This is a genomic window from Rhodococcus sp. AZ1, from assembly GCF_054979605.1.
The window spans coordinates 1-230686 of record NZ_JBUEQF010000002.1 but is presented as its reverse complement, the minus strand read 5'-3'; the positions used below and the strand labels follow the sequence as shown (position 1 = coordinate 230686).

The 230686-nt window shown below is 68.2% G+C and carries 190 protein-coding genes, 1 tRNA gene and 1 pseudogene (1 of these 192 cut by a window edge); 85 read left to right on the top strand and 107 right to left on the bottom strand.

The features are described 5' to 3' along the window. Positions 1–795, top strand: the 3' portion of a protein-coding gene (locus tag ACY48E_RS03470) for a S1 family peptidase (protein ID WP_462870705.1). Its footprint begins 510 nt before the window's first position; only the last 795 of its 1305 coding nucleotides appear in the window; the start codon falls outside the window, past its left edge; its stop codon occupies positions 793–795. A 654-nt stretch (positions 796–1449) separates the two neighbouring features. Here the strand turns inward: ACY48E_RS03470 and ACY48E_RS03465 are convergent. Beyond that, entirely contained in the window at positions 1450–2127 is a 678-nt protein-coding gene (locus ACY48E_RS03465) for an ammonium transporter (protein WP_462870704.1), read from the bottom strand. Positions 2128–2460: 333 nt separating this feature from the next. On the opposite strand from ACY48E_RS03465, the gene ACY48E_RS03460 reads away from it, so the two are divergent. The 3 genes from ACY48E_RS03460 (at position 2461) to ACY48E_RS03450 (ending at position 7843) form a co-directional block, all read left to right on the top strand. After that, positions 2461–5349 (top strand): (Fe-S)-binding protein, encoded by a 2889-nt coding sequence (locus ACY48E_RS03460; RefSeq protein WP_462870703.1) that lies wholly within the window; start codon positions 2461–2463, stop codon positions 5347–5349. A 104-nt stretch (positions 5350–5453) separates the two neighbouring features. Beyond that, positions 5454–6221: an ABC transporter ATP-binding protein gene (locus ACY48E_RS03455; RefSeq protein WP_462870702.1), complete on the top strand. Its 768-nt coding sequence runs from the start codon at positions 5454–5456 to the stop codon at positions 6219–6221. Beyond that, the gene (locus ACY48E_RS03450; RefSeq protein WP_462870701.1) at positions 6206–7843 is read left to right on the top strand and encodes a hypothetical protein; all 1638 of its coding nucleotides are present in this window, start codon (positions 6206–6208) and stop codon (positions 7841–7843) included. The genes ACY48E_RS03455 and ACY48E_RS03450 overlap by 16 nt, the downstream gene beginning before the upstream one ends. On the opposite strand, the gene ACY48E_RS03445 is transcribed toward ACY48E_RS03450, so the two are convergent. From ACY48E_RS03445 to ACY48E_RS03430, 4 genes are read right to left on the bottom strand one after another with little or no spacing between them, the layout of a single operon-like run. Further along, positions 7819–9867 (bottom strand): S9 family peptidase, encoded by a 2049-nt coding sequence (locus tag ACY48E_RS03445; RefSeq protein WP_462870700.1) that lies wholly within the window; start codon positions 9865–9867, stop codon positions 7819–7821. The genes ACY48E_RS03450 and ACY48E_RS03445 overlap by 25 nt on opposite strands. A gap of 9 nt (positions 9868–9876) precedes the next feature. Continuing rightward, complete coding sequence (locus ACY48E_RS03440; RefSeq protein ID WP_462870699.1) at positions 9877–10704, bottom strand: alpha/beta fold hydrolase; 828 nt, start codon at positions 10702–10704, stop codon at positions 9877–9879. A gap of 11 nt (positions 10705–10715) precedes the next feature. Next, positions 10716–11336 carry a chorismate mutase gene (locus tag ACY48E_RS03435; RefSeq protein ID WP_462870698.1) on the bottom strand — a complete coding sequence of 207 codons (621 nt, stop codon included), beginning with the start codon at positions 11334–11336 and terminating at the stop codon, positions 10716–10718. A gap of 14 nt (positions 11337–11350) precedes the next feature. Continuing rightward, positions 11351–12037, bottom strand: a complete 687-nt coding sequence (locus tag ACY48E_RS03430; RefSeq protein ID WP_462870697.1) for an SOS response-associated peptidase — start codon at positions 12035–12037, stop codon at positions 11351–11353. 110 nt (positions 12038–12147) lie between these two features. Between ACY48E_RS03430 and ACY48E_RS03425 the strand changes: the two genes are divergently transcribed. From ACY48E_RS03425 to ACY48E_RS03400, 6 genes are all read left to right on the top strand, one after another. Beyond that, positions 12148–13401 carry a pyridoxal phosphate-dependent aminotransferase gene (locus tag ACY48E_RS03425; protein WP_462870696.1) on the top strand — a complete coding sequence of 418 codons (1254 nt, stop codon included), beginning with the start codon at positions 12148–12150 and terminating at the stop codon, positions 13399–13401. Then, a complete protein-coding gene (gene add, locus ACY48E_RS03420) occupies positions 13398–14456 on the top strand; it encodes an adenosine deaminase (protein ID WP_462870695.1) in 1059 nt (352 codons plus the stop codon). The genes ACY48E_RS03425 and add overlap by 4 nt, the downstream gene beginning before the upstream one ends. A 148-nt stretch (positions 14457–14604) precedes the next feature. Next, positions 14605–15939: a YibE/F family protein gene (locus tag ACY48E_RS03415; protein WP_462870694.1), complete on the top strand. Its 1335-nt coding sequence runs from the start codon at positions 14605–14607 to the stop codon at positions 15937–15939. 195 nt (positions 15940–16134) lie between these two features. After that, the gene (locus ACY48E_RS03410; protein WP_462870693.1) at positions 16135–16389 is read left to right on the top strand and encodes an acyl carrier protein; all 255 of its coding nucleotides are present in this window, start codon (positions 16135–16137) and stop codon (positions 16387–16389) included. A gap of 4 nt (positions 16390–16393) precedes the next feature. After that, complete coding sequence (locus ACY48E_RS03405) at positions 16394–17590, top strand: acyl-CoA dehydrogenase family protein (RefSeq protein WP_462870692.1); 1197 nt, start codon at positions 16394–16396, stop codon at positions 17588–17590. Continuing rightward, positions 17590–18528, top strand: coding sequence for an amino acid--[acyl-carrier-protein] ligase (locus ACY48E_RS03400; RefSeq protein WP_462870691.1), 939 nt, complete (start codon positions 17590–17592; stop codon positions 18526–18528). The genes ACY48E_RS03405 and ACY48E_RS03400 overlap by 1 nt, the downstream gene beginning before the upstream one ends. Positions 18529–18533: 5 nt before the next feature. Here ACY48E_RS03400 and ACY48E_RS03395 read toward each other — a convergent pair whose 3' ends face one another. The 3 genes from ACY48E_RS03395 to ACY48E_RS03385 are packed head-to-tail and all read right to left on the bottom strand — an operon-like array spanning position 18534 to position 24049. Continuing rightward, complete coding sequence (locus ACY48E_RS03395) at positions 18534–20858, bottom strand: glycosyl hydrolase 2 galactose-binding domain-containing protein (RefSeq protein WP_462870690.1); 2325 nt, start codon at positions 20856–20858, stop codon at positions 18534–18536. 8 nt (positions 20859–20866) lie between these two features. Continuing rightward, on the bottom strand, positions 20867–21922 hold the full coding sequence (locus tag ACY48E_RS03390) for a DUF1839 family protein (RefSeq protein ID WP_462870689.1): 1056 nt from the start codon (positions 21920–21922) through the stop codon (positions 20867–20869). Positions 21923–21952: 30 nt separating this feature from the next. Beyond that, positions 21953–24049 carry an Hsp70 family protein gene (locus ACY48E_RS03385; protein ID WP_462870688.1) on the bottom strand — a complete coding sequence of 699 codons (2097 nt, stop codon included), beginning with the start codon at positions 24047–24049 and terminating at the stop codon, positions 21953–21955. A 246-nt stretch (positions 24050–24295) separates the two neighbouring features. On the opposite strand from ACY48E_RS03385, the gene ACY48E_RS03380 reads away from it, so the two are divergent. Continuing rightward, positions 24296–26200 carry a serine aminopeptidase domain-containing protein gene (locus ACY48E_RS03380; protein ID WP_462870687.1) on the top strand — a complete coding sequence of 635 codons (1905 nt, stop codon included), beginning with the start codon at positions 24296–24298 and terminating at the stop codon, positions 26198–26200. Next, entirely contained in the window at positions 26200–27477 is a 1278-nt protein-coding gene (locus ACY48E_RS03375; protein WP_462870686.1) for a lipase family protein, read from the top strand. Before ACY48E_RS03380 ends, ACY48E_RS03375 begins: the two co-directional genes overlap by 1 nt. A 22-nt stretch (positions 27478–27499) precedes the next feature. Here the strand turns inward: ACY48E_RS03375 and ACY48E_RS03370 are convergent, their stop codons facing one another. The 8 genes from ACY48E_RS03370 to ACY48E_RS03335 all read right to left on the bottom strand — a co-directional run bounded on the left by ACY48E_RS03370 (position 27500) and on the right by ACY48E_RS03335 (position 39647). After that, on the bottom strand, positions 27500–29053 hold the full coding sequence (locus tag ACY48E_RS03370; protein ID WP_462870685.1) for a glycoside hydrolase family 71 protein: 1554 nt from the start codon (positions 29051–29053) through the stop codon (positions 27500–27502). A 133-nt stretch (positions 29054–29186) separates the two neighbouring features. Beyond that, complete coding sequence (locus ACY48E_RS03365) at positions 29187–30725, bottom strand: glycoside hydrolase family 71 protein (RefSeq protein ID WP_462870684.1); 1539 nt, start codon at positions 30723–30725, stop codon at positions 29187–29189. A gap of 23 nt (positions 30726–30748) precedes the next feature. Next, positions 30749–33079 (bottom strand): tyrosine-protein kinase domain-containing protein, encoded by a 2331-nt coding sequence (locus ACY48E_RS03360; RefSeq protein WP_462870683.1) that lies wholly within the window; start codon positions 33077–33079, stop codon positions 30749–30751. After that, entirely contained in the window at positions 33076–34485 is a 1410-nt protein-coding gene (locus ACY48E_RS03355; protein ID WP_462870682.1) for a tyrosine-protein kinase domain-containing protein, read from the bottom strand. The genes ACY48E_RS03360 and ACY48E_RS03355 overlap by 4 nt, the downstream gene beginning before the upstream one ends. Then, positions 34485–35300 carry an SGNH/GDSL hydrolase family protein gene (locus tag ACY48E_RS03350; protein WP_462870681.1) on the bottom strand — a complete coding sequence of 272 codons (816 nt, stop codon included), beginning with the start codon at positions 35298–35300 and terminating at the stop codon, positions 34485–34487. The genes ACY48E_RS03355 and ACY48E_RS03350 overlap by 1 nt, the downstream gene beginning before the upstream one ends. Then, positions 35297–36730, bottom strand: coding sequence for an oligosaccharide repeat unit polymerase (locus ACY48E_RS03345; protein WP_462870680.1), 1434 nt, complete (start codon positions 36728–36730; stop codon positions 35297–35299). The genes ACY48E_RS03350 and ACY48E_RS03345 overlap by 4 nt, the downstream gene beginning before the upstream one ends. Next, the gene (locus ACY48E_RS03340; RefSeq protein ID WP_462870679.1) at positions 36727–38127 is read right to left on the bottom strand and encodes an MATE family efflux transporter; all 1401 of its coding nucleotides are present in this window, start codon (positions 38125–38127) and stop codon (positions 36727–36729) included. Before ACY48E_RS03340 ends, ACY48E_RS03345 begins: the two co-directional genes overlap by 4 nt. A gap of 191 nt (positions 38128–38318) precedes the next feature. Continuing rightward, positions 38319–39647 carry a hypothetical protein gene (locus ACY48E_RS03335; protein ID WP_462870678.1) on the bottom strand — a complete coding sequence of 443 codons (1329 nt, stop codon included), beginning with the start codon at positions 39645–39647 and terminating at the stop codon, positions 38319–38321. Between the two features lie 334 nt (positions 39648–39981). On the opposite strand from ACY48E_RS03335, the gene ACY48E_RS03330 reads away from it, so the two are divergent. Genes ACY48E_RS03330 through ACY48E_RS03305 form a run of 6 tightly spaced genes read left to right on the top strand, consistent with a single transcriptional unit; the run spans position 39982 to position 45439 of the window. After that, on the top strand, positions 39982–41241 hold the full coding sequence (locus ACY48E_RS03330; protein ID WP_462870677.1) for a glycosyltransferase: 1260 nt from the start codon (positions 39982–39984) through the stop codon (positions 41239–41241). After that, on the top strand, positions 41238–42272 hold the full coding sequence (gene gmd, locus ACY48E_RS03325) for a GDP-mannose 4,6-dehydratase (RefSeq protein ID WP_462870676.1): 1035 nt from the start codon (positions 41238–41240) through the stop codon (positions 42270–42272). The genes ACY48E_RS03330 and gmd overlap by 4 nt, the downstream gene beginning before the upstream one ends. Next, complete coding sequence (locus ACY48E_RS03320) at positions 42269–43249, top strand: GDP-L-fucose synthase family protein (protein ID WP_462870675.1); 981 nt, start codon at positions 42269–42271, stop codon at positions 43247–43249. Before gmd ends, ACY48E_RS03320 begins: the two co-directional genes overlap by 4 nt. Then, a complete protein-coding gene (locus ACY48E_RS03315) occupies positions 43246–43782 on the top strand; it encodes an LbetaH domain-containing protein (protein WP_462870674.1) in 537 nt (178 codons plus the stop codon). Before ACY48E_RS03320 ends, ACY48E_RS03315 begins: the two co-directional genes overlap by 4 nt. Before the next feature lie 14 nt (positions 43783–43796). Next, positions 43797–44882 (top strand): glycosyltransferase, encoded by a 1086-nt coding sequence (locus ACY48E_RS03310; RefSeq protein WP_462870673.1) that lies wholly within the window; start codon positions 43797–43799, stop codon positions 44880–44882. Further along, entirely contained in the window at positions 44879–45439 is a 561-nt protein-coding gene (locus tag ACY48E_RS03305; RefSeq protein ID WP_462870672.1) for a YdcF family protein, read from the top strand. Before ACY48E_RS03310 ends, ACY48E_RS03305 begins: the two co-directional genes overlap by 4 nt. Positions 45440–45505: 66 nt before the next feature. On the opposite strand, the gene ACY48E_RS03300 is transcribed toward ACY48E_RS03305, so the two are convergent. Both ACY48E_RS03300 and ACY48E_RS03295 read right to left on the bottom strand, forming a co-directional pair. Next, a complete protein-coding gene (locus tag ACY48E_RS03300) occupies positions 45506–47020 on the bottom strand; it encodes a sugar transferase (RefSeq protein ID WP_462870671.1) in 1515 nt (504 codons plus the stop codon). A gap of 160 nt (positions 47021–47180) precedes the next feature. After that, complete coding sequence (locus ACY48E_RS03295; protein ID WP_462870670.1) at positions 47181–49322, bottom strand: Hsp70 family protein; 2142 nt, start codon at positions 49320–49322, stop codon at positions 47181–47183. 220 nt (positions 49323–49542) lie between these two features. On the opposite strand from ACY48E_RS03295, the gene ACY48E_RS03290 reads away from it, so the two are divergent. The 4 genes from ACY48E_RS03290 to ACY48E_RS03275 all read left to right on the top strand — a co-directional run bounded on the left by ACY48E_RS03290 (position 49543) and on the right by ACY48E_RS03275 (position 51277). Then, complete coding sequence (locus ACY48E_RS03290) at positions 49543–50049, top strand: arsenate reductase/protein-tyrosine-phosphatase family protein (RefSeq protein ID WP_462870669.1); 507 nt, start codon at positions 49543–49545, stop codon at positions 50047–50049. A 102-nt stretch (positions 50050–50151) separates the two neighbouring features. Further along, the gene (locus ACY48E_RS03285) at positions 50152–50514 is read left to right on the top strand and encodes a hypothetical protein (RefSeq protein ID WP_462870668.1); all 363 of its coding nucleotides are present in this window, start codon (positions 50152–50154) and stop codon (positions 50512–50514) included. Next, positions 50511–50909 carry a hypothetical protein gene (locus ACY48E_RS03280; RefSeq protein WP_462870667.1) on the top strand — a complete coding sequence of 133 codons (399 nt, stop codon included), beginning with the start codon at positions 50511–50513 and terminating at the stop codon, positions 50907–50909. The genes ACY48E_RS03285 and ACY48E_RS03280 overlap by 4 nt, the downstream gene beginning before the upstream one ends. Then, on the top strand, positions 50906–51277 hold the full coding sequence (locus ACY48E_RS03275; protein ID WP_462870666.1) for a hypothetical protein: 372 nt from the start codon (positions 50906–50908) through the stop codon (positions 51275–51277). The genes ACY48E_RS03280 and ACY48E_RS03275 overlap by 4 nt, the downstream gene beginning before the upstream one ends. On the opposite strand, the gene ACY48E_RS03270 is transcribed toward ACY48E_RS03275, so the two are convergent. Beyond that, on the bottom strand, positions 51259–52284 hold the full coding sequence (locus ACY48E_RS03270; protein WP_462870665.1) for a phosphotransferase family protein: 1026 nt from the start codon (positions 52282–52284) through the stop codon (positions 51259–51261). The two genes, ACY48E_RS03275 and ACY48E_RS03270, sit on opposite strands and share 19 nt — an antisense overlap. Continuing rightward, a complete protein-coding gene (locus tag ACY48E_RS03265) occupies positions 52281–53501 on the bottom strand; it encodes an acyl-CoA dehydrogenase family protein (RefSeq protein ID WP_462870664.1) in 1221 nt (406 codons plus the stop codon). Before ACY48E_RS03265 ends, ACY48E_RS03270 begins: the two co-directional genes overlap by 4 nt. A gap of 119 nt (positions 53502–53620) precedes the next feature. On the opposite strand from ACY48E_RS03265, the gene ACY48E_RS03260 reads away from it, so the two are divergent. Together ACY48E_RS03260 and ACY48E_RS03255 are read left to right on the top strand one after the other, a co-directional pair. Beyond that, positions 53621–54187, top strand: coding sequence for a YdcF family protein (locus ACY48E_RS03260; RefSeq protein ID WP_462870663.1), 567 nt, complete (start codon positions 53621–53623; stop codon positions 54185–54187). 49 nt (positions 54188–54236) lie between these two features. Then, positions 54237–54674: a DUF6194 family protein gene (locus tag ACY48E_RS03255; RefSeq protein ID WP_462870662.1), complete on the top strand. Its 438-nt coding sequence runs from the start codon at positions 54237–54239 to the stop codon at positions 54672–54674. Here the strand turns inward: ACY48E_RS03255 and ACY48E_RS03250 are convergent. Continuing rightward, positions 54632–64609 carry a non-ribosomal peptide synthetase gene (locus ACY48E_RS03250; protein WP_462870661.1) on the bottom strand — a complete coding sequence of 3326 codons (9978 nt, stop codon included), beginning with the start codon at positions 64607–64609 and terminating at the stop codon, positions 54632–54634. The two genes, ACY48E_RS03255 and ACY48E_RS03250, sit on opposite strands and share 43 nt — an antisense overlap. A 159-nt stretch (positions 64610–64768) precedes the next feature. Here ACY48E_RS03250 and ACY48E_RS03245 point away from each other — a divergent pair, with 159 nt between their 5' ends. Continuing rightward, positions 64769–66544 (top strand): DUF4012 domain-containing protein, encoded by a 1776-nt coding sequence (locus tag ACY48E_RS03245; RefSeq protein WP_462870660.1) that lies wholly within the window; start codon positions 64769–64771, stop codon positions 66542–66544. A gap of 4 nt (positions 66545–66548) precedes the next feature. Here the strand turns inward: ACY48E_RS03245 and ACY48E_RS03240 are convergent, their stop codons facing one another. Both ACY48E_RS03240 and rfbA read right to left on the bottom strand, forming a co-directional pair. Continuing rightward, positions 66549–68024 (bottom strand): tyrosine-protein kinase domain-containing protein, encoded by a 1476-nt coding sequence (locus tag ACY48E_RS03240; RefSeq protein ID WP_462870659.1) that lies wholly within the window; start codon positions 68022–68024, stop codon positions 66549–66551. A 119-nt stretch (positions 68025–68143) separates the two neighbouring features. Next, on the bottom strand, positions 68144–69028 hold the full coding sequence (rfbA, locus tag ACY48E_RS03235) for a glucose-1-phosphate thymidylyltransferase RfbA (protein WP_462870658.1): 885 nt from the start codon (positions 69026–69028) through the stop codon (positions 68144–68146). 165 nt (positions 69029–69193) lie between these two features. Between rfbA and ACY48E_RS03230 the strand changes: the two genes are divergently transcribed. From ACY48E_RS03230 to ACY48E_RS03220, 3 genes are all read left to right on the top strand, one after another. Then, positions 69194–70294, top strand: a complete 1101-nt coding sequence (locus ACY48E_RS03230; protein WP_462870657.1) for a GGDEF domain-containing protein — start codon at positions 69194–69196, stop codon at positions 70292–70294. Between the two features lie 169 nt (positions 70295–70463). Then, positions 70464–71429, top strand: a complete 966-nt coding sequence (locus ACY48E_RS03225; RefSeq protein ID WP_462870656.1) for a hypothetical protein — start codon at positions 70464–70466, stop codon at positions 71427–71429. Positions 71430–71532: 103 nt separating this feature from the next. Beyond that, entirely contained in the window at positions 71533–72093 is a 561-nt protein-coding gene (locus ACY48E_RS03220) for a DUF732 domain-containing protein (RefSeq protein WP_462870655.1), read from the top strand. Between the two features lie 165 nt (positions 72094–72258). On the opposite strand, the gene ACY48E_RS03215 is transcribed toward ACY48E_RS03220, so the two are convergent. Then, positions 72259–74346 (bottom strand): acyltransferase family protein, encoded by a 2088-nt coding sequence (locus tag ACY48E_RS03215; protein WP_462870654.1) that lies wholly within the window; start codon positions 74344–74346, stop codon positions 72259–72261. Between the two features lie 290 nt (positions 74347–74636). Here ACY48E_RS03215 and ACY48E_RS03210 point away from each other — a divergent pair, with 290 nt between their 5' ends. Then, on the top strand, positions 74637–76121 hold the full coding sequence (locus tag ACY48E_RS03210) for a pentapeptide repeat-containing protein (RefSeq protein ID WP_462870653.1): 1485 nt from the start codon (positions 74637–74639) through the stop codon (positions 76119–76121). 100 nt (positions 76122–76221) lie between these two features. On the opposite strand, the gene ACY48E_RS03205 is transcribed toward ACY48E_RS03210, so the two are convergent. After that, positions 76222–77178 (bottom strand): GDP-L-fucose synthase family protein, encoded by a 957-nt coding sequence (locus ACY48E_RS03205; protein ID WP_462870652.1) that lies wholly within the window; start codon positions 77176–77178, stop codon positions 76222–76224. 252 nt (positions 77179–77430) lie between these two features. Here ACY48E_RS03205 and ACY48E_RS03200 point away from each other — a divergent pair, with 252 nt between their 5' ends. Genes ACY48E_RS03200 through ACY48E_RS03190 form a run of 3 tightly spaced genes read left to right on the top strand, consistent with a single transcriptional unit; the run spans position 77431 to position 79926 of the window. Next, on the top strand, positions 77431–78216 hold the full coding sequence (locus ACY48E_RS03200) for a WecB/TagA/CpsF family glycosyltransferase (RefSeq protein ID WP_462870651.1): 786 nt from the start codon (positions 77431–77433) through the stop codon (positions 78214–78216). After that, entirely contained in the window at positions 78209–78781 is a 573-nt protein-coding gene (locus ACY48E_RS03195) for an acyltransferase (protein ID WP_462870650.1), read from the top strand. Before ACY48E_RS03200 ends, ACY48E_RS03195 begins: the two co-directional genes overlap by 8 nt. Then, complete coding sequence (locus tag ACY48E_RS03190; protein WP_462870649.1) at positions 78778–79926, top strand: glycosyltransferase family 4 protein; 1149 nt, start codon at positions 78778–78780, stop codon at positions 79924–79926. Before ACY48E_RS03195 ends, ACY48E_RS03190 begins: the two co-directional genes overlap by 4 nt. 69 nt (positions 79927–79995) lie before the next feature. Here ACY48E_RS03190 and ACY48E_RS03185 read toward each other — a convergent pair whose 3' ends face one another. The 17 genes from ACY48E_RS03185 to ACY48E_RS03105 all read right to left on the bottom strand — a co-directional run bounded on the left by ACY48E_RS03185 (position 79996) and on the right by ACY48E_RS03105 (position 100332). Continuing rightward, positions 79996–80601, bottom strand: a complete 606-nt coding sequence (locus ACY48E_RS03185; protein ID WP_462870890.1) for a glycosyltransferase — start codon at positions 80599–80601, stop codon at positions 79996–79998. A gap of 556 nt (positions 80602–81157) precedes the next feature. Next, positions 81158–82462, bottom strand: coding sequence for an O-antigen ligase family protein (locus ACY48E_RS03180; RefSeq protein WP_462870648.1), 1305 nt, complete (start codon positions 82460–82462; stop codon positions 81158–81160). Further along, the gene (locus tag ACY48E_RS03175; protein ID WP_462870647.1) at positions 82459–83802 is read right to left on the bottom strand and encodes an MATE family efflux transporter; all 1344 of its coding nucleotides are present in this window, start codon (positions 83800–83802) and stop codon (positions 82459–82461) included. Before ACY48E_RS03175 ends, ACY48E_RS03180 begins: the two co-directional genes overlap by 4 nt. Next, positions 83772–85091, bottom strand: a complete 1320-nt coding sequence (locus tag ACY48E_RS03170) for a UDP-glucose dehydrogenase family protein (protein ID WP_462870646.1) — start codon at positions 85089–85091, stop codon at positions 83772–83774. The genes ACY48E_RS03175 and ACY48E_RS03170 overlap by 31 nt, the downstream gene beginning before the upstream one ends. Before the next feature lie 305 nt (positions 85092–85396). Beyond that, positions 85397–86881: a lipopolysaccharide biosynthesis protein gene (locus ACY48E_RS03165; RefSeq protein ID WP_462870645.1), complete on the bottom strand. Its 1485-nt coding sequence runs from the start codon at positions 86879–86881 to the stop codon at positions 85397–85399. Positions 86882–86889: 8 nt separating this feature from the next. Further along, positions 86890–88152, bottom strand: coding sequence for a hypothetical protein (locus tag ACY48E_RS03160; RefSeq protein ID WP_462870644.1), 1263 nt, complete (start codon positions 88150–88152; stop codon positions 86890–86892). Continuing rightward, a complete protein-coding gene (locus ACY48E_RS03155; RefSeq protein WP_462870643.1) occupies positions 88149–89234 on the bottom strand; it encodes a glycosyltransferase in 1086 nt (361 codons plus the stop codon). Before ACY48E_RS03155 ends, ACY48E_RS03160 begins: the two co-directional genes overlap by 4 nt. Continuing rightward, a complete protein-coding gene (locus tag ACY48E_RS03150) occupies positions 89218–90144 on the bottom strand; it encodes a glycosyltransferase (protein ID WP_462870642.1) in 927 nt (308 codons plus the stop codon). Before ACY48E_RS03150 ends, ACY48E_RS03155 begins: the two co-directional genes overlap by 17 nt. Beyond that, positions 90141–91265 carry a glycosyltransferase gene (locus tag ACY48E_RS03145; protein WP_462870641.1) on the bottom strand — a complete coding sequence of 375 codons (1125 nt, stop codon included), beginning with the start codon at positions 91263–91265 and terminating at the stop codon, positions 90141–90143. The genes ACY48E_RS03150 and ACY48E_RS03145 overlap by 4 nt, the downstream gene beginning before the upstream one ends. 177 nt (positions 91266–91442) lie before the next feature. Then, on the bottom strand, positions 91443–92585 hold the full coding sequence (locus tag ACY48E_RS03140) for a glycosyltransferase family 4 protein (RefSeq protein WP_462870640.1): 1143 nt from the start codon (positions 92583–92585) through the stop codon (positions 91443–91445). Beyond that, on the bottom strand, positions 92582–93283 hold the full coding sequence (locus tag ACY48E_RS03135) for an acyltransferase (RefSeq protein WP_462870639.1): 702 nt from the start codon (positions 93281–93283) through the stop codon (positions 92582–92584). The genes ACY48E_RS03140 and ACY48E_RS03135 overlap by 4 nt, the downstream gene beginning before the upstream one ends. A 29-nt stretch (positions 93284–93312) precedes the next feature. Next, entirely contained in the window at positions 93313–94227 is a 915-nt protein-coding gene (locus ACY48E_RS03130; protein ID WP_462870638.1) for a sialate O-acetylesterase, read from the bottom strand. Then, on the bottom strand, positions 94224–95219 hold the full coding sequence (locus ACY48E_RS03125) for a GDP-mannose 4,6-dehydratase (protein WP_462870637.1): 996 nt from the start codon (positions 95217–95219) through the stop codon (positions 94224–94226). Before ACY48E_RS03125 ends, ACY48E_RS03130 begins: the two co-directional genes overlap by 4 nt. Position 95220: 1 nt before the next feature. Next, positions 95221–96729 (bottom strand): sugar transferase, encoded by a 1509-nt coding sequence (locus ACY48E_RS03120; RefSeq protein WP_462870636.1) that lies wholly within the window; start codon positions 96727–96729, stop codon positions 95221–95223. Between the two features lie 258 nt (positions 96730–96987). Next, the gene (locus ACY48E_RS03115; protein WP_462870635.1) at positions 96988–97641 is read right to left on the bottom strand and encodes a phosphate signaling complex PhoU family protein; all 654 of its coding nucleotides are present in this window, start codon (positions 97639–97641) and stop codon (positions 96988–96990) included. Between the two features lie 46 nt (positions 97642–97687). Beyond that, positions 97688–98998, bottom strand: a complete 1311-nt coding sequence (locus ACY48E_RS03110) for a sensor domain-containing phosphodiesterase (protein ID WP_462870634.1) — start codon at positions 98996–98998, stop codon at positions 97688–97690. A gap of 170 nt (positions 98999–99168) precedes the next feature. Beyond that, positions 99169–100332: a glycosyltransferase gene (locus ACY48E_RS03105; RefSeq protein ID WP_462870633.1), complete on the bottom strand. Its 1164-nt coding sequence runs from the start codon at positions 100330–100332 to the stop codon at positions 99169–99171. A gap of 513 nt (positions 100333–100845) precedes the next feature. Between ACY48E_RS03105 and ACY48E_RS03100 the strand changes: the two genes are divergently transcribed. Beyond that, entirely contained in the window at positions 100846–101463 is a 618-nt protein-coding gene (locus ACY48E_RS03100; RefSeq protein WP_462870632.1) for an acyltransferase, read from the top strand. A gap of 36 nt (positions 101464–101499) precedes the next feature. Here ACY48E_RS03100 and ACY48E_RS03095 read toward each other — a convergent pair whose 3' ends face one another. Genes ACY48E_RS03095 through ACY48E_RS03080 form a run of 4 tightly spaced genes read right to left on the bottom strand, consistent with a single transcriptional unit; the run spans position 101500 to position 106993 of the window. Continuing rightward, the gene (locus ACY48E_RS03095) at positions 101500–102717 is read right to left on the bottom strand and encodes a lipase family protein (RefSeq protein ID WP_462870631.1); all 1218 of its coding nucleotides are present in this window, start codon (positions 102715–102717) and stop codon (positions 101500–101502) included. A 10-nt stretch (positions 102718–102727) separates the two neighbouring features. Further along, on the bottom strand, positions 102728–104017 hold the full coding sequence (locus tag ACY48E_RS03090) for a lipase family protein (RefSeq protein ID WP_462870630.1): 1290 nt from the start codon (positions 104015–104017) through the stop codon (positions 102728–102730). Between the two features lie 40 nt (positions 104018–104057). After that, complete coding sequence (locus tag ACY48E_RS03085) at positions 104058–105299, bottom strand: lipase family protein (protein ID WP_462870629.1); 1242 nt, start codon at positions 105297–105299, stop codon at positions 104058–104060. A gap of 5 nt (positions 105300–105304) precedes the next feature. Next, positions 105305–106993, bottom strand: coding sequence for a tyrosine-protein kinase domain-containing protein (locus ACY48E_RS03080; RefSeq protein WP_462870628.1), 1689 nt, complete (start codon positions 106991–106993; stop codon positions 105305–105307). Between ACY48E_RS03080 and ACY48E_RS03075 the strand changes: the two genes are divergently transcribed. From ACY48E_RS03075 to ACY48E_RS03035, 9 genes are all read left to right on the top strand, one after another. After that, a complete protein-coding gene (locus ACY48E_RS03075; protein ID WP_462870627.1) occupies positions 106977–107963 on the top strand; it encodes a GDP-mannose 4,6-dehydratase in 987 nt (328 codons plus the stop codon). The genes ACY48E_RS03080 and ACY48E_RS03075 overlap by 17 nt on opposite strands. A gap of 1 nt (position 107964) precedes the next feature. Then, positions 107965–108516: an acyltransferase gene (locus tag ACY48E_RS03070; RefSeq protein ID WP_462870626.1), complete on the top strand. Its 552-nt coding sequence runs from the start codon at positions 107965–107967 to the stop codon at positions 108514–108516. Positions 108517–108536: 20 nt separating this feature from the next. Continuing rightward, positions 108537–109631 (top strand): glycosyltransferase family protein, encoded by a 1095-nt coding sequence (locus tag ACY48E_RS03065; protein ID WP_462870625.1) that lies wholly within the window; start codon positions 108537–108539, stop codon positions 109629–109631. A 12-nt stretch (positions 109632–109643) separates the two neighbouring features. Then, positions 109644–110876: a lipopolysaccharide biosynthesis protein gene (locus tag ACY48E_RS03060; RefSeq protein WP_462870624.1), complete on the top strand. Its 1233-nt coding sequence runs from the start codon at positions 109644–109646 to the stop codon at positions 110874–110876. Next, positions 110873–111985 (top strand): glycosyltransferase, encoded by a 1113-nt coding sequence (locus tag ACY48E_RS03055; RefSeq protein ID WP_462870623.1) that lies wholly within the window; start codon positions 110873–110875, stop codon positions 111983–111985. The genes ACY48E_RS03060 and ACY48E_RS03055 overlap by 4 nt, the downstream gene beginning before the upstream one ends. Beyond that, positions 111982–113463, top strand: a complete 1482-nt coding sequence (locus tag ACY48E_RS03050) for an O-antigen ligase family protein (RefSeq protein ID WP_462870622.1) — start codon at positions 111982–111984, stop codon at positions 113461–113463. The genes ACY48E_RS03055 and ACY48E_RS03050 overlap by 4 nt, the downstream gene beginning before the upstream one ends. Continuing rightward, a complete protein-coding gene (locus tag ACY48E_RS03045) occupies positions 113456–114682 on the top strand; it encodes an acyltransferase family protein (RefSeq protein ID WP_462870621.1) in 1227 nt (408 codons plus the stop codon). The genes ACY48E_RS03050 and ACY48E_RS03045 overlap by 8 nt, the downstream gene beginning before the upstream one ends. Positions 114683–114857: 175 nt before the next feature. Continuing rightward, positions 114858–116267, top strand: coding sequence for a cellulase family glycosylhydrolase (locus ACY48E_RS03040; protein ID WP_462870620.1), 1410 nt, complete (start codon positions 114858–114860; stop codon positions 116265–116267). Between the two features lie 91 nt (positions 116268–116358). After that, on the top strand, positions 116359–117879 hold the full coding sequence (locus tag ACY48E_RS03035; protein WP_462870619.1) for an LGFP repeat-containing protein: 1521 nt from the start codon (positions 116359–116361) through the stop codon (positions 117877–117879). 15 nt (positions 117880–117894) lie between these two features. On the opposite strand, the gene ACY48E_RS03030 is transcribed toward ACY48E_RS03035, so the two are convergent. From ACY48E_RS03030 to dcd, 5 genes are all read right to left on the bottom strand, one after another. Continuing rightward, positions 117895–118956 (bottom strand): hypothetical protein, encoded by a 1062-nt coding sequence (locus ACY48E_RS03030; RefSeq protein WP_462870618.1) that lies wholly within the window; start codon positions 118954–118956, stop codon positions 117895–117897. 118 nt (positions 118957–119074) lie between these two features. Beyond that, positions 119075–120001, bottom strand: a complete 927-nt coding sequence (locus ACY48E_RS03025; protein ID WP_462870617.1) for an Hsp70 family protein — start codon at positions 119999–120001, stop codon at positions 119075–119077. A 116-nt stretch (positions 120002–120117) separates the two neighbouring features. Further along, positions 120118–121023, bottom strand: coding sequence for a hypothetical protein (locus ACY48E_RS03020; protein WP_462870616.1), 906 nt, complete (start codon positions 121021–121023; stop codon positions 120118–120120). A 20-nt stretch (positions 121024–121043) separates the two neighbouring features. Next, on the bottom strand, positions 121044–123017 hold the full coding sequence (locus ACY48E_RS03015) for an Hsp70 family protein (RefSeq protein ID WP_462870615.1): 1974 nt from the start codon (positions 123015–123017) through the stop codon (positions 121044–121046). 108 nt (positions 123018–123125) lie between these two features. Further along, on the bottom strand, positions 123126–123692 hold the full coding sequence (gene dcd / locus ACY48E_RS03010; protein WP_462870614.1) for a dCTP deaminase: 567 nt from the start codon (positions 123690–123692) through the stop codon (positions 123126–123128). A gap of 43 nt (positions 123693–123735) precedes the next feature. Here dcd and ACY48E_RS03005 point away from each other — a divergent pair. After that, positions 123736–123809: transfer RNA gene (locus tag ACY48E_RS03005), tRNA-Gly, on the top strand. Positions 123810–123814: 5 nt separating this feature from the next. Here ACY48E_RS03005 and ACY48E_RS03000 read toward each other — a convergent pair. From ACY48E_RS03000 to ACY48E_RS02985, 4 genes are all read right to left on the bottom strand, one after another. Then, positions 123815–125623 carry a putative bifunctional diguanylate cyclase/phosphodiesterase gene (locus ACY48E_RS03000; RefSeq protein ID WP_462870613.1) on the bottom strand — a complete coding sequence of 603 codons (1809 nt, stop codon included), beginning with the start codon at positions 125621–125623 and terminating at the stop codon, positions 123815–123817. 102 nt (positions 125624–125725) lie between these two features. Continuing rightward, a complete protein-coding gene (locus tag ACY48E_RS02995; protein WP_462870612.1) occupies positions 125726–127816 on the bottom strand; it encodes an Rv1355c family protein in 2091 nt (696 codons plus the stop codon). After that, the gene (locus ACY48E_RS02990) at positions 127813–128562 is read right to left on the bottom strand and encodes a hypothetical protein (RefSeq protein ID WP_462870611.1); all 750 of its coding nucleotides are present in this window, start codon (positions 128560–128562) and stop codon (positions 127813–127815) included. Before ACY48E_RS02990 ends, ACY48E_RS02995 begins: the two co-directional genes overlap by 4 nt. Before the next feature lie 176 nt (positions 128563–128738). Beyond that, complete coding sequence (locus ACY48E_RS02985; protein ID WP_462870610.1) at positions 128739–129623, bottom strand: SDR family oxidoreductase; 885 nt, start codon at positions 129621–129623, stop codon at positions 128739–128741. Positions 129624–129729: 106 nt separating this feature from the next. Here ACY48E_RS02985 and ACY48E_RS02980 point away from each other — a divergent pair, with 106 nt between their 5' ends. Together ACY48E_RS02980 and ACY48E_RS02975 are read left to right on the top strand one after the other, a co-directional pair. Continuing rightward, positions 129730–130137 (top strand): winged helix-turn-helix transcriptional regulator, encoded by a 408-nt coding sequence (locus ACY48E_RS02980; protein ID WP_462870609.1) that lies wholly within the window; start codon positions 129730–129732, stop codon positions 130135–130137. A gap of 119 nt (positions 130138–130256) precedes the next feature. Further along, a complete protein-coding gene (locus ACY48E_RS02975; protein WP_462870608.1) occupies positions 130257–130451 on the top strand; it encodes a hypothetical protein in 195 nt (64 codons plus the stop codon). Positions 130452–130467: 16 nt separating this feature from the next. Here ACY48E_RS02975 and yczR read toward each other — a convergent pair whose 3' ends face one another. The 4 genes from yczR to ACY48E_RS02955 all read right to left on the bottom strand — a co-directional run bounded on the left by yczR (position 130468) and on the right by ACY48E_RS02955 (position 136593). Beyond that, complete coding sequence (gene yczR, locus ACY48E_RS02970; RefSeq protein WP_462870607.1) at positions 130468–131949, bottom strand: MocR-like transcription factor YczR; 1482 nt, start codon at positions 131947–131949, stop codon at positions 130468–130470. A gap of 74 nt (positions 131950–132023) precedes the next feature. Beyond that, positions 132024–133313, bottom strand: coding sequence for an adenylosuccinate synthase (locus ACY48E_RS02965; protein ID WP_462870606.1), 1290 nt, complete (start codon positions 133311–133313; stop codon positions 132024–132026). A gap of 121 nt (positions 133314–133434) precedes the next feature. After that, on the bottom strand, positions 133435–135699 hold the full coding sequence (locus tag ACY48E_RS02960) for a hypothetical protein (RefSeq protein WP_462870605.1): 2265 nt from the start codon (positions 135697–135699) through the stop codon (positions 133435–133437). Positions 135700–135849: 150 nt separating this feature from the next. Further along, the gene (locus ACY48E_RS02955; protein WP_462870604.1) at positions 135850–136593 is read right to left on the bottom strand and encodes a FadR/GntR family transcriptional regulator; all 744 of its coding nucleotides are present in this window, start codon (positions 136591–136593) and stop codon (positions 135850–135852) included. 222 nt (positions 136594–136815) lie between these two features. Here ACY48E_RS02955 and ACY48E_RS02950 point away from each other — a divergent pair, with 222 nt between their 5' ends. The 6 genes from ACY48E_RS02950 to ACY48E_RS02925 all read left to right on the top strand — a co-directional run bounded on the left by ACY48E_RS02950 (position 136816) and on the right by ACY48E_RS02925 (position 143164). Then, complete coding sequence (locus tag ACY48E_RS02950) at positions 136816–138180, top strand: ABC transporter substrate-binding protein (RefSeq protein ID WP_462870603.1); 1365 nt, start codon at positions 136816–136818, stop codon at positions 138178–138180. Further along, the gene (locus ACY48E_RS02945; protein WP_462870602.1) at positions 138177–139124 is read left to right on the top strand and encodes a carbohydrate ABC transporter permease; all 948 of its coding nucleotides are present in this window, start codon (positions 138177–138179) and stop codon (positions 139122–139124) included. Before ACY48E_RS02950 ends, ACY48E_RS02945 begins: the two co-directional genes overlap by 4 nt. Next, positions 139121–139960, top strand: a complete 840-nt coding sequence (locus ACY48E_RS02940; protein WP_462870601.1) for a carbohydrate ABC transporter permease — start codon at positions 139121–139123, stop codon at positions 139958–139960. The genes ACY48E_RS02945 and ACY48E_RS02940 overlap by 4 nt, the downstream gene beginning before the upstream one ends. A 2-nt stretch (positions 139961–139962) precedes the next feature. Further along, entirely contained in the window at positions 139963–141498 is a 1536-nt protein-coding gene (locus ACY48E_RS02935; protein ID WP_462870600.1) for an alpha-L-fucosidase, read from the top strand. A 22-nt stretch (positions 141499–141520) separates the two neighbouring features. Then, the gene (locus ACY48E_RS02930; RefSeq protein ID WP_462870599.1) at positions 141521–142339 is read left to right on the top strand and encodes an amidohydrolase family protein; all 819 of its coding nucleotides are present in this window, start codon (positions 141521–141523) and stop codon (positions 142337–142339) included. A 162-nt stretch (positions 142340–142501) separates the two neighbouring features. Further along, complete coding sequence (locus tag ACY48E_RS02925) at positions 142502–143164, top strand: hypothetical protein (protein WP_462870598.1); 663 nt, start codon at positions 142502–142504, stop codon at positions 143162–143164. Positions 143165–143182: 18 nt separating this feature from the next. Here the strand turns inward: ACY48E_RS02925 and ACY48E_RS02920 are convergent, their stop codons facing one another. The 4 genes from ACY48E_RS02920 to ACY48E_RS02905 all read right to left on the bottom strand — a co-directional run bounded on the left by ACY48E_RS02920 (position 143183) and on the right by ACY48E_RS02905 (position 146115). Further along, positions 143183–144094, bottom strand: coding sequence for a cation diffusion facilitator family transporter (locus ACY48E_RS02920; protein ID WP_462870597.1), 912 nt, complete (start codon positions 144092–144094; stop codon positions 143183–143185). Between the two features lie 149 nt (positions 144095–144243). Then, a complete protein-coding gene (locus ACY48E_RS02915) occupies positions 144244–144417 on the bottom strand; it encodes a LuxR C-terminal-related transcriptional regulator (RefSeq protein ID WP_462870596.1) in 174 nt (57 codons plus the stop codon). 7 nt (positions 144418–144424) lie between these two features. Continuing rightward, the gene (locus tag ACY48E_RS02910) at positions 144425–144862 is read right to left on the bottom strand and encodes a response regulator (protein ID WP_462870595.1); all 438 of its coding nucleotides are present in this window, start codon (positions 144860–144862) and stop codon (positions 144425–144427) included. A 32-nt stretch (positions 144863–144894) separates the two neighbouring features. Further along, positions 144895–146115: a sensor histidine kinase gene (locus ACY48E_RS02905; RefSeq protein WP_462870594.1), complete on the bottom strand. Its 1221-nt coding sequence runs from the start codon at positions 146113–146115 to the stop codon at positions 144895–144897. Positions 146116–146277: 162 nt separating this feature from the next. Here ACY48E_RS02905 and ACY48E_RS02900 point away from each other — a divergent pair, with 162 nt between their 5' ends. Further along, entirely contained in the window at positions 146278–146487 is a 210-nt protein-coding gene (locus ACY48E_RS02900) for a hypothetical protein (RefSeq protein WP_462870593.1), read from the top strand. A 129-nt stretch (positions 146488–146616) separates the two neighbouring features. On the opposite strand, the gene ACY48E_RS02895 is transcribed toward ACY48E_RS02900, so the two are convergent. The 3 genes from ACY48E_RS02895 to fbaA are packed head-to-tail and all read right to left on the bottom strand — an operon-like array spanning position 146617 to position 149248. Next, positions 146617–147744 carry an FUSC family protein gene (locus ACY48E_RS02895; RefSeq protein ID WP_462870592.1) on the bottom strand — a complete coding sequence of 376 codons (1128 nt, stop codon included), beginning with the start codon at positions 147742–147744 and terminating at the stop codon, positions 146617–146619. Next, the gene (locus ACY48E_RS02890) at positions 147731–148147 is read right to left on the bottom strand and encodes a DUF3151 domain-containing protein (RefSeq protein ID WP_462870591.1); all 417 of its coding nucleotides are present in this window, start codon (positions 148145–148147) and stop codon (positions 147731–147733) included. The genes ACY48E_RS02895 and ACY48E_RS02890 overlap by 14 nt, the downstream gene beginning before the upstream one ends. A gap of 60 nt (positions 148148–148207) precedes the next feature. Next, a complete protein-coding gene (fbaA, locus tag ACY48E_RS02885; protein ID WP_462870590.1) occupies positions 148208–149248 on the bottom strand; it encodes a class II fructose-bisphosphate aldolase in 1041 nt (346 codons plus the stop codon). A 156-nt stretch (positions 149249–149404) separates the two neighbouring features. On the opposite strand from fbaA, the gene ACY48E_RS02880 reads away from it, so the two are divergent. After that, complete coding sequence (locus tag ACY48E_RS02880; RefSeq protein ID WP_462870589.1) at positions 149405–150079, top strand: VTT domain-containing protein; 675 nt, start codon at positions 149405–149407, stop codon at positions 150077–150079. Continuing rightward, positions 150079–150750 (top strand): DedA family protein, encoded by a 672-nt coding sequence (locus ACY48E_RS02875; RefSeq protein WP_462870588.1) that lies wholly within the window; start codon positions 150079–150081, stop codon positions 150748–150750. Before ACY48E_RS02880 ends, ACY48E_RS02875 begins: the two co-directional genes overlap by 1 nt. A 24-nt stretch (positions 150751–150774) precedes the next feature. On the opposite strand, the gene ACY48E_RS02870 is transcribed toward ACY48E_RS02875, so the two are convergent. From ACY48E_RS02870 to ACY48E_RS02860, 3 genes are read right to left on the bottom strand one after another with little or no spacing between them, the layout of a single operon-like run. Then, positions 150775–151875 carry a glycoside hydrolase family 76 protein gene (locus tag ACY48E_RS02870; protein WP_462870587.1) on the bottom strand — a complete coding sequence of 367 codons (1101 nt, stop codon included), beginning with the start codon at positions 151873–151875 and terminating at the stop codon, positions 150775–150777. Between the two features lie 24 nt (positions 151876–151899). Continuing rightward, positions 151900–152649 carry a TrmH family RNA methyltransferase gene (locus ACY48E_RS02865; protein WP_462870586.1) on the bottom strand — a complete coding sequence of 250 codons (750 nt, stop codon included), beginning with the start codon at positions 152647–152649 and terminating at the stop codon, positions 151900–151902. Beyond that, positions 152610–153407 carry an SDR family oxidoreductase gene (locus tag ACY48E_RS02860; RefSeq protein ID WP_462870585.1) on the bottom strand — a complete coding sequence of 266 codons (798 nt, stop codon included), beginning with the start codon at positions 153405–153407 and terminating at the stop codon, positions 152610–152612. Before ACY48E_RS02860 ends, ACY48E_RS02865 begins: the two co-directional genes overlap by 40 nt. A 97-nt stretch (positions 153408–153504) precedes the next feature. On the opposite strand from ACY48E_RS02860, the gene ACY48E_RS02855 reads away from it, so the two are divergent. Then, a complete protein-coding gene (locus tag ACY48E_RS02855; RefSeq protein ID WP_462870584.1) occupies positions 153505–153882 on the top strand; it encodes a hypothetical protein in 378 nt (125 codons plus the stop codon). Beyond that, positions 153879–154400 carry a methylated-DNA--[protein]-cysteine S-methyltransferase gene (locus ACY48E_RS02850; RefSeq protein WP_462870583.1) on the top strand — a complete coding sequence of 174 codons (522 nt, stop codon included), beginning with the start codon at positions 153879–153881 and terminating at the stop codon, positions 154398–154400. Before ACY48E_RS02855 ends, ACY48E_RS02850 begins: the two co-directional genes overlap by 4 nt. Positions 154401–154420: 20 nt before the next feature. On the opposite strand, the gene pyrE is transcribed toward ACY48E_RS02850, so the two are convergent. The 4 genes from pyrE to ACY48E_RS02830 all read right to left on the bottom strand — a co-directional run bounded on the left by pyrE (position 154421) and on the right by ACY48E_RS02830 (position 157119). Further along, positions 154421–155008, bottom strand: coding sequence for an orotate phosphoribosyltransferase (pyrE, locus tag ACY48E_RS02845; protein WP_462870582.1), 588 nt, complete (start codon positions 155006–155008; stop codon positions 154421–154423). Between the two features lie 39 nt (positions 155009–155047). After that, entirely contained in the window at positions 155048–155575 is a 528-nt protein-coding gene (locus ACY48E_RS02840) for a LemA family protein (protein WP_462870581.1), read from the bottom strand. A 75-nt stretch (positions 155576–155650) separates the two neighbouring features. Next, positions 155651–156451, bottom strand: a complete 801-nt coding sequence (locus ACY48E_RS02835; RefSeq protein WP_462870580.1) for an SDR family NAD(P)-dependent oxidoreductase — start codon at positions 156449–156451, stop codon at positions 155651–155653. An 11-nt stretch (positions 156452–156462) separates the two neighbouring features. Further along, complete coding sequence (locus tag ACY48E_RS02830) at positions 156463–157119, bottom strand: type III secretion system chaperone family protein (protein WP_462870579.1); 657 nt, start codon at positions 157117–157119, stop codon at positions 156463–156465. Positions 157120–157519: 400 nt separating this feature from the next. Here ACY48E_RS02830 and ACY48E_RS02825 point away from each other — a divergent pair, with 400 nt between their 5' ends. Next, positions 157520–162997 (top strand): ATP-binding protein, encoded by a 5478-nt coding sequence (locus ACY48E_RS02825; protein WP_462870578.1) that lies wholly within the window; start codon positions 157520–157522, stop codon positions 162995–162997. A 136-nt stretch (positions 162998–163133) separates the two neighbouring features. On the opposite strand, the gene ACY48E_RS02820 is transcribed toward ACY48E_RS02825, so the two are convergent. Both ACY48E_RS02820 and clpB read right to left on the bottom strand, forming a co-directional pair. Continuing rightward, on the bottom strand, positions 163134–163898 hold the full coding sequence (locus ACY48E_RS02820; RefSeq protein WP_462870577.1) for a DUF5666 domain-containing protein: 765 nt from the start codon (positions 163896–163898) through the stop codon (positions 163134–163136). Positions 163899–164004: 106 nt separating this feature from the next. Beyond that, positions 164005–166554 carry an ATP-dependent chaperone ClpB gene (gene clpB / locus ACY48E_RS02815; RefSeq protein WP_462870576.1) on the bottom strand — a complete coding sequence of 850 codons (2550 nt, stop codon included), beginning with the start codon at positions 166552–166554 and terminating at the stop codon, positions 164005–164007. 255 nt (positions 166555–166809) lie between these two features. Here clpB and ACY48E_RS02810 point away from each other — a divergent pair, with 255 nt between their 5' ends. After that, the gene (locus tag ACY48E_RS02810; protein ID WP_462870575.1) at positions 166810–167976 is read left to right on the top strand and encodes a globin domain-containing protein; all 1167 of its coding nucleotides are present in this window, start codon (positions 166810–166812) and stop codon (positions 167974–167976) included. Here the strand turns inward: ACY48E_RS02810 and ACY48E_RS02805 are convergent. The 4 genes from ACY48E_RS02805 to ACY48E_RS02790 are packed head-to-tail and all read right to left on the bottom strand — an operon-like array spanning position 167952 to position 169427. Continuing rightward, a complete protein-coding gene (locus tag ACY48E_RS02805; RefSeq protein ID WP_462870574.1) occupies positions 167952–168227 on the bottom strand; it encodes a DUF2277 domain-containing protein in 276 nt (91 codons plus the stop codon). The genes ACY48E_RS02810 and ACY48E_RS02805 overlap by 25 nt on opposite strands. A gap of 5 nt (positions 168228–168232) precedes the next feature. Beyond that, on the bottom strand, positions 168233–168598 hold the full coding sequence (locus tag ACY48E_RS02800) for a hypothetical protein (RefSeq protein ID WP_462870573.1): 366 nt from the start codon (positions 168596–168598) through the stop codon (positions 168233–168235). A 9-nt stretch (positions 168599–168607) separates the two neighbouring features. Continuing rightward, complete coding sequence (locus tag ACY48E_RS02795; protein WP_462870572.1) at positions 168608–169093, bottom strand: gluconokinase; 486 nt, start codon at positions 169091–169093, stop codon at positions 168608–168610. 40 nt (positions 169094–169133) lie between these two features. Further along, on the bottom strand, positions 169134–169427 hold the full coding sequence (locus tag ACY48E_RS02790) for a WhiB family transcriptional regulator (RefSeq protein WP_462870571.1): 294 nt from the start codon (positions 169425–169427) through the stop codon (positions 169134–169136). Positions 169428–169579: 152 nt separating this feature from the next. Between ACY48E_RS02790 and ACY48E_RS02785 the strand changes: the two genes are divergently transcribed. The 4 genes from ACY48E_RS02785 (at position 169580) to otsB (ending at position 174253) form a co-directional block, all read left to right on the top strand. Continuing rightward, the gene (locus tag ACY48E_RS02785; RefSeq protein ID WP_462870570.1) at positions 169580–170329 is read left to right on the top strand and encodes a FadR/GntR family transcriptional regulator; all 750 of its coding nucleotides are present in this window, start codon (positions 169580–169582) and stop codon (positions 170327–170329) included. Positions 170330–170402: 73 nt separating this feature from the next. Continuing rightward, positions 170403–170885, top strand: coding sequence for a VOC family protein (locus ACY48E_RS02780; RefSeq protein ID WP_462870569.1), 483 nt, complete (start codon positions 170403–170405; stop codon positions 170883–170885). 2 nt (positions 170886–170887) lie between these two features. Then, positions 170888–171640 (top strand): pirin family protein, encoded by a 753-nt coding sequence (locus ACY48E_RS02775; RefSeq protein WP_462870568.1) that lies wholly within the window; start codon positions 170888–170890, stop codon positions 171638–171640. 63 nt (positions 171641–171703) lie between these two features. Further along, entirely contained in the window at positions 171704–174253 is a 2550-nt protein-coding gene (gene otsB / locus ACY48E_RS02770; protein WP_462870567.1) for a trehalose-phosphatase, read from the top strand. A 5-nt stretch (positions 174254–174258) separates the two neighbouring features. Here the strand turns inward: otsB and ACY48E_RS02765 are convergent, their stop codons facing one another. Further along, positions 174259–175356 (bottom strand): LacI family DNA-binding transcriptional regulator, encoded by a 1098-nt coding sequence (locus tag ACY48E_RS02765; RefSeq protein WP_462870566.1) that lies wholly within the window; start codon positions 175354–175356, stop codon positions 174259–174261. A 138-nt stretch (positions 175357–175494) separates the two neighbouring features. On the opposite strand from ACY48E_RS02765, the gene ACY48E_RS02760 reads away from it, so the two are divergent. The 6 genes from ACY48E_RS02760 (at position 175495) to ACY48E_RS02735 (ending at position 181769) form a co-directional block, all read left to right on the top strand. Next, the gene (locus ACY48E_RS02760) at positions 175495–176415 is read left to right on the top strand and encodes a metal ABC transporter solute-binding protein, Zn/Mn family (protein ID WP_462870565.1); all 921 of its coding nucleotides are present in this window, start codon (positions 175495–175497) and stop codon (positions 176413–176415) included. After that, positions 176367–177236, top strand: coding sequence for a metal ABC transporter ATP-binding protein (locus ACY48E_RS02755; protein WP_462870889.1), 870 nt, complete (start codon positions 176367–176369; stop codon positions 177234–177236). Before ACY48E_RS02760 ends, ACY48E_RS02755 begins: the two co-directional genes overlap by 49 nt. A gap of 2 nt (positions 177237–177238) precedes the next feature. Beyond that, on the top strand, positions 177239–178099 hold the full coding sequence (locus ACY48E_RS02750; RefSeq protein WP_462870564.1) for a metal ABC transporter permease: 861 nt from the start codon (positions 177239–177241) through the stop codon (positions 178097–178099). Between the two features lie 10 nt (positions 178100–178109). Beyond that, complete coding sequence (locus ACY48E_RS02745) at positions 178110–178868, top strand: LamB/YcsF family protein (RefSeq protein WP_462870563.1); 759 nt, start codon at positions 178110–178112, stop codon at positions 178866–178868. Next, complete coding sequence (locus ACY48E_RS02740; protein ID WP_462870562.1) at positions 178865–179455, top strand: 5-oxoprolinase subunit B family protein; 591 nt, start codon at positions 178865–178867, stop codon at positions 179453–179455. The genes ACY48E_RS02745 and ACY48E_RS02740 overlap by 4 nt, the downstream gene beginning before the upstream one ends. 367 nt (positions 179456–179822) lie before the next feature. Continuing rightward, positions 179823–181769, top strand: a complete 1947-nt coding sequence (locus tag ACY48E_RS02735) for an autotransporter outer membrane beta-barrel domain-containing protein (protein ID WP_462870561.1) — start codon at positions 179823–179825, stop codon at positions 181767–181769. A gap of 4 nt (positions 181770–181773) precedes the next feature. Here ACY48E_RS02735 and ACY48E_RS02730 read toward each other — a convergent pair whose 3' ends face one another. The 8 genes from ACY48E_RS02730 to carD form a co-directional block, all read right to left on the bottom strand. Continuing rightward, positions 181774–183045, bottom strand: coding sequence for a 13E12 repeat family protein (locus tag ACY48E_RS02730; RefSeq protein WP_462870560.1), 1272 nt, complete (start codon positions 183043–183045; stop codon positions 181774–181776). Between the two features lie 72 nt (positions 183046–183117). Then, positions 183118–183747 carry an SOUL family heme-binding protein gene (locus tag ACY48E_RS02725; RefSeq protein ID WP_462870559.1) on the bottom strand — a complete coding sequence of 210 codons (630 nt, stop codon included), beginning with the start codon at positions 183745–183747 and terminating at the stop codon, positions 183118–183120. 32 nt (positions 183748–183779) lie between these two features. Then, a complete protein-coding gene (gene rlmB, locus ACY48E_RS02720) occupies positions 183780–184745 on the bottom strand; it encodes a 23S rRNA (guanosine(2251)-2'-O)-methyltransferase RlmB (RefSeq protein ID WP_462870558.1) in 966 nt (321 codons plus the stop codon). Next, entirely contained in the window at positions 184746–186149 is a 1404-nt protein-coding gene (gene cysS / locus ACY48E_RS02715) for a cysteine--tRNA ligase (RefSeq protein ID WP_462870557.1), read from the bottom strand. It lies immediately after the preceding gene. An 11-nt stretch (positions 186150–186160) separates the two neighbouring features. Next, complete coding sequence (locus ACY48E_RS02710; RefSeq protein ID WP_462870556.1) at positions 186161–186736, bottom strand: dihydrofolate reductase family protein; 576 nt, start codon at positions 186734–186736, stop codon at positions 186161–186163. A gap of 16 nt (positions 186737–186752) precedes the next feature. Next, positions 186753–187220 (bottom strand): 2-C-methyl-D-erythritol 2,4-cyclodiphosphate synthase, encoded by a 468-nt coding sequence (gene ispF / locus ACY48E_RS02705; RefSeq protein ID WP_462870555.1) that lies wholly within the window; start codon positions 187218–187220, stop codon positions 186753–186755. Next, positions 187217–187888 carry a 2-C-methyl-D-erythritol 4-phosphate cytidylyltransferase gene (ispD, locus tag ACY48E_RS02700; RefSeq protein WP_462870554.1) on the bottom strand — a complete coding sequence of 224 codons (672 nt, stop codon included), beginning with the start codon at positions 187886–187888 and terminating at the stop codon, positions 187217–187219. Before ispD ends, ispF begins: the two co-directional genes overlap by 4 nt. A 19-nt stretch (positions 187889–187907) precedes the next feature. Then, positions 187908–188396: an RNA polymerase-binding transcription factor CarD gene (gene carD, locus ACY48E_RS02695; protein WP_462870553.1), complete on the bottom strand. Its 489-nt coding sequence runs from the start codon at positions 188394–188396 to the stop codon at positions 187908–187910. Positions 188397–188760: 364 nt separating this feature from the next. Here carD and ACY48E_RS02690 point away from each other — a divergent pair, with 364 nt between their 5' ends. The 3 genes from ACY48E_RS02690 to disA all read left to right on the top strand — a co-directional run bounded on the left by ACY48E_RS02690 (position 188761) and on the right by disA (position 192032). Continuing rightward, positions 188761–189345 (top strand): copper chaperone PCu(A)C, encoded by a 585-nt coding sequence (locus ACY48E_RS02690; RefSeq protein ID WP_462870552.1) that lies wholly within the window; start codon positions 188761–188763, stop codon positions 189343–189345. A gap of 113 nt (positions 189346–189458) precedes the next feature. Further along, entirely contained in the window at positions 189459–190892 is a 1434-nt protein-coding gene (gene radA, locus ACY48E_RS02685) for a DNA repair protein RadA (protein ID WP_462870551.1), read from the top strand. A gap of 54 nt (positions 190893–190946) precedes the next feature. Further along, positions 190947–192032 (top strand): DNA integrity scanning diadenylate cyclase DisA, encoded by a 1086-nt coding sequence (gene disA / locus ACY48E_RS02680; protein ID WP_462870550.1) that lies wholly within the window; start codon positions 190947–190949, stop codon positions 192030–192032. Positions 192033–192046: 14 nt separating this feature from the next. Here disA and ACY48E_RS02675 read toward each other — a convergent pair whose 3' ends face one another. Together ACY48E_RS02675 and ACY48E_RS02670 are read right to left on the bottom strand one after the other, a co-directional pair. Then, positions 192047–192796, bottom strand: coding sequence for a hypothetical protein (locus ACY48E_RS02675; protein WP_462870549.1), 750 nt, complete (start codon positions 192794–192796; stop codon positions 192047–192049). A gap of 67 nt (positions 192797–192863) precedes the next feature. Then, positions 192864–193577: a carbonic anhydrase gene (locus ACY48E_RS02670; RefSeq protein ID WP_462870548.1), complete on the bottom strand. Its 714-nt coding sequence runs from the start codon at positions 193575–193577 to the stop codon at positions 192864–192866. A 141-nt stretch (positions 193578–193718) separates the two neighbouring features. On the opposite strand from ACY48E_RS02670, the gene ACY48E_RS02665 reads away from it, so the two are divergent. Both ACY48E_RS02665 and ACY48E_RS02660 read left to right on the top strand, forming a co-directional pair. Further along, entirely contained in the window at positions 193719–195527 is a 1809-nt protein-coding gene (locus ACY48E_RS02665) for an APC family permease (RefSeq protein WP_462870546.1), read from the top strand. A 25-nt stretch (positions 195528–195552) separates the two neighbouring features. Beyond that, on the top strand, positions 195553–196431 hold the full coding sequence (locus tag ACY48E_RS02660) for an HhH-GPD family protein (RefSeq protein WP_462870544.1): 879 nt from the start codon (positions 195553–195555) through the stop codon (positions 196429–196431). Here the strand turns inward: ACY48E_RS02660 and ACY48E_RS02655 are convergent. Beyond that, a complete protein-coding gene (locus ACY48E_RS02655; RefSeq protein WP_462870542.1) occupies positions 196363–197184 on the bottom strand; it encodes an alpha/beta fold hydrolase in 822 nt (273 codons plus the stop codon). The genes ACY48E_RS02660 and ACY48E_RS02655 overlap by 69 nt on opposite strands. A gap of 33 nt (positions 197185–197217) precedes the next feature. Here ACY48E_RS02655 and ACY48E_RS02650 point away from each other — a divergent pair, with 33 nt between their 5' ends. The 3 genes from ACY48E_RS02650 to ACY48E_RS02640 all read left to right on the top strand — a co-directional run bounded on the left by ACY48E_RS02650 (position 197218) and on the right by ACY48E_RS02640 (position 199768). Continuing rightward, the gene (locus ACY48E_RS02650; RefSeq protein ID WP_462870540.1) at positions 197218–197526 is read left to right on the top strand and encodes an antibiotic biosynthesis monooxygenase family protein; all 309 of its coding nucleotides are present in this window, start codon (positions 197218–197220) and stop codon (positions 197524–197526) included. 88 nt (positions 197527–197614) lie between these two features. Further along, complete coding sequence (locus ACY48E_RS02645; protein ID WP_462870539.1) at positions 197615–199012, top strand: serine hydrolase; 1398 nt, start codon at positions 197615–197617, stop codon at positions 199010–199012. A gap of 459 nt (positions 199013–199471) precedes the next feature. Then, positions 199472–199768, top strand: coding sequence for a hypothetical protein (locus ACY48E_RS02640; protein WP_462870537.1), 297 nt, complete (start codon positions 199472–199474; stop codon positions 199766–199768). Positions 199769–199837: 69 nt separating this feature from the next. On the opposite strand, the gene ACY48E_RS02635 is transcribed toward ACY48E_RS02640, so the two are convergent. Then, complete coding sequence (locus ACY48E_RS02635) at positions 199838–200488, bottom strand: DsbA family oxidoreductase (protein ID WP_462870536.1); 651 nt, start codon at positions 200486–200488, stop codon at positions 199838–199840. After that, complete coding sequence (locus tag ACY48E_RS02630; protein WP_462870534.1) at positions 200485–200919, bottom strand: OsmC family peroxiredoxin; 435 nt, start codon at positions 200917–200919, stop codon at positions 200485–200487. Before ACY48E_RS02630 ends, ACY48E_RS02635 begins: the two co-directional genes overlap by 4 nt. 162 nt (positions 200920–201081) lie before the next feature. On the opposite strand from ACY48E_RS02630, the gene ACY48E_RS02625 reads away from it, so the two are divergent. Continuing rightward, positions 201082–202062 carry an NAD(P)-dependent alcohol dehydrogenase gene (locus tag ACY48E_RS02625; RefSeq protein ID WP_462870533.1) on the top strand — a complete coding sequence of 327 codons (981 nt, stop codon included), beginning with the start codon at positions 201082–201084 and terminating at the stop codon, positions 202060–202062. Here the strand turns inward: ACY48E_RS02625 and ACY48E_RS02620 are convergent. Then, the gene (locus tag ACY48E_RS02620) at positions 202049–202999 is read right to left on the bottom strand and encodes a helix-turn-helix transcriptional regulator (protein ID WP_462870532.1); all 951 of its coding nucleotides are present in this window, start codon (positions 202997–202999) and stop codon (positions 202049–202051) included. The two genes, ACY48E_RS02625 and ACY48E_RS02620, sit on opposite strands and share 14 nt — an antisense overlap. Before the next feature lie 95 nt (positions 203000–203094). Between ACY48E_RS02620 and ACY48E_RS02615 the strand changes: the two genes are divergently transcribed. Both ACY48E_RS02615 and ACY48E_RS02610 read left to right on the top strand, forming a co-directional pair. Continuing rightward, entirely contained in the window at positions 203095–203673 is a 579-nt protein-coding gene (locus tag ACY48E_RS02615) for a TIGR03086 family metal-binding protein (RefSeq protein WP_462870531.1), read from the top strand. 162 nt (positions 203674–203835) lie between these two features. Continuing rightward, positions 203836–206073: an NADP-dependent isocitrate dehydrogenase gene (locus ACY48E_RS02610; RefSeq protein ID WP_462870529.1), complete on the top strand. Its 2238-nt coding sequence runs from the start codon at positions 203836–203838 to the stop codon at positions 206071–206073. 64 nt (positions 206074–206137) lie between these two features. On the opposite strand, the gene ACY48E_RS02605 is transcribed toward ACY48E_RS02610, so the two are convergent. The 5 genes from ACY48E_RS02605 to ACY48E_RS02585 all read right to left on the bottom strand — a co-directional run bounded on the left by ACY48E_RS02605 (position 206138) and on the right by ACY48E_RS02585 (position 212148). Further along, entirely contained in the window at positions 206138–208675 is a 2538-nt protein-coding gene (locus ACY48E_RS02605; protein WP_462870526.1) for an ATP-dependent Clp protease ATP-binding subunit, read from the bottom strand. A 459-nt stretch (positions 208676–209134) separates the two neighbouring features. Then, positions 209135–209494, bottom strand: a complete 360-nt coding sequence (locus tag ACY48E_RS02600; protein ID WP_462870525.1) for a histone-like nucleoid-structuring protein Lsr2 — start codon at positions 209492–209494, stop codon at positions 209135–209137. A 115-nt stretch (positions 209495–209609) separates the two neighbouring features. Continuing rightward, complete coding sequence (gene lysS / locus ACY48E_RS02595; RefSeq protein ID WP_462870524.1) at positions 209610–211133, bottom strand: lysine--tRNA ligase; 1524 nt, start codon at positions 211131–211133, stop codon at positions 209610–209612. A gap of 56 nt (positions 211134–211189) precedes the next feature. After that, complete coding sequence (locus tag ACY48E_RS02590; RefSeq protein ID WP_462870523.1) at positions 211190–211612, bottom strand: rhodanese-like domain-containing protein; 423 nt, start codon at positions 211610–211612, stop codon at positions 211190–211192. Beyond that, a complete protein-coding gene (locus tag ACY48E_RS02585) occupies positions 211612–212148 on the bottom strand; it encodes a cysteine dioxygenase (RefSeq protein WP_462870522.1) in 537 nt (178 codons plus the stop codon). Before ACY48E_RS02585 ends, ACY48E_RS02590 begins: the two co-directional genes overlap by 1 nt. A gap of 246 nt (positions 212149–212394) precedes the next feature. Here ACY48E_RS02585 and ACY48E_RS02580 point away from each other — a divergent pair, with 246 nt between their 5' ends. Continuing rightward, positions 212395–215919: an ATP-binding cassette domain-containing protein gene (locus ACY48E_RS02580; protein ID WP_462870521.1), complete on the top strand. Its 3525-nt coding sequence runs from the start codon at positions 212395–212397 to the stop codon at positions 215917–215919. A gap of 3 nt (positions 215920–215922) precedes the next feature. Here the strand turns inward: ACY48E_RS02580 and ACY48E_RS02575 are convergent, their stop codons facing one another. After that, positions 215923–216480 (bottom strand): GXWXG domain-containing protein, encoded by a 558-nt coding sequence (locus tag ACY48E_RS02575; protein WP_462870520.1) that lies wholly within the window; start codon positions 216478–216480, stop codon positions 215923–215925. A gap of 125 nt (positions 216481–216605) precedes the next feature. Between ACY48E_RS02575 and ACY48E_RS02570 the strand changes: the two genes are divergently transcribed. The 3 genes from ACY48E_RS02570 to ACY48E_RS02560 all read left to right on the top strand — a co-directional run bounded on the left by ACY48E_RS02570 (position 216606) and on the right by ACY48E_RS02560 (position 218052). Continuing rightward, on the top strand, positions 216606–217217 hold the full coding sequence (locus ACY48E_RS02570) for a TetR/AcrR family transcriptional regulator (protein WP_462870519.1): 612 nt from the start codon (positions 216606–216608) through the stop codon (positions 217215–217217). Positions 217218–217324: 107 nt separating this feature from the next. After that, the gene (locus ACY48E_RS02565; protein ID WP_462870518.1) at positions 217325–217573 is read left to right on the top strand and encodes a ribbon-helix-helix domain-containing protein; all 249 of its coding nucleotides are present in this window, start codon (positions 217325–217327) and stop codon (positions 217571–217573) included. Further along, positions 217570–218052, top strand: a complete 483-nt coding sequence (locus ACY48E_RS02560; protein WP_462870517.1) for a PIN domain-containing protein — start codon at positions 217570–217572, stop codon at positions 218050–218052. Before ACY48E_RS02565 ends, ACY48E_RS02560 begins: the two co-directional genes overlap by 4 nt. Before the next feature lie 47 nt (positions 218053–218099). Here the strand turns inward: ACY48E_RS02560 and ACY48E_RS02555 are convergent, their stop codons facing one another. After that, positions 218100–219029 carry a lysostaphin resistance A-like protein gene (locus ACY48E_RS02555; protein WP_462870516.1) on the bottom strand — a complete coding sequence of 310 codons (930 nt, stop codon included), beginning with the start codon at positions 219027–219029 and terminating at the stop codon, positions 218100–218102. A 103-nt stretch (positions 219030–219132) separates the two neighbouring features. On the opposite strand from ACY48E_RS02555, the gene ACY48E_RS02550 reads away from it, so the two are divergent. Continuing rightward, on the top strand, positions 219133–219762 hold the full coding sequence (locus ACY48E_RS02550; protein WP_462870515.1) for a TetR/AcrR family transcriptional regulator: 630 nt from the start codon (positions 219133–219135) through the stop codon (positions 219760–219762). 136 nt (positions 219763–219898) lie between these two features. Here the strand turns inward: ACY48E_RS02550 and ACY48E_RS02545 are convergent, their stop codons facing one another. The 6 genes from ACY48E_RS02545 to ACY48E_RS02520 form a co-directional block, all read right to left on the bottom strand. Beyond that, the gene (locus ACY48E_RS02545; RefSeq protein WP_462870514.1) at positions 219899–220069 is read right to left on the bottom strand and encodes a hypothetical protein; all 171 of its coding nucleotides are present in this window, start codon (positions 220067–220069) and stop codon (positions 219899–219901) included. A gap of 19 nt (positions 220070–220088) precedes the next feature. After that, positions 220089–220640 carry a hypothetical protein gene (locus ACY48E_RS02540; RefSeq protein WP_462870512.1) on the bottom strand — a complete coding sequence of 184 codons (552 nt, stop codon included), beginning with the start codon at positions 220638–220640 and terminating at the stop codon, positions 220089–220091. Positions 220641–220764: 124 nt separating this feature from the next. Beyond that, positions 220765–220962, bottom strand: a complete 198-nt coding sequence (locus ACY48E_RS02535) for a hypothetical protein (RefSeq protein ID WP_462870511.1) — start codon at positions 220960–220962, stop codon at positions 220765–220767. Continuing rightward, on the bottom strand, positions 220959–223208 hold the full coding sequence (locus ACY48E_RS02530) for a 3'-5' exonuclease (protein ID WP_462870510.1): 2250 nt from the start codon (positions 223206–223208) through the stop codon (positions 220959–220961). The genes ACY48E_RS02535 and ACY48E_RS02530 overlap by 4 nt, the downstream gene beginning before the upstream one ends. After that, complete coding sequence (locus ACY48E_RS02525; RefSeq protein ID WP_462870509.1) at positions 223208–229537, bottom strand: DEAD/DEAH box helicase; 6330 nt, start codon at positions 229535–229537, stop codon at positions 223208–223210. Before ACY48E_RS02525 ends, ACY48E_RS02530 begins: the two co-directional genes overlap by 1 nt. A gap of 58 nt (positions 229538–229595) precedes the next feature. After that, complete coding sequence (locus ACY48E_RS02520; protein WP_462870507.1) at positions 229596–230150, bottom strand: tyrosine-type recombinase/integrase; 555 nt, start codon at positions 230148–230150, stop codon at positions 229596–229598. A gap of 332 nt (positions 230151–230482) precedes the next feature. Between ACY48E_RS02520 and ACY48E_RS02515 the strand changes: the two are divergent. Then, positions 230483–230686, top strand: a pseudogene (locus tag ACY48E_RS02515) (type II restriction endonuclease subunit M); the annotation flags it as partial.

Below are 230686 nucleotides of genomic sequence, written 5' to 3'. Positions count from 1 at the left end.
AGTGCGCTCGGGCGACTGCTGAACCTGCCCGCGCTCATCGCGAACCTGCAGGTGATCCTGTCCCCGCTGCCGCCTGCACCGGCGACGGCGGTGGCGATCGGGGGCGACGCGTACGTCACGTCCGCGGGTCCGATCTCCGATCCCGCCTCGACCGTGGAGGTCTGCTCGTTCGGCTTCAACGCCGTCGACAGCCGCGGTCGAGCGGTCACCGTCTCCGCCGGTCACTGCGTCCCCGACGGCAACAGCAGAGCCGCGGTGCACCTCGCCGACCCCGCCGACCTGCGTCGGGGTCCGCAGGTGGGTTCGTTCACGCGGTCGAGCGTCGGCTCGGACCGCAACCTCGACTACTCGGTGATCACCCTCAACGATGCCGGGATCGCCGCGGGCCTCGACCGCCCGGCCGTGCGCGGAATCGGGGGCGGCGCGCTGCCCATCACGGGCACCGCGGTCCCGGTGGTGGGCGCACCGGTGTGCAAGAGCGGGGACGCATCGTCGTTCACCTGCGGGGTCGTCTCTGCCGACCGGGTACGCACACAGCTCTACCTCGCGGACGGCAGCAGCCCCACGGTGGACGGCTTCTCCACCACCGCATGCACCCTCGCGGGCGACAGCGGCGGCGCCATCGTCACCGGAACGCTCGCGCTGGGGATCACGAGCGGGTCCAACGTCAACACGGCGCGCAGTTGCATCGACGCCGCACTGTCGGTGGCCGGCCTGGGCGGCACGGCCAGCCTCGGGATGCCCATCAGGCCCATCGCCGACGCCGCCGGGGTCACCGTTCGAACGGCGCGGTGACGACCCTGGCGCCGGTCCGAACCCGCACCGGCACACCTACCCGCAGGACCGTGCTGAGGTAGTCTCTGGCCCGGGGTCCGAGTCTCGGGCCCCGCGATGCTCATCGGGGGCCGAGGGAGCGTCGTGACCGGCTGTGAAAGGTGCGCTCCGTGGATCTCCTCCCCATCCTGTTCAACATCGTCAACTACATCATCACCATCGTGAACAACGCCGGGGCGCTGCCCAAGCTGAGCTGACGAGACGGGCCGTGCGAGCCCCGACGCCATCGATGGCGTCGGGGCTCGTTCTCGTTTCGGGATACGCCATCTCCGCCGGGCCGCCCCCGATCAGATACTGGATCCGTTTCTGAACAGACGAAAGGGACGGTTCGGCTGCGCAGAACCGCGTCGATCTGTAACATACGCCGGGACCGGATCCGGTCAGATGGAACCGACCGATGTTCGGTTCTCCGCACCCGAAAGGAACCACACGTGAGTCTCATTGCCACCCTCACTGCTCTCTCCGGTCTTCTGACCGCTCTGATCGCCGGGCTGAAGTTCTTCGGCAGCTCCTAGGGAGTAGGCGGCGGCCACCACCGCCGCAACCGATACGACGTGAAGAGCCCCGGACCATCTGGTCCGGGGCTCTTCACGTGCGTGCTCGCAGTGCGGCGACTCAGGGAGCGGGCGGGGCCGGAGGCGCCGGGGTGGCGAACTTGGTGGTGCCGGGGGCAGCGGTGATCGTGTTGTAGTAGTCGATGCCGGCGACGATCAGGGTCGGGCCGCCGACGATGATCGTTCCGGCAACGCTGCCGATTCCCGCGCCGGACACCGCACCCGCGATGCAGCCGGGTCCTGCGATGATGCAGCCCGCGATTGCTCCCACGATGGTGCCGGTGAGGCCACCGATCGAGCTGGCCAGGGCGAGCTGCGAGGTGAAGAACTGGTTGGCGGCCTGATCCTCGGCGGGCGAGGCGACCTTGTTCTCTCCGAGCAGGCCGGGGATGGGTAGCGCGCTCAGGTCGGGAGCGGCGAGGTTCGGCACCAGCGTCACGGTGCGTCCCTCGTCGGTGACGGTGGTGGTGTACGGGAACTGAATGCCGTTGAGGTTCAACGTCAGCGGCAGCGTCACCAGAACAGCGCCGTCCGCGCCGAGCAGGTTGACGGTCTTGCCGTCGTCGGCAACCTTGAACACACCGGCGTCAACGGTGGTGGTCACGCCGCCGTTCTCCGCGCGCGTGGTCCAGTTGACGTTGGGCGCGGCCGGCGCGGGATCGGCGAACGCCTGAGCGCCGGAGGCGCCCAGTGCCGCGGCGGCAATCATCGATGTTGCAACGAATCGACGCAGTCTCATCGGGTAGTTCTCGTTTCTCTCGTGGTGACGTGCCCTGCAGGGGATTCCCGTTGCTCACACCGTGCCCCCCGACACGAATCTGGCACGGCTTCGGCGCAGGTCGCGTTAGCCATGGTCGAAGAGACCATAACAGCTGTGCGCTTATCGTTCGATGCGCCGGACGACAAAGATTTCGAGGATCCCGCCGGTGGGATGCTGTGCGCGCGCCGATACCGTGGTGCAATTGTCGCGGTGGTCGCAGTCCGGTCGGGAGATCACCTGCGAGAATGTATGGTTACCCAGCAGTAGGCCTACGCTGGTTACCGGCTAGTAACTCCACGAAAGGCAGCAGTCATGAACGCCGTGACGATCACGCTCGGCACCGTCGGTGCTCTGTTCAGTCTGGTGTGTTGGGCATATTTCTTCCGCGGGGTCGTCACGATCATCCGCAGCATCCTGATCGGCCAACCCGACTCGTCGCGCTTCCGGCCCGTCATCCCGCGCCTGCGGCAGATGATCGTGGAGTTCGCAGCGCACACCCGGATGAACAAGTTCCGCAGTGTCGGGTGGGCCCACTGGTTGGTCATGGTGGGCTTCCTGCTCGGTTCGGTCCTGTGGTTCGAGGCCTACGGTCAGACGTTCGACCCGGAGTTCCACTGGCCGATCATCGGCGATACCGCCGTCTACCACCTGCTCGACGAACTGCTGGGTATCGGCACGGTCGTGGGCATCCTCACCCTCATCGTGATCCGTCAGCGCAACCACCCGCGCGATCCGGCCCGACTGTCCCGCTTCGGCGGATCGAACGCCAGGGCCGCCTACTTCGTGGAGATCGTCGTCCTGGCCGAGGGCCTGGGCATGGTGTTCGTCAAGGCCGGCAAGATCGCCACCTACGGCGATGCGAACCCCTACACCGACTTCTTCACCATGCGCCTGGCCGAACTGCTGCCGGCCAACCCGACGATGGTGTCGGTGTTCGCCTTCATCAAGTTGACCTCGGGCATGGTGTGGCTGCTGGTGGTCGGCCGCAACATCACCTGGGGCGTCGCCTGGCACCGCTTCAGCGCGTTCTTCAACATCTACTTCAAGCGTGAGGACGACGGCGGCGTCGCACTCGGTGCCGCCAAGCCCATGATGTCCGGTGGCAAGGTCCTCGACATGGAGACCGCCGACCCCGACGTCGACTCGTTCGGCGCCGGTCGCATCGAGGACTTCACCTGGAAGGGCTGGCTGGACTTCTCCACCTGCACCGAGTGCGGACGCTGCCAGTCGCAGTGCCCTGCCTGGAACACCGGCAAGCCGCTCTCGCCGAAGCTGCTGATCACCTCGCTGCGTGATCACGCCAACGCCAAGGCTCCCTACCTGCTCGCCGGCGGCCGCAAGGATGCCGGCGGAGACGAGATCGGCCTGGTCACCGCGGACGGCAAGCCCGACGAGGCCAGGCTGGCCAAGATCTCCGACGCCGCGCGGGCCGAGGCCGCGCGCCCCCTCGTCGGCGAGAGTGCGGTCGGGGAACTCGGCGGCATCATCGACCCCGAGGTGCTGTGGAGCTGCACCAACTGCGGAGCCTGCGTCGAGCAGTGCCCGGTGGACATCGAACACGTCGACCACATCCTCGACATGCGCCGCTACCAGGTGCTCATCGAGTCCGAGTTCCCCACCGAGCTCGCCGGCCTGTTCAAGAAGCTCGAGAACAAGGGCAATCCGTGGGGTCAGAATGCCTCCGACCGTCTCAACTGGATCAACGAGATGGAGTTCGAGGTTCCTGTCTTCGGCCAGCAGGCCGAGAGCTTCGAGGACTACGAGTACCTGTTCTGGGTCGGCTGCGCCGGTGCCTACGAGGACCGCGCGAAGAAGACCACCAAGGCCGTGGCGGAGCTCCTTGCCACCGCCGGGGTGAAGTTCCTGGTCCTCGGTGCGGAGGAGACCTGCACGGGCGACTCCGCTCGTCGCGCGGGCAACGAGTTCCTCTTCCAGCAGTTGGCCCAGCAGAACATCGCGACCATCGACGCAGTGTTCGAGGGGGTCGAGCCCAGCCGCCGCAAGATCGTGGTCACCTGCGCGCACTGCTTCAACGCCCTGGGTAACGAGTACCCGCAGATCGGCGGCAAGTACGAGGTGGTGCATCACACCCAGCTGCTCAACCGCCTGGTGCGCGCGAAGAAGCTGGTTCCGGTTGCCACCACCACCAGCCAGGACATCACGTACCACGACCCGTGCTTCCTCGGCCGTCACAACAAGGTCTACAACGCTCCCCGCGAGCTGATGGCCGCGTCCGGTTCCACCCTCGAGGAGATGCCGCGTCACGGCGAGCGGTCCATGTGCTGTGGCGCCGGTGGCGCTCGGATGTGGATGGAGGAGAAGATCGGCAAGCGCATCAACATCGACCGCGTCGACGAGGCACTTGCCACCCTGGGCACCGGCGGTACGGCACCGAAGAAGATCGCCACCGGCTGCCCGTTCTGCCGCGTGATGCTCCACGACGGAGTCACTGCACGTCAGGAGGGAGCCGAGGGTGACGCTGTCGAGGTGGTCGATGTGTCGCAGCTGATCCTCGGAGCCATCACCCGCCTCGAGCCGTCCGCTCTCGCCGAGAACATCAAGGTGGTTCAGACGCCGAAGAAGGTTGCGGCCACCGTCGCTGCGGCGCCTGCCCCGGCGGCGCCGACCGAGACGACGGCACCGACAGCGGACGCGGCATCGGCGCCTGCCACCGCACCGAAGGCCGATACGCCCGCCGCGGCGGGAGGGCTGAAGATGAAGGGCCTCGGCCGTGCCCCCGGCGCGAAGGCACCCGGTGCGAAAGCACCCGGCGCCGCAGCCCCGGTCGCGAAGGCTCCGGCAGCCGATGCGGCCGCACCCGCTCCCGCACCCGCGACACCCGCCGCTCCGGCGACGCCTCCGAAGGCCGGGGGTCTGGGCCTCAAGGGCGGGGCCAAGGCGCCCGGGGCCAAGAAGCCGGCCCCCGCAGGTACCGGCAACGGTGCCACGACCAACGGTGCCACCAACGGCACAGCGGCCAACGGTGCCACCAACGGCACAGCGGCCAACGGTGCCACCAACGGCACAGCGGCCAACGGTGCCACCAACGGCACAGCGGCCAACGGTGCCACCAACGGCACAGCGGACACCGGCGCAGCCACGGACGGTGCAGCCGCCGACAAGCCGAAGGCTGCGCCCGCTCCCAAGGCCGGCGGGTTGGGCTTCAAGTCCGGGGCGAAGGCACCGGGCCGCAAGAGCTGAAAGCCCCACCGAACCCACCCGCGTGCCCTCGGTACGCGGGTGGGTTCGTGATTCGAGGCTAAACTCGGGCGGCGGGGGTACCGATCGGTTCGAAAGGAGCGCCCATGGCAGCACCTGCTCGATACGCCGCCATGCAGACCTGGCTGTTGAACAAGCAGTTCGATGGTGCGTCGGCGGTCACCGACCTCTCGCTCTACATCCCGGCCGGCACCCTCTACGGCGTCGTCGGCCCCAATGGCGCCGGGAAGACCACGCTGCTGTCGATGGCAACCGGATTGGTGCGGCCCACCTCGGGCCGGGCCTGGATCAACGGACACGACGTGTGGGCCGACCCCATCGCCGCACGTGCGCGCGTGGGACTGCTGCCCGACGGGATCTCGCTCCCGGAGGCACTACCCGGCCGAGCTGCGCTGCTCTACGTGGCGATCCTGCAGGGCCTCAAACCGCGACTCGCTCATCAGCGATGCGAGGAACTGCTGCACGTCCTCGACATCGCCGAGGCCGGTGATCGCGCGGTCTCCACATATTCGGCAGGAATGAAGAAGAAGATCGGCCTGGCCGCGGCACTGATCCACTCCCCGTCCCTGCTGGTTCTCGACGAGCCGCTCGAAGCGGTGGATCCGGTATCGGCATTGACCATCCGCGGACTGTTGGAAAGTTACGTCGCCCGCGGCGGGACGGCCGTCGTCTCGAGCCACTCCATGCCGTTGATCGAGCAAATGTGCTCGCACGTCGCCATTCTGGCGGGCGGGCGACTGGTGACCGACGGACCCATCGACGCGGTCCGCGCGGGCAACTCCCTCGAGGGTGCGTTGATGGAGGCGGTCGGCGGTCGGCGCGAGTCGGCGGAGCTGACGTGGCTGGGCAGCTGACCGACCCCCGACACCCGACCCGCATGCGGGGTCCGGCCCCGCTCCCGTGCGGCGGAGCCACGCCGGCCGTCGCGCGACGCACTCTCTACGAGCTCGACAGCGCCATCCGCCGGGGCACCGCGAAGAACCGCATGGCACTGCGCGTGCTGTTCCTGATGGCGGTCGTGTTGATCCTGCTGTCGCTGCTGGCGAACACGATGCTCATCGAGGCCGGCCGCAGCCGCACCACGATCGGCGCGGTGGTGTCGCTGCTGGTGCTGGCCGGGCTGGTGATCTACCCGATCGTGACGGCGACGGGCGGACAGGGACTGCAGGCGCGGCACGTACGGCACCTGCCCGTCCGCGCCGCCGACCTGCGTGCGGCGCTGACCACGTCGGCACTGCTCTCCCCCGGAGCTGCCCTGACCTTCGTCGGACTCTCGATTGCAACGGTGGCCACCGCCACCAGCGGGACGTCGCCGGTGGGTGTCGCGGTGACCTGGGCGGCAACTGTGCTGTTGACCGTGGTGGGCGTGGCCGCAGCGCGGGTGACGATGATCACGTTCGAGAACGCGCTGAACTCCCCGACCGCTCGGATCGTCGCCACGGTGGTGGGTGTGATGGTCGGCGCCGCCGGTTACGCGCTGTTCACGGTGCTCGGCAACGTGGCCGCCGGAATCGGCGCCGACGAGACCGTGCGCACCCTCGCCCGCGCGGCGCCGTCGGGGTGGCCGATCCTGGCCGGTGAGGCGGTCACGGACGGGCGCTGGTGGCTGTCGGTGCTGCTGCTGGCAGGCCTGGTCCTGACGGCGGTGGCGCTCTACCGCGCCTGGGCAGTACTGCTGCAGCGCGCACTCGACGGACGCTCCGGCACCCGCGCACAGCGTCCGTCGGTTGCGGTAGACCACTCGCGTGATCGCATCCGCGGTCCACTGGTCACCGCGATCCTGAGCGAGGCGCAACTGCTCGTGAAGGACACTCGGCGCCTGGGTCTGCTGATGATGCCCGCAGTGTTCACCGTCCTCGGGGTGGTGCTGCTGCTGACCTCCGCCGACGTCTACGGCATGGCGTACGGCGCACCGATGGTCGTGATCATTGCCGGGTCCGCATTCTTCAACGCGTACGGCCTGGACGGGCGCAGTTTCTGGCGTCTGGTGGTGGTGCCGGGGGCCGCGCGGCTGGCCCTGAACGCTCGGATGGTGCTCGTCGGGATCGTCACCGGGACGGTAGGGGTTGTGGCCACCATCGTCGGACGAGTGTTCTCCGACGCCGACGCGTCGACCCTCGCCCTCGCCGTCGCCGTGCTGGTTGCCGGGGTGTGCGGGACGTCGGCGGCGTCGGGCGTGCAGTCCGCACTGAGCCCCTACGCGGTCCCCGAGTCCTCCGGTACCAGCGCGTTGACTGCCCGCGGATCGATGTCGAGCCGCGCCGTGGGGGTGTCCCTGGCGGTGATGCTGTCCATTGCGCTGATGTGTGTGCCCGGGGCGGTGCTCGCGGCGCTGCTGCCCGGTGCGGCAGCGTGGGCGGGTGTGGCCGTGGCCGTCGCTGTGGGCACGGCGGCGGTGCTGCTGGGTCGACGCCGCGCCGAGAGCCTCGTGCTGGCCCGAGGCCCGGAGATCTACGCCGTGGTTGTCGGTCCCTGACCGTTGCCACGACCCGGCAGCAGGTGTTGCCGGTAGAAGTCGAGTTCGGCCTCACGCGAGTGCACGATGGTCTCGAGCTTGCGAAAACCGTGTGACTCGCCCTCGTACGCGATGTATCGATGGGGAATACCCTTGGCCACCAGGGCATCGCGAAAACGTTCGGCCTGTGACGGCGGCACGATCGGATCCTCTAGGCCCTGCAGCAGCAACACCGGGCAGTTCACACCGTCGACGTTGTTCAGCGGTGCGCGCGAGCGGTACAGGTCGACCGCCTCGGGCAGTGGGCCGATGAGCCCGTCGATGTACCGGGACTCGAAATCGTGCGTCTCCGTGACGAACTTCTCCAACTCGGCGACACCGAAACGTGATGTACCGCAGGCGAACACATGCGACGAGGTGAGCGCCGCGAGCACCGTCCACCCGCCGGCGGAGCCGCCCTCGATGGCCAGCCGGTGCCGATCCGCCAGACCCGAGTCGGCGAGTGCGACCACCGCGGCGACGGTGTCCTCGACATCGACGATGCCCCACTGGCCGCGCAGCCGAGTGCGGTACTCGCGGCCGTAGCCCGAGGAACCGCCGTAGTTGACGTCGATCACGCCGTAGCCACGCGAGGTGAAGAAGGCGTACACCGGGTCCAGCCGCGGGGCCACGTGCGCGGTGGGTCCGCCGTGGACGAACGCGATGTACGGCGGCAGTTCCCCTGCGGGAGCGGTGAACTCGGGATTGGTGGGCGCGTACACCACCGCATGGACCTCGCGCTCCGGGCCGTCGAAGCGCATCGGGGTGCCGACCGGCAGGTGGTCGGGATACTCGAGGGGGTCGACGGACAAGCGGATGTCGGTGAGGTGGATCGACCCCGCCGGTGGTCCCGCGAGCACGTCCGCGAGGTCGATCAGCCGGATTCCGCCGGGTGTCCGAGCGCCGCCGGTCCGAAGCAGAACTCGACTGCCGTCGACGTCGAGAATCGACACGCTCGTGTTGTCACCGAGGTCGATGTCGGTGTACGCACCGGTTGCCGGGTCGAGCAGGGCCAGAGTGTCCACCCCGACGGTGCGCACGGTCAGCAGAGCCCCACCGGGCAGCGGTGCGTAGAACCGCGCACCCAGGTTCCACAGGGGCGCGCCGACGTCTGCCGCGATCGCCCCCACGTCGACGGGTTCGCCGGCGCCGCCGGTGAAGCGAACCGGGTTCCACCACCCGCTGCGGTCGGTGACGGCGTAGAGGTCGGAGCCGATCCACTCCGGTTGCAGCACCGACTCCTCCGGACCACCTGCGAGCACGTCCCAGGTACCCACTCGGCCGTCGTCGATGTCCCCGACACGCAACTCGGTTCCGTCCCAGGGCATCTGCGGATGATCCCAGGCAATCCAGGCCAGGCGCGAGCCGTCCGGCGACACCCGCGGGTAGGCGAGGAAGTGCGAGCCGGCGACCACCTCGCGGACCCCGGACCCGTCGAGTGCCACGGTCACGATGGCGCGGGTGACCGACTCGGCGATGGTCTGCGCCGGGGTCCGGTCGTCGGGTGCGTGCACCTCCTGCACGCACCACACGCGGTCACCGCGCACGGTCAGGTCGCCGTAGCGAACGCGGGAACCGGTCTCGGGGGTCAGCGGCAATGGCTCACCGGATCCGGCGCGCAGTAGGTACAGCCGCTGTTCGCCGTACTCGGCGAACACCAGGTCGCGGTCGTCGGTGACGGCCCACGCCCCACCGCCGTACTCGTGCACCCTGGTGCGGGCATCCCACGGCGCGGGCAGCACGTCGACGGGATCGCTCGCCGTTCCCGGTTCCGCACCGCTGCGTCGAATACTGGTGCGGCCGTTCTCCGTCGGGCGCGACTCCGCCCACACCACGCCCCCGCCACCCGCTACGTCCCCGCCCGCTGCTTCCCCACCCGATGCTTCCCCGCCCGATGCTTCCCCGCCCGAGCGCACGAAGCATGCGCCGCCCACCGGATGGCCGCCGGCGGCGAGATCGGTGGCCGAGATGGGCGAATCCCAGAGTCCGTACGGTGCGCTGATCACCCCTCGAGGCTACCGGCCGGGGCGGGCTCGAATCAGGAAGTCGAGCAGAATCGCGTTGACGCGATCGGGCGCCTCGATGGTCATCCAGTGCCCGGCACCGTCGATCCGCTCGTAGCGCCACGGACCGCTGACGTACTGCGCCGAGAGCACCATCTGCGGTTCCAGGAGGGCGAGGTCGCGGCTGCTCCATACACCCATCGTCGGCACGGTCACCGCGGGCAGGGTGACCGGCGCAATCATCTGCGCTGCAGTGCGATTGGCGCGATAGAGATTCAGTCCGGCAGTGAGATGACCTGGTTGGGCCAGGCGTGCGACGGTCCGCTCGATATCGGGGTGCCGAGTGAATTCGCGGAAGTTCGCGAAGTCGTCGGCCGACAACCACTGCTCCGCGACCCCGGGTTCCTGGAAGAAGAGCATGTACCAGCTCCTTCGCAGCTGCTCGATCCCACCGCCGGCCAGCGCCGACGGGTGCCCCACGCTCAGACACGTGGCGGACGAGAACAGCTGCGGCGCACGGGCAACGAGCGGCCAGGTCAGCGCGGCACCCCAGTCGTGCCCGACCACGTGTGGTCGGTCGAGTTCCAGCGCCTCGACCAGACCGACGATGTCGCGAATCAGTTCACCCGCGCGGTACGCCGCCACGTCCGTCGGACGATCGGATCCACCGCATCCCCGCAGATCGGGCCGGATCACCCGAAAACCGGCCGCGACGAGGGCGTCGACCTGACCGTCCCACACCGTGTGGTCGTCGGGCCACCCATGGATCAGCAGAACCGGATCACCGTCGCCGTGGATGTGGACGTCGAGGGCGATGCCATTGGTTGCGATCCTGGTCATGGGGCGGGCCGTCAGCTGCCGGGTATCGGGCAGATCGACTTCTCCGCCTGTGCGAGTGCGACCAGGCGCAGCGGGTCGTAGCCACGTGCGGCCACGACGGTGAGGGTCGAGCTGCCCAGCGCAGCAAGGCATCCCGGCGCGGATCGCAGCGCCGAGGTGGCTGCGAGCCCGGTGACGATCTCGGTGGTGTGGCGGTCGATGGCGGCGCGTGCGGTGTCGATGTCCGGGCTACCGGGCGGGGTGAGGGCGGGAACGGCTCGCCACAGATCGATCAGACCACGCTGGACGGTCTTGCTGGCGGTGATCGAATCGGTGATGACCCGGCCGGCCACACCGACGGGCAGACCCACGCTCGCCCCTGTCGTCTCGGCGTTGGTGATCACCACGGCTTCCCGCTTCGGGTCCTCGATCGGCGCGCCGGAGATCAACTTCGACTGGGCGACCGCGGGGGCTGCGTCGAGCCGATCGGCTATCGCACCGACCAGGGCATCGAAACTCGTTGCCGCAGTGACGGTGACAGGTTCGCTGGTGACCGGCGCGGCGGCGGCCGGGGCGGGATCGGCGGACGCGGGCGCCGAGGCTCCGACGACGACAACGGCGGACACGATGGCGGTGACCAAGGCCTTCTTCATGACCTCATGCTCACCTATCGCACGGGAGCGATCAACTCGGCACCGTTGTTGCGGACACTGTTGACCCGGGTGCTCACCTCGCGCGGCGACAGAGTGGGCGGGGGGACCGAGGCCACCATCTCGGCGACGGTATCGAGCGAGGTCAGAGCAGGATCGAGCCAGCGGTCGCGCATGTCCGGCGGGATCAGCACCGGCGAGCGGTCGTGGATATGGCCGAGCTGGTCGGTGGCCGGTGCAGTGAGCACCGTCACCGAGCACACCCACCGCGCCGGGTCGTCGTCGCCGCGCTCGGGGTCACGCCAGAACTCGTAGAGACCGGCCATCGCGAGCACGTCGTCGGCGTGCAGGAAGTAGGGAACCTTCGCGCCGTCGCGCTTCTCCCATTCGTAGTACCCGTCGGCGGGGACGATGCATCGGCGCGCGGCAGCGGCGCTGCGAAAGGCCGGTTTGGTGGTGACGGTCTCCGAGCGGGCGTTGATCATGCGCGCACCAATTTTGCGGTCGGTGGCCCACGAGGGGATCAGCCCCCACCGGGCGGTGCGCAGCGCTCGGTCCCCGTCGGGACGGTCGACGACGATGCGCACCGGGTCGGTGGGGGCGACGTTGTAGTTGGCGGGCACCTCGTGATCGAGTGCGACGACGACGTCGAACACCGAGCTCAGGTCGGCGTCGGACCGGCTGTTGGCGTAGCGACCGCACATGCGATCAGGGTAGACCGCACCGCTACCAGGGACCGGCGGCGCCAACCGGGTGGACATTTCTATTGGGTGGACATTTCTATTGGGTGGACACCGAGTGCGACCATGGTGCGGTGAGTAATCAGACATCCGCACCCGTGGGCCCCGGTCAGCGCGTGTTCGAGCAGTCCAGCAAGTTGCAGAACGTGCTCTACGAGATCCGCGGTCCGGTACACGCCCATGCGGCGCGCCTCGAGGCCGAGGGGCACCGCATCCTCAAGCTGAACATCGGCAACCCGGCACCGTTCGGTTTCGAGGCTCCCGACGTGATCGTGCGCGACATGATCGCCGCGCTGCCGATGGCGCAGGGCTACTCCGAGTCCAAGGGCATCCTCTCCGCGCGTCGGGCGATCGTCACGCGCTACGAGTTGGTTCCGGACTTCCCGTACTTCGACGTCGACGACGTCTACCTCGGCAACGGTGTCTCCGAGCTGATCACCATGACCATGCAGGCACTGCTCGACGACGGCGACGAGGTGCTGATCCCCGCGCCGGACTTCCCGCTGTGGACGGCGATGACGACGCTCTCGGGCGGGCGGGCCGTGCACTACCTGTGCGACGAGGACAACGGCTGGAACCCCGACATCGAGGATCTGGAGTCGAAGATCACGCCGCGGACCAAGGCGCTGGTGGTGATCAACCCGAACAACCCCACGGGCGCGGTGTACTCGCGGGACGTGCTGACCCGGCTGGTGGAGTTGGCGCGCAAGCACCAACTGCTGCTGATGGCCGACGAGATCTACGACCGCATCCTCTACGACGACGCCGAGCACGTCTCGCTGGCGACACTCGCGCCGGACCTGCTGTGCCTGACGTTCAACGGGTTGTCCAAGGCCTACCGGGTGGCCGGGTACCGGGCGGGGTGGTTGGTGATCACCGGGCCGAAGGAGCACGCCGCGGGCTTCATCGAGGGCGTCGATCTCATGGCGTCGACCCGACTGTGCCCGAATGTTCCTGCCCAGCACGCCATTCAGGTGGCCCTCGGTGGTCACCAGAGCATCGAGGACCTGGTGCTGCCGGGCGGGCGGCTGCTCGAACAGCGCGATGTGGCGGTCGCGGGTCTGAACTCGATCCCCGGCGTGAGTTGCGTGGCACCGCGCGGTGCGCTGTACACCTTCCCGAAGCTGGACCCGAACGTCCACGAGATCCACGACGACGAGAAGCTGGTGCAGGACCTGCTGTTGAGCGAGAAGATCCTCGTGGTCCAGGGCACCGGGTTCAACTGGCCACGAACCGATCATCTGCGCATCGTGACCCTGCCGTGGGCGCGCGACCTCCAGGGCGCCATCGAGCGGATGGGCAACTTCCTCGCGTCGTACCGCCAGTGACCGCGCACCCCGGTGCACCCACCGACCCCACCGACCCCACCGAGGCGTTCATCGCGGCCCTGCCGAAGGTGGAGTTGCACGTGCACCTCGAGGGGTCGATGTGGCCGTCGACGCTGCGGGCGCTGGTGGACAAGCACGGGCTCGACGGATTCCCCGCCACCGATGCCGATCTGGCGCGCTGGTTCGAGTTCCGCGATTTCCCGCACTTCATCGAGGTGTACCTGCAGTCCATCGAGGCGCTGCGGGACGAGGACGACTTCGCTCGCCTGGCCTACGACTCGATCAGCGCTCTCGCCGGGCACAACACGCGGTACGCCGAGATGCACGTCTCGCTGTTCGGGCACCTGATGCGTGGTGTGCCGGCACCGGTGGTGTTCGACGGCATCGAGGCGGGCCGGCTGCGAGCGGAGGCCGAAACCGGCCTCGCGGTGCGGTGGATCCCGGACTTCCCCGGCGACTACGGCGTCGAGGCCGCGGAGCAGACACTCGACGCCGTGCTCGCACACGCACCGGAGTCGGTGGTGGCCTTCGGGATCGGCGGCATCGAGGTCCCGCGTGAGCCGTTCGGTCCGGTGTTCCGGCGCGCACGCGAGGCCGGGTTGCACAGCGTGCCGCACGCCGGTGAGACCGAGGGCCCGGACCGAGTGTGGTCGGCGCTGCGGGATCTGGGGGCCGAACGCATCGGCCACGGCATCGCCGTGATGCGCGATCCGGGACTCGTGGCGCACCTGGTTGAGCGGGCGATCCCGATCGATGTCTCGCCCACCTCGAACCTGCGAACCCGCATGGTGTCCACGCTCGCCGACCACCCGCTGCCCGCGATGATCGAGGCCGGCCTGACGGTGACGCTCAACAGCGACGACCCGTCGATGTTCGGCACCGATCTCAGCGCCGAGTACCGGGCGGCGGCAGCGATGGGTCTCACGCACACCGACCTGGGGGCGCTGGCGCTGGCCGCGGTCGACGCGTCGTTCCTCGAGCCGGAGGCAGCGGCGCTGCTCGCGGCGGAGATCGAGAGTGTCGTGCGGCCCCGATCACACCGTTCGGAAGAGTAAGTAGTACTCTGAGTTACATCGCCGTCACAGGCGATCGAGAGCACCGATCGAGCCCCCACACCCCCCGGTGGCTCGGTCGGTAGGTGGCGGGGGACACCCCCCCTGCTTCCCCGCCACCGCTCCTCTCGCCCACCGCTAGTCTGGGTCGGTGAGTCACGCCCACCGGCCCAGCGGTTCCGCCCACTCGCACGCTCACTCTCACGACCACGGGCCGATACCGGTCGGACCTGTGGCGTCGCGAGTGGTGGTGGGACTGCTGACGGTCATCGGGATCGCGGCCCTGGCCGCGGTGGTGATCCTGTGGCCCGCGAAGCCAGATATCGCTGTTCCCCTTCCCTTCCAGTCCGCGACCGGTGGCGCCGTGGCCACCGAGAGCGGCACGGTGACGATGCAGGACGTCGGCCCGTGCGGTTCCTCGTCGAACGGACGGGTCTTCACCGGTGCCCCGACACCCGCCCCGAGCGCCTCGTACCAGTGCTCGCGCAGCATCGTGCGCATCGACACCGGCGCCAACGCCGGCACCTCGACGCTGCTCGAGATCACTCCCGGCCCCGGTCAACCGACACTGCAGGTGGGCGACGCGATTCGCCTGGTCCGCGGCACCGACTCGTCCGGCGTGGCCATCTACGGGTTCGACGACTACACCCGCGGAACCGGTCTGGTGTGGGTGGTGGTGGTCTTCGCGGTGATCGTCGTCGCCGTCGCACGGTGGCGCGGACTGCGCGCGCTGATGGGGATCGGCGTCGCATTGATCGTCCTGGTGGTGTTCGTCCTACCCGCCATCCTCGCCGGGACGTCGGCTCTGCTGGTCGCCCTGGTCGGCGGAACGGTGATCCTCTACGTGGTGCTCTACCTCGCTCACGGGGTGAACCTGCGCACCAGCGCGGCCCTGCTGGGCACCCTCGCCGCCATGGGTCTGTCGGCGGTCCTGTCCCAACTCGCCATTTCCGTGACAAAGGTGACCGGGCTGTCGGAAGAGCAGAACACCAATGTTCAGGCCTTCCTCGGACAGGTCTCCATCCCCGGTCTGCTGCTCGCCGGATTCATCATCGGCTCGCTCGGCGTGCTCAACGACGTCACCATCACGCAGGCGTCGGCGGCGTTCGAACTTGCCGCGCTGGACGCCCACGCCTCGCGCAGATCTGTGTTCGGTGCGGCCATGCGGGTGGGCCGCGATCACATCGCCAGCACCGTCTACACGCTCGTGCTGGCCTATGCGGGCGGCGCGCTGCCCCTGTTGCTGCTGTTCAGCGTGTCGAACCGGTCGTTCGAGACGGTCCTGACCGGTGACGCGGTGGCCATCGAGATCGTGCGCTCGTGCGTGGGCGGCATCGCTCTCGCCCTCGCGGTGCCGCTGACCACCGCGGTGGCGGTGGCGTTGGCGCGGCCGCCGCGCACCCGGCGAGGTTCGGCGGGGGTCCCCGACCCCGACACCGCCCCGATCCCGCGACCGACACGTGGTGGCGGACGCCATTCGGCCTGAGCCGCCGCGCGTTGTGACATATAACGCCTCGAACGCCAAAAGAACGCGATGTTCGAAGTAGAGTTCCTAAACAAACTCCTGTACTGTTTTGTCGAGGTTCGGGGAACCATGAGTACGTAACCGTCGTCGTGAGTCCATGCCGACGGGTTGTCAGGCGGGCACGAGCCGCGCCGACCAGACGTGGAGGAACACCATATGAACACCCTGACCGCCGAGGACGTCACTCGCATCCGCGACGTGATCGCGAAGTTCGGCAAGCTGCCCGTCGACATCTCCAGCATCGGCGATCAGGACGACCTCTACGACAGCGGTCTGACCTCGCACGCCAGCGTGAACATCATGATCGCTCTTGAGGACGAGTTCGACATCGAGTTCCCCGATCGTCTGCTGCAGAAGGCCACCTTCGCCTCCGTCGCGGCCATCGCCGACGCCGTCGCAGAGCTGGCGTGATCGCATGACCACACTCGAGAACCCCGACGTCACCGACGCCGCAGTCGCAGCGATCGCGCGGTCGGCCAGTGCCGCGTCCCTCGAGGACGTGCTGGCCGTGGTGCGCAGCAGCGCCGAGCTCGTCGATCGCGACGCCACCTTCCCCGCCGAGTCCATCGAGGCTCTGCGCAGCGCCGGTCTGCTCGCCGCGTCCGTGCCCACCGAGTTCGGTGGCGCCGGGATGTCGCTGACCGAGCTCACCAGGATCTCGCGCGCCCTCGGCGGCGAATGCGCCTCCACCGCCATGATCTTCGCGATGCACCACATTCAGGTGCTCTCGCTCGTGCGCCACGGCCGCTCGTTGCCCGCGGTGCGCGAGCTGCTGTCACAGCTCGTGGCCACCCAGCCGCTCGTCGCGTCGGCGACCACCGAGATCAACATCGGTGGCGACGTCCGCTCGTCGGCATGTGCCGTCGAGCGCGACGGAGACCGGTTCACCCTGGTCAAGAACGCACCGGTGATCTCGTACGGCGAGTACGCCGACGTCATCCTCGCCACCGCGCGCCGCAACAGCGACAGCGCACCGAGCGATCAGGTGCTGGTGATCTGCCGTCGTGAAGACCTCACCCTGCAGAAGACGGGCACGTGGGACACCATGGGGTTCCGCGGCACCTGCAGCCCCGGCTTCATGTTGCGCGCGAGCGGCTCCGTCGACTGCATCCTTCCCGACAGCTACAGCGACATCTCCTCGCGCACCATGCTTCCCACCGCGCACGTCCTGTGGGGCGGCGCGTGGCTCGGTATCGCCGACGCCGCGGTTCGCAAGGCCCGCAAGTCCGTCCGTAAGCTCGCGCTCAAGAACCCGGGCACCACCCCGCCGTCGGCGTCGCGTCTGGCCGAGCTCCTGGTCACCCACCAGCAGCTTCACGACACGGTCTTCACCGCCGCCACCAAGTTCGACGAGATCGCCGACGAGCCCGATCAGCTCAACTCGCTCGGGTTCGCCCTGCAGATCAACAACGTCAAGGTCACCGCGTCGAGCCTGCTCATCGACATCGTCGCCCGCGCGCTCTACATCACCGGCATCGCCGGGTACCGCGAGGACAGCGAACTGCGGATGAGCCGCCACCTGCGCGACTCGCACGGCTCGGCCATCATGGTCAGCAACGAGCGCATCCTGGGCCACAACGCTCAACTCGCCCTCGTCTACAAGGGCATCTGATGACGGCGACCGACGTCCGTCCGGTCACCGACCTGGACACCGCGCGCGCACAGTTCCAACGTGAGCTGGTGGCGGCGGGACTGCTGATCCCGTCGTCCATCGACGGGCTCTACGGGCGCTCCGGCGAGTTCGAGGACATCATCGAGCTCATCGACAGCCGCGTCCGCGCCGAGGGCACCGCTGCTCACGGCGCAGGGCTGAAGCGCTTCCGATTCCCGCCGGTGTTCCCGCGCGAGGCGTTCGAGAAGACCGACTACATTGCCTCGTTCCCCAATCTCACCGGTGCGATCAGCACCTTCGGCGGCGACAACAAGGCGCACGCCGAACTGCTCGCCGATCGCTCCGACGGCAAGGACTGGGACCACCACCTCGAGTCGGCGGGCACCATGCTGGTCTCCGCGGCGTGCCACCCGTCGTACTCGATGCTCGCGGGCGCGCTGCCCGAGGGCGGGGTCACGATGGACGTGTACGGCTACTGCTTCCGCCACGAGCCGGCCATCGATCCGGCGCGTATGCAGGCGTTCCGCATGCACGAGTTCGTGCAGGTCGGAACTCCGGATCAGGCTGTGGAGCACCGGGAATCGTGGATCTCGCGTGGACTCGACGTGCTCGAGGGCCTTGGGCTGACCGCCGAACCGGTGATCGCCAACGACCCGTTCTTCGGTCGCGCCGGTCGCATGCTCGCGGCCAACCAGCGCAACGAGAACCTCAAGACCGAGCTGGTGGTGCGGCTCTACGGCGACCTCGATGAGGGTACGGCCGTGGTGTCCTGCAACTGCCACCGCGATCACTTCGGTCACACCTTCGGCATCACCACCGCCGAAGGTGAGGAGGCGCACAGCGCGTGCGTCGGCTTCGGGATGGAGCGCATCGCCCTGGCGCTACTGCGCACCCACGGTCTCGACACCCGGAAGTGGCCGGCGAACCTCAAGTTCTGACCGGGCTACTGCTCGACGATTCGGGCGCGGGCAAGTGAGTTCAGTGCGCGCACGTGCCCGGTCGGTTTTCTCGAACCGCCCGTGAGCGTCACCGTCCGCCGCCCGGCGGGAGCGAGGTGGAACCAGGAGTCCGACACCTCCCACCCGTCGACGTCGACGCAGACGTACTGGGCGGCGTACTGTGCACCGACCTCGATCTCCCACCCGTCGTCGGTCGGGCGCGCAACGGCTGTCAGGCCCACCGTGTTCTGAATCGGCAGCGCCGGGCCGCCGACCAGCCGTACCTCGTGGGCGACGATCCGGTCGCCGACGCGCACGGTCACCATCACGGCGTCGGCGACACGGGGTCCGAAGCGGTGCGCATGCGACGCATCGGTGAAGCGGCCGATCTCAGCGTCGACCGTGGTGGCCGACGACCCGTGCGCGGGCACCTGCACCTCGCGGGTGGATTCGGCCACCACCGCGCCCGTGCGTCCCACCACGGCGACATCCAGCGAGGCGGTCAGCGTGTTCGGTCGGTCGTTGACCACCTCGATGCGGTGCCCGTCCATTCCCTCGTCGGTGAGCAGGATCGCCACTGGAGCACTCAGGCGGGCCAGAGCGAACCAGGGCGCCTTGCGCCCACCCGCGGAGTCGGTGAACCCCCACCCGGCACCGGGCTCGAGATCGCGCAGGGTCAGCACCAGCGCCCCCGCGCATCCGGATCGTGCACTGCGCCAATACGAATACGCCTCCACCACGGCCTCGCAGATCGCCGCGCGCCCGTAGTCGAGGTACCGCTCGGCGTCGTCGCGGCGTACCAGGGACGGTTCGACCTCGAACATCTTGCGCACGTAGTGGTCGCGAACGTCCTCGAAGTCCCATGACGATCCGCGATCGCGCGGCACTGCGGCCTTCCACTGCGGCAGGTGGCCGGCCGCGTTGGCCGAACCGAAGGCCGCATCCACCACTCGACGCTCGGGCGGCACCGCGAACGCCAGCGACTCGGCGGCGAAACGCACACCGGCGCTGCGGATGTCGGAGACCGGACGCAGATACCCGCCCACACCGAAGTAGTGCGCCACCCCGGATCCCACATGGGTGGCCAGGTCTCCCCCGGACGGTGAGGACACCACGTACGGCACGCGCTCACCCACCAGGGCCGGCACGGTCCGATCGATCAGGAGCACGTCGCGGGCCGCGGCGTCGAGGCCCAGCATCGTGGGCTGCTGGTGGGTCTCGCTACCACCGCTGAGCACCGCGAACGACGGCCGCAGCCCGGCCGTCCCGAGCAGCGTGCGCACCTCGTCCGCGATGTCGAGATCGTCGGGCGGGTCGAGGGTGGCGAGCATCAGGTCCTGCCAGACCAGCACACCCTGGCGCGCACACTCGTCGAAGAACGCCTCGTCCTCGTAGACCATCGTGCCCGTCACCCGCACCATGTTCAGCCCGGCCGACCGAACGGCCTCGATGGCCGCGCGCAGTTCTGCGGGGTCGTTCTGCAGGGTGATCGGGTTCAGGGGAACCCAGCAGCCGCCCCGGCAGAAGATCTCGATCCCATTGACCCGCACCGTCATCGATGTCCGATCGAGCTCCACCGATCGGAATCCGACGGGCGGGTGATCGCGGCCGTCCACCGTCACCGGGTAGAGCACCGGATCACCGTGGGTGTGCGGCCACCAGGGCCGCACACCCGGCACCGGCAGCGACGCATCGAGTACGCCGTCCTCTGCGGGCACGGTGAACCGGGCATCGGCCACGGCGACGGTGACCGACGGCGCCGCCGTGGTACCTCGCACGCGCAGCAGGCCCGCACCGTTCCACTCACCGGAAACCTGCACTGCATCAACAGCTTCCGCTGCATCGATCAGCAGCACCGGACGCCACGGACCCACCGGCGACGGCGCCCCCGAGAACACCGGAGCTCGGCCCAGCATCGACGTACGCACCCACCGCAGGCCCTGCAGAGCCGTCATCGACGACCGCCAGCGCCCACGGGGCCGCCGCGCGCGCAGGTGCTCGGTGAGTGAGCGCACCACCACGATCACCTCGTGCTCACCGGCGGCAACGGGCACGTTCACCGGGGTGAACATCGACGACGACGTCGCCACCTCGATCCCGTCCAGGCGCACCTCGGCCAGCGTGGCGATCCCGCCGAAACGTAGCGCCGAGTCAACATCGGCGGTGATCACGGTGGTGAACCACCAGTCGAACTCGTCCAACCGATCGAGTGCGATCCCGACCTGATCGGCCACCGCCGCCGCGGTTCCCGGGACCTCGATGTCGGTCCAGGTGTCACCGGGCGGCTCGCCGAGGCCCGGCTCTGCGGGCTGGACGCGCCAGGACCGCACCGGGATCGTCACAGCAGAGCGGCGCGCACGGCGTCGGTGGCCAGGGACCAGGACTGGGCCATCGCGTCGAGGGCCTCACTCGGATCGACCTCACGCCCGCGCGCTGCCCGCGCCATCCGGAACTGCACCGATTTGGCCCCGGAGGCGACGGCGAGGAAGTGCTCGGCCGCTGCGCCGGCACCGGCGCAGCCGCGGCCTTCGAGGTAGGTGGCCACATCGGCAGCCAACTCCGCGGTTGCACCGGCCTGACGCAGGGTGCCGAACGACCACAGATGGAACTGGTCGGGCCCGGCCTGGCGCACCCACTCCACGTCACGGCGGACCTGGTGACCGAGCAGCTCCACGGCATTGACCGCGAATCCCCGACGGGCGTGAGCGGTGGCGATCTCGATGTCCCGATCCCCCACGGTCGCTCCGGCTGCGAGCCGCTCACGGTCGACCACCACGCGCTCGACATACGGCGGCAGGTGCGACGGGTCCGTGCGATCGAGCGCGAGAGCGCCCACGTAGTCCTCGCCGGAGAGGGCGTAGAAGCCGCTGTTGTGGAAGTAGGTCATGGTGCGGGCGTCCGGGTCGAGCGTCGCGGGCACGATGGTGGTCTTGGTGTGTTCGGCCCGGTAGCTGGTACCGGCGGTGTCGGGAAGGAAGTACCCGTCGACCTCCACAGTGGAGAGCACGCCGTCCAGGAGGTTCTCCGCCACGTGCTCGGCGAAGGGCTTCCAGATGTTCATCTCGCCGACCGTGATCCCGTGCAGGTCCCGTAGATCCTCCGGCTGGTACTTCACGAAATCCCACTGACGCCCGTCGAAACCGGCGCCGAGAACGAACGACATCGATGCCACCGGGTCGGCGCCGAGCTTGTGCAGCAGCTCCACCCACAGGTCCACATAGCAGTTGGTGGCAGACCAGACGCGATCGGAGGCATGCACCGCGTGCGGCACGTAGTTGTCCGGATCAAGCTGTGGCAGTATCGAATTCGCCGCCAGCGGCAGTGGCGAACCTGCCGCCGAGCGGGTGTCCGCGGCCACGCCGTCGCCGATGGTGTCCGAGGGCGGAGAAGTCATGGGAGATCAGCCTACTGCGCGGCGGCGCTTCTAGAATCGCGCGAGGCGCAGGCGCGGCGTGCCGGCCGTGTCGAGCTTGGGCAGGACCAACGACGAGGGAGCCACGCGGACCGTGGTGGTGGTCGTCTGGGGACGGTTCGGCGTGACCAGTGGGACGTTGCCCGTGGGATAGGTGTAGGGCCCCGACTGCGGAGCGACCTGCCGTGGGGCGACCGGCGTGGTGGGCGACCCGGCGGTGGCATCACCGTCGGGAACCGGGGTCAGCTGCGCGGGTGTGCTGCCGACGTCCTGCGTCGTGGCGGCCTCACCGACTCCGCTCGAGGCCGGCAGGTCGGGTGCGCTCGACGCCCACAGGCCGATACTGCCGGCGGCGAACACCGACAGCACGACTCCGGCGAACATCGGCAGATGCGGACGCAGCCGGGTGAGCGGCGATGGACCGGGCACCGCGGGGATGGAGCTGGGCGTCGCCGGGGTCGATGCGATCGGACCGGTGACGGGCAGGCGAGGAACCGGCCGCTCCGCGGAGGCGTGCTTCGCCGGGGCCGTCTGGTTCGCCGGCGCCGAGATGTGCGACGACGTTGCGGCGGGCCGCGGGGCGGGCGTGGGACGAACGGCCGGAGTCGGGCGAACGGACCCGGCCGAGGCCGTCGGAGCTGCCGACGAGCCATTACCCGACTTCGGGGTGGGCGTGGCCTCGGAGGTATCGGCAACAGGCGGCGCCGCTGCCGTGTTCACCCCCGACTTGGTGGCGGGACTCTTCGTCGACGAGCCGTTGGTGGCGGTTGCGGGCCTGGGTCGGACAGGTCCGTGGGCCGCCGGTTGCGCCGCTCCGGACGCGCTGCGCCCGGCTCCGTCGGGCTCCGGTTCGTCGGACTTCGATTCATCCGTTCCGGCGGCATCGACCTGCGCGGCTGCGGTCGACGCCGCTGCCTTGGTCGACGCCGCTGCCTTGGTTGCCGCCGGGGCCTTGGCGCTCTTGGCCGGTGTGGGCTTGGTGGATCCGGCCTTCGGTGCCGCCGCCGCAGCAGGCTTGGCCGCCGCAGCCTTGACGGTGGACGCGTCGCCGGCCTTGGCGGCGGGTGTGGCCGACGCGGCTGCATCCTTGGGAGCGACAGCACCCTTGGACGCCGACCCGGCTGCACCCTTGGAAGCCGACCCGGCTGCACCCTTGGGCGCCGCGCCACCCTCGTCGTCCTTGGTTCCCACGAGGGCCTCGGGGAGAGGAGTCGGGGTAGCGGCGGCGGCCTTCTCGCGGAAACCCGCCGCGCACAGGGCCGCACCCTTGGCGACCACCAGCTCCGGCTCGTCGGCAGCGACAACCGGAACACCCAGCCAGCGCTCGAGTACGGTGTGCACCACCGGGATTCGGGCTCCGCCACCGATGACCACGACTGCCTGGGCGGTCCGCTTGCAGCGCAGACCCACCTCGCTGATGATCTTCGCGGATTCCTCGAGCGGCAGATACACGGCCTGCTCGAACTGCCCCCTGGTCATCAGCAGGATGTCGCCGCCCGGCGTCTGCGCCAGCGAGGCGGTCGAGAGCGACTCCTTGATCCCGCGGCAGAAGGTGTCGATCTCCGCGGCCGCGGCCTCGGTCTCCGGCTCACCGATGATGCCGCCGCGGACGAGGTGCTCGCGCACCACACGGTCGAACATGTTGCCGCTGACAGTGGTGGAGCGAGCGAAACCGAGTGCGCGGTTGGTGCCCATGTCGATGACGGTGACCGACAGCCCGGTGGCACCGAGGTCGTAGAGCGCCACGGTGTCGTACCCGTCGACGATGCGGGTCAGGCCGATGAGCTCCATCGCGGCGCGCGCCTCACCCATGACGCCGATGCGCTCGAGGTTCTCGGACTCGAGCTCCGAGCGCAACGCCTCGGACTGCGCGGCGTCGGTGTAGGTGACCACGACCGGCGTATCGGGACCCTCGGCATCGACCAGCGACCGCACCGCACGGGCGGCGACGCGGACGGCGGACGCACGACCGACGTCGATGACGCGCTTCTCGAAGCTCAGAGCGGTGTCGTCCTCGCCGCCCGAGGTCGAGTCCGGGTCGGTGACACCGGTGGTCCGGGCCATGCGCACGGACGTTGCACCTATCGAGACCCCGAATACGGCAGTCATCGTGTGGGCGCCTCCGTGATCATGAATGTGGCTGGTGCGTGTGGTCCGCTGTACTCGACTCGAGGTATGTTATCCGCTGTAAACGATACCGCACATACGCATCCGGAGCCCGTTCTGTCCTAATCGGCGGCGCGATGCGAGTGCAGCTGTTCGGGGACAGGGTATCGGGCCGACCATTTCGATACAACGGCCGGGATGTACACCGGCCGGGATCACCGCCACCGACCCCGACAGGATTTCCCCGCGATGCCCGCCACACACCCGGAACGGACAGTGAACCCGATCGAACCGGACGCCACGACCACCGTGCCACCGACTGCACCGGCAGTGGGCGGAGAACTCGGCGGCTGGCCCCCACCGGTCGCGGTGTCCACCGCGGTCACGACGTTCGAGACATGGTTCGGGCCCGCCGACAGCCCGCTGTTCGGCAGTGTCCACCACCACGCCGACGGCACCGCTCGCGGAGCCGTGGTGCTGTGCTCGCCGCTGGCGAAGGAGCACATCAACACCTACCGCGGCGTTCGCCAGCTCGCCGAGAAGCTCGCCGCGGACGGCCTGCTGGTGCTGCGGTTCGACTACCACGGACACGGGGATTCGGCGGGCCGCCAGGACGATCCCGACGCCGCGCAGCTGTGGGTTCGTAGCATCGGCGAGGCAGTCGACTACGTCCGCTCCGCCGGTGTCGAGGACATCTGTGTGGTGGGTCTGCGCGCGGGCGCGCTGCTGGCTGCTGCTGCCGCGCCGGATCTCGGACCGCTGCGGTCGATGGTGCTCTGGGATCCCACCCTCTCCGGCCGCAGCTACGTCCGGGAGGCGTCCACGCTGTACCGCGTCGCCGTCGGCGCCGACAGCCCCGACGATCCGCGGGTGTCGGTGCTCGGCGGGGCCTTCGCGCCGGAGGCGGTCGACGCCCTGAAGTCGATGACGGTCGATCCGTCGGTGATCCGCGCCAGCACCGAGTCGGTGATGGTGGTGGTCCGCGAGGAGAACATCGACTCCCGCCCGGTGACCGAGCTCGTCGAGGCCACCGATGCGTCCGTTAGCGTCGCTCTGGCCCATCATGCGTTCGTCAACCCGCCGAGCTTCGTCTTCGCGACACCCACCCCGACCATTTCCGCCATTGCCGAATGGGTGGGACGAACAATGCCCGCGCAGAACGAACCGATTCATCCACGTCGGTGCACCGAGGTCACCCTCGTCACCGACGCCGGCGCCCCGGTGGTCGAGACGATCGAGTATCGCGGCGAGCACCGACTGCTGAGTCTGGTCACCCGCCCGGCCACGGCGCCCTCGCACGACGATGCCGCCGCCGACGCGGTGATCACCGAGGATGCGATCGCCGAGCCGCCGCTGGTGGTGCTCTACAGCACGGCCAGTGAACACCGCATCGGGCCGGTGCGGCTGTGGGTGGAGACCGCCCGGGAGCTGGCCGCGGTCGGGGTGACCGCAGTCCGCTTCGATCGACGCGGCACCGGCGACAGCGGCGAGGTGGCCGAGAACGAGAGCACCCCGGCGATGTCCGGCCGGGGGCGGGCCGACGTGCGGGCGGTGGTGGAGTCCTTCCGCTCCGATCCCAGCCGCACCATGCACGTCGGAATGTGCTCGGGCTCATGGCACGCTGCGTACGCGGCGAGAACCTACGGCGCGGCCGCGGTGCTCACCCTGAACATGGTCAACTGGTCGTTCCGCAAGCGCCGCACGCCGGTCAAGGCCGCCACGGTAGCCGCCATGGAGTCCCGAACGGCCGATCGCGCGTTCGCGGTGGCGAAGGTAGTGCGCGATCGGGTGCGGGCCGCGCAGGCGTCGCTGCCCTACACGGCGTGGCGGACCCTCGGCCGTGCCGGTGCGGTCTCGGCGCCCGAGGCGGTGCTCGCACCCCTGGTGGGCAAGGGGGTTCGCACGGTCGTGGTGCTCTCACCCGAGGATCACCAGTGGTTCGTCGCCAATCGCGGCGAGCAGGGTCTGGCGGCGATCCGGGCCCGCGGCGACGACGTCGAGGTCAACGTCTACGACAGCGGTGACCACTCTCTCTATCACCGCGACCTGCGCACCACGGTGGCCGCGAAGATCCTCAGCGAGGTCGGCAGGACCTTCGCGATCACCGTGGCTCGACCCGATCCGGTGGCCCCGGTGGGAGTGGAGAAGATCTGATGCTCATCGCTCGTCCGACCGCGCGCAGACGTGCGGTCACCGCAGCCCTGTGCGCGGCACTGCTGATCCCCGCGCTGTCGGCGTGCTCGGATTCCACCCCGGCTGCCGCCCCGACCACTTCCACCGGCGACAGGCCGGCGCCGCCGCCGGTCGCGCTCGCCGCCGATGCCGTGGCCCAGCGCGGCACCCTGGTCTCCTCCGAGCGTGTCCGCAGCATCGATCCGTCGATCACGGCCGTCGGTGGGCGCGCGTTCCGGCTGGTGTACCGCTCCGCGTCGGGAATGGACGGCTCCTCGACGCTGGTCTCGGCCATGGCCTTCGTCCCCACCACCGATCCCCCGCCCGGCGGGCGTCCGGTGGTCACGATCGGGCACGGCACCACCGGGGTCACGGCGGAGTGCGGGCCGTCGAACTACGCCGACCTGCTCGGGTACGCGTCGACCATCGTTCCGTTGATGAAGCTCGGCTACGTCGCGGTGATGACCGATTACCAGGGCCTGGGGTCGGGTGCGACGAGTCCCGGCGCGACGGGTCAATCGCTGATCCACCCCTACCTCGAGCCGAATACCGCTGCCTACAACCTGATCGACGCGGTACGTGCGGTGCGTGCGCTCACCCCGGACGCCTCCGATCGGTGGGCTGCGATGGGTGTCTCGCAGGGCGGTCAGGCAGCGTGGTCGGCCGCGGAGCTCGCCGGCACCTACGGCAGCGGCCTGACCTTCGTGGGCTCGGTGGCGCTCGCCCCCGCACTCGATCTGTCCAAGCAGGTCGATCTGGCGGCGTCGAACTTCCTCTCCCGTGATCAGCAGGCGCTGTTCCCCTTCCTGGTGTACGGGTTCACCACCGCGCGGCCGGAGGCCAAGGCCTCGGACTACCTGCACGGTGTGCTGGCCACCGACCCCGACGCGTGGCTCGCGTGCCGCTCGCCCGGCACCGATCGGCGCGCGGCCATGGTGCCGAAGATCAATCGGTCCGACTCGGGGCCGTCGAGCGAGGCGGCGGCGGAGGCGATGCGAAACTGGCTGTCCGACATCCGGTTACCACGCGTGAAGTCCTCCGGACCCCTGCTCGTGGTCAACGGCGACGTCGACGAGACGGTGCGCCCGCAGTGGGTGCAGACGGCGGTGGACAACGCCTGCAGGTTGGGGGACGCCGTGCAGCACATCGTGCGACCGGGTCAGGGCCACACCAACCTCGATCCGGGCGCCGAGACGGCAATCTGGCTCGAGGCGCGTTTCGCGGGTCAGCAGCCGGCGCCGTCCGACTGTCCGTCCTGACCGTCCGACCCGCCGGAAGGACCTAGCGACTGCCCGCGTAGGTGTAGTCCAGGCTCTGCACGTACGGGTTCGCGCTCACGTCCAGGCGCGTGGCCACCGCGGCGACGGTCTGCCCGTAGCGCAGCGCGATCGCGCCCACCTTGCCGACCTCGAGCGGGAACACACACGTCCCCACACCGGCCGGGACGTCGCATGCGTAGTACGTCCGGCCCACGAGGGTCAGGATCTGCGCGGGCGCGGTCATGAACGTCAGCACCTCCACGGTGTCGCGAGCCGGGCTCGATCCTGGCCGCAGTTGCATGAGCCGGCTCTGCGGATACGACGGCCTGGCCGCGGCGAACTGGGTTCGGTGCGAGAGGTAGATGGTGTCGCGCACGATCGCCGGGTCGGCGCCGGTCTTGTACCGCGTGAGGTAGTACGCGTTGATGTCGAGCGGGGCGAAGACGTGGTTGGCCGACGGCTGGAACGTCGCTCCCTCGCTGTAGTCGTTCCAGGTGGTCAGCTGCACCCACTCGCTGTTGGAGTCGGTCGCGATTCGCCAGGTGTTGCGCAGGTTCTGGGTGTTCTGAGCCTCGTCGTAGATCCCCTGCGAGGGTCGGCTGTCCTGCAGCGAGACCGGCTGCATCCAGATCTTGCCGAGCGCGTGGACGCGATCGACGATTCCGCGCGGCGAGTTGGGCCCGGTGTTGGTGACGGGGTTGAAGTTCGGATTGCGTCCGCCCCAGTTCGACATGCCGTAGCTGACCGAGGCGAAGGCGTCGATGTTCGACGGTGCATCGAGGAACAGCGGAACGAAGGCGACGGTCTGGTTGTACGTGGCCTTCATGATCGCGATGAACTGGGCCCACCAGGACGGTGGATGCCGCTCGGCGAGGAACGGCGAGACCACCAGTCGACCGTCGGGCAGCCGGTAGACTGCGCTCTGGCTCGCGTACTGGTTGAGCTCGGCGGCCAGATCGGCCGGGGCGAGGGCGCCGAGTTCGCCGTTCATGTCGGGCATCAGCATGATCTTGAAGGTGCTGCCCATGGTGGCCGACGCCTTCATCAGTTGCATCGGGACCGAGGACACGGGATTCGACGTCGAGCTCGTGCGGGTGAGGATGTCGACGGTGAACCCGTCGATACCCCGCGAGGCCGCGGAGGCGATGTCGAGTTGGAGGTTCGCGAGCTTGTAGTCGCCCGACCGCGGACCGATCGGGAACGGTCGATCGCGCAGGAAGCCGCCGTACGCGGCGTGCTTGCCGTTCTCCCCCGTGGGCGTGAGGTATTGGGTGGCGTAGTAGTCGGAGTTCGACGGCGCGTTGTCGATCGAGAACGGATAGGGCGGGAAGTAGTGCGCGAACACCAGTTTCGGGCTGGTGAACTGCTGCGGTATGTCGAACGCGAGGGTGGGAACCGATGCGGCGGTGACGAAGGGGATCGACAAGGTCGATCGATCCACCGTGGACTCGGTCGTCGCCGGGAGCACGAGGGTGAGGCAGAGCAGCGCCAGCGCGACCGACCTGCGTCGACGACGCCGACGGTGACGCCTGGCCTGCTCGCGCAGGAAGCCGTCCCGACCTGTCCTATCGGCCATGTGACCACCCCATCCATCGATCTGATGTGACGGATGTTAACGGTGTGACACTTGGTACAAACCGCGACACGCTACGCATCGGACCAGGTATCGGGACTTTTCCCCGCCGTTTCCGAGACCGAACGACAGGGTTTCAGCGTCGAGAGGACACCGAGAAGTAGTTGAGGTTCTGCACGGCGGGCGTCTCCACGACCGCGAACGGGGACCGCACGGACGCGGTCACCGATCCCTGCGAGGTCAGCGTCGCCGACACCTCACCCACTGCGAGCGGCGCGGTGCACACACCGACACCGGCGGGCACCTGGCAGGAGGTCACGGCGCCCCCGACGGTCACCGTGACCTCCCCCGGCGTCGTCGAGAAGGTCAATGCCTCGACGATGTCCTCGGGCTCCGTGCCACCGGGTCGAACCGTCATCGGTTCGGCCAGGGAGGTCGGAGCAGAAACCCGCTGTGTGCGGTGGGTCAGATAGACGGTGTCGCGCACCACCGGTGGCGGCGACCCCGTGCGGTACCAATAGAGCCAGTACGCAGAGATGTCGAGGAACGACCAGCCGTGCTCGACGCTCGGCGCGAACGACGTGCCCTCGCTGTAGTCGTTCCATGTCACCAGCTGCACCCACTCACTGCGTGTGGTTCGCGCGATGTCCCACATGGCCCGCATGTTCTCGGTGGCCTGCGCCTCGTCGAACACCGACTGGCTCGGTCGCGCATCCTGCACCGCCACCGGAGCCATCCAGATCTTGCCGAGCGAATGGGCGGTGTTCGCCTGGGCGACCGGGCTCTGCGAGCCGTCGGCCACCACGGGGTTGAAGGCAGGATTGCGTGCACCCCACGACGACATGCCGTAGCTGACCGGTGCGTAGTCGCCCAGATCGGTGCGCGCGTCGACGAACACGGGAACCAGGGCGACGGTGATCGCATGGTCGGTGGCCATCGCAGCGACGAACTGGGCCCACCACTGCGGGCTCTTCTCCTCGGCGGCGAACGGCGAGATCACCAGACGGCCGTCCGCGAGGCGGAACGCGGCGGGCGACGACGCCAGTGCGGCCATGTCCGTTGCCAACTGCGCCGGTGAGCTCCGAGCCAGGGTCCCCGACATGTCCGGCATGAGCATGACGGAGAACGACGGGTCGACGGCCTGCGCGGCGGCCATCAGGGCAGCCGGGCGGGATGCGATGGTGGTGTCGCTGTCGTCTGCCGGGACCAGGATGTCGACGCTGAAGCCCGAGATCCCGGCCGACTTCGCCTGCCGCACCTCGTCTTCGAGGTCACGCTGGCGAAAGTCCGGGGTACCGCGCGGCGCACGCGGCAACGGCCGGTCGCGCAGCAGACCTCCGTAGGCGGCGTGGCGCCCGTCCTCGCCGCGGGGATCGAGGTAGTGCGTGGCGTAGTAGTCCCGGTCCGCCGGCTCGTCGTCGAACGAGATGGGGTACGGCGGGAAGTAGTGGGCGAACACCTTCGGCGCATCGGCTGCCACGGTGGGTGTGTCGAATGCGCGCACCTCGTCGCTCGGCGCGGCAGGCGGTGCCGGCGACCCGACCACCGACGCCCCGTCCAGTCCGGCCGGATGCGGCGCGGGAGCAGACGAGCACCCGACCACACCGGCAGCACACACCAGCAGCACAGCACCGACCCTGATCGCGACGTTCAGCGGGCGCCGCGCCCCTCTCACCGTGTCCCCCGACCGCCCGCGCCTCAGCGCGGGCGTCCGTTACGAGTCGGGCGACCGCTCATCACGAACGGACTCGGGCGGGCGGGACGAGCCGACGTCGACGCCCCGGTCTTCCCGTCGGCAGGCTTCTCGGCGGCAGGCTTCTCGGCGTCGGCAGGGTCCTGATCCGCGGTGACCTCCTCGGCCACCTCCTCGATCTCCGCGTCGATGATGACGGCGTTGGCGGCCGCGGCCGGATCCGCGGCCGGCGGCTGCACCATGCGTGTGGTGTCGTCGCCCTCGTCCCGCACGGTGTAGCCGTTCCGGGACACCTTGACCACCCGGCGGATCGGCGACGCCGGAGCCCATCCGGAGTCCTCGACGATGACGTCGACCTCCTCGTAGGACTCGGACTCGGCGACCGGTGTGACCGTCACCGCGGACACCTCATCGGCCGGGGTGGCCTCGTCGACGGGGGCGGCGCTCACCGGTTCCGGCTCGACGCCACCGACGGGCCCGTCCTTCTCCGTGATCGGCGAAACCGGTTCGGCGGACACCCCACTGGGCACCGACCGCGGCGCGGCGGGGCGGGGACGGCCTTCGGTATCACCGGGCGCGCCGCCCTTGATGTCACCGGGCGCGCCGCCCTTGATGTCACCGGGTGCGCCGCCCTTGATGTCACGGGGCGCGCCGACCGAGGGATCGCGCACGACCCACTCGGACCGGGCTCCGGGCGTGCGCACCGAGTCCAGGTCCGGGCGCGGCGGATAGTTGCGCGCGGGGTCGAAGGGCACCACCTCGTCGACGTCGCGGTAGTAGTCCTCGACGTCCTCGTCACGACCGAACCGACTGTCCGCGTAGCCGTCCACCGCCGGGTCGGACGCGCGGTAGTCGGTGCGTGCGGCACTGGCGGCCGCCTCGTGCTCGTCGTACTGGACGGGCAGCTTGGGCTCGACGGGTGAGGTCGGCCCGCGCAGGGCCTTGACCGGGTCGGCGGTCTCGAGCTCGCGCGGTGTCTCGGGAGCGCGATCGCCGTGTGTCGCACGCGAAGCGGACTTGCTGCGAGTTCCCGACCTACCACCCACCAGAACCGATCCGAGGATCGTGGCGCCGGTCGAGCGAACCGTGGTGGCCGCGTCGCGCAACTCGACCATGTCCGTTGCACCCGTGCGGACCACCAGCAGCACGCCGTCCACGGCCGCGCCGATGACGGCGGTGTCGGCGAACTCGGCGGCGGGAGCGGCGGCCACCACCACGTAGTCGAAGCTGTCCTCGAGGTCGTCGATGACGTGGCGCATCGCGTCGGTGGCAATGTCCTCACCGGGTGTGCGCGTGGCGCTTCCGGCGGTGATGAGTTCGATGCGGTCGTCGGCGACGCGGGTAGAGACGGCATCGATATCGCGGTTGCCCGCCAGCACGTCGGAGAGACCGGCCAGGGTGGCCGAGCCGCCACGCAGGTAGCTCGACAGCGACGACTCGCGCAGGTCCGCATCGAGGAGGACGACGTTGCGTCCGACCTCGGCGAGCATCAGTGCCAGGTGGGCCGCAACCACGTCGGCACGGCCCTCGTGGTCTGCCGCCGACACCAGCACCGAGCGGACCGGGTTGTCGGAGTCGGCGAACTGGAGGGTGGTGCGCAGCTTTCGGACCTGCTCGGCGTAGTCGGTGGTGGACTCTGCGGGGAGCTTGAGCAGACCGATGTCGCGGCGAGGATCGGCAGGCAGCGTGCCGAGCACCGGCGCACCCACCGCTTCGACGGCCTTCTCCGGGGTTGCCACGGTCTTGTCCGCGCGTCGACGCCACCACACCAGTGCCAGCCCCACCACGACTCCGGCCACGAGTCCGCCGCCCATGTTGATCGCCGAGCTCGGGCTCGACGGCGCACCCGGCACCTCGGCCCTGGTGACCACAGATACCAGTGAGCTCGGCGCGCCCGCGCCGGTGGGCTTCTCGAGCTGCCCCACGTACGCGGCGAAGTTGCTCGCGTAGGCGTTGGCGATGTCGGCGGCACGCGTCGGACTCGAGTCGGTCACGGTGACCTCGAGCAGCACGGTCTTCTCGATGGCGGTCGCGGTGACCTTCGAGGCCAGTTCGCGTGGGCTCAGACCCAGGCGAAGATCGTCGTCCACCTTCACGGCCAGGTCGTCCCCGGAGAACAGCTGTGCGTAGGTGCCCGCGCGCTGCTGGGAGAACAGGTCGCCCTGGTACGCACCGGCGGAGTCGCCTGCGGCCGGGGAGCCGATGAACAGGACCGTGGTGGAGGCGTAGGTCTTGGGCATCAACTCCGTGGCCGCGAACCCGGCACCGAGCCCGAGCAGTGCGCAGACCAGCACGATCAGGACGCGGACGTCGAGGAGGGAGCGTAAGCGCTTCATCTGGTCACCGTTTCGGTCTGTCGCGCGCCTGTCGTGTCGGCGTCGGGGGTGTCGGCGTCGGGGGTGTTGGCGGCGCGGGTGTGGGCGTCGGCGTCATCGGCGTCGGCGGTGACCGTTGCGAGATATCCGAATCGTGAACCGGTGCGGCCCGCGTTGGTGAGGACGACACCGGCGGGGTCGACGCCCACGACGCGCAGGGCGTCGGTGGCGTCCGCGAGTGCGGGTGTCGGTGTCCCGGCGGCGACGACCATCAGGGCGATGTCGGCGGACCGGGCGAGCAAGCGGGCGTCGTCGAAGCGTTCGAGGTCGGGGGTATCGAGGAGCACCACGTCGAACTCCTCGGTGGCCATCTCGAGCACCTGCGTCATGCGTGGGCTCTCGAGCATGCGGGTGGGCTCGTTGGGCAGCACGCCGCTGCCCATCACCGACACCCCGGCCGAGGTCACGATGGCACGGTCCACCCCCACGTCGCCGGCCACCACGTTGGACAGGCCCATCGGATGACCCCCGATGCTGCCGCCGCGCAGATCGGCGTCGATCATCAGCACCGAGCGGCCGGCGCGGGCGTAGGCGGCTGCGAGGCCGGCAACGGTGCTGGTGCGCCCGTCCCCGCTGCGAGCACTGGTGAGAAGGATCAGTCCGCCGGAGAAACGGGGACCGAGGTACTCGAGGTTGTAGCGCAGCTCGTCGAAGCGCGCGTCGGAGGTCGACTGGCCCGGGGCCGGAACGGTTCCCAGTACGGGCGCTCCCACCACGGCGGAGGCGGCCTCGGCGTCGTCGACGGTGCGCACCGATCGCACCCTGAGCACCACGCCGGTCAGGCCGAGCAGTGCTCCGAGGGTGACGGCCAGAACCATCGTCAGCAGCGGACGCGGCTCACTGGGTGCCGTCGCCACCACGGGGGTCCCGACGGCGACGGGCTGCACCGTGGCGATGGTGGTGCCCGACGGCACCTCCAGCGCGGTGATGTTGGCGGTGAGTTCGGCGGCCGCTGCAACGGCGATGTCTCGTGCCAGCACCGGATCGGAGTTACCGGCGGTCAGTTCGACCAGCACGGTGTCGGGCACCACGCGAGCGTCGAGGTGTTCGGCGACCGCCGCGGTGTCGGCGCGCCCACCGAGGCGCTCGGAGACGCGCGCGGCGAAATCTCCGCCCTGGGCCAGGCGCACGTACGTCTGGGCGCGCTGGCGCGAGAACTCGTCGCCCTGATACGCGCTGGAGTCGGCGTTGCCGATGGTGGTGGGTCCACCCCAGCCGGGGGTGGTCAGGAACAGCTGGGCCGAAGATTTGTAGACGGTCTCACTGGTCAGCAGCACCCCGAGACCACCGAGCGCGCCCACCAGCAGACCGACGACGGCGATGCGCCAGTGGCGGCCGACCGCAGCGACGAACGCGGACACATCCATCACAGTCCTCCTGGCGTGGCGGTGGTCGGGGCAGTGCTGGTGGGGGCGGGGGCCGGTGCGATGCCACGGGCCACCAGCGCGTCGCCGAGGATCTTCGCGATGAACGCGTTACCGGCGGCGTTGGGGTGCACACGGTCCTCGAACTGCAGCGGCGCCACGTCCACCCCGCGCCACCAACCCTCGGCGATGGGGTCGATCACGGTGGCGTCGGTGTCGGCTGCCATGGCATCGATGTACTGGCGGAGCCGAGGGTAGATCTCGTAGGGCTTGGGCGACATGTACGCGGGGACGATGATCACCAGCTTCGCGGCGGGCCACGCCGCGCGCACGTCGCGCACGTACCGATCCATCACCGGGCCGACCTGCTCGGCGGGCTTGTTCAGATCGTTTCGGCCGCCGTCGATGATGATCACGTCGGCCCGGTAGGTGGCGATGTCGAACGGCAGACGGTTGCCGATACGCGTGGTGGCCCCCCGGTACTCGGGCGCGCCGTCGTTGGTGAACCCGGTGCTGCCCTGTGCGTCGAGGTTGCACGCCCACCCCACCCGCGCGCAGATGATCTGGGCGTAGGCGGCCTTGCCCATGCCGCCGATCCCGGCGGTGTAGCTGTCGCCCACCCACAGGGCGGCCGGAACGGTGGGCGTCTGCACCGGTGCGCCGACGGCCGTGATGGGCAGGGCGGGTGAGGGAGCCGATGCCCCGGCCGACCCGTCGGGTCTGGTCATCAGCAGCACCGAGGCCGCCACGACCGCCACCACGAGCACGGCGATCACGATGTTGCCGGGCCGCAGCAACCCGCGTCCGCGCGCGCTCATGTGCGTGACCTCTCGAGGCGCATCACGAACATCGCGCTCGCGACGATCACGATGAGGTACGACATCGCCTGCAGCAGTGATCCGCGCAGCAGGATGATGGCGTAGAAGGGCAGGATGCAGGCCAGCACGTTCGGTGCCCGCGCGCCCCTCATGGTCACCTCGATACGCCGATCCTGCACGCCGGCAACCACTCCCAGCACGATCATGCCGAGGATCAGGATGATCCAGCCACCGTTGATGTAGAGCTCGGCCCACAGTGGCGCGGACAGGTTCTCCACCTGGTAGCCGCGACTCTGGGCCAGCAGCACACCGGTATCGGGCGCCTTGTCGGCCCACACGTCGCGCGGAACCCAGAAGAACAGCACGCCGAGGGCCTGCTTGCCGTCGGTGATGCCCTTGTTCTCGACGTAGAGCACGGTGTTGTTGATCTGGGCGAACGCGTCGTAGTCCGGCGAAGCCAGCGACTCGAGCGGATTGGTGGTCTTGAACTGCGCCGAGGAGCTGTAGCGGAAGGCGTCGGCGAGCGGGAACACCAGCACCAGCGCAGCCACCGCGAGGATCGCGACGATACGGAACCTGTTGCGAGTGGCGAAGAGTCCGAGCAGGGCGGCCACCGCGAGCGCGGCTGTACCGAAGAGGTAGCGCGCACTCGAGATCGGGTTGAGGGTGATCGCCAGGGTCACACCCAGCAGCACGATCAGCGGGAGATAGGCCTTCTCCTTGACCTTCATCGTGTCGTAGAACTTGACCATCGCCACGAAGGCCACGAGCAGGGTCATCATCGATCCGGCCACGATGATGACCGCCGTCGTGCTCTCACCCAACGCACCCTGAGCCTGGGTGTACACCGCGGTGCGGGAGGTGAACAGGGTTCCGACGCCGATCTTGTGGATGTAGTACGCGTTGAACGCCAGTGCCACGGCGGACAGTGCCAGCACCCGGTTTCGGTCGATCGCCACAGCGCTGCGCTGCCCGGTCAGGCTGGGCGGCAACCGCTTCCACAGTCCGGCCGCGATGCCGAGGCCGATCAGGAAGCACACCAGCCCGACGATCACGATCACCATGGCGGTGGCGTCGAGGCTGGGGTCGATGCGCGGGGTGGTCGGAGGGTTGAACTCGAGGCGGAGCTGCGCGATCGGGGCGAGGCCGAGGAAGACGTAGGTGAAGACCCAGAACGACATCTCCACCAGCCGGCGGTAGCCCTGGCCGATGATCCAGGCGTAGCGCACCCCGGTGATCGTGGTGACCACCAGCGCACCCATCCAGGTGTTCTTCTCGGGTGTGGGCGTGAACGCGATCACGGTGGCGGGAACGAGCACGACCATCGCCGCGAGAACGAACACCGCGAGCAGCGGCGCACCGAGGCGAGGCTCGGCGGTGAGGGTTCGGGGGCGGGTGGGGGGAAGGCGTCGCGGCGGTGCGATGGTCATCGGCGCTGACCCACCAGAGTCTTGTCGTGATCGTCCGGCTCGGCGAGCAGCAGCGCCGCCTCGGGCACCTCTGCGGTGTCGACGATGGCGATGTCGACCGTGGCAGCGGCCTCGGCATCGGGAGCCTCGGCGTCCGGATTCTCGGTATCGAGGGCCTTGGCGTCGAGGTGGCGCTTGCGCTCGCGCCACATCAGACGTTGCACGCTGATCACCAGACCGAGCGCCATCAGTGTCGACGAGAGCGCCAGGCCAACCGAGACCCCCACCGCGGTGCGGGTGGCGGCGGCGGCGATGGTGCAGATGACGATGGCCAGCAGCGACTGCACCACGCGCAGGTTGATCAGCTTCTTGGCCGCGCCCTTGGAGCGATGGAAGTTGTAGACGGCCGCGATCCAGCAGATGGCGGCGTACTCGAGGCCGAGGAACGGCAGGACGTGCGTGGCGACGATCCAGGAGTCGCCGAGCAGGATCCGCCCGAACTCGACGGGGACGAACGGGGCCATGAACCCGATGATGATGGCCAGGGACGAGGTGATCCACGCGGCGTAACGCAGAGTCGACCACACCTGCCGGTCGCTGTGTCCGGCGCGGATCGCCTCGGGGATCACGATGAGCGGCAGCGAGCTGATCAGCACCGCGAAGGGGCCGAGTACGGTCACCGCGCCCCGGAGGGAGGCGGCGGCCACGGTGCCGATGAAGGCGGTTGAGATGGAGACCACGATGATGGCGCTCAGCTGGTCGATCCCGCTCTCGAAGCCGAACCGCACGCGGTGGCGCCAGTGGGTGACCCACCAGTCGCCCAGTCCGTCGAACAGGGGCCGAATCTGGAAGTGGCGCACCAGGTATCCCAGGGCGAGCAATCCTGCACCTGCCCACCACCAGATCATCTCGGCGATGGTCAGGGCGGACTTGTCGATCCAGGTGACCACCAGCACCAGTCCGGCTCCCGCTGCCCACACCGCGTCGGAGACGAAGGCGCGTTCGGGCTGCCCGAGTGCCATGGCGGTGAAGCGCAGGACGTCCTGCGCGAGGACGATCGGCACGGCGACGGCGTAGGCGGTGCCGATGTGCGGCTCGTTCAGGACGCCGGAGAGTACGAACGCGACGGCGCCGACGCCGAGACCGAACACCACCGCCGCGCAGACGCCTCGGGATGCCTCGCGCACGATCTCGTCGTGCGGCTTGGCGCTCATCAGCAGAAGCGGGGTGCCGAACGCGCCGCGCACGAGACCGATGGCGGCGGTGATGAGGGAGAAAACGAGAACGGCAGCGCCGAAGGATTCGACGGATGAGGGCCCGGCCATCGCGAACAGGATGACGGCGTTGCTGACGCTCGAGAGCACCTGGTCACCGGCACTGGCGATGACACGGAAGCGCAGGTTGGCCACTGGTGACACCGCCCCTCGTCGAGTAGTTCCGAGCCCGTCCCCGTCCGGTGACGAACCATTCACACCCCGACGATGCGTGCCCGTGGACCTCGTGGGCCACGTGCGCTGGTCTTGCAGGTTCTACGGACCGCAGGACTCTGTTGATTCCGAACAGGATGCTACAGGATTGTTTTGTCGGCGAGCGACATGCGACGGGTATGTTATGGCTCCGCCGGATCGTGCACGTCGACACCAAACTGCGTTCGCATTTTCCTGTGAGAGCTCACAGGGGGTTGTTTGCGCAGGTCCGCACCGTTCTCGAAAACGACCCGCAAACCCAACCGCCCGGCGGCGACGGCGACGGCGCGAGATACGTCACGTCGTGAGACGAGGCCGCCACGATGGTTGATCGACAGGTCGGCGACCCCGGACCGCTCGCGCGCGTTGAACGAGAGCGCCCCGTCGTGCGTCTCGAGCAGGCCGAACGCTGCCGCCCCGGTACCTGCGGTGTTGAGCCGACTCTCGCCGGGCGGCTCCCTGAACCAGGACATCGTGGTCTCGAGGGTGCGCCCCGGTGGGACGACCACGCCGGTGGGACGCAGCGACGCCGGCAGCCCGCCGAGCAGCTGGGCCGCGCCGTGCCGCAGCAGCGGCTCGCCGGTGCGGATGCGCCCGCGGATCTGAGCTGCGACCTGCTCGGGTGACTCCACCGCCCAGTCGGCACGGAACGGGACGTGACTGAGCACGTTGCCGTTTCTCTCGCGCAGTCGCGCGGAGTAGCCGCGCAGGTCCGTGATGACGTGGTGCGCGATGCGCGGGTCGGTGCCGAGCTCGGCCAGGATCGAGCAGTACAGCAGTACCGAGGGGATCTTGGTCGGCTCGATGCACTCGAGAGTGATCATGTGCATCCAGAACGACTCCGGGTCGGGACGCGGCAGGGGGTCCTCGCGTCGTTCGACCCGCACGTCCGGCCGCACCGCCTGAGCGAACGCCCTGGCAGCGCCGCGTGGGGAGCGCAGTACGGCGGCGGTGGCCGCCCCGACGACGACACGACGGGTCAGGGGTCGACCGTCGCGGATCGGCACCGCATCCTCGAGGCTCTGCCCGCAGACTGCCAGGAGCAGCCGGCGGGTCCTCGGATAGAGCACGGTCTCGTCGCCGAAGGAGTGCGAGTAGATGATCAGCAGCCGCTCCGCGCCGATGACGAGGGTGATGACGTTGTCGTCCATGGGCTCTCGCCCCGCCATCCGAGCGAGCACGCGACGGTCGAAGAACCGAAACGCAGAAATGGTGAAGTCGGTGCTGGTGAGCCTTTCCCTGTCGGAAATGGTGGCTGCGTCCAAGGGAACGACATCAAAGGCGTCACCAACGGCGACGAAGATTTCGACCACCGGCCGCGCACCGGGTGCGTACGAGCCCCGGGGGAACGCCTCGGCGACCCACCGCCGGGCGACGTGCGGCGCTGCGTCGAGGTCGACCGGGCCGAAGGATTCCTGCACTCCACAACAGAACTTGCCCGACCACGGGTCGATGGTGGCGGGTGCGTTCACGGATCTCCTGTTCCACGCGGTAGCTGCAGACGGCGGGGCCGCAGACCGTTCGCACAACAAACGGTTACCTCTGCAAACCCTCGACACAGTTTGGTCGCAGTTTAACCCACCTCACATCCTCGCAACCGGGTTGTTTGCAAACTTCATCTCTGCTGTAATGGTACGAAACCAACTCGGGGACTGGTTTGGTTTAACTACCCGGAGGTGTCTCATCAGCTCGCCAACACAGAGGTCGATCCGACCTCTCGGTGGTTCCTCCAGGTCGAACGCCGCCATCGCCGGCGTCGTCGACCTGGGCAGCCGCCGTCCCCGCATCGCGTCGCCCGCACTACGGGTGACCATTCTGGGCATCAACTACTTCCCGGAGACCACCGGCATCGCCCCGTACACCACGGCGCTCGCGGAAGGTCTGGCCGCCCGCGGCCATCAGGTGGACGTCGTCACCGGGATGCCGCACTACCCCGAATGGAAGGTCGCCGAGGCCTACGCCGACGAGGACGCCGTCGAGGAGCTGATCGCCGGCGTCGCCGTGCACCGGCGCCGCCACCTGGTTCCCGATCCCCCCACCCCCACCGGCCGGATCAAGATGGAAGCGAGCTTCGGCATGCGCGCGCTGCGCACGTCGTGGCACGAGGCCGACGTGATCGTGTGCGTCAGCCCCACCCTTCTCTCCACCGCGATGGCCATTTCTCGCGCGCGTCTGACGCCGAATCGTCCCGCCATTGGTGTATGGGTGCAGGATCTGTACAGCCTCGGTGTGGTCGAAACGGGTGCGATGTCCGGGCGCGGTGCGCGCTACACCGGCGAGCTCGAGGCGCGTGTACTGCGCGCCGCGGACGGCGTCTCGGTCATCCACGACCGCTTCCGCGATCACGTCACCACCAAGCTCGGGGTCGACGCCACCAAGGTGGAGGTCATCCGCAACTGGACCCACATCGAACCGGCCACGTCCGTCGACAAGGCGGCCGTGCGCCGTTCGCTGGGGTGGGGCGCCGACGAGACCGTGGTGCTGCATTCGGGCAACATGGGCGCCAAGCAGGGGCTCGAGAACGTCATCGCTGCCGCTCGCCTCGCCGACCAGCGCGCGGAGAACGTGCGCTTCGTGCTGCTCGGTGACGGCAACCAGCGGCCGATGCTCGAGGTCGACGCCCACGGTGTCGAGCGCGTGCAGTTCCTGCGCCCGCTGCCCGAGGACGACTTCCGCGGTGCTCTCGCAGCAGCGGACGTGCTGCTTGTCAACGAGAAGCCCGGTGTCGCCGAGATGGCAGTGCCCAGCAAGCTCACGTCGTACTTCACCAGCGGGAATCCTGTCCTGGCTGCCACCGACGCCACATCGACCACGGCCACGGAGATCCGTAACTCCGGTGGCGGCATCATCGTGGAGTCGGGTGACCCGACAGCACTGCTCGATGCTGCACTCGCTCTGGCGGCCAACGAGGTCTCGTCCCGTCGGCACGGGGAGGCCGGACGCCGGTACACCACCGAGGTGCTCTCCGAGACCGCCGCCATCGACAGTTACGAGCGCTGGGTGCTCCGGCTCGCCGCTGCTCGGGGGAAGATCTCCGCCGCAGCCTCACGCATGGTGTTCGCATGAAGCGCCGCGCGCTGATCACCGGCATCACGGGCCAGGACGGCTCGTACCTGGCGGAGTTGCTCCTGTCGAAGGGGTACGAGGTGCACGGGGTGATCCGGCGCTCGTCGTCGTTCAACACCTCGCGCATCGACCATGTGTACGCGGATCCGCACAACCCGGACGCGCAGATGTTCCTGCACTACGGCGATCTCAGCGACGGCGCCCGCCTGGTCACGCTCCTGATGCAGATCCGGCCCGACGAGGTCTACAACCTCGGTGCGCAGTCGCATGTCCGGGTGAGTTTCGACGAGCCCGAACATACCGGCGACACCACCGGCGTGGGTGCCACGCGCCTGCTCGAGGCCGTGCGCCTGGCAGGTCTGGACTGCAGGTTCTACCAGGCGTCGAGCTCGGAGATGTTCGGGGCCACACCGCCTCCCCAGAACGAGAACTCCCCGCTGCACCCGCGCTCTCCGTACGGAGTGTCCAAGGTGTACGCGTACTGGATGACGCGCAACTACCGCGAGGCGCACGGGATGTTCGCGGTCAACGGCATCCTCTTCAACCACGAATCCCCCCGTCGCGGTGAGACTTTCGTGACTCGCAAGATCACTCGCGCGGCTGCACGCATCAAGGCCGGCCTGGAGAAGGAGCTCTACCTGGGCAACCTCGAGGCCGTGCGCGACTGGGGTTACGCACCGGAGTACGTCGAGGGCATGTGGCGGATGCTGCAGGCCGATCAGCCCGACGACTATGTGCTCGCCACCGGCGCTGCCTTCTCCGTCCGCGACTTCCTCGTGGCGGCGTTCGAGCACGCGGGGTTGGACTGGACCGAGCACGTGCGGTTCGACGACCGCTATCTGCGACCCACCGAGGTGGACGCACTCGTCGGCGACGCATCGAAGGCCGAGCGTGAGCTGGGTTGGACCGCAACGGTTCACACACCCGAGCTGGCTCGCATCATGGTCGACGCGGACATGGCCGCCCTCGGCCACGCGGGTACTCCGTGGATCGATCGGCCTCTGCTGGCGAACGCGGTGGTCGCGCCATGACCGAGACCTTCGTACCGGGCCCCCTCGACCGCGGTGCTCCCCTGTTCGTCGCCGGTCACCGCGGCCTGGTCGGCTCGGCCGTGTGGCGCCACCTCGAGTCGGAGGGCTTCACCAACCTCATCGGCCGGTCCTCGGCGGAGCTCGACCTGCGCGACCGCGATGCGGTGTTCCGGTTCTTCGACCGCGAGTTGCCCGAGACCGTCGTACTCGCAGCGGCGAAGGTCGGCGGGATCATGGCCAACAACACCTACCCCGTGGACTTCCTGTCGGACAACGTGTTGATTCAGGTCAACGTGCTCGACGCCGCCCTCGCACGCGGTGTCAAGCGGCTGCTGTTCCTCGGCTCGTCGTGTATCTACCCGCGTCTGGCCCCGCAGCCCATCAAGGAGGAGTACCTCCTGACCGGGCACCTCGAGCCCACCAACGACGCTTACGCCATCGCCAAGATCGCGGGCATCCTGCAGGTGCAGGCGGTGCGCCGCCAGTACGGTCTACCGTGGATCTCGGCCATGCCGACCAATCTCTACGGCCCGGGCGACAACTTCTCACGCACCGGCTCGCACGTACTGCCCGCCCTCATCCGGCGCTACGACGAGGCTCGGCGCGACGGGATCGACGTGGTCACGAACTGGGGTTCGGGTAGCCCGCGTCGGGAGTTCCTGCACGTGGACGACATGGCCGCCGCATGCCTGCATCTGCTCGAGAACTTCGACGGTCCGCAGCAGGTCAACGTCGGTACCGGCGAGGACCACACCATCGCCGAGATCGCCGAGATGGTCGCCGAGGCGGTCGGGTACACCGGACGCGTCGAGTGGGACACCTCCAAGCCCGACGGCACGCCCCGCAAACTGCTGGACGTCTCGACGTTGCGCGGCACCGGCTGGGCACCGAGAGTCGAACTGCGCGAGGGTATTCGCGGAGTTGTCGAGTGGTACGCGGCGCAGGAGCACGACTCCTCCGTCAGCGTGCGAATGTGACCGGGCCGCACACACGGCGATCGCTGGCGGGATTCACCGGCCGGGGTTACGACAAGGGTCGTGGCCCCGCGTGGCAGGTGGCCTGGCTCGCCGTGTCGGGACTGGTGTTCACCCGCTGGTGGTGCCCCGGAAGCGTGCGGGTGGCCATTCTTCGCGCCTTCGGGGCCACCGTCGCCGACGGCGTCCTGATCCGCCATCGCGTGCACATCCACTGGCCGTGGAAGCTCACCGTGGGCCGGGACACGTGGATCGGTGAGGACGCCTGGATCCTCAACCTCGAACCGGTCACCATCGGCTCCGACGTGTGCATCTCGCAGGGCGTTCTGCTGTGCACCGGTAGCCACGATCGCCGTTCGCCCACATTCGAATTCGACAACGCACCGATCGTGATCGAGGACGGCGCATGGGTGGCGGCCCGCGCCACGGTGCTGCGCGGTGTGGTGGTCGGAGCGGATGCCGTCGTCGGTGCCACCGCGCTGGTGACGTCGAACGTGGCCGCCGGGTCCACCGTCCTGGCCCCCGCCGCCCGCTGATGAGGATCCTGCACGTGGTCACCCTGGTGACCCCCGACGGAGCGTACGGCGGACCGGTGCGCGTGGCGCTCAATCAGGCTCGCGCACTGCGGGATTCCGGCGAAGACGTCACCGTCGTCGCGGCCACCCGCGGATTCGACGCCCCGCCCACCGAGATCGACGACGTCCCGGTCCGCCTGTTCCCCGCCCGTACCCTGCTGCCTGGTACGGGATACGCGGGTCTGTCGGCACCGTCGATGCTGCGCTGGTTCCGTCGACACGGGCGCGGCTTCGATGTGGTGCACGTTCATCTGGCCCGTGACCTGGTGACACTGCCTCTCGCCAGATCGGCACTGCGGCGAGGGCTACCCGTCGTGACGCAGACGCACGGGATGATCGACGAGTCCAACAACCCCCTCGCCCGTCCGCTGGATGCAGCCCTCACCCGCCCCGTCCTACGTCGCGCCGCGACGAACTTCCACCTCACACCGCGGGAGCGTCAGGATCTCCTCGATCTCGGGGCGCGCAATCCCGTCGAACTCACCAACGGGGTCCCCGCCGCCGAGGCGGCCGATCCCTCGTCCACCGATGTGCTCTACCTCGCCCGTCTCCAGTCGCGTAAGCGGCCGGCGATGTTCGTCCAGGCGGCCCACGCTCTGATCGCGGCGGGGGTGCAGAGCACGTTCTCCCTCGTCGGGCCCGACGAGGGCGAGGGGCCGCGTGTGCGCGCGCTCATCGAGGCAGGGAGCCCTCGGGTGCGGTGGGAGGGTGCGCTGGCGCCGGAACGCACCGTCGAGCGCATGCGGTCCGCTGCGGTGTACGTGCTGCCGTCGGTGGACGAGCCGTACCCTATGTCCGTGCTCGAGGCGATGTCCGTGGGAGTTCCGGTGGTGATCACCGACAGCTGTGGGCTCGCGCCGCTGGTGCGCGAGACGGGCAGCGGACTGGTGGTCGACAGCTCCCTCGCCGGACTCACCGGTGCCATCGAATCACTGGTCACCGATCCTGCCCGTCGCGCGGAGATGGGCGCTCGCGCCGCCGAGACCGTGCACGCGCGGCTGGGTATGGCCGCCGTGGTGCAGGTGCTGATCGAGCAGTACCGATCGGCGCTTCGATCGTGACCACCTCGCCCGGGCCGACCGGCACGGTGCGGCGTTGGGTGACCCTTCTCCTCGCATCGGTGGTGGCCGTCGGCGCCCTCGTCGCTCTGGGCTGGAAGCCGTACGTGCGGCCGCAGCTGGACGCCCCGCGCAAGGTCGACGCGATCGTGGTGCTCGGCGGTGCGCACGACGGGCGCGAGCAGACCGGGCTTCTCCTCGCCTCGAAGGGGTACGCGCCGCGCGTGGTGTTCTCCAACCCCTACGGCAACAGCCCGTACATGCGGAACCTGTGCACCGCGCGGTACCAGTTCCAGGTCAGCTGCTTCGTCCCGGACCCGTCCACCACTCGCGGTGAGGCGCAGGAGATTGCGCGGATGGCGCAGGCCGGTGGCTGGACGTCGATCATCGTGGTCACCTTCACCCCGCACATCTCCCGCGCCCGCTACATATTCGACAAGTGTTGGGGTGGTGAGGTTCTCATGTACGAGAGCCCCACCACGCTCCCCTTCTCCGCGTGGGCGTGGAACTACGTGTACCAAACTGCCGGCTTCGTCCGCTCCCTCATCGAGGGCTGCTGACGCCTCCCGTTTCTCGATGAGGGGCGAACGCTCAGGTGAGCCCCCTCGACTCACCTGAGCGTTCGGTCAGTACGCCCCGTCGCTGCGGAGAACGGCACCGACGGTCTTGGCGATGATGACCAGGTCCTGCGTCATCGACCAGTTCTCGACGTACGACAGGTCCAGGCGTACCGACTCGTCCCAGGACAGGTCCGAACGTCCGCTGACCTGCCACAATCCGGTGACACCGGGCCTAACGAGCAGGCGTCGACGAACGTCGCCGTCGTAGGTCTCGACCTCGCGGCGCAGGGGTGGGCGGGGACCGACGACGCTCATCTCGCCGCGCAGCACGTTCACGAACTGCGGGATCTCGTCGAGGCTGTACTTGCGCAGGAAGCGGCCCACCCGGGTCACTCGCGGGTCCTCGCGCATCTTGAACAGCACACCGCCCGCACAGTCGTTGTGGGCGATGAGGTCGGCGACGCGGCTGTCGGCGCCGTCGATCATGGTGCGGAACTTGATCATTCGGAACGGCTTGCCGTTCAGGCCCATTCGCTCGGAGAGATAGAACACCGGCCCGCGTGAGTCGACCTTGACGGCGATGGCGACGACCAGGAGAACCGGGGCGACGGCGAGCAATGCTGCGGCAGCGAAGGCGAGGTCGAACGAGGTCTTGATGAAGCGCGTGGCACCGTGGTACGTCGGGCGCTCCACGTGCAGCATCGGCTGATCGGCGACAGGGTGCAGGGTGAGCCGCGGCACGGACGCATCGGCCACCCCCGGTGAGACGAGAAGATCGACGTCGAGTGGCTCGATGTCCCACACCAGGCGACGAATTCCTTTGGCGCCGAGGTGTTCGGTGGCTGTCACCGCCACCACGTCGGCACCGGTGGCGGCGAGTGCGGCTACCACGGCGTGCTCGTCCCCCAAGATCGGCACACTGTGTGTGGCGACACCGAGCACGCCGTGACCGCTCCCGAGAGCACCCGGCACGCAGACGCCCACAACGCGATACCCCGACGCCTTCTCGCGTTCCAACGCTGCGGTCATCTCGGAAGCTGCTGCGCGCGAACCGATCACCAGAACGTTGGTGACGAATTCGCCGGATCGCTGCTTGGCCCGCAGCCAGCCGCGCCAGAGGCGACGGCCGACGAGCAGCCCGAGCAGCCCGACCGGAAGCGCAATGGCAAGGTAGCCACGCGCAATGTCCAGCCGCAGGAGGAGGGCCGTGATCGCCACGAGGCCGAACAGCCGCGTGGTCACGGACACGATGCGACGGTATTCCTCGGCGCCGCTGCCGGTGATGCGCGTGGACCGGGTGCGATGAATGGCGAGCCCGGCCACCCAGGAGGCCGCGAGAACCACGGAGACAATGGTGTAGTCGACGAACGCGTACGGCGTTCCGACGGCACCGATCAGATCGCCGTCACTGCCGAAGCGAACAATGTGCGCAAGGGCGACGGCAATGGCGACCACAAGGGCATCGGTGACAGCGAGGCGGCGTTGGTACTGCCGGCGCCAGGACTGGGAGTTGCTGCCCTCGACCACCGGGACCAGCCGAGTGCCAGGTGCGGACCCGGTCACACGATCCACACTGGTCATGTCGGCACACCACCCTCGACAGCATCTTGTTCACGCAGCTACGGACGCTCCCGAGGCGTTCGGGCCGACGACGGAAAACGACCGGCCGCCAGAAACATAACACACAAACCAACCTTCGGTTTGTTCTGTTTGCGGAAAGATCTCGGCCGCGGCTACGGCGTCAGAGCCCCGGGATTGTCGGCAACGGCGGAAGAACGAGTGGCGGGATAAAGAATGGCGGCGGCGGGGGTGGCGCGGGCGCCGGCGCTGGAGCCGGAGCCGGCTCGGGTGCAGCAGCCGGGGGCGTGTAGGTGGACTGCCGCTGAGTGGTGGTCGGCGCGGGTGTGGGCGTCGGCGACGGGACCACGGGGGCCGGTGGTGGCGGCGCCGGAGCCGTGGTGGTGGGTGCGATCGTTGTGGTGGTCGGCGACTGCGTGGCGACGGGGGCCTGCACCGGGGCGTTCTCGCGGCTGCCGGTGTACCCCATCGCCACTCCCACCGCCGCTATCAGAGCGAGTGCCACCGCGGCGATCCCCGGGATCAGCGAACGGGTATCGGGTGAGTCGCTCTCCTCCGGGTTACCGCTCAGCCACGACGGCACGTTGGCGGCACGGGGGTCGGTGATCTCGCGCTCGAGCTGCGCGGCTCGACGCTCGCGCTCCTCGTGGCTGAGCTGTGGCGGCGCGATCCGGGCCGCCGTGTCGCCTCGCGCAGCGGCGCTCTCCGGTAGGGCGGTGGCCGGAACGTAGCGCTCGGTGTGCCGGAACGGCTCGACCCGCACGCCACCTGGCCCAACCGGCGGCACGGCCTCCTGCGGGGCGGTGATGGGCTCGCCGGAAACCTCCGAACCGGCGTCCTCCGAACCGGCGTCCTCGGAGGCCACATCCTCCGAACCGTCGTCCTCCGATTCGACATCCTCCGAGGCGAGGTCCTCCGAAGCGCTGACATCGGGGGCGGTGACATCGGGGGCGTCAACCTCCGCACCCGCGACATCGGCGGCCGGCTCCTCGGGAACATCGGGAACCGGGGGTGCGACGGGCGGGCGAGGGGCGATCAGACGGGCGGGCTTGGGCGAGGGGGATGCCTTCTCCCATTCGCCGACGATCAGCGCGGACTCGATCAGGTCGTCGTGTTCGACCTTCGAGGGCTCGACACCGTCAGCACGAACCTCGGGGGCACGAACCTCGGGGGCGGGAGCATCGGGAACGGGAGCATCGGGAACGGGGGACCGATCGCGGTAGTCGGCGAAGTCGTCGAAGCTCAGGGGATCGAACTTCAGGGGATCGAAGCCGATGGCCTTGATCGGCACCGGCGCGGGAACCGGCTCGGGGATGCCGCCGCTGTGTCCGGTCTCGGCAGCCCCGGTCTCGGACGACTCGGTCTCGGACGACTCGGTCTCGGACGACTCGGGCTCCGGCTCCGGCGGCGCGGGTGGTGCCGGTGGCGGCAGCAGCGGCCCTCCACCCAGCGACTCGACGGGCGTGGCCAACAGCGCGGCTCCCTTGGCGGCCACCAGCTCGGGCTCGACCGGGGTGATCAGGCGCAGGCCGGTCCATGCGGCGAGGGTTTGGCGCACCAGCGGGATACGAGAGCCGCCGCCGATCAACACGACGGCGTCGGCGGGTCGACCCGCCGCGGTGATGACCTCACGTACCAGGCGTGCGGAGTTCTCCACCGCAACGGTGATCAGGGCCTCGAAGGACTCGCGGGAGAGCAGCACCAGTCCGCCCTCACCGGGCAGGCACACCGCACCGCTGGTGGAGAGCTGTTCCTTGGCCAGGCGGCAGCGCAGCTCGAGCTCACGCAGGTCCACACCCTCGGCTCTGGCGATGCGGCGCATCTGCCCGTCGCGGACGAGGCGGTCGAAGTGGTTGCCACCGATGTCGTAGCTTCGGCGACTCGCGAGGATCTGCCCGTCGGAGATGTCGACGACACTCACTGTCAGGCCGGAGCTGCCCAGGTCATACAGCGCCACCGTGCCGACGCCGGTGAGGTCGCCCGATGCGTGCAGGAAGCACAGCGCGGCGTGAACCTCGGGAATGAGGCGGTAGTTGGCGATCCGCTGCTGCGCCATGGCCCTGGCCATCACGGACGCCTGCAGGTCGTCGCGATAGGCGACACCGGTGGCGGCGATGGTCTCGGGTTCGGCGGCCTCGTTGATGATGGACCCGATGGACTCCGCGGCGAGGGTTTCCACCTGCTCGGATGCTGTGTCGATGGCGCGGTGCCGGAAGACGGCGACGCTACCGAGTCGCAGGTTCGTGGAGGGCCGGGCCAAGCGCACTGCGCCTGTCCCGAGAGACACTCCGAGAACCGAACTCATCAGCCGCCTTCGCCAGGGTGACAGGGGTGGTGCAGGCATGGACTGCGCGACCGCCGCCGATGCGGGAGTCAGTCTAGCCATTGTGGAGAGAACCCGTCATTTCCGACCATGCACTGCCGGTCAGCGGGAAGGCCGTCCGAAAATACTGTACTTAACAAACTGAATGATCAGCAAGCATGGCGATCACATCGGTTTCGGTCTGATGCCTACAATCGCCGCCATGCATGTCCTGTACGTCTGCACGGGCAACATCTGTCGCTCCCCCACCGCCGAGCGCCTCACCCGCGCGGCAGCGCACTCGGCGGGAGCCGATCTGACCGCCGACAGCGCCGGGACCAGGGGTGTTGTCGGTCACCCCATCGAGTCGACGGCGGCGCGTGTGCTCGCGAACCTCGGTGGTTCGACGGCCGATTTCGCCGCCCGACGCCTGACCCCGGCCATCGCGACCGCAGCCGACGTCGTGATCACCATGACCGCCGAGCACCGCGACGACGTGGTCAGCGCCGTGCCGAAAGTCTTTCGACGCACGTTCACCCTGCTCGAGGCATCGGAGTTGGCTGTGCGCACCAATTCCGGCGATCCCGCGCAATGGTTGGCGGCGCGGGCGAGCGCACCCGTCGCCGACCTCGATATCGCCGATCCCTACGGTCACGGCGAGGCGGAGTTCGTGCGCATCGCAGCCCAGATCCAGCGTGCCCTGAACCCCTTGCTGTCGGTGTGGCTGTGAGGTCCGCGACCGGTGTCGCGACACCGGTAATGCACCGTTGTGCTGCTTCATCGTCGCCGACCCCATAACGTTGGCCGTGCACATCACGGATGGAGAGAGTCGATGGCGGACAAGCACGTCGCGGTCATTGCGGTCGCCGTTGCCGGAACGGCGTTGGCGGGCGGTGTGGGTTTCGCCGCGCTGACCGGTGCCTTCGGCGGGGACGACGGGTACGTGGCGCCACCGTCCGTGGGATCGGTGGTCACCGCGGGCAGCGCGGGCAGCGCCGCCTCGTCCACCGTGGTGATCCCGCCCTCGCCCACCTGGGAAGCCGCCACCGCCACCGCGCCCCCGTCGTCGACCCCACCCACCTCCACCACCGACGAGCGCCCGTCACGCACGCCGGAGCCGACCACCACCACCAAGCCCCGGCCCGGTGTCCGCACCAGCGAGCCGACGACGACGGAAGACGCCGAGAGCCGGTGATCTCGGCCGTCACCACGGTGCGACCGATCGCGCTGGCGACGGTGATGCTCGGCGGAGCGCTGGGTTCGCTGGCTCGCTATGCGCTGTGGAGTACACAGAACACGGGTGTGGGCACGCTGCGGATCACCGCGTTCACGCTGGTCGTCGGCTGCGCCCTGCTCGGTGGCGCCCTGGGTGCCACGACCCGCACGGGCGGCGCGCCGGTGCGCGAGTTCGCGATAGGCCTTGCCTCCGGTTTCTCGAGCTTCAGCGTGTTCGCGGTGCTCGCCGTGGTGGTACCGACGGCGTGGAGTGGGGTGGCGTACCTGGTGATCGTGCCGATCGTCGCGCTCGCGGCCATGACAGCCACGTGGGTCGTCGCCGCTCGGGTGAGCAGGCGGGGTCGGGCCCGGTGACGGAGTACCTGCTGGTGACCATCGGCGGCAGCCTCGGCTGCGGGCTGTACTGGGCGCTGGTGAACCATCCGCGGTGGGCGCCCGAGCGGGTGGTGCTGATCCTCAACCTGGCGGCGTCGGGTGTGCTCGGCATGGTGGTGGCCGCCGACCCCGGTCCGACGGTGGTGAACCTGCTGGGCCTCGGAGTGTTGGCGTCGGCCGCGCCGTTCACGGCACTCGGTGTGCACGCGAGCGCTGTCGAGGGCCCGAATCGGGTGCGGCAGATCGTGCTCGGGATCGGGGCCAACGTGATCGCGGGCGCGGCGACGGCGCTGCTGGGCTACCTCTCGGTGCGGTTCGGCACCACGCTCTACCGCAAGCTGTTCTGAGCCAGCACGCGCGCACCCTCGGCGATGAACGAGGCGGTGGCGTCGGCGGCGCGGACGGCGTCGACCCCGCCCGATCCGGCGAGGGCTCGGTGGGCGATGCCCTCCCCGATCACGGCGAGCTTGAAGTTGGCGAGTGCGAGGTAGAAGTTCCAGTGCCGCAACGTCCGTCCCGATACGCGGGCGTACGTCTCGGCCATGGCGTCGGCCGACGGGTACCTCGGGCTCGTCCACGCCGCACTGACGCCGAGTACCTCGTCGAACACCGGCTGGCGGTAGATGCACATCAGCGCGACATCGGTGAGTGGATCGCCGAGCGTCGACATTTCCCAGTCGACCACCGCGCGCACCACGGTGGGGTCGTCGGCGGCGAGAATGGTGTTGTCCACCCGATAGTCGCCGTGCACGATCGAGGCGTCCGACTCGGTCGGGATCTGCTGCGCGAGCGCCGCATGCAGCCGGTCGACATCGTCGAGGTCGCGGGTCTTGACCCGATCCCACTGGCGTTTCCAGGTGGCCACCTGCCGCTCGAGGTAGCCCCGGGGGCGCCCGAACTCCGCGAGTCCGATCGCCTCGTGGTCCACCGCGTGCAGCCGGGCGAGCACGCGCACCAGTTCCTCGGTGTTGGCCAGAACCTGCTCGTCGGTGAGGGTATCGAGGTCCTCGCGTGTTCGGATCACCTGTCCCGCTTGGAATTCCACGATCGTCATCGGCGCCCCCAGCACGTCGCCGTCGCGGTCGAAGGCCACCGTGCGCGCCACCGGTACGTCGGTCCCGCCGAGCGCACCGGTGACCGCCCACTCGCGAGCCATGTCGTGGGCCGACGGGGTGAGCCCGCTGGTCGGCGGTCGGCGGACCACCCATGCACGAGAAGCGTCGAACGCCTTGAAGGTGAGGTTGGAGCGACCCCCGCTGATCAGCTCCACGGTGAGCGGGCCGTCGAGATCCACACCCTGAGCGCGCAGGAAGCCCTCCAGCGCAGCGGTATTCATCCCTGCCAGTTCGGTCACCGACCGAACCTCCGGGGCGTCTGCGCGGCCTTCCGCGCCGCGGAGACCGCCCTCTTGGCGATGGCCCAGCGGTGCGCCTCGGAGGGGCCGTCGTAGATACGGAAGGGCCGCACCTCGCGCAGCAGGCGCGCGAGCGGCAGGTCGTCGGATACGCCGAGGCCACCGCACAGCTGCACGCTGCGGTCCACGACGCGGAAGATGGCCTCGGATCCGAAGGCCTTCGCGATCGAGGTCTGATCGGAGGCCGGTGAGCCCTGATCGAGCGCCCAGCAGGCCTGTACCAGCAGGGCACGGGTGGCGGCGATGTCGATCTCGTTGTCGGCGATCATCTGCTGCGCCATGCCCAGGTTCGCGATGGGTCCGCCGAACCCCTCGCGGCGCACCACATGGTCGAGGGCGATGTCGTGGGCGCGGCGGGCGGCCCCGAGCCAGCGCATCACGTGCGTCATGCGGGCGGGCCCGAGGCGCACACCCGCGTACGCGAATCCTTCGTCGACGGCGCCGAGCACGTTCTCGTCGGGCACGAAGACGTTGTCGAGCAGCACTTCGCAGTGGCCACCGATCATCGATTTGTCCAGCGTGGAGATGTGCCGGGACACGGTGATGCCTGCAGTGTCGGCGGGGGCGAGGAACATCGTGGCGCCGCCGCGGTCGCCGGGGCTGCCGCTGGTGCGAGCCATGATGATGAAGAACCCGGCTCCGTCGGCACCGGTGATGAACCACTTGTGGCCGCTGATGCTCCACCCACCCTCGGCGCGCACGGCCGCTGTGGTCAGGGCGGACGGGTCCGAGCCGGCACCGGGGGCGGGCTCGCTCATCGCGAAGGCGCTGCGCACGTCGCCCGAGCACAGCGGAGCGAGGAACTGCTCCTTCTGCGCGGGTGAGGCGATGGCCTCGAGCATGTGCACGTTGCCCTCGTCGGGGGCGTTGATGTTCAGCGCAGCGGGGCCGAAGAGGGAGTATCCGGCCTCCTCGAACACCGGCGCGCGGTCGGAGAGGTTCAGACCCAACCCGCCATAGCGCACGGGGGCGTGCGGGGCGTAGACCCCGGCCGCCTCGGCGGCGAAGCGCATGTCGAGGCGTATCTCGTCGCCACCGGCCGCAGCCACGTCACCGGCGTGCGCGTCCTCGAGGGGCAGCACGTAGTCGCGGATCAGTGTGCGCGTTCGATCGACGATGCTCGTCACGTCGGGCTCGTAGGACAGGTCGACAGCCACTTCTTCTGAACTCCTCGCAAAGTCGTCCCCCCTGCATTGCGAGCATGACACATCGGCGCCGCCCGCCCGGTGCGGTGCCGCCGAACGCACGCAGGCGCGCCGCCGCCTAACCTTGAGCGGTGACCCGGTTCGGACGCTGGCTGCTGATCGCGCTGAGCGTGCCGATCGTGGTCACCGTGGTGATCGGGATCAGCGGGTACGTGCTGCTGACCCGCGCGCACGTCGATCGGGTCAGCACCGCCGACGCGATCATCGTTCTGGGCGGCGAGCACGATGGGCGCGAGGAGTATGCGATCTCGCTGGCCCGCTCCGGCGTGGCGGGAACGGTGGTGCTCTCCAACCCCTACAACCCGCGCGATGCGCTGATGAATCGGTTGTGCGCGGCGAGCACGCCGGGCGTGACGGTGATGTGCGAGAAGCCGTCGCCGTCGACCACCCGGGGCGAGGCCATTCTGACCGAGCGCCTGGCGCGGCAGTACGGCTGGCGACACGTGGTGGTGGTCAGTTGGCGCTACCACCTGCCGCGGGCGCGGTACATCTTCTCGCAGTGCTTCGACGGCACCGTCACCATGTCCACCCCGCCGCGCACCTATCCGCTCTCCCTCGCCGACTGGGAGTACGTGTACCTCTACCAGTTCTCCGGCTTCGCGAAGGCCGCCCTGCAGGGCAGCAACTGCACCGGGTGAACCTGCACCGGATGAGCACGCTCGGGTGACACCAGGGCAGACTGGTGGGATGGAGGAGATCTTGGACTTCGTGCGCACGCTCGACGGAATTCTCGACCTGGCACCCGAGGAGGGGTCCGATTTCCCCGAGATCGCGTGGGGTGATCACTTCTTCTACTTCTCCCCCAGCGGCGAGATCCCGGGCAACGTGCAGCCCTTCGCGACCATCGTGACCAAGGACTACCCGGGCGATGCGGTGTCCGATCTCGATGCTCCCGGCCGCTGGCGCCTGAACATCCACATCGACCGGGCCACGCACGCGGAGTTGTTCGCCGACGGCACCCCCGAACCCGGGCCGACGGCCGACGTGTTCACCCCGCATCCGCTCTACGGCAAGTCGTACTGGGTGTCGGTGATCAACCCGGACACCACGCGCGAGACCGCGAAGCTGCTGCTCGGTCAGGCCTACGGGAGGGCGCGGATCGCCGGGTTGCCCTCGAGTACCTGACCGATCTCCGCGAGCGCGTCCGGTCCACCGAGATCCTGGTGCGCAAAGCGTGTGCGGCGCAGGGTGATCGAACCCGACACCACGGGGTGCCACTGCTCCGCTGCCGCCGAGGCGGCCGCGGCGAAGAACTCCACGTTCGCGGCGACGACGGCGGGCACATAGTCCGCGACGAGGCGGGGAGCGTCGTCCATGGGGGCGAAAGCGCGCTCGATGTGCTCGGCGGTGAGGAACTCCGCGAGCGCGGACCCGACCTCGCGCAGGCTCCCGATGACGGCGACCGGATCCTCGGCGCCGGGCACCCCCAGCAGCTCACCGAGGTCGGCGTACGTCAGTCGTCCCTGGCCGGGTGGGGGGTCGAGGTACGCATCGAGCATCACCAGGCGTGCCACGGTGTCACCGCCGCGCTCGAGTTCGGCGGCCACCGCGTGGGCGATCACGCCGCCGAGTGACCAACCGAGCAGGTGGTACGGGCCGTGCGGCTGCACGCGGCGGATCTCGGCGACGTAGCGGCGGGCGTAGGCGTCGATGGACGACGGCGCACGCTCACCGCCCAGCAGCCCCGGCACCTGCAGCCCGTACAGCGGCGTGCCCGGCATGGACGACCGCAGCGCGGCGTACCCCCACGCGAGCCCGATGGCGGGGTGGATGCAGAACAGCGGTGGCCCCACCGCCGATGCCCCGCCGCCCGACGACGATCCGCTGGCCAGCCCCGGGGACAGCGGAACCATCACGCGCAGAATGGAATCGGACTGATCGCCCGCATCGCCGTCGATCAACGAGGCCAACGCCGCCGGGGTCCGGGCGATGAACATCCACGCCACCGGCAGGGGACGGGCGAGGTGCTCACGGAGGGCGTCCATCACCGCCACCGCCGCGAGCGAGTGCCCACCCACGTCGAAGAAGTCGTCGTCGGCGCCCACGTCGCGCGCAAGGATCAGCGCCATGGTCTCCACCACCAGCTTCTCGGTGTCGGTGGCCGGCGGCCGGTGGGTGAGCGTGGCGGTGGTGGGCTCGGGCAGTGCATCGATGTCGAGCTTGCCGGAGGTGGTGCGCGCGAGCGCGGCCACCGACACGATCGACGACGGGATCAGGTGCACCGGCAGTGTGCGGGTGGCCATGGCCCGAATGTCCTCGATGGGCGCCGATCCGACGTAGTAGGCGGCGAGGGTGCCGCCCGCGGCGACGACGGCCACCTGCTCGACGCCGCTGTGCCGCAGCAGGGCGGTCTCGATCTCGGCGGGTTCGATGCGGTGCCCGCGGATGGTGATCTGCGCGTCCGCCCGCCCCAGGTAGTCCAGCACCGGGTCGTGATCACCGCCGTTCCACGCGGCGATGTCGCCCGTGCGGTACATGCGGCTGCCGTTGCCGGCGTAGGGGTTGGCCACGAACCGGTCCGCGGTGAGCCCGGCGGCACCGACGTACCCGCGCGCCAGGGCCGGTCCGGCGAGGTAGAGCTCACCCGGCACACCGCGGGGCAGACGACGCAGCCGTGAGTCCAGGACCAGGGCCTCGAATCCGTGGGTGGCGCGGCCGATCGTGGGGGTGTCGCCGCGCACCAGCTGCTCGGAACACGTTGCCATGACGGTGGTCTCGGTGGGCCCGTAGGCGTCGAAGACGCGTGCGCTGCGCGACCACGTGTCGATCAGCGCCGCATTGGAGGCCTCGCCGGCCATGATCACCACCTCGGCGGTGGGCACTGCGGAGGGATCGGTCGCCTGGAGCACGGACGGGGTGAGCGTGAGGTGCGTGACGCGGTGCCGGGTGATGTGGCGGGCCAGATCGTCCCCCGCGTACACCCCCGGCGGGACGGGTACCAGCGCGGCGCCCGATCCCCACGCCAACAGCATCTCGAACACCGACGCGTCCACGGTGGGGGCGGCGAAGCCGAGGATGCGCGAGCGCGCGCTCGGGGTGAACCGATTCTGCTGTGCGGCAATGAGATCACCGATGCCCGCGTGGGTCACCATGACACCCTTGGGTGTGCCGGTGGAGCCCGAGGTGTAGATCACGTACGCCGGATCGGCCGCCCGCGGGGGCGCGTAACCGTGCGGGGGAGGCTCGCTGCCGGGGCGCCCGTCGTGTGCGGCGTCGACGGTGGCGGGCTCGACCTCGATCCACAGCAGCGAACCCTGATCGACCCCGGCCGGATCCACCCCACCCAGGCCGACCACGGGGGCGCTCTGCCGCAGCATCGCCTCGATCCGCTCGCGAGGGTGGTCGGGGTCGATGGGCAGGAACGCAGCACCCACCTTCGCCACGGCCCATACCGCCACGTAATACTCCACCGATCGCCCCAGGGCGATGGCCACTACGCGTCCCGGCCCGGCGCCGCGTTCGATGAGCCTGTGCGCCAGTCGGTTCGAGAGCGTGTCCAGGTCGGCGAAGGTGAACACACGGTCGCCGTCGACGGCCGCGACACCGAACGGCGTCGCGTCCACCGCGGCGGCGATCACCTCCCCGAACGTGCGCACCGGCACCGAGGGCACCCGATGGGTGGCGCGTTCGCCCTCGGTGAGGATGTCGATGTCGCCCACGGCCACGGTGGGATCGGCGGCCACGGTGTCGAGGATGCGGACGAATCGCTCGCTCATCTCCCGTACCACCGACCGGGCGAACCGGTTGCCGTTGAAGCTCACCCGGCCCCGACCGGTCTCGGAGATCACCCACTCGAGATCGAACTGCGTGGCATCGGTCTCCACCGCGGTCACCGTCACCGGGGCACCGTCGAACGATACGGTGGGCGGCTCGAGGTCGTGGACGGCGAGGAGCACCTGGAAGATCGGGTGGCTGTCGTAGGTGCGCACGGGATCGAGAGCGTCGACGATGTCGTCGAACGGAACGTCCTGATGCGCAACGGCATCGAGGTCCGCGGTGCGCACGGCGGCAACGAGGTCCACCCACCGGGTGGACGGCGCCACCTTCGTCCGCAGGGCCAGAGTGCCGGCGAACATACCCACCAGGTCGTCCAGGGCGGGGTCGGTGCGGCCGGTGACGGGTGTGCCGATCACCACGTCGTCGGTGCCACCGAGTTGCGCCATCAGGATCGCCAGGGCCGCGTGCAGCACCACGAAGCGGGTGACGCCGTGGGCGGGGGCGAACTCGCCGAGGGCGGTCCACGTGCGCCCGTCGATCACCAGGTCGACGGGCACGGCCGCACCGGATGTCGGAGTGCCGGTGGGCAGTTCGATGTACTGCGGGGCGCCGGCGAGGGTGCGGCGCCAGAAGTCCAGGCGCTCGGCGGTGCGCGCGGCCACCACGTCGCGCTGCCACAGCCGGTAGTCGCCGTAGTCCACCCGGCCCACCTCACCGCGGAAGTGCGGGGCGTACCCCCGACGGCGGGCCTGGTAGGCGGCGGTGATGTCGCGGGTGAAGGGCCCGATCGACCCGCCGTCGACGGCTATGTGGTGCACCACCACCACGAGCGTGAGGGACGTCCGGTCGAACATGGTGCCGTGATCGAGCAGCGCCAGCCGGAGCGGGGTGTCGATGGTCAGATCGAACGGTTGCGCCACCACCTCCCGCACCGCGTCGTCGAGCCCGGCCGCCGGCACCACCCGCGGGCGCAGTTTCGGCACGGCGCTCTCGGCGGGGGTGTCGACGGCGAGAGGGCCGTCCTCACCGGCCGGGTACACCGTGCGCAGGGGACGGTGGTGATCGACCACGTCCACGATGGCGGCGCGCAGCACGTGCAGATCGACCCCCTCGGGGAGCTCGACCCGGAAGGCGGTGTTCAGTGCGGACGAGCCGGGGTCGATGCGGCTGAGCAGCCACATGCGCCGTTCGGCCGGGGATGCGGGCAGCGAGTCGAACATCTCGGTGTCGCTGTGCCCGATCGGCGGCAGCACGGCGGTGTCGGTGGGCACACTCACGCGCGCGAGCCGCCGCGGGGTGGGGTTGTCGAAGAGCAGCCGCGCGGGTACCGCGTAGCCGAGGGCCCGGCTCAACTCGGACGCCGCCCGAATGGCGCTCAGCGAATCCCCGCCGTGGTCGAAGAACGAGTCGGTGGCACCGAAGGTGCGCACCCCGAGCACCTCGGCCAGCACCGCGACGATCAGTTCCTCGTCCAGACTCTCGGCGGGCGCGGCGACGGGTACCGGGCGCAGGGTGTCGTCGACGAGCGCGCTTCGGTCGAGCTTGCCGTGCGCGGTGACCGGCAGCGCGTCGATCACCACGATGCGGGCGGGCACCGACCACGCGGGCAGGTAGCGGGCGGCGTACTCGAGAAGCTCTGCGGGGTCGGTCGCGCCGTCATCGGTGGGGACCACCCACGCCAGCACCGTCTCCTCGCGCACGTCGACGGCCACGGCCCGCACACCGGGGTACCGGGTCAGTACGCCCTCCACCTCGCCGAGTTCGAGGCGACGCCCCCGAACCTGCACCTGCGTGTCGACGCGATCGACGAACACCAGGGATCCATCGGCGATGCGGCGTACCCGATCACCCGTGCGGTAGGCGCGCCCACCGCCCGGCGCGGCGACGAAGCGGGCGGCGGTCTCGGCGAGCATTCCCCGGTAGCCACGGGCCAGCATCGGCCCCGCGAGGTAGAGCTCGCCGACGAATCCGCGCGGCACCGGGCGCAGATGCGCGTCGAGGATCATCGCGGCCACCCCCTCGAGGGGGCGGCCGATGGTGACCGGCGACTGCGCTCGCAGCGGATCGGTCAGGGTGGCCACCACGGTGGCCTCGGTGGGCCCGTACGCGTTGAGCATTCGACGCGGCTGCGCGGTCCAGGTGTCCACGGTGTCCGCGGTGAGCAGATCTCCACCGACGGCCACGGTGCGCACGGTGGGCACGGGCGGCACGGTGGCGAGAACCGCGGGCGTGGACAGGTAGTGGGTGATGCGGTGCTCGCGCAGGAAGGCCGCCATCTCGTCGCCGCCGACGAGGTCGGCCGGGGCGATCACCAGCGTCGCACCGGCCGCGAAGGCCAGCATCATCTCGAGAACGGCGGCGTCGAAGTTCGTCGAATACCCGGCCAGCACCCGCGACTGCTCGGTCACCGCGTACCGCCCGGGTACCTGCGCGGCGAGGTTCGCCACCGAGGCGTGCGTCACCGCAACGGGTTTGGGGCGCCCGGTGGTGCCGGAGGTGTGGATCACGTAGGCGAGGTTGCCGGGCCGCACCGCGGCGGGCCGGTACGTGTGATCGAGCGCGGCGACGGTCAGGGCCCGCCCGGCACCGGGGTCGATCCACTCGAGGTAGGTCTCGGGCCCGCTGCCGAGGCCGATGCGTGCGGTCTCGAGCATCGCCCGTCGCCGCTCCGGCGGGTAGCGAGGGTCGACGGGCATGAACGCGGCACCGGCCTTGAGCGTCGCCCACACCGCGACGATGTAGTCCGCCGATCGTGGAATCGACAGCGCCACTTCATCATCCGGCCCGATCCCGCGGTCGAGCAGCACCATGGCCAGTCGGGTCGAGCGGGCGTCCAATTCGGCATACGTCATCTCGGTGCCGGCAGCAGCGGTGATCTCGGCACCCCCGCCGGCCGGGTCGATCACCGCCAGGGCCGCTCCGCGCGCGAGGTCGATGCTCGCCAGAGTCCCCGTCAACGGGCCGGGTACGACGGGCAGTGCGGTGTCGCTGTCGAGTTCGACCGATCCGACGGGTAGCCGCGGGGTGGTGGCGGCGGCGGTGAGCACCGCAACCACCATCTGCCCGATGCGGCGGGCGGTGTCGGCGGCGACGATGTCGACCGCGTGCAGGATGCGCCCGGACACGCCCTCCTCGCTCACCACCACCTCGACGGCGAGGTCGTACTCGGTGGCGCCGGAGTCGAGCGGGGTGATCTCGAACGGCATGTCGTCGACGGCGTCGTCGGGTGCCTCGACGGCCAGCATCACCTGGAAGACGGGGTGCTCACCGACCCGGTGATGCGCCGCACGGTGATGTGCGAGAACGTCGAACGGCAGCGAGGAGTGTTGCAGCGCAGCAACATCGGCGGTTCGAACAGCACCGAGAACCGAGGTGAAGGGCGCGTCGAGGTCCACGGTGACCGGCAGCGCGACGGTGCCGACGAACATGCCCACCAGCTCGTCCAGCTCGGGTACCGCCCGCCCGGCGGTGGCGGTGCCGATCACCACGCGTGGGTTGTCGGCCAGGCGCGCGAGCACGATCGCCAGGGCGGTGTGCAGCATCATGAACCCGGTGACGCCGCCGATGCGGGCGAGATCGGTGACCTCCGACCACAACCGAGCATCGACCTCGAACGGTACCGACGCGCACGCGTGCGAGCGTCGCTCGGGCCGCACGCCGTCGGGGGGCACCCGAGCGGCATCGGTGTAGTCGGCCAGAGCGCCGTCCCAGTAGGCCAGTTCTGCCTCGCTGACGGCGTCGACCACCGCGCGGTTCCACACCGAGTACTGCCGGTAGGTCACCGGCAGCGGCGACCACACCGGCGCCGACCCGCCGCTGGTGCGCGCTCGATACGCGGTGATCAGATCTGCGATCAGGGGCCGAACCGACCAGCCGTCGGCGTTGATGTGGTGCGTCACCAGCACCACCACCATGTGGCTGCCCGCCGAGTACAGCCATGCGCGCAGCGGCACCGCCCGCGTCACGTCGAACCACGTCGCGGCCGCCGCGGCGCACACACGCGGCAGGTCCGCCTCGTCGATGGCCTCCACCCGCAGATCCGGCAGCACCTCGTCGACGGCGAGCACCACCTGCTGCGGAGTTCCGTCGTCACCGAGGGGGTAGTAGGTGCGCAGGCTCTCGTGCCGGGCCAGAACGTCGCGTAGCGCCTCCACCAGCGCGGCCGGGTCGGCGTCGGGGTCCAGGCGCGCGGCCAGCGGTAGGTTGTAGGCCGGCGACGTGGTGTCGAGCTGGTTGACCATCCACATGCGCTGCTGGCCGTAGGACAGCGGAACGTGCTCGGGCACAGGCATATCCGCCACGCCGAGAACCGGGGCGGGCTCAGCGAGGTCGGCCGCACGGGCCAGGGCGGCCACGGTGGGCCCGTCGAACAGGGCGGGCAGGCCCAGGTGGCAGCCCAGCTCGACGTTCACGCGTGCGATCACCCGGGTGGCGCTCAGCGAATCACCACCGAGGGCGAAGAAGTTGTGATCACGGCCCACCCGGCTCTCACCGAGCACCTCCGCGAACACCGACGCCACGAAGCGCTCGGTGTGGGTGATGGGCTCGACGTACGCGGTCGCGGCCGCGGCGGTGGGCTCGGGGAGGGCGCGGCGATCGATCTTGCCTCCCGCGGTCAGCGGCAACGACCGTACGACCACCATCACGGCGGGCACCATGGCGGCGGGCAGGTGCGCCCGCGCGTGCTCGCGCACCCCCGCCACGCCGGCTGTCGGCCCCGGGCCGTCCGCCACGAGGTAGCCCACCAGACGGCCGTCGCGCACGTCCACCACGGCCTCGCGCACCCCGTCGCACCCGCGCAGCACCGCCTCGATCTCGCCGAGTTCGATTCTGCGGCCATGCAATTGGATCTGGGAGTCCCGGCGGCCCAGGAACTCGAACACCGGCAGCGCGGGCTCCGCGGCGTGGGCGCCACCGAGGCGACGAGCGCGTCGGCGCACCACGTCGCCCGTACGGTAGAGCCGCCCGCCCTGGTGCGCCACGAAGCGGGTGGCCGTCGCCGCCGGAGCGTCCACGTACCCGCGGGCGACGCCGACGCCACCGAGGTACAGCTCACCGATCGCCCCGTCGGGCACGGGCTGCAGGCGATGGTCGAGCACCAGCGCGTGCACGCCGGGCAGCGCGCTGCCGATGGTCACCGGCTGCCCCGGCACCATCGGCTCGGAGAGTGTGGCCAGCACGGTGGCCTCGGTGGGTCCGTACGCGTCGAGCATGGTTCGGCCCGGCACCGCGAAGCGGGTGACCAGTTCTGCCGGACACGCCTCACCACCGACGTCGAACACCTCGACGGTGGCCAGGTCCTCCGGTTCGAGCGTGGCGAGCACCGACGGCGCGGTGATCAGGTGGGTGATCGACTCGGTCACCAGCCAGCGGCCCAGTTCGGGGCCCGCGGCCAGGTGCGACGGCGCGATCACCAGTTCGGCCCCGGACACCGCCGCGGCCAGGATCTCCTGGAGCGAGGCGTCGAACACCGGCGCGGCGAGATGCGCGACGCGTGAGTTCGGACCCATGCCGTACCGGTGCGCGACGGTGTCGGCGAGGGTGGCCAGGCCACGATGGGTCACCGAGACACCCTTGGGCACACCGGTGGAGCCGGAGGTGTGGATGACGTATGCCTCGGTGTCGACGGTGACGGGCCGGATCGGCACCACCTCGTGCGCGGGCGGCAGGTCGAGCCGGTCGATCTGCAGCCATGAGATCGCGCCGCGCGGCACGGACTCGGTGCTGACGGTCAGACCCAGCACCGCGCCGGCCACCAGCGAGGGCAGTCGCGGATCGGTGGGGTCGACGGGCACGAAGGAGGCGCCGGTGAGCGCCACGGCCCACATGGCGGTGACCGACGCCGGTGATCGGGGCACCGCGACGGCCACGCGGTCCTCGGTACCGATGCCGCGGCGGATCATCTCGGCCGCCAGTGCCAGCGCGCCCGCCCGGTCGGTCACCCGGGGGGCTGCGGCGAAGATCTGCGCGAGGGTGCGCGCGGGGGCACCGGGCGGCGGCGGCTGCAGCAGATCCGCGCGCTCCTGCGCGGTGGTCACCTCGATGGCACCGAGCGGGGTGCTCGGCTCGGCCGCGACCACGGTGTCGAGCAGGGCCAGCAGCCGCCGGTGGTGCACGGCGAGGTCGGCGCGGCTGTAACGGTCGGGGTTGCCGAGCAGGTCCACGCGCGTGGTCTTGCCCGCGACGGCGGGGTAGATGTTGAGCATCAGGTCGTCGATCGGGCCGCTCGAGAGCACCCGGTACTCCCCGACGGCGTCACCGAGTCGAATCTCCGAGTCGAACATCATGATGTTGACCGTCGGCCCGAACGCCCCGCGCCCACCTCCGGTGACGGTTCCGCGCGTGCCCAGTTCTCGCACCAGGTCCTCCACCCGGTACCGCTGGTGGCGCAGCGCCCCGGTCAGGTGCACCACCACCTCGCGCAGGAGATCGTCGAGAGTGGCGTCGGCGGGGGTGGCGATGCGCAGCGGCACCACGTTGCTCATCATGGCGCCGGATTCGCGCAGCATGCGGGTGGTGCGACCGGAGACCGGCAGCGATGCGATCACGTCGTCGGAGTCGGTCGTGCGGGCGAGGTAGAGCGCGAACGTCGCGAGCACCACCGGTACGTCGGAGGAATTGTTGCGGGCCGCATGCTCGCGCATGGCCTCGGCGGTGGTGGCGGCCAGTTCCGAGCCCACCGAGATCGCCAGTTGCCCGGGGCCCGGCTCGCCACCGGCGAGGGTGCGCACCGGCGGCAGGTCGGTCATGCGGTCGAGCCAGAACTCGCGGTCGGCAGCCTGTCTGCTCGATCCGGTGTACTCGGCGTCGAAGCGGTGGATCCGCTCGGGATCCAACGCCCGTGTGGGCGGCGGCGCGGTACCCGTGAGCAGCGCGTTGTAGATCGCGCCCACGCGGGTCTGCAGCGCGATGGCACCCAGGCCGTCCATCACGGCGTGGTGGGCGCGGCTGAACCAGAAGTACCGCCCATCGCTCAGGTGCAGCACCACCGACCACACCAGCTGATCGGTGGCCATGTCCACCGGCCGACGAGTCTCCCGGTCCATGAAGGTGTGCGCCGCGGCCTCCGGGTCGGCCTCGGCGCGCAGGTCGATGTATTCGAGGGCGTACGGGGAGTCGAAGTCGGCCACCTGCACCGGGCCGTCCTCGGTGTCGTGTATCGACAGCGCCGGTGTGACCAGCTCACGCGAGCCGGTATCGGAGGCGCGGATGAGCAGGCCGATATCGAGCGAGCCCGAGATGTCGACATATTGCGCAACGGTGAACGGGACGTCCGGCGCCAGCTTCTGAGCCAGCCATATGTTGAGCTGAGCAGGGGAAAGAGGTGTCACATCGTTCGGCACCGCCACCTCCCTTCGCGCCGTGCGGGTCGCTGGGCTTGCACAACGCAGGAGCATTCGGTCTAGTGCCCTTACGCTAATGGGCAACGGGGCCCGTCTCCACTCGGACCGTTGCGAATACCGCAATTCAGTGGATGTCACATGTCGGGGGGATTACCGCAGATGACGGCCGAGACAGTTTCATCGCCGCGACGCACGCGCACCAAACCGATTCTCATCGGACTGGGGGTGATTCTCGTCGCACTTATCGCGTTCGGAGCCTGGCTGGCCTATACCGCGAACTCGGCCCAGAATTCACTGACCGCCACGCGCGACGCCGCCCAGCAGGCCAAGACCGCGCTGCTCGAGGGCAATGTGGACGCCGCTCGCGAGGCCGCCGCCCGCGCCGCGGCGTCGGCCGCACAGGCCCGGGACGACACCACGTCGATCCCGTTCTCCGTCGCCAAAGCCGTTCCCTATCTTGGTGATCCGCTGGACACCGTTGCCGATCTGACCACGGTGGTCAAGGGTCTGGCGGACACCGTCCTGGTGCCCGTGGCCGATGCCGGCTCCGGTATCTCCCCGAAGTCGCTCGTCGCCGGTGCGGGTCGGGTGGACCTCGCGCCGCTGCGCACGGCGCAACCGATCCTCGAGAAAGCGTCGGCCGCGGCACGAACTCTCGCCGACGATGCGGGGGCAGTTCCCGAGTCACCTTTCGTGAGCCGGATCAATGATGCGCGCGAACAATTGCAGACACAGACGAGAGACCTCTCGGGACTTCTCACCAATACCGCCATCGCCAGTCGACTTCTGCCCGCGATGCTCGGCGGAGATGGACCGCGAAACTACTTCCTGGCGTTCCAGACCAATGCCGAAGCGCGCGGGACGGGTGGACTTCTGGGCGGATTCGGCATCATGAACGCCGACAACGGTGCGGTGACCGTGCAGAAGTTGGGCCCGAACACCGAGCTGCCCGTCACCGCCACCCCGATCGACCTCGGGGCCCAGTACGCCGCGCTGTGGGGCCCGCGCAACACCACCACCGACTTCCGCAACTCCAACGCCAGCCCCAACTTCCCCTACGCGGGGCAGATCTGGGCGTCGATGTGGCAGCAGCGCAGCGGTCAGCGCCTCGACGGCACCATTGCCACCGACCCGATCGCGTTGAGCTACATCCTGGGCGCCACCGGCCCGGTGACCTTGGCCGACGGGGAGTCGATCTCCGCCGACAACGTGGTGCAGACCACCCTGTCGACCGCGTACGCCCGCTTCGGCGACGACCAGACGGCGCGCAAGCAGTATCTGCAGGACATCGCCGCCGCGGTGGTGGCCAAGGTGACCTCGGCGGCCGGGTCCAACCCTCAGGGCCTGGCCGACGCGTTGGGCCGCGCGGCCGGTGAGGGTCGGCTGGCGGTGTGGAGTGCGAACCCCGACGAGCAGAAGACCATCGCCGACACTCGCATCGGCAGTGCGCTGCCGCAGGAGCAGGGGCCGTTCGCGTCGGTGATCGTCAACAATGCCGGCGGCAACAAGCTCGACTACTACCTGCGGCGCGAGCTGTCCTACACCGGTGGCGACTGCTCGGGCGATACCCGCACCACCACGGTGACGGCCACCCTCACCAATGCCGTCGACCCCACAGGTCTGACCCCGTACGTGGCCAGCACCTTCCGCACGGACGTGCCCTTCGGTACCAACGAGTCCATCGTCTACCTGTACGCGGCAGTGGGGTCGAAGATCACCAAGGTCACCTCCAACGGCCTGCCCGCGTTCACGGTGCAGACCGGTGTGGAGCTGGGGCATCCGGTGACCGCGGTGTACGTGACCACTCCGCCGGGCAAGACCTCGACGGTGCAGTACACCGTCACCGAACCAACGGCGCCGGGCGAACCGGATTTCCCCGTTCAGCCGCTGGTGGACACCCCGAAGGTCACTGTCGAGGTGCCCACCTGCAAGTAGCGGGCTACTTCGCGTGCGAGGCGCGGCGGCCGCGGGGGCCGGGGCTGTTGGTCTCGGAGACCTGCACCACGCCGAGCTCGCTGATGGTGGCCGGGATGATGTCGCCCTGCTTGGGGAGGGTGTGGTCGGTCTCGTAGGAGTACCGGTAGTCCTCGGCACGCTTGCCCTTGAGCGGGGTCATGGTCATGACCGAGCCGATCACCGGGATACCCACCTGGGTGAGGTTGCCGATGGCGCGGGTGACCTCGTCGTTCTTGGTGTGCCCGTAACGCGTGACCAGGATGGCGCCGTCGGAGAACGCGGCCACCACGGCGGCATCGGTGACCGGCAGCAGCGGCGGCGCGTCCACGATCACGTAGTCGAACATCCCTGCCAGCTCGGCCAGGGTGCTGCGGGCGGCCTCGGAGCCGAGCAGCTCGGACGGGTTGGGCGGCAGCGGACCCGAGGCGAGCACCTCGAGGCCCACGAAGGCGGTGGGCTGGAGAACATCGCCGACGTCGGCCTGGGCGGCGAGCACGTTGGACAGCCCGGCCGCGCCGACCATCCGGAGGTACTTGCCCACACGCGGGCGGCGCAGGTCGCCCTCGACCAGCACCACGCGGTGCCCGGCCTCGGCCAGCACCAGGGCGGTGTTGATCGCGGTGGTGGTCTTGCCCTCGGCGGGAATGGCGGAGGTGACCACGATGACGCGCGGCGGCTTGTCCACCTCGAGGAACTGCAGGTTGGTGCGCAGTTCGCGGAACGCCTCGGCGCTGGAGGTGGAGTCGGTGGCGAAGGAGATGGTGGCGTTCTCGGCGAGCTTGGTGTCGAGCGGCACCACACCCACCACCGGGGCACCGGCCAAGCGTGCGAGGTCCGCGCGTTCCTTGACGGTGTTGTCGAGACGATCACGCAGCACCGCCAGGGCGATACCGAGCAGCAGGCCGACGGCGAATCCGAGGGCGACGTTGCGCTTGGTGTTGGGCGAGACCGGCGTGGAGTTGACCTGCGCCGGCTCGACCACGCTCACCTTGGCGATGGCGGCCCCGCCGCTGGGCGGTGTCTCGAGCTGCTGGACGAACACCACGAAGGTGTCCCCGATGGCGTTGGCGATATCGCGGGCGCGGGTGGCGTCGGCGTCGGTGACGGAGACGTTGATCAGCACGGTGTCCGGGCTCGAGGTCGCCTTGACCTTGGCGGCCAACTCGGCCGGTGTCAGCTTCAGACCCAGCCGGTTGATGGTGTTCTGCGCGACGGATTCGCCGGAGAGCAGCTGGGTGTAGGAGGCGACGCGCTGCTGCGAGGCGAGGTTGCCCTGGTAGGCGTCGGTCACCGAGGAACTGGCCGTGCCGGTGGTGGAGACGTACAGCTTGACCGTGGACGAGTACTGCGGCGTCGCGATCAGCGAGTAGGCGAGGGCAGCGGCGGTGGCCACGACGGTGGTGATCACGATGATGATCCACCGTGCACGTAGGACCTTGATGTAATCCGAGATGTCCACTGTCGATTCCCCCTGCTTGCCACGGACCGGACCGACGAACGAGCGGCCGGTTTCGGGGTCAGACTAAACCGGACCGAGCCGTACGGCACATCGGCGGATCGAATGGATGTCGAAGGTCATTACTTTCCCCGAGGTAATTCGTGCCTTTCCAAGAGGCCGAGCAGGTAATCGCCGTAGCCGGATTTGGCGAGTTTCTCGGCGCGTTCGCGCAGCTGCGCATCGTCGATGGCGCCCACCCGCCAGGCCGCCTCCTCCGGGCACCCCACCTTCAATCCCTGACGGTGTTCGATGGTGCGGACGAACTGCGAGGCCTCGAGCAGGGAGTCGAAGGTTCCGGTGTCGAGCCAGGCGGTGCCGCGCGGCAGCACGTCCACCCGCAGGCTGCCCTGCTCCAGGTAGGCGCGGTTGACGTCGGTGATCTCGTACTCACCGCGGTCGGACGGCTCGAGATCGCGAGCGATGGCAACCACGTCGTTGTCGTAGAAATACATTCCGGGCACTGCGAACGGACTCCGCGGAACCTTCGGCTTCTCCTCGAGGGAGATCGCGACCCCGGATCCGTCGAACTCCACCACGCCGTATGCGGTGGGATCGGCAACCTGATAGGCGAATATCGACCCACCGTTCAAACCGGCGAATCGTGACAACTGAGTACCCATGGTGGGGCCGTAGAACAAATTGTCACCGAGAATCAGCGCCACATCGTCGGTGCCGATGAAATCCGCACCGAGCACGAAGGCCTGCGCGAGACCGTTGGGCACCTCCTGCACGGCGTAGGTGATCGAGATGCCGAACTGTGACCCGTCACCGAGAAGTCGGTGGAACTGCGGACCATCGTGCGGGGTGGTGATCACCAGGACGTCGGTGATCCCGGCGAGGATCAGCGTGGAGAGCGGGTAGTAGATCATCGGCTTGTCGTAGACCGGCACCAGTTGTTTGGATACACCGAGCGTGATGGGGTGCAGCCTGGTCCCGGACCCGCCGGCAAGAATGATTCCGCGCATGGTGTGCATCCCCCGTGTCCACTGCTCCCACCGCGCGCCGATACGCGCGGGGACCTGGTCGGCCTCATGGTAGTGCCGGTATCGCCCTACCCGACGAGTCGGCGGGCGTTCATTGGTAGCCTTCACAGTCTGAAGGGGCCGTGCGGCATCGAGGAGGTGTGCGGAGTGTTCGGCAACGATCCCGGCCTTCGCCGCGGCCTCACTCGCATCGACACGCGCATCCGCTACGTGATCGCGATGCTCGTCCCCGGTTTCGCACTCGTCGCCCTGCCCGGCATCCTCTCCTCGGAGGGCCCGGGGCCGGGGTGGCCACGCATCATCGCCTTCGCGACACTGCTGACCACCATTCCGGCGGGGCTCCTGGTGGCCCGGACCGTGGAGGGGTTCTCGTGGGCGTACGCGCCCAATCACAACCTGCGCGGCACCTTCCTGTTCGCGCTGTACGCGGACATCGGCGTGGCGACGGTGGTGTTCACCTTCTCCGATCACACCGCGGCGCTCATCGGCTGCGCGTTGCTGGCGCTGGTGAGCACATATCTGGCGTACTTCGGCCTGCCGTGGATGGTTCTGGTGCACATGGCCTTCACCACCGGCGTCATCGTGGTCCTGACTGCGCTCGCGCTGGGCCAGGACCGCTACGACACCCCTGCCGTGCTCTTCCGAGCGCTGGTGGTGCTGATCGCCGTCAACGGCACGGTGTGGGTCACCAGCATCACCTCCCGCGCATATGAGGACATGCTCACCCGGCAGATGAACCGGGCCCAGACCGACCCGCTCACCGACGTCCTGAACCTGCGAGGGCTGCACGTCTTCGCCGGTGAGATGGCCGAGACGAACCGGGGCACACTGGGTTTCATGCTCATCGATGTAGACGACTTCAAGGCCGTCAACGACGTGCACGGGCACGTGGTGGGAGATACGGTGCTGGTGCTCGCCGCGCGCCGGCTGCGATCGCACTTCGGTTCGCGCGCGGTGATCGCCCGCCGGGGCGGCGAGGAGTTCGTGGTGGTGATGCCGGGAAGCATCGAGGACCTCACCCGCGAGGCCGAGGCGGTCAAGTCGCTGCTCTCCAACAGCGGCGACGCCGTGCCGGTGACGGTGAGCATCGGCGTCTCGGTGGTGCAGTCCAACCCGCTCTCGCCCACCAACGCTCTGGTCACGCACGGCATGCACACCTCGGATATGGCAATGTATGCCGCCAAGGCCGCCGGGCGTGATCGCGTCGCCATTCATCGCGACAACGAGGACGCCGCCACCACGCTTTGAGGGTCCGGGTTCGGCTCTGAGGATTCGGGGTCGGCAAACCTCGCGGTCAGGGCGCTGTCAATCGCTCGCCGACGGACCCGCGTTACGCCGCGAACCGCAATGGTGCTAATGGTCGCAATTGTCAAACAATAGCTACCCCCGGGGGCTCGCATCGTGCACCCTGTTGTCTGTGACCATACAGATCTGGACCTTGGTGCTCGCCGCCGTCGCTGCGGCCGGCGGTCTGTTCGCTGCGTTCAACTCCGCGCGTGCCGGCTCGAGAACGGAGGGCGAGCGCAGCCGCGCCCTGGCCCTCTACACCGGTGGTGGCGACGGCCCGGCCCGCGAACAGTCGATGCTCGACGAGTCGCGTGACCGGGACCAGGTCACCGAGCGCTACCAGGAGCTGCTGGTCTCGCTGCACGAGTTCCACCGCACGTACGTCGACTACGTGGAGCCGACCATGCTGCACACGGCCGAGCCCAACGCCCACGAGGTGTACGCCCGCATCAACCACGCGATGAGCGAGCTGGTCACCGTGGCCCTGCGTACGCAGCTGGTGGCCCGCCACCGCGCCCGCCCGGTCATCGCCGCCCTGTTCCAGGTGCAGACGTCGGTGATGGTGCCGGTGCCCGGAGCCAACGGCATCCCGATGGTGGCATTCGAACGGGCGCAGGCCGAGCGTGAGTACTCCACCACTCTGCTGTCGATGCTGGTCAAGGCAACGCGCGCCGATCTCGGGCTGCTCGATCCGGCCGAGGAGGCGCTGCTGATCATGGAGATGAAGCGCACCGGCGTGTTCACCGGGGTGGTCTCCGATCGCTCGCTGGCCGCGGGCCGCAACGCCGACGAGCTGCGCGATCTGCTGCTCGCCTACGGCGTGGCCACCGTCAAGGGCGCCGATCACCAGTACTTCCTCGAGCCGGGCCTGATGCGGCCGTTCCAGGCCGCTCACCCCGCGCTGACCGGTGTGGTGCACGCGCTGCTGATCCAGGACCGCGACTGGGTGGGCCTGGCCGTGCGATCGGATCTGACCGAGCCCGAGGTGCTCTCGGTACTCGATCGGGTGGTGCGCAATGTCGAGAGCGGCCTGCGCGACGATCAGTTCTGGGATCTGCCCGATGGCGCTCGCGCATTCTCGTACCGCGCAGACTGACCATTTGTCACAATGGCGGTGAGGCGTTCGCCGTAACAGCGGCGCCTGGTTCGGGGATACATGGTGCGACCTTCATGAGCCCTACGCCCGAAACGAGGAGAGCATGGCCTCCCGCCATTCCGTCAAGCGCCGTCGCTTTCGCGTGCGCAAGGCAGTGGTTCTGCGCATTCTGGCCGGGCTGGCGGTGCTCGCCCTCGGCGCCGGGCTGACGGTGCTGATGGTGGATCGGCGGCAGGACATCATCGCGGCCGCGGCGCCTCGCAACACCGCGTCCGCCCCGGCGGCGTCCACGGCCCCCAAGCCCGGCTCGCTGCGCCCGACCATCCAGACCACCACGTCCGCTCCCCCACCGCCCGCGGCCGCACCGGCACCGGCACCGACCCCCGCCGACACCATGGTCGCGTCGGGCACCGGGGACGACGAGGCGTTCACGTCGTTGCTCACGGTCTCGGGGTACGACACCGCTCCGGCGAAGATCGCCTCGTACATCGCTCTCGCCAAGGGTGCGTGCTCGCAGCTGGCCGATGGTCTCGGCGGCCCGGAACTGATCGCTCAGACGCGCCGAACCGCGGCGCAGAACGGCCTGACGGAGAAGGACGCGGAAGGGCTGATCTACATCGGCGTGGCCACCTACTGCGCAGGCCAGTCCGCGCTGTTGCCCTGATCGGGAGCGGTCGCTAGCGAGTCCAGCAGCAGGCCGCGCACGTGCACTCGCCGTGCGGCGGAGGCTTGCTGCCGCGCGGCCCGGTGAGGCTCAGAGCCGCCAGAAGCCACCGGAGAAGTCCCACAGTTCCAGGGTACCCGGGGCGATCGGGGTGCTGACCCGCGCTCATCGTCGCGCTCCTGGCGTAGCAGCGGCCCTGTCCAGCGCCGCGGCGATCTGCGGCGCCAGCAGTTTGGCGGAACCGTCCCCGAGGTGAAAGCGGTCGCGGTAGAGCAGTTGGTTACCCGCGATCGGGTCGCACATCTGAGTACAGAGCCAGGGCGCCGGGTCGACGTAGGTGGCGGCGGTTCCGGCCACTGCCACCTGCTGGGCCCGGCTGCTACCCGGGTCGACGACGTCGGCCAGCGTATCGGCGCAGGCGGCCGTGTCGGTGAGGTGAGCCGACAGGCACACCGCCGGGTCGCTGGTCCAGGTCGGGGTCTCCCCCATAACGACGGTGGTGGCGGTGGTGGGCAGGCGGCGGATGGTGTCGACGAGCCCGTCAGCGTATGCCGCGTCGTAGTCGTCCGTGCTGCGCGACCCGACCCACGTGTCCCGGTATCCACTGCCCTGGCCGGCGAGCACCACCATCGTGGGGTTCAGGGCGGCGATGGTGCGCAGGGCCTGCTCTCGGATCTGTGCGCAGTCGGTGGCTGGTCGGCGGACGCCCTGCGGGAAGGGGACCCGATCCTGCTGCCTCATCGCCAGGCGCGCTGGTGGGCAGCCCGAGTCGGTGATCACCACCAATGCCAGTCCGCGGTCGGTGGCCCACTGCGCGATCGGTGAGAACCACTGTTCTGCCCGCGAATCACCGAACAGCACCATGGTGCGAGACGACCCGACCGCACCGAATCGGCACGACCCGCTGGTGCGCGTCGACCCGCACCCGTCGGCGTCGATCCTCGGCAGATCTGCGGCTGCGGCGGCCAGCGTGGGGGTGATGTTGGCCGGGACCACCGGCGGGAAGGCGCTGCCGGTGGCGATCGACTGAGCGGTGGGCGCGGCGACGACGACGTCGGTGGTGAGCTCGGGCAGCGTGGTGGCCACCAGGGATGCCGCCACCACCACCGTGAGGGCACCGGCGGCGGTGGCGACCGTGCGGCCGGTGCCGGGGATCAGCCAGTTGGCGCGGCGGAGCGGGGTCTCCACCAGGCGATGCGTGGCCCACCCCGCCACACCGCTGACCACCAGCAGCGCCAGCGCCTCGGGCACGGTGAGGGTGCGCCCGAGCAGCAGGGCGGTGATCGCCAACACCGGCCAGTGCCAGAGGTAGACGGGGTAGGAGATGGTGGCCAGGGCCTGTAGGGGGCGCAGCGCGAGGAGCGAGATGGGCCCGCCCGCCGCGTTCGCGCCGTGCAGGATCGCCAGCGTGGCCAGCACCGGGAGCACGGCGAGGGCGCCCGGCACGGACGTGTCGACGCCGTAGAGGGAGAACGCCGTCACCAGGCCCACCACGCCGAGCCACCCGACGAACGCGCGCCCTTGCTCGCTCGTCCGGGCATATCGGCGTGGAGCTGCGAGCAGGAACAGCAGTGCCCCGGCGCCGAACTCCCACGCCCGTGTGGGCAGCAGCAGGTACGCCCAGCTGCTGTCGACGGGCATGAGCGCGAGATAGAGGATCAACGACGCGACGGTGCCGACCGCCACGCCGACCACCAGGTGCAACCAGGAGCGGAACCAGCGGCTGAGGAGCAGGACGGCCGCGCACCCGACGGCGAACTGCGCGGCCAGGGAGATCGACCAGAAGTGCGCGAACACCGACACCGGCTGCGCGCCGGCGGTGCCGTTCCAGCCGGACCAGAGGTTCGTCACGTTCAGGGCGGCGGCGAGGGCGTCGCGGCCGACGGCGGGAACGAGCAGCGGCGGGAGCAGTATCGCCGCGGCCACAACCGTCAGGAGCGTGACCACCAGGGCGGAGGGCAGAACCCGCCGCGCGCGGTGCGCGAGGAACTCCGTGACACCCATCCGCGAGGTGATCAGGTTTCCGGTGACGAGATATCCGGCGATGACGAACACGACGTCGAATCCGACAAATCCCCCAGATGCCCCTGGAACGCGGGCGCTGCACAGCAGAATCAGGATGAGGGCAATTGCCCGCAGACCGTGGATATCGGTCCGGAATCCCACCCGTCGACGCTGCGGAAATGCTCCGACGAGCGCTGTGAACGCACCATTGTCGGTCGGATGATCGACGTGCGGTTCGGTGGTGGCCACGGGGTGAGCATAGTGTCTGAGCTGCGGTTTCAGGCGCGGAGGGAAACATACGTGTTGCCCGATATTGAGAATCGGAGAGAGCGATTGGTTCGTTACCGGCCTACATTTCGGCGCTGCAATTGTCATTCTCCGCGCATTGTCGTCCACCTGGTTTCGCTGCACTCGAGGATGCAGGATGCGCACTTCCGTGCTCTGACGCCTCGCGAACCATCGACACCCACCACGTCGGCGCACTGCACATGCAAAACAGATCGCCACACGCCCGGGCCGCCCAGCAGCCACAATGAGCCGTGCAACCCGACAGCCGACCCGACCACGACGCATCCGACGACGCCGCTTTCATTCCTGCACCGTGGCGTCCATACGTTCGCCGAAACTGGAAGCTCATCAGCATCGTCGTTGCCGCGTCGAGCACCGTCATCGGCATCGCTCTCACCCTCCCTTACGCTTGGACCTGGTTCCTGGACCAGCACCTTGACCCCGCACACGGCACCGTCATCGGCGGAATGTTCGTCGGCCTCGCGGCAGCCATTGCATATACGGGCACGCATTTGAGCCGCCGAAGCGCCGAACGCATAGCCGCCGACAAGAACGCCCTCGACGAGAACACCGCCAAGCGCGCCCATGAACTTGCCGTCACTCAGGAACTCCGCGCACGATTCGTCACCATTGCCATACAGTTCGCTGACCCCTCACCCGAGATCAGGCTCGCCGCTGTGTACGCCCTCGAAGCCCTGACCGACGACTGGATCGACCGGGAGGCTCACCACGAAGCCCAGACCTGCATCAACTACTACTGCGGATATCTCACCCGCCCGTACACTCCGCCCACCGAACACCCACACCTACGCCAGACCGTGGCCACATCCGACGCCGCTACGACTGTTCAGCGCACCTATACCCATCCTCGCGACGACCTCCATGTCCGGCAGGCCATCACCCGTACCATTGCCACCCACACCCGCCCCAACCATCACCACGACTGGACCGCGTTCGACTACGACCTGAGCCGCGCGTACTTCTACGACGCAGACTTCGCTGGAAGCCTCTTCAGACGAAGCGCGTCGTTCAGCGGGGCAGAGTTCCACGGTGAGTCAACGTCGTTCATCGGTGCGCGGTTCCACGGAGAGATGACGTCGTTCGACGGTGCGCGGTTCCACGCAGAGTGGACGTCGTTCCATGGTGCGCAGTTCCACGGAGAGTGGACGTCATTCGACGGTGCGCAGTTCCACGCAGAGTGGACGTCGTTCCACGATGCGCAGTTCCACGCAGAGCGGACGTCGTTCGACGGTGCGCAGTTCCACGGAGAGTGGACGTCGTTCGGCCGTGCGCAGTTCCACGGAAAGGGGACGTCGTTCGTCGATGCGCAGTTCCACGGAAAGGCGATGTGGTTCGACGATGCGCAGTTCCACGGAAAGGCGACGTCGTTCCACCATGCGCAGTTCCACGGAGAGAAGACGTCGTTCGACGGTGCGCAGTTCCACGGAGAAACGACGTCGTTCGACGGTGCGCAGTTCCACGGAGAGCGGACGTGGTTCGACCGTGCGCAGTTCCACGGAGAGCGGACGACGTTCGACCGTGCGCAGTTCCACGGAGAGGCGACGACGTTCGGGCGTGCGCAGTTCCGCAGCGCGCGGACATCGTTCCGCAACCCGGCCTCGTGGATTAACGTCTATTTCGACTGGGCCCCACACGTCCCATATGCCGTCATCGCACCGAAACCCGACACCGTGTTCCCCGCTGACTGGCCACCCACCGTCGTAACCCCCGAGTGATCACGTGCGTCGGCCTGCAGACAGGCAGCAATCGAGGACCCTGAGTTACTGGGAATCTGCGAGATACAGACCGTGCGGAATTGGCACCACCAGTGCGGGGTTACTCCCGAATGGAATCGCGGTTGGCTCTGAACCACTCGACGGTGCGTGCAAGGCCCTCGTACATGCCCACCTTGGGGGCCCACCCACTCCCCCGCAGGGTCGACACGTCCAGCAGCTTGCGGGGTGTCCCGTCGGGCTTGGAGGTGTCCCATTCCATCTCGCCTTCGAAACCGACGACCTCGGCCACCATCTCCGCGATCTCCCGGATCGTGTGGTCCTCGCCCGTGCCGACGTTCACCTGTTGGGGCCCATCGAAGTTCTCCAGCAGATGCAAACATGCCGACGCCATGTCATCCACATAGAGGAATTCTCGACGAGGTGATCCGCTGCCCCAGTTGGTCACCACCGGCGCGCCGGTCATCCGAGCTTCGTCGTAGCGGCGGATCAACGCCGGCAGCACGTGCGAACCCGACGGGGAGAAGTTGTCGCCCGGCCCATAGAGGTTGGTGGGCATCGCCGAGATCCACGGCAGGCCGTACTGCCGACGAACAGCCTGCACCTGGAGGATGCCGGCGATCTTGGCGATGGCGTACGCATCGTTGGTCGGCTCGAGCAGCCCGGTAAGGAGTGAATCCTCCTGGATCGGCTGCTCGGCAAGCTTCGGGTAGATGCACGACGAACCGAGGAACAGCAGCCGCTCGACCCCGTGCGCCAAAGCCGCGTCCAGGACGTTGACCTGCACCTGGAGGTTGTCGGAGATGAAGTCGACCGGGTACGTGCTGTTGGCAAGGATCCCTCCTACCTTCGCCGCCGCCAACACCACGACCTCCGGCTTGGTCTCGGCGAAGAAGTCGAAGACGACCTGCCGGTTACGCAGGTCCAGCTCGCTCGACGTACGGCCGATCAGGTTCTCGAAACCTTCGAACTCGAAGTGCCGCCACAGGGCGGAGCCCACGAGGCCACGGTGGCCGGCGATGTAGACGCGCGCACTGCGGTTCAGACTCTTGAACTCCACTTGGGCCACAGCAAGCCTCACTTCCGACGGACATTAGTTAGCAACGATAGAGACCACTTTTGTATGGAACGCCGTGCTGCACTCAGTGCAGTTCAGGAACTGCGAGGCTGGGATGATTTGATGTAACAATCCTGTCATCTATCCAGCCGAGTGGCAGCCCAACGTAACTGCGGATACTCTTACCCAAACCGCGACCATCTTCAACTCCAGGCGCGAATCCAAACCCTAGTTCTCTTGCCCTCGGGGAGTCCAATGCTGAATCAAGCCCGTCAGTCGGAGGTGGACCGAATTCACGTCGGCCCAGTTCCCTTCGATGTATCGAACATCACAATTGCTTCAGAACGCCTGATACACGCGGGGCTGCAGTCCAAAGCTCTTCCGGTCCGTCTCGCAAACGCGTATTGCGTAGCCGCAGCAAGTAATGATCCGGATTATTTGCGAGTCCTCAGAGGACCCGGCTTGAATCTTCCCGATGGAACGCCGGTTGTGTGGTCCATGCGAACGACTCGCCAGCGGCAACTGAAACCCAGTAGAGTGCGTGGGCCTTCCCTCTTTCTGCGAGTATTGAACGACGGCCAGGACCACGGGCTCCGCCACTACTTCCTCGGAACTACGACTGAAACTCTCGATTCACTCAAGTCCGAGGCATTGAAACGCTATCCACAGTTGCAAATCGTGGGCGCACAAGCCCCACCATTTGGCCCAGTGGACGATCAGTTCATTCGGACTGCCGCGAAAGAAATCTTGGACACCCAGCCGCACATCGTGTGGGTGGCATTAGGATCGCCCAAGCAAGATTTTGCAACAGCACGCCTCGCGCCTCTTGTCGAGCGCCCCTGCATCGGAGTCGGAGCAGCGTTCGACTTCCTGGCGGGTACCGCTCCGGAGGCGCCCATGTGGATGCAAAAGGGCGGACTGGAGTGGGTATTTCGACTGGTCACTGAGCCACGGCGACTGTGGCGCCGTTACCTCTTCGGCAATGCTACCTTCATACGAATCGCGGTCGAACACGCATTGGGGGTCAATCGAGGTGCGTAAGCTCTACCACGCATCCAAGCTCGCCTACCTGAGATGGCGCGCCGTCCGTGCAAATGTGAGCCACGGAAACCGCCTCCACGTCGGTCCGGGTTCGGTCGTCTGGGCTCCCAATAACCTTCAAATCGGGAACAACGTCTACATCGGAAAGAACGTCACCATCGAAGTAGACGGTGAGATCGGCGATGAAACGCTGTTCGCCAACTCGGTCGGGGTGATCGGAAAGACCGACCACGACCACCGCCAGATTGGCACCCCAGTTCGATCCGCTCGATGGGTTGCCGAGCATCCGGAACTCTCACATCCTGTACGCATCGGCTCCGACTGCTGGATTGGCTACGGCGCCGTCGTCTACTCGGGTCTCACCATCGGCGACAGCTGCGTGGTGGCCGCCGGATCCGTTGTGACTCGAGACGTACCCCCGAACTCGATTGTTGCTGGGGTACCCGCGCGAGTGATATCCCAGCGATTCTCCGACGAGGAGTTCGATGCACACTGGGCCGCGCTTGCACTGAAAGGCCTCCGCCGCCAAAGCGCACACAGGACGTCCGACGGGACTCCGCAGTGACCGCACATCGCGTCGCCATCATCCATCCTTGGTTCCCGCAATACCGAGCCCGATTTTTCGAGCTGGCGCAAGCAATGCTTGCTGGCAGGGGTATTCAACTGCATGTATTCCACGGGCAGACCCCGCCGGAGTGGGAACAACGCAACGATTCGTTCTCATCGAAGGTGGCCACCGAGCTCCCTACGCGGTTCTTCCGGGTAGGCGATCGTATCGTTAGCAGGAAGTCGCTCGCTCAGGTGCGGGAACGAGGACCGTACGATCTGCTCGTCTTGGAGCAGGCTGTTCGGAACCTTGAGACATACGAGATTCTGGCGCACCGAAAGCTGTACAAGAAGCTCGCCTACTGGGGACACGGCAGAACATACACAGAGTCGCGGTCGTCCCTAGAGGAGCGCTTCAAGACTGAGCTGACAAAAAAGTCTCACTGGTTCTTCGGATACACCGAACAGGGCACGAAACACATGATCGACAGCGGATATCCGGCGTCGGAAACAACAGTTGTGCGAAACTCGATCGATACTTCAGAACTTAACGCATCACTGGCCGCCATCACCGACTCGGATGTCCAGCAGTTTCGCACCCGGCATAACCTTAACGGACCAACCGCGCTCTATCTAGGTGGCGTAGACAAATCAAAGCGGACAACTTTCCTGATCGAGAGTGCCCGTCACGTCCGTGACTCGGTTCCGAACTTTGATCTCCTGGTGGTTGGATCAGGAACCGACCTAGAGCGCATTCGAACCGAGTGCAAAGACGACAACTGGATAAAGTTTCTCGGCCCTCAATTTGGCCACCAAAAGGCCCTCGCCATGGCGACAGCATCCCTGCTCATGATCCCTGGACGGGTTGGCCTAGTAGCAGTGGACAGTCTGGTCGCTGGCCGACCGATCTTCACCGTAGACTGGCCACTACACGCCCCCGAGTTCGAATACCTCCGAGACGGCAGAACTTGTAGCGTGTCTCGGAACACTGTTTCCAGCTACGCAGAATCAATTGTGGACGCATTACGCAACGAAGCTGCGCTAGCGGACATGCAGACGGCGTGCCGAGCGGAGGCCCCGACATATTCGATCGAAGCAATGGCAAGCAACTTTACAAATGGGGTCCTAGGTGCAACAGGATTGAGTGGCCAAGCACCCAATTGAACACCAAACACCGGTCGTAATTCTTAGCCAGCCGCCAGTCACATGCGGGCCTTCACCCAACCAGCACCATCACGGCTGCGCGTACCACCTATCCAACAGGATGGGAAGGCGAGAAGCAGACCAACGCGTGCAGGCTGCTCTTCTGTGGTCCCCGCCAAGTCGAGCCGCCGCGACCGCGAATGCGTGGGCCAACTCACCTTCGCGGAGTTCATTCTCCACAACGACACTTCCAGCGCCACTCGATAACTTCACGACGTCTCCCGCGTTCGAAACCGAGCTGACAACCGACGGCACGCCACAAGCGGCAGCCTCGCCAACCACCCAAGGGGCGCCCTCCCTACTCGATGGGAGCAGAAGGACCGATGCAGAAGCCAGAAGCTCAAGCGTCTCCGCGCGCGACTTCCGCCCGACAAAGTCAACTCGCTCCTCGAGTCCTAGCTCGCGCACCCTAGCTTGAAGGGAGGCAAGCAATGGACCATCGCCTATCATCAGGAGCCTGTACTCACGCAAGCATTCATATTTGAGCGCCTCCACACAAATCCAGGGACGCTTACGCTCGATCAGATTTCCCGCAAATACGAGGCTGTTGTCTCCGCGACGTACCTCCGCGACTGGTTCGACCACAATGTTCGGCTCCAGTACGGCATCCGAGGCGTGTGAGCCGAAGAATTCCATCGAGCGCGTGTTTTGTGCGATACACAACCCAATATGGCGAACGTTTATGCGCGCCAGAAACACGGGTATCTTTGCCAGGAAACGCTCCGTCCAACGAACCTGACCGCCCCTACCGACGATGGGACCCTGCGCGACAGCTAACGGACCCCAAAGCGTTCGCGCCCCGAGCCCGCTGACAACACTTGGCAGCGTTGCCGAAGCGAACGTGCATTGATGTGCAACATCAATGTGATAATTCCGAACGATCCTGCGGGCCATCCACCTCGCGCGAGGAACCCAGAGCATGTAACTCAGCCGCGTTCGACGATTGCCAATTCTCCGAAGGAAGATCTTCGGAATCGAGACCGGGTGAAGCGTCAGGTTCTCGGCAGACACCTTCTCTGTACGCAAAGCCTCGACAACGCCCATGCGATCTCGCTCATCAATGATCACGTGGAGGTGCGTCCCCTCCAACTTGAGAGCAGCCGCCAGGAAAGCCCAACCGACTCCACCCTCGCTTCCGTGTCCTGGCTGCGTTGCAAACGAGACCATTAGTACTTTTCGGCGCAGAGCCGGTTCATTGCTTAAGTGTTTCACGATGCCCCACCTCCTCGGACGATTGATGAGCACCTCGTGCAGAGCACGCACTGAAGACGGACAGTAGGATGAACCATGCGAAACCGTTGGTTGCAAAGCCGGCGCTCCCGACCGCATTTACGACAACCACGGCGAGAAGCGAGATTGCGCAAACGGATTCAAGCGACATCGGCGAGCTCCGTGACAAGAGCGCAATTATCGAAACCACAATCAGCCCGCCGTACAGAAGCGCGCCCACGACTCCCACTTCGACGAGAATTTGCATCAGCGCATTGTGAGCATTCGTGCCACGGACGAGAGTCAAGAACTGGCCAGCTGTAGACCCCGGTGCATACAGCGCGCCGAAGCCCCAACCCGTGAAGGGTCGCTCACCCCAGTAGTTCAACGACAGATCCCAAATCGTTGTCCGGCCGGTGAGGCTGGAGATTGAAGCTCGGTCACCCCGCACGAACCAGGTCGTGAATGCCGAGGTAATTGACGGGAATGCCACGAGCACAACGACAAAGAGAAATCCCCCGATGGAAATTATCCGCATGAAGAGCATCCTTGCCCTAGACACGATCACCACGGCAGCAATCCCTCCGAGGGCAGCAAATATAGACGAGCGGCTGACCGACGCGTCAATTCCGAAAAGACCGGCAGCAAGCAAAGCAATACCAAGCGCTGTGAGAACCCCCTTTCGTATTTCCGTAAGTCCAATCCAGAATACCGAAAAGCCGTATGCGACGAGCGCCGCTGCCATCAGGCCGACCACATTTGGCTGCACCCCACCACTCAATTGACTCACACCTGACGGTGTCACACTGTCCGGACCGAACGCCGACGCTGAGACGATTTGAATCAAGGCCGCCAAGACCACTCCGAACGGAAGGGCGCGCTGAATGTCCTCGGGCAAACTCAAGATTATGAATGCCGGCACGACGTAAAGCGCAAGAACCAAGATCTGTGTCGGTGGCGCCCCATTTGTAGACAAGATTGCGAACGCATAACCGGAGAACAGGACCAAGAGACCCGCCAGGGCCGCGCGCACCGAAACTCGCGTCGACGCTCTTTCGAAGACTGCTCGTGCACCAGTCATATTCGCGTAGATCGAAACTGCAGCGAGGGCGCCCAACAATGCCAATCGGATGGATATCGGCTTCAGAAAGCTCAGCGGCCCACTTGTTCCTTGCGAGGCCGCGAGACACAACAATGTGAACAGCCCAACTGCCGTGGCGCTTAGCAGCGAAAGCCGGCCGGCCTTAAACGTCTTCTGGATCGGAGTCCGAGTGGCCTGAGGAATCATCGAATACCGTCCCCTTCTTGGTTGAGTGGGGAATGCCCGCGTAGCTTCTTGGTCACCGATCGGCCACGAAAGAGACCGCTCGACTTCAAAGTCAATGTGGCTAGCAACAAGGTTAAGCAGAACACGTACATCCCCGCCGGTAGCGAGAGAACGACAAACCTTCGCCCGTCCTCGCTCGGGAGCCGACCAAGTCCATGAACCAGTGTTGCCAAGAGTGCTCCTGATGAAGCTAGCCTGCAGTACAGAATTCGCACGCTCGCACGTGCGGCCTTCAGGTACGTTGAAAGAATTGAAGCGAATGCGACCAACGGAAATTGGAGACCAACGGCAAACACTACCCAACGCGGTAGACTCTGATCGCCAATTATTAGCTGTGAAATGAACGGGGTCAGCAGAACTGCACTCGCCACTACTGTTGCTGTAAGCAGCGCTGTTCGAATACCTAGACCGATGGAGTCGCGTGGCCCACTGGCATCAAGACGGAGATGGCGCAGTCGATGCAATGCATATGCGGATATCATTATCCCCAATGGGGAAAACGTTGTGAGCGCTGCTCTGTAATATCCGGCGAGCCGCTCATCGACCGTGTGGAGAGCGGCAGCAAACGTTATCTGCCAAAAAATCTGATAGACAATCGATTCGAGCAATGAACCCCACGACCGCCCTGCGGCTGCTGTCGCGAACCCGCGCCAAGTGTCGTCCGACGAGAAGGGTAGTATCGCGATACCAAGCATTGCCATGCCCCCGAGGCACCCCAACGCCCATATGAAAATTACTTGCCCATATTCGTTGGCCAGGCAGCCGCCAGCTACGGTTACAGTCAGCCATGAAAGATCCGCCATGAGCACGATCTTGATCTTTCCTTCACTGATAACCAAATAACGCAGTACATCGAAAACAATTACCGTGACGCATGCCGGTATCCATAAGGCATATTCGCCTCCGAAACCGACGAATGCCATGACCGACAGCACCAGCGCCATGCTGGCGGCGATGGTCGCGGAAGCAGCGATGGCAAAACGCCTGCCCACCCGCAGCCCCGCGGCGACTATCGGCTCGGTGAGTCCAGCTCGTTGCAGGCCAAGTAAAGCGATATAGACCGTAAACGCTAGATTGAATTGCGCGAGGCCTTCTACACCAGCCACCCGCGCGACCAGCAGTGTAATTGAAAAGTTGATCGCCGCGCACACGGCTTGGTCGACTGCCTGCAGGCTGAAGCCACCGAAGCGGACCAAGACTTTTGCGAGAAATGTAGGCTTCGCATGGCCATTGCACGTCGATGTCGTGCTTGGAGTTGGTTGCTGTAGTCCTATGATCTGCCCAACCCCCGGTACACCCACCCCGCACCCCGCCACACTGCGGGGTCGAGACAGTTGCGACCGTCGATGATGCTCTTGACTCGGACAACACTGTCCAGCATCGCGGGTTGCAATTCTTTGAACTCTTTCCACTCCGTGAGCACCAGCACCGCATCGGCGCCCTCGCAGGCCTCGAGTGTGCTGGTGGAGTAGTTCAGGGTGGGAAAGAGTGCCCGTGAATTGTCCATGGCCTTGGGGTCGTACACGCTTACCGTGGCGCCCTGCAGCTGAATTTGGCCGGCCACGTTCAGGGCCGGGGAGTCGCGCACGTCGTCGGAGTCGGGCTTGAACGCGCAGCCCAGCACGGCCACCCGCGCCCCGAGGAGGGAACCGCAGGCCTGGCGGGCCAGCTCCACCATGCGGGTGCGTCGTCGCATGTTGATGTTGTCCACCTCGCGCAGGAAGGTCAGGGCCTGATCGGCCCCCAACTCCCCCGCCCGCGCCATGAACGCGCGAATGTCCTTGGGCAGACAGCCACCACCGAAGCCGATGCCGGCGTTGAGGAACTTGCGACCGATGCGCTCGTCGTGGCCGATGGCGTCGGCCAGCACGGTCACATCGGCACCCGCGGCCTCGCACACCTCGGCGATGGCGTTGATGAACGAGATCTTGGTGGCCAGGAAGGCATTGGCCGAGGCCTTGACCAGCTCAGCCGTGGCCAGGTCGGTGACCAGGAACGGGATCTGCTCGTCGAGCAGCTGCGCGTACACCTCACGCGCGAGTTCCTCGGCGCGGCCCGGACGGTCGCGGTCCACGCCGAGCACCAGTCGATCCGGGTGCAGGGTGTCCTTGACGGCGAAGCCTTCGCGCAGGAACTCCGGGTTCCACGCCACCTCCACGCCGTCGCCGGCGGGCGCGAGCTCGCGCGCCAGGGCACCCAGTCGCTCGGCGGTGCCCACCGGCACCGTCGACTTGCCGAAGATCACCGCGGGGCGGGTCAGCAGAGGCGCCAGGGTGGTGATCACCGCGTCGACGTACTTGAGGTCGGCGGCGAACTCGCCCTTCTTCTGCGGGGTACCCACACCGAGAAAGTGCACGTCGGCGAACTCGGCGGCCTCGGCGTAGGAGGAGGTGAAGCGCAGGCGCCCGGCGGCGATGTTGCGCTGGAGCACCTCCTCGAGGCCCGGTTCCCAGAAGGGCACCTCACCCGACTCGAGCTTGGCCAGCTTGGCGGGATCGACGTCCACGCCCAGCACCTCGTGCCCCAACTCGGCCATGCAGGCAGCGTGGGTGGCACCGAGATAGCCGGTTCCGAAGACTGTTATCCGCATGTGATCACCACCCGTCGTCGAGTCGATTGGCCATGAGAGGACCTCATGCGGCGTAAGGGTACGGGTAACAGACCCCACGTTCGAGTCGAGCAATCGCACCACATTTGGTGCTTTGTCGAACAAGTAAATCGAGCGCGCATTCGATCCGCCTCTATCAGGGAAAACACCCCGAGCCAGTGTGGAACTCCGTCGGGGACTGCCCGGAGAGTGACATATCCAACGCCGAGCAACCAGGCTGTGAGGTGACGAATGATCGAACATTCCACGAGCAGTCGTCGTCCCGCTCTATTCCGGAAACTCGGAGTTCACATGCGCGACATGAATTTCTCACGTGTGAGGCCGAAATACGCACCCGTCGCCGCCGTGGTGGCCATGCCCACCGCCACCACGCTCACCAGACCACCACCGCCACCGACCATCTCCACCGCGGACGCACCGAGCAGACCCGCAACCACTGCGGCGAGCAGGCCGCCGAGGCAGTAGGCGGTGGTGAGCACCCACCGCAGGCCGGTGATCCGGGACGTCACCATCTGGGTGTAGGGGTAGAGCGAGATGACAGGGATCGCGATGGCCAGCGCACCGCCGGTCACACCCACCGCGTGCGGGAGATACGCGCTCTGCCCCGCGGTGAGGATCAGCAACACCACGCTCTGCACCGCCACCACGCTCGGGTGACCCATCGCCACCGCGAACACCACACTCGCCTGGAACAGCGCATAGACGTAGATGGCAACGGCCATCACCGCCACCGCCGGCGCGTACACCGTGTACTCGGGCCCCAACCACAACCCGAAGAGCTCGCCGCCCGCCACCAGCAGCGGCGCAACCACAAGGGTGGTGAACCCGGCCAGCACGATCATCGAGTTCGCGTTCTTCCTGGCGATCAGGCCGCCACCGGACATCGCCGACAGCCGTGAGACCTCGGGAAGACTCGGCCCGGTGATCCACCCGAACGCCGCGCGCGCGCTCGCGAACACCCGCGTCAACGCCGAGAACGCGGCGGCCTGGGCGTAACCGACGATCGCGCCGACGGAATACAGGGGGAGCTGAATGGCCAGCAGCGTGGCGAACCCGGAGACGAAGGTGGGAAAGCCGAACCGGTAGAGCGAGCGGAAGATGTGCGCCGTGTTGCGTGGGATCACCAGCGAGGTGGGGAGGAACCCGTTGGCTCGGCAGTAAGCCCACGCGCCCACCGCCAGGATGATCAGCGCGCCGAGGTCCGACAGGGCCACCACCACGATCCCGCCCGAGAAGGCCAGCGCATAGAGCAGCATCGCCGCCCGCAGCACCAACCCGGCGATCGACAGCACCCGCTCCACGTGGAAGATCCCGTAGCTCTGGGTCACCGATAGGTAGAACCGAGCCATGAAGCTCGCTCCCAGAGCCGCGGTGGCCACCGCGATCAGAATCCACAGCGAGTCCAAACCGGCATCGAAGAATGCGAAGTACATCGACAGCCCGGCGGCCAACCCCGCCGAGAACACCGCGGCGATGCACGCGAACGCCCAGAACGCGTAGCGCTTGGCCACTTCCTCGTCCTCGAGCCGGCCCTCGCTGCGCATACGCGCGAACTGGCTGACCACGGCTGTACCGAACCCCAGATCGGCCTGGCCGAGCAGCGCCACGGTGCCGAAGCAGATCGCCCACACCCCGTACGGACTCGCACCGCCCACCTTCACCGCGAGCGCGATCAGGGCCAGGTTTCCGATCAGCGTTACCGGCCCCACCGCGATGTTCCATCGAATCGAGGTGGCCACCGAGGGCGGTTCGGCCCGGGCGTGCTTGCTCACCGCGCCGCTCACGTGCGCGCAGAACTGCGTGCGGTGCCCGCACGGGGAACGACCCCCAACGACGGGGCGCTGATGTACCCCACCATGAGAGCGAGAACGAAGACCACCGACAGCCACGCCTGCAACGCAATGAACATGCCGGAGAACAACACCACCAGCGCGGCCAGCGACTCGGGGGAGACGGCCGCGACGTTTGCTCGAATCACCAAGCCCCACAACACCACATACGCGATCAGGCCCACGGCACCGAACTTGAGCAGCATGAGCACGCACTCGCTGTCGACGGTGTTGGCGGCATCGAGTTTGCCGAACAGGGTGGACCGGAAGACGATGACGCCGGTGCGCACACTGCCGAACCCGCCACCGAGTGGATCGTGCGCCAACACCGGCAGGATCTGCCGATACAGCTCGGCGCGATACTGCGCCGACGCGGTGTCGGGGTCGAGCGACGAGATGGCCGTGATCCCGGACGGTCGCCTGGTGAACGGATTGCCCGCCGCGATGAGCAGCACGAGGAAGGCCGAGATCCCTGCAATCCATCCCAACGCCACCCGTATTCCCGGCGTCGCGTCCAGTCGCGTGGTCAGGTAGAGGATCAGTACCGCGATGAGCACCGGCGGCAGTCCGCGCGAGCCCGTCACGAACATTCCACCGACCAGCGCCGCAATGGTCAGCACCCGCAGATCCGCCCGCGCGATGGTGCGCCGATCGAGCGCCAGCGGCACGCACAGCCCGGCGAACAGCGCGAGGATCAGCGGCTGCGGGAACAACCCGCGCGCCCGGAAATGGCCACTGCGCGGCGGCGCGGTGTAGAAGTGGCCGACGTTCAACGCGAAGCTGTTGCTCACGTATTCGTACGCCCCCATCGCACATGCGACGAGCACGATCACCACCAGGGTTCGACGCGCCACCACGAGCAGCTCGGGATGCCCGGCCAGCCGGACGCCCAGGATGAACACCACAGGCATCGCGATCACCAGCAGCGTGATGTCGTACAGGTAGTTGGCGTTGCCCCAGCCGCGCACGGCACCCACCAGCACCAGCGCGCCCAACAGCAGCAGGTAGCCGCCGGGCAGCCGCAGCGACCCGCGCCCCGGGATCACCCGCACGGCCGCGGCCGCCACCACCGCCAGGGCCAGCGGCCCCACTCCCACGGAGTCGAGCACCGGGAACAGCAGCCCGCCCGCGACCACCACCCGCACCGCAACACGCTGGATCTGCGTCGACGGATCTGCCGTGGACGCGCCGCTGCGCCTGGTTGTCACACTCATCGCGTCCCCACCAGGGTTCGGGTGATCTCCGATGCGCGCTCGACGAACGACTCCACGCTGAACCTGTCCAACTCCGCGCGACAAGCCGGAGCGGGCGGCCGTGCGAGGATCCGGTCGACGGTGATCCGCCCGGCGGCCACATCGGCCCAGTCCACACACTGCGCCGCAACCGCGGGCGGCAGCCCGTGCCGTGAGTTCTCGGTGGTCAGGACGGGCAGACCGTGTGTGAGGGCTTCGACCACCTTGACCTTCATCCCGCCGCCGAGCGAGACGGGCGAGAGCGCAATGGTCACCGTGTCGTAGAACTGCTCGACGGCATCGAGCGCACCGAGGTTGTCGATGCCGTCCACCGGCGGCAGCGATGCCGCACCGAACCCGGCCACCACCACCGCGCCGCCGAGACCGCGTAGCACCGGCAGCCAGGTGCGCGCCAGCACCTCGTACGCGTCACGGTTGGGCGGGTAGTCGAAGTTGGCGAGCATCCCGAAGGTCAGCGGCCCGTTGGACGCCGGCGCCGACCGGAACTCGGCGCGAGCGGCCACCGGGTTGGGTAGCCACTGCGCGCGACCGCCGAGGATCTGCGCGTCGTGATAGGACGCGGTGGTCACCGCATCGGCACACCGCGCCTGCACCTTCTCCCGGTGGCGCCACAGCGCGGACTGCGCCGCCGACGTCAGGCGCGGAACACCGCGACGAATGCGCCCCGCCGTCGCGGCGTACTCACTCCACAGGTCGGGGAAGTCGATCCACGTCCGTTCGGCGTGGGTCAGTGCCCACCGGTGACCGGCCGAGAACAAACTCACCGCCACCGGTGCGTCACCGATGCGGCCGAGTTCTCGGGTGGTGCTCGACTGCAGCGGCACAGGCAGCATCGCCCGTTTGATCGCATGCAGGCGCGACTCGTGCGTCACCGAGGAGATGGTGTTCTCGTCCAACCCGATTCCGGTGACCGTCAGGTGCGCGCTGTGCTGCTTGATCACATCGATCAGTTCCTGCACACGCCGCCCACCCCCGTCGGCTCGGCTCAGGGAGGACTTCCAGCACAGCACCGCCACCGCGGCGTCGCTACCGGGTGTACTCATATGTCCCCCGCACCCGTCGTGCCGCCGACCCGACCCGCTGCGCCCGCGTGGCCAACGCGTCCGGGAGGGTCAGCATCTCGCGCAGGGCTCGTGCGCGAGCTCGTTGCCGCTCGCGGAAGGTCCGGCTCGGGCTCGCGTAACCCACCGCCACCCGCGCCGCGTTCTCCACCACCCACAGCAGGTAGGCGACGGTGCGACCGTGCATCCGCAGAGTCCAGCCGAGATTGCGCACCGCGAGGTGGGTGTCGAGGTGGCCACCCGGCGCCTGGTAGGCCACCGCGGCGGGCGCACACACCACCGACCACCCGGCAGCGGTCATCGCCAACCCCATCTCGACGTCCTCGAAGTAGAGGAAGAACGCCTCGGCGTAGCCCCCGACCGCGGCGAACGCCTCCGGGCGGATCAGGGTGGCGGACCCGTCCACCCACTGGCACCCGCGCGCGACGGACACCTCTGTGCTCGAGGGCCTCTCGTGCACCGGAAGGTTGCGTAGCCGCGACAGTCCACCGCCGAACGACCACACCTGATCGGTGCGATCGGAGCGCCACAGGCCGGGCCCGACGATCCCGATCGCCGGGTCCGATGCCATCACCTGGGCCAACTGCGCCAGACAGGTGTCGGCGAACTCCAGCTCGTGGGTGGCCACGAAGATCAGATCCACGGCGTCACCGAGACACTGCACACCCCGATTGACCGCGGCGCCGAATCCGATGTTCGGCAGCCGGATCACCGTGACCGTGGGGAACTGCGCCTCGATCGCATCCATCTCACCGTCTGCGGACCCGTTGTCGCAGATGATGATTCGGGATCCGGGAATGCCCGCCGCGACCTGCAGGCGCTCGACCAGTACGCGAAGCTCGGGCGCGCGGTGGTAGTGCACGATCACCGCGCCGATGTCCGGCGCGGTCATGGCCGCACACCCGTGCCGGCTCGAGACTCGCTGATGGCCGAGGCGAGAAGCTTGTCGTACTCGGCGCACACACCGTCCCAGGTGTAGTGCGCCTGCGCCCGCTCCCGCGCGTCCGTGATCAGCTTCCCGCGCACCGAAGGATCGCCGAGCACGGACAGCACGTTCGCGGCGATGGCCTGCGGATCCGGCGCTGTGAACACCCCGTGCTCACCGAGTACCTCCCGGTTGTAGACGGTGTCGCGCGCGACGATCGGCGCTCCGCACGCCATCGCCTGCACCAGTGCAGGATTGGTACCGCCGACGCTGTGGCCGTGGAAGTAGGCACCCGCGTTCTGCCACAGGGAGAACAGGAACCCGTCGTCCTTCACGTGCCCCAGCCATGTCACCCGACTGTTGGTGGCCGCCAACGTGGCCAGGCGTTGCTCGAACGGACCGCCGAACCCCGACGATCCGACCACCACCACCTCGTGCGTTCGGGAGATGGTCTCTGCCGCCACGAGGAACTCCTCGACGGTGTTCTCCGGGACGAGCCTCGCCACCATCAGGGCATAGGTGCCGGTGTCGTGGAGCGCGGTGGGCAGCGTGCCCACCGCAGTTCCGCCGTAGGGGATGAAGGTTCCCGTGGCACCGAACTCCGCGGCCCAGAAATTCCCGATCGCTTCGGCGTCGAACACCAGGTGGTCGGCGTACCTGGCCGTGAGCGCGGCACCGCGCCGGAACATCGCCTTGGCCACCGCGCCCCACTTCCGCCTCTGCCATTCGATGCCGTCGACGTTGACCACCGTGGGTATCCCGCGCGCCCGTAGGGCCGGTAGGAAGAACCCGTTCGCGACGTTCATCACCAGCGCTACATCGGGCCGGCGGTATGCCGAATGCACGGAGCTGGTGAGCCCGTAGGAGAGAGTGCTGAGCTTCTGCGAGTTCACCCCGCGGGTGGTGATCGAGCGAACGCGCTGGTCACGGCCATGATCATCGACCTCGACGGCGCCGGGACGGCCGTAGACCTGCACGGTCCACCCCTGATCGGCCAGATACGGCGCAAGCCGACGGACAAGAGTCTCGAAACCGCCGTAGTAGCTGGGGTAACCGCGCGTACCGATAATCGAAACTGTGCGAGACATATCCCCCCTGACCGCAAAGTGTCGCGCCTATCACAGAGGACAGTAACGCCGATCAGCGTCGTATCGCTTGTTGAATTCCAGCCGACTTCGAGCCCCGCGGCACTGGATTGTCATGTATCCCAAGCGGTGGCAGTCATCATCGAAATCGCGGGAATTGGGATGTGAGTTATCACCAAATCAATTTCGTTCTCTATCCGCACATGTCCGCACCGCAGACACAATGTCGGCGCGATATCGATCAGGGTGGAACCGAGTGCGTGCGGACTGACGGGCCCGCTCGGCGAGCGCCTCCGCGAGCTCGGGGTGCTCGATCAACCGGCGCAACGCGGCGGCCAGCTCGGCAGGATCACCGGCCGGGACCACAAGACCCGTGCTCTCGTGCCCGACTATCTCCACCAGACCCTGGACATCGGAGACCACCACCGGCACACCCGCCAGCTGGGCTTCGACCGCCACGTTGCCGAACGGCTCCTCCCGCGACGGCACCACCGCGATCGAACTGGTCCGCAGCACGGGACCAACCGGGTCCACGTAGCCCAGGAACTGCACCGCGCCCGCCAGGTCGTCCCGCGCCGCGCGAGCGCGCAACTGATCCTCGAACCACTCGTACCCCTCGAACGTCGAACCGGCCAGGCGCACCCGCACGTCACGGCCCTCGGCACGCAGGGCTCCCACGGCGTCGAGCAACACGTCGGCGCCCTTGCGGGGAGAGAGCCGACCGACCAGCAGCACCTCGGAAGGCCCGCCAGCTCGCGCTGCGGCCGGGCCCCCCACCGGTTCCGGTACGCCGTTGTAGATCAGCTCGGTGCGGGGCGCCAAGGTGCGGTGATGAGACAGGATCGCCCGTGACGACGCCGCGCTGTTGGTGATGATCCGGCGGCTCAGGAACAGCGGCAACGCGAGCACGTACGCCACCGCCCGAACCGAGGTGTCCACCGCCTCGTGCACGTGGGTCACCGAGGGCACCCGCGCCAGGACAGCGGCCACCGACCACACCGGAATGGTGAGTGTGTTGACGTAGACCACCTCGGGCCCTATCCGTCGCAGCAACCGCAGCCCCACCACGATGGCCACCACTGCCTCGACCGCGTAACGGACGATGCCCACGGGCGTCAGAATCGCCTTGCGCAGGGCCGGGAACCGTGCGAACCGCACCTGCGCGCCGGCCTCGAGTGCCAACGGCACCAGCGGACCGTCGTACGGGAGAACAAGGTGCACAACATATTTCGCTTCCGCCAGTGCACGGATACTCTCGAGCAGCTGCAGATCCGAACCGTACACATCGGGTGTGGGGTGCGCGATCACCACCGACGTCGTCACTGATCCGCCGTCCGGGTACGGAGCAGTTTCGCGGGCACGCCGCCGTAGATCGAGTTCGCCCGGTAGCGGCCGGCAACCAGAACCGACCCGGCGGCCACCACACACCCATCCTCGACCACCGCACCGTCGAGCACGGTCACCTTGGCCCCGATCCAGCAACCCGCACCGATCTCGATGCCCTGCCGCGTGACGCCCTGATCCCGGATCGGCACATCCAGTCGCTCGATCACGTGGTTCTCCGAGTGGAAGGACACGAAGTTACCGACGATCGTGTTGTCACCGATGGTGATCCCGCCCGCGGCCCCATAGAAGGTGTCGGTTCCCAGACCGACGTTCTCGCCCACGCTCATCCCCACACCCACGTGTGTGAGGGAGCCTGTGCACTCGATCCGCGAGAACTTGCCGAGCGTGGAATTGCGCCCGAGCCGCACCCCATCGGTCGACGTGGCATCGACGTACGAGGACTCGTCGAACGTCACCCCCGGGGCCAGCCGAATACGGGACTTGTTGCGGAACCGACAACCCTTCCCCACCGACGGCGCCGGGCCCCGGCCGACGAAGCGCACCATGCCGCGGGCCTTCATGGCTGCGCGCCGCACACCGAGGTTGAGCAGGAACGCCCCGCCCAGGTTCGGATCGATCGTGTAGTCCCTACCCTTGACCCTGCTCGCGATGCGCGAGAGAACCGCGTCGATCATCAGGCCCCCCAGCCGGTTCGGTTACCGTCTCAACCGCGTCGACTCCGCGCCAACGCCGCGAACCCCTCGTACATCCGTGCGCCCAGATCCCGCTGGGCCGCCGCGTTGAAGTGCAGATCGTGCGCGTTGACCATGCCCACCGGAGAATCGACGAGCACGACGCCAGGGTGGCGACGCGGTGTATCACAGTGCACGGCATCGATGTTCACGTGATCGGGATGGCCCGAGGCGATCTGCTCCGGCACCATACGGCCCATGACGAACGGGCGCATCCCGTAGCGGTCGCGCAGCCGCAGAATCAGGTCGTCGAACTGGTTGCGGTACTCGTCGGCATCGAGCAGGGGCGCGTCGGATTCACCCTGATGCCACAGGAAGGCCGCCACCTCGGCCGCCTCATCGCCCCGATCGGCGCTCCGGGCGGACACCGCGCGGCAGGCGCGATCGATCTGCACGACGGCATTGGCGAAGAGGTTGGTGCGCGTGGTTGTGTCCGCCGGGTTCCAGGTGAAGCCGTTCTTGGGGTAGAAGGACGAATCGCCGCGCGCGCACGGAACCAGCAGCACCGGGCGCCCGGTGTCGGCGGCCAGATGCTTGGCGAAGGTGAGCGCGAACCCCACTCCCTTGCCGGGGATCTGGTGCATCAGCGGCTCGGTGGCCAGCACGATGCGTCCGCGCCGGCGCCCGTACGCCGCCCACTGGTGCACCATCGGATGCGGCGCGTCGAGGCCCTCCGGATCGATGGGGAACCCGTTGCCCTGCGCATTGGACTGCCCCAACACCGGCACCACCAGGTACCGGCCCTCGGGATGCGGCACGGCAGGCGCCGACGTGATGAGCCGCTTGATGGTGTTCTTGGTTCGCATCTTCACCTGGAAGGCACGAGAGGCGTCGCCGTGTAGTCGACGATCCTCCGCACGATCACGTCCCCGCGGCGTGGTGATCATCTCGACCCGAGTTCTCCTACGTCGTGCGTAACCATCGCGGCCACGATGTCCTCGAAGGTCATCGACGGGCTCCAGCCGAGCACCTCGCGCGCCTTGCTCGCATCCCCCACCATCACTGCCGAATCAGCGGGCCGCGCCAGGTCCGGGTCGGACTTCACCAGCGACGACCAGTCGTCGATACCCACCGCGGCGAACGCGGCAGTCACGAAGTCGCCGATCGAATGCGCCTGCCCGGTGGCCACCACGAAGTCGTCGCCCTTGCCGTACTGCGCCATGGCGAGCAGCGCCTGCACGAAGTCCGGCGCCCACCCCCAGTCGCGTTGGATGGCCAGGTTGCCCAACGACAGCGAATCCTGCTGCCCTGCAGCGATGGCGGCGACCGCCTTGGTGATCTTCCGGGTGACGAAGGTATCGGGCCGACGCGGGGACTCGTGGTTGTAGAGGATCGCGTTGATCCCCTCGAGACCCTTGGAGCGGTACACCTGAACGAGGTTGTGCGAGAGCGTCTTCGACGCGCCGTACGGCGAGGTGGGCACCATACGCGTGCGCTCGGTCTGCGGCGATTCACCGGACCCGGCGAAGATCTCCGCCGACGACGCGTTGACGAACACCACCCGATTGCCGGTGGCCTCCTGATGGGCCAGCGCCGCGTTCAACAGGCCGGCCGCCGACACCCCGTTGACCCGGGTGGTCTGCACAGGGTCCTGCCACGAGCGCCACACCGAGGAGATACCGGCGAGATGGAAGATGTAGTCCGGGGCGATCATTCGCACCACTCCGTTGGCCACGCGGGCCTCGGAGATGTCCTGCGAATGCATACGCACACCGGCCAGGTGCGATAGCAGAGGGTGCGAGGCACCGCCCGGTCGGGTGATGCCGTGTACCGACCAACCCAGCGACACCAGCAGTTCGGCGAGATACGTCCCGTCCTGCCCCCCGACTCCGGTGATCATCGCCACCGGCTTGTGGGCCGGCGCGTCGCCAGAGTTCACATCAATACGCCCCGTCACTCCTCAGCACTGCCTTCACGGTCTTGAACACGATCAGCATATCCCCGGTCATGGACCAGTTCTCCACGTAGGACAAATCGAGACGCACCGTCTCCTCCCACGACAGGTCGGAGCGGCCACTCACCTGCCACAGGCCGGTGACACCGGGCTTGACCAGCAGGCGCCGACGCACGTCGCCGTCGTAGGTCTCGACCTCGCGGCGCAGCGGCGGACGCGGGCCCACCACCGACATCTCGCGCTTGAGAACGTTGATGAACTGCGGCAACTCGTCGATGGAGAGCCGACGCATGATCTTGCCGATGGGGGTCACCCGCGGGTCGTCGCGCATCTTGAACAGCACACCGCCCTCGCTCTCGTTCTGCTCGATGAGCGTGGCGATCTGCTTGTCGGCGTCCTGGACCATGCTGCGGAACTTGATCATCTGGAACGGCTTGCCGTCCAGGCCCATGCGCTCGGACTTGTAGAAGACCGGCCCCTTGCTGGTGAGCTTGATGATGATGGCCACCACCAGGAAGACCGGCGAGACGAACACCAGCGCCGCGGCAGCGAAGACCATGTCGAAGAACGTCTTCGAGAAGCGGGTTGCACCGTTGTACTGCGGCTTCTCCACGTGAATCAGGGGCAGACCGGCCACCGGACGCATGTGCAGACGCGGGCCGGCCACGTCGACCACGCCGGGCGCGACCACGAGGTCGACGTCCTTCTTCTCGAGGTCCCACACCAGCCGGCGGATGCCCTGGTGACCGATGTGATCGGTGGCGGTGACGGCCACCATGTCAGCACCCGACGCCTCGATCGCGGCCACCACGTCGTGCTCGTTGCCGTAGACCGGGATGTCGAAACCGTCGACGGTCAGCGCGCCCTCGGAGATGTTGCGCACGCTCTCGGCCTGGTACTCGGGCAGGCACACCCCCACCACCGCGTAGCCCGATGCGGGCTCACGGGCGAAGGAGCGGGCCATCGACACCGCGGACGTACGGCTGCCCACAATCACCACCGCCGTCTGGTACTTGCCCCTGTGCCGACTGCGCGCGAGCTTCTGGCGCCACATCCACCGACCGAGCAGCAATCCGAGCAGACCCACCGGCAGGGCGATGGCGAGGTAACCGCGTGCAATGTCGAGCTTGAACAGCAGCGAGACGATGGCGACGATGCCGAACAGACGCAGGGAAGCGGAGATGACCCGGCGGTACTCCTCGGCGCCGGCGGAGAGAACGTGCGGCGAGCGGGTGCGGTAGACGGCCATCATCACCACCCAGGCCGCGGCTAGTGCCACCGACAGGGACGAGTAGTTGATGGCGGTGTAGTCGACGACCTCTGCGCTGGAGCCGAACCGAACGAAGTGAGCGATGGCAATGGACGCGACGATGATCAGCGAGTCGGTGATGCGCAGGCCCACCACGTAGCCGTGCTCCCAGTCACGCCGCGAGCTCGTGGCGCGCGAGCGACCGGAACCGGTGGACGCTGCTGCAGACGATTCGATCGTAGCCATCGACAATCCTCGTTCTGTTCTCGCTCGACGGTGTCGACACCGGTGTCTCGGAGCCAACCCTAAAGAAGGCGAAGACCGGTGTCCTGTCGACTGCCGTGTCTTCCATCACACGAATGAACAGAACGGGAGCCGAAAACTGTTCCATCTGCTCGGATCGTACGAAACATCCGTCGTCGTCGGCGGCGGAATCGTTACCCGATCACGAACCAATGTGATGTCGATAACTAAACGAACAATAAGCGGAAACTCGACGGACGATCAGGGCACGACCGGCGGCATGGACCCTTCCACTAGGAACACCACACGATTGGCGACATCCATTCCCTGGTACACGAAGCGCTGGTAGAAGCGGCACAGCAGTGCCACGTCGACCGCACTGGTGACATCGGGCACCCGCCCGTCCACCGAGACGTACGCAATCGCGTTGTTGTGCAACAGATCCACTCGGTTCACCAGCTGCTCGAGGTCCCGGATCGGATCCAGGTCGGTGGACTCGAGCGCCCGCTGCAACTTGACCGCCACCGTGTGGGTGAGCTGGGCGAGCTCGGTGAAGGACGAGACCAACCCGTCCGGAAGAATGGATTCGGGATGGCGACGCCGTACCGATTCGGCGATATGCACCGCGAGCCCGCCCATTCGTGCCAGATCACCGGACATCCGCACCGCCGAGAACACTCGTCGCAAATCGACGGCCACCGGTGACTGCAGCGCCAGCAGCGTGACGGCATGATCCTCGGCCTTCGCGCCGAGCGCCTCGATGTACTCCGCCCGCGAGATCACGTCCTCCGCGCGATCGAGCGCGGGGCCGAGCAGACCCGCGGACGCACCGTCGATGGCCTCACCGGCCTCGCGCGCGAGGTCGCACAGATAGTGGGTGAGCTCGTCGAGCTGTTCCCCGTACGCGGTTCTCATGTGCTGGTCTCCAAAGAAGTCTGTCGGTCGGCGACAAACCTAACACTCACCCTGTTTTGATGACAGTCAGAACCGGATCGCTCGCCATCGGCATCCCCAACAGGCCCGCGACCTCATCCGCCGGAACCGGCTTGGAGTACAGGTAACCCTGCGCCAACCAGCACCCGTTGCGCCGGGCCAGGGCGGCCTGCTCCCAGGTCTCGATGCCCTCGATGGCCAACGTGCGGTCGGTGTCGCGGGCGAGAGCAACCAGTGCACGCACCATCGAATCACCCGCCGAGGTACCCAGACGACGCGCAATCGCCGCGTCGATCTTGAAGCCGTCCACCGGCAGCTCGAGCAGCCGCTGCAGCGACGAGTACCCGATGCCGATGTCGTCGAGCTGCACTCCGAAGCCGTCGGCGCGCAGATCGTCGACGAAATCGGCAATTCGCGCAGTGTCGACGTGGGCCGCGGTCTCGGTGAGCTCGAACCTCACCGACTGCGGACGCACACCGGCCGCGAAGACGATCTCGGTGAGCTGCCGGCGACGGTCCCCGTGGCCGAGGTGACGGGCCGAGAGGTTGGAGTTGAGCACCAGCCCCGGGTACATGCGATGCCAGGTGCGCAGGTGGATCAGGGACTGCTCGAGGATGCTGTGATCGACATCGAGCACCAGATCGGAATCGACGCAGTCGGCGAGGAACTCACCGGGAGAGTCGATGCGGCCCGAGGAGTGTCGACGACGAGCGAGAGCCTCGAGGGCCACCACGCGCCCGCTGCGCATGTCCATGATCGGCTGGAACCAGGGCACTATCTCGCCTGCGTCGAGCGCCTCGGCCAACTCCGCGGCCGCGCGCCGCGCGCCACCGATGGTGCTGCTGCGGACGGTCTCGAGCTGGTCCTCGACGATGGTGGCGAACCCGAGCAGCGTCTCGCGCGTGTAGGCGTCGATGGTGCGCGGCTCGACATCGAGCACGCACAGGGTTCCCACCACCACCCCTTCCCGACCGCGCAGCGGTACGCCGAGGTAGCTGGCCACGCCCACGCTGGTCATGTGCGCGGCGGTCTCGAACTCCTCCGGCGAGAGCGTGACGTCGATCCGGGACGAATCGGAGATGCCGATCACCAGATTGGACCCCATGACGAAGTGACAGTTCGACGCCATCCGGGGATGAACGAACTCGAACCTGTCGCTGAACCCGGCGCGAGCGAGTGTGTACATCGAGTCCGCGTCGAGGATGTTGATCATCGCGAACCGGAAGCCCAGGGTCGATGCCGCCAGGTTCACCACGGCGTCGAGCGTGGGGTAGTTCTGAGAGAAATCTACGTAGTGACGTGCGGATTCGGACTGGCGCTGACGACGTGATCGGTACATCCAGGCCCTCCTCCGCGGTGTCATGGGAGCGACCACGGATGAGGCCGTCCTCATCAGTCTTCGGTACTACTCCACCCCTGTATGGGTTGGAGGGCCGAAAAAGTTACAGCGGTCCCGATTCGGCGATCAGGAACGGGGCGGCGACCTTTTTGTATCGCGGAATGCCTAACTCACCGAGGGGTCGGGGTCATGCTCGCGATCATGGCGACTGCAGCCACCGCAGCACCGGCCCGGCCGGCGGAGCGAGCGAGGCGACCGCGCGGCGCCGACCCGTCGACGGCGGTGAGATCGGCACGTCCGCGGTCCGGCCCGGCCAGGCGAGTACCGGCGAAGGCGTAGGCCATCCGGACGGCGGTGGCCATCGAGTCGAACCCGTAGTCGACCGCGATCTGCGCGGTACGCGAACGGACCGTCGCGGCGTACTCGGCGTCGGTGAAGAAGCGCGTCACGGCCGTCGCGGCCTCGGCCGGAGTGCGGCCGGCCTGCGGGTAGTCCAACGACTGCATGCTCGGGATCGTGCGGCTGATGACCGGGCACCCCATGTCCGCAGCCTCGAGGGTCGACAGCGGCGCACCCTCCCACGCAGCGGAGTGCAGGTAGAGATCCGCCGAACACAGCACTGCGCGGGTGTCCTCGGGGCTGAGCCACCCGGTGATGGTCACGCCGGCGTCCTCGAGGTGCTCGCGGCCCTCGGTGCCCTCCCCGATCCAGACGAACTCGTAGTTCTCCGACCCGACACGACGGCACACGTCGGCGAAGAACCGCGGATCCTTCTGCGGCGCGATCCGGCCGATCATCACCACGCGGGGGCGCGCACCGGCAGCGGCCGGGGTGCGCTCGGCCGGCGCCATCGGCATCGCGGCGTTGGGCACCTCCCGGCTGGGCATCGACGGGCGCAGGCGGTGGCCGATCTGCAGCTCGCGCGGGCTCACGGCCATCAGCATCTGCTCGCGCTGGGCCAGCAGCCGCTCGACGGTCCAGTACGCGGCGCGCTTGTAGAGCGGGTGATCGGCCTCGATGGCGTAGCAGTGCGGGGAGTAGACGATGCGCGTGTGGCGCGGCAGGAAGGCGCGCAGCACCCCGGCGTAGCTCGAGTGCAGGTGAACGATGTCGTAATCGCCGTCCATCACGAAGCGGCGAGCGGCGGTGAAGAACGAGCCCATGTCGCCGTCGTAGGTGTTCATGTGGGCGGACGCGGGAACGTCGAGGGTCTCGTGCCCCTCACGAGTGCGAACGAACAGCGTGTGCTCGTGCTCGGGCGCGCCGGCAACGTAGTTGACGATGGCGCTGCGCAGCCCACCACCGAAGGCTTCGGAGATGTGCACGATCTTCATGGCGTACTTCCTTCGGACGGCCACCGGGTCCGACCCCTGTGACTGGACTGCCTCGGTGACTGGACTGCGACGGATGCGCTGCTCTGCACCCGTCCATTGAAACTTCCCAACACACATTCCGCTCGAATTGTTTCGTCTCATTTCAGAGAACATTGTGCGGAGTTCCGGTGTCATCTGCATCGCTGACAGTCGAACGATCGTTACCTCGCAGTAGGTATAGCAGAGAAACCAACGATTCAGGAAGCCTTCGGGTCTGTTGTGCGACTACAAGTCGGTCCAACCAGCCGAAACAGACCGATCGTCAACCTTAAGGATCGGTAAAGAAATCATTTCACGACGAACGGAAGTGCTGGACAATTACCTGACTGAACAGACCGATAGGAATGAATCATGGTGATTTATCACACCTCAATCCGGTGATTCCCCGGGTGTTCGCCACAGCAACACGGCAACACAGCGATGCGGCGGCACAGCGTGCGAGTATTGGCGTCAACCACGAGTGAGGAGAACCGCGTGAGCGCGCCCGATCCCCAGACCCCCGCCCAGAGCCCTGCCGCCGCCGACTACGTCCGGCCGCCGCGGATCGAGACCGACCAGATCCCCACCAACGCCCGCGAGCAGATCGGCGAGCGCCTGTTCAACTTCATCATCACGTTCATCCCGTCCCACTGGGTTCGCCAGACCTGGCTGCGCGCGTTCGGCATGAAGATCGGCACCGGCACCTCGATCATGATGGGCACCCGCGTGCTGGGCATGCAGATGCTGAGCGTGGGCGACAACTGCTCGATCGGATCTCGATGCCTGCTCGACGGGCGCGGCGGACTGACCATCTCCGACGACGTGGTGATCGCCTCCGACGTGCAGATCGTGGCCGGGCATCACGTGGTGGACTCCGACGACTTCGGCCGCTACCTCGCCCACATCACCATCGGCCACCACGCCTGGATCGCCAGCCGCGCCACCGTGCTCGCGGGCGTCGACATCGCGCCCGGCGCCGTGGTGGCCGCCTGCTCGCTGGTGCGCACGGATGTGGCACCCATGGCCATCGTGGGCGGCGTGCCCGCCAAGCCGCTCGGGGTGCGCAAGTCCACCCTCGAGTACCACCCGACCTTTCGGCCCCTGCTCTACTGAGCCATCGGACCCGGGGGTGCCGGGCAGCTCGGAGTGCTACTTCCCGCAGTTGCTGGGCGCCGGAGTGGCTCCGGTGAACCGCTCGCCGATCCACTGGACGGACGCATTGCCGTCGATATCGCCGTGGCCCTTGTCGGGCTGGAAGGTCGAGAGGACGACCCCGCCCGACTTGCATGCCTTGGCGATCGCATTACGCGTCCACGCAGGGTCGATGAAGGTGTCTGCGCCCGCGTAGTACACCGTCATCGGTGCCGACAGCTTCTTCTGCGGCAGGGCCCAGCCCTGCAGGATCTTGCGCAACTTGTCCGCGGCCTGTTTCGAGGCCGGGGTGAGCATGCCCGCGTCGGTGGCCTTCAGTGCCGCGGCACGCGTACTGGCCAGGGGGCCCGCGCACACCGCCAACGCATCCCAGTTGTCCTTGACCTCCCCGCGCCGGTAGTCGTCGAGCGCGAGGTCCGGGTACAGCACCGCAATACGGTTGAGCATCCAGATGTACGCCGCCTGCTGATCGGTGGTCAACGTGCCCGCCACTGCCTTGTCCACCAGTCCGGACATGTCCGCCGCCGGCACCAGCGCCACCGTGCCGACCAACGACAGCTCCGGCGCGTAGGTGGCAGCCTGCTCGTTGGCCGCCCACGTGGCACCGCCGCCCTGGGAGCCACCGAATGCGCCCCACCGGTTCCCCACGGCCGAGCTGACCTTGCGCAACGCGCGCACCGAGTCGATCACGTTGAGCCCAGCGGTCTTCGCATCGAGGTACGGATGTACCCCCGGCCCACCGAGACCCTGGTAGTCGGTGAACGCCACCGCGAAACCGATCTTCAGATACGAGGCGACGAGCACCGCCGACCCCGCCAGATCGGGCGTGCCGGTGGGCGAGCAGTCGGCCAGGATGCCCGAGGTACCGTGCGCGATCGCCATCACCGGCCAACCCCCCGGTGGGGCCTGACCGGCCGGGACGAAGACAGCGCCCGTGACCTCGGTGGCGGACCCGTCGATCCCCGAGGTGGAGCGATAGGTCACCTTCACCGCGCGAGCACTGAGCGTGCGCACACTCGCATCGACGCTGGGGAACGTGGTTGCCGAGACCAGCGACCCCGGCCCGGTTCCCGACATGTCCACACCCGGCACCGGCCCCGGTTCCGACACCGCGTCACCGGTGGTCTTCCTCGAGCATCCCACCAGCAGGGCAGTCACCGCAGCCATCGCCGCCACGGCGGCGATCGCACGCCGTCGTCCGATACTCGACACCATCACACCCCCGTCACGCAGGCCCGCCGGACGGGCACATGTCCAGCGCATCCTGGCCGTCGAACCGCGACGCCACCCAGGGGATGGCAGCGGAGGCATCGATGTCGCCGTGCCCCTCCCCCGGCCGCAGGAACCACGACACCCGGTCGCCCTTCGCACACGCCTTGCGTAGAGCCTCCTCGATCCACGCCTGATCGACCAGTTGGTCGGCGGAACCGTAGATCACGATCATCGGTGCCGCCGCCTTCTGCTGCGGCACCGCCATCTCCGCCAACCACTTCTCGAGCCGAGCCTGCGCCGCGGGCGAGACCGGTTTGACATCGCTCGGCGGCGCGGTCTTGAACAGGTTCACCGCCTCCTGGATGCGCGGTCCCGTGCACAGCGCGAGCAGATCACGGTTGTCGTACAGGCTGCCGTGCAGATAGTCCGTGAGCACCAACTCCGGGTGCCGGACGGCCTTGAGAGCCATCACCGCGTAGAAGTACAGCCCGTACTGATCGCGGGTGAGAGAGCCGTCCGCGGCCTTGGCCGGGAGCTTGGTCAGATCCGCCACCGGCACCCACGCCGCCGCGCCGAGCAGCGACAGTCCACTGTCGGTGCCGTAGGTGGACGCCTGCTCGTTGGAGGCCCACGTGGCCAGCCCGCCCAGCGAACCACCGAACGAGACCCACTTGGTACCCACGTCGGGCACCAGCTGACGCGTCGCGCGCACGGCATCGATCACGTTGCGGCCCAGTGCCTTCTGATCGGCGAACGGGTTGGCCAGGGTGGGCGAGGTGGGCGAGCCGAGACCCTCGTAGTCGGGCACCACCACCAGGTAGCCGTAGAGCAGCAGCGCGGTGATGGGCAACCACTGGTTGAGCAGGTCGTCGTAGAGCGACGGGCCGCAGTTCGGGCCGATACCGGTGTTCCCGTGGTTGAACGAGACCACCCGCCACCCGCCGTCGGGTGCCTTGCCCGAGGGCACGAACACACTGCCGGTGACCTCGATCGGCTTGTCGGTCTTGGTGCCCGTGGAGATGTACTTGATGCGATACGGCTTTGCGCCCGTCTCGCGAATGCGCTGCTCCACGGTGTCGAACGGCTGCACCGAGGTCAACGATCCCGGAGTGTTGCCGCCGATCCGCGGGAACGCCCCGCCGGGACCCTCGGGTGCCGCACTGACCGACGGCGGCGCCGATGCCGTGGTCACATCAGGCTTGACGTACTCACCGCTGGACTCGACGGATCCGCACGAGGTCACCGATACCACCATGACCCCCACGGTCATGAGCGCGGCAGCACACCGCTTCACCCCCACCATCAACACAACCTCTTCCTCCCCGAGAGGCCAAGTGTAGGCGTTAACAAATGTTGTCGGTCAGCGTCGCACCGTCGAAGGCGTTCTTGATCCACGGCAGTGTGGGTGAACCGTCGAGGTCCGCCGTTCCCTGGCCGACCCGCAGAACCGTCTCGATCTGCGAACCCATCCCGCAGGACGCCTTCATGGCATCGTCGATCCACTGCTGGCGCATGAGGTCGTCGGCGGTGCTGTAGACCACGAGCATCGGCGCCGTCAGCTTGTCCTTCGGCAGGGCGAGAGCGTTGAGGTAGCCCACCAGCCGGTCCGCAGCGGCCTTGTTGATCGGCTTGACGTCCGACCGCGGCAACGTCTTGATCAACTCTGCCGCCCTGTCCGCCTCGGCACCGGTGCACGCGGTGAGCACCTGCAGGTTCTTGACGGTGTCTCCGGAGAGGTACTGCTCGACGCGCAGCGACGGCTGCGAAGTGGCCTTGAGGGCCAGGATCTCGAGCGTGTACTGGAACTGCTGCATCGGCGTCATCGAGCCGTCGACCGCCGCGCCGACGAGCCCCGAGACGTTGGCCGTGGGCACCAACGCCACACTGCCCTTGACGGGGAACTCGGGAGCGTACTTCGCGGCCATCTCGTTGGCCGCCCACGCCGCCTGCCCGCCCAGGGAGGTGCCATAGGCCGCCCAGTTCGGCGATGCGTCCGGGGTGACCTTGTGGGCCGCGCGAACCGCGTCGATCATGTTCGCGCCCAACGTCTTCGAATCGAAGAGCGGGAAGATCCCCGCCGATCCCAGACCTTCGTAGTCGGACATGGTCACCAGGTAGCCACTGGCCAACAGCGCCGCCACGGCCGTGGCGTTGCCGAGCAGATCGCCGTGCAGCGACGGGCCGCAGCCCAATCGGGCGCCGCTGATCGAGTGGCCGAACGAGACCACCGGCCACCCACCCGCCGGCGGGTTACCGCCGGGCACGAACACCGACCCACCGACCACCGTGGGCTTACCGGTGGTACCCGAGGTGGACCGGTACTCCACCCGCAGCGCTCGGGCGCCGGTCTCGGCGACACGGCCGTCGATGTCGGTGAGTTCGGTGGCCGAGACCAGGGTGCCCGGGCCCGTGCCGCTGAGATCGGGCTGCAGCGGCGTGGCCTGCTGAGTGGTCGCCGCGGCACCCACCGACGTGGTGATGGTGACCTTGGAGACGTAGTCGGAGGTGGCGGGCTCGGAACATCCGGCGACCAGGAGTGCGCCGGACAGCGCGGCGACCAGCCGCTGGTATCGACGTCGGCGCACAGCCGTCACCGAGAGGAGAAGCGCGATCGACGTCCGTTTGCCACGGCGCCGACGATACGCGTTCGCGCCAGGCTCAGCTTGGTGGCGGCAGCCTCGACGTCGGTGTTCGAGGTGTAGCCGATGCGGCCCACCAGCAGCACGCCGTCGGACTCCCCGGCCAGCACCGCGGTGTCGGTCGAGGTCAGCACCGGCGGGCCGTCGATGATCACGAATTCGAAGTATCCCTGGAGCTGCTTGATCAGCTCACCCATCGCGAGGCTGCCCAACATGTCGCTCGATGCGTCCGAGGTGTCGCCGCGAATGATCACCGACAGGTAGGGCACGTCGGTTTGCACGACCACGGTGTCGAGATCGGCCTCCGAGCGCAGGAACTCCCCGAGGCCCGGGCCGTAGGAGATCTTGAACGCCTCCTTGATGGCGCCGTGCTTGAAGTCCCCGTCGATCAACACCACCGATCGACGGGTCTCGGCCAGCGCCGACGCCAGACCGATCGCCACCGCGCTGGCGCCGGTGTTCTCCCGCGGTGCAGCCACCACGAGGGTGCGGGAGGGCAGATCGGACCCCATGGCCAGAATGTTGGTGCGGATCTCGCGCAGCGCCTCGGTGGTGGCAGGTCGGTCGGGTGAGAACAGAGAGCCGCCCGCCTTGAGATTGCGGCCGGGCGGCAGTGTGCCGAGCACCGTGGTGTCGGCGTGCTCGGCGAGCGAGCGGCTGGTGCGGAGCGTCCGGTCGAGTGCGAACGCCACCACCGCGGCGATCAGACCCAGGATCAGACCACCCACGGCGCCGAACGCGAGGTTGCGGGCCCAGTCCGGGCTCGACGGCGCGCCAGGGGTGTCGGCGAGGTCGACGATGGTGGCCGTGGCGGCGGGAGTGCCACCGCGAGCCGAGGTTTCGAGCTCCTGGACCACCGAACCGGTCTGGGAGGCGATGACGTTGGCCAGGTCGCGGGCGAGTTCCTTGTTGGCGTCGGTGACGGTGATGTCCAGAAGGACCGAATCCGGCACGGCCGTCGCGGTCACCCGCGACATCACCTCCTCGGCGGTCAGCGAGAGTCCGAGCTGATCGACCGCGCGCTGGGCCACCTGCTTACCGGCGGCCAGCTGCGCGTAGGAGGCCACACGGCCGGTGGAGAACAGGTTGCCCTGGTAGGCCTCGCTCACCGACGCGCCGCCGGTGGTGGAGACGAACATCCGGGTGGTGGCGGTGTACTTGGGCTGTGTGGCGAACGACACAAGAGCCGCCACCACCACTGCGAGCACCGCGCATGCAACTACAACCACCCATTTCCGGCGAAAAGCAAGAAAATAGTCGCGAATGTCCACAGCCCTGACCCCTGTTCGTACCCTCACCCATTGCTCGGTGAGCTCAATATAGGCGCTCACCGCTGCCCTTATCGTGTCGAACAGGTTCAAGGAGAGATACAGAACAATCACAGCGGATCCTGTAACGCCATCCCCCGGCCGAACGACGAGCAGTCGTGGGCAGCGGCCCGGCGTCGACCAGAGCTGTTCGAACGCCGCGCACCAACGCAACCCTCCCGCCTCACCGTTGAATGTGGGACGATTCCGCTGACGGGGATGTGTGAAAACATGCCGCTGCACTGGCTGTTCGCGGGCCGTTACCGTGCGCGGTGCTCCACCCGAAGTGAACAGACCAAAAATCGAAGGGGTCTCGATGAAGCGCGCTCTCATCACCGGTATCACCGGCCAGGACGGGATGTATCTGGCCGAACTGCTCCACGACAAGGGATACCGCGTGTTCGGTCTCGTGCGCGGACAGAACAACCCGAAGGCCGAGGCCCTCGCCAAGAGCCACCCGTACGTCGAGATCATCAGCGGCAACCTGCTCGACCTGGTGAGCCTGATCCGAGCGTGCTCCGAAGCCGAGCCGGACGAGGTGTACAACCTCGGCGCCGTGTCCTTCGTGGCCTACTCGTGGCAGAACGCCCGGCTCACCTCCGACGTCACCGGCGGCGGCGTGCTGAACATCCTCGAAGCCGTGCGCTTCTACCAGGACAGCTCCGGCAAGGCCGTGCGCTTCTACCAGGCGTCGAGCTCGGAGATGTACGGCAAGGTCCAGGACGTGCCCCAGAAGGAATCGACCCTGCTGTGGCCCCGCTCGCCGTACGGCGTCGCCAAGGTGTTCGGCCACTACATGACCATCAACTACCGCGAGTCCTACGGCATGCACGCCAGCTCCGGTGTGCTCTTCAACCACGAATCCCCCCGTCGCGGACCGGAGTTCGTCACCCGCAAGGTCAGCCAGGCCGTCGCACGCATCAAGCTCGGACTGCAGGACAAGATCGCCCTGGGCAACCTCGACGCCAAGCGCGACTGGGGATTCGCCGGCGACTACGTCGAGGCCATGTGGCTGATGCTGCAGCAGGACGAGGCCGACGACTACGTGATCTCCACCGGCGAGACCCACTCGATCCGCGAGCTGCTCGACATCGCCTTCGACGAGATCGGCATCAGCGACTGGAGCCACCTGGTCGAGATCGACCCCCGCTTCATGCGCCCCGCCGAGGTGGACCTGCTGATCGGCGACTCGAGCAAGGCCCGCGAGAAGCTCGGCTGGCAACCGAAGGTGGGATTCGACGAGTTGGTGCGCATGATGGTGCGCTCGGACATCGACGATCAGTCCAAGCGATCGGCCGGCTGACGTGGTCACAGCCGACGAGTACGTCACCTCGCGCCGCGAGCAGTTCGGCGAGCGCATGTTCAACTGGCTGATCACGCGCATCCCGTCGCACACCGTCCGTCAGGGCTGGCTGCGATGGTCCGGCGCCACCATCGGCACCGGCACCTCGATCATGATGGGCAGCACGGTCCTCGGGCCGTCGAAGCTGGTGATCGGCGACAACTGTTCGATCGGATCGGACGTACTGCTCGACGCGCGGGGTGGCATCACCCTCGCCGACGACGTGGTGATCGCCTCCGACGTGCACCTGATCAGCGGAAAGCATCTGGTGGACAGCCCCACGTTCGAGATCGAACTGCAGCCGATCACCATCGGCCATCACGCGTGGGTGGCCAGTCGGGCAACCGTGCTGCTGGACGTGCGCATCGGGGCCGGAGCCGTGGTCGGCGCGTGCTCGATGGTCAACAAGGACGTGGGCGAGATGGAGGTGGTGGCCGGGATACCGGCCAAGCTGCGCGGCAAACGCCAGTCCTCGCTCGAGTACCACCCGACATTCCGCCCACTGCTGTACTGAGCTCGAAGGATCCGACCGACGTGGCAGAGCTGTCCAACACCCGCCTGATCTACGTGGCCCCGGCTGCGGGGAAGAGCGGCGTCGGCGACTACGCGGATGATTTCACCGCGCAGGTCGCACCCCATGTTCTCGAGCTCATCGATCACCGCATCGACACCGAGGGCTCCGAGAGCGTGCGTGACGTCCTGCGGCACCGCCGCACCATCCGCGAACTCGTCCGTGCCACCGCGGCCAAGGGCCCGACCATCGTGCACTTCGAGCAGAGCGGCGGATCGCTGTCTGTGTTCTGGGCTGCGCTGCTGCCTCGCTCGATCCCGGTGACCGCCACCGTGCACGACCCGCCCTACCAGGTGTGGTGGCCGTTCAAGACCGGCTTCGTGGCCAAGTACCGCCTGCTGCACCACGCGATCCACTTCCCCTTCACCTTCGCCATCCGCGCCCTGCAGCGCAGCGCGATCAAGGGCCGCTCGGTGTTCACCCTCACCACGATGGGCGCGGAGTCCATCAAGCGCACCGCGCCGAAGTCCAACCCCATCGCCACGCGCATCTTCGTCCCGCCCCGCCGCGATCTGAAGCCGCTCAGCGAGCGGCCGCTCGCCGTGGGCCTGTTCGGACACGTCTACCGCGGCAAGGGATTCGACCTCATCGAGCACCTGCGCCGCGAGATCGATCCCGACGTCGAGATCATCGCCGCCGGCCGTGGCACCGCCGACCTGCCGCCCGTCGACGGCGTCACCCTGCTCGGCGAGGTCAACGACGCCGCCGAGGACGACTTCTTCGAATCCATCCGGTTCCTGCTGGTTCCGTACTCCAAGCGCAGCCAGTACGGCAAGGCCTACCCGGCCTCGAGCTCGGTCAGCCGGTCCTTCGCCTACGGCACACCGATCGTGTGCAACCTCGACGGCTCACTTCCCGAGACGGTCTCCGAGGGTGGCGCCTACGGGGTGGACCGCAAGGACGACATCGGCGCCGCCGTCAACACGATCATCCGCGACGAGGCCGTGCTGCACACCCTCGGCGAGCAGGTACAGAAACTGCGCCGCGACCACGACCTCGAACACTGCACGCAACCGTTCCTCGACGAGTGGGCACGACTCGCCAGGAACCTCGGCTAGATCGAGCCCGGCGTGAAGTCCCTCGACAGTCACCTCGTCCGCACGCTGCTCGCGTCCTTCTGGAGCTACAGCGGGCGGTTCGTGGGGCTGGCGTGGACCGGCATCGTGATCCACTACCTGGGGATCGGCGCATACGGCCAGTATTCGGTGGCGATGGCCGCCGCGGCGATCATCAACGCGGGCATCGACAACGCCTTCTACGTGCGATCGCTGCGCCTGGACGAAGAGCGCTACGAACGTGAACGCGCAGCGCGCACCTTGTTCGGTATCGCCGTGGCCGTCGTCGGCGTGGTGGTGTTCCTCGAGTTCTACGTCGCCGGTTTCGCGATCATCGTCGCCGCGGGGGAACTGCTGTTCAACACCTACAAGAGTCGACTGGTCCGCGACGGGCGCCCCGACGTGACCATGCGCTACGACTCGCTGCGGCAGATCGCGAGCATCGGCCTCGCGTCGTCGTACCTGGTGTTGGCGCACACGCCGTCGCTGTTCGCGACCACCGCCCTCTACCTGCTGCCGTACGCGGCGATCCTGCTGGCCACCCTGCCCTACGTTCCCGGCCGCAAGCCCGCCTTCCCCGGCTCACGCAACGAGTTCCTGCTGCTGTCGTCCGAGGCGTTCGCCGCCGCGCTCTACCAGCAGGGCGACGTGCTGATCATCGGAGCCGTGGCCGGCAACACCATCGCCGGGTACTACTCGGTGGCCCTGGTCACCGCCGTCGCGCTGTCGATGATCGGGCAGAACTACGCCAACACCTTCATCGAACGCCTGCGCGCGGCCGCCGGTCACGCCTCCGGGGCGCCGGCGCTGCGCAGCGTCTTCGCGGTCGGTGGGCTCACCGGCATCACCATGGCCGTGATCGGTGTGGGCATCCTGATCTGGGGCGGGGCCGACTACGTCGGGTACATCGCGTTGATCCTCGCCCCGTTCGTGTTCGTGCGCTCGATCAACTACACGCTGATCGTGATCCTGTTCGTGCAGAAGCGCGACGCCCTGCGCGTGCGCGCCACCGTGAGCGTCGCGGTGATCAAGATCGTCGCCGTGCTGGCCACGGTGAGCGTGATGGGCGGCTACGGCGCCGCCGTCACCTGTGTGATCAGCGAACTCGTGCTGTTCGTGGTCTACTACCGGGCGATCTATCGCACCGGATTCGTGGTTCCCCCCGCCGATACTCCCCCCGCCCCTGTTCCCCCCGCCCCTGTTCCCCCCGCCGATCCAAGCCTCGAGACAAAGACGGTGACCGGATGAAAGCAACGTTCCTGCTCGCCAAGGACCCCAGCTTCGAGTCCACCGGCGACCTCACGATGGCCAACCTGACCATGGACCTCGCCCGCGAGGCGTACGACATCGCGGTGATCTGCCTGTCCTCGCACCCGGACTCCGACAAGGACGGCCACGTGCGCGTGGCCAAGACCGAGCCGCGGGCGCTGAAGTTGCTCGCCGAGAGCGCCCGCACCGGCAAGTCCCTGGTGCACACACGCTTTCGTATCGACGGACTGCGCAGAGCCATCGACGCCGCGGACACCGACATCTTCGTCGCCGACCACAGCTACATGGCCGAGTCCTTCCTCGACTCCTCCCGCGCTCATGAACGCCGCCGCGGCGCACCGATTCTCGCGATCAGCACCGTGGTCTCGGAGACCCTCGTCTGGCGCGCCACCCGCGGCCTCGTCGGTCGCGCCGACGCACGCCGCATCACCCGCGACGAGCTCGGCATCGCACGCCACGCCTACACCGTCGGCACCTACGACGAGGAGGAAGCCACCTTCTACGCCGAACACGGTGTGCGACGGGCACATTGGCTGGACCTGACCCTGCGACCGAAGAACCGGGTCGACATCGGGTCGTCGGGCCCGCGACTGGTGTTCCTCGGCGACCGCAAGTGGCCACCGAACCAGGAGGCCTTCGAACTGCTGCTCACCTGGTGGCCGGACATCGCGCGCGGCATCGACGGCGCCGAACTGGCCATCGTGGGCTCCCCCGACCCCACCAAGGTGCTCGCACTGCCCGCCGGGGTCAGCGACCTCGGATTCGTCGACGACCTCGACGCGTTCCTGGCCACCTCGCGCGCCATGATCGCCCCGATCCGCACCGGCGGTGGTGTGCGCGTGAAGATCCTCGACGCCGCCAGCCGCGGCATGCCCATCGTGGGTACCGGGGCGGCCATCGGGTCGCTGGGTCCGGTACTGGGCATCGAGGCGCTCGACGACAAGGCACGCTTCGTCGACCAGTGCCGGCGCTACCTGCTCGACCGTGACGCCGCCGTCGCCGAGGGGGAGCGCATCTACACCGCCAACTCCGACCGCTGGACCGGCGGGCACCCCCACCGGGCCGTCGAAACGTGGTTGGCGTCATGAGCGCGCCGGTGCACCCGGTGGCGCCGGATGCCAGGGCACTGCGTTCGGGCCGGTCGGAGGTGCAGAAGTCGCGTCAGCTGCTGATCGGCGTCGGGGCCATCGTCACGGCGATGGTTCTCGGGCTGCTCTTCGGCGCCGGATCCGCGCCCGCCACCCTGATCGGCGTGGCCGTGATCGGACTGGTGACGGGTATCGCCGTGGTGGTCAACTCACCCGAGGCGATGTACATGGGCCTGGCCTTCGTTCTCGGCGGCATCCCCTACGCGGTGGTTCCCGGCGCAGGCCCGGCCATTCTCGTTCTGGCCCTGGGCGTGTGGGCAGCACTGGCCACGCACCGCATCGGCACCACGCGCACCCACCCCCTCGAGGTGGCCGTGGTACTGCTGCTGCTGGTGTCGGTGGCCTCGATCATCATGAGCGCCACCAACTCCCGGCACGTATCGGAGGCCATCAAGTGGATCATCGCCGTGTCGGTGATGTTCCCGCTGATGCGCCTGAGCCGCCCCGCACTGCGACGGGTGGGGCTGGCGTACGCCGTGGGCGCCACTCTCGGCGGCGGCTTCTCGTTCGTGCTCTTCCTGGTGGACAAGGCCGGCACCTTCATCGAGATCCTCTCCCCCATCGGCTACGGCAAGACCGGCACCATCGGCACCACGCTGCGGTTCTTCGAGGTGGGCAGCACCAGCGTGGTGCGCCTGACCGGCACCTACATCGACCCCAACGGCGCGGGCCTGTTCCTGTTCCTGGGGCTGATGCTCTCCATCGCGCTCATGCGTGGCTGGATGCGGCTGATCAGCGCACCCATCATCGGTCTGGCACTGCTGGCAAGCCTGTCGCGCTCGGCCATCATCTCCGTGGTGGCCGCGGTGGTGATCTACATCCTCTTCCAACGCATGCGCGGAATCGCCCGCGCCGCGGTGCTGGGCGGGCTTGTCCTCGGATCCGTTGCCGCCCTGTCCAACCCGACCGTCAACGCCCGCATCTTCAACTCGTTCGGCTCGGGTGACCGCGGTACCGACGACCGGAGCGCGGCGCTACGCGACTACATCCCCTCGATGTCGGGACACTGGTGGTTCGGACGCGGCTGGGGCGCCAAGGAATTCATCGACGAGGTGGCCGGCTACGAGACGAACTACGTGGCCAACACGCCCCTGCTGACCATCTACCGCGGCGGCATCTTCGTCGGCATCGCCTTCATCATCGTGATGATCGTGGGCGCGGTGTACGCCTACCGCTCGATGCGTCGGCTGCCCTGGGAATCCGGGGTCATCGGGGCCGGCTACATCGCCTTCGCCCTGTTCGCCCTCAACCTCGACTTCCCCGTGGTCACCAACGCCGCGGCCACCATGATGTTCTCGATCATGCTCGCGATGGTGGCGCGCAACCCCATCACCGCACACGAACTCGACGACGACGGCAACCCCCTGCCGGACACACCCGCTGGACCCGAACCAACCCGGAAGGTTTCCCATGGATGAGGCCACCGCTGCCCGCCCGGCCCATGCCGCGCCCGTCGCCAAGCGGGGTCGTATTCGGGGCCTCGAAGGCCCCCGCGGCCTCGGCTGCGCCAGCGTCATCGTCACCCACGTCGGCGCCGTCCACGCGTCGGCCATCATGGCCAAGACGCACCTCGAGTTCCTCGGTCAGGCGCTGACGTTCTTCTTCTGCCTCTCGGGGTTCCTGCTCTACATGCCGCTGGTCAAGCGGTTCGTCGAACACAAGTCGATGCCCGACACGGGCAAGTACTACCGCAACCGCGTCAAGCGCATCTTCCCCGGCTATCTGGCGATCTTCCTGCTGGTGAACTTCGTCTTCGCCGCCGCCTACACCGTCAACCCCGTGATCGCCGGGTGGGAGAACTACGACGTGGGCACCGGCGTGATCACCGACCCCGCCACGCTGATCGCCAACCTCACGCTCACGCAGTCGCTGTTCCCCTCGACCCTGCAGACCGGCATCAACCCCACCTGGTCGCTGACCACCGAGTGGGGCTTCTACCTGCTGGTCCCGATCATCGGTTACCTACTGGTTCGGTTGGGCCGCAACAGCACTCGACGGTATCGCGCGGCCCTGGTGCCCGCCGTGGTGATGATCGTCTCCGGGATCGCCGTGGCCATCGCCGTCGACTTCTGGGTTCACAACACCGACGGCATCCCGCCGCTGCAGAAGTACTGGGGGCCGAACTGGGTGTCTGTTGCCGGGCGCAGCTTCTTCGCGCAGTCCGACCACTTCGCGTGGGGCATGATCGTCGCCATCATCTTCGTCCACGTCTCCAAGGGCGGGTTGGCGCAGTACACCACCAAGCAATTGCAGGCCTACGCGGCGACCGTGATGTTCGTGTTCACCGGAATCTCGTTGGTGGTCTTCTACTTCGGCAGCCTGTACTACTCGTCGGTGTTCGCCGTGGCGTGCGCGGGCCTGATCACCATGATCGTGATCCCCTACGCTCGCGGCGAGGATTCGTGGGTGGCGTCGGTGACCGACTTCGCACCGCTGAAGTACATGGGCACCATCTCCCTGTCCGCGTACGTCTGGCACTACCCGGTGATCATCCTCATGGGCCGTTGGGGATTCCCGTTCAGCGGCAGCGTCGGTGGACTGGTCATGGGCAGCGCCGCGGCGATCCTCATCACCGCCGCCGCCGGGTCGGTCACGTACTACCTCGTGGAGAAGCCCGCCATGCAGTGGGGGACCTGACCTGAGGGGTATCGACCGCAGGGCGTTCCTCGGCACATCCCTGGCAGCCACGGCGGCCCTCGCCGCCGCCTGCGCGCGTGCGGGACGCCCGCCGGGCCCCGCCCCGTCCTCACCGCCACCCGCTGCGCCGCAGACCTTCGGCCCACGCACGATCGGGCTGTCCACCGGAGCGTCGGTGCAGTGGGCGGCCTCGGGAGACGTCGATCGCCTGATGGCCACCACTGCAGCCGCCGGTGCGACGACGGTCCGGGTGGACCTGTCCTGGGCATTCGCCGAACCGCAGCGCGGGCTCTTCGAGTGGGGCCCGTCGGATCGGGTGTTGGCCGCGGCAACCCGCCACGGACTGACGGTGCTGGCCACACTCACCAACTCTCCGGCCTGGGCCGCGCTGGGCCGATCGAGCTCCGGCACCGCGGCGCCGCGCGATCCCGCCGACTACGGCCGATTCGCCGGCGCCGTGGCCGCGCGATATCGCGGCCGGATCGCCGCCTACGAGATCTGGAACGAGCCGAACGGGCGCCTGTTCTTCGGCCCGGATCCCGACCCGGTGCGATACGCCGCGATGGTGCGCGCGGCCTACCCGGCCATCAAGTCCGCCGACCCCGCCGCCGTCGTGGTGGCCGGTGCCTTGGGCAACACCGCCACCGCGGACGGGCTCGTGCAGTCGCAGCGGTTCCTGACCGCACTGTACGACGCCGGCGTGGCCGGGTTCTTCGATGCGCTCTCCTACCACCCCTACGACTTCGGGATGCCGCTCGGCGACGGCACGGTCTACGACGGCTCACCCATGCAGCAGATGATCGCCATGCACGCCGACATGACGGCCCGCGGGGACGGCGACAAGAAGATCTGGATCACCGAGTACGGCGCACCCACCGGCGCCGGCGGGGTGGACGAGGCGGCGCAGGCCGAGCTGGTGGCCGCGTCGATCGCGCAGTGGCCGGAAGTGTTCTTCGCGGGCCCCTTCTACGTGTACACCGTGCGTGACGGGGCCACCGGCGCCGCCGACCCCGAGGCCAACTACGGAGTGGTGCGCACCGACTTCACGCCCAAGCCGGTGTATTCGCGTCTGGTTGCACTGACCGGGGCTCGCATCCCCGCACGCGAGGCCGCCGTGTTCTTCGACGGCGACGGCATGCGTGCGGTCTCCGGTCAGGGCGGCGGTTCGGGGCAGGACGGCGGTTCGGGGCAGGGTGTGGGGCGCCCGGTGAGTCCGGTGTACTTCCTGCCGGGTGGGTCCGGGCGTCAGTACGAAAATGCGTCGGTCTTTTTCACCACGCGCGGTTGGTTTGTTTCTCCTCCGGAAATCGCGGCGGTGGCTCGCCTGAACAGAATTGTTCCCGCGTCGCCCTTCCTGAATGGATATCAGGATCTGGACGACCCTATCGGGATTCGAGTTTCTTCCACTCCCCAGTTCGGAACCCACGTCATGCGCGGCGCCATTCTTGCGGCGTGGACACCAAACCTTGGCCATCCAGTGAGCGATGAGTTCGCTGGTGAGGACGCTGAGCGGGTCCAAGACTTCGAAAATGGCACCGTCTCATGGAATGCCGTAAACGGACCTCGAGTCATGTATTCGCGGTGAACTCTCGCATCTTTTGCATATAAGGCCATAACTGTGTTTCTCTATTTTCCGAAACCTTGATAAATGGTCGGGGCACACGGGAAGTGACTACATGCGAGAAATCAGTCGACGCACCGTCCTCACTCATGGTCTGGCCACCGGCGCGCTCGCGGCCGCCGCCCTGACCGTCGGCACCGCGCCCGCCCGGCGCACCGTCAGCGTGCCCACCAGACCGGTGGCCAACGTCAGCTACCCCGTCGGGTTCTCCGCCGGATCGGCGATCCTCTACTACGGTGCCAACGATCAGAACCTCACCCTCGACGGCATCGTGGCCGTGCGAGGTACGCGCGTGCGCTTCGACATCCCGTGGCACTTCGTCCAGCCCAACGCCACCACCTGGAACTGGGGGTTCGTCGACGCGGTCGTCGACAAGGCCCGCGCACGCAACCTCGACATCCTGGCCGTGCTCACCGGCTGCCCGAGTTGGGCCGCCCTGGGCAACAGCACCCTGCCCATCACCCGACCCGCGTCGACGTCGACGTACGCCGCGTTCGCGTCCGCCGCCGCTCGGCGCTACAACGGGCGCATCAGCGCCTTCGAGGTGTGGAACGAACCCAACGGCGCCGGGTTCTTCGCACCCACCCCGGACCCCGCCTTCTACGGGCAGATGGTTGCCGCCGCGTACAACGCCATCAAGGCCGTCAACCCGGCACTGACCGTGATCGCCGGTGCACTCGGACCCGTCAACAACGGTCCGGGCCTGATCGACGCCGTCACCTTCGCCACCGGGATGTACAACGGGGGCGCCGCGGGCAAGTTCGATGCGCTCTCGATGCACCCCTACGAGAACGACGCCACCTTCGCCGAGGCCGTACTCTTCGACAACTCCCCCGCCCGACAGCTCATCGCTCTGCACAACCTGATGAAGGCGCGCGGAGACGGCGCCAAGAAGATCTGGCTCACCGAGTACGGCGCCTCCACCTTCGACGTCACCCCGAACGCCCAGCGGGATCTGATCCTGGGATCGCTGGGGCAGTGGGGTGAGGTGTCGTTCGCCGGGCCGGTGTACCTCTACACCGTGCGCGACGAGGACAGCAACGTCGCGCACTCCGAGGCGCAGTTCGGCGTGTTCACCTCGAGCTATCAGCCGAAGCCGGCGGCGTTCGCCATCGAGGCGTTCATGAGGCAGAACATGCCCGGCAGAACCGAGGGTCAGGTCTTCCAGGCCAACACCGACCCGGCTCTGGGCGCCGCCGTCTCACCGGTCTTCCGACTCTCCTACGGCTACGGCCAGGAATACGAGAACGGATCGCGCTACCTCTCCAACGCCGGCTTCCTCAGCTCCCCACCCGCGATCGCCACCCGGCTCCGGCAGCTCAAGGTGCTGCCCATCGGCCCCTTCGCCAACGGGTATCAGGACATGGACGTGCCGGGCGGCATGCGGATCTTCAGCTCACCCGCCACGGGCACATACATCGCAGTCGGGTCGATCAAGGCGGAATGGACTCCCGACCTCGGATTGGCCACCACCGACCAGTACGCCGTTCCCGGCACATCCAATGTGGCCAACGACTTCCAGTTCGGCCGCATCACCTACTCCCCCACGACGGGGACCACGGTCACCCGGCTCTGAGCGGAACCGGCTGTCTCAGCGCCGAACCTCTGCGGCGAGCGCCTCGGCCGCGGGCTTGCGGCTGAAGTCCTGACGCAGCAGCCCGAAGTGATCCTCGCGGTCCACCGGGTTGAAGCCGGCGTCGCGCACGGAGTACACGAAGAACGGACCCATGAAGTCCAGACCCTCCGCCGCCCGGTACGACTGCAGGAGGATGTCCGCCTGCGACAGCTCGTTCACCGAGTCGCCGGCATAGCCGGTGGGCGCACCGAATTCGGTGATCCAGATCTTCTTGCCGCCGTCACCGTTGCGCACCATCGCATCGCGCACGGCGAGCATGTCCGACCACGCGCCGGTGGTGTCGTTGTAGGCGGTGTACGGGAACGTGTACGGGTGCAGCGCGATCCCGTCGTTGAACCCGGCCAGGCCGCGCGCGTACATGCCGTTGATGAAGTTGACCGGCGACATCGACACCAGACCGTCGTCGCCCGGGGCCAGACCGCCGCTGATGACCGTCACGTTCTTCACGGCCGCGTGGATCTTCTCGTACGACTGGCGCAGAACCTGCGCGTAGATGTCGAGGTCGAGACCGGGCGCGAAATAGGCGGAGAGATTGGCCTCGTTCCACACCTCCCACGTGGGAATGGAGCCCGCATAACGGCTGGCAGCCAATCCTGCGAAATTGGCGAAAACGGCCGGATCGGCGGGTCGCGGCGCCGGGAGCATACCTGCCCACCCGGGCACGGCGGCCCACTTGGGCGCGTAGCCGATGAGACCGTCGATGAGCAGCCCGTGACGCTTGGCGGCGTTGACGATCTTGTCGGTGTTGGCCCAGTCGTACACGCCGGGTGCTGTCTCGATGGCCCGCCACTCGATGGGCAGACGCACCCATTTGGCACCCAGGGCTGCAGCTTCGGCCATCTCGCGATCGACCTCGGGCTCAGGCATCGTCAGGAACTCACCGGACTGCGCAACACCGAGCGGAACCGCGGGCGACGCCGACGCGGGGACGGTGACAGCGGTGAGGGCAGCGGCGGACATGACGGCAACCGACGCGATGCGCAGCGACGCACGAACAAGGCCGCGAACGTTATCCATGCGCAGCACAGTAACGGGTAAATCGCCCGAAAGCACATCGGGGACAATCGGCGAACGCATCGGCAGAAGCCGGATAACGACTATTCGAACCGGCCACCGGACAATGGTGTGATCGTGGCTACAGGCCCGCGTGACGGGGCATGCGATGCTCCACCGGGTCGGTCCGACCCATCGATCGGCGGGTGACGGCACGCACCCGCTGGGTGGCCAGCAGCGCCGCCCCCTTCGCCGAGACCGACTCCGGCGAGGGCACCACCACGAGCTCGTCCCCGAAGGCATCGAGGAACCCCTCCCGCACCGACGGCAGATTGGCGCATCCACCCATCAAGGCCACCGCCTGCACCGGGCGGGGACTCTCCAGCACCGTCCGGTAGGACCAGCGCGCCATCTCGGCCACTCGGGAGCCCATCAACCGTGCGACCGTGTTGCGCCACACGGTCACCGATCCGTTGGTGAACGGGCCTCCCACCCGCACCACCGAATGCTCGGCCAACATCTCGAGCGCCCACTCGACACCGCCGTCGAGCCGCGCGAGGGCGGTGTCGGTGATCAACGACGGCGACCCGGATGTCGCGATCATGTGCTCGGCGAGGGTGCGCGCGAACAACTCCCCCCGCAGCCGCGTGGACATCTGTGCGGCGTGGACGAAACCCGTGGAGGAATCGAGAACGGACACACGTGTGGCCGTGTGGCCGATGTCGACCACGGCGACCGTCATCGACGGCCCGATCAAGCCGCGCAGTCGCAGGTACATCAGCTGCGCACCGAGTTCGGACGCCAGGCGCACGGGACCGGCGTCGTGCACGGTGAGGATGTTGCGGCCGACGCGGGAGGCGGGATCGTCCGGGACGACCACGACGGCCTCGCGTGGGTCGGACAGGTGTCGACGCGCCACGGACTCCACCACCGAGAGGGCGGTGCCCATGCTGCGGTCGCCGTCTCGCTCCCGAACCGATTCACTGCCGAGCAGTGCACGCCCCAACGGGTCCATCACCGCGGCTCGAACCGCCCACGAGCCCATCGACACACCGACCACACACCGCATGGAACACCCCGCCCGCCGACCTCCACTACGCGAGGCAGGCTAGCCGACGAAACGGGCTTTCGTACCGGTTTTGGTCGTAACTCGGAGTACGAACCCGATTACGGGGAAGAAAACATTCAGGGCGCCTCATCGACGGGAGGTGTGACGGGCCCTGCTGGAGGGTCGACGACCGGAGCGGACGTCGGCGTCACCGGTGGTGGCGGGGGCGGGGGCGGCGGCGCGAGTGTCCGCGTCGAGGTGCGGGTTCGCGGGGTGTTCTGGGAGGGAGGCGGTGCCGGGGGTGCGGGCGTGGACGTGGCAACGCGAGCGGGGCCGGTGCGGGCCGGAACGGGGACCTGCGGCGCGGGGGCTGCCGGCGGGGTCGTGACCAGCGGGCGGATAGGCGCGGGCGTGGGACGCGGGGAGGGCGACCCGGTGGTGGTGGGACGCTGCGTGGTCGGGCGCGTTGTGGTCGGGCCTGGTGTGGTCGGGCGCGGTGTGGTCGGCCCCGTGGTCGCGCTCGGGGGCGCCGTGGTCTGACCTGACTGCACCGTGGCGGTCGGGGCGGGCGTGCTGGTGAGCGGAAAGCTCTCGCGGACCGATCGGACCGGCTCGATGGACGCCGCGAACAGCGTCACCGCGACCACCACGGCCGCCGCGGCAGCCACCGCACCCGCGACCATCAGACGAGCGCCCCGCGTGCGGTGCGCGGGAGTCGCGGCGGCCAGAGCTGCGGCGACCACCGGCGGGTAGCTCTCGTCGAGGGCGTCGGTGTCGACGAGCAGAACGTCGTCGACTCGATCGCCGAGCGCGGCCAGCACCGTGGCGCGTCCGGTTGCCCCGACCGCCACCACGATCGCCGTCACCGGCAGTTCGTTGACCGATGCGCGGATGGCCATGGTGTCGAGCAGCGCACAGACGTCACCGCTCGGGTCCACACGCTGGTCGATGGCCCCGAGTTCGGGCAAACCCACGTCGACGAGCGCCGCCGTTGCCGATCCGTCGCTCACGACGACTCCGAGCACGACCGTCATCTCGCTCATCGAGAGGGCCCTCCATCCAGCTAGGGCACCGCCGGGGGGTCGGGGGCGGTGGTGGTGGTGACCACCGGAGCGTCCGTCGTCGTGGTCGGCGGCGGGGGAGGTGCCTGGGTGGTCGTGGTGGTGACACGCGTCCGGGTGGTTGCCGGGGACTGGGAGGTCGGCGGTGTCTGCGAGGTTATCGGCGGCGGCTGCGCGGTGGTTACGCGCGGAGCTGGGACAACGCGCACCGGCGGGGGCGTGACCTGGTCATTCGGTGTCGGCGTCGGCGTGTCTGTGCTCGACGTCACCGGAGCGGACGTGGTCGAGGTGGCCGTCGTGCCACTCGAGGGAGGCACCGAGGACGTGACCGGCCCCCGCGTGGTGGTCGGCACCGCCGTCGGGATCGGTGACTGCGACGTCACCGGCTCACTGACCTGTACCTCCGGCGGCTGGGCGGCCAACGCGATCGCCACGGCAAGCACGCCGATCACCAGCGCCACCAACGACGCGACGGCTACTCGCAGACGACGAGAGAAGAATCCCGCGGCCGCTACCGGTTCGCCGTCGGGGTCGTCCGAGGGCACGGCCTCTGGGGCCGGGGGTGGGGTGGCAGGGGGCGGGGTGGCCTTGCCGGCGCTGGGAGCAAGAGGCGCTGCCGACGCCGCTGCGGGCACGGCGGGCATGACGACGGTCTGCGAATCGTCCGCGGGCTGGGCCGCGGCAGGCTGGGCCGCAGCAGGCGGGGTCGCGGCAGGCGGGGTTGCGGCAGGCGGGGTCACAGCAGGCGGGGTTGCGGCAGGCGGGGTTGCCGACTCGGCGCGCGCCGATGCGATGGTCGCGGCAGCCGCTGCCGCGGCGGCGGCCTCTGCGGCGAGAACACGCTTGGCCGCCGGTCGCGCCCCGTTCGGGGCCGCCGGTGTGGGGGCGGGCGGGGTCGGAGAGGGCGGTGTGGGAGAGGGCGGGGTGGGGGCTGGTGGCGTGGTGGCAGTCGGCGTGGGAGCGGGGAGGGGTCCCTGCCATGCTGCCGGAAGGTCGGTCGCGGACCCTGCCGCGCCGGTGACCAGCGGGCTAAGCGCCGCTGCAGCGCCTCCGGCTGCCGCTGCGGCCGGGGCCGTCACACCGACCGGCGGCGGGGCCGCAGCCGTCACACCGACCGGCGGCGGGGCCGCACCGAGAACGGCAGCGCCGACCGCGGTGAACATCTCGGGCTGATCCGGAGTCAGGACGGGCAGCTCGGTGATCGCCATGATGGCGCGCGAGACGGCTTCGATGTTGGCGCCGCCACCGATGATCAGAACGGCGTCGACCTGGTTCTGCCCCAGTGCCGTGGTCACCATAGTGGAGACGACGCTCAGCGCCGGTGCGATCAGCGCGTCGAAGACGTTGCGGCGCAGACGAACCGAACCCGAGATGAACGGGCCTGGCACGTCCACGAGCGGGCGGGCGCTCAGCCATAATTTGGCGTCCGAGGCATCGACCGCGAGCTGGGCGAGGTCGGCGTCGGACACCGGCTCGACGGCGTACATCGCGCGCAGGTGCTCGACCACGATGGCGTCGCACACGTCGCCGCTGAAGTGTTCGGTTGTCTCCCCCGTCAGCATCTCGCCGCTGACGACATCGAGGGTGTAGACGCGAGTGGATGCCCGGCCGACATCGACGACCACCGCTACCGACGACAGTTCGAGGATCGACGTCGCGCGAGCCGCCGCGAGCACCGCCGGAATTTCTCCGACCAGTCGTACGCCGTCGAAACGATTTGGTTCGAGAGCATCTGCATCGGCAACCACCAGGACGGGGTTATCCACGCCATAGAATTCGGCAATGGCGAGCGTTTCTCCCACGGCGGTTTCCAGCAGGTCGCCCCGGACGGTGAACGAGCGCGTGCCGGAATCGACGATGGTGCCGTTACTGCTGCTCAGGACCCCACGGACGCAGGACGTACCCAGGGATGCGCCGAACATGTTCTCGTCCGGATTCGCGCTCGAACCCTCGTTGGCCACCGTGTCCTCGGCCATTGATGACACCTCGTCTCCAGACCCCGACGGTTGCAAACTGATACACGCAGGTTACGGACTGAAACCAGGAAGAGCAAAAGAGTTGGTCCGCAAAAACAGACTTTCGGTCTACTTCTGAAAGTTCAGGTAGGCCTTCGACGGAGTCGGTCCGCGCTGGCCCTGGTACTTCGACCCCACGGACGCGCTGCCGTACGGGATCTCCGCCGGGCTGGACAGCCTGATCAGGCACAACTGCCCGATCTTCATCCCCGGCCACAACGTGATCGGCAGATTCGCCACGTTCGACAGCTCGAGGGTGATGTGGCCGCTGAAGCCCGGATCGATGAACCCGGCGGTCGAATGGGTCAGCAGTCCGAGCCGACCCAACGAGCTCTTGCCCTCGAGTCGACCGGCGAGATAGTCGGGGAGCGTCGTCAGTTCGAGCGTGGACCCGAGCACGAACTCGCCCGGATGAAGCACGAAGGGCTCGCCCTCCGCCCGCTCGACCAGCGTGGTGAGGTCGTCCTGGCGCTGCGCCGGATCGATGTGGGTGTACCTGGTGTTGTTGAACACGCGGAACAACCCGTCCAGCCGGACGTCGACGCTCGACGGCTGCACCATCGACGGATCGAACGGGTCGATGCCGAGGGAACCGCCGGCGATCTCGGCGCGGATGTCGCAGTCGGAGAGAAGCACCCGGTCAGGGTAGCGGGTCGGGTTTGCTAACCTGGTTCCCATCGCCGACGTAGTTCAATGGCAGAACGGCAGCTTCCCAAGCTGCACACGCGGGTTCGATTCCCGTCGTCGGCTCCACACGTTCAGCGTTCCGGCCTGGCCGAACGCAGGCCATGCAGGAGCAGTTCCTTCGTGGCCTCCGCGGTGACGGGCCGCGAGAAGAGGTACCCCTGCGCCTGGGTGCAACCGACGCCGAGCAGCACGGGCACCGCGTCCGCCTCCTCGACCCCCTCGGCGATGAGTCCGAGCCCGAAGTGGTCGGCGAGGGTGGCGATGGCTCGCACCAACGCCTGATCCCGAGGGTTGATGGCCAACTCCGCCACGAAGGTACGGTCGATCTTCAGCGCATCGACCGGTAGGACCAGCAGGTGCGACAGGGAGCTGTAGCCGGTCCCGAAATCGTCGATGGCCACCGACAAGCCCAGCTCTCGCACGCTCCGCAGTGTCTCCGCGGAGCCCTCGATGTCGTCGACGACGGCGGCCTCGGTGATCTCGAGGCAGAGCGAGCGCGGATCGATCGCATACTCGGCGATGGTCGCGCGCAGCAGGTCCAGGAAGTCCTGGGAGAGCAACTGCGGCGGAGATATGTTCACCCGCAGCACGATCGACAGGTCCGGAAGCTCCGCGGCCCACGTGCTGTAGATGCGGCACGCCTCCACCAACACCCAACGACCCAGCGCCACCGACAGATTCGACGCCTCCGCAATGGGAACGAACTGATCCGGCGAGAGCAGGCCGCGCACCGGATGCTCCCACCGCACGAGCGCCTCGACCCCGACGATGGCCCCTGTTCGCAGATCGACCTCGGGCTGGAAGTGCAGGACCAGCTCGCCGTCGGCGATCGCCGACCGCAGGTGCAGTTCGATGTCGTTGCTCAACTCGTTGCGGCTGTGCAGAGTCGGGTCGAACAGCACCACGCTTCGCCCGCCCTGAGCCTTCGCCGCGATCACGGCCTGGTCGGCGTTGCTGATCAGGTCGTCCGCCGTGGAATCGGACGACGTGCCCACGGAGATCCCGATACTGAGTGTGCGCGAGTAGGTTTCGCCGCGGACCCGCAGGGGTTCCGCCGCGGTTCGCTGCTGGATCCCCTCCGCGAGCTCGACGGCCTCCTCCGCCACACACACATGATCGAGCAACACCACGAACTCGTCGCCACCCCAGCGGGCGATCGGCGTACCGGGAGGGAGGGAATCCACCAGTGTCGCCGCCACCGAGGTGAGGAAGGGATCGGATACGGCGGTTCCGAAGTTGTCGTGCAACGACTTCCACCGATCGAGGTCGACGAAGAGAACCGCGACCACATCGTCGACCTTCTCGTTCAGACGCTGGGAGAGCCTGTCGTAGAGCCCTCGACGATTGAGCACCCCCGTCACCGGATCATGCTCGACGAGAAATCGCAGACGGTCCTCGGCGCGCAGGCGCCCGAGCAACTGGGTGAACAGGGACGCGATCGCCACGAGGGCGCGTTCCTCCTCCCCACTCCACCGCTTGTCGCCGGATTTGGCGAACCCCAGCATCCCCACGTTCCGGCCGGCGGAGACCATCGGCACCACGGCTGTCGAGGTCGCCTCGAAGCCGGTCGCGGCCTGTACACGCTGCCGGTAGTCCTCGGCGGCGGGCACCGGACGGAAGAAGGTCGGCTTGGTGAGATGCTCGGTCTGCCGGAACACCGAGTCCGAGTCGAACGAGACCACACCCAGCGGATCCGGATCGGGAGCCTCGCGCGGTGGCCACTCCGCGACCAGGATCGACGTGCGGTTCTCCAGATCGGTGTGGCGCAGGAAGCAGACATCGATGTCGAACACCTGCACCAGGTCGCGGAGCACCCGCACATAGACATCATTGACGTTGTCGGCGTCCACGCCGATCAGATGCGCGGCAACTCGCGACACGACGGACTGCAAACCACGTCGTGAGTCCACCCGCACTCACCGCCTCAACTCGACCCCCGTCGAATTCGACTCTATGACATCCCACAATTCGGTGGGCTGCAATCAGATCGCGCGGCGACGGCTGCGGTACCCGCTGTCGGGTGCATGGGCGAGCCGCAAGACCAGCGCGAGCGACTCACCCGCGCCAACCCCCACGGTGTCGAGGAAGCGTGCGCGCAGGTCCGCGAGTTGCGGCCCGTAGGTCGGTGACAGCTCGGCGAACTCCTCCTCGGTCGCGGCGTAGATGAAGGTCGGCGAGACCGGGTGGACGGCGAGGCCCGCCTGCTGTGCTGCAACCCAGACGTACTCCACCGCGCCGCCGCCGCGAACGAAGTCGGTCGGTTCACTGCCGTCCACGGTGACCACTGCGATGGCCGACGACGCGGACACGCGATCGTGGGTGTCCTCCCCCAGGGCTCGGCCGGCGTCCCACTGGGCGAGCAGCTCCATCACCTCGGGCCGGCGCACCACGTCGAGCTTGACCACGTCGGTGCGATCCATCCCGAGGCCGATCACCTCGATGCCGGTGTCCGGATCGTCGTCGCCCGGCCATCGCAGCTCCGAGACCATCTCCCGGTGCAGCTGCGCGGTGAGGTACCGCAGCCGATCGGTCTCGCCCAGGATGTCGGCGATGGTTGCGACCGCCGCGCGATCGGTGACCACGTACACCCGGCCACCCTCCGCACGCGCGGCCGAGTCCAGCGCTGCCAGGGTGAGCTCGTCCAGCGGGGCGGGGACTCCGAGAGTGCGATTGGTGCCACGGGCCAGCACACCGTCGTACAGCGACGCCAGACGCTCGTCGGTCCCGTCGCCGTATTCCATTGTGAACGTGGACAACCGGTCGTGATCGACCTCCACACGCACCGGTCCCAGCCGATGATCACGAGCAGCTGCGACGCGGGCGTTGAACAGTGCAGCTCCGAGCGAGACGTGCGATCCGCGGAACTCGACGTCGAGGCCACTGGTGCGAGCCGGATCGACCCGCACTCGCAGGGAGCGATCGTCGGCGTCGATGCGCCACGGCTGGACGTTGCCGCCGGACGGTGCCCGCAGCACCGCGGCCACCACGGGATCGTCCGGCTCGGGTGGGGGCGGGGCCGAGGCGAGCGCGTCGGTGGTGGGACCGGGGTCCTCGATCCGGTCGAGGATCTCGTCCAGATGAACGCGGACGCGGCCGGAGTCGAGCCGTCGACCGAGACCGAAGCGTCGCACCGCCGCAGCGACGGTCGCGCCACCGAGACCGACCTCGCTCCCGAGCTGCGGCCACGTGGACACAGTGCGATCGACCTCGACCATCGACGCGGCCATGCGGGCGGACAACTGATCGGCACCGAGGATCGCCAGCACGTACGGCACCTTGTCGCGTGTGGACAGGCCCTTCAGATCCGCCGAGTCGATGGAGCCGGTACGGCCGTGGAACAGCGGACGAGCCGGATCGAGGTCGAACCGCTCGATGTCGAGCAGCCCACGGTCGCTGGTCTCCATGATCACCGGGATACCGCGGCGTCGCGCGTGCTCACGGACCAGGAACTTCACGTCGATGGAATCGCACTCCTCGATCAGCAGGTCGAGGCCGTCGGCGAACTCGGACGCGGTCTCCTCGGTGAATCCACGGGAATCGACCACAACCGACAGGTACGGATCGATCTCGGCGATTCGGCGGGCCGCCACCACGGTCTTGTTGACCCCGAGATCGAGAAGTGTCGCGGGGATCCGGTTGAGATTGGACAGTTCGATCTCGTCGAAGTCGGCGAGCCGAATCTCCCCGCACAGCCCGTCGAGGGCGATCGAGTGTGCAATCGCATGACCCACGCTGAGCCCGACGATGCCGACACACAGGCTCGCGAGTCGATCCTGCTCCTGCGCGGTGATCTTGTTGCGATTGCGGTCGAGTCGCAACCGGCGGAATCCGCGCGGGCCGAGCGTGGCGACGACGGTCCGGCGCCACGGGTAATGGACCCAGCGCATCGGCTCGTCCAGCAGATCGGTGTCGGCGACCGGCCTGATCGAGCGCAGGCCCTCGCGTTGCTGATCGAGGGTGTTCAGGATGGTCACGGTGGGATCGGCCGAGAGCTCCTCGAAACGGCGGCGCCCGACATCGTTGCCGACATCGATGATCTCGGCGGTGTGCGTACCCGGGTCGATCACGGTCACCACCGGTCCCGAGCGAACGGGCCGGTGCCGTCCATCACTGCCTCTGTGGCCCGCATCATCGAGTCGTACGCATCGGGATCGGCATGGTCGACCAAAGTGGCTCGGTCCCACCAGAAAACCTTGGTGCGGTACCGGTCGTCGGGGTAGGCGACGGCAGGAATGTGTTCGGCGATCACCGCACCAGCTCTCTGGTGCAGCCGCGCGGCATGGGCCGATGACGTGCAGAGCATGTACCTCGCATCCAACAACGCTCCGGCGATCGGCAGTGCCTGCGAGACCACGTCGGCTACCTTCCGGCCGGGCGGCTGCTGCTCGGCCACCCAGCCTGTCTTGCCTTCGAGCACCCCGTGCGGAATCCGCTCGGAGATCATGCGCCGCAACGCTGCTCGCCCGAACGGATCGCTGGCGAATTCACCATCGGCGTTCGTCTGACGCGGATCGGTGGCGGGGCCCTCGAGCCGGACACCGCCCAGAGCGCGCCCGTCGTCGTCCTGAGCAAGGAAGAACAGCGAGGTGCGCTCGCCGTCGGCCACCTTCTCGAGGTTGAGTGCCGCGGCCACGCCGAAGCGCTCGTAGGACCGCACGGCACCGTCCATGAACTGTGCCCACAGCTGCGGCTCGTCCGCCGGGCGGGCGATCACCACGCGGTAGGCCGCCGCCGGATCTCGGTAGTACCTGGTGGTGGGCTGGTGGTCCGAGAGTGACCCCGTACCGGTGATCAATCGCAGCTTCGATGTCCCGAGCATCGGTCTGTCCCTTCATGAAGAGTTCTCCTCGCTCCAGTAGAACAGCCGCCGAGAACGCTTACGGGGTGATTGAAAACCTTCCGCTTGATAAATACGTCACTATTACGACTTATGCCCTCATTTCGGGTCGGCCGAACGACTTCGAGGCTGGGCGTGAACGGTTGAACGTTTGACCGTCAGGCACCGAGGGCCCGCTCGATCACCTCACGGAACGGTGTGGTGGGACGACCGATGATCTGTTCGAGATCGGTCGACACGGTGTCGAGATCGCCATTCTTGGTGGCGGTCTCGGCGGCGGCCAACGCGGCGGCCAGGTCCGCGGGCACCCCGCCGGCCGCGAGCAGGCTCGCGTACTCGGCCTCGGTGACATCGCGATGGGTGATCTCACGCCCGGCCACCTCGCCGATGATCCTCGCGTGATCGGCGGACGTGAGACGCTCTCCGCCACCGAGCTCGTGGACCCGCCCCGACTGATCGTCGGCGATGAGGACGCGGGCTGCCGCCTCGGCGTAGTCGGTGCGCGCGGCAGCGGCGATCAGCCCGTCACCGCTGGCAGCGGTGTGCACACCCGTCTCGACCACATGGGCCAGACCCGGCAGGTAGTTCTCCGCGTACCACCCGTTGCGCAGGATCACCGACGGCACCGACGACCGCGCGAGATCGGCCTCGGTGCTCGCGTGGTCGGGAGCGGGGAACAGCGAGGACGTATCGGCTCGCAGAACGCTGGTGTAGGCCAGCAGTGACACCCCGGCGGCCTCGGCCGCCTCGATCACGTTGCGGTGCTGAGCAACGCGCCGACCCATCTCCGATCCCGAGATCAGCAGCACCCGCTCGACGCCGTCGAACGCCGCGCGCAATGCGCCGCGGTCGTCGTACTCCGCCACACGCACGCTCACCCCACGCTCGGCGAGCGACTCGGCCTTGGCGGCGCTGCGCACGACGGCGACCACGTCGGCCGGACGTACTCCGCCGGCGAGCAGGTGGTCGATGGTGAGCGCGCCCAGAGCGCCGGTGGCACCGGTCACCGCAATTGCCGCGCCACTGGAATCGGTACTCGACATGTTCGTTCCTTCCGTTCGCCCGCGGGGTTCGCGGGTACTGACGCTGGATACTGTACTAACATTTCATGCAGTGCAACATCGTCGGTCACCGGGTTATCCTCGAGCGATGGACGACGAGACCGATGCCTGCGGCACGGACGGGTTCGAGCCGGACGTGTTCAGCCGGCACTGCCAATCGCGATCGGCCCTTCAGCACGCGACCGGCCGCTGGGCAGGGCTCGCGCTCGCGGCGCTCTACGACGGCGACCTCCGTTTCGGTGCCCTGCGGCGACGCGTGGACGGGGTGAGCGAACGCATGCTCGCCCGAACGCTGCAGACCCTCGAGCGCGACGGCATGGTGCACAGGTCGGTTCTCGAGACCATTCCCCCGCACGTGGAGTACTCCCTCACTCCCCTGGGCCGAGCGGTGGCCGAACGTCTCACCGACCTGATCTCGATCATCGAGACGAACATCGAGACCGTGCTGCAGGTTCGCGGTGCCTACGACTCCGACCACCCGTCGCATACCGTCTGACATGCGAAAAATGACGATCCGTTCCCCGAAATATGGCTGAAACAAATCTCGAGGTCGGAAATTTCCCACAGCGCCGTTCCGGCTTTCAATAATCCGGTAACAGGTGCTAGAAAAGCGGAATGATGATCGTGGTCGCCATTGTTGCTACGTGGTTTGCGCTCGCCGCGTTCGCAGCGGTCACCCTCGGCCGCGTCGCCGCCCGCGGTGACTGCGAAGAACTCGGATCGCATACCGACCTCGACCACCCTCTGGTACGAAGTCGGCTGGTCGACACCACACTCGACGCCGTCCGCGAGCCCTCCTTCAGCCCCTGACGTCCGCGACGAACGGTCACCACACCGGCGATCTCGTGCCGGACGCCTCTCGGGGAGCCAACGAGCGGTAGGCCGACGCCACGGCATCGACGGCCGCGCGTAGCTGCTCCTGACCGAGTGAGAACGGCAACCGGATCCACCGGTCGAAGGCGCCGTCCACCCCGAACCGTGGCCCCGCGGCCAACTCCACCCCGTGCGCCGGCCCCACGGCCGCCAGGGCCGTCGACGCCTCGGTGGGCATCTGCAACCACATCGACATACCGCCGGGCGGCAAATCGAACGCCCAGTCGGGCAGGTGCTGCTCCACCGCCCGCGCCAACACCCCGCGCTGGTGGCGCAGCACCTCGCGGCGGGGTCCGAGTATGTCGGCATGCTCGGCGAGCAGCGCTGCGCATGCCAGCTGATCGAGAACCGGGGTGCCGATGTCGAGCGCCGCTCGCGAGGTGACCAGACGCGAGATCAACGTGGGGCGGGCACGGATCCACCCGACCCGCAGGCCACCCCAGAACGACTTGGACGCGGACCCGATGGTGACCACGCCGCCCCCGGTCCCCGTGTCGAACGACGCGGTGGGCGGCGGGGGTGGCTGATCGATCCACAGATCCACCATCGTCTCGTCCACCACGAGCATCATCGAGCACTCGTGAGCGATGGAGACCAGTTCGGCACGACCGGCCTCGTCCAGCACCGCGCCGGTCGGATTGTGGAAGTCCGCGAGCGTGAAGGCCACGCGCGCCGAGGTCTGCTTGGCAGCGCTGCGAATCCCGGAGAGATCCCACCGGTGCGGCGTCGACAGCGGTGGGCCCGGCAGCAGCGGGACGGGCACGGTCACCGCCCCGGTACGCCGCAGCGCCTCGAGAGCGTTCGGGTACGTGGGGTGATCGACCAGAACGCGATCACCGGCGCCGATACCGACACCGAGCAGCAGACGCCACGCGTGCTGGGCGCCGCTGGTGATCATGATCTGATCCTCGGTGGTGGGCAACCCGCGCTCGCAGAATCTCTGGGCCACCGCCGACCGCAGCACGGCAAGACCCACAGGCTCGAGACCGTGACCGGAGAGGTACGCCGGAAGTGCCTCCAGTGCAGACGAATACGCCGACAGGACGGCGTCGTCGGGCGCGGCCATCGCCGCGTGAGCCATGTCGATCACCGGCCCCGGTGCGAGCGCCGACAATCTCGAAGCCGACGACGCCTGCATGCGCGCACCCGGCGGCAGCGCCACCGTGGAATGGGCGCCCTGCCTGCTCAGCAGGTACCCCTCCGATCGCAACACCGCGTAGCAATTGGTGATCGTGGTGCGCGAGAGCCCCAGTTCGGCGGACAGATCGCGTTCACTGGGCAGGGCCGAGCCGAGCGGGATACGACCGTCGTGCACCAGCAGTCGAATGCCGTCGGCCAGAGCCCGATAGGTGGGCCGGGCCGGGCGGCCGTCGCCGACACGCCACTGACCCAGATCACGCGCCAGGTGGGCGGCGGTCAGGACGCGAACGGGCACCCCACCAGTATCGGTTCGACTGGACCTCCATCACAAGGCCAGTGACCGATCACCCACCCTCGACGACCCGCGGGTCAGGCGAGGATGTCGTGCCGGACGATGGTCTGGTCACGCCCGGGACCGACCCCGATGTAGGACATCCGCGCGCCCGAGAGTTCCTCGAGCCGCTCGACGTACGCGCGGGCATTGGCGGGCAGCTCCGCGAAGGTGCGGGCAGCGGAGATGTCCTCCCACCATCCCGGCATCTCCTCGTAGATCGGGCGCGCGTGATGAAAACCGGTCTGCGTCATCGGCATGTCCTCCACCCGCGTGCCGTCGACGTCGTAAGCGACACAGATGGGCACCGTGTCCAGCGAGGACAGCACGTCCAACTTGGTGAGGAAGTAGTCGGTAATGCCGTTGACACGCGTGGCGTAGCGGGCGATGACGGCGTCGAACCAGCCCGTGCGGCGCGCCCGGCCCGTGGTCACACCCACCTCGCCGCCCTGCTTGGCCAGGTACTCGCCGTGGTTGTCGAACAGTTCGGTGGGGAACGGGCCCGAACCCACCCGCGTGGTGTACGCCTTCAGAATGCCCAGCACCGTCTCGATGCGTCCCGGCCCGATACCCGAACCCACCGCGGCACCGCCTGCTGTCGGGTTCGACGACGTCACGTACGGGTACGTGCCGTGATCGACATCGAGAAGCGTGCCCTGTGAACCCTCGAGAAGCACCGTCTCACCGCGCTCGAGGGCCAGGTTCAGGGCCAGACGGGTGTCGGCGATCCGGTGCTTGAAGCCGTCGGCCTGCTCGAGAACCTCCTCGACCACCTGCTGCGGATCCAGAGCGCGTCGGTTGTAGATCTTCGAGAGCACCTGGTTCTTGAACTCGAGAGCCGCCTCGACCTTCTGGGTGAGGATCTTCTCGTCGAGCACGTCCGCCACCCGCACCCCCACGCGGGCGATCTTGTCCTGATAGCACGGACCGATACCGCGGCCCGTGGTGCCGATCTTGCGGGCCCCGAGGAAGCGCTCGGTGACCTTGTCGATGGCCACGTGGTACGGCATGATCAGGTGCGCATCAGCGCTGATCAGAAGCTTGGAAGTATCCACGCCGCGCTTCTCGAGCCCGTCCAGTTCGGTCAGCAGCACACCCGGATCGACCACCACGCCGTTGCCGATGACGTTGTTGGTTCCGGGAGTGAGGATGCCGGACGGGATCAGGTGCAGCGCGAACTTGTCACCCCCGGGCAGCACCACGGTGTGGCCGGCGTTGTTGCCGCCCTGGTACCGAACCACCCACTGCAGGCGCTCGCCGAAGAGATCGGTCGCTTTGCCCTTGCCCTCGTCGCCCCACTGGGCGCCGATGAGGACGATTGCCGGCATGAGAGTGCTCCTACGGTCCGACGCACCGAAGATCGGCGCGAGCCGGTGGCACAGTCTAGCCCAGCGCACCTGCTCCGACCTCGGGTGCCGCGCAGCCGCGCGGGTGGGATAACCGGCCGTTTCACAGCGTGTCGATCGAATCGACGCTCACGTAACCTGACCCGACGTCGACGATGCGTACCGTGTGCGAGCCCGCCGGCAGGCCCACGCTCGTGTGCACCGCGCGCCCGACCGTCCGAACAGGGTTGTAGAGGTCGACCGTGCGAACCCGCACGCCGTCCACCCACACCTCGGCTCGTCCCTGATCGGGCCCGACGATGCTGTTCCAGGTGAAGCCGGTGCCGGTGAAGCTCATCGACACCTCGTTGCCGGCGGCGTTGGAGTTGTGGCACGTGGCCCGCTCACATCCCACGGCGTACGCGGTGCTCCACGAGCCCCGATAGGTCAGGGCCGGATCGGCGTCGTCGACGGTCCGGCCTGTCGAGACGGTTATCGCGTCGACCGAGACCCACGCGGTGGACTCGGTGACCAACCGCAGCACGTGGGCTCCGGGCGACAGGCCCGTCACCCGGTACACCGGGACGCCGACCTGACGCACCGGATTCGACAGATCGACCGTGCGGTCCAGAACGCCGTCGACGTACAGCTGTGCTCGACCCTGATCCGGTCCGAGAATGCCGATCAGGGACGCACCGGTGCCCGTGAACGAGAACTGTGCACTGTTGCCGGCGACGTTGCTGTTGTGGCACGTGTCCTCCTGGCAGCTGCCCGGATCGGACACCTGCCACGGGCCGGTGTAGGAGATCGCAGGCGACGCGTCGTCGACGGTGGTCACCAGTTGCCGCGACCGCCACGAGTCGTTGGCGCCGGTCACCGCCGCCACCGAGTCCCGGCCCTGCGTCAGGTCACCCCACATGCGCATGGCCATCGCGATGGACTGATGGGTGAGGTAATTGTGCTGGGCGTACTTGGTCAACTCGTACTGGCTCACGCGCGGGGTGATCGGAGCCGTGTCGCCCGCCCGCACGCCCCAGTCGCCGTTGTCGACGAGCACGTTCCCGAATCCCTGCTGGCCGGCGAGCGGGCCGTCGAGAATCCGCCCCTGCGCGTCGGTGCGGTACTGCCAGCCGGTGTTGTTCTCACCGAAGGCGTAATCCTGGTACGCGGTGTACACCGGCGCGTTGGGCGGGAACTGGACGTTGAAGGAGTAGATCCGATCCGGATTCCCCGCTCGCAGAGCTGAATTCACCAGAGCCGTGGGGAACGGGTAGTAGTTGCCACCGTCGTCGAACAGCCATCCGCTCAGACCGCGGCCGTAGCGGTTGCCGATCTCGGTGACGATGTCGATCCAGCGGCCGATCGCCTTCTCCTTGCGCGCCCAGAACCCGGTCGGGGACACGCCCCAGAACGCGTTCCACCAGTCCGCGTTCGGATTCTCGTCGTGCCCGGTGTGGTAGTAGAACATCACCCGGATCCCGCGGTCGGTGAACGCCTTGATCATGGCCCCGAGGTAGTCGGTCTGCGTGGTTCGTCCGGGCAGCACCGCGTCGACGGCCGAGATCGGTGCGGCGATGTAGTACGAGGTCCACGAGATCGACCAGACCACGTATCCGAACCCCATGGAGCGCACGTTCTCGGCGAGGGTGTCGAAGTTCGCGTTCTGGTACACCACGGGCCAGGCCGGCTGCGAACCGTCGGGATACGCACCCCACTGACCCCACTGGTAGAACGCGCCCGTGGGGTTCGATCGCATCCAACTCGCGTCACCGTGGCCGGCGGCGGCCGCCGCGTCGATGGCCGCGATGCGCGAGGCCGGGGCCAGTTCGAGGGAGAGCAGACCCATGTTCAGGTTGCTGCCCGCGACCGCGCGCACCGTCAGGGTCGATCGGCCCGCCGGGATCGGCAGGACGCCGAAGCGATCCTTGCTCCAGCCGGAGACGGCGGTGGCGTAGTTCTTGCGCACCGACGACGTCTGCGAAGCCACCTCGATGGTCCCCGACGCCCCGGAGATCAGCACGTCCACCGAATAGTCCTGCGCCACAGGGCTGTCGACGGTCCACGTGAAGGTCTGCGATGTGCTCGTCCACCCTGTCACCGGGTTCCCGTGCCAGGCGTTGGTGATGGGGACGGTGAGCCCCGGCGACATCGTCGCCTGCGCAGCGCGCACGTACGACAGATCCGTCTGAGACAGGTCGACCCAGCCCTTCGAGGCGTCGTTGGCGGTGTAGAACGACGTCAGCGTGTCGGCTGTGGCCGAGGGGCTCTGCGAGGCCGACGGGGTCGGTGGGGGTGCAGGGGCAGCCTGTGCAGTGGCGGCCGGGCCGGCCAGCACGAGGACGGCGGCCACGGCCGCCGCGCAGAGTCGTCGATGAATCGATCCGTGCACGAGACCTCCCGGTCCACCCGAAGCGAGTGAGAATGAGACGTGGATCACGTCTCATCGACGACCATAGGATGTCTAAAGAACTCTCGGGGTCAATTTCTCGAAATCCATCCGAGACGTGCTCGATTCATTCCATGTTTGGCCAGGCGGATCTCACAGTGTGGCCGTGAGAGCGTGCATGTCCATCGCGTCGCCCCGCAGCGCGTCGTCGGGGCCGAACTCCTGCGAGGCGCGACGCAACCACGCCTCCGAGGTGGCGATGTGCTGGGCGGCAGCCGCCTGAGCCAGGCCCGGATCGCGCGCCTCGATGGCGCCGAGGATCGCCTCGTGCTCGCGGATCGTGCGGTCGACGGCGTCGGCGTCGCGCAGCCCGCGCAGCACCCGTACGCGCTCGGTGCTGCGGGCGATCCCGTCGAGAATCGAGAGCAGGAACTCGTTACCGACCACCTCGGCGATGCTGCGGTGGAAGGCCATGTCGTGCTCGACCATGTTCTCGATGTCGGTGCGGGCCTCGACCATGGCGTCGAGGTGGCCGCGGATCAACGCCACGTCCGTGGACTGCGCACGCGCCGCGGCAGCCGCGGCCGCCGCCGCCTCGAGCACCCGTCGCACCTCCAGAACCTCGACCAGATGGCGGTCACGCAACAGGTCGACGCCCTCACCGAGGCCCTCGAACAGCAGCGAGGGCGAGAGCTCGGTGATGTACGTGCCGTCACCTCGTCGCACGTCGAGAACCCGACGTGCCGCGAGCACCTTGACGGCCTCCCGCAGCGGATTGCGGGACATGCCGAGTTGGGCCGCCAGCTCCGCCTCCGGGGGTAGCTTCTGGCCGGGATTGAGCGCGCCGGAGCGGATGAGGTGCTGAATTCGAGCGACGGCGTCATCGACGAGTGCCATGGGAACCTCCTGGCAGGTGGGCTGTGGGACGTCCTCGATCTGCTGATCAGTCCCATGTTTACTGCATCTATTGGGCGTCACCTGGGTAATTTACACAGTGTTAAGATTACGAATCGATAACGACATGGGATGTTTGCTATCGCTGGCTCTGTGCCATGAGTCACATTCGAACGGTCCGAGCGTAACCGGGTTCCCTGCGGGCCCGCTGGCGGAAGAAGGATCATGAACAGCTCGACATGGACACGAACGGCCAGGCTGGTGGCCCTCGTCGCGGCGTCCGCCGTGATCGCAAGCGCCTGCGGCAACAGCGGCGGTGTCGGCGGCGGCGGCGACGCAGCACAGGCCGAGACCAAGCCCGGAGAGACCGTCACCCTTAACTATCAGACCTGGTACCCCGACGAGGGCACCATCAAGAAGGCCATCGCCGGCTTCGAGGCGGCCAACCCCGACATCAAGGTCAACCTGCGCGTACTCGCATCGCAGGACTACCAGAAGCAACTTCCGCTGCAGCTCAACGGAGGCGAGAGCCTGGACGTCGTCGGTGTGCAGGTCTCCGCGATGACAAGCACCGTCGGGCCACAGCTGCGCCCGGTCTCGGACTGGGCCGACAAGCTCGACCCGAACTGGAAGGACAAGCTCGACCCGAAGCTGATCGACCAGACCGCCAAGATGTCCGACGACGGGCAGCTGCGCAGCATCCCCATGGGTGGGGTGGCCAGCGCATACATGTACTACAACAAGGCGATCCTCGACAAAGCCGGTGTCGCACCCCCGAAGACCGTGGCCGAGCTGGCCGATGCGGTGAACAAGATTCGGGCCGCCGACCCCGCCGTGACCACACCCGTCGCCTTCACCGGTGAAGGGTGGTGGCAGGAGGAGATGCTGTTCAGCTTCGCCGGACAGAAGAACCCCGGCCTGTCGGACTCGATCTTCCGCGGGGACGGCTCGTGGAACCAGCCGTCGGTGGTCGACGCGCTGACGGACTACAAGTCGCTGTTCGGGTCCGGGGCCGTGAGCACCGACACCCTCAGCCTCAAGGGCAGCGACCCCACCGGGCTGTTCTACTCCGGCAAGGCCGCCTTCCTCATGGGCGGCTCGTGGGAGGCCACCGTCATGTCGTCGGCCTTCCGCGCCGACAACGGCGTGGCGGCACAGGACATCGGTGCGGCGCCGATCCCGTTGGCCAACAACGGAACTCCGGCCGTGCGATCCCTGGCGGAGGGCGGACTGGCCATCCCCCGCTCGTCCACCCACGTGGCGCAGGCGGCCAAGTTCATCGCCTACATGACCTACGGCGACGGCGTGGACCTGTGGAACCAGAACCTGGCCTACGTACCGGTGGCCAAGGTCGGCTGGAGTGCGCCGAACACGATCCTCACCACCGACAGCGCCAAGAGCGGTGTCACCGAGATCGCCCAGTTGGCGTCGGCGGCGGGGTCGGTACGTGACTCCCAGCAGGACTTCCTCAACAACGTCGAGGGACCGACCATCCTGAAGGTGCTGCGCGGTGACACCACGCCACAGGATGCGGCGGCAGAGCTCCAGCAGGCCTGGACCAGCGGCCGGTTCCCGAGAGCGGGCAAGTGACGGTCGTATCACCTCGGTCGGCGGCGGCGGGAACACCGCCGCCGCCGCGGACCGAGGGCCCCGGCCGTCCACCGCGGCGGCGCGGACAGGGCCTGCTCGCCCTGCTGTTCCTGGCCCCTCTGCTGGTGTTCTACGGGATCTACTACCTCTACGCGTTCGTCTTCCTCGGACAGACCTCGCGCACACGGGTCGGCCTGTCCTTCACCAACGCCGTCGACGTGGGGTGGGAGAACTTCCGGTTGGTGGCCACCGACCCCCTGTTCCAGCGGGCGATCCTGAACAACCTGCTGTTCGCCGCGGTGGCCATCCTCGCCGCGGTCACCATCGGGTTCGTCATCGCGATGATGCTCGCGACGGGCGGGCGGGCCAACCGGGCGATGTACGTGGTGTTCCTGCTGCCGTCGATGATCCCGCTGTCGCTGTTCGCGACGGTGTTCGGGAAGATGCTCGGCGCCCAGTACGGGGCGTTCAACACCGCGCTGCGTTCGATCGGCCTGGACTCGCTCACCCGGGACTGGCTGGCCTCCTCGGGCACCGCGTACGCCGCGGTGTGTGTGCTGCTGGTGTACCTGGTGGGGCTGCCGATCATGTACTACCGGTCCGATGTCGAGGAGATCGACGTCGGCCTCATCGAGTCGGCCGTGCTGGACGGGGCGAGCACGTTCCAGATCTTCCGCCTGATGCTCTTCCCCCTCATGCGCAACACCCACCGGACGGTGATCCTGTCGGTGCTGCTGGGTAGCTTCCGAGCGTTCGATCTGATCTTCTTCTCCACCGGCGGCGCACCCTCGGGCGACACCGCCATCGCCGGCACCTACGTCTACGGCAAGACCCTGGCACTCAACGGCGTCGGGTTCGCCAGTGCCGCAGCAATTCTCGTACTGCTCGTGGCGTTCGCGGTCTCGAGCGCCCAACTGATCATCGAAAGACGGAAATCGGCATGAGTACCTCGGTGCAGGGACCGCTGACCATGCTCGGCGCGCGTGCGCGCGACCGACGCCTGATGCAGGTGCTCCTGCTGGCCATGGTGCTGTGGTGGCTGTTCCCCATGTGGAGCGCGGTCAAGGGTTCACTCGAGTACGGCGGGTTCGGCAACTACGTGCAGCTGCTCACCGAGCAGGTGGGTGGGGTGTACCTGCCGCGGACGTTCGTCAACAGCGTCATGGTGGCCCTGATCCACATCGCGATCGTGGTGGTGGCCTCCACGTGCGCGGGATTCGCGTTCTCCCGCTTGCAGTTCCGTGGCCGCGAGGTGAGTTACGCACTGGTGCTGCTGTGCCTGGCCGTACCGGCCACCTCGCTGCTGGTGCCGGTCTACTACATCACCGGCACCCTCGGACTGTTCGACACCCCGATGGCCGTGGCGTTCCCGGAGGCCACGTTGACCCTGCCGTTCGGGGTGCTGCTGATGCGCAACTTCGCCGACGGTCTGCCCGGCGACATGTTCGAGGCCGCCTCGATGGACGGCGCCGGGGTGATGCACGTCTTCCGGCACATCTACCTTCCGCTGGTGCGGACCCCGATCGTGAACCTGTCGATCCTCAGCGCCATGTGGTCGTTCCAGGACTTCGTGTTTCCCTCGCTGGTGCTGCGCGACCCGAGCATGACGACTGCCGCGCAGGCCGTGCAGACCATCCAGGGCGCGTTCGGCGCATCACCCCAGCAGCAGTCGCAGTACTTCGCCGCACTGGTACTGCTCGCACTCCCCGCCGTCCTCCTGGTGGTGTTCGGCCTGCGCTGGATCACCCGCGGACTGTCGACGGGTGGGTCGAAGGGATGACCGTGGCCAATCCTGGCGAGCCCGCCTTCACGACCGACCCCGTCTTCCCGGACCCGCTCGATGCGGACGCCGTCGCCCGTGAACGCGAGCGCCTGCTCGAGATCGCCGCCCGCACCATTGCCGACGGGCCCTACGAGCCCACCTGGGATTCCCTGCGGCGGAACGAGATTCCAGAGTGGTTCCGCCGGGCCCGCTTCGGCATCTTCATCCACTGGCTCGTCGCGGGGGTCCCGGCGTTCGGCACGGAGTGGTACCCCCGGCACATGTATCTCGAGGCGGCACCGGAGTACGCCCATCACCTCGCCACGTACGGCCCCCACACCGACCACGGGTTCAAGGACTTCATCGACGGGTTCACCGGAGCCGAGTTCGACGCGACCGAGCTGATCGATCTCGTCCGTGGCAGCGGCGCCGCCTACGTGGTGCCGGTGGCCGAACACCACGACGGCTACGTCCTCACCGACTCCGAGCTGACCCGCTGGACCGCCACGCGCATCGGGCCGCACCGCGACGTGATGGGCGAACTCGAGGGCGCGGCGCAGGCTGCGGGCGTCACCTTCGGGCTGTCGAGTCATCGCGCCGAGAACTGGTGGTTCTTCAACGGGGGCAGGCGATTCGACTCCGATGTCACCGATCCACTGTTCGCCGATCTCTACGGCCCGGCCCGCCCCAAGGACGAACAACCCGACCGGGCCTTCCTCGACGACTGGCTGGCCCGCACCGTCGACCTCGTCGAGCGGCACCACCCGAAACTGATCTATTTCGACTGGTGGATCGAGGAACCGGCGTTCGAGCCGTACCTTCGGCGCTTCGCCGCCTACTACTACACGGCGGTGCCCGAGGGGGTGATCGCCTACAAGTGGGAGGCCTTCGCGCCCGGCTCGGCCGTACGCGACATCGAGCGCGGATCGGTGCGCACCATCGCGGCCGAGCGGTTCCAGGCCGACACCTCCACCTCGCGCATCGGCTGGGCGTACCTGGCGCACAACGACTTCAAGTCCAGCGTCGACATCATCACCGAACTGGTGGACGTGGTGAGCAAGAACGGGTCCATGCTGCTCAACATCGGCCCGCGACCCGACGGCACACTGTGCGATGCCGAACGAGACCTGTTGGTGGACATCGGATCCTGGATGTCGACCCATGGTCATGTCATCCACGACACCACACCGTGGGTGGTGTTCGGGGAGGGCCCGACCGAGCCTCCGTCGGGATCCTTCGTCGACGCCGCACCGATCCCGTGGACTCCGGCCGATCTGCGCTTCACCTGCCGCGAGGACACCCTGTACGTGACCTACCTGCGCAGCCCCACCGACGGACGGGTGGTGGTGCGCTCGCTCGGGACCGACCTGCGTCTGGTCGATGCCACCGTGGTCTCGGTCGAGCACCCCGTGGTCGGCCCGCTCGCATGGATCCGCACGGCCGCGGGCCTCGAGGTGGACGGGGTGCCCGACACCGGGGACCGGCCCGGAACGCTGACGGTGGTCCTGCGCCCCGAGCCCGCACCGGCCCGCTACGAACCCGAGATGCTGCTGTGATCGACAGCACGGTGCAGTTGCTGTGATCGACAGCCACGTGCACCTGTGGGACCCCGCACGGCATCGCCACCCCTGGCTGAGCGGCGAACCTCTCCTGAACCGCCCGTTCCTGCCGGAGGATCTGCGGGCGGCCCACGGTGGAGCTGCGACCGGCGCGATCGTGGTCGAGGCCGACTGTGCGCCCGCGGACGCGGCGTCGGAAGCTGCCTGGTTGGCACACTTCACCGCCGCGGACGGCGTCGTCGGCGTCATCGCCGCCGCCCGGCTCGAGGACGACGGCATCGAGGCGGACCTAGAACATCACGCACGGACCGCCGCCGTGCGCGGTGTGCGTCGGCTGATCCAGGACCAGACTCCGGGGTTCGCCACGGCGCCGACGTTCGTGCGCAACGTCCGCGCCCTCGCCCGGCACGGACTGACGATGGACCTGTGCGTGCGCAGCCACCAGCTTCGCGAGGTGACAGAACTGGTACGGCTGGCCCCTGAGGTGAGCTTCGTACTCGACCACTGCGGAAAACCGGACATCGCGGGCGAGATGTTCGACGACTGGTCGGCGGACCTCGCTGCCCTCGCCGCGCTGCCCAACATCGCGTGCAAGATCTCCGGTCTGGCCACCGAGGCGGGGACGCGGCAGCACCGCATCCCCGCGTACCTCGAGCAGGTCCTCACACTGTTCGGCCCGCAGCGCGTGATGTTCGGCTCCGACTGGCCGGTGTGTACCTCGCAGATCAGCTGGAGCGGGTGGGCGCAGGTGGTGGACGGCGCTCTCGGACAACTCGGGGATGCCGACCGCATGGACGTGCTCGGCGGAACCGCTGCGCGCATCTACGGCCTCGCCTGAGCCGCCCGGGACCGTCGGGCGAGCACCCGGGCGATGAATCGACACGTGATCGATACCCGATCCCGCCCTCGTCGGTGCCCGAGCCCGCGTCGACGCAATTAGGCTCGACAGAGTTCGGGGGTTACGACGATCAGGGACGGCAATGACGTCAGGACGGCACGGGTGACCCCGCACGTACTGCAGTGCGGTGAGCCTCTCCTGCCCATCTCACTGGCGTCGCTACCCCTGGTGACCGTGGGCGAGATCCCGGACAGGGCCGAGTGCGACAGCTTCCTCGGCGACCTCGACGCCGTGGTGGACCCGCGGATGATCGTGCTCGGCACCGACGCCTCCCTCGCCGCCGTCCTCACCCGACTCATGCGCACCGACCGACTGCACGTCGAGGTGGCCTACGTGGCCGAGACGCCCACCGAGGCCAGTCAACTCTTCCGCATCGGCACCGGCTCGCGGGCCGCGACGGTGGCCGTCAACGGCACCGCGTCACCGGTGCCGTTGATTCGGGACGACACCGGGTCCGCGGTGGTCGGACGGGCGGTGGTGACCGGTGGTCACGGCGAGTTGAGCGGGGAGGCCTACTGCGACGACGTTCGTCTGTTCTCCGGCACCGTCCCGGCCGTCGAAGTGGAACCGACCCTCGAGATGCCCGGTCTCCGTGCCCGGGTGCAGGGCAGGAGGTCGATCTTCCGGCACCGCTGGGTGCGCGGGCGGGCCGTGCAGTTCGGTGGGCCGTCGGTGACCCTCACCCGCGACGGGGTGCCCAGCGGGCGGGAGACGACGCGGTCGACGATGTACCGCCACGACCAGCATTGGCTGCTGGTGCACTGACTCTCCGGATGTACGGGCTCACCAGGTGATGTCCTCGCGGCACTGACGGCCGTGCGCCCGAGTTTCCACCTGCACCGTAGCGTGCTCGAGCCCGTGCGTGGCGAGCACCCGCTTGGCGTCGGCGAGCACCGGCGTGGAGTCGTCGTCGGCGATCAGGTGCACCGTCGCGACGTCCTTGCCCGTCGTCAGCGTCCACACGTGCAGATCGTGGACGTCGACGACGCCGGGCAGCGCCGCCAGGTCCTTCTCCACCCCGGCGACATCGATATGCGCCGGACCCGCCTCGATGAGGATGCGCAGCGCCGAGGCCCCGAGCTTGACCGCCCGCGGGAGGATCCACAGCGACAGCGCCACGCCGACCGCGATGTCGGTCCAGGTCCACCCGAACGCCAACACCAGGACGCCCGAGACGAGGACGGCGATCGACCCCACCGTGTCGGCGAGCACCTCGAGATACGCACCGCGCACCGCAATGCTGTCCTGCGCATCGCCACGAATGAGCAGCAGCACCGCAACGTTGGCCGCGAGCCCGGCCAACGCGGTGAGCACCATGGGCAGGCCCGGGATGTCGGGCTCGGACCCCAGGCGATCGATCGCCTCGACGAACACGAACACCGCCACCCCGATCAGCAGCACCGAGTTGACCAGCGCGGTGATCACCTCAGCCCGGTGCCAGCCGAACGTGCGGGCGCGGGAGGCACTGCCCCGCGCTGCCAGACCGAGCGCCGCCAGCCCCATCGTCATACCGATGATGTCGGTGAGCATGTGGCCGGCGTCGGCGATCAGGCCGAGCGAGTCGATGATCAGACCCACACTGAGCTGCAGTGCGAAGAACACCACCAGAATCACCCAGGACAGGCGCATGCGCCGGAGCCGCCGGGCCGTGGGTGCGGCGTCCGATGTGTGCGAATGGCCGTGCCCGGCTCCCATACCTGCTCCTCCCGTGCCCCGCGAGAATACATGCATACATATGCATGTGTGAAGTGGGCGGCGGTCCGGGCGCCGTCTCCACGTACCCAATGTGACATTTGGTCAGCTGGGCTGACCAAATGTCACATTGGGTACGGTCGAACCGCCGGTCAGCGCACGTCGATCAACCCCAGTCGCACCGCAGCAGCCACGGCGGACGCCCGATCGCGCACTCCGAGCTTGGTGAACGCCCGCCGCAGGTGGGTGCGCACGGTGGTTTCGCCGACGAACAGCGCTCTCGCGATCTGCGCGTTGGTGTTGCCGCCGGCGACCAGATCGATCACCTCCACCTCACGTGCGCTGAGCTGCTGCGCACCGCGATCGCGCAGGTGCCGGGCCAGGATCGTGCCCACGTGTGCAGACACCCACCAACTCACCTGCACGGGCCCGGCGCACACCGTCGATCAGCTCGACTGCCGATGCGGTCTTGATCAGATACCCGTCGGCCCCGGCATCGAGTGCCTCACCGATGACCGACGGGTCCTCGACCACGGTGAAGATCAGCACCGCGGGTGACGACAGTGCACCAGAGAGCCGACGAACGAGACCGAGACCGTCCAGGCGCGGCATCCGCAGGTCCGTGATCAGCACGTCGGGAGCGAAACCACTGACCAACTCCAGCGCCTCGAGCCCGTCGCGTGCCTCACCGACGACGACGATCGGAGGGTTCTCCGACGCCTGAAGGGTGGCCACCAGACCCGCCCGAAGGATGTCGTGATCATCGGCCACCACCACCCTTACCGGTGGGGACGCACCGGCCGTCATGCGGCGGTCGGGTCGCGTGGCAGATCGACCGATACCCGCGTGCCCCGGTCCTGAACACTGTCGATGCGGGCATACCCGCCCAGGCGCTCGGCGCGGCGGCGCATCCCCGGCAGACCGTGCCCGCGCACGCCGTCCGCCGGATAGGTCGTGGACGCGGTCGCCGCCGGATCGAACCCGCACCCGTCATCGCTGACGACGACCCGCAGGTGGTCGGTGCCTGCCACCGTGACCGACTCCACTTCCACCGTCACCGTCGACGCGCGGGCGTGGTGCAGGCAGTTCGACAGCGCCTCGGTAACCACCTTGTGCACAGCGAACCGCACGGACGGGTGGACGTCGCCGACATCACTTCCGACCACCAGAGAGGCGCGGATACCCGACACCGCCTCGAACAGGTCGACGCTCCGGCGAAGTGACTCCACCAGGTCCTCCTCGTCGAGCACCGATGTGCGACCGATCAGGAAACGGCACTCGGTGAGCGCGCGGTCCACCTGCCTCCGCGCGGCGTGCAGTCGAGATGCCGCCTCGTCCGCCCGGTCGATCAAGGCCTCGCCGGTCAGAGCCTCGTCGACCCCGCGGAGCAGAACGGACACGGCGCTCAGGTGCTGAGCCATCCCGTCGTGCAGATCCGCCGACAACTCCTCGCGCTCGCGCGCCGCGCCGTCCACGCGGGCCAGTTCCTGTTCCAGTGTCCGTGTGCGCTCGAGGTGATCGATGACCTCGCGGCGCGCCTCCGACAGTGCGAGCGTGTGGGAAAGCCACAGGCCCACAACGACCGCCACCACACCGACCCCAATGAGGAGCGCGATCGCGACCCCCGCCTCCGGCACACGGTGACCGGCGAACGACGCCGCACCCGTGCCCGACAACACGACGACAACCACGACCGCGGCAGCGGGGACGACCGTGGCGAACGCCAGCGGAACAACGCCCACGAGCGCGAGGGCCGCGACGGGGTCGACGACGATCTGGGCGGCCACACCGGTCACGACGAGGGCGACCGGCAGCCCAGCGGGCGCTCGGTCGCGGTACTGCGGGACCACCGACATCACATATCCGGCGACGGCGATCGCAACGGAGACACCGACGACGACCAGTGCAACCCCACTGGCTCCACGTGTAGCCACCAGCGCCACCCCACCGAACAGGAGCAGGACCAGTACGTGCCACGCGCGGGCAGCGACGACGAACCCCGATGGGAGCTGGGACGCGCTCACGCCCACAACCTTACCCGGGCGGTCTGTTTCGCCGACCCGCGCGCGGCGTCGTCGGATCGGACGACACCACTGCGCTCGATCGGATCTCGCAGCCTCCCCCGCCGACCGGGAACCATCGAGTCCGGTACCACCCCACGCAGTCGACCCTGAAGAGGAACCACCATGAACAAGCCCGAACCCACCGCACCCGAACGCCCGAGCGCCGCCTTCGCCGTCCTGCTGGCCCTGATCCCGAGTCTGCTCGCCGCCATCGCCGTCGGAGTCACGTCGGGCGACGTCGGCCACGGGATCACGGCCGGCGCGATAGGGCTGGTGATCGGTGTGGGGATCTACCTCACCGTCGCCTACGCGGGAACGGGCACAGGCCGTTGACGCCGGCGACGCGCCGCTGCCACACGTCCGATCCCCCGCACCCACTGCGGGCGCCCGGTTTGGTGTACCCAATGTGACATTTGGTCAGCCCAGCTGACCAAATGTCACATTGGGTACAACAGAAAGTCGCTACTCCGGGTCCACCCGGGGGTGGGGCACGGTGGGCGGGAGGGTGGCGATGGCCGACATTCGTGACAGGCCGGCCACCTGCAGGAAGTCGACGATGATCGAGCGGATCTGCGCGAACACCACCGTCGCCGACACCCCCGCACCCACCACCAGGTCACCGGTGGCGCGCCGGGCGATCGTGCGGAGTTCGCGCGCGGCGTCGGCCTGTGTGGGCGGGGCACCGGGATCGGCGAGCATCATGGCGCGCAATGTGTGCGTGACCTCGGCCAGGTCGTCGACCAACCCGACCAGCCGGGGATCGAGGATCTCGTCGTCGCGCACCAAGGTCAGCGATCGGCGGGTGAGCACCCGAACGTTGCGGATGGCGTTGTCCAGCGGATCGGCGGTGGCGCTCAGGCGTTCGAGACGGGCCCGCGAACCCCAGTAGAGCGGGGAGATGCGGCTGATCTCGCGGCCCCCACGCAAGTCGGTACGCAGAGTGTCGATGGCCGGTTGCGTGGCCCGCGCCGACGCGAGAGCCGCCGCGACGGGTTCGGGATCGTTGGCCCGCAACCCCTCGGCCACCTGCGCCAGAACCGACCCGGCCGTGACGATCACGGCCGTGGCATCGATGCGGGCCCGACGCACCGGATGGGTAGGAACCAGCGCCACCACAACGATGCCCACCAGCCCGCCGACCAGGGCGTCGACCATCCGATTGAGACCACCCAGATCCCCCGGGGGCAGCAGGGTGGCCACCAGCACCGCCGACGAACCAGCCTGCATCGCGATGATCGGACCGGAGTCCAGGAACACCGCCGTCGACATCGCCAACGCCACCACCAACGCGATCTGCCACGCACCGGTGCCGATCTGTGAGATCAGCAGATCGCCGACACCGATCCCGACGGTGACCCCGACAACCAACTCCACCGACCGCCGCAGACGGGCACCGAGGGAGACGCCCAGCGACACCACGGCCGCGACGGGCGCGAAGAACGGGTTGGGGTGACCGACCAGGTAGCGGGCCGCCGTCCACGCCAGCGCCGCGGCCACCGCACACTGCAGGATCGGCACCGCGGACAGGCGCAGACGGGCCGTCGACGCGGCCAGCCGCGCCGACAGAGGGAGCGACCTACCCGAGACCAAGTTCCCCCGCCGCGCGCGGATCGCAGTCCTCGAGCAGGTCCAGGCAGCGCGCGTACTCGTCGTTCTCGCCGATGGCCTGCGCGGCGCGAGCCAGCACGGCCACGCACCGCAGGAAGCCGCGGTTGGCCTCGTGGCTGTAGGGCACCGGCCCGAAACCCTTCCAGCCGTTGCGTCGGAGCTGGTCCAGGCCGCGGTGGTAGCCGGTGCGGGCGTAGGCGTACGCGGTGATGGTCTGGCCGGACTCGAACGCAGCCTCGCCCAGGTACGCCCAGGCGATCGACGCCGTGGGGTGTGCGGCGGCGACCTCGGCGGGGTCGGCGTGGTTGAGCAGTGCCGACTCCGCCTCGTCGTCACCGGGCAGCAGGGTGGGATCGGGGCCGAGCAGATCACCGAAGGAAGTCATGATCGACAGTCTGCCCCAACCCTGCACCCGCGACGTCAGGAGCCCGACACACCCGCGACGTCAGGAGCCCGACACACTCCGCCCGGCGGACTGGAGGTCGGTGCACGCCTCGACCACGCGGGCGCTCATCGACGCCTCCGCCTTCTTGAGGTAGCTGCGCGGGTCGTAGACCTTCTTGTTGCCCACCTCGCCGTCGACCTTGAGCACGCCGTCGTAGTTGGTGAAGAAGTGCCCGGCGATGGGACGGCTGAACGCGTACTGGGTGTCGGTGTCGACGTTCATCTTGATGACGCCGTACTCGAGGGCCTCCTCGATCTCGCTCTTGAGCGAGCCCGACCCGCCGTGGAAGACGAAGTCGAACGGCTTGGAGCCGTCCGCCAGACCCAACTTCTCCGACGCCACCCGCTGACCATCGGCGAGCACCGACGGCTTGAGCTTGACGTTGCCCGGCTTGTACACCCCGTGCACGTTGCCGAAGGTGGCCGCGAGCAGGTAGCGCGAGCCGGTGTCGCCCGCGCCGAGCGCCTCGACGGTCTTGAGGAAGTCCTCGTTGGAGGTGTAGAGCTTGTCGTTGATCTCGGCCTCGACGCCGTCCTCCTCGCCGCCGACCACGCCGATCTCCACCTCGAGGATGATGCGCGCGGCCGCGGCGGCGGCGAGCAGTTCCTTGGCGATCTCGAGGTTCTCGTCGATCGGGATGGCCGATCCGTCCCACATGTGCGACTGGAACAGCGGGTTCCGGCCGGCGTTCACGCGCTCCTGCGAGATCGCGAGCAGCGGACGCACATAGGTGTCGAGCTTGTCCTTGGGGCAGTGGTCGGTGTGCAGGGCGATCGTGACGTCGTACTTCGCGGCGACGACGTGCGCGAACTCGGCCAGCGCCACCGCACCGGTGACCATGTCCTTCACGCCCTGCCCGGAGCCGAACTCCGCGCCGCCGGTGGAGAACTGGATGATGCCGTCGCTGCCGGCGTCGGCGAAGCCCTTGATGGCTGCGTTGATCGACTCCGAGCCCACACAGTTGATGGCGGGGAAGGCGAACTTGTGTTCCTTGGCCCGGCCAAGCATCTCGGCGTAGACCTCGGGAGTGGCGATCGGCACGGCGGGGAACCTCCAGTGAGTGGACGACTGATCGAACGCGCATCGCGTTCGTTGCACCAGCAGTATGGCAACCGCCGCGCGCACGGTCTCGACAACCGGGCACCACGACCGAGCGCCCCGGGGATTTCTCAGGTTGCCGCCGGTACTCTGTGCACCGTGACCAACCTTGCCCTGCTGCCCGGCTTCCTCGATCCCGTGAACCTGCTCAACAGCTTCGGTGGCTGGGTTCTGGCCGGGTTGCTTCTGGTGGTCTTCATCGAGTCCGGCCTGCTGTTCCCGCTGCTTCCCGGCGATTCGCTGCTGTTCACCGCGGGGCTGATCGCGGCGTCGAAGTCCACGGAGATACCTCCCTTCGCGCCGCTGTGGGTGCTGATGGTGACCATTCCCATCGCCGCGATCCTCGGCGACCAGGTGGGCTACTTCATCGGCAAGCAGGGCGGTAGCCGCCTGTTCTCCGAGGATGCGCGTGTGCTCAAGCAGAGCTACCTCGACGAGGCGCACGCGTTCTTCGACAAGCACGGACCCCTCACGATCTTCCTGGCCCGCTTCGTGCCCATCGTGCGCACCTACGCACCGCTGGTGGCCGGTGCCGCGGCGATGCGGTACCGCACCTTCATCGCCTTCAACGTGCTCGGTGGCGTGGTCTGGGGTGCCGGGGTGACCCTGTTGGGGTACCTGCTCGGTCAGATCGCGTTCATCCGCGACCACGTCGACATCATCTTCATCCTCATCGTGCTGGTGTCGGTGATCCCGATCGTCTACGAGGTGGGCAAGCGTTACCTCGGCAGCCGCCGCAACCCCGACGTCCCGGCCACCCCCGCCGACACCTGATGCCCCTCGCATCGGGCTCGCACGGCGGGCTGAGCTTTCTCGACTCGGCCGGCCCCACCCTGGTGTGGGTGATCGTGCTGAGCTTCATCTTCGTCGAGTGCGCCTTCATCATCGGGCTGTTCCTGCCCGGTGACTCCCTGCTGATCACGGCCGGGATCGCCCTGGCCGGGCAGTCCGCAGGCGAAGCCCACGTGTGGGCGCTGGCCGCGGGGGCATTCGTGGCGGCGGTGCTGGGCAACCAGGTGGGCTACCGCATCGGCCACCGCACCGGTCACACCCTGGTGGCGCGCAAGAACGGCAAGTACATCAACACGGCGAACCTCGAGAAGGTCAACGCCCTGCTGGACAAGCACGGGTTCTGGGCGGTGCTCGTGGCTCGGTGGATCCCGTGGGTTCGCACCCTGTGCCCGCTCGTCGCCGGCGCCGCACGTATGGACCACCGCCGCTACACCATCGCCAGCACGCTCGGCGCGCTGATCTGGGCACCGGTGCTCCTGCTGATCGGCTTCTATTTCGGCTCGGTGCTCGAGAACATCCCGTGGGTGCTGCCGGCGGTGCTCGCCGTCATGACGGCCACACTGGTGATCGGCACCATCGTCGGCATCGTGCAGTACCGCAAGGAGATCAACAAGCCTGCCGAGCCCGCCACAGTGCACGACGTGGGCGTCTGAGCGGTCTCGGTCGGGCCCTGAGTCTCAGTCCGGGAGAGTGCAGGCGGCTTCGAGGAGCATCCATCCGCTCAGCTGCACCGACAGATCCCGCTCCGGCACCGACGACGACACCACAGTGCCGCCGGTGAACCTGGCCACGGCCCCGTCGGTACCCGGCAGCCGCGCCTGACGGGACCAATCCTCACCGAACAGCGGCAGACCTTCGATACGCAGCGACATCTCCCACGCCGACTGCGCGCTGCGACGCACGATGTGCGCGGCCGTGGAGCGGGTGCGCACGCTCGCCGAGTCCTCACCGGGCAGCGTGGTGGCAACCAACGCGAGGTACCGGGCGAGGATGCCGTTGAACAGTCCCCCGTCGCCTCCCCCGGACCCGGTGATCACCCCGTCCACGGTGAATCGCTTCTCGGTGGCCTCCACCAGTCGGTGCACGCGACGGGCGTGGCGGGCGCCGCCGAGCCGCACCGCCAGTTCGGTCTCGGCGCCCATCACCACACCCTGGCAGTAGGTGAACTCCGCCGTCTCCATGCGCCCGTCGGTGTGCACGCCGTCGAGAACCAGTCCGGTGGACGAGTCGACCAATCGCTCGTCCATCCAGTCGGCCATCGCCTGCGCGCGCCACACCTTGCCGGTGCGCGCCAGCATGATCGCCGCCGGTCCGTTGGCGGGGACGTTGAAGAAATCGGCCTTGGTGTTCCACGGGATGCCACCGCCCGCGGCGGGATCCCACGACTCGAACAGCTCCGACTCGAGGTCCCCGACAGCCGAACGGAAATCGATCGACGTCAGCCGCTGCGCCCGTTCGAGCGCCAGGCCCAACCAGGCCATGTCGTCGTAGTACTTGTTGGTCCAGCCGGTGATGTTGCGGAGGCGATGGCCACGCGCCGCCTTCACGATTCGGCGCTTGCGCCGCACGGTGGGCGACCGGACCGCGGCGTCGACGAGGCAGTCGATCAGGTGCGCCTGCCACCAGTAGTTCCACCGGAAGAACGCCCGCTCGCGCCGCACCGGCGGCCACGACACCACACCGAGGGCGGTACCCGGAACACCACACACCCGGCGCACGTGGCGGGTGAGGATGGCCTCCTCGGCGGCGTCCGCCCTGTCCGGCCACGACTGCAGCATGGGGCCGATCTTGCCACCAGCGACTCACCACGCGGCGGCAGGATCGGCGTGGACCCTGATCCAGGCGTGCATCGCGATGCCGGCGGCCACTCCGGCGTTGATCGAGCGAGTCGATCCGTACTGCGCGATCGAGACCGTCATCGACGCGACGTCGCGCGCCCGATCGCTCACCCCCGGCCCCTCCTGCCCGAACAGCAGCAGGGCATTGCGGGGCAGTTCGGTCGATTCGAGTGGTACCGATCCCGGCACGTTGTCCACGGCCACCACCACCAGGTCGTGCTCACGCGCGTGGACGAGCAGGTCGTCGATGCGATCGTGGTGGAGCAGGTGCTGATACCGATCGGTGACCATCGCCCCTCGCCGATTCCAGCGCCGACGGCCGACGATGTGAACCGCCGCAGCGGCGAAGGCGTTGGCCGTGCGCACCACGGTGCCGATGTTCGCGTCGTGCTCGAAGTTCTCGATCGCCACCTCGAACGGGTGCCGACGGGCATCGATATCGGCCACGATCGCCTCGCGGCGCCAGTACCGGTACGCGTCGACCACGTTGCGGCGGTCCCCGGCGGCGAGCAGCTCGGGATCCAGTCGCGGATCCGACGGCCACGGCCCTCGCACGGCCGGATCCCACGGCCCGACCCCGCGAGGATGCTCACCCCACTCGGTGGGTCCGGGCGGGGTGGGTCCGGGCGGGGTGGGATCGGGCGGGGTGGGGCCGGGCTGGTCCGGGTCGGGACTCAGTGAGCGAGCCTCTTGTTCACCCGCCGGGTCAGCCACGCCGGGGAGAACCGCGATCCCAGGGTGAGCACCTTCGCCGGGGTTCCCACCGGGAAGTGGATCTGGTGGAGCAGGGTGTTGGTGAGGAAGCTGCGGTTCTGGGTGGCCTTGAACAGCTCGTCGGCCACGTCCTGCGGGACGAGGTTGATGCCGAGCGAGTTCGTGGTGCCGGTGGTGACACCCTCGGTCATCGCCGACTGCACGAACAGCGGCCACATGGCGATCACGCGGATGTCGTGGCGCTTCCACTCGATGTCGAGAGCCTCGGTCAGACCACGCACCGCGAACTTGCTCGCGCTGTAGGTGGCCAGCTCGGCCTGCCCGTAGATCGCCGACGCCGAGCACAGGTTCACCACCTGCGCACCCTTGGTCTTCTTCAGGTACGGGAACGCCGCGAGGGTGCCGTTGACGACGCCGCCGACGTTGATGTCGATCTGACGACGGTGCACCTTGATGGGCATGTCCTCGAAGGCACCGGCGGCGAGAACCCCGGCGTTGTTGACCAGGACGTCGAGGCGGCCGCCGGCGGCAGCATCGAACTCGGCCAGGCGCTCGGAGAACTGATCGAGGTCGGTCACGTCCAGAACACCGGTGGTGATCTGGGCTCCCTTGGCCACGACCTCCTTGGCCAGTGAGGCCAGACCCGTCTCGTCGATGTCGTAGGCACCGATGTGGTAGCCGGCGCCCGCGAACGTCAACGCGGTGGCCCGGCCGATTCCGGCAGCGGCGCCGGTGATGAAAACAGTAGGTTGTGGCATGGGGACAGAGTACGACAGCACAGTCGAGAAGCACCCTCGGCTACCGCCAAGTAGCTTCGGCGACCCCCATCACCCAGATCGCACGAATGGGCTGCACATGGACCACACCCGAATCGGCCGGGCCGTCGTCGCCGTGACGGCGGTGTATCTCGTGGTGCTCGCAGTGTGGGTGGGTTTCTTCGTCCACCGCACCCCACCGGGCACCCTGCCGTATCAGCTCGCCGGACTCGTCGCGCTCTACGGGGCGGCTCTGGGCCTGGCGATGATGTTCGCCTCGCGTGGCCCCGACGTCGAGGGCTGGGCGACGGTGACGGCCGTGCGCCTGCGCGGCAGCGAGGTCGAACTCGAACTCGACGTGGTGATACCCGGCTCGCAGCCCTACACCGGTGTGGTGCGCACGCGCGGGGACTGGGAGGTGGGCAGCACCATCACCGTGCACGCCGACCCCGAGCATCGAGATCGGCTGTGGCTGTGAGCGGCCCGGTTCACGTGGTGCTGGGCGCCGACGTCCTCGACTGGGACCTCGGCCCGCTGACCGTGGTGCACGACGGTGATGCCGTGATCGGCGTGTACTTCCCCGAGCACCGCCCCGCACCGTCCCCCGAGCGACTGGGCACTGCGGTCGACGCCGACGCCCGGCCGGAGTTCGCGGAGATCATCGCCGAGTTCCGCGGCTATCTCCGCGGCGAGATCACCGAGTTCACATTCCCGATCGCGCCGTCGGGAACGGCGTTCCAGCTGGCGGTATGGGCGGCTCTACGGGCCATCCCCTACGGCTCGACCTGCACGTACGGCGATCTGGCCGGCGCGATGGGCAACCCGAGCGCCGTGCGCGCCGTCGCCGCCGCGAACGCGCGCAACCCGCTGAGCATCGTGGTGCCGTGTCACCGGGTGATCGGCGCGGACGGCACCCTCACCGGCTACGCGGGCGGACTGGACGCAAAGTCGTGGCTCCTTCGCCTCGAGGGCGCTGCGCCCCTGACCCTGCTGTGAGGACCGAACCCGGCCGCGCCTCAGAGTCCGAGGTCGGCCAGGCCCAGCAGCGAGCGGTACGGAACGCCCTCGGCGGCGATGACGGCGTCGGCGCCCGTCGCACGATCGACCACCGTCGCCACCCCCACCACCGTGGCCCCCGCCTCGCGCAGCGCACGCACCGCGGTCAACGGCGAGTTACCGGTGGTGGTGGTGTCCTCGACCACCAGCACACGTTTGCCGACCACGTCGGGTCCCTCGATCTGTCGCTGCATCCCGTGCGCCTTGGCGGCCTTGCGCACGACGAAGGCGTCGATGGGGCGGCCAGGGGCGTGCATGACGGCGAGAGCCACCGGGTCGGCACCCATCGTCAGGCCGCCGACGGCGTCGAAGTCCCAATCGGAGACCATCTCTCGCAGCAGTGCGCCGATCAGCGGGCCCGCCCGGTGGTGCAGCGTGGCCCGTCGCAGGTCGACGTAGTACTGCGCGGTCGCCCCGGAGGAGAGCGTCACGGTTCCATGGACGACGGCCAGCTCGCGCACGAGGGCGGCCAGTTCCTCGCGCTCGGAGCCGGTGTCGTGGGAACCAGGGGTGTCGGAGCCGGGGGTCGAGGCAGTGGTGTCGCTCATGCCCAGGAGCCTAGAGGTACCCGGCCCGTGCGCAGATGCTCAGCTCACCGGGGCGGGAACAGCGGAAGGTGCGGCGACCTCGACGAACAGTTCGGGCACCGGCACCCGCGCGAGGGTGCCCAGCGGCCCCGCCGCGAGACGACCGACGGCGCGGGCGTGGGTGTTGTAGACCTTGATCGCTCCGGCGATGCGCTGTTCGACGGTGTCGAGTTCGCGCGCGGGGCGGTGGAAGTCCCACGCCCCCACCAGCGACGGAGTGAATCGCGCCGCGTGCGCGAGGTCGTTGACCGCCACGGAGAGGGCGTTCTCGGCCGCCGCGCGGGCGGCGAGCCCGAAGTTCTCCTCGCGGAGCATCGACGACCAGGTGCGGGCGCCGACGAGCTGCGTGATCGTCTCGCGGTCCAGATCGGAGGCGGTGGCCGCGCGGACGGCGTCGGCGACCAGCTCACGACGCCGATCGAGTTCGGTCTCGAGCAGCGCCAGCGCGGCAGCGGTGGTGCCGGCACGGCGGCGCAGGTCGCGAACACCCAGGTGGATCGATATCGCCACGGCCAGAACGACAACCACAAGAACAACACTCGTCGCAATAGTCACACGAGCAACATAGTCGGGTGCGGCGGACGCGTCGACCCGACACACGGATCAGGTGCGCCCGCGCGCACTCCCGAACCGCGACGTGAGAGTGCGCACCAGCGTGCGCGGAACCAACCGCGACGCCGAGGTGAGCGCCTTGTACTGGACGCCGGGGACGCTGATCACCCGGTCCGCGTCGAGATCGGCGAGGGAGACACCCACCACCTGCTCGACGTCGAGGTACATGAGCTTGGGGATCGAGCTCATCTCGATTCCCGCGCGCTGGTGGAACTCGGTGCGCACGAAGCCCGGGCACAGCGCCTGGATGCGCACACCCGTGCCCGCCAGCCCACCGGCGAGGCCCTCGCTGAACGAGATGACGTACGCCTTGGACGCCGAGTACGTCGATCCGCGGCCGGACATCAGACCGGCGACGCTGGCGACGTTGATGATCGAGCCGCGCGCCGCCGCGATCATCGACGGCAGCGCTGCACGGGTGAAGGCCATGACGGCGGTGACGTTGACGTCCAACTGCGCCTGCAACAGCGCCGGTTCCGCCGTCCAGAACTCCCCCGAGGTACCGAATCCGGCGTTGTTGACCAGGAAGTCGACACCCTCCTCCAGGCGCGCGATCACCCGGGCGCGGTCGGCTTCGACCGTGAGGTCGGCGGGCAGGATCTGCGACGCGGCGCCGTAGTCGGCCTTCAACTCGGTGGCCAGCGCGGCCAGTCGCTCCTCGTCGCGGGCGACGAGGACGAGGTCGTGGCCACGTGCGGCGAGACGACGGGCGAAACCGCCGCCGATGCCCGAGGTGGGGCCGGTGACGAGAGCTACGGGCCGGGCGGCACCCGATCGGTCATCGATGGTCATGCCCGCCGACTCTAGTCGCGTGCGCCCTCGGCCTCGGTGGTCTCACGTGGGCGCGGGCCGGCGGGCGGGGGCAGTACCCGCAGCAGGCCCGACAGTCGACCGACGGTGTCGATGGCGGCATCCCAATCCTTGGGCGTCGATCCCATCGGCAGGGTGCACAGGGTCCAGTCGCCCTCGCTCCACAGGAACTGCACGGTGGCCGGGATGCTGTGGGTGAAGGCGACCATGCGCTGATCGCACACCCGACGTGCGACGTCGAGGTCGGTCCCGAAGATCACGCGGGGACCGAGGGAGCCGAGCAGATCCATGTCCGGGTCACGCGGCGGCGGGGTGGACCGCAGGCGCAGGTCCAGGTCGACGTCGGACCCGATGCGGCGACGGAAGGCCACGACGGTGACGGTGTCCTCGACGTCGAAGAGGTAGAAGATCTCGCCGCGATGCACGCCGTCGACGATGTCGATGGCGGGGAGGTACTCGGTGGTGGCCAGTGCGGCCCGCGACCACCGTGAGGGCAGGCCGGGGTCGCTGGGGGTGTAGCGGTAGCCGCGCGAGGCCGCCCATGTCTCGCGGGCATGCCCGACGCGGCTGCGCTGCGCCCTGTCGACGTAGAGCAGCGCCGCTGCGCCCAGCAGCGTCATGACGGAGAGCCCGAACCACAATGCAGTCATCGCCGCCGATCCTATCGTGCGGTCGCGCGGGCGCACGCTACGGTTAATATTTAACGGATCTAACGATATACCGGCGGGTATACCCGGTGGTATACCGCCGGGTAACAGAATGGGCGGACTTCGCACCGGGCTCAGGCCCAAAGATCAACAACCGCAACGTTACTCATCGGTAGTGGCTGTCCGCACCTAGGTGACTATTCTGCAAATGCAGACGAATCACATTGCCCGACACAGAATTCGAAAATGGGCCGCGGAATTGTGCGGGCGGATACCGCGGCCGATTCGGGCGAGAATGCCCACAGCCGTTAGAATCAGCCCCCGACAGCAGGTGCCCGACCATGCATCCGGGCCCTGCACCACCACAGCTCGGCCCGCGGGTCGACCCGGACGTCGGAGCCTCATGTTCTCACGGATAGCAGTAGTCAACCGCGGTGAAGCGGCCGTACGACTCATTCGGGCGGTACGCGAACTCAACGCCGAGAACGGCCACGACATCCGCACCATCGCCATGCACACCGAGGCCGAGCGGCGGGCGATGTTCGTGCGCCAGGCCGACGAGGGCGTGGTACTGCGCCGTACCGGCACCACCAGCCCGTACCTCGACTACGCCGAACTCGAGCGCGCGCTCGTCGAGTGCCGCGCCGACGCGGTGTGGGTGGGCTGGGGATTCGTAGCAGAGGACCCCACCTTCGCCGACATCTGCGCGCGCCTGTCGATCACCTTCATCGGACCCTCCGCGAACGCCATGCGCCTACTCGGCGACAAGGTCGAGGCCAAGATCCTCGCCGAGAAGGTGGGCGTGCCCGTCGCACCGTGGAGCGGCGGACCCGTCGCCACCCGCGCCGACGCCCGTCGGCACGCCCGCGCCATCGGCTACCCGCTGATCATCAAGGCCCGCAGCGGCGGCGGCGGTCGCGGCATCCGCAAGGTCTACGCCGAGGACGAACTCGAGACCGCACTCGAGCGCACCCAGGGCGAGGCCGAGCGCTCGTTCGGCGACCCGGTGGTGTTCCTCGAGCGGCTGGTCACCGACGCCCGCCACGTCGAGGTGCAGGTGATCGCCGACAGCCACGGCAACGTGTGGGCCCCCGGTGTGCGCGACTGCTCGATCCAGCGCCGCAACCAGAAGGTGATCGAGGAGTCCTCGAGCGCGGTGCTCACCGCCGAGCAGAGCGACGACCTGCGGCGGGCCTCGGCCGATCTGGTGCGCGCCGCGGGATACTGCGGCGCCGGCACCGTGGAATACCTCTACCAGCCCGAGCAGAAGATCTTCACCTTCCTCGAGGTCAACACACGCCTGCAGGTCGAACACCCCATCACGGAGATCACCACCGGTCTCGACCTGGTGAAACTGCAGATCCTCGTCGCCGCCGGGCACGCTCTTGAGGGCGAGTGCCCCACCGAGTTCGGCCACGCCGTCGAGGCCCGACTCAACGCCGAGGACGCCGACAACGGCTTCACCCCGGCCCCGGGGGCCGTTCGCCTGCTGAAGTTCCCCCTCGGACCCGGCCTGCGAGTGGACACCGGTATCGCCCGCGGCGACGTCATCCCACCCGACTACGACTCCATGGTCGCCAAGGTCATCGCGTGGGGTCGCGACCGCTCCGAGGCCCTCGCCCGCCTACGCACCGCACTGCGCGAGACCACCGTGGTGATCGACGGCGGCACCACCACCAAGTCCTTCCTGCTCGATCTGCTCGACCGCCCCGAACTGATCGACGCCTCCGCCGACACCGGCTGGCTCGACCGCACCGGCGCCGGCACCGCCGACGGGCCCACCCGCGTCGCCGACGTGGCACTGGTGGCTGCGGCCATCGACGCGTACAGCGACGCCGAGGCACGAGCCCGGGCGAAGTTCCTCAACTCCGCCCGCGGCGGCCGACCCCGCGCCGGGCACGAGATCGGCCGCACGGTCGAACTGAACTACCAGAACCAGGGATACGAACTGGTCGTCGGCCAACTCGGTCCCCGTCGCTACGTCGTGACCATCGACGGCGTCACCCTCGACGTCGGCCTCGACCGGCTCGGGGAGTACGAGTCCCGGCTGACCGTCGGCGGACGCCGCTACCCCGTCGTCACCGTCGCCGGACCCGCCGGGTACCTCGTCGAGGTGGATGGCATCAGCCACCAGATCACCCAGGACGAGGCGGGCCTGGTCCGCGCACCGGCTCCCGCCGTCGTGGTCGCGGTACCGGTATCGGTGGGCGACGCCGTCGAGGTCGGGCAAACCATCGTGGTGCTCGAATCGATGAAGATGGAGACGGCGGTGCGCGCCCAGGCCGCGGGCACCGTGCGCGAAGTGCACGCGGTGGTCAACGCCCAGGTCGACTCCGGGGCGTCGCTGTTGCGTATCGACCCCGCCGGGGAGCAGGCCGTGCTCTCGAACACCCCCCGCGTGCAGTTCGCCGTCGATCCGCACCTGCTCGACACCGACGACCGCACCGTGGCCCTGGCCTGCATCGAGGAACTCGGAGCCCTGCTCAGCGGCTACGACGTGAGCGCCTCGCGCGTGCCCACCCTGATCGCGGAGTACGAGAACCTCACCTCGACCCTGCCGCGCAACGACGCCGAACTGGTGGACGCCGAGCTGTCGCTGCTCACCCGCTTCGCCGACATCTGCGAACTCACCCGCAACCGACCCACCGTCGGCGAGGAGGAGGCCGACGAGCGCGTGCACTCACCCCGCGAGCACTTCCATTCGTTCCTGCGCTCGCTCTACGCCGACACCATGGGATTGCCGGACAGCTTCAACGACAAGCTCACCCGAGCCCTGCGGCACTACGACAAGCAGGACCTCGAACCCGGTCCCGACCTCGAGGAAGCGGTCTACCGCCTCTTCCTGGCGCAGCAACGTATCGAGAACCAGGTACCGGCCATCGCGTCGATGCTCGAACGCTGGCTCGACAGCGACAACTCCGGCCCCGACGCCACCCCCGCGGTCGGCGAGGTGCTCGAACGGGTCGTGGTGGCCACCCAGGTGCGCTACCCCGTGATCGGGGACGTAGCCCGCAACCTGCGCTTCAAGCTGTTCGACGAGCCGGTGATCCGGCGCACCCGCGAAGCGGTGTACGACAAGGTGCGCGGGTCGCTGCAGTACCTGGCCAAGCACCCGGATTCTCCCGATCACGCGGCGCGTCTGACCGCGTTGGTGGCCACCGAGGAACCGCTGATCGAACTGCTCACCGACGGCATGAGCGAGCAGGGAACCCTGCTCGAGGTGATCACCCGCCAGCTCTACGACATCCGCGAGTTCTCCGACGTCAAGGCCTTCGACCGCGACGGCCAGCACTTCGTGTCCGGATCGTTCACCCTCGTCGGGGGCACCATGCGGCTGCTCTCGACCATGACCGACCTCGCCGGCGTGCCCCGCACCCTCTCGATCGCGGGCGACCTCGCCGGGCTCGCCCCCGAGAACCTCGCGGTCGATCTCTACCTGCAGTGGATCGACGCCCCCGAGAACTTCGACGAGTTGTCCGCGCAGCTGCGCGAGATCGCCTCGGCCACACCGGCGGTGCTCTCGTGGCGGCGCGTGACCTTCACCGTCTCCGGTCGCAAGGGCGAACCCATTCGCCACGTCACCCTGCGCCCGGAGACCGTCGACGGCGTCGCCGCCCTCACCGAGGATCTGAGCATCCGCGACATCCACCCGCTCACCGGACAGCGTCTGGACCTGTGGCGGATCAAGAACTTCACCGGCACCAGACTGCCGTCGGCCGCCGGCACGTTCCTGTTCCATCTGCAGGCCAAGGACAACGCCGCCGACGAACGCCTGATGGCCCTGGCCGAGATCCGCGACGCCAGCGTGCAACTGAACGCCGCCGGCGACGTCGTCTCGTTCCCCGCGATCGAACGCACCCTCGCCGCCTGCCTCGACGGTATCCGACGCGAGCAGGCCCGCCGCGGCAAGCGTCGCCTCGACAACAACCGCGTGGTGCTCTACGTCTGGCCCGTGCTCGACGTGCCGGTGGACCGCTTCTCCGCCGTCGCCAAGCAACTTGCGCCGCTGACCACCGCGGCCGGGCTCGAGGAGATCACGTTCATGGGTCGCCTGCGGACGCCCGGCAAGGCCGAGCCGGTCAACGTCGCGCTCCGGTTCTCCTACCGCTCGGGCGCGGGTGTGGTCTTCACCGTCACCGAGCCCCCCACCGAGCCGATGCGTCCCACCGACCAGTACACGCAGAAGGTGCAGCGCTCGCAGGCGCGCGGCACGGTGTACCCGTACGAGCTGATTCCGCTCCTGACCGGCACCGAGGGCACCTTCGTCGAACACGACCTCGACGACATGGGCGAACTGGTTCCCGTGCAGCGGCCCTACGGCCAGAACAAGGCGGGCATCATCGTCGGTCTGGTCACCACGCCGACCAGCCTCTATCCCGAGGGCATGACGCGCGTGGCCCTGTTCGGCGATCCCACCAAGGCGCTCGGCACCGTCGCCGAGGCCGAATGCTCACGCATCGTCAAGGCCATCGACCTGGCGGAGAAGCTCGGGGCGCCCGTCGAATGGTTCGCCCTGTCGTCCGGCGCCACCATCTCCATGCAGTCGGGCACCGAGAACATGGACTGGGTCTCGCGCGGGCTGCGCCGGATCATCACCTTCACCCAGGCCGGCGGGGAGATCAACATCGTGGTCACCGGCATCAACGTCGGCGCCCAGCCGTACTGGAACGCCGAGGCCACGATGCTCATGCACACCAAGGGCATCCTGGTGATGACCCCGGACAGCGCGATGGTGCTCACCGGCAAGCAGTCACTGGACTACTCGGGCGGGGTCTCCGCCGAGGACAACTTCGGCATCGGCGGCTACGACCGCGTGATGGGCCCCAACGGCCAGGCCCAGTACTGGGCACCGAACGTGACCACCGCCTGCAAGATCCTCTTCGCACACTACGAGCACGCCTACGTCGCACCCGGCGAGCGCTTCCCACGCCGGGCCACCACCGTCGACCCCGTCGACCGCGACGTGCGCACCTACCCGCACGTGCACCCGGCCAGCGACTTCAAGACCGTGGGCGACATCTTCTCCATCGAGACCAACCCCGAGCGGAAGAAACCGTTCGACATCCGCACCGTGATGCGCTCAGTGGTCGATCAGGACCACGCGGTGCTCGAACGGTGGGCCGACATGGCCGACGCGGACACCTCGGTGGTGTTCGACGCGCACCTGGCCGGCTACCCGATCACCGTGATCGGCATCGAGTCACGGGCCATCGCGCGCAAGGGGTGGTTCCCTGCCGACGGACCCGACCAGTGGACCTCGGGCACCCTGTTCCCGCAGTCGTCGAAGAAGACCGCGCGGGCGATCAACGCCGCCAGCGGCAGCCGCCCGCTGGTGGTGCTGGCGAACCTCTCCGGATTCGACGGCTCACCGGAATCGCTGCGCAACATTCAGCTCGAGTACGGCGCCGAGATCGGCCGGGCCATCGTCAACTTCGACGGCCCGATCGTGTTCTGCGTGGTCTCGCGCTACCACGGCGGCGCCTTCGTGGTGTTCTCGGGCGCACTCAACGAGAACATGGAGGTGCTGGCCGTGGAGGGCTCCTTCGCGTCCGTGCTCGGCGGTGCGCCCGCAGCGGCCGTCGTGTTCACCCGCGACGTGAACGCCCGCACCGCCGCGGACCCGGCCGTACGTCAACTGGAAGCGGCCTACAACAACGCCGAACTGGATTCCGACCGAGCCCACCTGCAGGTGGAGCTGGCCTCGACCCGCTCTGCCGTGCGCTCGGAGAAGCTCGGCGAGGTGGCCGCGGAGTTCGAAGCCATCCACAACATTCAACGCGCGCGCGAGGTGGGATCGGTGCACACCATCGTCGCGGCCGCCGAACTACGACCGCAGCTGGTGGCCGCGATCGAACGCGGCATGGCGAAGGTCGGCGGGTAGCGACCTACAGGGAGTGAGGGCCGCCCGCGTCGCCGCCCTCACTCCCCCGCCCTCACTCCCCCGTCGTCACTCCCCCGTCGTCACTCCCCCGTCGTCACTCCCCCGTCGTCACTCCCCCGTCGTCACTCCCCCGTCGTCACTCGCCGACGATGACGGTCTTGGCGACGATCGTCCCGTCGGCGTCCTTCGTGCCCTCGACCACCACGGTCGTCCCCACGGTCGGGAGCGACGCCCGCGAACCCTTGCTGTCGGTGATCTCCGTCGACGACGTGACGCGAACGGTGATCTTGTCGTTGCTGAACGACTCGGTGAGACTGAACGTGTCGCCGCCGACATCGGTCACCTCACCGATGGTGAACGCATCGGAGGCGCTCGGCAGGCCCGTCGGCGGCGCCGAATCCGACGATCGGTCCGGGGTCTCGGTGGGTGTCGAACGCCCCGGTGCCGACGGGAACGCACGCGGAGTCCGTGGGGTCGACCCGTTCGCCGATGAGCTGACACTGGACGACGCGGACGTCGGCGACGACGAGTCGTCGCGCGTGGCGAAGTAGCCCACGACCCCGAGGATCACCAGCAGGAGCACCACGATCAACCCGATGACCAGCCCTCGATTGGTGCCCTTCCCGCCCGGCGGTGGGCCGCCGTACTGAGGCTGCTGGCCGTACTGATTCGGCTGGCCGTACTGATTCGGGTCGTACTGATTCGGGTCGTACTGGGGCTGCTGCCCGTACTGACTCGGCTGGCCGTACTGGTTCGGGTCGTACTGAGGCTGACCGTATTGCGGCGGCTGACCGTACGGCTGCTGCCCGTACTGCGGCTGCTGCCCGTACTGCGGCTGCTGGCCATAAGGCGGCTGCTGACCATAGGGCTGTTGTCCATACGGGTCGTTCGGGTTCGTCATAACTGGAGACTCTAGAGCCCCACGACCCGACGCCGACCGTACCCAATGTGACATTCGGTCATCGATGGTGACCAACTGTCACATTGGGTACGGAAAAAAACGGCGGTCAGGTCAGGAGCAGGGAGCCGCCGTCGTCGCTGACGCCGACTGTGACGGTGTCGCCGTCGACCACGGTGCCGGCCAGGAGCAGCTTGGCCAGTTTGTCGCCGATCGCCTGTTGGATGAGGCGGCGCAGGGGTCGGGCGCCGTACTGCGGGTCGTAGCCGCGCACCGCCAACCACAGCCGAGCACCGGGGGTCACCTCGAGGGTCAGGCGACGGCCGGACAGACGCTCCTGCAGCTGCGCCAGGGCAATGTCGACGATCGACTCGAGCTGCTCCTCGGTGAGCGGATCGAAGATCACCACATCGTCGAGGCGATTGATGAACTCGGGCTTGAACGCCCGCCGTACCGCCTCCATCACCTGATCCCGGTCACCACCGGCACCGAGGTTGGAGGTCAGGATCAGCAGTGTGTTGCGGAAATCGACCGTGCGGCCCTGCCCATCGGTCAACCTGCCCTCGTCCAGGACGGCGAGGAGGATGTCGAAGACATCGGGATGCGCCTTCTCCACCTCGTCGAACAGCACCACGGTGTACGGACGCCGACGCACTGCCTCGGTGAGCTGGCCGCCGGCCTCGTACCCGACGTAGCCGGGAGGGGCGCCGACGAGCCGGGCGACGGCGTGCTTCTCGCTGTACTCGCTCATGTCGATGCGAACCATGGCCCGCTCGTCGTCGAAGAGGAACGCCGCGAGCGACTTGGCGAGTTCGGTCTTGCCGACGCCCGTGGGCCCCAGGAACAGGAACGATCCGGTGGGCCGGTTGGGGTCGGCAACACCGGCCCGCGCCCGACGCACCGCATCGGACACCGCCTGGACGGCAGCATGCTGCCCGACGACGCGCTTGCCGAGCTCCTCTTCCATCCGCAGCAACTTGGCGGTCTCACCCTCGAGCATGCGGCCGGCGGGGACCCCGGTCCAGGCCGACACCACGTCGGCCACGTCGTCGGGGCCCACCTCCTCCTTGAGCATCACCTCGCCGGTGGGCTCGGACTCGGCGGTGGCCTCGGCCAGATCCTTCTCGAGAGCGGGGATGGTGCCGTAACGCAGTTCGGCCGCGCGCCCGAGATCGCCGTCGCGCTCGGCGCGCTCGGATTCACCACGCAGCTGCTCGAGCCGCTCCTTGATCTCGCGCACCGAGTCGATGGCATTCTTCTCGTTCTGCCAGCGGGTGGTCAGCTGCGCAAGCTTCTCCGATAGATCGGCGAGCTCACTGCGCAGCTTCTCGAGGCGCGCCTTGGAGGCGTCGTCGGTCTCCTTGGCCAGGGCCATCTCCTCGATCTCGAGGCGACGTACCGCACGCTCGACCTCGTCGATCTCCACCGGACGCGAATCGATCTCCATCCGCAGTCGCGAGGCGGCCTCGTCGACGAGGTCGATGGCCTTGTCCGGCAGGAAGCGCGAGGTGATGTAGCGATCGGAGAGAGTGGCGGCCGCAACCAGCGCGGAGTCGGTGATGCGCACCCCGTGATGTACCTCGTACCGTTCCTTGAGCCCGCGCAGGATGCCGACGGTGTCCTCGATGGAGGGCTCACCGACGAGCACCTGCTGGAACCGGCGTTCGAGTGCGGCGTCCTTCTCGATGTACTTGCGATATTCGTCGAGCGTCGTGGCGCCGACCAGTCGCAGCTCACCGCGGGCAAGCATCGGCTTGATCATGTTGCCGGCGTCCATGGCGGAATCGCCGGTGGCACCGGCGCCGACGATGGTGTGCAGCTCGTCGACGAAGGTGATCACCTGACCGGCGGAGTTCTTGATGTCGTCGAGGACGGCCTTGAGCCGCTCCTCGAACTCACCGCGATACTTCGCCCCGGCCACCATCGACCCCAGATCCAGGGAGATGACGGTCTTGCCGCGCAGGCTCTCGGGAACGTCGCCGGCGACGATGCGCTGCGCGAGACCCTCGACGATCGCCGTCTTGCCCACACCTGGTTCGCCGATCAGAACCGGGTTGTTCTTGGTGCGGCGGCTCAGGACCTGCACCACCCGTCTGATCTCGGTGTCGCGGCCGATCACGGGGTCGAGCTTGCCGCTGCGTGCAGCCTCGGTGAGATCGGTGGAGTACTTCTCGAGCGCCTGGTAGGTGCTCTCGGGGTCGGGGCTGGTGACGCGCGCACTGCCACGCACCGCCGTGAACGCCTCCCGCAGGGCCTGCGGGGTCGCGCCGTGCGCGGTGAGCAACTTGGCCACATCCGAGACACCACCGCTGGCAAGTCCCACGAGCAGGTGCTCGGTGGAGACGTAGTCGTCGTCGAGTTCGGTGGCGAGTTGCTGGGCGGCGGTGATCGCTGCCAGCGCCTCGCGGCCCAGCTGAGGTTGGGCCGAGGCGTTCGAGACGGTCGGCAGACGGTCCACCAGCGCGGCCGCCTCACGTCGGACGGACGCGGGCGCGACTCCGACGGCTTCGAGCAGGGGCGTGGCGATGCCGTCGGTCTGATCGAGCAGCGCAACGAGAAGATGTGCCGGACGAATGTCCGGGTTCCCGGCCGCCGACGCGGCCTGCAGGGCACTGGTCAGTGCGGCCTGGGTCTTGGTGGTGGGAGAGAACGATTCCACCGGTCACCTCACTCGGGTACGTGGTTGGCCGGTGCCCGGTCGGCACCGTTGCCGAGATCAACCGTACAACACTTGAGTCTATTCCACTCAAGATTATTGAGTGTCGACACGGAGGTCGGCTCCACGATGGTCCGTGGGATGGGAACGCACTAGTGTGAAATGCACGAGCCGCGGATCGAGTCCACATCGAGCCTGCGACTCGAAACAGGCATTTTCACCGTTTTTCCACCCACCACCACACTCGGGACTGCAAGAGTGCTCGATCCACAAGCGATCGCCCTGGTACGCGCCGGACTGAAGGCCGTCGCGGACAGCGGCGGCGCGGACCGGATCGCGCAGACGTTCTACGGCCATCTGTTCGTCGAGCATCCGGAGTTCCGCGCCTACTTCCCCGCGTCGATGGATCAGCAGCGCCACCAACTGATCCGCGCCCTCGCATATGTCGTCGACAACCTCGACGACGAGCGAACCTTCCTGCCGTTCCTGCACCAACTCGGACGCGATCACCGCAAACACGGGCTCACCGGCAGCGCCTTCCTCGCCACCGAGACCGCGCTCGTGGCCGCATTTCGGGACGAGCTGGGTGAGAGGTGGACCGACGACGTCGAGAACGCCTGGCGCACCACCTTCGCCGTGGTCTCGAACTCCATGGCCGCGGGCGCCGACAGTGAAGCCCTGCCGCCCTCCTGGTCGGCCACCGTCATCGAACACCACCGGCCGGTCGACGACGTCGCCATCATTCGCGTGGAGACCGACCAGCCCATCCCCTACGCCGCAGGGCAGTACCTGAGTGTGCAGATCCCGCAGCGACCCCGGCTGTGGCGCTACCTCTCCCCCGCCAATCCGACCAACGACTACGGCGGCATCGAGTTCCATGTACGACGGGTCTCCGGCGGCTGGGTCAGCCCGGCGCTGGTGTCGGAGACCAGGCCGGGCGATCGTTGGCTGATCGGACCGCCGCTCGGCGGGTTCGCCGTCGACCGCTCGCCCGGGCGCGAGGATGTGCTGATGATCGCCGGCGGCACCGGTCTGGCACCACTGCGCGCGCAGTTGATGGAGATGGCGATGCGCGCCTCGAATCCGCGCGTACACCTGTTCGTCAGTGGTCAGTACCCCAGCGACCTCTACGACCTCGAGACCCTCGGTCAGATCGCCGCGATCAACCCGTGGCTGACGGTGGTTCCCGTCGTCGAATCCACCGAGGAGCCGTGGTGGCGCACCGGGGCGCCCGTCGAGATTCCGCGGTCGCTGCACCATCTGCAGCAGGGTCGGGTGGGCAAGGTGGTCACCGCGTACGGGTCGTGGGCGGACCGCCAGGTCCAGATCTGCGGCTCACCGTCGATGGTTCGCGCAACCATGTACGCCCTACGACGGGTCGGTACACCCGTCGAGCACATTCAGATCGATCCCTGCGGGGACTGACGCTCCCGAACGCCGGGGCGCCGCAGCGGCGGAACCGTGGTGGGCGGCTGACGGCGGGGAGGCAACTGAGCCAGCAGTTCATGGGTGGTGGCAGCGATCTCGGCCACCGCGCGATCGACCAACTCCCGGTTCCTGTCGGTGATCGTGCGCAATCCGCCGACCTTGCGCACGTACTGCAGGGCAGCGGCGGCGATCTCGTCGTCGGTCGCGGCGGGCTCGAGGCCTCGGAGTTCGGTGATGTTGCGACACATGTCGATCACCATCCCACCGACAGGCCGAATCCCGCCACTGTCAACACGGCAGCGGCGATGGTGACCACCAGGGTGAACACCGCCACCGGCCACCCCTGACCGCCGGCCCTGCGCCGTCGGTACGCGATGATCGACCCGACCAGCGCCACGACGAACGTGGCGACCGGGCCGACCAGCGCGAACGACACCGCCGGTGCCGCGTGGCAGTCCGGGGGTGGACACGAGTCGAAGAACATCAGCACGAAGAGGCTGGGCAACGGCAGGATCGACGCGACACTCATCGACGCGATGGTCGAGAGCAGCGTGCCCCACATATCGCCCGAGTTCTCTCGCCGCGGCGCGGGGACATGTGCTCCGTACTGGTACGCCATGGCGGGACCTTAGCCGAAGTAGCGAGCAAGTTCGCGAGCAATGGTCAATGAGGATCGCCCGATGGGAACGACCGTGGCGAGCTCGTCGTCACCCGGCGGTTCGAGGGCCGCGAGCTGCGAATCGAGGAGCGACGCCGGCATGAAGTGGTCCATCCGGGCGAGCAGCCGAGATTCGATGAGTTCGCGCGGGCCGTCCAGCAGAACGAAGTGCACGTCCTCGCGACGCAGGACGTCGCGGTAGGACCGCTTGAGAGCCGAACAGGCCACGACGGCATTGCGGCCGCGGGCCCGACGGGCGTCGATCCAGTCGGCGACGCGGCCCAACCACGGCAGGCGGTCCTCGTCGGTCAGGGCGATGCCACGACTCATCTTCTCCAGGTTCGACGCCGGGTGCAGGTCGTCGGCGTCTTGGAGGTCCCAGTCCAGGCGGCCCGCGAGCGCGGCCGCGACCGTGGTCTTGCCCGAACCCGAGACCCCCATGACGACGACGATCATCGTGGCCGACCCGGCGTCGTCCGGCCGACCGGTGACCGGTCTATCCGGTGGCCCGTGCGCCGACCATGGCGGCGGCGCCGAGACGCTCGTGAGCGGAGAGCCCACCCCACACGCCGTACGGCTCGCCCGCGGCGACCGCGTAGTCGCGGCAGGTGCGCATCACCGGGCACCGTGCGCACACCATCTTGGCCCGGCGCTCGCGATCGAGCCGCTTGTTGCCCCGTTCACCTTCGGGGTGGAAGAACACACCGGAATCCATGCCGCGGCACAGACCCTCGAGCTGCCATTCCCAGGTGGCGGACACCGGTTCGGGTAGTAGGACGGGCTTGGACATTCGGTGCTCCTCGTAGCTGGTGCTCTCGTCTGTCAGGGTTCCAAAATTACATGACGATTCGACCAACCAGAAGTGAATCGTAGTATTTAATTCGCGCCGAGCAGAACCCTCGCCGACGCGAAAGAGCGGGCGGGGCGTGCCATAGTCGTCTCATGTCGAGCGCCGAGACACCTCCAGCGCGGCAGTTGCACCGGTCCGTGCTCGACGCGCTCGGCACCGACATCGCCGCCGGAATCCTCGCCTCGGGAACCGTGCTCGCCGCCGAGGACATCAGCGGGCGCTACGGAGTCTCGCGCACGGTGGTGCGCGAGGTGGTGCGGGTACTCGAATCGATCGGCATGCTGCGGGTGCGTCGCCGTGTCGGGATCACGGTGATGCCGTCGACGATGTGGCACGCGATCGATCCGGACGTCATCCGATGGCGCCTGAGCGGTCCGGACCGCCTCGACCAACTCGATGCGCTCACCGAGATCCGCTCCGGGATCGAGCCGCTCGCGGCACGACTGGCCGCGTTGCGCGCGACCGGCGACCAGTGCGGACAGCTGATCGCAGCCGTCATGGGGATGGCCGCCACCGCACGTTCCGCCGACGCAGCCGCCTACCTCGAACACGACACCACCTTCCACCGAACCCTGCTGGACGCGTCCGGGAACATGATGCTCGCGAGTATGTCCGCCCTGGTCACCGAGGCACTCGAAGGCCGCAACCGCTACAAGCTCATGCCGCACACCGCCGACCCCGAGGCCATTCGTCAGCATTCACTGGTCGCCTCGGCCGTGCAGTCCCGCGATCCCGACGGCGCCGAACAGGCCATGCGGGCCATCGTCGAAGAATCCTCGCGGGCGCTCACCGAGCGCCGCGGCACTCCACGTGCAGACCCGGAAGATTCTCGGCGGCGGTAACGTTGGTAGTTGCAAAATCAACTACCTGGCCCGCGCTGCGGACAGCGGACGACACGAGGGAGCGCCACCGGCCATGAGCACCGAGCAGCAACGCGCGGCACTGCGCGAGAAGTACATCCCCGCAGACCCGGCCACACGGGCACCGTCGTCGGGCCGGGGGATCCACCACACTGCGCTGATCAGCGGCGACGTGGAGCGCACCATCCGCTTCTACCAGGAGCTGCTCGAGTTCCCTCTCACCGAGCTGATCGAGAACCGAGACTACGAGGGGTCGTCGCACTTCTTCTTCGACGTCGGCAACGGCAACCTGCTCGCCTTCTTCGACTTCCCCGGCCTGGACGTGGGCCCCTACCGCGAAGTGCTGGGCGGACTGCACCACGTCGCCATCAGCGTCGACCCCTCCCGGTGGGAGCGGTTGCGGAGCAAACTGGATGCAGCCGGCGTCGAGATGTTCGTCCACAGCGAGGTGTCGCTGTACTTCCGCGACCCCGACGGGGCGCGCCTGGAACTCATCGCCGATCCACTCGGCGAGATGTACGGAACGAAGGTGCTCTGAGCATGATCACACTCGACGTCCGCCGCGCCGCGGACCGTTTCGCCACCGACATCGGCTGGCTCGACAGCCACCACAGCTTCTCCTTCGGACACCACTTCGACCCGGAGAACACCCACCACGGTCTGTTGATGGTCAACAACGACGACATCGTCACCGCGGGCACCGGGTTCGACACCCACCCGCATCGCGACATGGAGATCGTCACCTGGGTGCTGCGCGGGTCCCTGGTGCATCAGGACTCCATCGGACACAACGGGGTGATCTACCCCGGCCTCGCCCAGCGGATGAGCGCCGGGACCGGCATCCTGCACTCGGAGAAGAACGACGCCTGGACCCTCGACCGCACTCGCCCACAGGAGCCGGTCCACTTCATCCAGATGTGGGTCGTCCCCGACGAGGCGGGCATCACGCCCGGCTACGAGCAACTCGAGATCGACGACGAGCTCTACTCGGGATCGCTCGTCACCGTTGCCACCGGAATGGACCGGTACAAGGACCATTCCGCAATTCGCATCCGCAACCGCTACGCCGCGATGCACGTGGCAAGGCTGCGCGCCGAGTCCACACCCGTGCCACTGCCCGACGCGCCGTACCTGCACGTCTACGTCGCACACGGGGAGGCCGCCCTCGACGGCGTCGGGACCCTGCGAACCGGTGACGCCGTGCGTATCTCGGGCGGCGGCGGACAGGCGCTCTCGACCGCCACCGAGGCCGAGGTGATCGTCTGGGAGATGCACGCTCGGCTCGGCACCTGAGAGTGAGGTCCCCGCGACCGTCCGAACTCACGCCACCGTGCGCCATGGCCTAAGTTTGGCGCGGTGAGTGTGATGGACCTTTCCCCCGAGCTGCGCCGGGCCCTCGTCGAGATCGCCCGGGTACCTCGGTTGCTCGTCGCGTCGGACTACGACGGAACGATGGCGCCGATCGTCGACGATCCGCAGAAGGCGTATCCGCACCCGGACTCGGTTCGTGCGATGCGTGCGCTGGCCGGGCTCGACGGAACCCACGCCGCCGTGATCTCCGGGCGCGCCCTGCGCGACCTGGCGATACTCTCGCGCCTGCCCGTCGAGGTCCAACTCGTGGGCAGTCATGGCTCCGAGTTCGACGCCGGGTTCGTCGGAATCCTCACCGACGCCGAGAAGGCCCTGCGTGAGCGGGTGATCGCGGAGCTCGAGGCCGTCGCAGCGCGCCACGAAGGGGTGAGCGTGGAGGTCAAGCCCGCCAGCGCCACACTCCATGTGCGAGGCGCCGCCGCCGAGGCGGGAACCAGGGCCCTGGACGAGGTGCGTGTGGGCGCCGGATCATGGGAGGGCGTGCAGATCACCGAGGGCAAGGCCGTGATCGAGCTGTCGGTGATCGTCACCGACAAGGGATTGGCGCTGGACACCCTGCGCCACCAGGCGGGCGCACACGCGGCGATCTTCTTCGGCGACGACGTCACCGACGAGAAGGCCTTCCGTCGGCTGCAGGGGCCTGACGTCTCGGTCAAGGTCGGCGACGGCGAATCCCTCGCCACCCACCGCGTCTCGAGCACCGAGGACGTCGCGGCGGCGCTGGCGTTCCTCTACGAGGAACGGCGCACCTGGCTCTCCGGCGCCGATGCGCCCCCCATCGAGCGGCTGACGATGCTGGCCAACCCGCGCACCATCGCCCTGCTGACACCCGACGCGTCGCTGACCTGGCTCTGTCACCCCGAACCCGACTCCGCCGCCCTGTTCGCACACCTGCTCGGCGGAAACGAGGCCGGCCACTTCACCGTCGCGCCGGAGCGGGCGTCGCTGCCGCTGAGTCAGAAGTACGTCGATTCGACCATGACGGTGACTACCCGCTGGAGCAAGCTGCAGGTCGACGACTACCTGCCCCACGACGTGCCCGCGGGCCGTACGGACTTCACCCGCGTGATCACCGGCTCCGCGCGCGCAGTGATCACGTTCGCCCCGCGCCCGGAGTTCGGCCAGGCGTGGGTGGACCTGCAGGCCGACGACGACGGTCTGCGGGTGCTCGGCACCAACGACCCCATCGTCCTGCGTGCACCGGGGGTGCAGTGGGAGATCACCACCGAGTCCGGCCGCGCCACGGCCACCGCCGTCGTGGACCCGTCGACCGGGCCCGTCGTTCTCGAGCTACGTTGCGGCAGTTCCGATCTCACCCCGCACCCGGTACCCGAGCCCGAACGTCGCGAGGCGGCCGAGTCGTACTGGCGGACCTGGGTTCAGTCTCTGACGGTGCCCACCCGTAAGCCGGACCTGATGAAGCGATCGGCGCTGACCCTGCGTGGGCTGGTGCACGCGGACTCCGGGTCGATCCTCGCCGCGGCCACCACGTCGCTGCCGGAGGAGATCGGCGGCGTCCGCAACTGGGACTACCGCTACTGCTGGCTGCGCGACGCGGCGCTGACGGCATCGGCGCTGGTGAGCGTCGGCTCGCTGAGCGAGGCGGAGAACTACCTCACGTGGGTGCACGGTGTGCTCGAGACGGTCTCCTCCCCGGAACGTCTGCACCCGCTCTACACGATCTGGGGTCAGAACCTGCCGCCGGAAGCGGTGATCGACTCCCTGCCCGGATACGCCGGATCGCGGCCGGTGCGGGTGGGCAACGCCGCCAATCAGCAGGTGCAACTCGACGTGTTCGGGCCCGTGGTGGACCTGGTGAGCCATCTGGCCACGGCGCGGCAGGCCCGCGGCATCGCCGATGCGCTGCCGGACCGGGACTGGGAACTGGTCACCGCGATGGTCGACGCCGTCGAGCGTCGCTGGTTCGAACCCGACCACGGCATCTGGGAGATCCGCAACAACCCGCGCCACCACGTGTATTCGAAGGTGATGTGCTGGCTCACCGTCGACCGCGCGTCGACACTGGCAGCCACCTTCGGCCGCGAGCCTGCCCCCCAGTGGGAGCAGTTGCGCCAGAGCATCAGCGCCGAGGTGATCGAGCGGGGTTGGAACGAGGAGGTGCAGTCGTTCACCTCCGCCTACGACGGCACCGATCTCGACGCCGCGACCCTGCACATCGGACTGTCCGGACTCCTCGACCCCGCCGACCCGCGCTTCGCCGCCACGGTGGTGGCCACCGAGGCGGAGCTACGCCGGGGCGCAACGGTCTACCGTTACCACTCCGACGACGGTCTGCCCGGCAGCGAGGGCGGGTTCCATCTGTGCACCGCATGGCTGATCGAGGCGTATCTGCTGATCGGGCAACGAGATCAGGCAGAGGCGCTGTTCGAACACCTCGTTGCTGCAGCGGGACCCACGGGGCTGCTCAGCGAGGAGTTCGACCCGGTGGCCGAACGGTCCCTGGGCAACCACCCCCAGGCGTACAGCCATCTCGGGCTCCTGCGCTGTGCGCACCTGCTGTCCGCGAACAGCTGAACCTGCTACCCGGCCCGCCCGACGGTCGCACCGCGCACGAGGTGGGTGGGCAGCATGGTCGCGCGCCGATCCTGAGCCAGGGCACCGTCCGCGGTCTGTGTCCGAAGCACGATCCGGCCGGCCAGTCGGCCCTTGTCCACGACGGGCTGGCGAACGGTGGTCACCCCTAGTCGCAGTGCCTCGGGCACCCCGTCGAAGCCGGTCACGGTGATGTCACCCGGCACCGAGAGACCAACCGAGCGCACGTGCTCGAGGGCGCCGAGGGCGAGGACATCGGAGGTGCAGATCAGGGCCGAGAGCGACGGGTGCGCGGCCAGGGCCATGGCGGCGGCGGTCCGCCCGGCGACGATGCTGTGGTCGAAGCGCTCGATGATCGGGAACTGCGTGCTCAACCCGCGCGCGGCCAGCGCGTCGCGGACGCCGTCGATGCGATCACGCTGAACGTGGAACTGCAGCGCCGCGAGACGGTCGGCGTCCACTTCCCCGTCGTTGCGGTCGCGTCGCAACCTCATGCAGATCATCGCAATGCGCGTGTGTCCGTGGTCGAGGACATGGTCTGCCAGTACGCGCATCGCGGCCCGATCGTCGACCCCGACCAGCGACGCCCCCTCGCTGTCACGGGGCTGATCGCAGATGACGGTGGGGAGGTTGCGCGCTCGCACGGCCGTCAGGTGCGGGTCGTCATCGGCGACCGAGTACACCACGAAGGCGTCGACACCCGACTGCTGCACCACTGCGGCCGCTTCGGCCGCAGACGAGTCCGATCCGGCCGGCACCAGCAGCAGCCCCCTCCCCGCCGCCTCGCACGACTCGCTGAGACCGGTGAGAAAACCCACCGCCGCGGGGTCGCGGAAGGAGTAGCTCAGCGCCTCGGTCAGAACCAGACCCACCGCCCCCGCATGGCGTGTGCGCAGCGATCGCGCCACCGGATCCGGGCCCGGGTACCCGCGGGCGCGGGCGGCTGCGAGGACGCGTTCGCGAAGTTCGGGCGAGAGCTGGTCGGGGCGGTTGTAGGCGTTGGACACCGTGGTTCGGGACACGTTGAGCTCCGCTGCCAGCGAGGCCAGCGTCGCGTTGCGTTGTGGTTCGCGCTGCCTGCCCATGTCACGACGGTAGTGCGTTCGTGCGGGCCTCGGCAGCAGGCCTGGTCATGTCGTGGTGTAGAACTAGGATTCTGGAAACGGTTACCACTATCGTTTCAGTTGTCACACGCCCGAGCACCGAACCAGGAGTTCCCCGACATGTCACGTTCGACCCTCCCACGCTGGGCTGCTGCAGCGACCGTCTGCGCACTCACCCTCGGGCTCGGCGCCTGCAGTTCCGACTCCACGTCCGGATCCCCCGCCGGCGGCGTCACCATCGTGGCCTCCACGAACGTGTGGGGCAGCGTGGCCTCCGCCGTCGCCGGTGACAAGGCCAAGGTCACCGCCATCATCAACGACCCCTCCGCCGACCCGCACTCGTACGAGACCAGTGCATCCGACGCCGCCACCATCTCCGGCGCATCCCTGGTGGTCTACAACGGCGGCGGATACGACACCTTCTTCACCGACGTCCTCGGCACCGGGACGAACAAGCCCGCCGTCGACGCCTACTCCAAGCTCACCGGTCCCGACGCCGCCACCACCGACGGTGAGAAGCCCAACGAACACGTGTGGTACTCCCCCGCCGTCGCCGTCGCCGTAGCCAAGGACGTCGCCGCCAAGCTCGGTGAACTCGACTCCGCCAACGCCGCCACCTACACCGCCAACGCCGCGGCGTTCGAGACCAAGGTCGCCGCGATCACCGACGTCACCGCCGAGATAGCTCGCAAGTACCCCGCAGCCCCGGTGGCCCAGACCGAACCCATCGCCCACTACCTGCTCGAGGCGGCCGGATCGAGCGATCAGACCCCCGGCGACTTCGAGAAGGCCATCGAGGAGGGCGACGACCCCTCACCCGCGGCCGTCGCCGCCACCCGCGACCTGCTGACCGGGAAGAAGGTCGAGGCGCTGGTGTACAACACCCAGACCCAGGACTCGGTGACCCAGAACATCCGCACCATCGCCGACCAGTCGGGCATCCCCGTGGTCGAGGTCACCGAAACTCTGCCCGCCGGCACGGACTACGTGAGCTGGCAGACCAAGGCCGCCCGCGATCTCGAGGCAGCGCTCGCGAAGTGAGCGGCACCGTCGAACTGCGGGGTGCGTCACTGAGTTTCGGTGACCGCACCCTGTGGTCGGGCCTGGACCTGACGGTCTCGCCCGGTGAGTTCGTAGCCGTGCTCGGACCCAACGGCTCCGGCAAGACCACCCTGCTCAAGGTGCTGCTGGGCCAGCAGGCCCTGAGCTCGGGTACCGCCACCATCGACGGAAAGCCCGTCGGTGGCGGCCAGTCGTCGGTGGGCTACGTACCCCAGCAGAAGGCCATCGACGAGGGCGTCCCGCTGCGCGGCGTCGACTTCGTGGGCCTCGGCCTCGACGGACATCGCTGGGGCGTCGGGTGGCGAAGCCGCCGCACCCGCCGCGCCGCCGTCGACGCCGCAGTGGCCTCGGTGGGTGCGCAGAAGTTCTGCCGAGCACCACTGGGCGTCCTCTCCGGCGGCGAGCAGCAACGCCTGAGGGTGGCGCAGGCGCTGGTCGGCGACCCGGCCGTGCTGCTGTGCGACGAACCACTGCTCAGCCTCGACCTGGCCAACCAGCAGGTGGTCTCGACTCTCATCGACCGTCGGCGGCGCGAGGCGCAGACATCGGTGATCTTCGTGACCCACGAGATCAACCCGATCCTGCCGTTCGTCGACCGCGTCGTGTATCTGGTCGACGGCCAGTTCCGCATCGGAACCCCCGACGAGGTGATGACCTCGGCGGTGCTCTCCGAGCTCTACGACACCGACGTCGACGTGCTCCGCGTCCGCGGGCGTCTGGTGGTCGTGGGCACCGGTGACGCCATGGATGCGCTCGGCACCGCAGGCGGCACCGTGCACCACGCCGAGGACCCGCGGTAGCCATGGACAAGGTTCTCGACGCGCTGAGCAAGGCATTCGACTTCGGCACCACAGCGAACCTGTTGCGCTACGACTTCGTGCAGCAGGCGCTCATCGCGGCTGCCGTGCTCGGGGTGCTGGCCGGCATCCTCGGGCCGCTCATCGTCTCGCGCCAATGGTCCTTCGCCGTGCACGGCTCGAGCGAACTGTCCCTCACCGGCGCCTCCGCGGCCCTGCTCGCAGGCCTGTCCGTCGGTGCCGGCGCGATCGCCGGCTCCGTCGTCGCCGCCATGCTGTTCGCGCTCCTCGGGCGCCGCGCCCGCGAACGCGATTCGGTGATCGGGGTGATCATGAGCTTCGGGCTCGGCCTGTCGGTGCTCTTCCTCTGGGCCTACCCCGGCCGCACCGGAACCAGCTTCTCCCTGCTGGTGGGTCAGATCGTCGGCGTGGGATCGACCGGGATCACGCTGCTGCTCGTCGTGGCGGCGATCGTGATGGTGGTGCTGGCGTTCACCTACCGTCCCCTGCTGTTCGCCTCCACCGACCCCGAGGGCGCACAGGCACGCGGGGTGCCCATGCAACCGCTCGCGGTGGTGTTCGCGATCCTCGTCGGTGTCGCGTGCGCGCTGGGCGTGCAGATCGTCGGGGCGCTGCTGGTGCTCTCGTTGCTGATCACCCCGGCCGCCGCGGCCGCCCGCGTCACCGCGAACCCCGTGACCGCCACCGTCCTGGCCGTGGTGTTCGCCGAGGTGGCGGCCGTCGGAGGCATCCTGCTCTCGCTCGCGCCCGGCGTGCCGGTCTCGACCTTCGTCACCACGATCTCGTTCGTGATCTACCTGGCCTGCAGATTCATCGGACGCCGGGACCGTCGAGCGGCGACCTAGACTTCGGGCCGTGCGCATCGATCTCAACAGCGACCTCGGTGAAGGCTTCGGCGCCTGGAGCCTCGGCGACGACGAGGCGATGATGCCCTTGATCAGCAGCGCGAACATCGCCTGCGGATTCCACGCCGGCGACCCCAGCGGCCTGCTGCGCACCTGCCGCGCGGCGGTGCGGTCGTCGGTGACCATCGGTGCGCAGGTGGGATACCGCGATCTCGCCGGCTTCGGCCGCCGGTTCATCGACATCGAGCCGGACGATCTCACTGCCGACGTGGTCTATCAGATCGGCGCTCTCGACGCCCTTGCACGGGCGGCGGGATCATCGGTGCGATACATCAAACCCCATGGGGCGCTGTACAACACGATCGTGACGAATACTCGGCAGGCACAGGCCGTGGTCGACGCCGTGGTGACCTTCGACCGCACGCTTCCCGTCCTGGGTCTGCCCGGCTCGCAGTTCCTGCACGTGGCCGAGGAGGCCGGTCTGCCGGTCGTGGTCGAGGCCTTCGCCGACCGCGCCTACAACGCCGACGGGTCCCTCCTCGACCGCCGCCGACCCGGCGCCGTGCTCGACCACGCGCCCACGGTGGCGCGCCGAGTTCGGCGGATGGTCGTCGACGGCGTGATCGACGCGGTCGACGGCACCACCATCGCCGTGCGGGCGGACTCGGTGTGTCTGCACGGCGACACCCCCGCTGCCGTGGCGCTGGCGAGGGCCGTGCGCGCGGAACTGGCCGCCGCCTCGGTCGAGGTGCGGTCGTTCGTCCAGTGAGGATCAGGGACGTCGGCGAGCACGCCCTGCTGGTCGACCTCGACGACACCACAGCCGTCGTCGAGCAGTACGCGGGATGGTCCCGCGGGCATCCCGGCATCGCCGACCTCGTACCGGCCGCCCGCACGATCCTGGTCATGCTGATCGACGACGCCGATTGCGCCGAGGTGCGGCGGTGGTTGACCGACACCGGCCCGCGCGCGGTGGGTGTGTCGAATCGGACGGTGGACATCGAGGTGGTCTACGACGGCCCCGACCTCGACCACCTCAGCGACGAGTCGGGGGTCGACATCGTCGGCTACCACACCACAACGCTGTGGACCAGCGCCTTCATCGGCTTCGCCCCCGGATTCGCCTACCTCGTCGGCGGCGGTCGAACCGTCCCACGTCTGCGCGTTCCGCGGGTGAGCGTGCCCGCCGGGTCCGTCGCGCTGGCCGGTGAGTTCACCGGCGTCTACCCCTCGGCGAGTCCGGGTGGCTGGCAGTTGATCGGGCGGACCGACGCCTCGCTGTGGGATCTCGAGCGAGATCCACCGGCACTGTTGACGCCGGGGACACAGGTGCGTTTCCACGCTGTGGGCCCCTGAAGCCTGCCTTGAAACCGTGGGGTTTATCCCAATGCAGTCGGCGCTCGAATTACGCAGGCGCCCGAAATCGGACGCGGGCGGCGCGGTGCGATCCCGACCAACAATGGTCGGGATCGGGGTTTGGCGAACCTGATGAGCGAATCCGACAGGTTGCCACGCGGCGGCGTGATGCCCGATACGCCTGGTGGACACAACGTCGTACGACGCTAGCCGAGGTCGAGCGTTCAGGGCACCAGAATCGAACCACGAGTTGCAACTCGACACCTCGAGACCACAATGGTGGTTCGGATTGTCGCCTCAAAGAAAACTATGATTAGGTTATCGTGCTATCCACCAACTCGAAGTTCACCTATTCGCGAGGTTCGACATGCGCCGGTCCGCCAGTCTCAGCCGCACCCTGATCGTCTGCGCGGCCGCCCCCCTCCTCTACTTCGGCGCAATTCCAGCGCCCGCCCTCGCTGCGGAAGCCGCGCTGTCGTGCCTTCAGACCGGCCTGTGGTGCTCGACGGACTCCACCTCGTTCGCCTCGGTTTCTTCGGACGGGTCGGCACCCTCCCCCTACCCGTGGGCGGACACCTTCGGTGCACCTCGTCTCGGCGCCACCGCGACCAACGCGTCGCGCATCGCCCTAGTCCTGAACACCGGCTCGGTGGCGGGGGCGAGGGCCGACGCGGGATCCACGATCCGCGCGACGGTGGACAACGGCTCCGCTCTCGGGATCACTGCCAACGGTGGCTCGGCCGTGAATGCCGTTGTGCTCGGCGGGTCCTCGGTTTCGGGCACCCTGTTCGAGAAGTCGTCACTGACCATCGTGGCCACGGAGGGTTCCACCTCCACCTTCGCCCCGTCCTTCAGCGGTGTCGCGCGGGTCGCAGTCGTCGGGGGCTCGAGCGTCTCGGGAAGCGTGAGCAACGGCGCCTTCGCCCAGATCCTCTCCGCCGGTGGGTCCACCGTCTTCGTCAGCGGTGACGAGAACTCGGCGATCGACGTCCGCGCCGAGGACAAGTCGCACCTGGACGCCCTCGCCAGCCGGGGGTCGGCGGTGACCGGCACCGCGACGGGTGGCTCGAAGCTCTATGTCCGCGCCGACGGCTCGGTGGTGTCCGCCGCGTCCTCGGGCGGATCCGACCTGAACGTGGTCGCCGAGAACGGATCACGAGTGGGCGCGACGGCCACCGGCGGCGGGCAGGCAACCGTCGCCGCGTCGGGCAACGCAACGTCGTACGTCTCGACCAACGGGCAGGGCGCCACCGCCTCGATCTCGAGCCGCTTCGGCGCGGCTACCGGAGTGGACGTCAACGGCCGCGGGGCTCGTGCCGAGGTGCTCGCCGAAGGCCCGGTGACCAGCACATCGGTCGCCCGCGGCGACGGCTCGGTGGTCCGGAACATCTCCACCCGCGCGCAGACCCCCGCCACGCCGATCGCGACCATTCCCATCGTCACCGCAGTCGCGACGGGCGGTGGCGCCACATCGGTACAGACCGTCAACGGCAACGGCACGAAGGTGACCGCCATCTCCGACGGCAAAGGCAGCCGCGCCGTCGTCAACACCGTGACCGTGGTCGGCAACGTCACCGTCTATGCGACGGCCGGCGGCTACGCGTACGTGATCGAGGGGACCAACGGGCTCGACTTCGGCTGCGAAGGCGGCCGAACTTCGGTCTCGACGGCATCCGGCTCGTGCGTGAGCGACGGCGACACCGCGGTGTACACCTACGCCGACGGCCGGGTCGAGAACAAGACGAAGACCTCCGCGCTCACCGCGGCCGCTCCTGCCAGCCTGGCCGGTCTCGCCGCCGGCACGGCCACTATCGAGAGCACGTCGACCCCGACTCTGCAGGAGGCCGTCGAAACCGGTCCTGTGCCGACCGCGGCCGCGAAGCCGGCACCGACAGCACAATCCGTTCGGGTGGCGTCCACCCCGGCGACAGCCGCATCCACCCCGGCGGCACCGGCGGCGACTCCGGCACCCGCGCGCAAGCCGGCGTCGGCACCCAAGCCGGCACCCCCCGCGACAACCGCCGCCTCGGATACCCGGGCAGCGACTCCCGCGGAGCAGAACGCGCCGAAGTCACCACCGAAGCCGCAGACGCCGGCCGCTCCCACGCCGGAGTCTGCGAAGGCACCGACGGCAGCCAAGCCATCGCCGGCCCCCTCGGCTCCGGAATCCGAACCGGTCACCACGGTCGTCGCCCCCGCCCCGACGGCTCCTGCCGAGACATCGTCGAGCAGCGACACCAAGCCGAAGCCCGACGCTCAGAACCCGGCCGAGGACACCCCGAAAGCCGTGACCGCCAAGACCGACGACGACTGAACTCTCACGCGACGGCGCCCGGCGGTCGGGGTGCGGCGGTGCGATGCACGTGCCCGGTGGGGGTGGTGATGTCGGCAGTGTGGTCGCCGTCGGTCTCGACCACGCGCACCTGCCAGCCCGCGTTCTGCTTCGCACGGTTGTGCAGGCAGCACATCCCCATCGCGTTCGCCTCGCTCGTGAGTCCCCCCTCGACCACCCCGCGCGCATGGTCGATCTCCTCGATCGGGGCGTCGCAGTAGGGGACCCGACATGTCCGATCGCGTGCCATCACGAATTGCCGTAAGCCCTCGGGGAAGATTCTCGATCGCGACTCCATGGCCACCAACGCCCCCGACTCGGGGTGGGTGAACACTCGCCGGAGGGTCGTACCCCACTGCGCCGAGATCGCTCGCGCCGTGTCCGCCGGCACGGGTCCGAAGCCGATCACTTCACCGGCGGCGTCGTCGCCACCGATGAGGCTCGATTCCGAGACCACCAGCGTGACCGCGGCGGGAACACCTGCGACGGGTGCACCGAGCACACGCTCGACCAGTAGGTCGGCCATCGCCTGATCGTGCGTTCGACCATCACCTCGTGTGACCAGCGAGTCGGCACTCTCAGCCAGTGTCGACACCACCGACATCCCGGCAACCAGCGGCACCACCGCCGTGATGCGAACCATCCCGTCCGCCGCCGCGGTCGAGGTGACGCGCCGCTGCTTCGGCGCAGATGCGATGCGCTCGGCCATGGCCTGCGGGTCGACCTCGTAGGAACGGCGCCGGGCCTCGGCCTCGAGGGTGTTGTGTCCCATTCCCTGCAAACGCGTGCGATCACCGCACACAAGCCGATCGACCTCGGCTCTCTGCGCGGCACCGAGATGCGCGGTGGTGCGCATCATGACGACAGCGCGCCGCTCCGACAGCTCGCCGGACGTCAGTGCGGCCATGGTGTTCGGCATATCCTCGAGTGCGCGCGCGAGGTCCAGATGCCCGCGACCGGCTGTCGCCGATTCGCGACGCGCCAGCGCAATCTCTGCGGTCAACCCACGCCCACGCCGCTTCTCGGGAACCCCCATCGCCGTCTCACGCGCGAGCCTCAGCCTCTCGAACTGCTGAGTCTGTCGCGCCTGAGCCGCTGCCGCTCCCGCCTTGATGTCCTCGAGCGCCCGAAGAACATCGACCGCCTCGGATTCCTGCTCCGCGGGCGGCAGTGTGGCCAACAGTGTCATCACCGCCGCCAGCGGATCCTCCACCCCGCCGTGATCCACCCCGCCGTAGTCCATCCCGTCGTCGTCCATCTGGTGCCCCCCATCGACAAAATCGAACTACTGTTCGAATACTATCGACACCCCCCGACACAATCTCCGCCGTCACTCCCGGATAGGGACGACCACCTCGTTACGACGACGCGACGGCACCGTCCACGGAGGGTCGTAGAACCAGGAACTCGGCTCACCGGTCACCTCGACACCGTGCGCGGCCAACACCTCGAGCAACTCCGCAGCCCGGGCGTCGACCGCATCGGGTCCCCGATCGCCACTGAATCGCAGAACCGCGACGGATTCGGCGGGCACCTCGACCAGCTGCACCCGAGCATCCGTGGGTTCGGGCAGGGTGTCCATGGTCCACCGCGACGGCATGAAGAACCGGATCACCCAGCCGTCCTCACCGCCCGAGCGCGAGACCGGCGCGGTCATCGCAATCTTCTGCCCGCCGGACCGTCCCTGCGCCACCGGGGCGGTCATCGCAATGGAGTCCCTACTCCGGTTGCCGCCGAAAATGTAGCCGGCCAGGCGACGGAAACCCTCCGAGCGGGCCGCGTCCTCCGCCCCTTCGACCACGGTCTGGGCCGCGATACGCGGCTCGTACCGGCGAATTTCAACGCCACCGCCGAGCGAGCGAGCCGTGTAGGGCGGCTCCTCGGTGCCGGTTCGAATCCCGACCACGCCGAGCGCTGACTCGACGATCCCACTGGCAACGGACTTCAGAGTCGTCAACACTCCGTCCAGCATACGGATCGGATCGCGCCCGGTCAGGCGCGTCGACGACGGGCAATCTCGGCCAGCACGACGCCCGCGGCGACCGACGCATTGAGCGACTCGACGGGTCCGGCCATCGGGATCGACACGATGTGATCGCACGTCTCGCGCACCAGGCGGGAGAGTCCCTTGCCCTCGGACCCGACCACGACGACCACCGGACCAGTGCCGTCGAACGTATCCAGCGGAGTGTCACCGTCGGCATCGAGACCGATCACGGTCAAGCCCTTGGACTGCCAATCCTTCAGTGTGCGTGTGAGATTGGTGGCGCGGGCGACCGGTAGCCGCGCAGCTGCCCCGGCACTGGTTCGCCAGGCGACTGCCGAGACGCTCGCGCTGCGACGCTGCGGAATCACCACCCCGTGTCCGCCGAACGCCGCGGTCGAGCGAACCACGGCACCGAGGTTGCGCGGGTCGGTGATGTTGTCGAGCGCCACCAGCAGTGGCTGCTCCGCCCGGGTGCGCGCGCCGGCGACCAGATCATCAGGGTGTGCGTACCGGTAGGGCGGAACCTGGAGTGCCACACCCTGATGCATGCCGTTGGCGCTCATCCGGTCGAGGTCGGTGCGCGAGACCTCGAGAATCGAGATGCCGGCGTCGGCGGCCAGGTGAACGCTCTCGGCGAGGCGATCGTCGGACTCGGTGCCCTGCGCGACGTACAGCGCGGTGGCCGGGACACCCGCGCGCAGACACTCGAGAACCGGATTGCGCCCCAGAACGTTCTCGGGTCCGTCATCGCTCTTACGGACGGCACCGCCTCGGCCACGGTTGGGCGCGGCCGCCGCTTTGGCCGCCGCCCGCGCCCGACGCGCCGCTGGATGCTTGGTGCGCTCGGTGGCCGGCGGGGTGGCGCCTCGCCCTGCGAGCCCCTTGGAGCGCTTGCCGCCCGACCCGACGACCTGGCCCTTCTTGGTGCCGGCTTTGCGGACCGCGCCGCGCCGACTGGAATTGCCTGCCATCTATTTCTCCGCTCCGCCGGGTGTCCCCAGGGTCCACTCGGGTCCGTTGGGGGTGTCGGTGACCTCGATCCCCGCGGCGGCGAGGTGGTCTCTGATGCGATCGGCGGTGGGCCAGTCCTTGGCGGACTTGGCAGCTGCGCGCTGGGCGAGAATGTCCTCGACCAGCACGTCGAGTGCTGTCGTTGCAGTCGACGCCGGTGTGGGTGTGGCCCAGTGGGCGTCGAGCGGATCCACTCCGAGAACAGCCATCATCGCCCGGATCGACGACGCCGCCGCCAGCGCCGCGTCGACGTCGTCGGCTGCGAGTGCCCGGTACCCCTCGCGCCGCGCGCCGTGAATCTCGGCGAGCGCCTTGGGAACTGCGAGGTCGTCGTCGAGCGCATCGGCGAAGCCCGCAGTCCAGTTCCCGATGGGCACGTCACCGACGCGGGCGGCCACCTTCGTCAGGAACGCCTCGATGCTCTGATAGGCGGCGGCGGCGTCACCGAGCGCCTCGGCGGAGTACTCGAGCATCGACCGGTAGTGGGCGCTGCCGAGGTAGTACCGAAGTTCTTGCGGCCGAACGAGTTTGAGCATGTTGGGAATGGAGACGACATTGCCGAGGGACTTCGACATCTTCTCCCCGCCCATGGTCACCCACCCGTTGTGCAGCCAGTACCGGGCGAATCCGTCACCTGCCGCACGCGATTGCGCGATCTCGTTCTCGTGGTGAGGGAACACCAGATCCATTCCACCGCAGTGGATATCGAACGATGCACCGAGGTAGGCGCCGGCCATGGCCGAGCATTCCACGTGCCACCCCGGGCGCCCGCGTCCCCATGGTGTGGGCCACGAAGGCTCACCCTCCTTGGCCGCCTTCCACAGGGTGAAGTCGCGTTGGTCGCGCTTTCCGGGCAGGGCGCTCTCGCCCTGGTGCACGTCGTCGAGGCGGTGACCGGAGAGCACCCCGTACTGCGGCCAACTCTGCACGTCGAAGTACACGTCCCCGGCCGCGGCGTAGGCGTGCCCGGAACCGATGAGCCGGTCGATCAATTCGACGATCTGTGTGATGTGGCCGGTTGCGCGCGGCTCGATCGACGGCGGCAGGATGCCGAGGGTGCGGTAGGCGTCGGCGAAGATGCGCTCGTGCGTGGCCGCCCACTCCCACCACGGTCGCCCGGCGGCAGCGGCCTTGGTGAGGATCTTGTCGTCGATATCGGTGACATTGCGAACGAAGGCCACGTCGTATCCACTGGCGGCCAGCCAGCGCCGGAGCACATCGAAGGCAACTCCGCTGCGAATGTGGCCGATGTGCGGTTCACCCTGCACGGTTGCCCCACACAGGTACACCGAGGCGTGTCCGGGGACGAGCGGGACGAAGTCACGCACCGACCTCGTCTCGGTGTCGTGGAAGCGCAGGGTCACAGGCGACGATGCTACCGGGAGGACGCGTGCGTCCCGACCGACGACGGTCGTGGCCCGATCACGGCGAATTCGGCGCAGAGGAACGCGCGGTTGCGACCGAAGTCCACGAGTTCGAGATCGTAGGCCCGGGTGAACAGTGGCCGTCCGGATCCCAACGTCACCGGCGCAATGGAGACGATGATCCGGTCCAACTGGCCTGCCGCGGCGAACTGGGCAGCCAGATCTCCCCCGCCGACCAGCCACACGTCGCGTGTACCGGCGGAGGCGGCTATCGGCGCCCGCGCGTGCGCGACGTCCCCGCTTATGAATCGCACGTCCGCACCGTCGACACCGGGGAGGGGCCGGTGGGTGAACACCCAGGTGGGAATCGTGTACGGCCACGGTTCACCGGTGCGCTCCTGGTGCGCGATCAGCCACCGGAATGTGGTGGCACCCATCACCGCTGCTCCGATGCCGTCCATGAAGTCGCCGTAGTTCATCGGCCCGCGCTGATCGATGTCCTGCACGAACAGCCAGTCGAGGTCGTCGGCGTCGTCGGCGATGAAGCCGTCGAGGCTGGTCGCGGTGTAGAAGCTCACCCTCGTCATGCGCTCGGTCCTGGCGTCACTGTTGCCCCAGCACCAGAGCCGTTGCGACGGCGGCAATTCCTTCACCGCGCCCGGTCAGGCCGAGCCCGTCCGTGGTGGTCGCCGATACCGACACCGGAGCGCCGAGGGCGTCGGAGAGCACCTGCTGGGCCTCGAGACGCCGCGGGCCGATCCGTGGGCGATTGCCGATCACCTGGACTGCCACGTTGCCCACGCGCAGGCCGGCGTCGGCGACGAGTGCGCGCACGTGTTCGACCATTCGCAGGCCGGAGACCCCATCCCACTCGGGCCGACCGGTTCCGAACACGCTGCCCAGATCCCCGAGTCCGGCAGCCGAGAGCACAGCGTCGCACACCGCGTGTGCGCCGACGTCACCGTCGGAGTGACCCGCGCAGCCATCGGCCCCCTCGAAGAGCAGACCGAGGAGCATGCAGGGGCGACCCGGCTCTATCGGGTGAACGTCCGTGCCTATCCCGACCCTCATGAGCCGACTCGCCTGGCCTCGGTGAGCGCGCGGGCGAGCAGCAGATCGTTGGGGGTGGTGATCTTGAAGGCGAGCGGATCGCCGGAGATGGTGTGCACCGCGACGCCGAGACGCTCCACCAGACCGGCGTCGTCGGTGGCGCGGTCGGGCGCGGCGTCGTAAGCGCGCCTGAGCAGGTCCGCGTCGAAACCCTGCGGGGTCTGCACGGCCCTCAGTGTGGCGCGGTCCGGGGTGTCGACCACGATCCCGGTGGCGTCGATCCGCTTGATCGTGTCGGTCACTGGAACGACGGGCACGACGGCAGAGCGGCCCGAGCGCACTTCGGCCACCACCCTCGACACCAGAGCGGCCGGGGTGAATGCACGCGCGGCATCGTGCACGAGGACGATGTCGGCTCCACCGGCGTACGCCAGGCCGGCACGTACCGAATCGGTTCGTTCGGTGCCCCCGGCGACCACGGTGACGTGGTCGGGCAGGGCGTCGGCCGTGGAGTCGACCAACTCCTCGGGGACGATGACGATGACGTGATCGACATCCCCGGACTGGGCGAGACCGTCCAGCGACAACGCCAGCAAACTGCGACCGCCGACTTCGACGAACGCCTTGGGGGTGTTCTCACCGAGGCGTAGACCACGACCGGCTGCGGGAACGAGCGCGACAACGCTCATCTTCGGTGTACGCCGTCCGTCAGGACGCGGCGGCCAGTACCTCGTCGAGAATGGTGTCCGCCTTGGCCTCGTCGGTGCCCTCGGCGAGTGCGAGTTCGCCGACCAGGATCTGGCGCGCCTTGGCCAGCATCCGCTTCTCGCCGGCGGACAACCCGCGGTCCTGCTCACGACGCCACAGGTCGCGAACGACCTCGGCAACCTTGTTCACATCACCCGAGGCCAGCTTCTCGAGGTTGGCCTTGTACCGGCGAGACCAGTTGGTGGGCTCCTCGGTGTGCGGGGCACGGAGCACCTGGAACACCTTGTCGAGACCTTCTTGGCCCACGACGTCGCGAACACCGACGTACTCGGCGTTGTCTGCGGGAACTCGAACGGTGAGATCACCCTGCGCGACCTTGAGGACCAGGTACTCCTTGGCCTCGCCCTTGATGGTGCGAGTCTCGATTGCCTCGATCAACGCCGCCCCGTGATGGGGGTATACGACGGTGTCTCCGACCTTGAAAATCATGTGTTCGGTGCCCCTTTCGATCGTCCTACTTTACCACGGCACCGTCACCCCCGTACACCAACGGTGCAGGTCAGGGGCACAGGTGCGTGCGCGCAGGGGTTGACAGCACGCCTGATACGTGCATGCGGACGTGGTCGCGCTCACGCGATCGGCGTCACAGAACCCTACGGCGAGCCCCACCCCCACCGCCGTCGACGCCACCATTACGCACCCCACCGACACCGATTCCACGCGACCCGCTACGCGTCTTCGATGCGCGGACTACTACTCTGCGTAGATACTGTTTCCGAGTGGACACTGCCTGCGCGGCAGGTGCTGCTTTTCGAGTATCCGGCGCCGGCCGGCACCGCACTGGAGGACGACCGTGATCGTTGCGACCACCCCGACTCGTAGAGTCGCCACTGCCATCGCTCTCGCGGCGGGCGTGGCGCTCAGCCTCACTGCGTGTGGTGCCGGTCAGATCGCCCAGACCGCGAATCAGGTCGCCGCTGTCAACGGCAACGCCACCACAGCCAAGAACATCGCCCTGCGCAACGTGCACGTGCTCTTCCCGACGTCCGAGGAGTTCCGTCTCGGTGCTGGTGGGCGTGCGGAGTTGGCCTTCACCGCGGTCAACATCAGCGAGACCACCCCGGACACCCTGGTCTCCATCGCCACCAGCGCCGCATCGTCGGTCACCCTCGCCGGCGCGGATCTGACCGTCGAGCCGCAGACGGCCATCGCAGCCGGCAGCTCCGCCGACGAGCAGCCCGGCAAGCCTGCGGAGCAGAGCCCGCCGGTCACCGCAGTGCTCGAGGGTCTGACCGACGCGGTGCGCCCCGGCCTCACCGTGCCGGTCACCTTCACCTTCGCCACCGCCGGGCCCCTCACCGTGGACGTTCCCGTCGACGCCAGCGGCGTTCCGCGGGTGCAGAACTCCCAGTCCGGAGCCGAGGCCGAGGGCGAGTAGCCCGACCCGGGCCGGCGGCGAGTAGCCCGACCCGGGCCGGCGGCGAGTAGCCCGACCCGGGCCGGCGGCGAGTAGCCCGACCGCCTGTCGGTGCCAGGCCCTAGGCTGCGGCCGTGGCCAGGACCAAGACGAGTTATCGCTGCTCGGCGTGCAAGCACACCGTTGCGAAGTGGGTTGGGCGGTGCCCGGAGTGCGATACCTGGGGATCGATGGACGAGGTCGCCGAATTGGCACCCGTGGCGTCGAGGCCGGGGTCGAGTGGCCTGCGCAATGGAGTTGGCGCCCTGGTGCCCGCGTCGCCGGCGATGCCCCTCACCTCGGTCAGCAGCACCGCGTCCATTGCCAAGCCCACCGGGATCGGCGAGCTCGATCGCGTGCTGGGCGGTGGTGTGGTGCCCGGCTCGGTTGTGCTCCTGGCAGGTGAGCCGGGCGTCGGCAAGTCCACGCTGCTGCTCGAGGTGGTCCACCGGTGGGCGGCGCGCGGCACGCAGGACAGATCGCTCTACGTCACGGCCGAGGAGTCGGCCGGGCAGGTCAAGCTGCGCGCCGAACGCACGGGCGCGGTGCACGATCAGGTCTATCTGGCCGCCGAGTCGGACCTGGCGACGATCTTCGGTCATGTGGAGCAGGTCCGCCCGACCCTGCTGATCGTCGATTCCGTGCAGACGATGCTGGCCGCCGATGTCGACGGCGTGATGGGCGGGGTCACCCAGGTGCGGGCCGTGGTCTCGGCCCTGACCACGCTCGCCAAGACCACCGGCGTGGCGATCCTGCTGATCGGGCACGTCACCAAGGATGGTGCGGTGGCCGGTCCGCGGTCCCTCGAGCACCTGGTGGACGTGGTTCTGCACTTCGAGGGCGACAAGCACACCACGCTGCGCATGGTCCGCGGAATCAAGAACCGCTTCGGCGCTTCCGACGAGGTGGGGTGTTTCGAGCTCACCGGCGGCGGCATCCGTGAGGTGTCGGACCCGTCGCGGCTGTTCATGCACGCCCATGCCGAGCGCGCGTCCGGCACCGCCGTCACCGTCACGATGGACGGCAAGAGGCCGCTCCCGGCGGAAGTTCAGGCGCTGGTCAGCCCATCACCCGGCGGTATCCCGCGTCGCGCGGTCAGCGGTCTGGACTCCGCGCGCACCGCCATGATCCTGGCGGTGCTGGAGAAACGCGGCGGCATGAAGGCTCACCAGCTCGATATCTACGCCGCCACCGTGGGGGGGTTGAAGATATCCGAGCCCGCCGCGGACCTCGCGTTGCTGCTCGCGCTGGTCTCCGCGGGTCGGGACACCCCGCTGATCCCCGGGTTGGTTGTGCTCGGCGAGGTGGGGCTCGCCGGGGAGATCAGGCCGGTGCCCGGGCTCGAACGCCGCCTCGCCGAGGCCGCACGCCTGGGCTTCACTCGCGCGATCGTTCCCGAGATGCCCGACTCACCGCCGCCCGGCATGCGGCTGCAGAAGGCCGACAACATCGGCCGAGCGTTCGAGCTGGGATTCGACGAATCCTTCGGCACCAAAGTCCGCAGCATTGCCGAGTACCTCGACCGGTAGCCTGGCCACGCGGCGCCGCACACGATGCGCCGCACATGTTCGAAGGAGTGGGTTGTGGACGAGCTGGCGCCGCCGTCGATCCTGCGCGAGACCATTGCGCGGCTCGCGCCGGGAACAGCGCTGCGTGACGGACTCGAGCGCATCCTGCGAGGACGCACCGGCGGGCTGATCGTGCTGGGCCATGACGACGACGTCGAGAAGATCTGCGACGGCGGGTTCGTCCTGGACGTCGAGTTCGCCCCCACCCGGCTGCGCGAGCTGTCGAAGATGGACGGCGCCGTGGTGCTGTCCACGGACGGCTCACGCATCGTGCGAGCGAACGTGCAGTTGGTCGCGGACCCCACCATTCCCACCGTCGAGTCGGGCACCCGCCATCGCGCGGCCGAGCGCACGGCCATCCAGACCGGATTCCCGGTGGTGTCGGTGAGCCAGTCGATGAGCATCGTGAGTGTGTACGTCGGCGGGACTCGTCACGTCATCGAGGGCTCGGGCACCATCCTCTCGCGCGCCAATCAGGCGGTGGCCACGCTCGAGCGGTACAAGGCCCGTCTGGATCAGGTGATGCGTCAGCTCTCGGTGGTCGAGATCGAGGATTTCGTGACCCTGCGCGACGCCACCACCGTGGTGCAGCGGCTCGAGATGGTGCGTCGTGTGTCCATCGAGATCGATCAGAACGTGCTCGAACTGGGCACGGACGGAAGACAATTGGCGCTGCAACTCGAGGAGTTGGTCGGTGACACCAACGACGATCGCCAGCTGGTGGTGCGCGACTATCTCAACAGCACGGAGCCGCCCGATTCCGGCGATGTCGAGCGCACTCTCGAGCTTCTCGACAGCCTCACCGACACCGATCTGCTGGATCTGACGGTCATCGCCCGCGCCCTCGGGCACCCGTCGACCATCGAGGGCCTCGACACCCCGATGAGTCCGCGCGGGTACCGCGTTCTGGCGCGGGTACCGCGGTTGCAGCTGGGGCAGGTTCAGAAGCTGGTCGTCTCGTTCGGCACACTGCAGGCGCTGCTGGCCGCGACGGCGGCGGACCTGCAGTCCGTGGACGGGATCGGCGGTCTGTGGGCCCGCCACGTTCGCGAAAGTCTCTCGCGGATGGCCGAATCCAGTATCCCGGGCCCGTTCGACTGACCACGCGGGAGCGATCAGGACAGGTTGAAGGTTTCCGGTGCGCTGCGGATCTCGCCGAGTTGGCCGATCACCGAGTAGCCACCGGCCGTCACCGGGGTGCGCGGCGCCGTGCAGCCGGGCTCGGATGTGGTTCCCGACCACTTGACAGCGAACGTGGCTTGCTGGCCGGCCGCGAGCGAGCGGACATCGGGTGATGCGGCGGGGAAGCAGTCGATGTTGGACCAGAGACGTCGGTTGTCAAGGGTGAACACCAGAACCTGCTGCATCCCCGAGCCGAGGTCACGAGAGCACTGCGCCGAGGAGATGTTGGTGATCACCACGGTGAAGGTGGGTTCGACGCCCGGCGCGTACGTCGGTTGGTCCGACGAGACCTTCACTGCCAGCGACTGATCCGAGCACTGTCCCGGCGGAACGGCCGCGGGCGCAGCGCCCGGGGCCGGTGCAGCGCCCGAGGCGGGCGCGGATCCGGAGGCCGCGGCACCGGAACCGCCCGAGCTGTCGGCGGATCCGGCGGCGCCCGACCCGCCACCCGATCCCCCGCCGGTCCCCGAGCCCCCGGCTGACGGGGTGGGTGTTGTGGGCGTCGGGAAGGGGTTGGCCAGTGCGGTGGTCGCGGCTGCAGGAGACGACGGGCTGTCGGACCCACCGGTCAGCGACACCACCGCGACCACGATGATCACCACGAGGGCGACGACACCGCCTGCCGCGAGCGCACGCCGCCGCCAGTAGATCTCCGGCGGCAGTGGTCCCTGTGGCTCGAGCACGGTTCAACCGTAGGTCGGGCGCGGGCGGCCCGGGTGGACGTAGGGCGGCGTGTCGCCGGCCTTCCCCCTAGTGCGGCTGGTCCGCGGAGCCGGCACTGGTGGTCAGCAGGTCGCCCGCCTCCGTGCGGTCGGTCACCACCTCGTCGATGGGACCCACGTCGCCGAGAGCGCCCTGGAACTCCACCTCGCCGTCGGCGAGCTTGTAGGTCAGTCCCACGATCGCCAGCTTGCCGTCCTTGATGCGGCGATCGATGATGGTCGACCGCTCGGCCAGCAGCCTGCCGGTCTCGAGCACGTGTCGAGCTTCGATGTCGTCGACCTTGCGGTAGCCGAGCCGGTGCGCGTTGAGCACCGACGGGGTGACGCGCTCGACGATGTCGCGGATGAAGCCGCCCGGTACGGCACCGTTGTCGATCGCGTCGATGGTGGCCTTCACGGCGCCGCAGCTGTCGTGGCCGAGGATCACGATGAGCGGCACGTTGAGCACCTCGACGCTGAACTCGATCGACCCGAGGACGGACGAGTCGACCACCTGCCCGGCCGTGCGCACCACGAACATGTCGCCGAGACCCTGATCGAAGATGATCTCGGCGGCCACGCGCGAATCCGAGCAGCCGAAGAGGGTCACGTGCGGATGTTGACCCGCAACCAGTGCGGTTCGGTGATCGACACCCTGGCTCGGATGGTTGGGGCGCCCCTCGACGAAGCGGCGGTTGCCCTCACGCATCACTGCCCAGGCCTCGGCCGGGGTGGACGGTTTCGTGTACTCGAATTCGGACATGTCCGTCATTAAACCCCGGGCGACGACGGGTGTGCGAGGCGTCACCACCGCGCGCGGGTGAGCGTCAGGATTGGGGGCGGGTACGTCAGGAACGCGTCAAGATCGGTGCCGGGCACTGGTGTCCGGTCGACGATCGCACTCATGAACAGATCCGAGCCGCTCACCCACGCGCGATCACGTCACAAGTTGACGGTCACGACGGGTCTGGCGGGTCTCTCGCTCGATGCGATGGCGTCGGTTGCCTACGGACCCGAGGCCATCGTGCTGGTTCTGGCTGTGGCGGGCGGTGCGGGTCTCGGGTTCACCGTGCCGGTGACCTTGTCGATCGCGGCTCTTCTGGCGGTGCTGGTGGCGTCGTACCGGCAGGTGATCGCCGCGTACCCCAACGGCGGCGGTGCGTACGCGGTGGCTTCTCGTCGGCTCGGCAAGCGCCCGGCGCTGGTGGCGGCCGCGTCGCTGATCATCGACTACACCCTCAATGTCGCGGTCTCCATCGCCGCGGGCGTCGCTGCGCTCACGTCGGCGTTCCCGGAGCTCCTGCCGTACACGGTGTGGATTGCACTGGCCATCCTGGTGGGGATCACGGCACTGAACCTGCGCGGTATCGCGAACTCGGCGCGCGCGTTCATGCTGCCCACCGCCGTGTTCGTCGGCAGCATCCTCACCGTGGTGGTGGTGGGGTTGCTGCGCACCGACCCGGCCAGTTCGGTGCGCAGCGCCGAGGCGGTGGCCACCAATGCCGGGACCATCGGAATTCTGTTGCTGCTCAAAGCATTCTCGAGCGGGTGCGCGGCACTGACCGGGGTCGAGGCCATCGCCAACGCCGTACCCAGCTTCCGCTCCCCGGCGGTGCGCAACGCCCAGCGCACCCTGGTGGCGCTCGGGATGCTGCTGTCGGCGATGCTCATCGGTCTGGCGGTGCTGATCGAGAAGTTCGGCATTCGCCCGGTGGACGGCACCACGGTGCTCTCCCAGGTCACCGAAGCCTCGCTCGGGTCGGGCATCGCCTACTACGTGGTGCAGTTCTCCACGGTGATACTCCTTGCGCTGGCGGCGAACACCTCGTTCGGTGGCCTGCCGGTCCTGATGCGCGTGCTGGCCGACGACAATGCCCTGCCACACCGCCTGGGCCGTCAGAACAGCCGCGAGGTCTACGTGTCCGGCGTGATGACTCTGGCCGTGATCGCTGGAGTGGTCCTGGCCGTGTCCCGCGCGAACACCAACACGCTCGTACCGCTGTTCGCCATCGGCGTCTTCATCGGGTTCACGCTCGCGCAGGCCGGGATGGTCAAGCACTGGTTGGACGAGCGCACCGCCGGATGGCGTTGGCGCGCTTGGCTCAACGGCGTCGGCGCCGTGTTCACGCTCGTCGCGTTGGTGGTCACCACGGTCATGAAGTTCACCGAGGGCGCGTGGCTGATCGTGCTCGCCGTCCCCGCACTGGTGCTGCTGATGCAGGCAGTGCAGTCCGCGTACGCCCATATCGACAGTCGGCTCGCCGCCGACGCCCGAACAGAACGGCAGCCTCGCATGATCGGTCAGCACACCTCCGTTTTCGTCGCGGTCTCGGAGTTCACTCGCCTCACCGATGTCGCGCTGTCCACGGCGACGGCGTTCAGCGACCACATCACGGCGGTGCACGTGTGCCGGCCCGGCGAGAGGGCCGGTGATTTCGCCCGAACCTGGTCCGAGCGCTACCCGGGCGTGGGTCTGGTGCTGCTCGAGGACACCGAGCACTCGGTGGGCCGCTCGATCGCCCGCTACATTCGCGTGTACCTGGCCAAGGAGACGGTGATGGTGGTTGTGGCGACCGTGGATCCGAGCACCGCGTGGCACCGCTTCCTGCCCACCCAGCGCCGCCACGAGATCGCCGACGAGCTCCGGGAACACAGCCACGCCGCGGTGTGCCAGGTTCCGGTGCGCATCGACTCCGCGCCGTCGCGGGTGTGAGGGCGGCGTCGGTAACCTGACGCCTATGCCGATCGACGTCGACGCTCTGGTGTCGTGGTTCGCCGACGAGGCCCGCGACCTTCCGTGGCGGGAGCCCGGCGTCAGCGGGTGGCAGATCCTGATGAGCGAGATCATGCTGCAGCAGACCCCGGTGGCCAGGGTGGCGCCGATCTGGGTGGACTGGGTGCAGCGGTGGCCGGTGCCCTCGGCGATGGCCGCCTCGAGTCCGGCGGACGTTCTGCGGGCGTGGGGCAAGCTCGGCTACCCCCGGCGCGCGCTGCGACTGCACGAGTGCGCGGGTGTGTTGGCCGCCGAGCACGGCGACGTGGTGCCCGACGACGTGGACACCCTCCTCACCCTCCCGGGCATCGGGCACTACACCGCCCGCGCCGTGGCGTGCTTCGCCTACGGCCGGCGTGTTCCGGTGGTGGACACCAATGTTCGACGGGTGATCGCGCGCAGCGTGCACGGCCTGGCCGAGCCGGCCAATCCCTCCACCACGCGCGATCTCGCCGACGCCGAGGCGCTGCTCCCGACCGATGTTGCCCGCGCCACCACCGTGAGCGCAGCGCTGATGGAACTCGGTGCGCTGATCTGCACCGCACGCACCCCGCAGTGCGGGCGGTGCCCGGTGATCGAGAGCTGTTCCTGGGTGGCAGCGGGGCGCCCGGCGCACGAGGGGCCGGTGCGCACGGCGCAGAAGTTCGCCGGTACCGATCGCCAGGTGCGCGGCAAGCTCATGGACGTGCTGCGCGGGGCGCCCGGCCCGGTGGCGAAGTCGGCGCTGGATCTGGTGTGGCTCACCGATCCCGGTCAGCGCGAACGGGCGCTCGATTCACTGCTCGGCGACGGGTTGGTCGAGCAGACACCCGACGGCCTCTTCGCCCTCGCCGGTGAGGGCTGAGGAACCGTTCGCGGAGATGTCAGCCCTACGCAGAAAGTGCGCCACCACCGCCCGGTAGGCCTCGGGCTGCTCGTCGTGCACCAGGTGCCCGGCGCCCGGCACCCGCACGTACAGCGAATCGCTGTGGCGCGCTGCCATGTCCGTCATCTGGCCGGGTGGGGTGATGGTGTGCTCGGCCTCGATGAGCAGGCTCGGGCACCGCACCGAGTCCCACTGCTCCCAGAAGTGCCGCCTGCCCCACTCGTCGGAGATCGCCCGGAAGGTCTCGGGGTCCCCGTGCAGCCGATACCCGTCCCCTGTGCGCTCGAAGGAATCCAGGAAGTATTGTCCCGCAACATCTCCGAAGTACTCCACCACCGCAGCCTCGGAGGGGAACGGTTGCGGCCAGGCGGCGATGAGTGCCGCCCACCCGTCGGCGGTGCGGCCGCGGAAATCCGGTGCCATGTCCTCCACCACCAGCGCGGTCACCCTATCCGGATACGTTGCAGCGTAACCCCATCCGTGCAGTGCGCCCATCGAGTGCCCGATCACCACGGCGGGGTCGATGCCGTCGAGCAGGCTCGCCAGGTCGGCCACGAACGCCTCGGCGGTCAGTTCGGTGGGCGCCGGGCGACCGTGGCCCGCCACGTCCACCGTCAGCACCCGCCCGAACTCGCGTAGCCACGGCACCTGCCGCCGCCAGGTGTGCCCGCGTCCCATCAACCCGTGCACCAGCACGATGGGCGGGCCGTCGCCGCCGTGGTCGGTCACCATCACCTCAGGGTAGGCGCGCGTATTCTGGGACCCATGGCAGTCGTGAAGATCAACGCAATTTCCGTACCCGAGGGCGCCGGCCCCGAGCTCGAGAAGCGCTTCTCCAACCGCGCCCATACCGTCGACGGCACCGAGGGTTTCCTCGGCTTCCAGTTGCTGCGCCCGGTCAAGGGCGACGACCGCTATTTCGTGGTCACCCAGTGGGAAACCGAGGAGGCGTTCCAGGCGTGGTCGTCGGGCCCGGCCATCGCCGCGCACGCCGGTGAGCGCGCCAACCCCGTCTCGTCCGGCGCGTCGCTGCTCGAGTTCGAGGTGGTGCTCGACGCGAAGCCGTCGGCCTGACGGGTTCGCCGCCGCGTACCGGTCGGTAAACTCGCCACCTGCGAGTCGCACCGGCTCGTGAGGGCCGACCTGGACGGGGATCGCGCACATGCATCGAAGGATCGGCCGAACAGCGTTCGCGGCTGCGATGGTCACCGTGACCGTCGCACTCACGGCGTGCGGTGGCGTGGATCCGCGGCTCGAGTCCGGTGCCCCGCAGGACTCCGCGCAACCCGCCGCCCCCACCACGGAGGCATCGGGGCCGCAGCGAGATCCGCTCACCACCTCCACCAGCGCAGTCGGTGACCTCTCCCGCAGGATCTTGGGGTGGATCAATTCCGATCCCGCCACTCTCGACAGGGCAGCCATCGGCGCGGCGGTCGGTCCGGAGTTCGCCGCCGCCACCGGACCCGACGGCTTGTACGAGGCGTTGGTTTCCTTCACCGCGAGCGGCCCGTTCAGCGTCGCCGGGTTCACCGAGCGCGGAGATCAGGCGCAGATTGCAGTGACCACCCGCCGCGGCGCCCCGCTCACACTCAACGTTGCCGTGGGGCCCGGCGGCACGGTTGCCGGGCTGCTCGCCCGGCCCGTCGAACCGCCCGTCGGCTCGTGGCGTGACATCAGCGGCGACATCTCCGCTCTCGGGGTGGTCAGTTCCGTGCAGGCCTCGCGGATCACCGGCGGGGTGTGTGAGCCGGTGTACGCCACCAACCCCGGCGCGCGTCTGCCGCTGGGCTCGATCTTCAAGCTGTACGTACTCGGCGCCCTGGCCCGTGCGGTCGACGCCGGGACCGTGGGTTGGGACGAGCCGCTCACCATCACCGACGCCGTCAAGAGCGCGCCGTCCGGCACCTACCAGAACCTGCCTGCGGGCACGGTGGTGACGGTGCGGCAGGCCGCCGAGAACATGATCTCCATCAGCGACAACACCGCGGCGGATCTGCTCATCACCCGTCTGGGTCGTGCTGCGGTGGAGAACGAGGTGGCGCTGATGGGAGCGAGCGATCCGGCGTCGCTGGTGCCCTTCCCCACCACGCGGGAGGTGTTCCTGGTGGGGTGGGGACTGCCGAATCTGCGCGACGCCTGGCGCACCGCCGACACCGAGCAGCGACGGCAGATCCTCGCTTCCACCGACACCCGGCCGCTGGACCTGGACGTGAACGCTCTCGCCACCTCACCCGCCACCGCCGACGGGGTCGGGTGGTACGCCACCGCCGGGGACATCTGCGCCGCGTACGCCGCCCTCACCTCCGGCCCGCAGTCCGCAGAGGTGCTGCGCATCCTGGCGATCAACCCGTCCGTACAACTCGACTCCGCGCAGTGGCCGTACGTCGGCTACAAGGGTGGAAGCCTGCCGGGCGAGTTCGCGCAGTCCTGGGTGGCGCGCGACGCGTCGGGCCAATTGTGGTCGCTCAGTTGGCAATTGCAGTCCCAACAGCCCATCGGCACACTCGACGGGGTCTACGTGAGCGGGCTCGCCACTGCAGCCTTCGGGCTGTTGCGCTGACGCGCCATCACCCCACGTCCGCGAGGGCCCACATATCGATCTGACGGCTGTTCATCACCACGCAGAGGTACACGCACGGTTCCACCGTCAACCCTTTGCAGCGCAACACAATCTGTCGGTACGCGATGCAACACTCCAGGCCATGCGAATCCGAACCACCTGCGATCCGCCACTACCCGCAGAGTTCACTGCCCACACCGTTCACTCGATCGCGCTCTCCATGCCACTGTCTCCTGCCGGTCGACCCGTCGATGCGGCCACCAACGAAACACGCCCATCACAAGCGGTTCCGACCAACCCTCACCCCGGACGACCCGGTCGTGGAGCACGACCGACAGCGTCGGGGACCACGGATGTAGATTCGCAGCGTTCCGTTGCCGTCCGCGCGACGAGCCACCTCCCCCAAGCAGAGTGTCAAGGCACCATTGACATCACTTTCCGTAAAGGCATGATTTACACGTGGACATCACGAACTCGGCGCACCACACGCAGACCACCAAACACACCGACACCGACATCACCGGCCTCGACGCACTCGATCCCAACGCACACGACGCCCGCGACGGAAAGAACCTGCGCCGGATCATCGCCGCACGCAAGAGCGTCGCCGACGCCGAAGCAGAACTACGTGCAGCGGTCACCGCGGCACGCGAGGCCGGCGACTCCTGGGCCGTCATAGGACTTGCGCTCGATACCACCCGCCAGGCAGCGTTCCAGCGTTTCGGATCTGCCAGTAGTGAGCGCTCTGTGAAGTAGTCGTTCCAGCGCGGCGTCCAGGGTGATCGCGATGCCGATGAGCCTTCGGGCTGCTGCGCTGATGCGCCCTCACCCCACGTCCGCGAGGGCCCGTGTGAAGAGTTGCGCGAACATGTCCTCGGGCTGTGCACCCGAGACAGCGACCCGCCGGTTCGCCACGAAGAACGGCACACCCGTCACCCCGAGCGCCGCAGCGTCCTCGAGGTCGGCCGTCACCTCCGCGACGGCCTCGTCGGTCTCGAGCCTCGCGCGCACCCCGTCGTCGACGCCGGATTCGACAGCGATCTCGACCAGCACGTCGCGGTCGTCGATCACTTTCCCGAGTTCGAAGTGGGCACGGAAAAGATTGTCCATCAACGCCTCTCGATGCTCACCGGCCATCGCGATCAATCGGTGGGCATCGAAGGTGTTGGCGGCGATCACCGTGTCGAAGTCGAGCGAGACGCCCGCGGCGGCACCGGCGCGGGCGGCCTGATCGAACATCTGCATCACCTGCTCGCGGGTGATGCCGCGCAGCTCCATCAGCGCCTCGACCTCCGAGCGACGCGCACCGACCGGGGTGTCGGGCGAGAGTTGGTAGGCCCGCCAGACCACCTCGATCCGGTCCCGTCCAGGGAACCGCCCGAGTGCACGCAGGAACCGCGTACGCCCGATGTAGCACCAGGGGCACGCGACGTCGGACCACACCTCGATCGTGGCGATCGCCGTGCCGGCACTCATTCCAGCGCGGCGTCCAGGGTGATCTCGACGCCGGTGAGGGCCTTCGACACCGGGCAGGTCTCCTTGGCCGTCTGCGCCGCCGCCAGGAAGCCGGCCTCGTCGAGCCCGGTCACCTCGCCGCGCAGGGTGATGGCGATGCCGGTGAGCTTGAACCCGACGGTGTCCGGGCCGAGGGAGACGTCGACGGACACATCGAGGCTCTCCGGCGTCCCGCCCGCCTCGGCGATGACGGCCGAGAGCTGCATGGCGTAGCACGCCGAATGCGCAGCGGCGATCAGCTCTTCGGGGCTGGTGGTGCCGTCGGCGTCGTCGGCGGCGCGCTTGGGAAAGGAGACGTCGAAGGTGGCCGCGCCGGAGCTGCTCAGTTCCACCTGACCCGCCCCCTGCTCGAGGGTGCCGTTCCAGGCCGTGCGCGCTGTCCGTGTGGGCATCGAAAGTCCTTTCGTCTGTGAAGCAGGTCGCCCTCGATGCTACGGATTCTCAGGGGTCCGCGGGTGGATGATCCGGGGAGAGATCAGGGTCATCCCCGATGTGGGCGCCCCCGCGCCGCACCTACGGTCGGTCCATTCGACGAACCCGGGAGAGGACCGACCATGCGAGCGATCGTGCGCGAGAACTACGGAGATCCATCGGAGATCAGGATGCGGGAGGTGGACACACCACGTCCGCTCGCCGGTGAGGTGGTGGTGGACGTGCGCGCCGCCTCGGTGGGACAGGACACCTGGCACATCCTCACCGGGCTGCCCCTGATGAGCCGACTGGCCTTCGGCCTGCGCGCTCCACGCAACCCGCGCCTGGGCACCGACTTCGCCGGGGTGGTGCGCACGGTCGGCGAGGGTGTGGGCGGCGTGCGGGTGGGCGATCGCGTGGTGGGCTCGGCGCCGGGGGCCTTCGCCGACTCCGTCGCCGTGGCCGCCGACCGGCTCACCGCGCTGCCGGACACCGTCGACGACGCCACCGCGGCCACCCTGCCGGTGTCCGGGTGCACGGCCCTGGCAGCCCTGCGCGCCGCCGGTCTGGGCGAGCCCTGCCCGCCGGGCACCACTGTGCTCGTCGTCGGCGCCGCCGGTGGAGTCGGGCACCTCGCGGTGCAGCTGGCCGCCCACCGAGGCGCGACGGTGACGGCTGTGTGCCGGGGTGAGGCGGCCGATCTGCTGACCAAACTCGGCGACGCCGACTGCATCGACTACACGCGCACCGACGTCACCGCGACGGGCCGACACTGGGACGTCGTCATCGACACCGCCGGACGACGACCCGTGCGCCACATGCGCCGAATCCTCTCTCCCCGCGGCACACTCGTGGTGGTCGGCGGTGAGGGAGGCGGTCGCCTGCTCGGCGGCTTCGGACGCGAGCAACTCTCCCGCCCCGCCGCACGCCTGGCCGGGCAGCGCGTGCGCGGACTGTTCAGCACCGAGACCCCAGCCGACGTCGCCACCCTCGTGGCGCTGGTGGCCGACGGGCACCTGACCCCCGCCGTGCACGCACAGTTCCCGCTCGAGCGGGCCGCCGACGCCATCACCGAACTGCGTGCCGGTCACCTGCGCGGGAAGATCGTGCTCACCCTCGGCTGACCGGGGTGGTCGACTCGTAGGTGGCCATCAGGTGCCGAGCACGCTCGGCCACCGCGGCGCGCAGCGGCTGCGGATCGAGGATGTCGACCCGCTCGGCGAAACCCCACGCAACGGCGAGGGCGTGCTGCTGGTCCCCGAGGACGACGCGCATCACCACGCGGGAGCCGTCGGTTCTCTCGTCGAGCACCGCCGACACCGCTGCCGCCACCTCGTTTCTCGACGCCGGGTCCACGGCGAGAACGGCGACGATGCCGCGGTCGCGAAACTCCGCTCGCGCCGCGTCCCATTTCGCGGCGAGGTCGACGGTGGCGGGCCGGCGCGCCGATTCGTCGAGTGCGACGGCCTCGTCGATGCGCGAGAGGCGGTACGTGCGGTCCTCGCCGTCGTGCAGGGCCAACAGGTACCAGTGATCACCGGACTGCACCAGCCCGAGCGGATCGATCACGCGCGCACGGCTCTGCCGGCGGGGAGAGGTGTAGTCGATGCGCAGTCGCCGCCCGTGCAGAACGCACTCGAGCACCACGCCCAGATGGGGTGAGGCCGTGCGGGGGTGCCACCCCTCGGGTTGCACGAGAATCCTGTCGGCCAGCGCGAGCGCCTCGGCACGGTGCGGCCCGGGCAGGGCATAGGCAACCTTGCGCATCGCCGACCCGAAGGCACCGCTCAGCCCGATGTCGCCCGATGCACCGCCGGCGAAGAGGGCGCGGGCTTCGTCGAGGGACAGCCCGGTGAGGTCGGTGGTGAAGCCGGGCAGCAGCGCGAAGCCGCCGCCGCGACCCCTGATCGAGTACACCGGGAAGCCGCTGGTCGAGAGCGCGTCGATGTCGCGGAGCACCGTGCGTTCGGTGACCTCGAGTTCGGCGGCAAGTTCGGCGGCGGAGAGCTGCCCACGGTGGCGCAGGAGCAGAACCAGCGAGATGAGGCGGTCGGCGCGCACCCCACAACGGTCCCACAAATTGGACGAGAAAACCTGATAGACGGTGTCGTGATTGTGCTGTTCGCTGCTGATCACATCAACCGAAGGAGCCCACCGTGATCGATCCCCGCCCCCTCTACCGCGACGCATCCACCTGGCTGCTCGGCGTGGCCGACGCCGTCGACGCGAGCGCCCTGTCGCTGCCCACGCCGTGCTCGGAGTTCGACGTCCGGGCACTGATCGGCCACACCGTCGGGGCCACCCGCCGGCTCGGGGCCATCGGGCGGCGGGAGGACCCGATGGCCATCTCGGTCGACCTGCCCGATCTCGTCGACCCCGTCGGTGACCTGCGGGCGGCCGTGGCCGAGACCGTCGACGCGTGGTCGGACGAGACTCGACTGGACGAGATCGTCACCCTGCCGTGGGCGTCGGCCCCGGCGCGCGCGATCGTCATCACCTACATCAACGAGACGCTGGTCCACGGGTGGGATCTGGCCGTCGCGACGGGTCAACCATGCGAGGCAGATCCTGTGCTGGCCGAGACGATCCTCGAGCATTTCCGCCCGGCGTTGCCCGCCGACCATCGTGGAGCGGAGATACCGTTCGACGCCGCGGTCACCCCGTCGCCGGTGGCCGGGCCCACCGAGCGCCTGGCCAACTGGTCGGGACGCTCCGCCAGCGGATGGGTGCGGTGAAGCCCCGCACGCCAGGGCTCGGCGCACTAATCTGGAAGCGTTGTCGGGTCGCTCGGAACGTGCGCCTCGGCAGCCAGAGACCAGGGGTGAGACGGTCGCCGGAACACCGGTGGGCCGAGCACCGGGCCGACCCGGCCCACGAATTCGAGGCGAAGGCGACACATGACCGCAGACAAGCCGACCATCTTCTACACGCTCACCGACGAGGCGCCGATGCTGGCCACGCACGCGTTCCTGCCCGTCGTGCGGGCGTTCGCGGGTGCGGCCGACATCAACATCGAGCCCACCGACATCTCGGTGGCCGCGCGCATCCTGGCCGAGTTCAGCGACCACCTCGCCGAGGATCAGCGGGTGCCGGACAACCTGGCCGAGCTCGGTCGCCTGACCCAGAACCCCGACACCAACATCATCAAGCTCCCCAACATCAGCGCGTCGGTTCCGCAACTGCGCGCGGCCATCAAGGAACTGCAGGACAAGGGCTACCCGGTGCCGGACTACCCGGACACTCCGCGGACCGACGACGAGAAGGTGATCCGCGAGCGCTACACCAAGTGCCTGGGCAGCGCGGTCAATCCTGTTCTGCGCGAAGGTAACTCCGATCGACGAGCACCGAAGGCCGTCAAGGAGTACGCGCGCCGCCACCCGCACAGCATGGGCGCCTGGTCGATGGCCTCGCGCACGCACGTCGCGCACATGCGGGAGGGCGATTTCTACCACGGCGAGAAGTCCACCACCGTCACCGGCGACCGCAAGGTCAAGATGGAACTGCTCACCGACTCCGGCAAGACCCTCGTGCTCAAGCCGTCGGTGTCCCTGCTCGACGGCGACGTCATCGACTCGATGTTCATGTCCAAGAAGGCGCTGATCGCCTTCTACGAGGAGCAGATGGAGGACGCCTTCGAGACGGGCATCATGTTCTCCCTGCACGTCAAGGCCACGATGATGCGCGTCTCGCATCCCATCGTGTTCGGCCATGCCGTGCGCACCTTCTACAAGGAGGCCTTCGCCAAGCACGGCGAGCTGTTCGACGAGCTCGGTGTCGACGTCAACAACGGCCTGTCCGATCTCTACGCCAAGATCGAGACCCTTCCCGCGTCCAAGCACGACGAGATCGTCGACGACCTGCACAAGTGCCACGAGCATCGCCCCGAGTTGGCGATGGTGGACTCCGCGCGCGGTATCTCGAACTTCCACTCCCCGTCCGACGTGATCGTCGACGCCTCGATGCCGGCGATGATCCGCTCCGGCGGCAAGATGTACGGCGCCGACGGTCGACCCAAGGACACCAAGGCCGTCAACCCCGAGTCGACGTTCTCGCGGATCTACCAGGAGATGGTGAACTTCTGCAAGACCAACGGCCAGTTCGATCCCACCACCATGGGCACGGTGCCCAACGTGGGGCTGATGGCGCAGAAGGCCGAGGAGTACGGCTCGCACGACAAGACCTTCGAGGTTCCCGAGGCGGGCGTCGCCAACATCACCGACCTCGAGACCGGCGAGGTGCTGCTCACCCAGACCGTCGAGCAGGGCGACATCTGGCGACTGTGCATCGTGCGCGACGCCCCGATTCGCGACTGGGTCAAGCTGGCCGTCGAACGTTCCCGCGATTCAGGTATGCCCGTGGTGTTCTGGCTCGACCCGTACCGCCCGCACGAGAACGAGCTGATCACCAAGGTCAAGACATACCTGGCCGATCACGACACCGAGGGTCTGGACATCTCGATCATGTCCCAGGTGCGGGCCATGCGGTACACCCTCGAGCGGGTGGTGCGCGGGCTCGACACCATCAGTGCCACCGGCAACATCCTGCGCGACTACCTCACCGACCTGTTCCCCATCCTCGAACTCGGCACCAGCGCCAAGATGCTCTCCATCGTCCCGCTGATGGCCGGTGGTGGTCTGTACGAGACGGGTGCGGGCGGCTCGGCACCCAAGCACGTCAAGCAGCTCATCGAGGAGAACCACCTGCGGTGGGATTCGCTCGGCGAGTACCTGGCGTTGGCGGTGAGCCTCGAGGACCTGGGCAAGAAGACCGGCGATCCGCGCGCTCGCATCCTGGGTAGGGCCCTCGACGCCGCCACCGGAACCCTGCTCGAGAACAGCAAGGGACCTTCGCGCAACACCGGTGAGCTCGACAACCGCGGCAGCCAGTTCTACATCTCCCTGTACTGGGCGCAGGAGCTGGCCGCGCAGACCGAGGATCCGGCGCTGGCCGCGCAGTTCGCTCCCCTGGCCGCGTCGCTGGCCGAGAACGAGGAGACCATCCTCAGCGAGCTCAACGGTGCTCAGGGCAAGCAGGTCGACATCGGCGGCTACTACTTCCCCGACCCCGAGAAGGCTGCGGCCGTCATGCGCCCCAGCGCCACCTTCAACGCCGCCCTCGCCTCCGTCACCGCCTGACCCACGGAGTTACGCAAGAAAGGCCCGCACCCCGATCGGGGTGCGGGCCTTCTCGCGCCGGCTGTTACTGCTCGCTGCCCTCGCCGGACTTGGCGAGGTCGACGGGCAACTCGTCGGGAACGCTGATCGGCTTCTTCTCACCGCGGAAGGTGAACTTGGCGTCCTCACCGGAGCCCTCACCGTCCCAGTTCTCGACGTCGACGAGCACGATCTGACCGGGCTCGACCTCACCGAAGAGAATCTTCTCCGACAGCTGGTCCTCGATCTCACGCTGAATGGTGCGGCGCAGCGGGCGAGCACCGAGGACCGGGTCGAAGCCGCGCTTGGCCAGCAGTGCCTTGGCCTTGTCGGTGACCTCGATGGCCATGTCCTTGTTCTTCAGCGCACCTTCGACGCGACCCAGCATGAGGTCGACCATCTGAATGATCTCGTCCTTGGTGAGCTGGTGGAACACCACGATGTCGTCGATGCGGTTGAGGAACTCGGGACGGAAGTGCTTCTTGAGCTCGTCGTGCACCTTGAGCTTCATGCGCTCGTAGTTCGAGCTGTTGCCCTCACCGGAGGAGAAGCCCAGACCCACGGCCTTCGAGATGTCGGAGGTGCCCAGGTTCGAGGTGAAGATCAGCACGGTGTTCTTGAAGTCGACCGTGCGACCCTGACCGTCGGTGAGGCGGCCGTCCTCGAGCACCTGCAGGAGGGTGTTGTAGATCTCCTGGTGCGCCTTTTCGATCTCGTCGAACAGAACCACCGAGAACGGCTTGCGGCGCACCTTCTCGGTGAGCTGGCCGCCCTCCTCGTAGCCCACGTAGCCGGGGGGCGCACCGAACAGACGCGATGCGGTGAACCGGTCGTGGAACTCGCCCATGTCGATCTGGATCAGCGCGTCGTCCTCACCGAAGAGGAAGTTCGCCAGCGCCTTCGACAGCTCGGTCTTACCCACACCGGACGGGCCGGCGAAGATGAACGAGCCCGACGGGCGCTTGGGGTCCTTGAGTCCGGCGCGGGTGCGTCGGATCGCCTTGGACACGGCCTTGACCGCCTCGACCTGACCGATGATGCGCTTGTGCAGCTCGTCCTCCATGCGGAGCAGACGGGTGGTCTCCTCCTCGGTGAGCTTGAACACCGGGATGCCGGTCCAGTTGCCCAGAACCTCGGCGATCTCGTTGTCGTCGACCTCGGCAACCACGTCGAGGTCACCGCTGCGCCACTGCTTCTCCCGCTCGGCGCGCTGCTGGACGAGCTGCTTCTCCTTGTCCCGCAGGTTGGCGGCCTTCTCGAAGTCCTGCGCGTCGATCGCGGATTCCTTCTCCCGGCGGGCGTCGGCGATCTTGTCGTCGAACTCGCGCAGGTCCGGCGGCGCGGTCATCCGGCGGATGCGCATGCGCGCGCCCGCCTCGTCGATGAGGTCGATGGCCTTGTCCGGCAGGAAGCGGTCGTTGATGTACCGGTCGGCCAGGGTGGCCGCGGCCACCAGCGCGCCGTCGGTGATGGACACGCGGTGGTGCGCCTCGTAGCGGTCGCGCAGACCCTTGAGGATCTCGATGGTGTGCTCCACCGACGGCTCACCGACCTGCACCGGCTGGAATCGACGCTCGAGGGCGGCGTCCTTCTCGATGTACTTGCGGTACTCGTCGAGGGTGGTCGCGCCGATGGTCTGCAGCTCGCCGCGGGCCAGCTTGGGCTTGAGGATCGACGCGGCGTCGATGGCACCCTCGGCGGCACCTGCGCCGACGAGGGTGTGCAGCTCGTCGATGAAGAGGATGATGTCGCCGCGGGTGTTGATCTCCTTGAGCACCTTCTTCAGGCGCTCCTCGAAGTCACCGCGGTAGCGGCTGCCGGCCACCAGCGAACCCAGGTCGAGGGTGTAGAGCTGCTTGTCCTTGAGCGTCTCGGGCACCTCGCCGTTGACGATGGCCTGCGCCAGACCCTCCACCACGGCGGTCTTGCCCACGCCGGGCTCGCCGATGAGCACCGGGTTGTTCTTGGTGCGGCGGCTGAGCACCTGCATCACGCGCTCGATCTCCTTGGCGCGCCCGATCACCGGGTCGAGCTTGCCCTCGAGTGCGGCCTGGGTGAGGTTGCGGCCGAACTGGTCGAGCACCAGGGAGGTGGACGGGGTGCCCGACTCGCCGCGGCCACCGCCGGACTCGCTGGGCTCCTTGCCCTGGTAACCCGAGAGCAGCTGGATGACCTGCTGACGCACCCGGTTGAGGTCGGCCCCCAGCTTGACCAGCACCTGCGCCGCCACGCCCTCACCCTCGCGGATCAGGCCCAGCAGGATGTGCTCGGTGCCGATGTAGTTGTGTCCGAGCTGCAGTGCCTCCCGCAGGCTGAGCTCGAGGACCTTCTTGGCACGGGGAGTGAACGGAATGTGACCCGACGGCGCCTGTTGGCCCTGGCCGATGATCTCCTCGACCTGGCTGCGGACACCCTCGAGGGAAATGCCGAGCGACTCCAGAGACTTCGCCGCCACGCCCTCACCCTCGTGGATCAGGCCCAGCAGGATGTGCTCCGTGCCGATGTAGTTGTGGTTGAGCATCCGGGCCTCTTCCTGGGCCAGGACGACGACGCGCCGTGCGCGGTCGGTAAACCTCTCGAACATCGTTCTCCCTCACGTTCGTGACAGGCAGATCGCGGACCTGATGTCCGAGTCTCACCCGCCGAAAAGTAGAACCGGTGAGCGGATCCACTATCCCGCCGCCAGTCTAGGTGCCGGGCCCACCGGGTGCCCTGCCTCCGGCCGGTTTTCCGCTCGAGGCGAAACCCCTCCTCGATTCGGTGCGAACACCGTCACCAGGTGAGGACCGGCTCCGATCCGTCTGCAGGGATCAACGGCGTGGCGACGGCAATCGTTACCGTCTCACCGTCCGCTGCCGGCGAACGCCGCGAGCGGGCCGCCACCGGGTGCGTCGGCCGGGACTGGGGACGGGTAGCTGGGGACCCGTATGGGTAGCTACGCAGTCGAACGGGTAGCTACGCAAACGGCACTAAATGTTTCCGCGGTGTTACCGAAAACGGTGTGGCGCCGACCACGGCGCGCAGGTTGGCGGCGGCAGCGAACTTACTCGGCGCTCTCGTAGGCCCGCACCACATCGGTCGAAATACGACCACGAGCGGAAATGTCGAAGCCCTCCCGGCGCGCCCATTCGCGAATGGCGGCGCTGCGGGCCCGGTCGGCAGCGCCGCGCGGCCGCGGGGTGCGCGTGCCCTCGCGGCGACCCCCCGCCGCGCCGTCCTGCTGCCTGCGGACCACCTTGCGGGCGTGAACCATCCACTGCCCCAACTGCTTACGGAGAAGATCAGCGTTCGATTCGGACAAATCGATCTCGTACCAACTGCCGTCGAGCCCGAACTTGACGGTCTCCGACGCAGGAACGTTGTCCACGTCGTCGACCAGTGTGACCGTGACCTTCTTGACCATTGTGTGTTCAATCCCCTCGACCTACGAATGACCCCACGCCCATCCGTGCTCGGCGTGGATGGCGCGCCAAACGGCGTGCAATACATACCGATGGAGAGGATTGTAGCGAATATAGTCAGCTACGTCCCGGTCGCACCATCGGAAACAGGATTGTCTCCCTGATTCCCAGCCCGGTCAGGGCCATCAAGAGTCGATCGATACCCATTCCTGTGCCCGTCGTGGGCGGCATGGCGTACTCCATCGCCGTCAGGAACTCCTCGTCGAGCACCATCGCCTCGTCGTCACCGGCCGAGGCCAGGCGCGCCTGATCGACGAACCGCTCCCGCTGCACCACCGGGTCGATCAGCTCGGAGTACGCCGTGGCCAGCTCGAAACCGCGCACGTACAGATCCCACTTCTCCACCACGCCCGGCGTGCTGCGGTGCGCGCGGGTGAGCGGGGACGTCTCGACGGGGAAGTCGCGCACGAAGGTGGGCTCGTACAGCTGGTCGCCGCACTGGTTCTCCCACAGTTCCTCCACGAGCTTGCCGTGCCCCCACCCCTTGCCCTCGGGAACGTCCAGACCCACCCGCGCGGCCAGCGCCAACAGCTCCTCCACCGACGTCTGCGGGGTCACCTCGGTGCCGATCGCCGCGGACAGCGACGGGTACATCTCCATCGTCTTCCACTGCCCACCGAGGTCGTACTCGGTGCCGTCGGCCAGGGTCACCACGTGGGAGCCGAACACCGCCAGGGCGATCTCCTGTACCAGTTCGCGGATCATCACCGCGGACTCGTCGTACGTGCCGTAGGCCTCGTACGTCTCGAGCATCGCGAACTCGGGCGAATGCGTGGAGTCGACGCCCTCGTTGCGGAAGTTGCGGTTGATCTCGAACACCCGGTCGATGCCGCCGACCACAGCGCGCTTGAGGAACAGCTCGGGGGCGATCCGCAGGAACAGGTCGATGTCGAGGGCATTGGAATGGGTGACGAACGGTCGCGCCGCAGCGCCGCCGTGCAGGGTCTGCAGCATCGGGGTCTCGATCTCGAGGAACCCGCGTCGGTCGAGCCCGGCCCGCAGTTCCCGCACGACGGCCGCACGCAGGCGAGCGTTGCGACGCGCCTCGGGCCGCACGATGAGATCGACGTAGCGCTGACGCACCCGCGATTCCTCGCTGAGCTCCTTGTGCGCCACCGGCAGCGGCCGCAGCGATTTCGCCGCCATCTCCCACCGATCGGCCATCACGCTCAGCTCACCGCGCCGCGAGGAGATCACCTCACCGCCGACGAACACGAAGTCCCCGAGGTCGACGTCGGCTTTCCACGACGCGAGCGCGTCCTCACCCACCCCGGCGAGGGAGATCATCGCCTGCAGTTGCGTACCGTCGCCCTCCTGCAGCGTGGCGAAGCACAGCTTGCCGGTGTTGCGCAGGAAGATCACCCGTCCGGCAACCCCCACGTGTGTGCCGGTGGCGACGTCGGGCTCGAGGTCGGGGAACTGCCGGCGGATCTGCGCCAGCGAGTGCGTACGCGGCACCGACACCGGGTACGCCTGGCGTCCCGACGCGATCAGTCGTTCCCGCTTCTCCCGGCGTATCCGTAGCTGTTCGGGCGTGTCGTCGGCAGGCGCGGTCGGCTCTGCTGCGGGAGTGTCGGTCACGACCGACAACAGTAATCGGTGCCCCGACGCACGAACCTCAGCGCAATGCGAGCGCCTCAGTGCGAGGCGAGCGCAGCGCTCTCGCGCACCACGTGCCGAGCCGAGGACAGCACGCCGATCATCCCGGCGGCGAGCAGCGCCTGGTAGCCGCCGACGAGGTCGGTGGCGCGGTGCAGGCCGAGTTGCTGCAGCGAGGCCGCGGCGAGCGAGGAGGTGTAGCCCTCCGAGCACAGGATGATCCACTCCACGTCGTGGTCGACGGCGAGGGCGATGCGTGCGCTGCTGCTGGGGTCCAGACGCCATTCGAGGACGTTGCGTTCGATGGCCAGCGCACCCGGCAGGGTTCCCTCGATCGCGCGCTGGGCCTGCGGCCTGATGTCGACCACCACGGCGCCGCGCTGCACCCGCTCGGCGAGGTCGTGGACGTAGAGACGGTCGTAGCTGCTGCGGGCGGCGGCGAGCATGTCGTCGATGGTCATCACTTGTCCCCCTCGGGAACGTCGGTGAGCTCGGATCGGGTCCGACGCAGCGTGGCGTGGTCGGTGACCTCGTAGTAGTTCATGGCGGTCAGAGGCGGGGAGTAGGCGTGCACGCTGAGGGTGGGTCGGCGGGCGGCGGAGGCGGGCTCGGGCGCCCACATCACGTCGTGCACCCACCCCAGCGGGAAGGCGGCCTGGTCACCGGCGTCGAGTCGACGCGGACGCAGCGCATCACCGGTCCAGCGCAGTTCGGCCAACGAGCCGCTCAGCACGGTGAGGGCACCGATCGATCCGGCGTGATCGTGGAGTTCGGTCGACCGGTCGGGCACCCAGCTGATCAGCCAGATGTCGACGTCGTCGTCGCTGTGCAGGCGGGTGGACCAACGCTCGGTCTCGGGATACGTGCCCGGCAGCAGGTGATCGTGACGGCCGTCAAGAACCTCGGTGACGGCTTCGTCGGTGAGGCGGAGCAGGTCGGCGGCGCGCAGTCGTGTGGGCCCGGCGGGCGCAGAGGACGACGGTGCGAGAGAAAGCATGGATGTGACTCCGGGAGAGATGGCGGGGCAGCATTCTCAGCTGCGACGGCGAGGCAGCGATCAGCTGCGACAACACTCCGTACGACCCGTGCACATGCTCACGTGGGCGATCCTGACACATCGCGGGCCGCTGCCGCCACCTCTGCGGCGGGTTCGACTCACCGTGATCCGAACTCCCCGGGCGCGCGACCACCCCACGAAAACCAGTCGCACAGTGTCGTTGCCCCCGCGTAGCGTCCCTGCGTGATGAGCATCGACACCCGCCCACAGGCCACGGACGTCGATCCGGTTCGCACCACCCCCGCAACCGTCGATCTTCGCCGTCTCACCTCGCCCGCCACCACGGTCGCGCTGGTGCTGCTCGCCGTGTCCGCACTCGGTGAGGCCGTCGGGTCGGTGGTGATCGGTCGCATCGCATCCGATCCCACCCTGGCCCTGGTGATCGCGCTGGCGGTGACCACCATCGGGTCGGCGGTGCTGGACACGCTCGGTCGCACGGTGTGGGCGACGGTGGCCGACCGCGCGGAGGGCGCCCTGCGCGAGGACCTGGTCACCGCGGCGCTCGCCCAACCGGTGGCGGTGCTGTCCGATACCGCCGTCGGCGAGATCCTCGACCGTGTCGACGACGACACCCACGAGGTGGGCACGCTGGTGCGCGGGCAACTGTGGGGCGCGCTGCGCGTGGTGGTGATCGCCGGACCGCTGTGGGTGGTCGGCGGGCTCACGTGGTGGCCGGCGTGGATCCTGTTGCCCGCCATGGCCGTCATGGCGCTCGAGGTGATCCGCAGGCGGGCGGCCACCCTCACCGCCCACAAGGTGGTCGAGGAGGCGGCGTGGACCGATCACTCCGCGGCGCTCGAGGAGGGCGTCGCCGCGCGTGACGATCTGCGCACCAGCGGCGGGCAGGGGTTCGCGCTGCGGCGCTCGGCCGAGTTGGCCGCCGCCGTGCACCGGGCGTTCGCCCGCGTGATCGGCACCCAGAGCGAGATGAGCATGCGCTCGGGCCTGATCATGAATGCCGTGCTGGCCGTGCTCGCCGTCGGTGGCGCGCTGGCCGCCGCAGGCCGGCATCTGAGCGTCGGCGAGCTCGTCACCCTGTTCGCGGTCACCGTCAGCTTCGTGGGGTCCATCAACGGGCTGGTCCGCCATCTGCCCGAGCTGCAGGCCGGCATGGGCGCGGTCACCCGTCTGCGGCAGTTGCTGGCCTCGACTCCCGAGCCCGTCGGTGGCGCCGCGCTGCCGGACGGCCCGCTGGGATTGGATCTGCGATCGCTGACCTACACCTACCAGCACGGCACGTTCTCCCTGCGCGAGATCGACCTGCACGTGGCGCCGGGCACCACGTGCGCGCTGGTCGGTCGCACCGGGTCGGGCAAATCCACGCTGGCGTCGCTGATCTCGCGCGCGGTGGACCCGCCGCCGGGCACGGTGAGCATCGGTGGGCGAGACATCACCACCGTCGACCTCGCCGAGCTGCGCCGCGCGGTGGGCGTGGTCACCCAGCGCACCGAGATCCTGGCGGGCACCCTGGCGCAGAACATCGCACTGTTCGGCGACACCCCGCGCGAGCGCATCGTCGCCGCGGTCGATCAGTTGCGCCTGACCGAGTGGGTCGACGGGCTACCCGGCGGGCTCGACACGCCACTCGGGCCGGGTGGGGTGACACTGTCCGCGGGTGAGCAGCAGCTGGTCGCGTTCGCGCGGCTGCTGGTGCGCGACGTGCGGGTGGTGATCCTCGACGAGGCCACTGCGCGCATGGATCCGGTCACCGAGGCGCGCGTGGTCGCCGCGGCCGACACCCTGCTCTCCGGCCGCACCGGTCTGCTCATCGCCCACCGCCTGGGCACGGTGGCCCGCGCGGACACCGTCGCCGTGCTCGATCGGGGTCGACTGGTCGATCACGGCACCCACGCGGAGCTGACCGCGCGGCCCGGTCCGTTCCGGGCCATGCTCGACGCTGCGGGCGACCAGCGCGGCGAGAACACCCCGGACGACACTGCGAACGACCCCCCGAGCGACTCTGCCGACGACACCGCGGTGGGTTCGGCCCGCCGCATGGGCGAGCCGCCACCTGCCATCCCCGTCGGGTCGGGGCCGAGCCTGGCCCGCGGCATCGTCTCGCTGCTGTGTATTCATCCCCGCTGGGGGTTGCGCGGTGCGGTGCTGTTCCTTCTCAACGCCCTCACCGGCGCATTCGGGGCGGTGACGGCGTGGACGTGGGGTCGGGTGGTCACCGACGCCGGTATCGGTTCGGTGCCCGTGCCGCTGCTGGTGGCGTTGACGGTGTCGCTGCTGGCGTCGCCGGTACTGCTGGCCGTGGCACTGCGCGGCTACACCCGGTGGTGGATCTCCGGCCTGCTGCGGGTGCGAACCTCGGTGCTCGCGGGGCAGACCGATCAGCACCGCCTTCCGCCCACCCCTCCCGGCGAGGTGGCGGCCCGCGCCCTCGATGCCGACCGGTACGTCACCTACGCCGACCGCTGGGTCGACGTGATCAACGGCGTGCTGGTGGTGCTCATCACCGTGGCCCTGGCGGGCAGCCTGCTCGCCGGTGCCGTGTTGGCGGGGGTGATGCTCGGGGTGGCGCTGGCCTCCGCCGTCGGGCGTCCCATCGCGGGTCGCTCGGCCGCCGAATCCTCCGCCGCCCGTGCGCGTTTCGGGCGATCCCTGGTCTCGGCGCTGGAGGCGGTGCGCACGGTCAAGCTCGCCGCCGCCACCGACGACGTACGGGCGCACCTGCGACGGGTCGACGGCGGACGCGTCGACGCCGCCGTGCGTGAGCATCGCGTGCAGGCCGTTCTCGCCGGGCTTCCGATGGTGCTGGTGTACGTCGGGATGGTGGCCACGTGGGCGATCTACCTCGCGGGCGGGTGGCCGTTGGCCACAGCCCTGCTGGTCTCGGGTGCGGTGTTCGGGTTCGAGTGGTTCGGGCAGGTGGCGGGCGCGGTGATCACCGAGGCCCCCGGCACGCGGGCGTGGCAGAAGGCCACCGCCGAGTTCGCCGGTGGGCGCGATCTGATGCGCATCCCGCCGGGGGTGGACCTGGTGCGCGGCACCGCGCCCGCCCCGGCCCCGACCACTCGCACGCCGCTGCGCCGGCTCGCCCTCACCGGCGTGGACGCCGTGCACGACGACGGCACGCTGGGCGTGGTGGGAGTGGATCTGACCGTCGATGCCGGGGAGTTGGTGCTGCTGCTCGGGCCCATCGGATCGGGCAAGTCCACTCTGCTCGCGGCGCTGGCAGGGTTGGTCAGCCATCGCGGCGAGATCACCTGGAACGGGCAGGCCATCGAGGATGCGCAGACATTCCTGCGGCCGGACCGGGTGGCGTACGTCGCCCAGGTGCCCCGGGTGATGTCGGGGACCTTCGCCGACAACATCGCCCTCGACCACCCGCGCCCGGTGGATCGGCCGGTCGACGACGCGCGACTGACCGTCGACATTGCCGATGCCGGTGGCCCCGACGCGCTGGTGGGCCACCGCGGGGTGCGGCTGTCCGGTGGTCAGGTGCAGCGGTTGGCGTTGGCGCGTGCCCTGGCCACGGAGCCGGAGTTGCTCATCGCGGACGACGTCTCGAGTGCGCTCGACGCCACCACCGAGACCGAGCTGTGGCGCTCACTGCGTGCGCGCGGCACCGCGGTGATCGGCTCCACGTCCAAGCGTGCCGCGCTCGAGCAGGCGGACCGCGTGGTGGTGCTCAGCGACGGGCGGGTCGCAGAGATCGGTCCGTGGTCCGACCTGCAGGAGCGGTGGCACCACCTCGCGGGGTGAGGGTCAGTGGCTGGGAAGGGGCGGTACTGCCGCCACGTCGGGGTACTCGACGTCCACGGGCTCCGAGACGCGCTCGAGCAGGAAGTAGTACATGATCGCGCTGTCGGAGCGGCGCATGCCCTTGCCCGACATCAACCCCATCACCGTGTTGTCGTCGACCTTCTTGAAATGGTCGATGATGGGCAAGGCGTCGTAGACCATCGAGGCGGTCGCCTGCCCGGTCTCGTTGTCGGCGACCATGAACAAACCGGCCAGCCCGCGCCCGATCTCGATGTTCGAGTACAGCAAACCGTCCTCGCGCCGCATGATCAGCGGATGGGCGTCGTCGACGGACCGGAAGGACTTGCCGTACCACCCCATGGCCTGCAGGGCGCCGTTGTTGGGGTGTCCGTTCTGAAACTCCTGCCCCTCCCACAGTCCGAACAGGTCGTCGAACGTCGTGGGCGGCAGCGCATCCCAGATGGCGTCTAGTTCCGCCGGGGCCACGTGCTCCTGCCCGCGCACCACCCGGAACCTCTCGACGGCCTGGTTGCGATCCAACGCGACAACGGTGTTCGTCATGGAACTCTCCTTCTCCGAGTGAGATGAGCCGGGTAGGCAATCTACTTTCGTACGAATTGCGTACTTAAATAGTAGGGTTGAATCGTAGGAGCTGCAACCACCCCAACAACACGGAGGTGAGCACCATGAGCGAATCCGCACAGTCCGAGGTGGGACGGGGGCGCCCCCGCGACCCGCAGATCGAGCACAGGGCCCACGCGGCTGCGCTCGCCCTGTACGCGGAGGTGGGCGTGAGCGCGATGACCTTCGACGCGGTGGCGGCGCGCGCCCGGGTGGGCAAGCCGTCGCTGTACCGGCGGTGGTCGTCGGTGCAGGATCTGCTGCTGTCCGCGCTGAGCGAGCTGGCCATGCAGACGGGCCTGAGCGACACCGGCACGCTGCGCGGCGACCTGCTCGCGTTCGCGCATGCCGTGCGGGAGTTGATGGCCGACGACCCGGGACTGGTGTCCATCCGCCTGCTCATGGACTCGCTCACCCAACCCGAGCTGTTCTCGGACGTCTCTGATTCGACCATCGGCGCCGCTGTTCGAGCAGCTCACGACATTGTTCCGCGGGCCATCGATCGCGGCGAGCTGCCGGCGGACGCCTCGCCTCAGCTGCCGATCGATGTGCTGGTGGGCTCGATCATGTCCCGCATCCTCACCAGCTCGGTGGTCGATGACCGCCCCGACAAACCCGACGACGAATACCTGACCGCTCTGGTCGACTTCATCATCGCCGGTTCTCTGCGCGCGTGAGGGCCGGGCCGGGCCCCCCAGCGCACAGAAACTCCCATGACGCAGCGAACATGGCATGGCGCTACACTCGGGTTCAGGTGATTACGCGTAAGCAACAGGAGGCCCGGGTGGCTGCCAAGACAGTAGGAATAGCTATCTCTCCGGAACTCCGGCCCGCTCTGGACGAGGTCGTCGAACACTTTGGGCACGGCAACCGTAGCGAGTTCCTGCGCGTAGCGATACGCGACTACCAGGCCCGCCTCCGCCTGGAGCGACTGCATGAGCTTCGAGAAACAGCACGCGCCGAGCGCGGTGGACGTCGATACTCCACCGACGAGGTTCTGGCATTGATCAACCAAAACTCCGCCGCTCGGTGATCGATCCGGCCACCGCGGTGGTCTTCGACATCAACGTCTACCTCGACTACATCCTGAACGACGACGGAAGTTGGCCGCTCCTTCCCGATGTCCCGCCCACCACTGACAACCCCGCAGCCGACGCAGTTTCTCTCGCGTTCATGTCTCGCTTCCGCCTGTTCGCTTCGCCGCACGTGCTGGTGAACGTCGCGCGAGTGATGCACGAGGTGGGGCAGTCCACGGAAACGACGAACAGGTACGTCGAACTGATTGTCGAAATGTGCGAGTTCTCCGGCGGGGCAGTGATCGAACCCATCGACCGCGATCACGGCGTTCCCGACTACGAGGACAACTTGATCGTCTCCCTGGCTACCGATCCAGCCGTCGACGCGCTGATCATCGTGACCTCCGACAGCGATCTGCTCGACCTCGGGCCCACCTGGCACGGACGCCTCATCATGCGGCCCGGCACGTTCGTCAGGAACGCTGTCGGGCGGTAGCTCGGCATCACCCCGTGAACACGTCAACGGTTGCGCCCAGCGCGGGCTCAACGGGCCTGGTGCAGTCCAACTAGCGACGCCTCGCTGGCCGCCGCGCTGGTTGCCGCGTCGCGACGCGTGCGCCACCACACCACGGCCGTGACGACGACGAGCGCGGCGCTCGGGATGAGGAACACCGGCGATCCCACCACCGCCCCGCGGTCGTCGAGTGCGGAGGTGAAGTCGCTGCGCAGCGCGGTGGCCAGGACGAGCCCGGCAACGTTGTAGACGGCGTGAACGACCACGGCCGTCTCGAGCCCACCGGTGCGCCAGGTCATGATTCCCAGGGATCCGAACAGCACCAGGTACGAGGTGAGGATGTAGGGGTCGAGCGAGCCGTGGATCAGGGAGAACCCGACGGTTGTGACCACGATGCCCACCACCGCACCCGAGCGTGCACCACGGGTCCACCCGCCGAGCACGCGGAACATAAATCCGCGGAAGCCGTACTCCTCGCCTGCTGCGGCGAGCGGGGTCAGCAGCATGCCGATCACGAAGTACGCCACGAGGTCGCCGGTGGTGAAGGGCACCTGCTCACCCGGCTCTAGCAGGGACCCGATCGACACTGCCACCAGCACCAGCGGGCCGAACATGAGCAGGGCGCGTGCGAAGACGTCGAGCCGGAACCGACCGGTCACCGAGTGCAGCGATCCGGCCGGCACCCCGTAGAGCACGCGCTGGAGCACCATGCAGTACGGGATCAGCGCAGCCAGCGCGAGCGCACCCGCGGCCTGCGTGATGGGCGTGGTGCCCGAGCGCCCGAACACTTCCCGGTCGAGGTATCCGCCGCCGACGAGGAACAGCTGCGCGAGCCCCACGAAACCCACCAGCAGCAACACGATCGCCACGATGCCGCGGAGCGCGGGGCGCCGCTGCCCGGCGTAGGCGCGGTGGTACTGGGCACCGTTGACCGCGATCGGCTCGGTGGTGGTGGACATGGGACCTCCTGGGACGACTCGTCTAGCACAGTGTGATAGCAACAAACGTTAGCACACTGTGCTAGACAGGGATGCAACGAACGTCGACACGAGGTGCAGGAGGATGGTGACCATGGCGGACGAGGGCGAACTCGACACGCGGGGTCGGATTCTGGTTGCCGCCGCGACGATGGTCACCGAGAACCCGAGTGCGAGGCTCAGCGTGCGCGCGGTGGCCGCCCGCGCCGGGGTGAGCACCGGCTCGCTACGTCACTTCTTCCCGACGCAGCAGCTGCTGATGGACGAGGTTGCGGCAAGGATCACCGGACTGGTGGTGACCGAGGACGTCATCGACGACACCACGATCCCGGCCAGGGAGCGTCTGACGATGTGCGCGCGAAGCGTCCTCGCCGCCACCGGTACCGGCGACAGCGCGCGGCACACGTGGCGTACGGCGTTCGAGTCCTACATCGACTCCGAACCGAATATCGAAGCCACACAGGCATTCTTGGCCTTCAACCGCGCCGGCACTCGCCGCATCGAGCGGTGGCTGGATGTGCTCGATCGCGAAGGTGCGCTGCCGCCGGGGAACAACTCCGACCGCGCGGCGTACCTCAGCGCCGTCCTCGACGGGCTCTCCATTGCACGAGCGCTCCCGAACGACGCCGCCCGCATCCGATCGGAGGAGCAGATCCTGAACTACGCCATCTCACTGCTGTTCCATCCCGCTTCGAGCGGCAACCAGGGCGTCTGAGCCCGGCGCCAGGACCGCGGATGGCACCTCACTGCACCCGATCGGCTCGCTGGCGCGGTTTCCCGTTCGTCAGGCCCGATCGGGTGCAGTGAGCTCTCATGGTTGCCGAGGATGCTCCGGGCGGTCCGTCGCGCTCTCAGGCGGCTCGCTGTCGCACCAGAACCGCGATACCAATCCCTACCAGGATGAGGATCAGCGGCGTCACGATTGCCATCGACGCATCGATCGCGGTGAAAAGAAGCGCAAGCGCCAGCGCGACAACGAAATACACGGCGGCGAAGCGTCTATCCCAGAGAACAGAGTTCATGATCGACTCCTATCGTTGGTCAGAAGCACGACGCCGCAGCGCCTGTCGCTGCGCCGGAGACGCCGCCGATGATCCCGCCGGCGAGGGTGCCGAGGCCCGGAATTGCGGAACCCGCTGCAGCGCCGGCAAGTCCACCGCCCCCGGCGCCGCCGCCGGTGCCGAGGATGCACTTGAAGATGTTCTGGCTGGCGGCCAGCGGGTCAGTCTGTTGGACGATCGCCTTGGCCGGGTCGACCACCTGCACGTGCACGCCGTCCTGCTTCTGGACGTAGCGGATCTGAACCGGCGCTCCGGTGGAGTCGATCCCGGATGTCGGCAGTGCAACGGTCGTCGCACCATCAGAGGCGGTAGCGGACCCGCCCGACACGGACACCGAGACACCTGCCGGTGGCGTCAGCACGAACTCAGCGCTCGAAATCTGGGTGAGCCGGCCTGCGGTCTGCGCCTCAGCGGCGGTAGGTGCCCGCGCCGGAGACGGTGCGGGTGCGGCGCTCGCAACCCCGGCGGAGAGTGCGATCACCGCGATGGGGGTGGCTGCGAGCGCCATCAGGCGGTTGGTGTTCCATGACATCTTTCTTCCTCTCGTTCGAAAACCAGCGGTTGTTGGATGCTGTGGAGCACTTTCCAAAGTACGTAGGCTTGCGAACGACGGCAACGTTGCGCGGGAGTCACCGGGTGAGGCGACGGGCTGATGGTCAGCGGTACTCGGGTGGAACGGTGGTCGGCTTGCCTTCGGCCACGTCGCGAAGCCACTGCGGAACGTCCTCGCGATCACGCTCGCGCATGGCAATTGACGCCCGCGCAGCTGCAGCGGCGGCACGCCTCCGCTGATCTGGGCTCGACTTCTTGCGGGCTTCGCTGGCACTCAGCGCGACAGACTTGCCACTGGTCACTCCGCGCCCACAGCACTGCCCGAATGGCTTGAACTCGACGGGCCGGCCGAGGGAAGCAACTCGCTCGGCTCCCCCGCCCAAACAATGACCAACTCGTCGCGCGCCCTGGTGGCAGCGACGTAGAGCAGGGACTTCTCACGCTGCAGAATGTCCGCCCTCTCTGCCTCAGCGGCGTTCTTCAGCGCGAACTGCGCAGGCAGAGCGGATGAATCGACACCGAAGATCAGGACTCGGGCGAACTCCATTCCCTTGGCCCGGTGCATCGTCATCACCACGGGCTTGCCGGACGGCACGGTCTTGTCCGAGACGAAACGGGAGGGCACGTGGCGCTCGTCCAATGCGCGAACCAACTGCTCACCCGCCCGCTCGGTGCGGACCAGGATGCCAATTGTCTCCGGGCCCACGCCATCCGCTAGTTCCTCGAGCCAGGTCCTCATAACGGTTGCTGCCTGGTCTAGCTCCTCGGCCACGCTGGCGGCCGCAACAAGCCGCGGCACCGGACCGGTGCGTGCCGACCGGTAGTCGCTCGTATCCTCCGCGGCCTCTTCGAGGTCGACGAACTCTGTCCCGGTGAGCACACTCACCGCGTAGCGCAGGTTCTGAGCCGTGGTGCGGTAGTTCAGCCGAAGACGCCGGGATCGGCCGACGATCTCGATTCCGACGTTCTTGAGGACCAACCTGTTGCCGTAGATGCGCTGGTGGGAGTCCTCGGCGATGAAGAGGTCGTCGCGGCCCACGGGTACGAGCGCACGAAGGAACTGCCAGTGGGTCGGGCCGAGGTCTTGGCCCTCGTCGACGAGGACATGATCGGCCGGGCGCTCGCCGGATAGATCGAGAACCTCGGCAGCGATGGCCGCGGATTCGGCGAAGTCGACCGAGCCGTGGATTGCAGCATTGAGCCGGTAGGCATTGATGACCTCCCACACTGCCGACCGTGCTCGACGATCGAGTGGCACGCCGCGGCCGGCGCGCCGGACCTTCGCGTACTCCCCGAAAGTCCGCACACGGTTGGCCAGCACGACGAGTTCGTACTCGGATTGGAAGAAGGCGGGGCTCTTGAGATTCGGGCCCAGCTCCGAGCCACCGGCGGTGATGGCGTCGCGCCATGCGTAGCGGTCGGTCATCGTGCCCACCTGGCTGGTTCGGGAGCCGAGCACCCGCTCGACAGCCTGTTCCACGTACGACGACCCTGAGTGCAGCACCCCTCGAACAGCGGAGTCGACCCCACGCACCACGATGCCGGGGTCACCGAGCTTCTCCGCGATGGTGATCGTAGGGTCGAGAATCTTGAGATCGCGGAGCAGCGCGTCGGCGAGGGTCTTGTTGTAGGTCGTCAACACGATGCGCGCATCGGGATTCTTCCGTGCAAGGTGCCGGGCCCGATGGAGAAGCACGACGGTCTTGCCGGTGCCCGCTCCACCCGAGAGACGGAACGAGCCCTTCCACGAGGACTCCGCGTACGTGCGCTGCTCAGGGTGGAGAAACACGCGCCACGCTGCGAAGTCGGCGTCCTCGATTGCGCGGCGGAGTTCGTCGTCGTCTTCGATGAACGCGAACTGCAGGCGCGCAGCTGGGTGGCGCAGGGCGGTGGCCAGCGCGGTGTCCGGGTCCTGAGCAGGAGGCGGCGCGACCTCGGCGCCGATGGCAAGGGATTCCTTCACAGCCGTGACAGAACGCCCGGCGCTGAGGTCGATCAGCGCGACGCCTTGCCAACCGGTCACCAGTGACGCGAGTTCCACGACGTCCTCGGCTGCGGTGCACTCCACGGCGAGTTCAGCGACCTCGGCATCGAGTCCCAGCTCGCCGACGAGTGCGTCGATGCCGAGACCGAGACGCGTGAAGAGCGGTTCGGCGGCTGCAGCCGGCTCGGAAGCCGCCGCGAAGGACGGGGGCGCCGCGACGACGGGGCTGTCGGAGAGCAGCAATTCGGCGATGCCGTTGACAGGGTTGACCTCGAGTCGGGCCTTCCGCGCGAACTCGATGGCGGCATCGTGTGGCCATACGCCGAGGTAGACGTAGATCGCGTCCTGCTCCCGGCCCTGCACTTTGAACACGACGGCGCGCCAGAAGTCGTCCACCCGCCCTGTGCGCACCCGAGGGTCGATGGAGTTGTTGATCGGCTCGATGTGGAGGCCGGGCAGCGTGTCGTTCTCGGCCAGCTTCTCGAGGAACTTGTAGGCCTTGCTCTTGACGGACCCGTCGATCTGCGGAGCGTGTTGCTGGGGACCAAGGATGATCTGGGACATCAGGCGGCTCCCGCTGCAGACAGTGTGGACAGGATTGTCGTCAGATCGGCGTCGACGATCGTCCAACCATCGGCACTCAACTCACTACGGTCGTCATCTGCCAGGTCGATGTCGACGGCAATGCGGTGTTCCGGCCAGGAGATGTCGAGAGGCAAGCCGCTCGGGGTCTCGAATCCCACCGATGGGGCGGGTGCTCCTGTTCTCGCTAGGAGTGCGATCAACGACTTCTCCGCGTCGGTCAGGGCCGACCGATAGAGCGTCGCCCACGGTTCGGCCAACTCGACACCGCCGGGGGCCGCCTGCGCCGGAATCGACTCGGCAAGACTTCGCGTCGTGATGTGCGCGACTTGTTGGCGGCAGTTGAGCAGGTTGGCGAGCCGAATCCATTCACGCCACGCGCTCTTGTGGTTCTGGCCCAGACGGCTGTCACGGTCGTCGAGGAGGACGGCCACCTCGGTGTCGCGCCCTATCGCGGCGACAGTGCGTGCAAGCACCGTGAGTGTGTCGTGCTGCCAACCCCACACATGGCGGTCGCCGTCGGTCGGCAGGGTTCCCCCGTCGTGTATCGCCGTGGTCAGATCCAGCAACCGTCGGGCAGCTTCGGCCTTGCCGTACGGTCCGGCACCGACCAGCAGGAGTGGAAGGGCTTCGGCGAGTGCCGCGATTCCCTTCGGATCGGGGTTGCTGATCCACCGCACGAGGTAGTCGATAGGACCACCTTTGACCAGCTCGACGTGACCCGGATTGAGCGTTCCGGCGGTCTCGGCCATGGTGCGTGTCCAGTGCTGCTCGGAGAACCAGAGTGGCGGCGGCGCGGCGTCCGATTCTGCGTCGACGAGGTCCTGCCACGTCAGACCGATCACGACGTAGTCCCTCTCGCGCAGAGCGGCCCGCTTGGTGGCGTCGTCGGCGATGCGGTTGATCACGGGACTCGCGTGGAACTGCCAGCCATCGCAGAAGATGGCGACACGGGGAATGCTCTGGTCGTTGCTGTAGAGCACGAAATCGGGTTTGACCGGGCCGAGGCCGAGCTGAGGCTCAAGAACCCAGGTGCGGCCACCGCCGGGGTTGATGGTCCAGCGGTTGCCGTTGGGACCGGGTTGCTCGTGCACACTCGCGCCGAGACCTTTTGTCAGCCGGGTGTGTAGGACGGTGCGGAACTTCTGCTCGATGTGCGTCTCCTGATCCGCGGGGACGGTCGCCGTTTCGGTGACCGTCCATCCGAATCCTTCGCTCGGTTCTCCTTCCGCCGCGCCGGAGAGCAGGATCGTCCTCAGGTGCCGCTCTGCGGACGCTCGCGAGACCCACTTCTGGGTGTAGCTGTTGATGTAGGGCGACAGGCACCGGTGGCACGATGCGCGGCCCTCGTCCTTGCACGGGCAGTCCCGAACGAGGAGCCACGCGCGGTGGAGTAGGGCGTAGAACTTGATCGGGTCGGCAAGTTCGGCGAGGTAGCCGGTGCCACCGGGCACGGTGTCGTGAATCAGCAGCGCTTCGCGGTTCTCGGTGCCGTCGCTGAGGTGAGGCTCGATGATCCGCTCGAACGCGAGGTGGTCGGGCGCTCCGCCCAGGTGCTCACGCAAACCCAGCTGGAGAGCGGCGAGCAGGCTGGGTACGGCGAACCTATCGGCGATCGAGATGACCGCGGGCAGCTGGATCACCACGGCCTCGGTGCGCAGTGTTCGCGACAGCGCCACCTGTCGCACGTTCTCCTCGACGGCGTTGCGGTGCTTGCACCAGGGCCGGTGCTCGGAGGGCAGGTTCTGTCCGGTGCGGCCGTCGAGCTTGCCGCAGCCGGTGCATACACGGAACAGTGCCGCGTTGTACTCCTCGCCGGAGAGCAGTCGGTGACCCGACCCCGATTCGGACATCTTGCCGATGTTGAGCCATCGAATCGTCATGTTGGAGAGGTGCTTGAGCCCGAACGGATAGTTCTCGACGAACCATTGGTGACGCGGGGTGTCCACATCGGCGGCGGTGACGATCTGGAAGTTGACGCGATCGCGTTCGTCGCGGCCGTCGTCGATCGCAGCCTCCTCGCGCCGCATGGCTGATGAGACGCGTTCCAGCTCGACCACGTCGAGGATCTGCCGCACATCCGAGATCCCCACGGCGCCACAGCGGGGGCATGACGAGGGCGGATCTCCCTGCTCGAGGTGCTTGCCGTACCCGCACGACGGGCAGAATGCCCAGCGCTCGATCGAATCTCCGTCGGAACCGAGGTCGACCGCGTCGATCTGGATCTTGAAGCCGCGAGCGTAGAACGTGGCGCCGGGGGCGAATTCGCGCAGTGCGGAGGAGGCACCCCGGTCGAATGTGGCGGGCTCGGACCTGTATTCCTGGGTGTCCGGGTCGATCCAACTCAGGGTCACGTCCAGGGTCACCGAATCGTCGAGCAACGTGTAGTTGGGCAGGATTCCGTGCTGCTCGAGCACGCCGATCCAGTACTCCCCCTGAAGGTCGGCCAGCTGCCTCCTCGCCAACCCGAGCGCAGCCTTCGCGGTGCGCAGGGCCACCTTGTCGTCATCGGTTGCGGCAGGCAGATCGGCCCGCACCTGCAACTCGGGCAAGCTCGCCTGTATCTCGTGCACCCGGTGCTCGAGGGACTCCACCTGGCTCGCCCACAGGTGACGGCGTTCGTGGAGGTACACCGACAACTCGCTCGACAGCGGACCGGCGGCCGGTGTGACCCACTGCTTGAGCCGCACCTGCGCCTGCTCGGTCAGCGAGTCGAACGAGGCGAGGAACGGCTCCAGGCTCGCGCTGCTCTCGGCAGACTCGATGATCGTGTGCAGGTAGCTGCCCGGTTCGATCTCACCGATGGCCTGCCGGGCGGACGCGGGGTGCGGCGCGTCGACTCGACGGGCAAGTTGATCCGCGACCGCGGCGATGTACTGCCGCCGGAGAATCTCCTCGGCGTCGAGATAGGTGGCCGGGGGTCGTACCTGCCCGTTGATAACCGAGAGCGGGTCCCCCAACCGCGGGAGTTGTTCGCCGCGGCCGGAGACGAAAGCGAGGTTGAGCGCACTTCCGGTCAGCCGTCCGGCGCGGCCCACTCGCTGCAGGTAGGACGCGACGCTCTTCGGAAGGGAGGCGAGCATGACGGTGGACAGATCCCCGATGTCGATACCCATCTCGAGCGTGGGAGTCGCAACGAGAACGTTGGGCGCTTCGGGGTTCTCGGAACTGGACTTGAACTGATTCTCGTAATCGAGCCTGATCGCGTCGTCGAGCAGGCTGGTGTGTTCGCGGGCCACGACGCGGGTGATCTCGGAGGCTCGATACAGCCGCCGATAGAAGTTGTCGGGGCGGCCGCCGGTCCGAGCGAGCGCGCCGGTGCACCGCAGCACGAAGCAGGGGCCGCCGGCGAGTTCGTCGACGACACGTCGGGTGCCCGGCACTGCGGAGCGGCACACCTCGCATTCGAGGAGGTGGTCGCCGCGGCTGTAGCCGTCGTCTCCGACCGGTCCCACGAGGATGCTCTGCTGGGGGATCTCGTAGACCTTCCCGCCCGAATTCGTGTTGACCACATTGATGATGTCGAGCGAGGCCAGTTGGTCCAGAAGTGTCACGGCCAGCGACGCACCTTCGCCCGCGGTGCAGTGCAGGATGCGCGAAGTCCAGACGCCGTACCAGCTCTTCGACGATCCCACCGAGATCAGATCGCTGTCCCGGGCACCACCGCCACCACCCACTCGGGGGTACGCCGGAGCGCCTCGGCCTCGCGGGAAGGCGGGCATGCCGTCCGAGCGTGGGCGACCACCCCAGATCGAGTAGCGGCGGCCGTCCTCGCGCTGGTAGGTGCGGAACCATTCGTGCTCGATCGCGCCGTCGGTGCGCATCCGCTCGAGGACGCCGCGCACCCAACCGACGAGTTGGGCGTCGGTGGCACCGAGGCCCTCGAACGCCTCGGGCCCGGCCACGCGGTGGACCTCCCGCGCGGCCTTGAGCATCACCTCCCGCGAGATGTCGACCTCGACGGCGAGGCTTCCGGTGAGTTCGAGGGTGCGACCGAGCCGAGCTTGGAGCCCGAACTCGAGAACGGTGTCGAGGAGTAGGCGCCGCTTGACGCGGGTGCGCACCTTCGCGGGCACTTGGCTCTGCTTCGCGCGTCGCCAGAAGTCGTCGAACTCCGCGCGGTCGGCGAAATCCGGTGGGATGAGGCGATAGCGCAGGTGCGGATCGTCGCCGGCCTGCTGCATGGCTCGGTCGACGAGGAGATCGAGGCTCACCAGGTCGTCTCCCACCGCGCCGCGCAGCACTGCCCGCAGGGTGAGGCTGTGCGAGCGGCTCTGGACGAACCCGGCGCGGTGCGCGGCGTCCTGCACGCTGTCGGTGAAGACGAGGGCCTTCTTCTCCACCTTGTCCAGCTCGTCACTGCCGAAGATCGTCGACAGGCCGACCGAGAGCAACGTGGCGATGGCCGAGCCGAGAAAGCGAATCCCGTTCTTCTGCATGCACGATGGGCAGGTGTCGTTGGTGGAGAACTCTGCCGCCGACGGGCCGTTGTGCACGAGCACGGGAAGCACTCGGCTAGCGGCCGACTCGGCGTCGTCTTCCGGGCGTTCGGCGACCACGCGGCGTTCGGCGGTGTGGAACCACATCAGCTTCGGCTCGTCCCGATCCCGCGTCACGGGAACATCGAGCAGCGCCTCCTGCTCGGCCTCGCTAGGTGCGTGGATGAGAGCGCGGAACTCGTGGTTGCCTGCGAGGCGGCCGCGGCGGATGTCGCTCGAATCGGCGGCGCTGAGGTCGAAACCGCCCACCGGTGCGCGCATCACGGCCCAACCCGATCGGCCGCAGTGTCGGCAGAAGATCGCGGGGAACGCGAGAGCGCCCATGCCGCTGCCGTCGGCGCCGATGTCACCGAGGTGGGTGTCGTCGGACCAGAGGTACTGCGGTGTGCCGAGTGCGACGCGGTCGATCCCGCTCAGCTCACGCACCCACAGGTGCAGATCCACCGAGAGCGCGTCGCGCCCGACGACCTTGCGGACGTGGCTCAGCGCCGAGGCGAACAGCAGCACGAACTGCTCGGCCGTGGCGCGGCTGCGCTCATCGACGGCGAACGCGGGCAGGATGGCATCGATGAGCACACCCAGTGGCTGCGCCTGCTCCGCGGCAGTGGCCAGCGTGCGTGTGAACGGGTGAGCTTTGGCCAGAGAAAGCAATTCGTCCGCAGACGCCTGGTTCAGGGCGGGAGTTCCACCGTCGGCGGTGACGAACAGGCTGCTCAATACCGCTTCGGCGATCTGTCGACCATCGGTGAGCAGCGACGCGCGCTCCACCGTGGTCTCTATCGCGTCTCGGTCGGTGCGCGCGTCGAGCGTCGAGATGTCCTCGGCCCACTCGTCCACGGTCAATCGGGATTCCGTGACGACGGCCGACTCATCGAATTCTTCGCCGAACACCGTGCCGGCGAACTCGAGCATCGCGGACGGGTCATCCTTGTCACCGAGGGTGGCCGAGGTTGCGACAGGGGTGATGACGCCGAGCGGCCGCACCCGATCCGCCTCCGTGAACAACTCGGTCGGCCAATACGATTTGAGCGTGATTCCCAAGCGCCGCAGCAACATCGATACATCGGTGCCCTGCGCACCGTCGTAGGTGTGGAACTCGTCGAGCACCAGGTACTGCAGACTCGTGGCGCTCTTGGCCCAGATCTCGGCATCGGCGTCACGCAGGAGCAACTGGTCGAGCATCTTGTAGTTGGTGAGCAGGATGTCCGGCGGATCGCTGCGAATCACGTCGCGGCGGGTGATCAGCCCCTCACTCGACACCTTGGACCGTTGTGATCCTTGCTCTCCGGTGTAGATCGCGGCCGTCACGCCGGCAAGTGCATCGTCCGAAGTCAGAATCGAGGCAAGGCGCTGCGCCTGGTCGTTGGCGAGCGCGTTCATGGGGTAAAGGATGAGCGCCTTCATGCCCGTCACGCCTCGCCGTTTCGCGCGCAGCACGTGATCGATGATGGGGTACAAGAATGCCTCGGTCTTGCCCGAGCCCGTCCCGGTGGTGACGAGCGTGGGCAGCGGTCGAGGCTTCGCCTCACCGACATCGAGGCTACTCAGCCGAGCGAAAGCCCTGGCCTGGTGCCCGTACGGCGGGAAGCCCGAATACCACTCCAGGCTGTTACGCCAACCGTCTGCGGCTGCCTTGAACGGCAGCCGCAGACGAAGGTAGGGGCCCTTGAAGATGCCGTTGGCGCGGTCGGCCAGGAACTCCGCGAGCGCGAGGCGCGCCTCCTCGTCGGCGAGAGCGAACGTGGTGGACAGGTAATCCAGGATTCCGCCCTGGATTACTGGCGCCTGTACGCCCGGGAGTAGCTCGCTCACCCGTTAAACTCTATTGGCCGCCACCGACAGACGCTGGAGAAAAGCCCGACCGGTGTGTTCACATGTGCCACCGCCGGGAACGGGCTGCCAACGCCTCGCGCATCTTGTCGTCGTCCACCGCGACGTACCGCTGGGTGGTCGCCAGCGACGCGTGGCCCAGAAGGGTCTGCACGAGGCGGAGATCGTGGGTCTGCTGGTGTACCTCGGTGGCGCACAGGTGCCGGAGCTGGTGCATCGTGGTGCCGTCGGAGAGCGCGCGGGAGACGAGCGTGCCGACCCAGTGGGGCGAGAGATGCCCGCCGATCGGGCTCGGGAAGAGGTAGCCCGGGGGCGCTGCCCGGAGCAGGGCGGCGATGTCGTCCGGGAGCGGCAGAATGCGCGTGCGAGCGCCTTTCCCGTGCACCACCAGCGCCCACCCCCCGGACTCTTGAAGCAGGTCGTTCTCCGGATGCACCTGCGCAACCTCCCCGCGGCGCATCCCCAGCTCGTTGGCCAGGCGCACCATCAGGCCCACGCGGGAGTCCACGGCCCTCATGGCCTTGACGACCGTCGACGGTGTAGCCGGGCGCGGCAACGGTTGCTCCGGCCGGACCATCGGCAGAACCTCCGCCACGTTGTCGGTGGTGCGCCCCGTACTGACGCCCCATGCCCAGAATCGACGGAAGGACGATCGAACCGCCCGCGCAGTCTCACGCCGCCAATCGTGCTGCCCTGCCCATTCCAGCAGTTCGCTTCGAGTAACCCGCCATGGAGTGGCGGCCAGATTTGCTCCCGCAAGTCTGCGCAGGTGGTAGGTACGCAGCTCAACTGTCTGCGGAGACAGACGCATAGCGTTCATCGCGACACGCCAGGACTCGATCTCTTTCGCCCACATAGGGCTGATCGTTGTGTTGTTCATGGGATCAACGTTCCATCGGGACGGGGCCTTCTGGCGTACACCCAGCGACAGGTTCGGTCGGCCTCATCCACCCCGAAACCCACTTCACCGACGAGAAGGCAGGCCCGCTACGCTCGGCCACCTACCGCCGTCTGCGCAGACATTGGCAGTTCATCAATGAACTTTCGCTCTTCGAGGTCCATCACCTCGTGAGTTACGGGGTGCACGTCTATGGTGTTTCGTGCGAGTCGGTTTCCTTTTTGCAGGCCACG

Bases quoted from the DNA above. Each gene is read 5' to 3' on its own strand.
- ACY48E_RS02775 (WP_462870568.1), top strand. From the start codon at position 170,888: ATGATCACACTCGACGTCCGCCGCGCCGCGGACCGTTTCGCCACCGAC.
- ACY48E_RS02550 (WP_462870515.1), top strand. From the start codon at position 219,133: ATGGTGACCATGGCGGACGAGGGCGAACTCGACACGCGGGGTCGGATT.
- ACY48E_RS02580 (WP_462870521.1), top strand. From the start codon at position 212,395: ATGAGCATCGACACCCGCCCACAGGCCACGGACGTCGATCCGGTTCGC.
- ACY48E_RS02650 (WP_462870540.1), top strand. From the start codon at position 197,218: ATGGCAGTCGTGAAGATCAACGCAATTTCCGTACCCGAGGGCGCCGGC.
- ACY48E_RS03110 (WP_462870634.1), bottom strand. From the start codon at position 98,998: ATGTACCGATCACGTCGTCAGCGCCAGTCCGAATCCGCACGTCACTAC.
- ACY48E_RS02590 (WP_462870523.1), bottom strand. From the start codon at position 211,612: ATGACCATCGACGACATGCTCGCCGCCGCCCGCAGCAGCTACGACCGT.
- ACY48E_RS02605 (WP_462870526.1), bottom strand. From the start codon at position 208,675: ATGTTCGAGAGGTTTACCGACCGCGCACGGCGCGTCGTCGTCCTGGCC.
- ispF (WP_462870555.1), bottom strand. From the start codon at position 187,220: ATGAGGGTCGGGATAGGCACGGACGTTCACCCGATAGAGCCGGGTCGC.
- ACY48E_RS02965 (WP_462870606.1), bottom strand. From the start codon at position 133,313: ATGCCGGCAATCGTCCTCATCGGCGCCCAGTGGGGCGACGAGGGCAAG.
- ACY48E_RS02760 (WP_462870565.1), top strand. From the start codon at position 175,495: ATGTCACGTTCGACCCTCCCACGCTGGGCTGCTGCAGCGACCGTCTGC.
- ACY48E_RS03055 (WP_462870623.1), top strand. From the start codon at position 110,873: ATGAAAGCAACGTTCCTGCTCGCCAAGGACCCCAGCTTCGAGTCCACC.
- ACY48E_RS03130 (WP_462870638.1), bottom strand. From the start codon at position 94,227: ATGATCACCACGCCGCGGGGACGTGATCGTGCGGAGGATCGTCGACTA.
- ACY48E_RS02625 (WP_462870533.1), top strand. From the start codon at position 201,082: ATGCGAGCGATCGTGCGCGAGAACTACGGAGATCCATCGGAGATCAGG.
- ACY48E_RS02585 (WP_462870522.1), bottom strand. From the start codon at position 212,148: ATGCTTTCTCTCGCACCGTCGTCCTCTGCGCCCGCCGGGCCCACACGA.
- ACY48E_RS03465 (WP_462870704.1), bottom strand. From the start codon at position 2,127: ATGAGACTGCGTCGATTCGTTGCAACATCGATGATTGCCGCCGCGGCA.
- ACY48E_RS03170 (WP_462870646.1), bottom strand. From the start codon at position 85,091: ATGCGGATAACAGTCTTCGGAACCGGCTATCTCGGTGCCACCCACGCT.
- ACY48E_RS03135 (WP_462870639.1), bottom strand. From the start codon at position 93,283: ATGATCGACGCGGTTCTCTCGCGCATCGCGAGCAGGGTCAAGGGTAGG.
- ACY48E_RS02610 (WP_462870529.1), top strand. From the start codon at position 203,836: ATGACCGCAGACAAGCCGACCATCTTCTACACGCTCACCGACGAGGCG.
- ACY48E_RS03200 (WP_462870651.1), top strand. From the start codon at position 77,431: ATGCTGAATCAAGCCCGTCAGTCGGAGGTGGACCGAATTCACGTCGGC.
- ACY48E_RS03095 (WP_462870631.1), bottom strand. From the start codon at position 102,717: ATGGTGTCGAGTATCGGACGACGGCGTGCGATCGCCGCCGTGGCGGCG.
- ACY48E_RS02920 (WP_462870597.1), bottom strand. From the start codon at position 144,094: ATGGGAGCCGGGCACGGCCATTCGCACACATCGGACGCCGCACCCACG.
- ACY48E_RS02950 (WP_462870603.1), top strand. From the start codon at position 136,816: ATGAACAGCTCGACATGGACACGAACGGCCAGGCTGGTGGCCCTCGTC.
- ACY48E_RS03350 (WP_462870681.1), bottom strand. From the start codon at position 35,300: ATGAGCGCGCGCGGACGCGGGTTGCTGCGGCCCGGCAACATCGTGATC.
- ACY48E_RS02530 (WP_462870510.1), bottom strand. From the start codon at position 223,208: ATGTCCCAGATCATCCTTGGTCCCCAGCAACACGCTCCGCAGATCGAC.
- ACY48E_RS02835 (WP_462870580.1), bottom strand. From the start codon at position 156,451: ATGACCATCGATGACCGATCGGGTGCCGCCCGGCCCGTAGCTCTCGTC.
- rlmB (WP_462870558.1), bottom strand. From the start codon at position 184,745: ATGGCAGGCAATTCCAGTCGGCGCGGCGCGGTCCGCAAAGCCGGCACC.
- ACY48E_RS03090 (WP_462870630.1), bottom strand. From the start codon at position 104,017: ATGGTGGGGGTGAAGCGGTGTGCTGCCGCGCTCATGACCGTGGGGGTC.
- ACY48E_RS03015 (WP_462870615.1), bottom strand. From the start codon at position 123,017: ATGGCCGAGGACACGGTGGCCAACGAGGGTTCGAGCGCGAATCCGGAC.
- ACY48E_RS02785 (WP_462870570.1), top strand. From the start codon at position 169,580: ATGTCGAGCGCCGAGACACCTCCAGCGCGGCAGTTGCACCGGTCCGTG.
- carD (WP_462870553.1), bottom strand. From the start codon at position 188,396: ATGATTTTCAAGGTCGGAGACACCGTCGTATACCCCCATCACGGGGCG.
- ACY48E_RS03345 (WP_462870680.1), bottom strand. From the start codon at position 36,730: ATGACCATCGCACCGCCGCGACGCCTTCCCCCCACCCGCCCCCGAACC.
- ACY48E_RS02825 (WP_462870578.1), top strand. From the start codon at position 157,520: ATGTTCTCACGGATAGCAGTAGTCAACCGCGGTGAAGCGGCCGTACGA.
- ACY48E_RS03440 (WP_462870699.1), bottom strand. From the start codon at position 10,704: ATGACCAGGATCGCAACCAATGGCATCGCCCTCGACGTCCACATCCAC.
- ACY48E_RS02790 (WP_462870571.1), bottom strand. From the start codon at position 169,427: ATGTCCAAGCCCGTCCTACTACCCGAACCGGTGTCCGCCACCTGGGAA.
- ACY48E_RS02855 (WP_462870584.1), top strand. From the start codon at position 153,505: ATGGACCACACCCGAATCGGCCGGGCCGTCGTCGCCGTGACGGCGGTG.
- ACY48E_RS03405 (WP_462870692.1), top strand. From the start codon at position 16,394: ATGACCACACTCGAGAACCCCGACGTCACCGACGCCGCAGTCGCAGCG.
- ACY48E_RS02645 (WP_462870539.1), top strand. From the start codon at position 197,615: ATGCATCGAAGGATCGGCCGAACAGCGTTCGCGGCTGCGATGGTCACC.
- ACY48E_RS03255 (WP_462870662.1), top strand. From the start codon at position 54,237: ATGGAGGAGATCTTGGACTTCGTGCGCACGCTCGACGGAATTCTCGAC.
- ACY48E_RS03155 (WP_462870643.1), bottom strand. From the start codon at position 89,234: ATGAGTACACCCGGTAGCGACGCCGCGGTGGCGGTGCTGTGCTGGAAG.
- ACY48E_RS03380 (WP_462870687.1), top strand. From the start codon at position 24,296: ATGCCCGCCACACACCCGGAACGGACAGTGAACCCGATCGAACCGGAC.
- ACY48E_RS03220 (WP_462870655.1), top strand. From the start codon at position 71,533: ATGGCCTCCCGCCATTCCGTCAAGCGCCGTCGCTTTCGCGTGCGCAAG.
- ACY48E_RS02955 (WP_462870604.1), bottom strand. From the start codon at position 136,593: ATGGCACTCGTCGATGACGCCGTCGCTCGAATTCAGCACCTCATCCGC.
- ACY48E_RS03105 (WP_462870633.1), bottom strand. From the start codon at position 100,332: ATGAAGATCGTGCACATCTCCGAAGCCTTCGGTGGTGGGCTGCGCAGC.
- rfbA (WP_462870658.1), bottom strand. From the start codon at position 69,028: ATGCGCGGAATCATTCTTGCCGGCGGGTCCGGGACCAGGCTGCACCCC.
- ACY48E_RS03290 (WP_462870669.1), top strand. From the start codon at position 49,543: ATGCATGTCCTGTACGTCTGCACGGGCAACATCTGTCGCTCCCCCACC.
- ACY48E_RS03030 (WP_462870618.1), bottom strand. From the start codon at position 118,956: ATGGATAACGTTCGCGGCCTTGTTCGTGCGTCGCTGCGCATCGCGTCG.
- ACY48E_RS03115 (WP_462870635.1), bottom strand. From the start codon at position 97,641: ATGAGAACCGCGTACGGGGAACAGCTCGACGAGCTCACCCACTATCTG.
- ACY48E_RS02635 (WP_462870536.1), bottom strand. From the start codon at position 200,488: ATGAGTGCCGGCACGGCGATCGCCACGATCGAGGTGTGGTCCGACGTC.
- ACY48E_RS03455 (WP_462870702.1), top strand. From the start codon at position 5,454: ATGGCAGCACCTGCTCGATACGCCGCCATGCAGACCTGGCTGTTGAAC.
- ACY48E_RS03025 (WP_462870617.1), bottom strand. From the start codon at position 120,001: ATGCGGTGTGTGGTCGGTGTGTCGATGGGCTCGTGGGCGGTTCGAGCC.
- ACY48E_RS02875 (WP_462870588.1), top strand. From the start codon at position 150,079: ATGCCCCTCGCATCGGGCTCGCACGGCGGGCTGAGCTTTCTCGACTCG.
- ACY48E_RS03160 (WP_462870644.1), bottom strand. From the start codon at position 88,152: ATGAGTGTGACAACCAGGCGCAGCGGCGCGTCCACGGCAGATCCGTCG.
- ACY48E_RS02765 (WP_462870566.1), bottom strand. From the start codon at position 175,356: ATGGGCAGGCAGCGCGAACCACAACGCAACGCGACGCTGGCCTCGCTG.
- ACY48E_RS02750 (WP_462870564.1), top strand. From the start codon at position 177,239: ATGGACAAGGTTCTCGACGCGCTGAGCAAGGCATTCGACTTCGGCACC.
- ACY48E_RS03285 (WP_462870668.1), top strand. From the start codon at position 50,152: ATGGCGGACAAGCACGTCGCGGTCATTGCGGTCGCCGTTGCCGGAACG.
- ACY48E_RS03300 (WP_462870671.1), bottom strand. From the start codon at position 47,020: ATGACCAGTGTGGATCGTGTGACCGGGTCCGCACCTGGCACTCGGCTG.
- ACY48E_RS02870 (WP_462870587.1), bottom strand. From the start codon at position 151,875: ATGCTGCAGTCGTGGCCGGACAGGGCGGACGCCGCCGAGGAGGCCATC.
- ACY48E_RS03460 (WP_462870703.1), top strand. From the start codon at position 2,461: ATGAACGCCGTGACGATCACGCTCGGCACCGTCGGTGCTCTGTTCAGT.
- ACY48E_RS03150 (WP_462870642.1), bottom strand. From the start codon at position 90,144: ATGACCGCGCCGGACATCGGCGCGGTGATCGTGCACTACCACCGCGCG.
- ACY48E_RS03185 (WP_462870890.1), bottom strand. From the start codon at position 80,601: ATGGAATTCTTCGGCTCACACGCCTCGGATGCCGTACTGGAGCCGAAC.
- ACY48E_RS03390 (WP_462870689.1), bottom strand. From the start codon at position 21,922: ATGACTTCTCCGCCCTCGGACACCATCGGCGACGGCGTGGCCGCGGAC.
- ACY48E_RS02900 (WP_462870593.1), top strand. From the start codon at position 146,278: ATGAACAAGCCCGAACCCACCGCACCCGAACGCCCGAGCGCCGCCTTC.
- ACY48E_RS02980 (WP_462870609.1), top strand. From the start codon at position 129,730: ATGGACGACGAGACCGATGCCTGCGGCACGGACGGGTTCGAGCCGGAC.
- ACY48E_RS02890 (WP_462870591.1), bottom strand. From the start codon at position 148,147: ATGACTTCCTTCGGTGATCTGCTCGGCCCCGATCCCACCCTGCTGCCC.
- ACY48E_RS02570 (WP_462870519.1), top strand. From the start codon at position 216,606: ATGAGCGAATCCGCACAGTCCGAGGTGGGACGGGGGCGCCCCCGCGAC.
- ACY48E_RS03370 (WP_462870685.1), bottom strand. From the start codon at position 29,053: ATGGCCGATAGGACAGGTCGGGACGGCTTCCTGCGCGAGCAGGCCAGG.
- ACY48E_RS03045 (WP_462870621.1), top strand. From the start codon at position 113,456: ATGGATGAGGCCACCGCTGCCCGCCCGGCCCATGCCGCGCCCGTCGCC.
- ACY48E_RS02730 (WP_462870560.1), bottom strand. From the start codon at position 183,045: ATGGACGACGACGGGATGGACTACGGCGGGGTGGATCACGGCGGGGTG.
- ACY48E_RS03410 (WP_462870693.1), top strand. From the start codon at position 16,135: ATGAACACCCTGACCGCCGAGGACGTCACTCGCATCCGCGACGTGATC.
- ACY48E_RS02600 (WP_462870525.1), bottom strand. From the start codon at position 209,494: ATGGTCAAGAAGGTCACGGTCACACTGGTCGACGACGTGGACAACGTT.
- ACY48E_RS03360 (WP_462870683.1), bottom strand. From the start codon at position 33,079: ATGAAGCGCTTACGCTCCCTCCTCGACGTCCGCGTCCTGATCGTGCTG.
- ACY48E_RS03035 (WP_462870619.1), top strand. From the start codon at position 116,359: ATGCGAGAAATCAGTCGACGCACCGTCCTCACTCATGGTCTGGCCACC.
- ACY48E_RS02540 (WP_462870512.1), bottom strand. From the start codon at position 220,640: ATGTCATGGAACACCAACCGCCTGATGGCGCTCGCAGCCACCCCCATC.
- ACY48E_RS02985 (WP_462870610.1), bottom strand. From the start codon at position 129,623: ATGTCGAGTACCGATTCCAGTGGCGCGGCAATTGCGGTGACCGGTGCC.
- ACY48E_RS03120 (WP_462870636.1), bottom strand. From the start codon at position 96,729: ATGGCTACGATCGAATCGTCTGCAGCAGCGTCCACCGGTTCCGGTCGC.
- ACY48E_RS03180 (WP_462870648.1), bottom strand. From the start codon at position 82,462: ATGATTCCTCAGGCCACTCGGACTCCGATCCAGAAGACGTTTAAGGCC.
- ACY48E_RS03075 (WP_462870627.1), top strand. From the start codon at position 106,977: ATGAAGCGCGCTCTCATCACCGGTATCACCGGCCAGGACGGGATGTAT.
- ACY48E_RS03050 (WP_462870622.1), top strand. From the start codon at position 111,982: ATGAGCGCGCCGGTGCACCCGGTGGCGCCGGATGCCAGGGCACTGCGT.
- gmd (WP_462870676.1), top strand. From the start codon at position 41,238: ATGAAGCGCCGCGCGCTGATCACCGGCATCACGGGCCAGGACGGCTCG.
- ACY48E_RS02830 (WP_462870579.1), bottom strand. From the start codon at position 157,119: ATGACTGCATTGTGGTTCGGGCTCTCCGTCATGACGCTGCTGGGCGCA.
- ACY48E_RS03020 (WP_462870616.1), bottom strand. From the start codon at position 121,023: ATGAGCGAGATGACGGTCGTGCTCGGAGTCGTCGTGAGCGACGGATCG.
- ACY48E_RS03435 (WP_462870698.1), bottom strand. From the start codon at position 11,336: ATGAAGAAGGCCTTGGTCACCGCCATCGTGTCCGCCGTTGTCGTCGTC.
- ACY48E_RS03355 (WP_462870682.1), bottom strand. From the start codon at position 34,485: ATGGATGTGTCCGCGTTCGTCGCTGCGGTCGGCCGCCACTGGCGCATC.
- ACY48E_RS02555 (WP_462870516.1), bottom strand. From the start codon at position 219,029: ATGTCCACCACCACCGAGCCGATCGCGGTCAACGGTGCCCAGTACCAC.
- ACY48E_RS02820 (WP_462870577.1), bottom strand. From the start codon at position 163,898: ATGACGAACCCGAACGACCCGTATGGACAACAGCCCTATGGTCAGCAG.
- ACY48E_RS02990 (WP_462870611.1), bottom strand. From the start codon at position 128,562: ATGCTCGGGACATCGAAGCTGCGATTGATCACCGGTACGGGGTCACTC.
- ACY48E_RS03245 (WP_462870660.1), top strand. From the start codon at position 64,769: ATGACGGCCGAGACAGTTTCATCGCCGCGACGCACGCGCACCAAACCG.
- ACY48E_RS03430 (WP_462870697.1), bottom strand. From the start codon at position 12,037: ATGTGCGGTCGCTACGCCAACAGCCGGTCCGACGCCGACCTGAGCTCG.
- ACY48E_RS02860 (WP_462870585.1), bottom strand. From the start codon at position 153,407: ATGCCACAACCTACTGTTTTCATCACCGGCGCCGCTGCCGGAATCGGC.
- ACY48E_RS02795 (WP_462870572.1), bottom strand. From the start codon at position 169,093: ATGATCGTCGTCGTCATGGGGGTCTCGGGTTCGGGCAAGACCACGGTC.
- ACY48E_RS02660 (WP_462870544.1), top strand. From the start codon at position 195,553: ATGCCGATCGACGTCGACGCTCTGGTGTCGTGGTTCGCCGACGAGGCC.
- ACY48E_RS03145 (WP_462870641.1), bottom strand. From the start codon at position 91,265: ATGTCTCGCACAGTTTCGATTATCGGTACGCGCGGTTACCCCAGCTAC.
- ACY48E_RS02805 (WP_462870574.1), bottom strand. From the start codon at position 168,227: ATGTGTCGCAACATCACCGAACTCCGAGGCCTCGAGCCCGCCGCGACC.
- ACY48E_RS02670 (WP_462870548.1), bottom strand. From the start codon at position 193,577: ATGTCCGAATTCGAGTACACGAAACCGTCCACCCCGGCCGAGGCCTGG.
- ACY48E_RS02780 (WP_462870569.1), top strand. From the start codon at position 170,403: ATGAGCACCGAGCAGCAACGCGCGGCACTGCGCGAGAAGTACATCCCC.
- ACY48E_RS02545 (WP_462870514.1), bottom strand. From the start codon at position 220,069: ATGAACTCTGTTCTCTGGGATAGACGCTTCGCCGCCGTGTATTTCGTT.
- ACY48E_RS03080 (WP_462870628.1), bottom strand. From the start codon at position 106,993: ATGAGAGCGCGCTTCATCGAGACCCCTTCGATTTTTGGTCTGTTCACT.
- ACY48E_RS03385 (WP_462870688.1), bottom strand. From the start codon at position 24,049: ATGACTGCCGTATTCGGGGTCTCGATAGGTGCAACGTCCGTGCGCATG.
- ACY48E_RS02940 (WP_462870601.1), top strand. From the start codon at position 139,121: ATGAGTACCTCGGTGCAGGGACCGCTGACCATGCTCGGCGCGCGTGCG.
- ACY48E_RS02710 (WP_462870556.1), bottom strand. From the start codon at position 186,736: ATGACGAGGGTGAGCTTCTACACCGCGACCAGCCTCGACGGCTTCATC.
- ACY48E_RS03400 (WP_462870691.1), top strand. From the start codon at position 17,590: ATGACGGCGACCGACGTCCGTCCGGTCACCGACCTGGACACCGCGCGC.
- ACY48E_RS03295 (WP_462870670.1), bottom strand. From the start codon at position 49,322: ATGAGTTCGGTTCTCGGAGTGTCTCTCGGGACAGGCGCAGTGCGCTTG.
- ACY48E_RS02630 (WP_462870534.1), bottom strand. From the start codon at position 200,919: ATGCCCACACGGACAGCGCGCACGGCCTGGAACGGCACCCTCGAGCAG.
- ispD (WP_462870554.1), bottom strand. From the start codon at position 187,888: ATGAGCGTTGTCGCGCTCGTTCCCGCAGCCGGTCGTGGTCTACGCCTC.
- ACY48E_RS02975 (WP_462870608.1), top strand. From the start codon at position 130,257: ATGATGATCGTGGTCGCCATTGTTGCTACGTGGTTTGCGCTCGCCGCG.
- ACY48E_RS02735 (WP_462870561.1), top strand. From the start codon at position 179,823: ATGCGCCGGTCCGCCAGTCTCAGCCGCACCCTGATCGTCTGCGCGGCC.
- ACY48E_RS02575 (WP_462870520.1), bottom strand. From the start codon at position 216,480: ATGACGAACACCGTTGTCGCGTTGGATCGCAACCAGGCCGTCGAGAGG.
- ACY48E_RS03320 (WP_462870675.1), top strand. From the start codon at position 42,269: ATGACCGAGACCTTCGTACCGGGCCCCCTCGACCGCGGTGCTCCCCTG.
- ACY48E_RS02665 (WP_462870546.1), top strand. From the start codon at position 193,719: ATGAACAGATCCGAGCCGCTCACCCACGCGCGATCACGTCACAAGTTG.
- ACY48E_RS02800 (WP_462870573.1), bottom strand. From the start codon at position 168,598: ATGGCGTACCAGTACGGAGCACATGTCCCCGCGCCGCGGCGAGAGAAC.
- ACY48E_RS02655 (WP_462870542.1), bottom strand. From the start codon at position 197,184: ATGGTGACCGACCACGGCGGCGACGGCCCGCCCATCGTGCTGGTGCAC.
- ACY48E_RS03375 (WP_462870686.1), top strand. From the start codon at position 26,200: ATGCTCATCGCTCGTCCGACCGCGCGCAGACGTGCGGTCACCGCAGCC.
- pyrE (WP_462870582.1), bottom strand. From the start codon at position 155,008: ATGAGCGACACCACTGCCTCGACCCCCGGCTCCGACACCCCTGGTTCC.